Source organism: Curtobacterium sp. MCLR17_036, from assembly GCF_003234445.2.
GTDB lineage: Bacteria > Actinomycetota > Actinomycetes > Actinomycetales > Microbacteriaceae > Curtobacterium.
In genome coordinates this window covers 904363-1130019 of record NZ_CP126269.1, presented here as the reverse complement: position 1 = coordinate 1130019, position 225657 = coordinate 904363, and the positions used below count along the sequence as shown (strand labels likewise).

Below are 225657 nucleotides of genomic sequence, written 5' to 3'. Positions count from 1 at the left end.
GAGTACGGTGACGTCGTCGGTGCCGGTCGTCGTGACGGCGACCTCGAGCGACGGGATGGGGACCGCGTCGTCGGCGGTGTAGAGGCCGTCGTCGGGGTCGTACGTGAACGTGCCGCCCGGGTCGCCCTTCTCGCCGCGGACGATCGCCGCGCCCTTCGCCTCCGCGACCGGCGCCACCACCGCCAGGTCGATCGTCTGCCCCGCCGGCACCGCGATCGAGAACGACTGGTACGAGACGCCCACGCCGCCGTAGTTCAGGCCCGAGAACGTCACCCGGTACGTGAAGTCCCGCGGGTTCGTCTCATCCGTGTCCGTCGCGATCAACGTCACCCCACGCTGACCGTTCAACGTCAGGTACCCGTCCGCGTCGAGGGTCCCCGCGATCGGGACGGGCAGGATCGTCGCACCCTGCCCCGCCACCTTCAACGCCGCCGCCGACGGGGTGAACGTCACCGTCCCCTGCAGCGGCACCTCATCCGGGTTCGTGTCCGCGTCCTGCGGGGTGTCCGCGACCGCGGCGAGGAACCGGCCCGTGACTGTTCCGTACTGCATCGTGTGTCTCCGTCTCAGTCGTGCGCCGGCGCCGAGGCCGACTGGTCGTCGATGAGGTTCTGCCGCGCCTGCGCGATCCCCGCAGCGTCGAACGTGCCATCAAGGTCGTCTTCCGCGAGCAAGTCCCGGATGTGCGCGTCCACCGCCGGCGGTTCCACCGCGTGACCCCACTGCGCACGGACCGCGCGGATGTACTCCCGGAACGCCTGCCGCACACTCCGCAACGTCCGCACCACCTGGCTGTAGCCCTGCTCGAGACGTTCGATGCGCTCCACGTACGGCGCGATCGCCTTCGCCACCGCAGCGTCGATCCGCTCCTGCGTGTACTTGTCGAGCTCGATCGCCTGATCGAACTGCGACGTCCGCGACTGCGCACGCGCCGCCGCCTCCTGCACCCGCGACGACCGCCGCGACGTCCAGATCGCGACACCGCCGCTGATGAACGCGATCGCGATCGGCGCCGCCACCGGGAGAAGCACGCTCACTTCCACTGGTGCACCTCCTGATCGCGGGCGATGTCCGTCACCCTCCACGCCGGCAGGACAGCCATCGCGAGGATCGCCCACCCCACACCGGAACGGCCGATGTCACCGCCCGTGATGCCCGCGAGGAACACGGACGCCGCGTACAGCAGCAGCAGGCCGAGCATGAAGCACTTGCCCCAGAACTCGAACCGCCACAGCAGCGCCGGGAACGCGATCCCCACCAGACACACCAGAGCGGTCGCGGCGAGGGTCAGGCCGAACGACTGCGCGTACGCCTCCCCGAACGAGTCGCGGAGTGCGGGGATACCACCGAGGTACCCCCACACGCCGAAGCAGATGGCGAAGATGTCGAACCCGGGCAGGCCGACACGGAGCAGCCACCGCACACGGTCGTCGCTCTGGTCGACGCCGTTCGGGCCCCAGATGGATGCGGCGAGCAGCCGCTTGACGAGTTGGACGGAACGCATCCCGTCACCTCCCTGCTAGTCGCCCTGCTGGGAGCGGTAGTCGACGTCGGACGGTTCGTACTGAGCGGGCTGCAGCTCCTGCGACTTCGCGGCCGCGTTCGCCTTGGCTTCCTTCCGCGGCACGGACCCGAGGCCGATCGCCGTCAGCCACGTGTTCACGGTCGGGATCGCGATGATCGCCGTCAGCGCGGCGTTGATCGCGACAGCCTGCACCGCGACCGCGGTGAGACCGGTCGCAGCCGGCCACTGCCCCTGCACGACCTGCACGACCTGCGGGACGATCGGCAGGACCGTCAGCACGGTCGTGAACACGGTGCGCAGGACCCGCTGGCCCTTGAACCAGATCGCGTCGACGTCGAGCTTCTTCGTCGCCTCGTGGTCGCCGGTCATGCTGCGTCCTCCTCAGCGAGAACGGCCTTCACGGACGCCTCGAACACGGGCGACAGGGCCACACCGAGGGAGTCGCGGCGGGCACGGCAGTCCTGGATCAGACCCGACACCTGCGCCGACGTGAGCGTCCGGAACAGGTTCGAGTCGCCGGGGACGGCGTGGGAGTAGGTGATGGCGCGGGAGTCGGACACGGCGGTGAACGACAGCTCACCGATCGCGTACTTCTTCTTCGTCTTGTCGGACGTCACGTAGAGCATGTCGACCTCACGTTTCGGGGTGGTGGGTTTCGGAGTGGGTGCGGGCTTCGGCTTCTTCGACGGCGGCGGCTTCGGCTTGCCGGCGAGACGCGCTCGAGCGTCCGGGTACGGTGGGACCGCTTCCGCACGCGTCGCCATCTCGTGGTGCCACGGCTCACCGAAGTTGACGCCCGTCCACGTGCCGCCGCGGCCCTGGACGATTTCGTGGAGCTTCGCGAACTCGTCGGCGGACAGTGCCCGGTTCGACCCGTCCGCCTCCGTGATGCCGAAGTCGACGGCGTTGCCTCGGAGGACCTCGTCGTGGCGGGACGTGAACGGGTACGCGGCGACCGGGTAGCCGGTGCGGAGGTACTGCGTGTACAGCAGCGACTGCCGTGCCCGGGACCGCATTCCCTCGTTGACCGACAGCGATCCGCCTCGGCCCTTCGAGCGGAGGTATGCGTTGAGGTCGATGATCGTGGACAGCACCTGCAGCGCCATCCGCTCGGACGACACGTACTGCTCCACGCCGCGGAGGTCCCCGTACGAGGACTTCCCGACGCTGAACTTGGCGACCATGCGGCCCCCTTCATGACGAAGGCCGCCCCGAGGGACGGCCAGGTGGGTGGTGAGCGTGCATCATCCGTAGAGGTACGTGCCCCCGGCGGACGTGTTGTAGTCGACGGTGATCGTGCCGGTCTGCGTAGCGTCGGGAACGACTGAGCCGAGTACGAGGTTTCCGGAAGCGCCCATGACGAACGAGCACATGCGGCCCGCCACCAGCGACCCGATCGCTTGCCCGTATGAAGGAGCGAACCCGTCAGGGACCTTCAGCACAGCTGTGTTCGGCACGTCGCCAGAGGTGGGGATCGCGAGCGAGTTGACAGTGATCGAGTCGACGACGAGGGACACGACCTGGCCGACGCGGCGGATGCGCGCTCCGCTCACCAGCACGCCGCTCGGGACCGTGAAGCCCGACGTCACCCATCCGGTGTCGGTGCCGATGGACGTCCCGTCTCGGAGACGGAAGTCGTCTGCCTGGACCATGACTCGTGTCTCGCCGGTGGCTGACGTCATGGGTGCGATCACGTTGCGCGGGGCCGCGTTGGACCCTCGGGCCTTGAATCGGAACCGGGTCGCCGTCAGGGCCACGTTGTACAGGTCTGACGCGTCCATCACGCAGTATGCGAGGACGTTCTCCGGGTCGTACGCGAACAGGTACCGGGAGCCGAGAGACAGCGCGGCAGCGCCGTGCGTCAGGTACGCGTTGAACGGCATCGAGCTCGGCGAGCCGTCGTTCGTCCAAGCCGTACCTATCGCGTCCGCGCCCGTGAACGAAGCGGTCGCGCTGCCCTTGCTACTGGCCCCCGTGATCAGCAGCTGTCCAGCTGTGCTGTCGGGGGCGTACCCCTGGATGGAGATGGGTGCGGCGCCAGCGTCCCCGAACACGTCGATGCGCTGCTTCTGGATCTCGATGCGCTGCCCCGACGCCGCCGTCTTCAACAGCAGCCCCGTCACCGAGACACCGTTCAAGCTGTTCACGTCGAGCATGTCGGCCGTGATTTTTTTTGCCGCTACCACGTTGGCGAACAGGTAGTTGATCGTCGCCTGGTTCATCGTCGCGCCGTCCGTGACGAACAGGTTCGCCACGTTCACCGTCTGGATGTTCGCCGTCGACGCCGCGATCTTCAACGCGACGAGCTCGGCGATCGCCGCCTGTCCGGCCGACAGCTTCCCGACGTCGAGGTTCGCGAACACCTCCGACTCGATCTGTCGCGGCGTCCACACCGGCTCGTCGAGCGTGCCGGTCTGCTGCCACTGCCCGACAATGTTCTCCGCCTCGTTGAGCATCCACCACGTCGACCCCGTCGGTGCCTTGTCGTCGGCGGTCGGCGCTTCGGCGGAGTACAGGATCAGCGTCCCATTCGCGCCGACCACGATCTGGTCGACCCGGTCCGAGAGACCTGTCAGCTCGAGGCCGAACGCGTCGCTGACGTCCTGCTGCGCGTCGAGAAGATCGGCGGTCGCCACCTCGAGGTCTGCCTGCGCCTGCTCGAGTCGCGCGACGAGGTCCTCACCGACGGCCGACAGGTTCGCCTGCAGGTCCGACACGCCCTCGTTGCCGTCGGATGAGTCCTCCTGCACGTCCGGCATCGCGTCGTTCGTGACGACCGCCTCGGTTACCACATCAGCGACCGGTACCGCAGCGTCACCGCCGACGGTGGTGTTCTGCATCTGCGCCGCAGCCCCGAGCGCACCGATCTTCGACTGCAGCTCGTACAGCCGGCGGGCGACCTGCTCGGGTCCGTTCATGCTTCGACTCCTGCTCCGTACGTGAACGAGTCGGTCAGCCGCAGGCTCACCTCGGTGGTGCCGTTCGTGTTCTCGGTGATGCCGACGATGCGGTGCCACAGCCCGAACCGGCCGTAGTGCGGCACGTCGCCCTGCACGTAGATGTCGTCGCCGATGGAGTACGACCCGCGTGGACTGTTGGGGTGGTTCGCGACGGTGATCGAGTCGACGGCGAGGTTCTGCTGCCGTGCGATCAGCTCGGCCTGCAGCCGGGTCGTCATGTCCTGCTTCGACTTGATGTCCTTCGACTGCAACGTCGCGACGCGGCGAATCCGGTTGTCCCGCTTCGAGATCGTCCGGCGGATCGACCCTGCACCCTCACCGGCGCCGATCCCGAACACGGTGTTGGCGTAGTCGCTGCCCGTCGACGCGGGCTGCAGCTGCACGGTGATGTTCACGCCCTGCTGGAAGCTCGGGTCGGAGTCGCCGGAGAGCCGCCGCCCGGTGCGCGGGTGCGCGATCCGGATGCGGGTTTGCGGGACGTCGCTCGCCCAGTAGTGCTCCTCCACCCAGTCGAACGGGGCGTCCTTCGCGAGGTCGTCGATGAGCCGGCCGCAGTCCTGCGCCTCCCACGGCTCGAGCGCGTACGCGCCGCCGTCGTCGGACTCCTGCTGCTGTGCCGCGTTCTTGAGCTCGGACGCCTTGTCCTTCCGCTCCTTCATCGTCTTCACGATCGCGGCCTGCGCGTCGACGTCGGCCTGCTGCGCCTTGATCCGCGCGTTCGTCGTGTCGAGGGTGCTGTCGCGGCCGTTCAGCGCCGCCTGCCGGTCGTTGACGACACCGGTCGCGGACGTCACACCGGCCTGCGCGTTGTTCACCGCGGTCTGCGCGGCCGCGATCTTCGCCGAGTCCTTCGTCTTCTTCGCCGCGGTCAGCGCCGACTTCGCCTTCGTCAGTGCCGACTTCGCTGCGGTGAGCGCCTTCTTCGCCGCCGTCAGGTCCTTCGACGAGTTCGCTCGGCTGGTCCGCTGCGCCGCCGCGGTCTTCCGGGTGCCGGCGACGATCTTCCGGAGGTCCTGCAGCTTCTTGTTCTCGGCCTTGTAGTCGGCGACCTTCTCGTTGTAGTACGCCACCGCCTCGATGCGCCGCTGGGTGGAGAACGACCCCACCCGCACCGGCGTCGAGCCGACGACGGTGAGGCCGACGTCGGAGTCCGGGTAGGACTGCACGTGCGCGACGAGCTTCCGGACGATCGACGCGGGGTCGACCTCGGCGCCGTAGTACGGGGTGTCGTCGTACGGAATGCCGTAGAGCACGGTCGGCAGCGCGGACAGCGTGAGCTTCCACTCGGGACCCGCGTACTGCACGTCGGTGACGATCCCGCGGAACCGGATCTCCCCGTCGTCGTCGAGGGTGACGATCGTGCCCCACTCGTCGAACATCGGCAGCCCGTCCGACGCGGTGGTCTTCGCCTGCGCGGCGCCGATGGTGAGCGGCATCGTCCCCACCGCGGACAGCTCCCGGGTGAACGCCGCACGGCTCGCGCCACGGAAGTCGTACGAGAGGACATCGCCCGTCGTCGCACGCTGGATGACGAGCCGCTCCATCAGACGATCCGCTCGTAGAACGTCGTCCGGTACACCATCTGCGAGTACTGGTCGTACGTCAGCGCGTTCTGGTTCGAGCTGCCCTTCCGGAAGTGGGAGTACGGCTTGATGGTCTTGCCTCGGTAGCCGTCCACGCGCACGAACGCTGACGCGAGGTGCACGAATCGGACGGACGTGCCGGCCGTGTCGACGTTGTACGCCATCGTGTCCGCCGAACCGATGACGGTGGTTCCCGTCGAGTCCCGCACCGACATGGTGGCGAATCCGTTCGAGTTGCCGGCTGCGGACAGCTGCGAGATCGTCAGCCCGACGCGGGCGTACGTCGCCCACGAAGGCACCTCGATCGACGGCTGGAACGGCGGGAACGCCTGGTCGGACGTCGAGTTCATCGTCCCCGACACGGTCCCGAAGTTCGGCGTCTCGATCGTCGTCTCGTGCGGGTTCGCGAGGACCCGCAGGTCGGTGATCATCGCGTTCGTCACCGTGCCCGTCGACGCGGGCAGGTCGACGCGGGCAAGGGTGATCGCGGAGACGCCGGCGTACTGCGCGATGTCCTGCAGCCGCGTCGTGCTCGCCGGGACGCCGGCGATGACGTCGAACCGGTCGTAGGGCCCCTTCACCGGGTCGGCGGGGGCCTGCGCGTTGCCGTCGATGTAGGGGTTGTCGACGCGGAGGATCACCAGGTACGAACGACCGCCGGAGGATCCGGTCGCGGCGATCTTCACCGACGTCGTGTCCGCGTTCGGGTTCCGCGCCGTGTACGCCTCCTGCGACGACACACGATTCAGGATCGACGCACCACCTGCGGCGACCTGCACGCCGGCACCGGGCACCGACAGGGCGGTGACCTTGAGGTCGCCGGGGCCGACGACACCCTCGTTGCCGTTCGTCGCGAGGTACGCGAGCTGCCGGAAGACGCTGGGGCCGTGCTCCGCGTCGCCGCCGATCACGAAGGGCACTGGGTCAAGAGCCATGCTGGTTCCCTCCTAGGGAGTCGAGTACGCGGGACGCCACGCGATCTGCGCGGTCGGTGATCCGGTCGAGGACGAGCCGGAGAGGGTCAGGGTGTGCGCGCCCGGCGGCAGCGACGCCGCGGGCAGCAGCGTCGACGTGCGAGTGAGGGAGGCGATCTTCGAGCCCGACCGGAGGACGGTCTGCCGTCCGGGCCGGGTGTCGATCCGCAGCTGCTCGTCGTACTGCAGCGTCAGCGCAGCGCTGAACCGGAAGCAGCCCGGCACCTCGACCGTGGGGTTGAGGATCGGCCCCTTGATCGTGATGACCGGCCAGCTGTCGACGTCGCCGTCGACCACGAACGTGTTCGCTGCGGTGGTGTACCCGCGGGAGACCATCGGGAACGTCAGCGGGAACACGAAGCCGCCCGACTGCGACAGCCGCAGCGGCACGGACAGCCGCTTCTCGGGGCCGTACCAGCGGTCGTCCTGAGTGGCGAAGTCCACGGTGACGCCGACCGCGCCGGCACCTCGCGGCATGTACGCCGGCGTGATCCGCCGAGGCCGGCCGAACGTCGACCGTCCCGAGGGTGCGGTCAGCGTCGCGACCGCTCCCGGCGTCTTCCGGACGGTGTCGGCTCGCCACACCTTCCGGAACGCCGCGTACAGCGCCTCCGCTTCTGCGTCGTCCTCGCCGACCGCAGTGAGGCCGAACGCGACGGTCTGCCCGGCAGTGGTGTCGACGCCGAAGAAGTTGCCGTCCACGCCCGGCAGCGAGCTGTCCTGATCGGTCCGGTCGGCGTCGCCGATCTCCGGTGCGACCGCGAACGGGTACCGGGACGACTGCGAGCCGAACAGGACGAACCCGTCCGACCCGCAGTCGATCTTCCAGTCGGTGCTCACGTGTGCCGTCCTCCCCGCTCGAGCGCGCTCAGGTAGTGGTTGACGGTGTCGAGGTCGTCGCGGAAGTCACCCGACGACTGCAGGGTGAGGCTGCCGACGAGCGGCCCCCGCTGCCCGCCGCGGTCAGCGCCGGAGAGGACATCGGTGATCCGCGGCGTCAACGGCACCACGGCCTCGTCGTAGCGGCCCTCGCCGACGTTCACGAGGGTGCCGCCCGGACGGCGTCCGACCACGGCGCCGGCGGCGAGCTGCGGCACACCACCCTTGAACTCGAAGTGCCACGGCTCCCGCTGCGAGAACCCGAGACCGGTGTTCGCCCAGCCGTACTTCGCACCGTTCGCGCGAAGCCACGCCTGACCGCCGGCGACGTCCGCGGCGAGACCGAACCCGTGGATCGACGTGCCCGGCGACGCGGCGAGGTTGCCGCCACGCTTGTACAGGCTCCACCGGTACTGCTGCGCCTTGAGGTCGCGGTACCCCTCCGTCAGCCGGAGGGCACCGTTCGACGCCTTCTGCGCGGACTCCCACGCTCGAGCCGCGTTGAGCCGCAGGTAACCGCCGATCGACCCGACACCGGGCCCACCGGAGAAGCCGGACACCTTCGACAGCGCCGACATTGGGATCTTGCCGTTCTCGCCCGTCGCGCCGGCCTTGTCGCCGATGCTCTTGAGCTTGTCGATGACGCTGCTGAGCAGCTCCCCGCCGACGCCCTTGGCGACGTCGAGCATGCCGCCGGCGCCGGGGATCTTGCCGACCATGCCCTTCACGAGCTTGCCGAGAGTCCCGAGCGGGTCGGAGACAACCGCCTTGGCGGTCTCGGCGGCGTTCTTCGTCCAGTCCCACGCCTTGCCGGCCTTGCCCTTGAGCCAGTCCCAGCTGGCCGTGGCGTTGGACTTCACGTCGGAGACGAAGCCGCCCTTGGCGTAGCCGTTGCGGGCGATGTCGTACAGCCGCCCGACGCCGAGCCGTGCGGTCTGCTCCTTCGTGAAGACGAACTCGCCAGCGTGGACGATGCCGGCGGGGTCGTACTTGCCGCCAGCGCCGGTGTAGCCGCCCGTCGCGAACCCCTTGGGGAGCGCGACCTGCGGCAGCTGCTTCGTCTTGAAGAAGCCCGCGACCTTGTTGAAGTTCTTGATGATGCCGTCGTTGATGACGGTCTCGACCACGAACTTGATGGGCAGCTTCGCAGCGGTCTTCACCGCTTCCCACGCCTTGCCGATCGCGTCCTTCATCGTGGAGAACGCGCTCGGCACGGTGTTCTTCGCGATGTCGACGATCTTGTCGAAGACGGGCTTGAGCCAGTTCGTCCACACATTGCGGACGGTCGTTCCGATCGCGCTGAACACGGGGCGGAAGATTGTGTCGCGAAGCCACAGGAAGGTCCGACCGAGGTTGTCTCGCACGAACCCGACCACGGCGCCGAAGATTGGCAGGGTGATGGTGTTCCACCAGGTGCTGACGATTCGACCGATGAACCCGAAGACGGGCCCGATCACGCTGTCCCGCAGCCAGGTGAAGGCGACGCCGAGGGTACTCCGGAGGAACGTGACGACGGCGCCGAACACGATCTGCGCGGCAGCCCACCAAGCGGTGATGGCGGTGCCGATCCACGAGAACACTGGCTGGATGACGCCATTCCACAGCCACGAGAACGTCGCGCCGAGGATGTTCACGAGAACCCCGACGATGGCCCCGACCGTCGAAGCGATCAGGCCAGCGGTGAACGAGAAGACCGCGCCGATCAGTTCGAATACCGGGGAGATCCAGTTGCTCCACAGCTCTCCGACGGCGCGCCCGACGGTGGTGAACACCGCGACCCACATCTTGAAGTAGGCGACGTACACGCCGACCACGACCTTGATGATCGCCGCGATGGCGCCGAACACGGGCTGCAGGATCGTCTCCCACAGCCAGGTCGCTGCCGACGCGATCCAGTCGATGGCCGGCTTGATGCCGGACTTCCACAGCCACACGAACCAGCCGCCGACGGACTGCGCCGCGGTGGAGATGAACGCGAACGAGCGGTCGACGATGTCGCGGAACCAGCCGACGTTCTTGTACGCCCACACGACACCAGCAGCAAGCGCCGCGAGTGCCGTGATGACGAGCCCGATGGGGTTCGCCTTCATGGCGAGGTTCAGCACCCGCTGGCCGATCGCGGCGGCCTTCGCGGACAGGGCGAAGCCCTTGTTGACGGCGGTCGCGACCCGGCCGGACGCGGCCTGCGCGTAGGTGGCGCCGGCGACGCCGTAGGTGCGGGCGATGAGCACCTGCTGGACGCCGGCGATCGTGCCGGTGATGGCCTTCCACGCCTTGTACGCCACGACGCCGACGAGGATCGCGGCGGCGAGACGGGTGATGCTCTCCGAGTTCTCCACCATCCATCCGCTGATCGGTGCGATCAGGTTTGAGAAGTCGGTGATGAGCGGGAGCACCGCGACGAGGCTCGCGACGAGGGCGTCGCCGAGGACGCCCGCGATGGGGACGAGCGCGATGATGAGCTCGCTCGCGATCATCGCGAGGCTGGTGAGCGCGGGAGCGAGCTTGATGAGGGCGTCGAGGAACACGCCGCCGAGCTGCTGCACCAGGTCGACCACGACGGGCAGCAGGGTCATGATCGCCGGCGTCAGCGCGATGACCATGTTAGCCAGCGCCCCGCCGGCCACGACAGCGATCTGCCCGAGGACGGGGGCGAGCTGCGCGGCGGCGTCGCGGACGATCGGGAACAGGGGCGCGAGGGCCTTGAGGGCGACGACGAGCGGGCTCGACGCGGTGACGGCTTGGAAGCCGGCGATGAGCTGCCCGAAGTCGACCTTGTCGATGAACCCGACGAGGGCGGTCATACCCGCGGTGACCTTGCTGTTGAGGGTGTCCGCGAAGGGCTGCAGCGCCTTGCCGGCGCTGTCGATCGCGCCCGTGATGGACGTGAACAGGGCCGGTGCGCCGGCGACCCCGCCGGAGAGGAACGCGGCGCCGATGCGGCCGAGCGCGGCGAGCATGTTCGCGTACGCGCCACGGACGGTCTTACCCGACGCCTGCGCTGCGCCGCCGATGTTCTCCTGGATCACCTTGCGGAAGGTGACGGCGTCGACCTTGCCCTTCGACACCATCGACGACAGCTCCTCGGCGGAGACGCCGTACTCCTTCTGCAGCCAGGTGAAGATCGGGATGCCGCGGTCGGCGAGCTGGTTGAGGTTGTCGGTGTAGACCTTTCCGGCGGTGGTGGTCTTGTTGATGATCGACCCCATCTCGTCCAGCGAGACGCCTGCGATGGAGGCGGCGTCCGCGGTGAGGGTGAGGTACTTCGTCAGGTCCTGGCCGGGCTTGATGCCGGCGGCGACGGCGTTTGAGGCGACGGTCGCGGCGTCGCCGAGTCCGAACGCGGTGCCCTTCACGGACGCCAGAGCGGAGTCCATGATCGTGGCGATCTGCTTCGTCGAGTTGCCGAGGCCCTTGAGCTTCCCCTGCGCGTCGTCGATGTTGAGGAGCCGGTCCATGCCCTTCTTCGCCGCGACGCCGGCGATGGTCGCGCCGATCGCGGTGGCCGCGCCGCCGATGATCTTCGTGCTCGTCAGCGCCATCGAGCCGACGGACTTGAGGAAGCTGCCGGACATGCGGCTGCCCACGGAGGTGCCGAGCCCCTGCGGGTCGATCTCCCGCTCGATGGCTCGGCGCGCTCCGCGGGCGACGGGGACCACCGAGACGTAGGCAACAGCTGATTCGGTCGACATCGGTCATCCCCTGTTCTTCGTGAGCACCTCCCGGGCTGCTGCCGGGGAGAGGGTGGTCTTGCCGAGTCGGCTGGTGTTGTTGTCGCGCCACGGCCGCGGGTACGGCTTCGGCTGTCGGCGGCTCTGCGCGGTGACGGCGATGAGCACGTTGAGCGCGTCGAAGACGTCCGCGGCGGCGATCCACTCGCGGCTGACGGGGAAGTCCCACCCGTGCTGCGCGGCGTAGAGCGCCGACGACGGGTGCCGGGTCGCGACACGCAGGAGGCGGTCGACCTTCACGTGGTCGACCGCCTCAGCGCTCAGTTCGTCTGTTCCGTCGTCGCCGATGTCGTCGACGTCGTAGCCGAGCTGGTGCAGCTCCCACACCAGCTCGTCGGGGTAGGACTCCGCTAGTTCTCGGAGCCCTTGGATTCCCCCAGGCCCACGTGCTCCGACCAGATCTCGAACACCTGGTCGATGTCCTCGAGGTCTAGGACGGCCTTGAAGTCCTCGGGGACGACGAGCTCATAGAACTTGTCGACGAGAGCGACGCCGACTTCCTGCTGCCACTGTTCCTGGACCTTCTTGTCCGGGTTGCGGGGCTTCTTGTTCTGCGCCTGCGCCGTGAGGATCTCGGGCGGGATGCGCCCGGGGAGGATGTACTTGCCGTCGGCGTAGTCGATGCCGATCGGGGGCCGGCTCTTGGCCCTGACGGTGACCGCGCGGATGGCGGTCGGTTCGGTCTGGCTCATGGGTTCTCCTAGCTCGGTGGAGTGCTCGGGGAGGGTGTGGCGGTGTGCCGGGGCCCGAGCGCCCCGGCACACCGGTCGGTCACTTCGTGGACGTGGTCGTCTTCGAAGCGGGCTTGGCGTCCGGGGAGGCGTCGGTCCCCACGGGCACGTCGGCGGGCTTGGTCACCGTGACGTCGCCGGTGACGCGCACCCAGAAGTTCTTGTTCTGGGAGGCGCGCTGCTCCTCGGTGACCTGCTTGATCTCGCCGGTCTGGACGTGGCGGACGTGGATCTTCGCGGTCATGCTCACGCCCCCGTCGTGTCGAGGCTCGAGTACCACTTGACGGCCGAGTAGGACTCGTCGCCGTCCGTGATCGCGTAACCGGTGACGGTCACCTCGTAGCCGATCGGGTCGCCGTTGACGTACACCTGGTCGCCGACCTCGGTGACCTCACCGGAGGGCACGTCGATGCGGATGATGTCGTCGTCGTCGATGATGTCGAGCACGAACGACTGCCGGCCACCGGTCTTCGACGGGTCGATCTTGATCGAACCGTCCGCCGCGACCTTGACGCCGTAGTAGAGCTCGATCGTCTCCTTCTTCGTCTCGATGAGGACGAACTGGTACCGGATCGAGGACTCGGTCACGGGCTCGCGGACCAGGGCGCCGTTCTGCCAGGCGCGGATCTGGTTCGTCGAGCGGTCGCGGGTCTCGGTGACGCCGCCGTCGCTGATGTAGCCGAGGTCCTTGTGGTCGGCGCCGAGGGCGCTGGTGGCGGTGGTGGGCCGGGTAGCGGTCGTGGGGGCGACGTACACCGCGCCCGTGACCGCTACGCGGACGTTCTCAGAGTTGAGGGACACGGAGGGCCCTTCCTTCCAGTTGTGAGGTGGTGGGCGTGCGCCCTGGGGTCCCTGCTCGGCGGGAGGCATGCGAAAGGCCCCGCCGGGTAGGCAGGGCCTTGAAGGGGTGGTGCGGTCAGAGGTTGCGGCCGCGGTGCTGCAGCTCGAGCTCGGCGGTCTGCTTGAAGAAGCCGTCGGCGGCCGGGTCGGAGTTCGGCCCGCCGTTGATCTCGGCGGCCGTGATCGGCCGGCCGTCGACCATCCCGCCCGGGCCGCGCGAGGTCGCCAGCGCGAGGACGAGGTTGATGAGGTCGACCGCCGTGCCCTCGTCGTCGGTGACGACGTCGACGGTGACGTAGGAGGTGCGGAGCGTGTTGCCGGTGCCGCCGCCGGGGCTGGCGGTCAGCACGACGGCTCGGCGGCCGGACGCGCCCTTCCGATTGGAGACGGTCACGCCGGCCGCGTACGACTCGGTGCGGGCCGTGAGGAACGCGTCGAGGCGTGCGATGAGGTGCGCGAGGAAGTCGCCGTAGATGACGCCGTACACGTGGCCTCCTACCGGGACTGGGCGTTGCTGAGCACGGCGCGGATCGCCGCGACGAGCCGTTCGCGTTCGTGGAACTCGGCCTCGACGCGGAGGCGGACGCGGGCGTTGCCGGTGCCGACGCCGGTGCGGATCGCGCGGACCGTGGTCGGGCCGGGGATCTGCGCGGCGACGTCGTCGGCGTAGGGCCGCAGCTGTCGTTCGAGCTCGGCGGACTGCATGACCTGCTCGCCGAACGCCCGGCGGTTGAGGACGACGCGGGACCTAGCCATCGACGTAGTCCCGATCCTCGAGGCGGACGACGTTGCCGGGCTGCCAGGACGAGAACAGGGAGGTCCAGTTCTCGGATGCGCCGCGCACCTTGAAGACGCGGCCGCGGACCCGGAATCGTGCGTCGGCGTCGCAGGTGACGTCGGCCGGGAGGTACAGCGCCATCCCCGCGGTGGTGATGACGGCTCCGGTCGTGGGGTCGGTGGTGGAGGTGACCGGCGCGACGCCGACGCCTGCGACCGGGGTCTCGACGTCGACGTAGGTGGGCTTGTTGTACCGGTCGACGCCGGTCTGCTGGCGGGTGATGAGCTGCACGGTCTCACCCATCGGCGGACTCCATCGGCACGGTGAACACGGTCTGCAGGCCGATGCCGAGCATCTGCCGTTCCCGCTTCGTCATGTACAGGTCGCCGGTGGGGTTCGCGTACGTGAACGATCGGGAGAACGGGCCGGTGGTCTCCTGCGCGGTGGTGACCCCTGCGGCGGTGTCGCCGGCGATCATGCTGCGCTTGACCATGCCGCAGACGACGACCTTCGCAGCGTCGGTGTCGAAGTCGTCGGTGGTGTCGATGCCGGCGCGCTTGAGGGCGGCGCGGACCTCGATGGAGGCGTCCTCGAGGAGCACCTCCGCCGTGGTCTTCTCCGCGTCGGTGAGGGGCCGCCACCGCTTGGCGAGATCGTCCGGGGACGCGAACGGGTCAGCCATGACGGCCCCTTCCTGTTACTTGCTGGCGACGGCCGGCGCGGCGGCCGGGGCGAGGACGGCGGCCGGGTAGCGGGTCGCCTTGTCGCCGTTGAGGCGGGTGAGCGGGTTCGCGACCTGGAAGCCGAGCCGGAACACGACGCGCAGCGCCTTGGAGTCCTGCTGCATCAGGTTGACGATGACCTTGCCGTTGGCGTCGGAGATGACGCCGCTGTCGAAGATCTGGAACGTGATGTCCTGTCGGACGCCGACGACGAACTTCTGCCAGTCGGCGGCGAGGAGCTTCGCGACGCTCGAGTCCCACGCGCCGTTGTCGACCTCGTTGAGGGGCTTGCCGTACAGGTTCGACGGGGTGCCCTCGGCGAGTGCCGGCTGGTAGAGCGGGACGCCGTTGTCGGTGCGGAGGCCGACGAGCTCCCAGTTCAGGCCGGGCTCGGACGCGAAGCCGTTCGCGGCGAAGCCGTCTCGGGCCAGCAGCTGGCCGAGCGACGCGACGTCGACGCCGAGGTCCTTGCCGGTGCCCGCGGCGACGGTGTTGCCGGCGGCGATCGCGCCGGGCACGATCGCGGTCGGCCAGGACGCGGGCTTGTCGATGCCGAAGATGCCGGCCTCGTCGACCTTCCGGCCGATCGCCTCGGTGAGCAGCGGCCGGACCTCGTCCCACAGCGGGACGGACGAGTCGTCGAACAGGGCGTCCGGGATGACGACGATCGCTGCGAGCTCCTCGGCGGTGATGACCTGGTTGTCCCACTCGGCTCCGGTGGTCTGCTTGAGACCGGTGTCGCCGTTCACCCAGTACGCGTCGGGCAGGGCGGAGAGCACCGGCTGCTTGAGCGTCTTCGAGGACATCCGCACCTGACGGGCGCGGTTGAGGAGGACGGAGGCCTTCGGGAGCTCCTGGATGATCTCGGCGGCGACGGGCTCCGGGACCGGAGGTGCGCCCGCGCCGTCGCGGTTGATGGTGGTGCTGAAATCAGCCATTGCTGATCCTTTCGGGGTCAGTGCTTCGCGAGGTTGCGGAGCCAGTCGTTGGTGTTCTCGGGCGCGGCAGCGGGCGTCTTGCCCACCCCCGGTACGACAGGGCCACCCGGGGCCTTGGTGAGCGCGGCGATGCGCGCGGCGCGGGCCTCGAGCTCCGCTTCGTCGCTGCCGTGCAGCAGGTCGACCGCGTCGCCGGTGAGGCCGTGCTTCGAGGCGATCGTGAGCCGCAGGGACTCCGACTGGGTCGCCTGCAGCGCCTTCTCCGCGGCGTCGGCACGCTTCTGCGCCTTCTCGAGGTCGCTGAGGTTGGCCTGCTCGATCTTGTCGAGCTGCGCCTTGAGGTCGGCGGCCGTCTTCTCGGCTGCCTTGCGCGCGTCGCGCTCGGCGGCGATCGCCTTCTTGCCGGCGTCGCCGAGGTCCGCGTTGGCAGGATCGCCCTGCTTCTGCTGCTGCTCGGTCGTCGTGGCGGTCTGCTCGGCGGTCTGCTGCTGCTCGCCGCCTGCCTGGGTGGTGGTGTCGCTCATGCGTTCTCCCGAATCGCTCGGATTGGCCCCGATCGCGTCGCGCGCTCGAGGGTGACGGACGCCGCCGGGTGGCGGGGTCCGAGTCAGTGGGTGTGGCCGTCGGTGAAGTCGCCCGGGTACAGGGCCCGCATCTGCGTCGCGATGTTCGCGTCGGTGAGGGGCAGGCCGAGGCTGTTCGCGGCGGCGCGGGCGTCCTGGTACTTCTCGTACATCGCGTCGGGGTCGTACCCGGCGATGTAGTGGCGGTCCGCTTCCCACTCGGCGACGGCCTGGCAGTTGCATTCCGAGTGGTAGTGGTCGGAGACGCCGGCGGTCTGCGCGGTGAGGTACACGAACCCGCGGGAGGCGAGCAGCGTGCACCAGGCGCACGTCTTCGCGCCGGTGGGGACGCGAGCGAATCGCGGCTTGGACGGGTCCAGCTGCACGTTCCGGGCGATGGTGCCGCGCTGCGACGCGAGGACGTAGCGCTGCACACCGCCGGACAGGAGTGCCAGCATCACGTCGGGGGTGTCGGTGAACAGCTGCCCGGCGTTCGCTCGCACACCTGCCCGGATCTGCTCGACGTTGGTGGTGTTCACCGTCGTCGCGTTGTACGCGCCGGCTTGCTCGTAGCGGACCTGCTCGTACCACTCCGCTGCGACGGTCGCCGCGACGTCGCCGTACTCGCGGACCAGCTGCGGGACGAACTCGAGCAACTCGTCCCGCGCGGCCTCGGGCCGGGTCAGGTCCAGCGACGACCAGAACGACTGCAGGTCGCGTCGGGCGAGGGTGACGACTCCCTGGCCGGCGTCGCGCAGCGTGTCGACGTCAGCTCGGGTTGTCACCTGCCGCGGCTCCCGTCGTCTTGCCGAGCGCCGACAGGGTGCTCAGCGCGTTCGTGGTCTGGCCTCGGCGCTTGTCGGAGAGCAGCCGTGTGATCTCGGTCTGCGAGAACCCGGCGAACTCGAGCGCGACTTCGGACTCGCCCAGCCACGGGAACACCAGCGACAGCTTCTGCAGCGCGTCCGCGGCGGCCGTGGGCGACGTGAACGCCGGGTTGGCCCAGGACGCATCGATGCGCTGCAGCTCGGGAGTGAGCTCGGACGCGTCGCGGAGCCGGACGATCTTCTGCGCGACGCGGCGCAGCGAGGACGCCATGATCCGGTTCTGCCGCTTCGCGGTGCTCACCAGACGTCGGTCGTCGGCGAACAGCGCCTCGGCGGACGGCGGGTTGTCGGTCACGATGCCGAGATTCGCGACGGGGACGCCGGTCGCGCCGGAGAACTGCGTCGCGTACATCCGGTACAGGTCCGTAAGCGGCTGCATCGTCATCTGGGGGAACTGCTGCACCGTGGGGACGTCGCCGTCCTCGTCCTTCGAGATCGCGAACCACCGGTCGATCGCGGCCTGCCACTTGCCGCGCGTGAACGCGTCCTGCGTCACCCCGAGCGCCATCATGCGCGGGGCGGCGTAGAAGTCGGCGGAGATCTCGGTGCGCACGATCGTCGTGAGCGCGTGGTCGGTGATGTTCATGACCGGCCGCGTGATGCGGGACCGGCCGAACGGGCGGTCGAGCTGCGGATCGAACGTCAGCGGCTCGATGAGCACCTCGCCGAGCGGGTTCGGCTGACGCTCGGTCACCCAAGACCCCGACGGCCGGCGCGTCATCGACAGCACCGCGTCGGGCAGCCACACGTCCATCGCTGACGGCTGACCGTCAGCGGTGGTCTCGGTCACCGTCAGCGCGGAGGACACCATGCGGCGGCGCTTGTCCCAGATCGCGGTCGACCACTCGGCGGAGCGGGCCATCACGAGCACTTCGGGCTCGCCGGCAGCCGTGTCGCCGAGGGTCGTGGTGATGAACGAGCAGGCGTGCTTGTACGCGCTCGTGATCGCCTGCGGCAGCTCGAGGTCGAACCGGTTCGCGTCGAGGATCCCGAACAGGTCGAACGGATCCTGGTCACCACCGGGCGTGACGAAGCCCTCGAACACGGACCGCTCCGCGAGAGCGGACACGGCCTTCTCCGGCCAGTCGAGGACCGCCTTGATCTTCCGCATCGCCTCCTCGGGGATGTTCCCCGTCGGCTGCAGCGGCATCTTCGCGTCGAAGTACATCGACCGCATCACGTTCCGCGGGTACTTCGCTGCGAGGGTCACGAACAGCTGCCGGATGATGTCGAGCTCGGCGTCCGAGACGTTCGTGACGAACCGCGGGGCCTGCCACGTCACCAGTGCGACGCTCATATCAGCTCCTGCTTCCGTCCGGGGACTCGTTTGGTGGTGCGGGCCGCCCAGTAGGCGACGCTGACGGCTTCGACGGGGGTCTCGTCGCCGCCGGGGACAGTGGCGTCCCATCCCCAGTTCCCGGCTGTGCCGCGCATCTTCTTGTCGGAGACGGCCACGGACTGGTCGAGGACGGCTTGCCCGTCGGAGGCGAGGTGCGTGACGGTGCGGTCCTTCACGGCGTCGTAGAACATCGTGTTCGCGCCGAAGTACTCGGGCGTCGACACGACGTGGATCGCCGTCTTCGACACGCCCCGGTCGACGAGCGCCGTGCGGAGCGCCTCGGTGCCGGCGCGGCCGCTGATCGCGATGAGAGCCGTCTGCCGCCATCGGTCGGCGAGCCAGTCGGCGAGGGACGCGATGCCGGACGCCATGTGGCCCGACTGTGCGTCGACGAGCTCGACGTGGACCTTGCGGGTCTGCTTCGCCGCGCCGGCGACCGCCACGCGGGAGCCGTCGAACGAGAACGCGACGCCGAACGACTTGACGCCAGTCTTCGGCGGTGTCGCCCGCCCGGTCTGCTCCCACTGCTCGGCGGTGATGAGCCGGGATCCCTGCTGATCGCTGTCCCAGATACCGAGCGCTTCACGCTTCCACGACTCGTCGGACGGCAGGTTCTTCCGCAGGCGCAGCATGGAGCGCAGCGGCGTCCGGTGCGGGTACGACGGGTTCGCGATCGCCCACTGCTCACGGTCGTCGGGCTCGGCGTCCTCGTCGGCGGAGCACTCGATGTACACCGCGTCCTCGGTCTCGCCTGCCAGCGCCTCGCGGCGTCGCAGCTTGAACGCTTCCGAGGGGTCGGTCGGGCGGGGCGGGGTGCCCATGAAGAACAGCAGCGCGCCGGCGGGGAACCGGGACTGGTTCGTCGCGGCGACCATGTCCTCGAGCGCCTTCTCGGTGAGGATCTGCGCCTCGTCGAAGACCTCGATGTCGACCTCGTCGAAGCCGCGGCCGAAGCCGCCCTCGCGTGCGCCGAACATGATGACGGAGCCGTTGGTGAAGTGGATCTCCTGCTCGCCGTTGACCGCGCGGACGTTCGCGACGAACGGGGCGACGGTCTTGCGGCCGGCGAAGCCGCGCAGCGACGCGAAGGTCTTCGTCGCGGTGCGGGTGCGGTGCGCGGTCCACAGAACGGTGAGGTTCGGGAACAGGGTGCACAGGGCGAAGATGATCCGGCTGATCATGTACGTCTTCGCGACCTGGCGCGGGATGCTCAGCGTGATGCCGCCGACGGTCGCCGCGTAGTCGCCGTTCTCCCGCTTCGCGAGGATCAGCTTCGAGGTGCCGCGCTGCCACTCGTCGAACGAGTCGCCGAACTCCTTGATGCGCGCCTCGACCGCCGGCCACCCAGTCGACACGATGCCGGTGGGGATGATGACGTGACGGGCGACCTCAGACAGCCGTCGCGTCGAACGCTTCATCGTCGAGCTTGGCGGCATCGTCGCGCTCCTCCTTCACCTGACGGCGCAGCGCCTCGATCTCCTTCGAGATCTCCATCTGTCGGCGCGTCAGGGAGGCGAGGTCCCGGGCGGGGGTCTCCTCGTCCTGCACGGCCCGGCCGATGCGCCGGTGGGTGGCCTCGAGCTCGGCAAGGCGATCGCCGGCGTCGATGGCTTCGAGGATGGTGAGCTTCTTCGGCGGCGAGGGCGGCACCTCGTCCGGGCCGACCGCACGCAGCGTGCCCTTCGCCATGATGAACCTCGGAACTCCCGGCTTTCCGGGCCTAAAACCGTTACAATGGACAGGTGAGGACGTGTGAGTGGTGCGGTCGGTCGATCGTCGCGCGGAACCGGCAAGCCCGGTTCTGCTCGAGCAAGTGCCGCGTCTACGCGCACCGCAACCCGATCCCGAAGGCGATGACCGCAGCCGACCGGTGGGTCCGCCGCGACGTCGGCAAGATGCCGTTCACGGTCGACGGGACCCTCGCGAGCAGCACGAACCCGCGGACTTGGTCGACGCACAAGGTAGCGGCGTCATCGACGGTCGGCGCTGGCCTCGGCTTCGTGCTCGGCGACGGGTTCGCTTGCATCGACCTCGACCACTGCCTCGTCGACGGCGTCCCGACCGCGGCGGCCGCCCGGTTCCTCGAGGCGTACCCGGGGCGCCACATCGAAGTCTCGCCGTCGGGTGACGGCCTGCACATCTGGGGCACCGCCGAGCCCGGCCCCGGGACCGTGCGGACCCAGGACGACGGGCTGCACGTCGAGCGGTACAGCAACGGCCGCTACATCACCGTCACCGGTCACGTGTTCCAGCGCGGCGAGCTGCTACCGATCTGATAGCGAAGTCCTCGAGCGGGAGGGCCTTTCGCTGGTTGTTGCACAACGCGTGCGCAGTCCGCAGATTCTCAGGCTTCGTCGGACCGCCCAAGCTTCTCGGCACAACGTGATCGAGGACAGGCGACCAGCTGGCCGGGTACTGCGCGTCACGATCGACCGGCTTGCCGCAGAGGTGGCACATCCATCCGTCGCGCTCGAACAGCTTCGCTCTCCGGGCGGAGCGGGCTTCTGACGCCTTCGCTTGTTCCGCGTTGAATCGGGGCGGTGCCACAAGTTCCCGCGGTGCCCCGTTGCGCAGTCCCGCTACGCGGCATCGGTTAGAGCAGTAGACGCAGTTGGCTCGCTTGTGACGCACCGAAACGCCGCAGCGGAGGCAGAGGCGGAGCATCCGCCGTTCTTCGACGAGATTCATCGTCACCTCTCTTGATACGGATTTCGACGCCAGCGGCAATCTCTCGACTTGGCGCCGGCCAACCTCTCCGAGGCTCAAGCCGACCCCGATCGGCGGTCTCACCGGCGCTGGACGGCCCCCACGGTGCTTTTGGGGCGTGGTGGAAAAAATGGCGGGGAGGGATTGGCCCTATACCTCTGGGAGGGCCGGGCGAGAGGGGGAGGGGGTACCCCCTGGTCCTTGCCGGCGGCGGTGTGATCGTGCCGCTCGGCGCTTCGTGTCAGCTGGCGTCGACCGCGGTGAGTTGGCCGAGGGTCGACCGGTCGTCACTGCTGTTGCGGTCCCTCAGTGCGAACCACTGATCGAGGTGAGGTGAGTGAGCACCGCGCGTTGCGGTGCCGCTGCTGCCTCGCCTGCGCTCACCAGTCGAAGCCGGTGCGGATGGCGCTGGGCTTGGGCCTGCTGTCCCGGGCGAGCTCGTCGGGTGTGCGGTTCCCGATCCACTGGTTGCAGGCTCGATGCGTGAGCGTGCAGTTGCTCACCTCGTAGGGTGAGCCGCCTCGGGAGACGGGGATGATCTCGTGCACTTCGGGGCTGAGTGGCAGTGTTGGCGGCAACGTCTGGTCGACGGGTTCCTTGCACAGCCAGCAGTGTGTGTCTCTCGCGAGAACACGCTTGCGGAGTGCGGTGCGGCGGCTGCCGTTGGCGCGGCGCACGTTGGGGCGGGCGGTCATGCGTGACCCCCTGGGGTGCAGGACGGGGTGGGTGTTCCGACTGGGGTGGGGTGGAACACCCTGGGGCCTACTCGGTGGGGGTGGGCAGGTAGGTGACGGTGCCGTCGGTGAACATCACGTCGACGCCGATCACCGCCCCGGCTGCGCGCTTCACGTCGAACCGGTCGATCTCGGCGGTGCTCTTGAGGCCGGAGGCGATGAGGAGGGCACGGAGTTCGGAGAGCTTCACGGTCAGCTCCTGTCTTCGAGTGCGTCGTACACGTCGTCGACTGCTTGAGCGAGTGCGGCGAGTGGTGTCGGTTCCGGCTTCACGTTCGATCGGGTGCGGTGCGCGGTGAGGTCGGTGTCGTCCACGGTGCCGCCCCTTTCGACGTGGTCGGCCGTCCTCGTCCGGGGTCCGCGTGCCATGGCGGCTTCCCTCGGGGGTCTCGGCCTGGTGGTGTTCCTCGTGCTCGCGCCGTGGCGTGTAGGTCGCGGTGCGGCTGGTCGGTGCCCTTGGCGTGACTGGCGGCAGGTGCGGTGTCAGGTGCGTGTCGGCGGGCACGAGGAAGTAGTGGTGAAGGGGCGCTTCGCTGTGTAGGTTCCGGCGCATGAACTACAGGAACGAGGCGCAGGCCGTGAACGAAGCGATCGGGAAGCTGGGCGCCATCACACAGCAGGTGGGCCAGCACGAGGAGCAGTGGAGGGCGAGGTTCGGGGAGGTGAACCAGGACACTCCAGAGTGGCAGGCTCTCACGGACATGAAGATCCTGAGCGCGCACCTGGTCGAGGCCGTTGGGCAGATCGGGGTGACCGTGCGCGACATCCTCACCGACATGGACGTCCAGTCGGGGCGGTAGCACCAACGACGAAGGCCCCCGATGCGATGATTGGGGGCCTTCGGTTCCGTTCCGCGGTAGTGCGGTCGGGTTCGCTGAGCGCAAGCGTAACAGGTTCAGCGAAGTGCGCGCCAGCATGCGGATCACGGCGTGGCGCGGGTTCCTTTCTGTCGGAGTCGTCGGGTCCGGTACTCGGCTTGGATGATGGTGCGGCGGACGTGGACCTGGCGGCCGATCTTCACGACAGGCATGCCGTCGGCGACGTAGTACTCGAACTGGCGGGCGCTGATCCCGAGGTGCCGGCACGCCTGCTGCTTCGTCCACCAGGTGTCATCCGGCATCTGCACCTCCTGCCGGCGGCGTGACGTCGCGGATTGTGGATGGGTCGATGTCCATCTCACCGATCGCCCCTTGGACGGTGACGTGGGCTCCAATGCGCATGAGCGCCCGCCCCGTCCAGCACCACAAGTGCCAGACACTGTCGTTGTTCCGGCGCATCCGGAACGTCGTCCCCGGCACCATGTCGGCGATGCTCGGCGGGGCGGCGCTTCGGTGCCGTTCGATGAACTCCGAATCCAGCTCACCGGGGTGTGGACCAGTCGGCTTGGCGGTCGGGGTCGGCTGTGAGAGCGCGGCGATGCCCTGCGCCACGGTCAGGGCGTCGAGCACGATGCGCAAGTCCTTCGCTAGACCCTTGTCGGTGTCGCTTGCCCGCGAGACTCCGAGCAGCCTTCCTGCGGCGGCATCGATCCTCGCGCTCACCGGTCGGCTCCGTCCTGGATCAGGGCGAGCACGGCGTCGACAGTGCGATCGCGCAGTTCTTCCACCCGGTCCTCCGGAAGTGGAAGCAGAAGGGAGCCGGTCCTGTCCCATTCTGCAGAGACAGCCTCCGCGATTTGCTCGCGCGTCGGCGGATGCGGGTCTGGCTGCTCCTGCTCGATCCGGTCGGCGGCCGCTCGGAGCGCAGCTGCGAACGCGACTGGGTGGTCCTGCAGTTCCTGAGCCACTGCGGTGTCGTACCCGTCGTTGTGCGCTTGCGCGTACGCCTCAGTGTCGAAGCCACACGGCGGCAGCAGTGACTCAGCGATTTCTTCCGGTGTCGCGTCGTGCACCGGCTCGTCGGTGGTCGGCACCGGGCGCTCGATGCGGACGACTCCCGGTTCGGCGGACCATGCGCCATCTTCGTAGCTCTCTGCGACTCGGACGACTGCGAGGTCACCCGCCCGAAGGTCATTCATGGTTGCGTCCGCAATCACGTGGTACTGCTCCTCGGTCATGCTGCTGCTCCTGCTGCGTGTTCTTCGCGGAGGTCGCGGATCAGGTGCCGGACCCGGGACTGCTTCAGGTGGTCGGTGGCGGGTTCTTCGTGGCCGCAGACGTCGCAGCGGAGCACGAAGTCGGCGACGTCCTCCGACTGCCATTCCGCGCCGAGCGCGTGGCGGTCGCAGACGGGGCACGGCCGGGGGAGGACGTGCCGGTCACCGCGGGGTGCCCGCGGATACTTCCCTCGGGCGCGGTGGATGATGTCGGCGACGTCGTCGAAGTAGGCGCGGCCGTACGAGTGGCGGGCGATGTCGTCGTGGCGGATGAGGAGCCACGTCGTCAGGTAGCCGACGAGCTGCCCGGCGCCGGGCGGGGTGACGGACGGGCGGAACCCTTGCACGTCGTGGCTGTTGCGCCACACCGCGGTGAGGGTCGCCGGCGGGCGGGCGTCGAGTCTCTCCGCCCAGCAGTCGACCCAGTTGACGAGCTGCGCGTACACGCTGTCGGAGTCGTCGGCAGCATCGACGTGCATGGGGGCGGGCGGTTCCTTCGACGCGGCCCGCGGCATGCCGTCCTTCGCGCCGCCGAGCGCGGGGACGACGAGGGTGCGGATGTACGCGACGAGGCCGGACGCTTCGATGAGCCGGCGGCGGGCCCGGGCGGACGCGAGCGCGAGGCTGGTCTCCTCGTCGACCTCGACGGTGGGGATGGTGGTGTCGGTCATCGGGTCGCCTCCTCGGCGGGGATCGGTTCGGTGCAGATGGGGCAGGCAGTCTCGGTCCCGTCGACGCGGGTGACGATGCCGTGGCGGTGCTCCTGGTTCGTGTAGTGGTCGTGGTGGTCCGGCTCGGGGCCGCACGAGTAAGGCTTGATCGCCTGCGGACGGACGCCGTAGTGCTCGGCGCGCTCCCACACGAGTTCGCCGGACTCCTCCCGTGCGTGCTCCTCCGCCCAGGCCCAGGCGTCGTCGCCGGTCAGCCCCTGTGCCATTGCGTCGGCGAGGAACGCTATCCGACGTGCGTTGACGAGCAGGACCATGCGGTCCCCAACCTTGCGCTTGTCGTCGTCGCTGCCGTTGAGGAGGTCGTACCAGCCGGTGCCGTCCACCTCGAACCCCGTTGCTCGGGCGAACAGGTACGGCACCTCGACGGTGAGCGGTCGCACCTCCCACTCGCCGCCTTCGGGGTAGAGCTCGTGGGCGTATCGGCGCTTCGTGCGGCGCTGGGCCTGTTGTTCGGTCATCGTCGTCCTCCTGCTCAGAACGGGGTTTCGTCGTCGAAGGAGCCGTTCGGGCTCCACGTGTCCTGCTGCTGTGCGCCCGCCTGCGGGGTGTTCCACGCGCTGGACGGCTGGTTGCCCGCCGGCGCCGCGGCTCCACGGCCGCCCTGCCCCTGCGCTCGGGTGACCTGCGCGGTCGCGTAGCGGAGCGACGGGCCGATCTCGTCGACCTCGAGCTCGATGCTGGTGCGCTGCTGACCCTCACGGTCCTGGTACGAGCGCTGACGCAGACGGCCCTGCGCGATGACGCGTGCGCCCTTCGTCAGCGACCCGGCGACATGCTCCGCGACTTCACGCCACACGGATGCTCGGAGGAACAGGGCGTCGTCGTCCTTCCACTCGTTCGTCTGCTTGTCGAACGTGCGCGGGGTCGACGCGATCGTGAAGTTCGCGACTGCCAGGCCGGACTGCGTGTACCGGAGCTCGGGGTCGGCGGTCAGGTTGCCGACGACGGTGATGACGGTCTCGCCGCTCATGCGGATGCCTCCTCGGCGTTGGTCTTGCTGGTGGCGTGCTCGGCGAGGAGCCGAGCCTTCAAGTCGTCGTCGACCTGACCTCGCCGGGTCGCGTAGACGCAGGGCCACTCGATCGCTGTCGGTTCGTCCTCGCGCTCCGCGAACTCCGTGTCCATGCATCCCTGGCAGAGCACCTTCGGGATGTGCGGGCAGTCGTCGAATGGCCCCTCGTGCTCGCAATCGCCGTAGATGCAGTCGGCGGCGACGGTCTCTTCGACGTATGGCGTGTGCTTGCTCATGCTGCGTGTCCTTCCGTGCCCGCGTGGTTCGCGGGCAATCCGAGCTGCCGGCGCTTCCGCGCGACTGCTGCGTTCGTGGTGTTCAGGTGACGTGCGATCTGCGCGTCGGTCATGCCGAGGCTGTGGAGGCGGCTGATCGTGCTCTCCCGCTTCTCCGTGACCCCGGCGACCGTGAGGGCGGCGGCGAGGGCATACTCGGCGACGGTCATCCCCGCCGCTTCCGCCATGTCGGTGAGGGCGAACAGGGCTCGCTCCGGGACTTCGAGCTGCACGCGGACGCTCACGGCGCCCTCCCCGCGTCGATGGCCCGCTGCTCCGGGTGCTTCCGGTAGAACTCCGTCCACTGCGCCGTCTCCGCCTCGAGCGCCGGCCGGTCGAGGACGATCGGCTTCGGCGGTTCCAACTGCCGGCGGATCCGCGCCTCCCGGTCCTGCTCACCCCGGATGACGCGCGCCTGCTTCGAGATGTGGCCGGGCAGCAGGTACTCCGTCGAGTCCCGGAAGTGCCGCACGAGCGCTTCCTGCGCGACGTCGTACGGGAGGTGCCGAAGTGCTGCGTGCCAGGCGATGACCTGCTCGTCGGCCACGGTGCGATTGTCGATCGCGGACGCCACGGTGAGCAGCTTCGCGACTTCTGTCTGGTTCACATGCCCTCCAAGGCGCTCGGGTACTGCTCCTGCTCGCGTGCTGCGAACCGTTCGACGACGGTGAGGTTCCGCTGCGCCGCCGTCGCCCGCGGCTTGTCGCGAGACGCGGTGTCGTCTCGCTTGCGGCGCATCCAGTTCCGCCAGGTCCCGTCCCAGTCGGCCTTCACACCCCTCTGCCCGGAGACGCCGATCCAGTAGTCGACGAACACCAGGTGCTCGGCGCGGAGGTCGACGGCTGGGCACTCGGACTGCATCTGAGCGATGAGCTCCGAGGACGGCTGCCATGAGGCGTCCAGCCGTGTGCCGCGCTTGCGCGGTGGGGTCTTCTCTCCGTTAGGAGAGGGGGTCGGGTCGGGCCGGGTCGGGTCGGGGTGTTCGGACTCCGCCTGTTGTCCGGGCGGAGTCCCATCTGTGTCCGCGCGCCGTCCGTCGTCCGTCCGGTCGGAGTCCGCACGTTGTCCGCGCGGACGCGACCGTGCGATCCGCTTGCGTTCGGCCTCGTCCTTGCGCTTCGCCAGCACCTCGGCTCGGGTGGGCTGGTAGTCGGCCCAGTCGTGGAACCGGTACCCACTCTCGGTCCGTTCCCACAGTCCAGCGTCGACAAGCCACTGAGCTTGCTCCGAGGTTCCGCCGAGCTCGTCTACTTCGTGCTCGTCGAGGCACCCGTCGGTCAGGTTCGCGGCACTCCACGACGCCGCGATGATCCACAGCCCCATCGCCGCCATGCGCCGCCGGCGCGGGATCCGCACCACCTTCCGCGTCGCGTGCAGCCCGTCGTCCACCTTCATCCACGGCATCAGCTGTCACCTCCTTCCATTCGTCTTCGCGCCTCGTCGGCGCTGATCTCGTGCACACCCCCGACGTCGTCGAGGACCGCCCACCCAGCCCGGTACGTGCCCCGGTCGGTGCGGAAGTACCGGCGGGTGGGCCACACGGTCGGGTCCGCCCATCCGGGAACCGCCCAACCGCGGGCGATCGCTTCCTGCGGGTGCTCCGTCTTCCAACGGTGATCCGTGGGACACAGCAGCAGCAGGTTCGACGCGGCTGTCAGGCCGCCCTGCGACCGATTCTTCCGGTGGTCTCGGTGCACGGGCCCGCGGTGGCACTTCTGGCACCGGTGCTCGTCACGTTCCGACGCGATCTCGTAAGCCCGCCGCTCCTGCACCGGAGACGGCGCCGGCGACTTCGGGCCGATCACGTCTCCTCCAAGTGCTGCCAGCAGGCGAGCAGGTACCGCTTCGACACCTGCTGCTCCTGCTGGCCGGTGCGCACCTTCATGTACTCGATGCCGCCTTCCCGGGTGACCTCGGCGACTTCGAGGTACGCGGACGGGTTCGCCTTCGCGACCATCCAGTCGCCTGGCTCGACGGAGCTCATGCGGCGTCCTCAATCCAGTTCAGGTGGGGTCGCACATCGAGGCCGAGCTGGGTGGCGACATGGTGTTCCAGCTGCGCACCGCGTGACATCGACCACCCCGGCAGCAGGGAGACGCCATCGGACGCGACAACCATGCGGAGCGCGTGCCGCATGTACCATTCCCAGGACTGCGGCTTGCCCGTCGTGTTGTGCTGCTCGGCGGTGATCGGGTTCAGCACGTCGTATCCGAGCGCCCGTAGGTCCGACTCAGCGGTGCGGAACGCTGGGTAGTTGAACTCGGGGACCCCGGTCATCGGGCCAGCGATGTAGAGCTTCATCGCTGCTCCTTCCTGCTGGGTCGTCCGCGGCCGTGGTTTGGGGTGAGCCCGCGTTCGTCGCGGATCCTCTGCACGGACGCGCGAGCGACGCCGAACTCGGCTGCGACGTGTCCCTCACGGCGGCCGGCGATGAGCGCGGCGGCGATCTGCATGCGGGTGCGGGTGGTGATCGGTCGGCCGCTCATGCCGGCACCGCTTCGATGAGCAGCTCGAGCGTCTGCGGCTTCTCCGGCCGGTAGCCGATGACGGGCATGAGCTTCGCCATCAGGTCGGGGGTGTCGTCGGGGACGACGCCGGCGTCGACGAGTCCGTCGCAGAGTGCCTTGAGGGTGGGGACGATGTTGTCGGCGTCGCGGCGGTGCTTCGTCTTCACAAACCAGGTGAGCGTGACCCGGCAGGCGGGGAGCTCGGGGATGCGTGCGTTGGCCGCGAGCATGGCGGAGGCGGTGCGGACGGCCTTCACGTTGCGGTGGCGGGCCATGTGGTGCATCCGCTGGTTCGCGGTCAGCGGCGGTGCCTCCCAGGGGAGGTGCAGCGTCCACCGGCCGGTCTCCACCGTGTCGAGGCCGGGCAGGGGCGGGGGCAGCTGATCGGTCACGAGGCTGCCCCCTCGTTTGTGGCGCGGTACGCGGCGCGGATCCGCTCGAGCGTCTCCGGGGCGGCGTGCGCGGCCTTCGCTTCGACGCCGAGTTTCGACAGCTGGCCGCGGTCGGCGCCGGCGGCGGTGAGCTCGGCGTCCCAGTCGCGGCCGGACTCGTCAGCTTCGGTGGTCTCCTCGGCGACGGGGGTGGCGTACTGGGAGCGGCCGGTCTCCACGTCGGCGAGTCCGAGGGCCCGCCAGAACGCGTCCATCGTGAACCCGGGCCAGTCCTTCGGCTCGTCGAGCTGCAGCCGCACGGACCGCACCTTGGAGAGTGTGTACTGGCCGCGGGCGGGCATGTGGATGACGGCGTCGACGTCGTACGGGAGGCCCTTCTCGGCCTTGACCTTCCACACCTTCTCGCCGGTGGGTGCGGTGCGCCCGGTGCGTGGGTCCCGGCCCATCGCGGCGACTTCCTCGTACCGGGCGGTGATGACCGCTGGGCCGTCGTGAAGTCGAAGCGTGTCGACGATGTCGCGCCAGTGGGCCTTGTGCTTGTTCCAGATGTCGACGCCGATCGTCGCGTCCCCGCCGGCGCCGCGGCCGTTGCGGGTGGCGCGCTGGTTCGCGTCGAGCTGCGCGTTCTCGCTGATCGTGTCCCACACCTTCGTGCCGGAGTCGATGACGAGGAGGGTGGGCTTGTCGCCCTTCGGTTCGGCGGCGGCGTCGCGGACGATGCGGCGGAGACCGGTGATGGTGCCGTCGTACTCGACGATGTCGAAGTCGGCGCCGGGGATGAGGGCGTACTCGTCGGGGTCCTGCTCGCCGTGGCCGATCCACAGGGTGCGGCCGATGAGGTCGGAGGCGGATGCCTGCGCGGCGAGGAACGACTTCCCGGCGCCTTCCCCGCCGGCGGCGAGGAGCAGCGGCCATGACGGTCTGCCGGTGGGCTTCCTGGTGGTGATGGTCATGCTGTCGCTCCTTCGACGTGGGGGAAGTTGAGGACTGCGAAGGGGCCGAAGTGCTCGAGCGCTGCTGCGTCGTAGGCGCGAGCAGCCAACTCGGCAGTCGTGAACGCCCCGAGATAGATGCGCTGTGGACCGAGGTCGATCGTGGCGTTGAAGCGAGCACCCCGACGCCCGACGCCCTTGAAACCGACCGTCGAGTCCGACCGGAGACGCCGGTTGCGGGCGTTCTGCTGCAGCGATGCGGGCCGTAGGTTGCCGCGACGGTTGTCGAGGGTGTTGCCGTTGATGTGGTCGACGAACGGCGCTTTGGGAAGGAGGAGCCGGTGCATTCGCTCCTTGTGCCACCTGCCGTCGCGCTGGAAGTTGCGCAGGGCGTAGAGGTGCTTCCCGCGACCGTCGAGGTGCCAGCTGCCGCGCGCGGTCAGCCAGGGGTAGTCCTCGTCGTCGACGACCGCAGAAGCGCCCTTCGAGAGCTCGATGAGCTTCATGCGATGGCTCCTTCTTGGAACATCAGCCACGTGGGCGGCTGCAGCGGGTCAGGGTTGATCGGGTATCCGGGGAACTCGCCAGCCGCGTCGCAGGCGGCGTAGATCGCGAGAGCCTGGCGGACCTTCGCCTGACCGATCTCGGCGAACTCCGACGCGAGCGGGTAGGCGTTCACGAGGTACGGCGGTTCGGTCTCGACGACGACGAACTCCATCTGCGCGGTGAAGTCGCCGGTCGCGAGGCCCCACGCGTGGAGGTACCACTCCTGCTGCACGTAGTAGCCGTGGTCGGCGACGACGCGGGAGAACGCGTCGGGTGCTGCGGACTTCGCGGTGGTCTTCAGGTCCACGGCGACGGGGTGTTCGGCGGTGAAGTCGGGCAGGTAGTCGAACCGGGCGCGCATGTCGACGCTGGTGTCGGGGTCGGTGGCGAACACGGACGCTTCCGCGTTCCCGGGCTGCTCGAACAGGGCGCGGGCGATGGGGTGGGCGAGGACCGACTCGGTCATCGCCCTGACCTGCTCCGCGACCGATTGCTTGACGGGCGTGTTGCCGGCGGCTCGCTGCTGTTCGATCCACTCCTTCACGGCCCTCGTGGAGGCGGCGCCATTCGAGGCGAGGAGCTCGTCGGGGATCGCGACGGTCGGTGCGCCGACCCCGAGGACTTTGGAGTGGACCGCGGTGCCGAGGTCGAACTCCTTCTTCGGTGCTTGCGGGTGGTCGCGGTCCCACTGGTAGCGGGCGGGCGAGTCGAGGAGCTTCCGTGCCTGCGTCGACGAGAGGGCCGGGTGGGCGTGGTAGGCGGCCTCGGGGAGGTCGAGGTCGATGCGACCGGTCATGCGCCGACCGCCGCAACGACCATCAGACCGGACGGTTTCTTCCCCTTGGCGCGCGTGGCCTCGACCAGGAGTCGGGATGCGAGCCGCTCGGCCATCTCCGGCGTGAGATCGAGGTAGCTACCCTCCGGGAGCGTGACGTGCACGCGACCCTCGACGTTCGTGACGACGGCCTTGCCCTCGTGCTCTGTGGCGCTCACCAGCGGTCCCTCCACTCCTGAATGCGGGTGCCGGTGGTCTGCCGGTCGACCCACTGGGCGATGGCGACTGCGCCGATGAGGGCTGCGGTCGCGATGGCGACGAAGACGGCGCTCATGCGAACAGTCCCGTGATCGCCGGGTCGACGAGGGGCGCCGGCTGCTGCGGGCGGGGCAGGTGCAGGTACACGGCGGCGTAGCCGAGGGCGCCGCTGTCGAGGACGACCCACCCCTGCTCCTTGTGGCGGGTGTTCCAGCGGTCGGCAGGTTCGTTGAACGTGGCAACGAGGGCTGCGACGTCCGCTGCGTTGCGGGGGCGGAGGTGCAGGGTCGGGCGGGCCGTCTCGGTGTCCTCGGAGAAGTCGAAGTCGAGTTCGGGATGCTCGGCGAAGAACGTGGCGAGCTGCTGCACACGGTCCGCTCTGGTGCGAGTGGTGGTGGCCACGGGGGACCTCTTTCTGGGGTCGGTTGGTGACGCGCTCCCGGGATGTGGTGGTGCGCGGTGAGAGGGGGAGGTGCGGTGGTTAGTCGCAGTCGTCCAGGTAGTCGTGTTCGGCGGCTCGGGTGATGGCTTTCCCGTCGCGGTCGTCGTCGAACCCGTCAGTGGTCCAGCAGACGTCGCAGCCGCAAAGGACGCCGTGGGTCATGCGCTCATCTGTTCATCGCGAAACCGGTCGAGGTCGTAGAAGACCCGGAATGCCCGGTTCGTCGTCTCGACGCGCTCGTTCTCGTCCACAGCGCGCAGCTCGAGGACGCCGCGGACGGTGTGTCCTGTGACTTCGGCGATCTCGCACACGGTGTCGAGGACCTGCATCCGCTCAACCGCGTGACGGTGCCACAGGATGTAGCCCATGCACGGACCGTGGTAGACCTCGCGGTTTCCGAACGAGTGACGCGGGTCACGCCGCCAGCGGAAGCGGTGTCCGCAGTGTGCGCAGCGGAGCGTCATCTTCCGATGCGCTTCCTTGACCCACCCGCTCATGCGCTCATCCGTTCGTCGGCGGCGATGATCGCGGCGGCGATGCGATCGGCGTGCAGGACGAAAGCGGGCTCTTCTCGGCGCGCCATACGAGTGTCAGCGATACGCAACATCTCGTCGATCGCGTCGAGCAGGTCGGGGTTGCCGGCGGTGCCGACGATCAGGCGCGCGTCGGCGTAACCAAGTGGGGCGACCGGGCCGCAGTCCAAGTCCTGGTGGTCCATCGCGACCATCTCGTGCTCGGCCTCGATCTGACTCCCGTCGTACGTCATCCCTTCTTGCGAGTAGACGCCATCGATGACACGCCATGGACCTTCTGTTGCCCGCTCGCGCCACTTCGCGAGCACGTCGCGGGCCTGCTGAATGTCGCTCATCGGTCCACCTCCGGGGCGTTGACGACGGCATGCACCCGCAGCAACGCCCCCACGAACAGGACAACCACCGCCCACACGAGGAACGCCCACAGGAGCGACGTGCGATCCGCGGCAGACGCGAACAGGGCCGTCACCGCGCACGCGTACAGGAGCGCGGCCGCGAGCCTCACGAGGCCTTCCCCAGACCGAGCATCGCGAGGATGTCGTCGCCGGTGTCAGCGAACCGCGCCACGACAGCCGCACGCGCCTTCTCCGCCTGCTCCGCGAGCAGTGCGACACGGCGCGGGTCCTCAGTGCGGAGATCCACGGGTGCACCCCAGCTGATCATGACGCGCTCCCAACGAGTGCGAGCGCGGGTGCGCCCTGGTCGAAGCGTCCGAGGCGGACGCGGAGCCGTTCGAGGCCCTTCACGGTGACGCGGACCTGCGGCGGGTCGATGACGAGCTCGCCGGTGCGCGGGTGGTGATGCGACGTCGGCTTCTCCGCGAGGTAGCCGGCGTCGACAGCGGACTGGTACGCCTTCCACTTCCCGGACGCGGTGCTGCGGTAGACCCAGCCGATGCTGGCGAGCTGATCGAACAGGCGCTGACGGCCCGTCTCGATGCCAGCACGGGCGAGGATCTTCGCCGCGTCCGCGACGTCGTAGTCGCCGGCCCCCGACGCGAGTTCATCCCACGCGCCGGCCTTCGGGGTGAGGACCGCGATCTCCGCGTCCTTCGCTTCCAGCATCCGGGCGGACGCCTGCAGTGCGCGGGCGACGAGGACCGCGTCGGACTCCGGAACGGCCGGGACGGTCGCTCTCCTGGCCTGGTCGTAGAACGCTCGGACGAGTGCCTTCTTGAACTGGCGCACCTGCTCGGTGTTGCGCTGGTACGTCATCAGGAGCGTGGCCTGCTGCTCGTTGAGCAGTGCGACCTGCCGTGACTGGACTCCGCCGGCCGTTGCGAAGGGTCGCGTTTCAAACGCGACCCCTCCGAACTCCTCGAAGTCGAAGCGGTTGGAGTGGATCAGCTCGAGCACGTTCTTGTGCTGCACGCCGGAGCCGGCGGCGATGGTCTCGGACGAGACGACGAGCGTTCCGTCCTGGTCGATGATGCTGACTGCGTTCATGGTGTCTCCCTTCTTCGGGATGGGGCGGTCAGCTCGTCCTCCACGCCAGGCCCGGGGCCCTTGACTGCGTGGGTGTAGCGGCCCGCCGTTCCGCTGATGAGCGGATCCCGGTGACGGACGCCGTACTGCTGACCGAAGTGGTTGTTGGTGCAGGCGGGATGCGGGCACGTCCACCACGACGCCCGCGCCTCAACCGCTGCTGCTTCCCCTATGTGCTGCTACCCCGGCGCATCGGCGATTGGTTCGTCGTCCGGGGAGCTATGTGGCCGCGCCGAGGGCGCGACGAATACCGCCCATGACGGGCGGCGAGAAACCGGAGTGGCTACCGGTTGCGCTTGCGGCCCAGAGAGCGGGCCGACTGCTTCCACGGGTCCCGTGGCTGCTGCGTGTAGGCCCTCACCTCGGAGGGCCAGAAGCGATGGCGGTTCCCAACTCGGAACGACGGGAACAGCGGGTCGTTGCCGAGTTGGTACGCCTTGTCGGTGGAGATGCGTAGCATCCCCGCGAGGCCGTGCACATCGAGTGCCGTCTCGCTCGGATCGCGATCGGTGGTCATGCAGCGTCTCTCAGGTGAGCAGCGATCGCGGATGTCACCTTCGCCACGTACGACCGGGTGGGCTCTTTCTGTCCGAGCTCCACCTTGGAGAGGTACGCGACTGCAGTGTCAGCCGCCTTCGCAACATCCGTGAGAGTCATGCCTGCCATCTCTCGCAGCTGCCGTATGGCGGTCCCAGGACCGTCTCGTTGTCCTGCCATGTCGAAGACTTTAAGCACTATTCAACATGGAGCGCAACCCCTGTATGTAGAAAATCTCGGCCGGTCTTGCGCACCAGGTCGAACTGTGGCTAGTGTCTTCCCCGTGAACACAGCGATCCGCGGAGGCCGGCATGTCTAAGAAGAAGATTGCCGACATGTCGATGGCCGAACGAGCCGAACTTGCGAAGCAGGTCGAACGTCTTCGACGTGACCAGGGCATGAAGCAGGCCGAGTTGGCCGAGCAAGCTGGCACGAGCCGCGCGACCATCATCAACATCGAGGGTGGCAAGCGTGTTCCGCAGGCCGATGTGCTCACGCGCATCTTCGACGCTCTCGGGCAAGAGGACGGAACCACCGAGTTCCTGCCCGAGACAGAGGTGTGGCTGTCATCGATGGGCACGCTCATCGAGATGATCCCGGAGCAGACCCGGCCGAAGCACGTCGGCATCGCCATTACGGGCCTTGCCGCCGGCATCGGCGACCACGGCGACCAGCCGAACAACGTGACACCGCTGCCGACTGTCGGTGGAGCCACCGACTATGAGGATGGCTCTCACCAGGCCGTGGCCTCTCGCGAAGACGAGGGAGGTGTTGAAGAAGATGACGATCGTCAGGAGTAACACGTGGGGAGTTACGAACCGGAGGCGCACCTGGACGCCCTCGGGGTCAAGCTTGTCGAGTACCCGCTCCGCAGCGCCAACGGGCTCTACGTCGATGACGTGCGGACTGTTCTCGTGCGGCCTCGCCTCAAGAAGATCCACCGGCGCAGCGTCCTAGCGCATGAAGCGGCGCACGCCGAGGCCCGCCACCGAGACGTCGGGTTACTACTCCCCAAGCTCGAGCACTACGCAGACCTGACGGCGGCGCGGAGACTCATCGACGCCGACCTGCTCGATGACCTCCGCAGGTGGCGCCACGACCCCGCCGAGTGGTGCGTAGAGCTCGCCGTGACACCACATCTACTCAGGGTCTACCTGGCCGCGTCCTGACGCTCAGCCCGGTAGGCACGCCTACATACATGCTCGCCAAGTAGAAGACTTGAGCGTAGTCTTTGACATAGCAAAACAGCGAACATCCGCGGATTTCCGGGGAAGTAGCGGCGGACCTGACCCGTTCACAACAGGTTCGAGACCCGTTATTCACCCCAGTGCTGATGCAGATCAGCGGAAGGCCCCGGTCCGATGGACCGGGGCCTTCGTCGTGCATCGGGCGAGCAAGTCGCGCGCAACGTCAGAGCGCCCCACACATGTGGAATGTTCGGTCCGAGCGTCCCGGTCCTCGTACGGTCGACCGGTGCAGACTCCCCATCTCCGACCGGACATCCAAGGGCTCCGCGGACTCGCCGTCCTCGCGGTCGTGCTGGACCACGCCTTCCGGTGGCCGGTGGGTGGCTTCCTCGGGGTCGACGTCTTCTTCGTGATCTCGGGGTTCGTCATCGCGACCGGGCTGCTGCGCGAGCGTGCTCGGTCGGGGTCCATCCGCCTCGGTGCGTTCGCTGTCCGGCGGGTCCGTCGGCTCGCACCGGCGTCACTGGCCGTACTGGTGACGACGGTCACGGCGGCCTGGTTCCTGCTGACCCCGAGCCGGTTCGGCACGGTCCTCACCGACGCACTGTGGTCGGCCGGAGCGCTGCAGAACTGGCGGCTCGCGGCCGAGGGCACCGACTACTTCGCGGCGACCACCGTGCCGTCGCCGTTCCAGCACTTCTGGTCGCTCGGCGTCGAGGAGCAGTTCTACCTCGTGCTGCCGGTGCTGATGGTCGTGCTGCTCGGTCGTGGGACCGGTCGGGGGCGGACCCGGCTGACAGCGACGGTGCTCGGTGTCCTCGTCCTCGTCTCGGTCGTCTGGGCGTTCGTCGCGGTGTCGGCGGACCCCGCCGCGGCGTACTTCTCGACGGCGACCCGGGCCTGGGAGCTGGGACTCGGGGTCCTCGTCGCCCTTGCCGCGCTGCGTGCCCGGGGTCGGAGCGTCCGCCCGCTGCTCGGCGAGGGCATGGTGGTCGTCGGGCTCGTCGCCGTCACCACCTCGGTCCTGATCGGGCGGGAGTCGTCGGGCGTCCCCACGCCGCTCGCGCTCGTCCCGACGGTCGGCACGGCGCTCGTCCTGCTGGCGGGGTCCGGTGCCGGCACGGGGCCTCGGGCGGCAGCGCTGCTCCGCTGGCGTCCGCTCGTCGGGCTCGGGACGATCAGTTACTCGTTGTACCTCTGGCACTGGCCGTTCATCCTGCTGCTCCCGCTCGTCGCGCCGGTCCCGATGCCGGTCGTGGTCGCGCTGGCCCTGCTCACCGCGATCGCGAGCCACGCGACCCTCGAGACGGTGTTCCGCCGCCCCGGCCTGCGGAGGACACTGCGCGAGAACCGCCTGCGCGTGCAGCTCGGTGGGCTGGCGGCGGTGACCGTGCTGACCGTCGTGACGACGTCGTTCGCCGCGGAACGCGTGCGGCCGCTCCCGGCCGTACCGGCTGCTGCGGCGGCCGAGTCCCTGCCGGCGGAGGACGAGGCCTCCCCGGCGCTGCGGGCACGCGCGCGTGATGTGGCCGCGGGCGCGGGGGCCCGGACCTGGCCGGCAGACCTGACGCCGAGCGCCGACGCGATCAGCGCGAGCGGGTACGTGGACTCGTTGACGAAGACCTCGGACTGGGCCTCGACCCTCGGCTGCTCGCTGATCGGGGCGGACTGGCGGAGCGACGGCTGCGTCTGGGGGCCGGAGGACGGCCGCGCCACCGACGTCCTGCTGACCGGCGACTCGACCGGCGCGTTCTCAGCGCCGGGCTGGCGGGCACTCGCCGAGGACTCGGACGCGCGACTGCGAGTGCGCGACGGCGCACAGATCGGGTGCCCGTTCTCGACGACGGCGCTGCCGTCGGACACTGAGAGCTGTGCGGCGCACAACGCCGAGGTCGTCGACGAGCTGGAGCGGACGGAACCCGAGCTGCTCGTCGTCACCAACCGGTTCTGGGACGAGGACGATCCGAGCCTCGAGTCCATCGCGGAGGACGACTACGCGTCCGGGACCCGCGACATGATCGCAGCCGTGCGCGAGCACGTCGGCCGTGTCGTCGTCGTGCCGGCCACACCGCCGGGGTACGCACCGGTCAGCTGCGTCGCGGGCACCCGCGGTCCACAGGACTGTCGCTCGGGAGACGAGGTCGCCCGGACGCAGATCCGCGCCCTCACCGGGCTGCTCGCGGACGTGGAGGACACGACCGTGCTCGACTCCACGCCGCTCTGGTGCGCCGCCGGTTCCTGCCCACTCGTGATCGACTCCGTGCTGACCCGCTTCGACCCGGTGCACACCACGCCCGAGGCGTCCGTCGCCTCGGCTCCGGCGCTGCTCGATCTGCTGCGTCAGGGAGACGTCCTGCCCGGTGTGCGACGATCGAGCCCGTGATGGAGATGTCCGCCGACGAGTTCGAGCAGCTCGTGACCGACGAACTCGACCTGCTGCCCGACGAGATGGTGGACGGGCTCGACAACGTCGTCTTCGTCGTCGAGGACGAGCCCGAGGACGGCTCCGACCTGTTCGGCGTGTACGACGGCGTCGCGGCCACCGAGCGCGGGCAGTACGGCTTCGGCGAGCTGCCCGACCGCATCGTGGTGTTCCGCAAGCAGCACCTGGCCGAGTGCGACACCCTCGACGAGCTCAAGGACGAGGTGCACACGACCCTGGTGCACGAGATCGGCCACTTCTACGGCATCGACGACGAGCGGCTCCACGAGCTCGGCTGGGCGTAGCGGCCGCAAGCCGCAAGCCGCAAGCCGCAAGCCGCAAGCCGCAAGCCGCAAGCCGCGAGCCGCGAGCAGTCAGAAGCCAGCCGCCAACCAACGGCCAACCAACGGCCAACCAACGGCCAACAGGCAACAGGCAACAGGCAACAGGCAACATGCAGCAGGCAGCAGGCAGCAGGCAGCAGCCAGCAGCCGGACAGCGCGCGGCTACCAGCCGCCAGCGACGCCCCCGCGCAACCGCACCCCGCCTCAGAACCGCGTCGGCCCCACCTCGTGGTACTTCTCCCACGCGCCGACGGGTCCGCGCCCGTGCAGCGCGTACTCCCCCACGAGCCGCTCCTTGTAGACGGCCGGGTTGTGCGAGGCCACGACCCGGGCGTTCCGCCAGTGCCGGTCGAGCGCCCGGGTCCGGTCCGCGGCAGAGGCCCCGCCGACCTCGAACAGCTCGGACGCCGACCGCAGCACCCTCGGCCCGATCTCGACCTGCGCCTGGTAGACGGCGTTCTCGGCCGCGTCGAGCAGCGCGCGGTCGACGCCGACCCCGGGCTCGTTCGTCGCGACGACCCCGTCGAGCAGCGCCGCGGCGGCGACGACGAGCGAGCGGGCGGCGAACGCGCCGGCCGACAGTCGGCCGAGCACCGCGAGCACCTGCGGGTCCTCCCCCGGCACGGCCGCGTTGGCGTGGATGTAGGTCCGGGTCCGCGGTCGCACGAAGGCCACGGCGTCGTCGGACACCGCCTGCCCGATCCCGGCGAGGACGGCCAGCAGGTACAGCTGGTAGAAGGCCTGGATGTGCGACAGCGGGGCGTCCCGGTACGCCGACACCACCGAGGGGTCGACCGACACCCCGTCGAACACCGTGGTGCCGGACGCGGTCAACCGCTGCCCGAAGCCGTCCCAGTCGTCGATGCTCCTGACCCCCGGTGCGGTGGCGTCGACGGCGAACGTCACGCGCTCCCCGTCGCGGTCCGCCGCCAGGTAGATCCAGTCCGCGTAGAGCGTGCCGGTCGAGTAGAACTTCCGCCCGTCGAGGCGCAGGGAATCACCAGCCGGCGTCACCGTCGTCGAGATGTCGGCGAGCGTCGTGCCGGTCCGCTCCGACGTCGCGTTCCCGATGACCGCCCCGTCGACGATGCGCTGGAGCCACTCGTCCCGACCGGCCGACGACGACCGGAGGAGCACGAGCTCGGTGTAGCCGAAGTGCCCGCGCCACAGGTGGGCGATGTTCGAGTCCGCGGCGGCCAGGTCCGCCACGAGGTGCGCGAGTTCGACGAGGGTCACCCCGAATCCCCCGCGCTCCTCCGGCACACGCAGCCGCCCGAACCCCGCGTCGGCGAGCGCGCGGACCTCGGCGAGCGGCAGCGGCCGGTCCCCCGGCGTCCCGGAGGCGAGCTCGCGCTCGACCGCACCGTCGCGGATGGTCGCGAACAGCGGTGCGAAGCGCGCCCGCAGCGTGGCCAGGCGGTCGGCCGGGAGGCCCGTCCCGCGCCCGTCGGTCGTCGTCGCCGCCGTCACGCGGTCACCTCCACGGCCCGCGCCGCGTCCGCGACGCCGCTCGCGCCGCCCGAGAACGCGCCGCGCCACCGTCGGGCGGGGTGCGAGTCCGGCAGCTGTGCGTGACCGAAGAGCTTCTCGCGCAGGGTGCCCTCGCGGTACTCGGACTGCATGAGGCCGCGCTCCTGCAGGGTCGGCGCGATGTGGTCGACGAACTCCTCGTACGAGCCGGGCAGCGTCCAGTTGATGACGTTGACGCCGTCGACACCCACCCGCTGCCAGTCGGCGAGCTCGTCGGCGATCTGCTCCGGCGTGCCGACGACCCGGGCGCGGAGCTTCGCGGACAGCCGGGCGAGGTCGGCGATGGTCGGTTCGCGGTCGCCGGCGGCCTCGCGGAGCCACTGCAGGTGCGACTGCCCGGCGTGGGTGCGGACCTCGGACAGCGGGGTGTCCGGGTCGAGGGGCTCGCCGGTGTCCGGGTCGAAGCCGAGGTTCGAGTGCACCAGGAACCCGTCGGCGGCCAGGTACTCGTCGATCTCCGCTTCCTTGGCCTTCGCCTCGGTCTCGGTGGAGCCGGTGACGAAGGTCAGGCCGAGGAAGAACGCGATGTCCTCCCGTCGGCGCCCCGCTGCCGCAGCCAGGTCGCGGGTCTCGCGGATGAGCTGTTCGGTGGCGTCCCGGTTCGAGGTCAGGATGAACTGCGCCTCGGCGTTCCGGGCGGCGAAGGCCCGGCCGGCCGGCGAGGACCCGGCCTGGAACAGCACCGGGGTCCGCTGCGGCGACGGCGCCGACAGGTGCGGGCCCTGCACGTCGTACCGGGTGCCGTGGTGGTCGATGCGGTGCACCTTGTCGGGGTCGGCGTAGCCGCGGACGGGGTCCTTCAGCACGGCGCCGTCCTCCCACGAGCCCTCCCAGAGCTTCGCGCAGACCTCGAGGTACTCCTCTGCCCAGACGTAGCGCTCGTCGTGCTCCTCGAGCCGGTCGGCGCCGAAGTTGCGGGCGGCGCTGTCGAGCGCGCTCGTGACGACGTTCCAGCCGATGCGGCCGCGGGTGATGTGGTCGAGCGTGGAGACCTTGCGGGCGAAGTCGAACGGGTGCGCCTGGATGACGCTCGAGGTGAACGCGAGCCCGAGGTGCTCGGTCGACACGGCGAGCGCGGAGAGCAGCACCGACGGGTCGTTCGAGGGGATCTGCAGTCCCTCGCGCAGGTTGGTCGAGTAGTCGCCGCGGCCGGGGCCGTAGGTGCCGACGACGTCCGCGAAGAACATCGCGTCGAACTTGCCGCGCTCGAGCGTCCTCGCCAGGTCGGTCCACAGCGTCACGTCGTCGAAGTCGGCCTGCCGGGCGTCCGGGTGCCGCCAGAGGCCGTGCTGGATGTGCGACGTCGTGTTCATGACGAAGGCCGCGAAGCGCAGCGGGCGGTTCGGTGCATCGCTCATGCCCCCATCGTGGTCGGCGGGCACCGCCCGACGACAGTGACGTGACCTCGCGTTACGCGGGGTGTTCCGCACGGCGCCGGACGCGACCATGCTCCTGAGGCATGTCGACCCCGACCACTGCAGCCGCGCCTCCCGTCCGTCGTCCCGACCCGACGACCACCGCGACCCGGCGTCGCGTCGCCCTCGCCTCGTTCGTCGGCACCACCGTCGAGTACTACGACTTCTACCTGTACGCGACGGCCTCGGCGCTGGTGTTCGCGCCGACGTTCTTCCCGTCGGTGACGCCCGCGGTCGGCGTGATCGCGTCCTTCGCGACGTACGGCGTCGGCTTCGTGGCGCGACCCCTGGGCGGGATCGTCGCCGGGCACCTCGGTGACCGCATCGGGCGGAAGAAGCTGCTCGTCGCGTCGCTCGTGCTCATGGGGATCGCCTCGACGCTCATCGGGGCGATCCCGTCAGCGTCGACCATCGGGGTCGGCGCCGTCGTGGCGCTCGTGGTCCTGCGGCTGCTGCAGGGCGTCGCCGCGGGAGCGGAGTGGGGCGGCTCGGCGCTGCTGTCCGTCGAGCACGCTCCCGCGCGGCACCGCGGGCTGTTCGGGGCGTTCACGCAGATGGGGTCGGCCGGTGGGATGCTCCTGGCGACCGGCGTGTTCACGCTCGTGCGCACGCTGCTCGGCAACGAGGCCTTCCTGGCCTGGGGCTGGCGGCTGCCGTTCCTCTTCTCCGCGGTGATCGTGGCGGTGGGGCTCGTCATCCGGCTCGGCGTGCAGGACGCCCCGGTGTTCCAGGAACTCCGCGCCTCGGGTGGGGTCGAACGGTTCCCGGTGTGGCAGGCGATCCGGCAGCACCCGCGCTCGATCCTGGTGACCGCCGGCCTGCGGCTCGTGCAGCCGGCGCTGTACTCGATCCTGACGACGTACTCGCTGACCTACCTCGGGAACGTGCGCGGTCCGGAGGGCGCGGACGCCGGGCTCCGGGCGGTCCTCGTCATCTCGGCGGTGTCGCTCGTGACGACGCCGTTCTGGGGCTGGCTGTCCGACCGGGTCGGCCGGCGGGTGCTCACGATCTGGTCGGCTGTCGGCATCGCCGTCCTGATCTGGCCGTTCTTCGCGTTCCTCGACGCGGGGCCGCTCGTGCTCCTGCCGCTCGTGGCGCTCGTCGGCATGTGCGTGTTCCACGACAGCATCTACGGGCCGCAGGCGGCGTGGTTCGCCGAGCAGTTCCCGACCGGGCGGCGGTACTCGGGGATGTCGCTCGGCTACCAGATCGGGTCGATCTTCTCGGTGGGGCTGACGCCGCTGCTGGCCGCGGTGTTCGTGGAGCTCGGCGGGGGCTCGCCGTGGATCCTGTGCGGGTACCTCGGGGTCTACGCGGTGCTGAGCATCGTGGCGGCGGTGTTCGCGGTGGACCCGCGGGCGGCTGAGCGGCGGGCGGAGCGGGCGGGGCGGACCGAGCGGGCGGGGCACGCTGCGGAGCGGGAGACACCGGAGGTGCGGGTTTCGCGGTGAGCGAGCGTCCCTGCGTCCGCTCGGTCGGACCACCTCGGGCCCGGGCCCATTGCTGGCTCGGGTCGCGCGTGGCCAGGGGTCGTGCCCGGCCCGGGTCGCGCCTGGCCCGGGGCCACTACCTGGCCCGGGTCGCGCTGTCGGGGCTCGGGGGGTCCTACGTCCGCACGACCACGTCCGCCAGTAGGGCCGGCTGCTCGGCGTCGATGAACGCGCTTTCCTGGGCGGCCCAGCGCTCCCACTCGCGGGCGAACACCTCGCCGTCGCGTCCGATCGCCCGCTCCCGGCGCACGGTGTCGTCGGCCTCGAGCCAGACCCGCAGCGAGGCCAGCGGCGCCGACCCCCGCGACAGCGCACCGCACCCCTCGACGACGATCGGCACGCCGGGCTCGATCGAGGTCCAGCCTGCCGGGCCAGACGCTTCCCAGTCCCAGCGCCGGTAGCCGGAGGGTCCGCCGAGCACGTCCCGCACCACCGCGTCCGCCGCTGCCCGGAGCCCGTCCCATCCCGGGTAGACGTCGTCGAGGTGCACGACCTCGGCGCCGAGCCACCCCGCCAGGGCGTTGCCGAGCGTCGTCTTGCCCGTCCCCGACCGCCCGTCGACGAGCACCACGAGCCGCCCGCCCGACGCCGCGGCCACCCCGGCGGCGACGGCCGCGAGGTCCTGCGCCAACCCGTCCGCCACGACGGCGGCGTCCACGGCGTCGGCGGTCGCGGCGTCGGCGGCAGCGGCGTCACTGGCAGCGCCAGCGTCTGCCGCGACGGCACCGGCGTCCGCGGCGGCCGACTCGACCGCCGCTCCGTTGGTTGCCCCGTCGGCTGCCCTGCTGGCTGCCCCGCCGGCGTCCGCGGCGGCCGGCTCGACCGCCGCGCCGTTCGCTGCCCCGTCGGCTGCCCCGCCGCCGTCAGCCACGCCAGGTCCCCGCGACGACCGCGACGGCGATCGACGCCACGCCGATGCCGACGAGCACGCCGACCATCGCCCACTCCGGCCACGAGAACCGCGCCGGCCTGGCCCAGGTCCGCGGCCCGGGAGCACCGAACCCCCGCGACTCCATCGCCACCGCAAGCGTCGTCGCCCGGCGCAGTGCGAGCACGAGCAGCGAGAAGGCCATCGACGCCGCCCGCCGAAGCCGCCCCGAGTCCGCCAGGCCCCGAGCCCGGCGGGCCATGGCGAGCTGCCGCCAGTCGTCGACGAGCAGCGTCGTCATCCGGATCGCCGCGAGCGCCCCGAGCACGAACCGCGCCGGCAGCCGCAGCACCTGGGCGAGCCCGTCCGCCAGGTCGGTGGGGTCCACCCGGACGAAGAGCGCCAGCGCCGGCACCCCCACCGCCAACACGCGGAGCGCTGTGGCGAGCGCGAGCGTCAGCGACCCGTCGGTCACGTGCGCGAAGCCGAGGTCGAACCACTCCCGACCGGAGGGACTGCCGTACAGCGCGATGCTCACCGCGGTCAGCGGCGCGGCGACCAGCACCGGTGACGTCCGCACCAGCAGCGTCCGCACCGGGATCCGCAGGAGCGGCAGCAGCACGACCTCGATCGCCAGGGCGACCGCCGCGGACACGACGTCCAGGCTCAGCACGAGCAACACCCCGAGCGCGAGCACCCCGAGCAACGAGGCGACCGGCTGCACGCCGTCGACCCCCCGGGTCGCGGACCGGCCAGGAGGCGCGGCTCGCCCCGCCGACACCGCCCGCCCCTCGGGGACGGTCGGCGCCTCCTGCTCCGGGTCGCGTCCCAGGGGCAGGATCGCGCCCGCACTCATCACGAGACCGGCCACGTCCGGCCGCCGCACAGGCGCGAGCACGGCCACATCGCCGCCCGCAGACAGCAAGGGCACGATCCCGTCCGGACCGAGCACCACCTCGTCGGCGTCGAGCGCCCGCACCAGGTCACGGTCGTGCGTGACGACGACGACCGCGGTCCCCTCGTCGGCGAGGGCGCCGAGGCGTTGCACGACGGCCTCCCACGTCGCCCGGTCCTGACCGGACGTCGGTTCGTCGAGGACGAGCACCGGCGGGCGCGTCGCGATGGCGGAGGCGATCGCGAGCCGACGTTGCTCGCCGCCGGACAGGGTGAACGGGTCCACGTCGGCCAGGTGGGCCAACCCGAAGGTGGTGAGCAGGGCCTCCAGTCCGTCCGCGGTGTCGGCGGTGTCCTGGTGGCCGAGCGCCCGTGGACCGGCGAGCACCTCGTCGCGTACCGTGCGGGCGACGATCTGGTGTTCGGGGTCCTGGAAGACCGTCCCGATGCGGGCTGCGAGCACACGGCTGGACCAGGCGTGCGGCGCCGGACCCGCACCGCGCGTCAGGGCGTCGGTGGCACGGAGTGTGCCGGCGACCGGGGGCAGGAGCCCTGCGAAGGTGAGGCCGAGCGTCGTCTTCCCCACCCCGTTCGGGCCGGTGATCGCGAGGACCCTGCCAGCCCGGACCCGGAGGTCGATGCCCCGGCCGACCGCCTGGGCAGCGCGGCGCCCGGGGCCCGACGTGCTGGTCGGGTCGGCGGAGCTGGCTGCGCTGGCTGGGCTGGCCACGCTGACCCACGAGGTTCCTCGTCCGGTGCTGAGTCCCACGGCCTCGAGCAGCACGACGTCCCGCTCGGCGCCGGGTTCGGCGGCGGTGTCGAGGGCGCTCGGCCCGCCGAGCGGGCGGAATGCCGCACTCCCCGCACCGGACGACCCGGGCACTTCGCCCGCTCGCGTGGACAGAGCCCACTCACGGTGGTCACCCGTGTCCCGACGCGGTCTCGCTGGGGCTCCGTCGGCCGCGTTCCCGCCGAGCGGGCGGTGTGCCGCAGTACTCTCACCCGACGACCCGGGTCTTTCGCCCGCTCGCGCGGAAGGACCTCGCCCACGACGCGCACCCAAGTCCGAGCCAGCACCCGAACCCGAGTCCGAGCCCGAGGTCTCGCTCGAACTCGCGCTCGCGGCGGCCCCTTCGGCCGCGGGCTCACCGAGCGGGCGGAATGCCGCACTCTCTCCACCGACCGACCCGGGCACTTCGCCCGCTCGCGAAGACCGGCCACCTCCCCCGCTCCCCCCGCGGCCACCCGCGCCCGCACCCGCGCTCGACCCCGCACCGGCACCCGCGCCCGCAGCACCCGCGCCCGCGCCCCCACCCCGGCGCGCCGACCCCCGCGCCGGCTCGACCCCGGGCACCCAGACACCCGCGGCGGTGAGCGCGCGGCCGTGCGCGGCGAGCACCTCGGCCACGGGGCCGTCGGCCACGACGCCGCCGGCGGGCTCGAGGAGCACGAGCCGGTCGACCAGGTCGAGCCAGGTGCCGATGCGGTGCTCCACGACGAGCGCGTCGCCCCGGTCTCGTCGAGCAGGGCCCGGACGGCGTCGTGGACCTGCACGACGCCGTCCGGGTCGAGGTTGGCGCAGGGCTCGTCGAGCACGAGGGCGCCGGGTCGCATCGCGAGCACGCCCGCGAGCGCCAGCCGCTGCCGCTGCCCACCGGACAGCTGCGTGGTCGAGCGGTCGAGCGGCAGGTCGAGGTCGACGACGCCGAGGGCCTCGACGACCCGCGCCCAGGTCTCGTCCCGCGGCACGGCGGTGTTCTCGCAGCCGAACGCGACGTCGTCGCCGACGCGGGACATCACGGTGTGCGCCTCGGGGTCCTGCATGACGAGGCCGACCCGGCCGCGGACGGAGCGGGGGTCGACGCCGTCGACGAGGACCGTTCCCGAGGCCGAGGCAGCGTTGTCGTCGGAGGCGTCCGGCTCGTCGGGCAGCACGGCCGCGACGGCCCGGAGCAGGGTGGACTTGCCGGCGCCGGAGGGCCCGACGACCGCGACCCGCTCGCCCGGCTCGACGGTCAGGTCGACGCCACGGACCGCCCACTCGGCACGGCCCGGGTACCGCCACCCCCACCCTCGGAAGGCGATGCGGGCCGCCCCCGAACCGGCGCGAGGCAGCGGCGTCACACCAGGGCGCGCGGCGAGCGCCGCGTGTGCTCTCGCCCGGCCGCGAAGGACGACAGGACGCCCGTGCGGGCGAGCGCCCGGACGACGACCCACGAGCCGGCGCCGGCGATCACCGCGCCGGAGATGATCGCGCAGACCACGTAGACGAGCTTGAAGGCGACGTCGAGCCCGGGGTACCAGAGCACCGTGTCGTTGACGCCGAGCGCGAGGCCGGCCGCCGCACCGGCGAGCACGACGACGGGCAGGCGGTACACGCGGTACAGGAACAGTGCGAGGACGACCTCGGCGCCGAGGCCCTGCACGAGCCCGGCCTCGAGCGTCAGCCACCCCCACTGGGTACCGAAGAGCGCCTCGACCGAGGCCGCGACCATCTCGCCGTAGAGGGCAGCGCCGGGCTTCCGGACGACGATGGCGACGACGGGTCCGGCGAGCAGCCAGACGCCGCCGAACAGGGCCTTGGTGCCCGGCAGGACCAGGTCCATGACGACGCTGATCGGTTCGTAGCCGAACTCCCAGAGGCGGAAGACGACGCCGAGCGCCACGGCGAGGACGCTCGCGACGACGATGTCGACGACGCGCCACTGCAGCGATCGTCGAGGGCTGGTGGGGACGTTCGTGGACGTGCCAGATGACATGGTGCTGGACTCCTCCCTGCGCCGGCATGATCCGGATCAGGTTCGACGGTCGGAGCGCCGTTCGCTCCCTCTCAGCCCGGTGGTCCCGGACTCCCGTGTGTGTCCTCGCAGTCTAGACGCGGTCGCGACCGCGTGACGGACGGGAGGCCCGTGGCGGATCCGCCACGGGCCTCCCGTTCCGTCATCGGGTCACTTCTTCAGGGCGCGGATCACCTTGCTGAGGGCCTTGCCGGTCACCCAGACCAGCGGGATGCTCACCGCGACGAGGGAGATGAGGTTCGGTTCGAACTCGAGGTCCTGGCCGGGCCGACGGACGTACGCGCCGACGGGCACGGTGGCGCCGCCGCCACCTCCGCCGCCGTTCTCGTCGTCCCCGCCGCCGCCGAAGCCGAACCAGCCGAGGGACACGGGGATGATGGTCTGGTCGCCGACCTCGACGGGATCTCCGTAGTTCGTGGAGACGCCGGTCGGGCGGACCTTGTCTGCGATCTGGGACACGATGTTGGCCATGGGCGTGACGCTACTCGTCCGTCCCTCCACAGGCGGGATCTCGCGTGAGCAGTCCACACCTTCGACTTGTCTGCGGACGCTGACGGCTCCCGCCGATATGTTGGCGAAACCCACACCTGGAGGACCACTTGCACACCTGGCCCGGCAACCCGTACCCGCTCGGTGCGACCTACGACGGAAGCGGCACGAACTTCGCGCTCTTCAGCGAGGTCGCCGAGCGTGTCGAACTCTGTCTCTTCGACTCCGACGGCAACGAAGAGTGCGTCCCCCTCCTCGAGGTCGATGCCTACGTCTGGCACGCCTACCTGCCGAACGTCGGCCCCGGTCAGGAGTACGGCTTCCGCGTCCACGGCGCGTACGACCCCGCCACCGGCGCGCGTTCGAACCCGTCGAAGCTCCTGCTCGACCCCTACGCCAAGGCGACCAGCGGCGAGATCGACTGGGACCAGTCGCTCTTCTCGTACACGTTCGGCGACCCGGACTCCACGAACGACGACGACTCCGCCTCGCACATGATGAAGGGCGTCGTCATCAACCCCTTCTTCGACTGGCAGGGGGACCGTCCGCCGCGCACGCCCTACGGCGAGACCGTCATCTACGAGGCACACGTCAAGGGCCTCACCGAGACCCACCCCGACGTGCCGGAGGAGCAGCGCGGAACCTACGCCGGCGTCTCCCACCCGGCGGTGATCGAGCACCTGCAGCGCCTCGGCATCACGACGCTCGAGCTCATGCCCGTGCACCAGTTCGTGAACGACTCGACCCTGCAGGACAAGGGGCTGTCGAACTACTGGGGCTACAACACCATCGGCTTCTTCGCACCGCACTCCGCGTACTCGTCGTCGGGCGACCAGGGCCAGCAGGTCCAGGAGTTCAAGACGATGGTGCGCGAGCTGCACCGCGCCGGCATCGAGGTCGTCCTCGACGTCGTCTACAACCACACCGCCGAGGGCAACCACCTCGGCCCGACGCTGTCGTTCCGCGGCATCGACAACGCGGCCTACTACCGCCTGGTCGACGACGACAAGAAGTTCTACATGGACTACACGGGCACGGGGAACTCGCTCAACGTCGGGCACCCGCACTCGCTGCAGCTCATCCTCGACTCGCTCCGCTACTGGGTGACCGAGATGCACGTCGACGGGTTCCGCTTCGACCTGGCGTCGGCGCTCGCCCGCGAGTTCTACGAGGTCGACCGCCTGTCGGCGTTCTTCGAGCTGGTGCAGCAGGACCCGATCGTGTCGCAGGTCAAGCTCATCGCCGAGCCGTGGGACGTCGGCCCCGGCGGCTACCAGGTCGGCAACTTCCCGCCCCAGTGGTCCGAGTGGAACGGCAAGTACCGCGACACCGTCCGCGACTTCTGGCGCGGCGAGTCGTCGACGCTCGGTGAGTTCGCCTCCCGGATCTCGGGTTCGGCGGACCTGTACGAGCACGACGGCCGCACGCCCAAGGCGAGCATCAACTTCATCACCGCGCACGACGGCTTCACGCTGTACGACCTCGTGGCCTACAACGAGAAGCACAACGAGGCCAACGGCGAGGACAACAACGACGGCGAGAGCCACAACCGGTCCTGGAACTCCGGCGCCGAGGGCCCGACCGACGACGAGGCGGTCAACGAGCTGCGGCTCCAGCGTCGCCGGAACTTCCTGGCGACCCTGCTCCTGAGCCAGGGCGTGCCGATGCTCGCGCACGGTGACGAGCTCGGCCGGTCGCAGTCCGGCAACAACAACGTCTACGCGCAGGACTCCGAGCTGAGCTGGATCGACTGGGACACCGCGGACGAGGAACTGATCCAGTTCACGGCCGACGTCGTCAAGCTCCGCCACGACCACCCGACCTTCCGCCGCACCCGGTACTTCAACGGTCGTCCGGTCCGCCGCGGCGAGGGCGAGCCCCTGCCCGACGTGGTGTGGCTCACCCCCTCCGGCGACGCCATGGACCCCGAGGACTGGGACTCCGGCTTCGGCAAGAGCGTCGGCATGTACCTGAACGGCGAGGGGATCCGCGGGCGCGACGCCCGCGGTGAGCGGGTCACGGACGTCGCGTTCATCACGTACTTCAACGCGCACGACGACGTGGTGACCTTCACCCTGCCGCCCGAGGAGTACGCGCCGGGGTGGACCGTCCGCATCGACACCGCCGAACCCGGTGCCCGCGACGAGATCGTCGAGGCGGGGACCCCGCTCGACGTGCCGGCGCGGTCGATGATCGTGCTCCGTGCCGAGCCCGACCACGAGGTCACCGCCACCCCCGTCGACGTCCAGCAGGAGGGCGCTCCGGCGCCCGTCGCCCCGCAGGACGCCGTCACCCCGTCGAACCCGGCCGGGTCGACCGCACCGAGCGGGACCACCCGATGACCGCCGACGCGACGGGCGCCGCACGACGCGAGCCGGTGTCCACGTACCGCCTGCAGGTCTCGGCGGACTTCGACCTCACGGCGGCGCGCGACGTCGTCGACTACGTGCGCGACCTCGGGGCGGACTGGCTCTACCTGTCCCCCGTCCTGCAGGCCGAGGCGGGGTCGAACCACGGCTACGACGTCGTCGACCACACGCGGGTCGACGACGAGCGCGGCGGCGACGACGCGCTCCGAGCGGTCGCCGAGGCCGCGCACGCCGCAGGACTCGGCGTCCTGGTCGACGTGGTCCCGAACCACGTCGGTGTCGCGACGCCCGAGTCGAACCCCTGGTGGTGGTCCCTGCTCGAACTCGGTCAGGGCTCGCCGGTCGCCTGGGCGTTCGACGTGGACTGGGACGCCGGCGACGGCAAGGTCCGCGTCCCGGTGCTCGACGACCGTCTGCTCGAAGCAGTCACGCTCGACACCACGGACCCGGCACGGCCGGTGCTCCGGGTCGGCGAGACCGCGTACCCGACGGCTCCCGGCACCGTGCACGACGGCGACACCGTCGACGCGGTGCACGAGCGGCAGCACTACGCCTTCGTGCACTGGAAGCGCGCCGACCACGACCTGAACTACCGCCGGTTCTTCGCGGTGAACACGCTCGCGGCGATCCGCGTCGAGGGACCCGAGGTCTTCGCGGCCTCGCACGGCGTCATCGGCGGCTGGTTCCGCGACGGTCTCGTCGACGGCCTGCGCATCGACCACCCGGACGGCCTGTTCGACCCGGCCGGGTACCTGCAGGACCTGGCCGAGCTGACCGGTGGGGCGTACACCCTGGTCGAGAAGATCCTCGAGCCGGGCGAGCAGCTGCCGTCCTCGTGGCCGGTCGACGGCACGACGGGCTACGACGCCCTCGGGGTCTTCGACCGCGTGTTCGTCGACCCCGCCGGCGAGGACGACCTGACGGCCGCGTCGGGCGCCGAGCCGGCCGACTGGCAGCAGCTCACGCACGACACCCGTCGTGGCATCGCGGACGGCATCCTCGGCAGCGAGGTCGAGCGGCTCGCGCGGCTGCTCGCACCGACCGTCGCCGGGGTGGACGCCATCACGCACGAACGCGTCGTCGACGCGGTCGCCGAGCTCGTGGCGTCCTTCGACGTGTACCGCACGTACCTGCCCGAGGGTGCCCACCACCTCATCACCGCGCTCGAGCGCGCCGCCGAGGCCCGACCCGACCTCGGCGACGTCATCGACCGGATCGCTCCCGCGCTCGTCGACCCGATGAACGCGGCGGCGCTCCGGCTGCAGCAGACCAGCGGCATGGTGATGGCGAAGGGCGTCGAGGACACCGCGTTCTACCGCACCTCGCGCCTGTCGTCGCTCAGCGAGGTCGGCAGCGACCCGAGCGTCTTCGCGGTCCCGGTGGACGCCTTCCACCAGGCGCAGCGCGAGCGGCTCGGCAGCTGGCCGAACACGATGACGACCCTCACCACGCACGACACCAAGCGCAGCGAGGACACCCGCGCACGCATCGCCGTGCTCGCCGAGCTGGGTGCCGAGTGGAGTGCGACGCTCGAGCGGCTCCAGTCGCTCGTGCCGCTCGAGGACCGCGTCTTCGCCGACCTGCTGTGGCAGGCGATCATCGGCGCTCGGCCCGCGAGCCGGGAGCGCCTGCACGCGTACGCCGAGAAGGCCTCGCGCGAAGCCGGTGACAGCACCACGTGGACCGAGCCGGACGAGGCGTTCGAGTCGCAGATGCACGCGATCGTCGACGCCGCGTTCGACGACCCCGCCGTGGTCGCCGTGCTCGACGCCCTCGACGAGCGCATCGACCAGGCCGGTTGGTCGAACGGCCTCGGCCAGAAGCTCGTGCAGCTCACCGCCCCCGGCGTCCCCGACGTCTACCAGGGCACCGAGTTCTGGGACCGCTCCCTCGTCGACCCCGACAACCGTCGGCCGGTCGACTACACCGAACGCCGGCACACGCTCGCCGCCGTCGACGGTCCGGACGACGACGGGCCGCAGCGCCTGCCGGAGGTCGGTCTCGACGGTGCGGCGAAGCTCCTCGTGACGACGCGTGCCCTGCGGCTCCGTCGCGACCACCGGGAGCTCTTCACCCGGTACCTGGCGCTCGAGGCGTCGGGCAGCGCGGCGGACCACGTGCTCGCCTTCGACCGCGGCGGCGCCGTGACGGTCGCGACACGGTTGCCGATCGGCCTCGAGCGGGTCGGCGGGTGGGGCGACACGCTCGTGCACCCGGTCCCCCTCGAGCGGGTCGACGTGCTCACCGGCCGACGGTTCCCGGCGTCGCGGGGCATCGCACTGTCCGAACTGCTCGCCACCTACCCGGTCGCGCTGCTCGTCCCCGCCGACACGGTGGTCGATCCCGACCACGTCGACGCGGCGACCGCTGCGCCGGAGACGACCCGGGCCTCCCGTCCGGAGACCGCTGCCGCGTCGGACGCACCCGAGACCGACGCGCAGGCCGAGATCGACATCCTGGAGGGTCACGCATGACCGCACCCGACCGCTACGCCGTCTGGGCGCCCGAGCCGGACCGCGTCCGGCTGGTCGTCGACGACGTCGAGTACCCGCTGACCCGCGGCGACGACGACTGGTGGACGACCGACGCGATCGCGCCGGTCGTCGGCGCCCGCTACGGGTTCCGCATCGGTGACGACGACGCCGTCCGGCCGGACCCGCGCAGCCGGTACCAGCCCGACGGCGTGCACGGCACGTCCGAGGTCGTCGACCCCGCGCGCTTCGCGTGGACCGACGAGGCCTGGACCGGGCGGCCGGCACGCGGCGGTGTCGTCTACGAGATGCACATCGGCACCTTCACGCCAGAGGGCACCCTCGACGCGGCGGCGCAGAAGCTCGACCACCTGGTCGAGCTCGGCGTCGGGTTCGTCGAGCTGCTGCCGGTCAACGCCGTCAACGGCGAGTGGAACTGGGGCTACGACGGCGTCGGCTGGTTCGCGGTCCACGCCCCGTACGGCGGGCCCGACGCGTACGACCGCTTCGTGGACACGGCGCACTCGCTCGGTCTCGGCGTCATCCAGGACGTCGTCTACAACCACCTCGGACCGAGCGGGAACTACCTGCCGCTGTACGGGCCGTACCTGGTGCAGGGCCTCGCGAACACGTGGGGCGACTCCGTGAACGTCGAGCACCCCGAGGTCCGTCGGTACGTCCTGGACAACGTCCGCATGTGGTTCCGCGACCACCACGTCGACGGGCTGCGGCTCGACGCCGTGCACGCGATCCGCGACACCTCACGCCCGCACGTGCTCGCCGAGATGGCGGACGAGACCGACGCCTACTCGGCGTCGGTCGGACGGCCGCTGTCGCTCATCGCCGAGTCCGACCTGAACGACCCGGTGATGTTCCGTCCGCGCGAGGCCGCGGGCTACGGACTCACCGGACAGTGGTCCGACGACTTCCACCACGCGGTGCACGTGGCACTGACCGGTGAGACGAACGGCTACTACGCCGACTTCGCTCCCCTGTCGGCGCTCGCGAAGGTGCTCGAGCACGGGTTCTTCCACGACGGCACCTGGTCGTCGTTCCGTGGGAAGCGGCACGGGCGACCGATCGACCGGGCGACCTCGCCCGCGACGGCCCTGGTCGTGACGAACCAGAACCACGACCAGATCGGCAACCGCGCCGCCGGCGACCGCCTCGCGGCGACGCTGGACGACGAGGGCCTGGTGATCGCCGCCGCGCTCACGCTGCTCGGCCCGTTCACGCCGATGCTGTTCATGGGCGAGGAGTTCGCCGCGACGACGCCGTGGCAGTTCTTCACCTCGCACCCCGAGCCCGACCTCGGCAAGGTCACGGCAGAGGGGCGCATCGCCGAGTTCGCCGAGCACGGCTGGGACGAGTCGATCGTCCCCGACCCGCAGGACCCGACGACGTTCACGAACTCGAAGCTCGACTGGGCCGACGTCAGTTCGGAGCGGGGCGCGGCGATCCTGCGGGCCTACCGGGTCCTCGTGGCGCTGCGCCGGACGGACCAGGCGTTCGTCGACCACCGGTACGAGGCGAACGCCGTGCGGTTCGACGAGGACCGACGCTGGCTGGTGCTGACCCGGGGGCTGCTCGGGCCGGACGTCGCCCCGGTGCACGTCGTGGTGAACTTCGCCGACGACTCCGCCGAGGTCCCCGTGCCCGACGCCACCGGTGAGGAGCTCTACCGCTTCGGCGCGGCCGACGTCGAAGCCGGCAGCGTGCGGTTCCGTGGACGCGGCGTGGTGGTGCTGCGCTAGCGGCCCTCCCCTGCGTCAGACGACGACAGCCTCCTGCGCGAGCGGGAGGCTGTCGTCGTTGCGGGCGCCATCGTCGACGCGGGGATCGTCGTCGACGCGGGCTGTCGTCGTCGCGGGGCCGTCGTCGTCGCGGGGCCGTCGTCGTCGCGGGGCCGTCGTCGTCGCGGGGCCGTCGTCGTCGCGGGGCCGTCGTCGTCGCGGGGCCGTCGTCGTCGCGGGGCCGTCGTCGTGGGGACTCTCGGTCCGGGAACGGACTGTCCGGCGAAGGCCGGCGGGTGCCCCGCGAAGGCGTCATACTGCTGCCGAACACCCGCGGCACGGTGTCGCTCCGGCGGGGTGCTCGGCCGCAGCTCGACACCGACACCGACACCGACACCGACCCCGGGCGAGGCTCGGGACGGTCAGGCGGTGTGGTCCGCCACGGCGTGCGCGTTCGCCCGCACCGACGGCAGCTTCCGGTGGTCCTTGACCAGGGAGCGGGCCTCGCGGAGACGGCGGTCGATGCCCCACTTCGTCACGAGGGCCAGGCTCTCGCGCACGATGTTGCCGCTCATCTTCGAGACGCCGAACTCCCGCTCGGTGAAGGTGATCGGGGTCTCGACGACCCGCAGCCCGGCCTCGAGGGCGCGCCAGCAGAGGTCGACCTGGAAGCAGTAGCCCTTCGAGGCGACGCCCGCCAGGTCGATGCGCTCGAACGCCCGCGAGGTGAAGACGCGGAACCCGCCGGTCGCGTCCCGCACGGCGATGCCGAGGGCCAGGCGGGTGTACAGGTTGCCGCCGCGTGAGAGCAGCTCGCGGTACCAGGGCCAGTTCTCGACCTCGCCGCCCTTGATCCAGCGGGACCCGAGCACGAGGTCGTTCGTGTCGGCGAGCTCGAGCATCCACGGCAGGTACTCGGGGTGGTGGGAGCCGTCGGCGTCCATCTCGACGAGCTTGGCGTAGCCGTGCTCGAGGCCCCAGGCGAAGCCGGACAGGTACGCGCCGCCGAGGCCGTCCTTGACGGTGCGGTGCATGACGTGGACCCGGTCGGTCTCGCGGGCGATGGCGTCGGCGATCGCTCCGGTGCCGTCGGGCGAGTTGTCGTCGACGACGAGCACGTGCACGCTGTCGTCGGTCGCGGCGAGCGTGCGCTCGACGATGGGACGGACGTTCTCTGCCTCGTCGTAGGTCGGGATGATGACCAGGGTCTCGCTCATGGTGCTCCTCGTGCTCCACATCGAATGTATCGGTTGCTCGTTGGTCAGTCCGACGAGAGGTCTGCGAACACGATCAGATTGTCCGTGTAGTGCCCCGTGGCGGTGTCGAACGTGCCGTCGCAGGTGATCAGCCGGAGTTGCGGTGTCGGGGTGGTGCCGTAGACGTCGCTCGTCGGGAACGCCGCCTTCGCGGCGCGCTCCGACCGGTCGACGGTGAAGGTGCGGGTGCTGCCGTCCGACATGCGGACGTGGACCTCGTCGCCGGCGACCAGCTCGTCGAGCCGGAAGAAGACGGCGGCGCTGGTGGGGCTGTCGACGTGGCCGGCGATCACCGACGGGCCGACCGCACCGGGGACGATGCCGTCGCTGAACCACCCGGCGCTGTCCCAGTCGACGGGCGGTTCGAGTTCGCCGCCGGCGCCGCGGTGCAGGTCCTCGAGCGAGGACTCGACGCCGATGGCCGGGATCGACACGCGCACCGGGGTGGCGGTCGAACGCGCCCGCGGGGCGGCCGGGTCCTGGAACCCGTCCGCACGGGAGGCATCGGACGACGACGACGACCGGGGCGAGGACGAGGACGAGGGAGGAGTCGACGAGCCGGCGGCCGGACCCCCCTCGGTCCCGCCCGCCCCTCCGGCGACCGCCACACCCGTGACGCCGCCGGCGACCAGGACCGCGGCCACGACCCCACCGACGACGAGCCCCCGGCGCCGCCCGGTCGTCGACCGGCCCGACGAGCGCCGGCCCCGACGCCCACCGTCCCCGGCGACGGCCCCAGCACCGGCACCGGCACCAGCACCAGCACCACCGGCCGAACCAGCACCAGCACCGGCACTGGCACCGGCACCGGCACCGCCGACACCCCCGGCACCGTCGCCGGCGCTGCTGTCCGGGCGCAGGTCCTCGCCGCTCACGAGGCGCACCCCCCGAGCACCGTCGAGGTGAGCATCGTCGCGCCGAGCGCCGCCCACGCGTCACCGAAGTAGGTCGGCGTGGTCGCCGCCGTCCGGTCCGCGCGGCCGAGGTCGGCACGCGCCGCCTCGTCCGACCCGGCGGCCTGCTCGGCGGCGGCCCGCGCGACGAAGGCCAGCGCGTTGGTGTCCCCGGTCACCGCGGTGCCGCCCAGGTCGAGCTGCGACGCGAGCTGCGTCGACCGCCCGAGGGTCGGGGCGAGTGCCCCGGCGAGCGCCCGGTCCTCGGCCGTGCAGGACTCCGCGTACCGCAGCGGCATCCGCATGGCGTCGTACCCGTACACGACCTGGCCGTCCCCGCCCGTGGCGGGCATCGGGTCGACCTTCCCGTCGCGGTGCACCTGCGACCAGTCGCTCGGCAGCCGTGCGCCGTCGAGCACGGCCGTCGTGACCGCCCGGGAACCCCGGTCGAGCGCGTTCCACCGGTCGTCGCCGGTCGCGTCCGCCAGCACGGTGAACGCGGCGGGCGACGCGTACGACGCGTTGTACCGGTAGGGTCCGGCGCCGGCCGCCGACCCGGTGTCCGCCCACGGCCCGGGCAGCAGGATCGTGCCGAGCTCGGTCTCCGCGGTCTCGTGCTCGAGGATCGCGGCCGCGATGCGCTTGCCGGCGGCGGTGTACCGATCCTCGCCCCAGGCGGAGCCGGCGAGCACGAGGGCCCGGGCCGCGTCGAGGTCGGCGTCGCTCGCGGACTGGCCGTCGGCGATGCCCTCGTCGGGCGTCCAGCGCCAGGCGAGCAGGTCGTCGTCGGTGACCAGGTGCGTCGCCGTCCAGTCCCAGATCGCGTCGAACCGCTCGCGGTCGTCGTTCGCGAAGGCGATGAGCAGCCCGTAGGCCTGCCCCTCGCTGACGGTGTCGCCGCCCTGGTCGGTGCGGACGACGCGACCGTCCTGCACGTAGCGGTCGAGGAACTCGGAGCGCAACGCCCCGGGCGTCCGCGCGGTGTCGGGCGCGCTGGTGGAGGTCGGTGTGGCGGCGGGGCCACCCTCCGCGGTCGTCCCCGTGCCCCAGGGTCGGACCGCCACCAGGGCGATCCCGACGGCGACGACGATCGCCGCGGCGGCGGTGAGGGGTACCCAGGTCCTGCGGGTCATGCGGGCCTGCCTTTCCGTGGATGGTTGCGTCGTGCGCTGCAGCGGCCGTGTCGGCCGCGCCGGCGGTGCCGGACGGGAGGCCCGGGGTGCGTCAGGCGATCTGCCCGCGCACCACGGGCCTCCCGTCCGCGCGCTCAGCGGAACAGCGAACGGAGCGTCGCGATGGCGGTGTGGACCGCCTCGGTGACCGGACGGTCGGCGGCTGCGCCGCCACCGCCGGTCTGCACGCCGCCGGCGGGGGTCGCGGCGGTCGCCGCGGCGTCCGTCACCGGGACCACCGTGAGGTCGCCCTTGCTGTCGTCGAGGACGAACAGGGTCGAGACGGTGTTGCCCGCGAGGTCGACCTTCGCAGTACCACGCTGCCCGCTGCCCGAGACGTCGAGCGTCCACTTGCCCGCGTCGACCGTGGCGTACTTCGTGGCGCTGCCGAACGCGGCGTCCTCGGCGATGGCGGTGCCCTCGGAGGTGCTGACGTCGACCTCCTTCGCGGTGGTGGCGGCCTGGACGAGCCGGAGCTTCGCCTTGCCGTCGCCGGGCTGCTGCAGGTCGTCGGTGAAGGCCGTCGTCTTGAGGTCGTCGTTCGTGCCGTACGCGACGACGGTGCTCGCGTCGCCCTGCTGGACCGAGACGTCGGTGGAGATCACCGGCGTGGAGTCGGGGGCGTCCGCGGCGCGCATCGAGAGCACGTAGGTGCCGACCGGCAGCTTCTCGTAGCCGCTGACCTGGCCGTACGTGACGTCGTCGAGCTCGAAGACGGTCTTGCCGCCGGACAGGCTCGAGAGCTCGACGTCGACCCCCTTCGTGTCGGGCGAGAGGTGCCCGACGCGGAGCCACCCCTGCTCGGCGGTGGCGGCGGATGCGGTCTGCGGCGCGGCGAGGCCGACGGTCGCGGCCACGAGGGTGGCGGCGAGGCCGCCGACGACGAGGGTGCGACGTCGACGGGTGCGACGTCCGTGGGCGGAGGCGGATGACGTGGACGCCGTGGATGACGTGGCGGCGGATGCGTGCATGGTCGTGCTCCTTCGGGTCGGGGTGCTGCTCGGGGTCGGGGTGCTGCTCGGGTGCAGGGTGCTGGTCGGGGTCGGGCTCGGGGTGCTGGTCCTGCTCGGGGTGCTGGCCGGGGTCGGGGTCGGGGTGCTGGTCCTGCTCGGGGTGCTGGCCGGGGTCGGGGTGCTCCTGCTCGGGCCGGCGGCCGTCCGGGTTCGGCGAGCGGGCGGAAGACCACGGTCGTTCCCGACGGGACCCGGGTATTCCGCCCGCTCGCCGACGACGGACTCGGCCGCACCCACCCCTGCCGCCGGTTCACCTCGGCGAGCGGGCGGAAGACCACGGTCGTCCTGGACGGGACCCGGGCATTTCGCCCGCTCGCCGACGACGGACTCGGCCGCACCCACCCCTGCCGCCGGTCCCCCTCGGCGAGCGGGCGGAAGACCACGGTCGTCCTGGACCGGACCCGGGCATTTCGCCCGCTCGTCGGTGAGGGCGGCGGCGGCAACGACGACGACGGAGGCCGGACCGACCGGACCGCCGCCGAGGGCCGCGAGCTCCCCGGCGGGCACGGACGCCGCGGCCACCTCGCGCGCCTGGCGTATCCCGTCCGTCGCCCGGGTCACGAGGCGCTCGTGGGCGTCGTGGTCGGGTCGGACGGGGCGTACGTCACGGTGACGCGCTCCCCGTCCCGCTCGACCGAGCTCGGCCGGAACGAGGACGACAGCGCCTGGAAGGTCGCCGCCACCCGCTCGGCACCCGCGGCGTCGCTCGTGTGCAGCACGACGGTGCGGAAGGGCTGGCCGTCCTCGCCGGTGCGCGGCGTGAAGCGGCTGACCCGCACGTCCTGGTCGGCGAGCACCTGGCCGAGGGCGATCATGGCGCGGGAGTCGACCTGGCCGGCGCGGAACTGCGACTTCGTGCCGTCGTCCGCACGCAGCGCCGGGTTGGACGCCAGCTCCGTGCCCATCGTCTTGCGCACGTCGGTCGCGCGGGTGATGGCGGTCTCGGCGGCGGTCAGGCCCTCGGAGTGGATGCGGCGGACCTCGACCTGCTGGTCGCCGGTGCCGAAGGACGCGACGGCGGTGGAGTTGCGGATCGCCTGGCTGACGTCGGCGGACGAGTTGCCGCCGGTCCGCATGGAGTCCGTCGTGATGACGTAGTCCGAGTCCTTCCACCCGTTCGGCGACTGGCGCTCCACGGCTCCGTCGGTGTCGAGCTTGTAGTACCAGACGACGTTGTTCCGGGCGAAGCCGTCGTCGACCAGGTCGACCCACATCGCGTCGTCGACGAGCAGCCGCGAGGACTTCGAGACGTTGTCGCCGACCCACTGCTCGGCCTGCTGCATCGGCAGGTCGAGGTTCCCGAACAGGAAGCCGCGCAGCTGCGTCCCCCAGAGCGGGACGGCGACGACGAGCGCAGCCGCAGAGACCACGGCCCAGGTGACGCCGAGGCCCCGTCGGGCGGCGCCGCTCAGACGCGTGCGGGTGCGGACGCGTCCGGTGACCGACAGCAGGGCCCGCTCGGCCGTGTACGCCACGAGGAGTGCGGCGAAGGGGATGAGCATGATCACGTACGGCACCGGCAGGTAGCCGTTCGGGCGGAACATGAACGCGAGCAGGAACACGAGCATCGCGGCGATCGGGCGCACGCGGCGCAGGAACAGTCCGACGACGGCTGCGGTGGACCCGAGCACGATGAACACCGGGTCGAGCGCCCACCACTGCGCCGCGGCGTCGTTCGCCAGGCTGCCCCCGTCGAAGACCGAACCGGACGCTGCACGGGACCCGAGCTGGTAGGTGACGCCCTCCCACAGGCTGACCCGCCCGCTGCCCGGCAGCAGCTCGCCCTTCACCGCGGCGAGCAGCAGGTACCCGCCGCCGATGACGACGAGCACCGCGCCGGCGACGCTCAGGGTGTAGCGGCGCGTGCTCTTGTCCGCTCGGCGGACCGCGAGCCAGATGAGGAACGGCAGCGCGAGCAGGTACGTCTCCTTGGAGAGCACCGCCACGCCGAGGCAGGCGGCAGCCGCGGCGAACCCGGCGAGCTGCTGACGGCGGCTGAGCACGAGCACGAACGCGGCGAGCAGCCACGGCGTCGCCACGTTGTCGATGTAGACCGTGCGGTGGTACTGCAGGGCGAGCGGCGACACGGCGAACACGAGGCTCGCGGCGGCGGCGGTGATCCGCCCGGCACCGAGGCGGCGGGCCAGGACGAACAACAGGATGCTCGAGACGGCGGAGAAGAAGACCATCGCCTCACGAGCGGCCTCGACGGCGAACTCGTAGCGTCCGAACGCCCCGGTCAGTCCGGTGTAACCGGCGATCTGCACCCAGCCGAGCGGCGGGTGGTCGTACCAGTACGTGTAGTGCGTGATCTCGCCGAGGTGCAGGATCGACCAGGCCTGGGCGGTGTACGTGCCCTCGTCGTCGATCCGCTGCGGGGTGCCGGACATGTTCCAGAGCTGCACCATGACGGTGACGGCGACGACGGGCAGCAGCCAGGCCAGGCTGGCGGCGTGCCGGCGGAACCAGGCACCAGCGCCCGAGGACGCCGCGGCGCCCCGGATCGGGATGCCCGTGGTGTTGGTGATGCTGGCGGTCATCGGGCGCCTCCGGTGGTCGAGCCGGCTCCGGCGGTCGTGCCGGCGAGTTCACGGTCCGGGACCGCAGCGGCGGCACCGGTGAGCGACGAGGCGAACCCGACGACCTCGTCCGTCTGTGCGGCGGTCCGGTGCTGACCGGTGTGCTCGGTCTTCTCCCAGCCGTTCTGGCCCTTCACGTGGCGGACGACGGCCCGGACGGCCGCTGCGGCGAGGAAGACCTGGTACGGCACGAGGCCGAGCACGAGCTTCACGTAGTCGCGGATGCGCACCTTCTCCTTGTAGAGGCGGCCGAACTCGTTGAGTCCGACGACCTCGACCGCGAGCAGCATGAGCGTCGGCGCGACCGGGATGAAGGACACGAGGGCGATCGCCGTCGGCACCTTCACGAACAGGATCATGAGGACGCTCAGCGGGATGAGCAGCCCGGTGGCCGCCTGGATGAACGGCATCGTGAGCATGTAACGGGCGAAGAAGCGCTGGCGGAACGACGGCAGCTTCTTCCACTCCCCCTTGCCGAGGACCTGCAGGAAGCCCTGGTTCCACCGCGTCCGCTGCTTCAGCAGCGAGGCGAAGGTCGGCGGGGTCTCCTCGCGGGTGACGGCCTCGGGGCTGTAGGCGACGACGACCTTCGCGCCGTCGGCCGAGAGCCGGACGCCGAGCTCGCAGTCCTCGGCGAGGCAGTGTGCGTCCCAGCCGTTCGACCACTCCAGCCGCTCACGGGTCACGAAGACCGTGTTGCCGCCGAGCGGGATGAACTTCGAACCGGCGTGGAAGTGCAGGCGCGAACGGAACCAGAAGTAGTACTCGAGCACGTTCCGGAGCGACCACCAGCTCGACCGGAAGTTCATGAGCTGCACGCCGCCCTGCACCACGTCGGCGTCGGTCTCCTGGAACCGCGAGTCGACGAGGGTCAGCAGGTGCGGGTACACCTCGTCCTCGGCGTCGAACACGCCGACGATGTCGCCCGTCGCGTGCTCGAGCGCGAGGTTCATCGCCTTGGGCTTGTTCTTCGGCGCGGTGTCGTCGACGACGACCTTGATCAGCGAGGGGTGCCGGGCCGCGGCCGCACGCACGACCGCGTCCGTCTCGGGGTCGTCCTCGCCGACGATCGCGATGATCTCGAAGTCGGGGTGGTCCTGCGTCGCGAGCATGTCGAGGGTCTGGCCCATGACGTCCTGCTCGTGGCGGCCCGGCACCAGCAGGGTGAACCGGTGCGCAGCCGGACGCGGCGTCTGGCTGAAGCTCGTCGACTTGAGCGCGTCGCGCGAGCGCCAGGCGTGGAGCATCCACCAGAGCGTCGTCAACGCGATGATCGTGAGCAGCACGGACACGGCGACCAGGGTGGAGTAGCCGACCCACTCGCCGACCGACCAGGCGGTCTGCGAGACCTGACCCGAGCCTCCCGTCGGCACGTCGGTGGTCCCACGGTTCGGGACGTTCCCCGTCGTCCCGGACCCGTCGTCGGGCTGGAGCAGCGGCCCTGCGGCCGTCAGCAGCGTGGCGGAGATGGTCATTCGGCGAGCTCCTTCGCGTGAGCGTCGGTGGAACGGAAGACGAGGGCCTTGTACGCGGCGAACCGGAACACGGTGCCGAGCACGAGCCCCACGCCGTTGCCGGCGACGTTGTCGGCGAGGGTGGAGGTGAACCCGAGGACGTAGTGCGAGACGAAGAGGCACGCCGCAGCGATGCCGAGGCCGACGAGGTTCGTCGCAGCGAAGAGCAGACCCTCGCGCACGGTCTCGCGTCGGCCGGTCTGGCGCTCGGCGCGGAACGTGATGAACCGGTTGCCGAGCCAGGCCACGGCGGTCGACACGACGGCGGACACGATCTTCGCGGCGATGGGGCCGTCAGGCATGACCGTGGCGCGCAGCAGGTTGTAGACGCCGAGGTCGATCACGAAGCAGACGGCACCGATGGTGCCGAAGGACGCGAGTTGCCTCGCGGTGGCGAGCAGGCGCGCGACCGTGCCGGGTCGCACGGCCGTCACCGACCCGGTGTCGGGCGACACCAGAACGGGGGTATCCAATCGGGTCATGCCCCCGATTCGGGGGACTCCTCGATGGGGTTTGGGTGGGGTACACGCTTACGGAGGCGTCTGCCAGATTGGCGACACATGCCGTTCACCCGCCGGAAACGTCGAGTCGGCCCCCGATCGGACGATCGGGCCCAGTTCCGGCGGTATCGGGTCCAGTTCGTCTTCGGATCGGGTCCAGTTCGTCTCCGGATCGGACGGGAGGCCCGTGGCGACGTCGCCACGGGCCTCCCGTCCGTCTTGCGGTTGCGTCTACGCGGGGCGCGACACGGGGCTGACCGTCCTCGACGCGTCACGCTCCGGGATGTCGCCGAGCGCCTCGTCGATCGCGCGCAGCGCGTCCGCGTCGAGCGTGACGCCCGCTGCCTTCACGTTGTCGGTGACCTGCTCCGGACGGGAGGCCCCGACGATCGCACTCGCGACGTTCTCGTTCTGGAGCGTCCACGCGATCGCGAGCTGCGCGAGCGTCAGACCCGCCTGGTCGGCCACGGGCTGGAGGCGCTGCACACCCTCGAGGACCTCGTCGCGCATGAACCGCTTGATCATGTCCGCGCCGCCCTTCTCGTCGGTGGCTCGCGAACCCTCGGGCAGGGGCTGACCCGGCTTGTACTTGCCGGTGAGCACGCCCTGCGCGATGGGCGACCAGACGATCTGGCTCAGGCCCAGCTGCTTCGAGGCGGGGACGACCTCGCCCTCGATGCCCCGCCACAGCATCGAGTACTGCGGCTGGTTCGAGATGAGCTGGAAGCCGAGCTCCTTCGCCAGTGCCGCGCCGGCGCGAATCTGCTCGGCGTTCCACTCACTGACGCCGATGTACAGCGCCTTGCCCTGACGGACCACGTCGGCGAAGGCCTGCATGGTCTCCTCGAGGGGGGTCTCGTGGTCGTAGCGGTGCGCCTGGTAGAGGTCGACGTAGTCGGTCTGCAGTCGCTCGAGCGAGCCGTCGATCGACTCCATGATGTGCTTGCGGCTGAGGCCGACGTCGTTGTGCCCCTTCGGGCCGGTCGGCCAGTAGACCTTCGTGAAGACCTCGAGGGACTGGCGCCGCTCGCCCTTGAGCGCCTCGCCGAGGACGGTCTCGGCGGCGGTGTTGGCGTACGTGTCCGCGGTGTCGAACGTGGTGATCCCGGCGTCGAGCGCTGCCCGCACGCACTGGGTGGCGACGTCGTTCTCGACCTGCGAGCCGTGCGTCAGCCAGTTGCCGTAGGTGATCTCGGAGATCTTGAGTCCGGAGTTGCCCAGGTACCTGAATTCCATGGTGTCGACGCTACTGGAGCGGGGGCCGCCGTGCGGGGTCGTGCGAGTACCTGTGGAGAACTGGTGGGGCGGGGCGGGGCGGGGCGGGCGGGCGCGGTGGGGCGGGGCGGGGCGTGCGAGGTGGGCGGGTGATCGGGCAGGGCGGGGAGGGCGGGCAGGGGCGGGCGCGGTGGGGCGGGCGGGCGGGCGATCGGGCGATCGGGCGAACGACCCTGGTGCGCACGTCCGTCCGGTGATCCTTTCCGCCCGCTCGGCAGCGCAGTCCTCTGCAGGACGGGTGGCGGCGCTGACCCGCCCTCACCGCGGCCGAACCGTCCTCTCCGCCGCTCCTGAGCCGTCCGATCCGCAGCCCTGAGCCGTCCTCGCGGCGCGGTCGAGTCGGCGAGCGGGCGGAAGACCCGGGTCTGCAGACCTCCCCGCCCAACGTTCCTGCCCGCTCGACAGCGCGGGTACTCCTCCACACTCGCGCTCCGCGCGCTGACGTCCACAGCGGCAGATCGAAGCACCACGACCACGCCGACTTCCCGCACGCTGTGGCCATGACCGCGAGACGTCGGCTCCCCATGGCCCTCCGTGACACCTCCTTCCGGGTGCAGGACGCCCTGCACCGCGGCGTTTCCCGCTGCCGACTCGACGCGAAGGACCTCGTCCGGCCGTTCCACGGCATTCGTTCTGCGACCCCTCCGCACACCGTCGAGGAACGTGCACGAGCGCTCGCTCCGCGGCTGCGTCGCGATCGGGTCTTCAGCCACGTCACCGCGGCCGCGATCCTCGGGATCCCGCTCCCCCGTCGACACGAAGGTGCTCCTCGACTGCACGTCACGACCATCGGACCCGACCAGGCGCTGCGCGTCCGCGGCACCGTCGGCCATCGAGCGCGCGCCGGAACGGTGCGGGCGACGCAGTCCCGCGGTGTCCGTCTCAGCGCTGCCGCCGACACCTTCGTCGCGCTCGCGACGATGCTCACCCTCGACGAGCTCATCGTGGCGGGTGACGCACTGGTCGGTTGGCTGGGATGGGCGACACTCGACGAGCTCGTCGCAGCAGTTGCCGAGCGGAGGGGCTGCAGGGGCGTCCGGAAGCTTCGACTCGCCCTCGACGAGATCCGCGTCGGGTCACGGTCTCCGGGTGAGACCAGGACACGGCTGGCTCTTGTACGACACGGGCTACCGGAACCGTCGCTCAACCACGACGTGGTCGTCGACGGCAGGTGGGTGGCGTGCGTCGACCTCGCCTACGTCGACGCCCGGGTGGCCATCGAGTACGAGAGTGATCTGCACCGTACCGATCCATCCACGTTCCAGAAGGACCTCACGCGAGGCGAGCACCTGAAGGACGTCGACTGGTGGCTTGTTCGCGCGACCGCAGCCGACGTGGGCCGCGGCGTCGATCGATTCGTCCAGCGCCTGAGGCGCCTGCTGCACACCGGCCTCCACGGCCCGCACGATCGGAGGACTCTCGACGCGACGGTGAACATTGGTTGACGCTTCAACCAAAAGGGTGCAGACTGTCGTACTATCAACTCGATGCAGGCGCATCGATCGTGCTGCACGACCCACTCTCGTTCGGAAGAAGGACCCTCATGACGCTCACCGCCTCCGCCATCCCCGGCTACCAGACCGGCACCTGGAAGATCGACCCGACGCACTCCGAGGTCACCTTCTCGGTCCGTCACCTCGCGATCAGCAAGGTCAAGGGCTCCTTCGAGCGCTTCGACGCGACCCTCGTGACCGCCGAGAACCCCCTCGACACGACGCTCGAGGCTTCGATCGACGTCGCCAGCGTCAACACCAAGCAGCAGCAGCGTGACCAGCACCTCGCAACCGGCGACTTCTTCCTCGCCGAGGAGCACCCGCAGATGACCTTCAAGTCGACCGGCATCCGCGAGGACGGCGACGACATGCTCATCGACGGCGAGCTCTCGCTCCGTGGTGTCACCAAGAACGTCACCCTGAAGACCGAGTTCGGTGGCGTCACCACCGACGGCTACGGCCAGGTCAAGCTCGGCGCCGAGGCCACGACGAAGATCGACCGCACCGAGTTCGGCGTGAACTGGAACGCGGCGCTCGAGGCTGGCGGTTTCACCCTCGGCAACGACGTCACCATCAACCTCGACGTCCAGTTCGTCCTCCAGGCGGCCTGAGTCCCCTTCGGACAGAGGCCCCACCGAGGGCACCGAACAGCACCACCCGAACCCGAGACAACCGCCCCGGCTCCCCACGGAGTCGGGGCGTTCGTCGTTTCCCGGCGCATCCGACCCGAGGCCCCGAACCCGCCGGCCGACGAGTCCCGCCATGCGCGCCTTGCCCGCCGGGGACGTCGCGACCGGGCGAAACACCCGGGTCACGACCACGCTCGACCAAGCAACTCCGCCCGCTCGGCGCCTCCGACGACGTTGCCGCGTGAGTACACCGGGCCCGCTGCGCGCGCTCGAGCCGACCGGGCGAAGATGCCCAGTACATCCCGGACGCGACTCCGTCATTCCGCCCGCTCGACCCGCGGCACCCGCCGCACCCGGCGCCCGGCACCCGGCACCCGCCACCCGTCACACGTCACCCGGCACCCGCACCCGGCACCCGGCACCCGGCACCCGGCACCCGGCCCGACTCCGCCGCCAGGACCGCTGCAGTCACCGGGTGAGCCCCCAGCGCCACAACGAATCGAGGTCGGACCGAACGGGCGAAAGACCCGGCTGCCACCGCCGGGGACCCGGGTGTACCGCCCGCTCGACGGCGGCCTCCTTCGCGTAACGTCGGCGGGGAGCAACCCGACACCCGACACCAGCCCGCAGCCCGCGGGCCGACACCAGCCGGCAGCCGGCAGCCCGCAGCCCGCACCCCGCAGCCCGCCGCCCGCACCCCGACCACCCGTCCTCAAGCAGGGGGCAACCGGGGAAGCACACGACCCTCGGGAATCCCCACCAGCACTCCCCCGTTGGCAACCACCACGAGAACACCAAGCACCCCGCACGACGAACAGGAGCACCTCATGGCCACCGACTGGATCGCGATGCAGGCCCTCGCGGCAGCCGAGTTCGGCCGCCGGGTCGCCGCCGTCACGGACTGGGACGCCCCCACTCCGGACTCCGAGTGGTCCACCCGTGACCTCGTCGCCCACGTGGTCGACGAGCAGCGGTGGATCCCGAAGCTCCTGACGGGGTGCGACCACGCGCAGGCGGCGGCGGACCTCGAGCCGATCGGCGACGACCTCGCCGCCGAGTGGGCGAGGTACGCCGCGGAGGCCGGCGAGGCGTGGCAGCGGACTCCCGCCGACGTGCCCGTGCACCTCAGCACCGACGTGGTGCCCGCCGCGCAGTACCTGACCGAGCAGACGAGCGACATCACGATCCACACGTGGGACCTCGCGCGGGCGACCGGCACCGAGGAGACGCTGCCGCCGGAGCTCGTGCAGGCGGTGTGGGAGTACTTCGAGCCGCAGATCGAGGACCTCGCGGCCACCGGGCTGTACGCGGCGCCGGTCGACGTGACCGAGGACGCCCCGCTCCAGACCCGCCTGCTCGCGGTCACAGGCCGCGATGCCAGGGTGGCGGCATGACGACCGACACGAGCAACGACCCCACGGGAACGAGCACGACCACGAGCACCCCCACGAGCACCAACACCGCCACGAGCACCCACGGCCCGGGCACGACCGACGACGCGAGCACCCCGAACGCCGGCACGGTCCGCCTCGGCGCCTCCGGCCTCGAGATGAGCAGCGTCGTCCTCGGCATGATGTCCTACGGCGACCCGGGCAAGGGCTCGCACGAGTGGAGCGTCGGCCTCGACGACGCCCGCCCGTTCGTCCGCCGTGCCTACGAGCAGGGCATCACGACGTTCGACACCGCGAACGTGTACTCGGCCGGCAGCAGCGAGGAGATCACCGGCACGCTGCTCAAGGAGCTCGCCCCGCGCGAGGACGTCCAGGTCTTCACGAAGGTCTTCAACCGGATGCGCCCGGGCAGGAACGGTGCCGGGCTGTCCCGTGCGGCGATCATGCACGAGATCGACGCGTCGCTCACCCGCCTCGGCACGGACTACGTCGACCTGTACCAGATCCACCGCTTCGACCCGCACACGCCGATCGAGGAGACGATGGAGGCCCTGCACGACGTCGTCAAGGCCGGCAAGGCCCGGTACATCGGCGCGAGCAGCATGTGGACGTGGCAGTTCGCCGAGATGCAGCACGTCGCCGACCTGCACGGCTGGACCCGCTTCGTCAGCATGCAGGACCAGTACAACCTGCTCGAGCGCGAGGAGGAGCGCGAGATGCTCCCCTTCTGTGCGCACACCGGCGTCGGCGTCATCCCGTGGAGCCCCCTCGCCCGCGGCAAGCTCACGCGCCCGTGGGACGCGCAGGGTTCCGGGAGCAGGGCGGAGACCGATCAGTTCGGCAAGACGCTCTACAAGCAGGACGAGGACGCCAACCGCGCGATCGTCGACGCGGTGCAGCAGGTGGCCGAAGCCCACGACGCGAGCATGGCGCAGGTCGCCCTCGCGTGGGTGATGCGGCAGCCGGCGGTCTCCGCCCCGATCGTCGGCGCGACGAAGGAGCACCACATCGACGACGCGGTGGCCGCCGCCTCGATCACGCTCACCGACGACGAGGTCACGCGGCTCGGTTCCGCGTACACACCCCGGGTGCCGTCCGGTTTCTGACGCACCACCTGCCGGTCGGGAGGCCCGGTGCCAGCTGGCACCGGGCCTCCCGTCCGTCACACGGCCGGGTCCAGGTCCGCACCCGCCGCTGCCACGCCGCGCTGGCGGTCGAGCCGCGCGATGCGGACGAGCGCTGCGCGCTCGGTGCCGGTCTGGTCGCCGAGCACCGCGCCGAGGCCGTCGAGCACGAGGCCCGTCGCCCGCCCGACCGGCAGCTCCACGGGGCCGATCGACGGCGACCGCAGGCCGAGCATCGAGCGGTGGCGGGGGTCGAGCGTCGAGACCGCGCCCTGGAAGAGCGCCTGGTACCCCGGTCGGAGCATGAGCGCGAGCGGCGGGTTGCGGATGAACTTCACCACGTCGCGGGTCCGCGGGGTGACGGCGAGCTCGCCGCGGTCCAGGTAGCCGTCCATCTGCGCGCGGAGCTCCGGCTCGGACTCGGGCGGGTCGACCACGTTCATGAGCCGGCCGGCCGTCGCCCACTCGCGCACGTAGGCGTCGGCACCGCCCGGGATCGGGTCGCCCCAGCGCTGGGCGGCACGCAGGAAGGCGTCGGTGAAGGCCAGGTGGACCCACTTCGCCAGGTCGGGATCGTTCGCCGAGTAGTCGCGGGGCATGCCGTGCCCGTCGACGTACTGGCCCCGCACCCGCTCGTGCAGGCGGAGCACCCAGGCGCTCGCGCCCCGGGCGGTCGCGGTGTCGCCGTGCGAGACGGTGTAGATCCAGCGGATGGTGCCCGCGAGGCGGCCGAACGGGTCCTCGCGGTACCGGGAGTGGTCGGCGACCCCGGCGAGCGCCCCCGGGTGCAGGGCCTGCACGAGCAGTGCCCGGACACCGGCGACGATGGTCTGCTTGCCGCCGTGCACGGCCCACGTGGCCGATCCCGGGCCGAAGAAGCCGGCGTCGTCGCCCTGTTCGAGTTCGTCGATCCACTCCGGCTTGCCGGTCGCCCCACCCGTGAACGTGTCGTTGAGGCGGGAGCGGAAGGCGTCGGAGACAGAGGGCATGACGCCATGGTCCGTCGCGCCCCTGACAATGCGCTCGGGGAGGCCGCTAGGTTGGTCGCGTGAGCATCGACACGCCTCGTCCCTGGCTTGCCTCGTACGCCCCGGGGGTCCCGCACGACATCGACGAACAGCGCGGTTCGCTCGTCGACCTCGTCGAACAGTCCGCGCAGGAGTTCCCCCGCAGGGTGGCGTTGGAGTTCTTCAAGCGCACCACCAGCTACGGCGAACTCGAGGAGCAGATCCGCCGTGCGGCGAACGGTCTGCGGAAGCTCGGGGTCGGCGCCGGCGACCGGGTGGCGATCGTGCTGCCGAACTGCCCGCAGCACGTCGTGGCGTTCTACGCGGTCCTCCGGCTCGGCGCGATCGTGGTGGAGCACAACCCGCTCTACACGCCGCGCGAGCTGCGCCACCAGTTCGAGGACCACGGGGCGAAGGTCGCCATCGCCTGGGACAAGTCCGTGGCGACGCTGCAGGACTTCCCGGCGGACGTCGCACTCGACGCGATCGTGTCCGTCGACCTCACCCGCGCGATGCCCCGCAGCACGCGCCTCGCGCTCGCCCTGCCCGTCGCGAAGGCCCGCGAGTCCCGTGCGAAGCTGACGACCTCGGTGCGCGGCACGACGAAGTGGGACGACCTGGTCGGCTCCCGCAAGCTGTCGAAGCGCCACCCGCGGCCGTCCACCGACGACGTCGCGCTCATCCAGTACACCTCCGGCACGACGGGCACGCCGAAGGGCGCGGTCCTGACCCACCGGAACCTGCTCGCCAACGCCGCGCAGTCCCGCGCCTGGGTCCCCCAGGTCCGCCGGGGCGACAACGTCGTGTACGCGGTGCTGCCGATGTTCCACGCCTACGGCCTGACGCTGTGCCTGACCTTCGCGATGAGCATGGCCTCGCGGCTCGTGCTGTTCCCGTCCTTCGACCCGGCGCTCGTGCTCACCGCCGTGAAGAAGCACCCGCCGACGTTCCTGCCCGCCGTCCCGCCGATCTACGCCCGCCTGCAGCACGCGGCGGACTCGGCGAAGGTGTCGCTCGCGGGCATCGAGATCGGCATCTCCGGCGCCATGCCGCTGTCGCAGGACATCGTCGAACCGTGGGAGTCCCGGACCGGCGGCTACCTGGTCGAGGGCTACGGCCTGTCCGAGTGCTCCCCCGTGCTCATGGCGAACCCGGTGTCGCCGGAGCGGCGCCTCGGGTCGATCGGGCTGCCGCTCTCGTCGACCGAGGCCCGCGTGGTCGACCCGGACGACGCCGAGAAGGTCCTGGGCACCGACGAGCCCGGCGAGCTGCAGGTGCGCGGCCCGCAGGTGTTCCGCGGGTACTGGGGCAAGGCCGAGGCCACGGACGAGGTCTTCACGTCCGACGGCTGGTTCCGCACCGGTGACATCGTCTCGATCGGCGCCGACGGGTACGTCCGGATCGTCGACCGCCTCAAGGAGCTCATCATCACGGGCGGCTTCAACGTCTCGCCCTCCGAGGTCGAGGACGCCCTGCTCAAGCACCCCAGCGTCAAGGAGGTCGCGGTCGTCGGCATCACCACCGCCGGCAACGAGCAGGTCGTCGCCGCCGTCGTGCCGAAGGACCCGTCCTCGTTCGACCCCGCGGCGCTGCGGGCCTGGGCGCGGGAGCAGCTCGCGGCCTACAAGGTGCCGCGGCGCATCGTCGTCGTCGACGACCTGCCGCGCTCGATGATCGGCAAGGTGCTCCGGCGCAAGGTGCGGGACCGCATCCTCGCGGACGACTGACGACTGACGACTGACGACTGGCGGCTGCCGACTGACGGCTGACGGCTGACGGCTGCCGACTGACGCCTGACGACTGAGGCGCGCCGGCTGGGTCTGACGGCTGCCGACTGAGGCGCGCCGGCTGGGTCTGACGGCTGCGCGCTCCGGCCGGCGGGGTCTGACGGCGGCCAGGTCGAGCGCCGGGCGCCCGCGACATCGTCGAGGTCGTACGACCTCGACGATGTCGCACCACGCCGCGCCCGCACCACACCGCACCCCACCGCGCCCGCGCCCGCACCCCACCGCACCCGCACCCGCACCCGCACGCGCACCGGACCGCGCCGCACCCGCACCGCGCCCGCACCCCTGGCTCACCCGCCGCGCACAGCCCCGCGCCGCGCCGGCACCGTCAGCACCGTGAGCCCGACCACGACGAGCCCGACGCCGACCCAGCCCGCAGCGCCGAGCCGCTCGCCCACCACGAGGACCGCGAGCACCGCGGCCACGACGGGTTCGAGCAGGGACACGAGCGTCGCGGCAGCGGCACCGACGGCCCGCAGCCCGACCGCGTAGAGCGCGTGTCCGAGCACGGTCGGCACGAGCGCCAGGTAGAGGAACACCGGCCAGTGCGCCGGCTCGCCGAGGAACCGCGCGCCCCCGACCACGACGCTCACCACGAGCGGCACCGCGGCGAGGCCGAACACGGCCCCCACGACGCCGCGCCCGTCCGGCGGCCCGGTCTCCGGCGTTGCGCGCAGTCCCCGTGCCACCGCCCACGAGTACAGCGCGTACGTGCAGCCGGCGAGCAGGGCCGCGGCGACGCCGGCCACCAGTGACCCGCCGCCGGCGTCGTGCTCCGACCGCGCCAGGGTCACGACGACCATGCCGGCCACGCTGACCAGGGCGGCGACTGCCCACCTGGTGGTGACGGGCCTCCTGTCCGTCACCCACTCGACCAGTCCTGCGAACACCGGCGACGACCCGATGGCCACGGTCGTGCCGAGCGCGACGCCGGCGTCCGCCAGCGCCGCGTAGAAGGCCACCGCGTAGACGACGAGCGAGGCGGCGCCGATCAGCACCCACCGGCGCGTCCGCGGACTGACGAGGGCCCGCACGGTGCCGCGACCTGCGGCGACGGCGAGCACCAGGCCGCCGAGCCCGAAGGTGACCGCCCCGAAGACGGCGGGTGGCACCCCCGGGGCGAAGTGCGTCGCCGTGCCGGTCGTGCCCCAGACCGTCGCGGCGACGGCGACCGCGGCCACCCCTCCGGCGGGACCGCGGCGCTCCCCCGGCACCGGTCGCGATCCTGCGGGCACGATCAGGACACGTGGATGGTCGGGCGGCGGTTCACGTCCGGTTCGGCCTCGCGCAGGACCTCGCGCGTCACGGGGGCGACGTCGCCGACGCCGGTGAACACGAAGCGGATGGCGTTCCGGATCGGGTTGCCCTCGTTCCACTCGAAGTAGATGCTCGGTACGACGCCCGCGATGTCACGGATGGCGAGCAGGGTCGACGCGATGGTGTTCGGCACGTTCCCCGAGCGCACCCGCAGCACCCGGTGGCCGGACACGATGTGCCCCTCGACGACCAGGTCCTCCTCGAAGTCGGACGAGTCCGCCGGCAGGACCTCGAGGAACATCGTCGGCACGCGCGCCGGGATCCCGGAGTCGCGGCGTTCCTCGCGGCCCTTGGACCGGTACGCCTCGGCGGTGCCGGCGCCCGGCTCGTTCGCGATGATGCAGACCGAGCTGAACTGGTCGGCGTCGGCCTCGACGAACTGCCGGGCCACCGCGTCGAGCTCGATCGACGACGCACGGAGCTCGAACGACCGCCGGACGCGTGACACGAGCGAGACGACGACGATCGCGATGATGAAGATCGCTGCGATGCGCACACCGTCCGGCCGCTCGATGACGTTCGCGACCGTCGTGTACACGAAGACGACGGAGATGAACGCGAACGCGATGGTCCAGCCGCGCTGCTGCTTGCGGCGGGCGGAGAGCGTGACGGCCACGGCCGCGCTCGTGATGAGCACGAGCACGCCGGTGGCGTAGGCGCCGCCCTGGGCGTCGACGTCGGCGTCGAAGACGATCGTGATCACGAACGCGATGAGCGTGAAGATGATGACGAGCGGTCGGGTGGCCCGCGCCCACTGCGGGGCCATGCCGTACCGGGGCAGGAAGCGCGGCACGAGGTTGAGCAGGCCGGCCATCGCGCTCGCGCCCGCGAACCACAGGATGGCGACGGTGGAGAAGTCGTAGACCGAGCCGAAGACGCCGCCGAGGTACTCGTGCGCCAGGAACGCGAGCGCCCGGCCGTTCGCGCCGCCGCCCGGCTGGAACTCGGCCTGCGGGATGAGGAAGGTGGTCGCGATCGACGACGTGATGAGGAACGAGCTCATGATGACGGCCGCCACGGTGAGCAGGCGCTTCGTGCCGCGGATCCGGCCCTCGGGGCGGTCGCTCGTGCCGTCGGACGCGTCGCCGCGCACCTGGGGCATGACGGCGACGCCGGTCTCGAACCCGGACAGGCCGAGCGCGAGCTTCGGGAACACCACGAGGGCGATGCCGATCATCACGAGCGGGTTGCTGTGCTGCGCGGTGAGCCCGGACCACCAGTCGCTCGCGACCATCGGGTGCTCGAACACGTGCCACAGCGCGACGACCACGACGACGGCGTTCAGGGCGAGGAACACGGCGACGAGCCCGACAGCGATGCCGATCGCTTCCTTGAACCCCCGCAGGAACACGATGCCGAGCAGGAGCAGCAGCGCCAGGGTGAGCGGGACCGGGATCTCGGTGAACCACTGCGGCGTGTACGGGTTCTCGGCGATGTGCGCCGTGGCGTCCGCCGCCGACAGGGTCATCGTGATCATGAAGTCGGTGACGGCGAAGCCGAGCAGCACGAGCACGAGCAGCTTGCCGGCCCACCAGGGCAGCAGCTTCTCGAGCATCATGATCGACCCGGCGCCCTTGAAGCTGTCCTGCGCCACCCGGCGGTACACGGGCAGTGCCCCGAACAGCGTCACGAGGACGAGCACGATGGTGGCGATCGGCGACAGCAGGCCCGCGGCGAGCGCGGCGATCGCCGGCTGGTAGCCGAGCGTCGAGAAGTAGTCGACGCCGGTCAGGCACATGACCCGCCACCACGAGTGGGTCTTCTCGACCTCGACCTGGTGCGGCCCCTGGTGCGAGGCGCCCTGGTCGGCGCCGTGCAGCATCCAGCGGCGCAGGCGGGTGCTGCGGTCGAGGGGCTGCTCGGTGGCGTCGCGCTGGGCGGTCCGCTCGGCGTCTGTCGCGGTCACGAGGTTGATGCTAAGCCGTCCGGACGACCGGTGCGTACACCCGGGCGCTGCCTGTGGAGAGCCCCTACGCCGCGCTGATCCTGCGGTACTTCGCCACGCTCCACGGCACGAACACCACGAGCATCACCGCGATGCCGACCAGGACCGTCAGCGCCGGGTGCTGCATCGTCCAGACGTCCGGGACCGGCGCCGTGCCGACGTTGCCGAAGAGCTCCCGCGCGGCCTGTACGAGCGACGACACCGGGTTCCACTCGGCGAACACGCGCAGCACCAGCGGCAGGGTGTCGCTCGGCACGAACGCGTTCGAGACGAAGGTCAGGGGGAAGAGGATCATGAACGACGCGTTGTTGATCACCTCGGGGGTTCGCACGCTCATGCCGAGCAGCGCCATCACCCAGCTGAACGCGTAGCTGAACAGCAGCAGCAACGCGATGCCCGCCAGGAACGCGGTCGGCGACGACTGCACCCGCCACCCGACCGCCAGCCCCGTGGCCATCATGATGACCATCGAGATGCCGTTGAGCACCAGGTCGGAGTTCGTGCGGCCGACGAGCACGGCCGACGCCGACATCGGCAGCGTCCGGAACCGGTCGATCAGCCCCTCCTTGAGGTCCTGCGCCATCGCCGACCCCGAGAACGTCGCACCGAAGACCACGGTCTGCGCGAAGATCCCGGCCATCAGGAACTGCGTGTAGTCGGTGCCCTGCACCCGGATCGCGCCGCCGTACACCTGGCTGAACAGCAGCACGAACATGATCGGCTGGAGCACCGCGAAGACGAGCATGTCCGGCGAGCGCTTGATCTTGATCAGGTTGCGCTTGGTGACGGTCCAGCCGTCCTCGAACCAGACCGCCACCGGTGCGGTCACCGCGACGGGGAGCTGCCGCCCCGTCCCGACGGAGGTCGTCATCGGACCGTCTCCTTCCGGGGGCGCTCGGAACGGGTGCCCGGCACGTCCGGATCGGGGTCGTCCCCGGAGGCCGCGTGGCCCGTCAGGCGCAGGAACACGTCGTCGAGGGTCGGGCGACGCATCCCCGCGTCGTGCAGCGCGACGCCCGCCGCGCTCAGGTCGGCGAGGACGCGCTGCAGGGCGGCGGGACCGGCGTCGACCGCGACCGCTCGTGTCCGGCCGTCCCCCGAGGTCTCCACCTCGTCGCGGCCGTACCGCCGCAGCACCGTCGTCGCCGCGTCGCCGTCGGTCTCGTCGACCAGGGTGACGACGACCCGGTGCCCGCCGACCTGTGCCTTGAGCTGGTCCGCGCTGCCCTCCGCGATGACCGTGCCCTCGTCGATCACGACGATGTCGTCGGCGAGCCGGTCGGCTTCCTCCAGGTACTGCGTGGTGAGCAGCACGGTGGTGCCCCCGGCGACGAGGTCCTCGATGATGCCCCAGAGCGCGAGCCGGCTGCGCGGGTCGAGGCCGGTCGTGGGTTCGTCGAGGAACAGCACCCGCGGGTTCATCACGAGGGCGCCCGCCAGGTCGATCCGGCGACGCATCCCGCCCGAGAACCCCTTGACCGGCCGGTCGCCGGCCTCGGACAGGTCGAACACCTCGATGAGCTCCCGGGCCCGCTCGCGCGCCGTCTTCCGGCCCAGGTGGTACAGCCGCCCGATCATCTCGAGGTTCTCGAAGCCGGTCAGGTTCTCGTCGACCGCCGCGTACTGGCCGGACACGCCGATCGACCGCCGGGTCGTCTGCGGGTCGCCGACCACGTCGATGCCGTCGATGGTCGCCGTGCCGGCGTCCGGGGTGACGAGGGTGGTGAGGACCTTCACGGTCGTCGTCTTGCCGGAGCCGTTCGGCCCGAGCAGCGCGGTCACCGTGCCCTGCGGCACGGAGAGGTCGAGTCCGGTCAGCGCGCGCACCGTCCCGGACCTCGATCGGTACGTCTTCGTCAGCCCGGAGGCCTCGATGATGGCCATGTCGCTCCCTCGTCGACCCTGCAGCAGATCCGTCGAGCGGTGGGAGCGACGACCGTCACCTAGACGTCGAAGTCACCACCGAAGTCACCGAAGCCACCGCCGCCACCGAAGTCGGAACCGCCGTCGCCCCAGCCCGCACTCTCGAACCCGCCGCCGTCGGTCCCACCGCCATCGGAGGCACCGCCGTCACCGGACTCGGCACCAGTGTCCTCCGATCCGCCCTCGCCCGCAGCATCCGTACCGCCGTCGAACGATCCGGGGTCGGGCAGGAACGCGCTCATGATCTCCGACCGGGTGACGGCCTGCGCGAGCGAGCGCGGGTCGTCGCCACGCGGTGCCTCACCGGCGGGTGCCGTGCGCGTGAACTCGTCGAACACCATGCGGCGCTGCTCGTCGGTCAACGTCGCGAAGGCCTCGGCGTGGACCTCCTCGATGCGCTCCGGCGGCGCGGTCCGGAGCAGGTAGCGGTACCGCTCGACGGCACGCTCGTCGTCGGTGGCCGCGGGTGCGCCGGACGGGGCCGACTGCTGCACGGGCTGCTGGTAGGACTGCTGGCCGTACTGGTAGCCCTGCTGCTGCGGCTGCCCCCACTGGTTCTGCTGTGCGTCCCCGGTCCGGTCGCGGTCCGGGCGTCCGAGCAGACGGTCGAGGAATCCCATGGTCAGTGCTCCTTCGGGTGCGCGGCCGGTCCGGTCGGACCCGCCGTGGACTGCCACAGTAGGCAGGCAGGGGCGCCGCTGACTGTGCGCCTGCACAGAGTCCGCCGAGAGCGACGGACGAGCGGCCGGGAGGCCCGGTGCACGCCCGCCCCGCTCCGTGCGCACGCGCGTGGCCGGCTCGGGACCGCGGCCCGGTCGGTCAGCGAGCGGTCGCCAGCGCGCGCAACCAGACGGTGTGCAGTTCGTCGGCGGCACCGGGGTGGGCGACGAGGAACGGCTCGCCGACGGCGGGGAAGCCCTCGACGGCCCCGTCGCGAGTGAGCACGACGCCGCCGGCCTCGTGCACGAGCAGCACCGCGGCACCGTGGTCGACCGGGTCGAACGCCGGCACGCAGGCGCCGATCCCCCGCCCGGCCGCGACCTGCGCGATCGTGAGCGTCCCGGAGCCCTGCACCCGGACCGTGCACGATCGGTCGGCGAGCGCGTCGAGGAACGCTCCGAAGCCCGGCCACGGGCGGTGCCCGTCGAGCTCGGTGCCGACGACCGCCCCGGCGAGCGACCGGGGCGCGTCGTCGAGCTGCAGGGCACGGTCGCGCAGGACGGCGCCGCGCCCGCGTCGGGCCTCGAGCACCTCGCCGCGCCAGGGGTCGGCGACGACACCGACGAGGGGCCGGCCGCCGCGCGTCAGGCAGAGCGACATCGACGTCCAGGGCACGCCGTTCACCAGGTTCGTGGTGCCGTCGACGGGGTCGAGGTACCAGCGGTGCCGGTCGCCGGGGGCCTCGCCGTACTCCTCGCCGGTGAAGCCGTGCGTCGGGAAGGCGGCACGCACCCGGGAGCGGACGTGCAGCTCCACCATCCGGTCCACGTCGGTCACGAGGTCGGCGGGGTCCGCCTTCGCCCGCACCTCGCCGACGGGGTGCTCCCGGGTGAGGGCGATGACCTCGTGGGCGATCCGGTGCGCCAGGGCCTGGGCGCGTGGGGCGACCTCGGCCTCGCTGGGTTCGCGGTCGCGGTCCGGCCACCCGTCGCGCTCCGCCGCGGCGAGCACGGCCCGGATGCCGGCGACGTCGTCGGTGGTGATCGCGTCGACGCCGAGCTGCGCCGCCCAGAGCGCCGGGGCGGGCTCGTCCACCGTCCGCGCCGCGACCCGCACCCCGAGGGCGTGGGCGGCCCGGACCGTGGCCGGGGTGAGGAAGGCGACGTCGAGGTCGAGGGTCGACGGCTGCAGGGCCTCGAGGTCCGCGGCCGTCGGCGGCGCGAGCGACTCCCACGTCAGCCAGACCTCGGCGTCGGGCAGGGCGGCCCGCACCGTGGCCATCGCGTCCGGATTGCCGCGCCAGGCGACGGCGGTCGAGCCGGTGGCCGTGCCGACCGTCCGTGCCGCCACGAGGGCGTCGGCCGCGTCCACGAGGTCGACGAGCAGCGAGGCGTGGCAGCCGTCGAGCCGCTCGAGCACGGCGTCGAGCCGCGGGATCCGGTCCAGGCCGTTGCCAAGCCGGGCGACCTCGCACCAGTCGACGTCGGCCACGCGGCGTCGGTCCCCCCACATCCGGCCGAGGGTCTCGTCGTGCAGCAGCACCGCGACCCCGTCGGCGGTGCGGCGGACGTCGACCTCGACGGTGTCGACGCCGAGCGCCTCGGCCACCGCGACGGCGGGCAGCGTGTTCTCGCGGCGGACGCGCGGCGCACCGCGGAGTGCGACGAGGCGGGGCAGCCGGACACCGTGGCCGCCGGGCGACGCAGCCGTGGTCCGATGTGTGACCGGGGCCTGCGGTGTCGTCGTCATCGCCGCATCGTCGCCGATCCCGACGAACACCGCGTGACCGGACCGTGAACGGGCGGCTGCGATGATGGACGGGTGACCGCACGCACCTGGGGATGGCTCGCAGCCGTCGTCGACATCGTCCTGATCGTCCTGTTCGCACTCATCGGCCGGTCCTCGCACGGCGAGGCGAACACCGCGGCCGCCCTCTGGACGACGGCGTACCCGTTCCTCGCCGGCTGGGTGGTCGGCTCCGTCGCCACGGCGGGGTGGAAGCGACCGCTGCGCCTCTGGCCGACGGGCGTCGTGGTGTGGCTGCTGACCGTCGCCGTCGGGTTGGCGATCCGTGTCTGGACCGGTCAGGGCGACGTCGACGGCGACCCGCTGCCGGTCTCGTTCGTCATCGTCGCGACGATCGTGCTCGGGGTCTTCCTGCTCGGGTGGCGTGGGATCGCCCGGCTCGTCCTCCGCGCCCGGGAACGCCGCTCCCCCCGTCAGGGCACGACCGCCGGGCGGTGACCATCGAGCGGCCGGGTCAGAAGAGCCCGGACCGCGCCCCGTCGTCCGGGCCGTCGAAGCCGCGGAACATGTCGGACACCAGCGCCTCGATCTGCGGCTCGACCAGTCGTTCGACCGCCTCGGCGATCCGCGGACGGTGGTCGATGAGCGCCAGGCACACCGCGGTACCGGTCGACCGCGCGCACTCGTCGGACAGCGCGATCTCGTGCCGGAGCGCCGCCTTCGCCTCGTCGGACAGCGGCTCGCGCGGCGTCTGCTCGGCGGCCCCCGTGCCGGTCAGCTCGTCGAGGGTGAACAGGAACGGTTCGCCCGGCGACGGCTCGGGGTCGACGTCGAGTCCCTGGAACTCCGGCGAGAGCCCCTCGGCCGGCTGGTACCCGGCGTGCCGCTTCCGCGCCGCCGCCCGTTCCAGTTCACGCTGCAGCAGCGGCAGGTTCTTCGCCGTGTAGTCGTCCACGGCCTCCTCGATGATCGTCGAGATCCGACCGATCAGGGCGTGCTGGACGGCGTGCGGGACGTCGGGGCCGAAGCCCGCGGCACTCGCGATCGGCGACCCGGTGCACTTCCGGCAGATGCGGGTCCGCGGCCGGGCAGTGCCGATCTGCCACCGCGGCAGCCACCGCAGCCAGACGTCGACCGCGCCGCGCACGCGTCCGTCGATGCCGTCCATCCCTCAACGATACGGAGCACGGCCCCCGATCGCGCCCCGCCATCCCGCACGAGCGGGCGGAATCGTCCCCCACGACGCCCCCCGCACCCATCGAATGGGCCCGCTCACCCGAACGGGCACGAACGCCGCCCCGCACGCCCCTCGAACCCAGCGCCCGAGCCCGTTCCCGCGAACGGGCGAAACGGTCCCCTGTCCGCCCCGCGCACCCACCGGATTCCCCGCTCACGCCGACGAGCGGAACCGCCCCCGCGCAGGACCGCACCCCCGCGCAGGACCGCACCCCCGCCCGTCCCGCACGTTCACCGAACGGGCAGAAACGCACACTCCCGCGAGCTCACACCCACCGAATCCGCCCGCTCACGCGAACGGGCGGAAACACACACACGCACGGTCCCCACACCCACCGCATCCACCCACTCACACGAACGGGTAGAACCGCACACACGCACGACCCCACACCCACCGCATCCACCCGCTCACGCGAACGGGCGGAAACGCCCCCACACACGACCCCCACACCCACCGAAAACGCCCGCTCGCGCAGCGCTCGGGCAGGACGGGAGGCACGGGTCGCCACGAGCGCCCGGCCCGCCACGCCGACGGGGCCGGGTGTCAGCCCTGCGGCTCGGTGACGAAGTCGATGAGCTCCTCGACACGGCCGAGCAGCTGGGGCTCGAGGTCGGCGAAGGTCCGCACCTGCCCGAGGATCCGCTGCCACGCCCGGGCGATGTCAGCCTGCTCGGCGTGCGGCCACCCGAGCGCCTGGCAGATGCCGGCCTTCCACTCGATCGAGCGCGGGATCGTCGGCCACTCCCGCAGCCCGACGCGGGCCGGCTTGACCGACTGCCAGACGTCGACGAACGGGTGCCCGACGACGAGCACGTGCGCGCCCCACCTGCCGCGCATCACCGCGTCGGCGAACCGGGACTCCTTCGACCCGGGCACCAGGTGGTCGACGAGCACGCCGACGCGGCGCTCCCGCGACGGGCGGAAGTCGTCGAGCACGTCGGCGAGGTTGTCGACGCCGGAGAGTTCCTCGACCACGACGCCCTCGACGCGCAGGTCGGCGCCCCAGACCTTCTCGACGAGTTCGGCGTCGTGCTTGCCCTCGACCATGATCCGGGAGGGCAGGGCCACCCGGGCACGCTGCTGCTCGACGGCGAACGACCCGGACGCGGTGCGCAGGCGACCACCGCCGGACGCCTGCCGCACGGCGGGCGCGGCCCCGGGCCTCCAGTCCGCGTGGACGGAACCCGGCGAACCCGGTGCGCCGGCAACGGCTGCGGCAGACCGGCCGACCGGCGCCTGCGGGCGGCCGAGCGTGACGAGTTCGCCCTCGAGCAGGAACTGCCCGGTGAAGGGGAAGGAGCGGGTGCGGCCCTTCCAGTCCTCGAGGGCGACGTTGCCCGCCTCGAGCCCGACGACCGCGCCGGCCCAGCCGGAGTCGGGGTCCTCGAGCACCATGTCCCGTTCGAGCGGCACCTGCCGCACCTTCTTCACGCCCTTCGAGCGCCAGTCGCCCGAGAGCACATCACTGCCGTACCGGTCCTCGTCCACCCGCACGAGAGTACTGTCGATGCGGCCCCGGACGAGGACGACCGGCCGATCCCAGCACCCCCCGACGGAAGGCACGTCCGTGCGCGCAGCAGTCATCCACGCCCCCCGCGACATCCGCGTCGAGGAGCGCGACCAGCCCGGCATCCGGCTCCCCGGCGACGCCGTCGTCCGGGTCGTCGCGGCCTGCGTCTGCGGCTCCGACCTCTGGCCCTACCGCGGTGTCCGCGACACGAAGGAGCCCCGCGCCATCGGCCACGAGTTCGTCGGTGTCGTCGAGTCCGTCGGCGCCGAGGTCAGCGGCCTGGCAGCGGGCGACTTCGTCATCGCGCCGTTCACCACGAACGACGGCACGTGCCAGGCGTGTGCGCACGGCATGACGAGCGGGTGCGACCACGGCTCCACCTTCGGCGTCACGCCGGACGCCTACGGCGAGCCGCTCGGCGGCGCCCAGGCGGAGTTCGTCCGCGTGCCGGACGCCGCCGCGACGCTCGTGCGGGTGCCGGGCCCGGTGGACGACGACCTCGTCCCCTCGCTGCTGACCCTGTCCGACGTGTTCTCGACCGGTCACCACGCCGCCGTCTCGGCCGAGGTCGGCCCCGGCAAGACCGTCGTGGTCGTCGGCGACGGCGCCGTCGGGCTGTCCGCCGTGCTCGCGGCGAAGCGTCTCGGTGCCGAGCGCATCATCGCGATGAGCCGGCACGCCGACCGGCAGGCGCTCGCGCGCGAGTTCGGCGCGACCGACGTCGTCGAGACCCGCGGCGACGAGGGCGTGCAGGCGGTCCGCGACCTGCTCGGCGGCGACCTGGCCGACTGCGCCCTCGAGGCCGTCGGCACCGCGGAGAGCATGGACCAGGCCCTGCGGGTCGTCCGTCCCGGCGGCAACGTCGGGTACGTCGGCGTGCCGGCGGGCGACCCGGAGCTGCCGATGCCGTTCCTGTTCGCGAAGAACATCACGGTCGGCGGCGGCATGGCCCCGGCCCGCGCCTACATCCCGGAGCTGCTCGAGGACGTGCTCGCGCGTCGCATCGAGCCCGGCAAGGTGTTCGACCTCGAGCTGCCGCTCGACGACGCCGCCGAGGCCTACGCCGCCATGGACGAGCGCCGCGCGATCAAGGTGCTGCTGCGCCCGTAGCGGCGCGCGCAGAGACGCAGGTCCGGCCGGACGGGCGGGAGGCCCGTGGCGATGTCGCCACGGGCGTCCCGTCCGTCGGCGGTCCCGGTCCGGGACCCGCACGTTTCGCGGAGCAGAACGCGTGTTACCGATCGGTAAACAAACCTTTCAGTAAACAACGTTGTCCGTTACAGTCCTCGACATGACCACACGAGGACGCACCCCCGGCCAGCCCGGCCTGCTCCGTGTGCTGAACGACCGGGCGGCCCTCGAACTGCTGCTCGACGGCGGTCCGCTGACGCGCAACGAGATCGCGCAACGCACCGGCCTCAGCAAGCCCACCGCGGCCGAGATCATCCGTCGGCTCGAGTCGGCCGACCTCATCCGCCCGGCGGGCACCGACACCCAGACCGGGCGTCGGGGTCCGAGCGCCGTCGTGTACGAAGCCATCACCGACCGCGACCTCGGGGTGGCGGTCGACGTGCAGCTCGTCGACGTCCGGTCGACCGTGGTGGACGCCGCCGGCCGCACGTTCCCGGTCGCCACCCACCGCATGTCCGACGCCGAGGTCCGCTCCCCCGGGTCGGACATCGTCGCCGCGGCGATCTCCCGCGCGGCCGCTGCGGCCGGTGTGGACCCCGAACTCGTCACCGCCGTCGCGGTGGGCGTGCAGGCGAGTGTCGACCACGCAACGGACACCCTGATCTTCACCGACGGCCTGCCCGGATGGCCCCGTGAGCAGGTGTGCGCGACCCTGTCCGCCGAGCTCGGCGTCCACGTCGTCGTCGAGAACGACGCCAACCTCGCCGCCATCGCCGAACGCAACATGGGGGCCGGTCGGGCGCCCGGGTCGTTCGCCCTCCTCTGGATGGCCGAGGGCCTCGGCATGGCCCTCGACCTGCACGGCCACCTGCACACCGGGGCCTCCGGCGCCGCGGGTGAGATCGGCTACCTGAGCGTGCCCGCCGACGCACGCTCCATCGACCCGACGGCCACGATCGTCGCGGACCTCATCTCCGAGTCCGCCGTCATCGCCCTGGCCGCCGAGCACGGGATCACGGCACCGGACGGCACCGCCGCCGACTGGCGCCAGGTGCTCCCGCAGCTGCCCGGCCTGCCCGAGCAGCACCCCTTCACCGTCGCCCTCGGCGAGCGCGTCGGGCACAACGTGCTCCCCGCCCTCGCCGTGGCTGATCCCGAGACGGTCGTCCTGCACGGCCCGACCGGGATCGCTGGTGGCCCCGCCCTGGCCGCCGCCGTGACCGCATGGCTCCGGACCCGCTCGCGCTGGTCCACCGCCGTGGTCGCGCCCGGCGTCCCCGACACCCCCGTCCTGCACGGTGCCAGACACGTCCTCATCGACGTCGTCCGCACCGCGCTCGCGGACCGACTCGAGCGCATCAGTGACGATGCCCCGACGCCGGACCCCGTCGAGCGCCCCTGAACCGTTCCACCCGCACCACTCGAGGCACCATCACCCAGCCCTGTCACAGGGCTCTTCGTCGCGCCCGGGAACGGACGGGACCCGGCAACGAGCAGCACCCGGCAACGGGCGCCACTCGGCAACGAGCAGCACCCGGCGACGGGCGCCGCTCGGCACCGGGCACCGGCCGCGACCGCGACGCGGCGGAGCGAGATCAGAGAGCGAGTCCCGCATGTCACTCCCCAGTCCGAAGTCCCGGCGGATCGTCACCGCCGTCGCCGTCGCTGCGGCCGGCGCACTCGTCGTCGCCGGCTGCAGCTCGGGTTCGAGCGCCGAGAGCATCGACGAGAGCGCCCCGAAGGAGCTCAAGGGCACCGTGTCCCTGTGGCACTTCTTCACCGGCCGCGAAGCCGGCGTGGTGAAGACCGCCGTCGAGGGCTTCGAGAAGGCCAACCCCGACGTCACCGTCGACATCCACGCCGGCCAGGACGACGAGAAGCTGCAGAAGGCGATCTCGTCCGGGCAGAACATCGACGTCGGGCTGTCCTACTCGACCGCCATCGTCGGCAGCTTCTGCTCGTCGGGTGCCTTCCGCGACCTGTCGCCCTACATCGAGCGCGACCAGGTCGACCTGTCGGACATCCCGAAGGCCGTGCAGTCGTACACGCAGTACAAGGGCACCCGGTGCACGCTGCCTGCCCTCGCCGACGTCAGTGCGCTCATGTACAACAAGCCGCTGCTCGAGAAGGCCGGGATCGACTCCCCGCCGAAGACGCTCGACGAGCTCAAGACCGACGCGCTGAAGCTCACGACGTACAACGCCGACGGCTCGATCAAGCAGCTCGGCTTCAACCCGCTCGTCGACTTCTACGAGAACTCGCCCGAGCACTGGGCGCCGATGGTCGACGGCTCGTGGTTGGACGAGGACGGCAACAGCGTGATCGGCACGTCCGACGCCTGGAAGCGGCTCATCACCTGGCAGAAGGACTTCGTCGACGAGATCGGCTACGACAAGCTCAAGGCCTTCACGTCCGGCCTCGGCCAGGAGTTCGCGGCCGACAACGCGTTCCAGACCGGCCAGGTCGCGATGCAGATCGACGGCGAGTACCGGACGGCGTTCATCAAGGACCAGAAGCCGGACCTGGACTACGGCACCGCGCCGACCCCGGTGATGGACGGTCTCGGCAACTACGGCTCGACGTACATCGCCGGCAACGTGGCGGGGATCGCGAAGGGCTCGAAGCACCCCGAGCTGTCCTGGGCACTCCTGAAGTACCTGTCGACGAACACCGACGCACAGGTCACCCTGGGCAACGGACTGAAGAACATCCCGACGCTCACCTCGGCGCTGGAGTCCCCCGGCCTCGAGGTCGACGAGAACTACAAGACCTTCGTCGACGTCGCGGGCAACAAGGACACCATGACCTCGCCCGGCACCGCCGACGGCGCCGCGTACATCGGCACCTTCACGAAGTTCTGGCAGGCGTACCAGCAGAAGGGCGGCGACCTCGACGCCCAGCTCGAGAAGCTCGACTCGGACATCGACAACGCCAACCAGCTGGCTGGTCCGTGATGAGCGTCACCACCGGGACGACCGGCCGGGAGGCGCGGCTCGCCCGCGCCGCCCGGCCCACTGACCCGACGGGGTCCGGTCCGGTGCCCCCGACCGCTCCGCGACGTCGGCCCCGCTCCGCGGAGTCCCGGCGCCGCCTGGTCGCGCTGACGATGCTCGCGCCGGCCCTGGCGGGCCTGGTGGTCTTCTTCGCCTACCCACTCGTCGCGTCGATCTTCTACTCGTTCACGCGCTACAACCAGCTGCAGGAGCCCGAGTTCGTCGGGCTGCTGAACTACCGGTTCCTGTTCACGCAGGACCCGCAGATCGGCCCCGCGGTCGTGAACACGCTGTGGTTCGTCGTCATCCTGGTGCCGGTCCGGATCGTGTGCGGGCTGCTGGTCGCCGGGCTGCTGTCGCGGGCCCGCACCGCCACGGGCTTCTGGCGGACGCTGTTCTACCTGCCCGCCCTGGTGCCGCCGGTCGCGAGCGTCGTGGCGTTCGTGTTCCTCTTCAACCCGGGAACGGGGCCGGTGAACCAGATCCTGCGGGTCTTCGGCGTCGACGGGCCGCTGTGGTTCAACGACCCGGCCTGGTCGAAGCCCTCGCTCGTGATCCTGGGCGTCTGGGTGATGGGCGACATCATGATCATCTTCCTGGCGTCACTGCTCGACGTGCCGCGCGACCTGTACGAGGCCGCGTCGCTCGACGGTGCGAACGGCGTCCAGCAGGTCCGGCACATCACGCTGCCGACGATCGCCCCGGTGATCGGCTTCGCCGCGGTGACGGGGGTGATCGCGGCCCTGCAGTACTTCACCGAGGCCGCGGTGGCGTCCGGGGTCGCGTCCGGCAAGGCGACGATCGGTGGCGGGACCGCAGCACAGCTCGGCTACCCGGGCACCTCGCTGCTCACGTACACCGAGCTGCTCTACCAGCACGGGTTCGCGAACTTCCAGTTCGGCTACGCGTCCGCGATGGCCGTCGTCCTGTTCGTGGTCACCGCCGTGGTGCTCGTCCTCACGATGCGCCGCATCTCCGTCTTCCGACCCGAGGAGTCCTGATGACCGCCGTGTCCCAGTCCCCGCTCGCCCGGGCTCCCCGCGGTGCGGCGTCCGGCTCCGCCCGCGGTCCGCGCCGCAGCCTGCTGGTCTGGATCGCCGAGCACGCCGCGCTCGTGGCCCTCGGCGTGCTGACCATCGCGCCGATCGTCTTCGTGGTCCTGACCTCGCTCATGTCGAGCAACCAGGCACTGACGGCGTCGATCGTGCCCCGGCCGTTCGACTTCTCGAACTACGCGCGGGTGTTCACCGAGCTGCCGCTCGCGCAGTGGTTCGGCAACTCGTCGATGTACGCCGTCCTCGCGACCGCGTTCATGCTCGTCAGCTCGGTGCCGGCGGCCTACGCGCTCGCTCAGATCAAGTTCCGGGGCGCGAACCTCATCTTCACCGTGATCATCGTCGCGATGCTCCTGCCCCCGCAGGTCACCGCGGTGCCGGTCTACGTGATGTGGTCGCACCTGCACCTGACCGGCACCCTGTGGCCGCTCATCCTGCCGAACCTGCTCGGCGACGCGTTCAGCATCTTCCTGCTCCGGCAGTTCTTCATGACGATCCCGAAGGAGTACGGCGACGCCGCGCGGATGGACGGCTGCAGCGAGTGGGGCGTGCTCTGGCGGGTGGTCGTGCCGATGGCGCGCCCCGGCATCGCCTCGGCGGCGATCTTCATGTTCTTCCACTCGTGGAACGACTACTACGGCCCGCTCCTGTACGCGTCCGAGAACCAGGCGGCCTGGCCGGTGGCGTACGGACTCGCGACGTTCCGCGGGCAGCACGGCACCGACTGGTCGATGACGATGGCGATGACCGTCGTCGTCATGGTCCCCGTCGTCATCATCTTCTTCTTCGCACAGAAGGCATTCGTCGAGGGCATCGCGCTCACCGGCGTGAAGGGATAGCACCACAGTGAAACTCGCAGTCATCGGTGGCGGATCCACCTACACCCCCGAACTCGTGGACGGCTTCGCGCGGCTCCGCGACCAGCTCCCCATCGACGAGCTCTGGCTCGTCGACCCCGACCCCGTCCGTCGCGAACTCGTCGGCGGTGTCGCGAAGCGGATGTTCGCCCACGCCGGCCACCCGGGCACGATCCACGTCACGGACGACGTCGTCGCCGGGGTCTCGGACGCCGACGCCGTCATGTTCCAGCTCCGGATCGGCGGGCAGGCCGCCCGGCACCAGGACGAGACCTGGCCGCACGAGGCCTGCTGCATCGGGCAGGAGACCACCGGTCCCGGCGGGTTCGCGAAGGCGCTCCGCACGGTGCCCGTCGTGCTCGAGTACGCGTCGCTCGTCAAGCGGTACGCCAAGCCGGACGCGTGGATCGTCGACTTCACGAACCCGGTCGGCATCGTCACCCGGGCCCTGCTCGAAGCGGGGCACCGCGCGGTCGGGCTCTGCAACGTCGCGATCGGGTTCCAGCGGCGCTTCGCGAAGGAGTTCGACGTCGCTCCGTCGGCCGTCCGCCTCGACCACGTCGGTCTCAACCACCTGACGTGGGAGCGCGGCGTCCACGTGACGGACGACTCCGACGAGCGCGACGTCCTGTCCGAGCTGCTCGCTGCCGACACCGGTGCCCTCGACCGGATGGCGGAGAGCGTGCACATGCCCGCCGACCTCATCCGACTGCAGCACGCCGTGCCCTCGTACTACCTGCGCTACTTCTACAGCCACGACGTCGTGCTCGAGGAACAGCTGCACGCCCCCACCCGGGCCGAAGCGGTGATGGAGACCGAGCAGGCCCTGCTCGCGAAGTACGCGGACGAGTCCGTCGTGACGAAGCCGGCCGAGCTCGAGCAGCGGGGCGGTGCGTACTACTCCGAGGCCGCGATCGACGTGCTGTCCTCGATCCTCGGCGACCGCGGCGACGTGCAGGTCCTCAACGTCCGGAACGACGGCACGTTCCCGTTCCTGCCGGACGACCACGTGATCGAGGTGCCGGCCCGGGTCACGCGCCAGGCGATCACCCCGCTGCCGGTGTCCCCGCTCGCCCCGGACATGGAGGGCCTGGTGTCCCACGTCGCCGGGTACGAGCGGCTCGCGCTCGACGCCGCGGTGCACGGCGGCCGTGACCGGGTGCTCCGCGCGATGTGGGCGCACCCGCTCGTGGGGCAGGTGGACAAGGCGGAGCAGCTCACCGACCTGCTCCTGGCCGCGAACGCGGACCACATCCCGTGGGCGCGATCGGAGCACGTGACGTGGGCGGGCTGAGCCGGACCGGCGAGGCGGGCCCGGCGCGAGCCTCCCGTCCGCCCGCTCCGGACCCACCGGACGCGACCGACGTCGTGCTCGCCGTCGACGGGGGCGGGAGCAAGACCGACGTCGTCGCGATCGCGCTCGACGGGACCATCGTCGGGCACGCGCGCGGTCCGGGCTCGAACCCGCAGACCCGGGGGTGGGACCTCGCCGGCCCGATCCTCGACGACGTCCGTGCACGGGTGGTGGGCGAGCTGGGCGAGCGACGCATCCGCACCACGCACGTGTACCTGGCCGGGCTCGACCTGCACGACGAGCTCGTCGCGGCGACGGCGGCCCTCGCGCACTGGGCCGACGACGGTGGCGAGCCGCACGTGCTCGACAACGACCTGTTCGCGCTGCTGCGGGCCGGCACCCTGTCGCCCGACGCAGCGGCCGTGGTGTGCGGCACCGGGATCAACGCCCTCGCGGTACGGGCCGACGGCACGACCGCACGGTTCCCCGCCATCGGCGACGTCTCCGGCGACTGGGGCGGCGGCGCGTGGCTCGGCAACCGGGCGCTCTGGCACGCGGCGCGGGCCGACGACGGCCGCGGTCCGGCGACGGCGCTGGTCGACGCGGTGCCGACGGCGGTCGGCCTCCGCAGCGTCCGCGAGGTCACCGAGGCCATCCACTTCGGCCGTCTCGACCAGCGCGTCTTCAACCGGCTCTGCCCGGTGCTGTTCGACGTGGCCGGAGCCGGTGACGTCGTGGCCCGGAGCGTCGTGGAGCGCCAGGCGGAGGAGATCGTCCTGCTCGCCGCGGTCGCACTCGAGCGGTTGGGCCTCGCTGGTTCGGCGACCGAGTCGGTACCCGTGGTGCTCGGCGGCGGCGTGCTCGCGGCGCGGCACCCCTTGCTCGTGGACGGTGTCGTCGGTGGGCTCGCTGCCCGGGTGCCGGGAGCGGTGCCGACCTGGGTGACCGATCCCCCGGTGCTCGGCGCGGGGTTGGCGGCGCTGGAGTCGGTCGGCGCCGAGGACGCCGCGCTCGAGCGGTACCGCGAGGCCGTGCGCTCCCGCGCCTTCGCGAGCACGACCACGCTGATCCACTGATCCACCGCCCCGCTGACCCACTACCCCGCTGATCCGCTGATCCGCTGCCCGCTGCCCCGTGCGGCACGGCGCAGCCGGCACCCCCGCACGCCGCGTCGCGCGGGGATGCCACGCGCCGCGGGACCCCGTCACCGGTCCCGGCTGTCGGAGTGTCCGTGCCCCTCAGGCGTCGCGGACGGCCAGCACCCGGTGCGGCGCCACCCGTTCGGCCCGCCACCCGCCGGGCAGTGCGTCGCGAAGCTCGTCCAGGGTGAAGGACCGGCGGATCGACCGCAGGCCGTCGACCCGCACGAAGGTGCCGGCCGACACCAGCGGCGACGCCAGCGCGTAGGCCCCGTACGCCGAACGCGACCGGCGGATGTCCGAGTGCACGCTGCGGCTCGTCGCGAGTGCCGCGGAGTCGGCGAGGAACCCGGCCCGCTCGTCGTCGCCCAGGTGGTGCAGCACGTGGTTCGACACCACGACGTCGAACCGCTCCCCCGCTGCCACCAGCTCACCGCTCGACTGCTGCCGGAAGGTGACGCCACGCGGCGCCCGTCGGCTCGCCGCGTCGATCGCCCGCGGGTCCGGGTCGACCCCGACGACCTCGACGTCGAAGCCGTCGCTCGCCGCCCACCGCACGACGGCGCGCGCCAGGTCCCCGCCGCCGCAGCCGAGGTCGAGGACCCGAGCACGGCCGTCCACCGGCAGCGCCGGCACGATGTGGGTCCTCCACGCCGAACGCCAGCCGCTCACCAGGGCGTTGACGAGCGCGAAGCGCCGGAAGGTGCGCGCGAGGACGCGCGGGTCGCAGTCCGGGTCGTCCATCAGCTCGGTCAGGTCGAGCGCCCGGGAGCGCAGGTCGACGGCCGAGTGGGCCGGGTCGGCACCGCCGCGACGACTCACGCCGTGCCCGTGGTCGCGACGGGGACCCGCACCGGTTCGACCACGGGCGACGCCTCGGTGCGCACCGCGGTGAGGCGTGCACTCTCCACGGTCAGTCCGGGCCCGAAGGCGAGTGCGACGACGGCACCGCCGTCGGTCAGGCCCGCGTCGACCGCGTCGCGGAGGACGAACAGCACGGTGGCGCTCGACATGTTGCCGTGGTCGCGCAGCACCCGTCGGCTCGACACCATCGCGCTGTCGGGCAGGCCGAGCGACTCCTGCGCACGGTCGAGGATGGCGCGGCCGCCGGGGTGCACCGCCCACACCGGCACGTCGGAGGCCGCACCGCCGCCGAGCAGCGACTCCACGGCCCGCGGCACGTGCAGGCCGACGAGCTTCGGCACGGCCGTCGACAGGACCATCTCGAAGCCCTCGTCGCCGATGTTCCACGCCATCTCCGACGCGCCCTCCGGCACCACGGCCGTCGCGAACGCTTCGAACCGCAGGCCGGCGCCGTCGCGTGCGACGACCGCCGCGGCGGCTCCGTCCCCGAAGACGCTGTTCGCGACGATCTGGTCGGGGTCGTTCGACGCCCGGACGTGCAGGGTGCAGAGCTCGCCGCAGACGACGAGCACGACGGCGTCCGGGTCCTGGTCGACGAAGGCCGCGGCGATCCGGAGCGCCGGGAACGCGGCGCAGCAGCCCATGAAGCCGATGTGGTGCCGGAAGACCCCTGCCGGCAGACCGAGCTGGTCGACGACGCCGATGTCCGGCCCGGGCTGCGTGAACCCGGTGCACGACACGGTCACCAGGTGCGTGACCGACGAGGGGGCGATGCCCGCGCGGTCGACGGCGTCGCGTGCGGCGGCGACGAACAGCGGCGGCGCGAGCTCACGGAACCGGTCGTTGCGCGTGCCGGTCGTCGGGGAGCGCAGGGTCCCGTCGTCGTCGCGGAAGGCACCGCCGCCGCGCGTGGAGTCGAGCTCTTCGAGCACGGTGTGCCGTCGGTCGACCGCCGAGCCGTCGAAGGCCGCGGGGACGAGCCGCTGTCCGAGGCGACCGAGGTCGGGCTGCGCCGCGAACAGGTCACGCACCCGCGGCTGGTCGAGGGTCGTCTCGGGGACGGCGGTACCGATGGCGCGGATCGTTGCGGACACGACTCATCCTGTCACCGGGTCGCTGACGCGTCCCCAGGATGCACGGGAGGCGCGGTGCCAGCTGGCACCGCGCCTCCTGTCCGTCGTCGGTGGCGACTACGACTGCTGCGCGCGCTCCAGGACGAGCTCGCGCACGCGGGCGGCGTCGGCCTGGCCCTTCATCGCCTTCATCACCGAACCGATGATCGCGCCGGCGGCCTGCACCTTGCCGTCGCGGATCTTCTGCAGGACGTCGGGCTGCGCTGCCAGGGCCTCGTCGACCGCTGCCGTGAGCGCCGAGTCGTCGGAGACGACCTTGAGCCCGCGGGACTCGACGACCTGCGCCGGCGAACCCTCGCCCGCGATGACGCCCTCGAGCACCTGGCGCGCCAGGCGGTCGGTCAGGTCGCCGGACTCGACGAGCGCGATGACCTCGGCGACGTGCTGCGGCGACACCAGGTCGCCGGGGGCGGCGTCCTGCGCGTTCGCGACACGGCTGATCTCACCGGTCCACCACTTGCGCGCGGCCTGCGGTGCGGCACCTGCGGCGACCGTCCCCTCGACCTCGTCCAGCAGCCCGCCGTTGACGACGTCCTGGAACTCGAGGTCCGCGAAGCCCCACTCGCCCTTGAGACGACGACGCCGGGCCACCGGGGCCTCGGGCAGGGACGCACGGAGCTCCTCGATGAGGGCGGGGTCCGGCACCACGGGCAGCAGGTCGGGCTCCGGGAAGTAGCGGTAGTCGTCGGCGTCGGACTTCGGACGGCCGGACGACGTGCGGCCGGTGTCCTCGTGCCAGTGCCGGGTCTCCTGCGTGATCGTCCCACCGGCGGCGAGGATCGCGGCCTGGCGCTGGATCTCGTAGCGGATCGCACGCTCGACGGCGCGGAAGGAGTTGACGTTCTTCGTCTCGGTGCGGGTGCCGAGCTTCTCCTGGCCGCGGGGGCGCAGCGAGATGTTCGCGTCGCAGCGCAGGTTGCCGCGCTCCATGCGGGCCTCGGAGACACCGAGCGCACGGACGAGGTCACGGATGACCTGCACGTACGCGGCACCGAGCTCGGGGGCGCGGTGCTCTGCGCCGACGATCGGCTTCGTGACGATCTCGACCAGGGGCACACCGGCGCGGTTGTAGTCGACGAGCGAGTACTCGGCGCCCTGGATGCGACCGGTGGCGCCACCGACGTGCGTGAGCTTGCCGGCGTCCTCCTCCATGTGGGCGCGCTCGATCGGGACGTTGAAGATCGTGCCGTCGGCGAGTTCGACCTCGACCTCGCCCTCGAAGGCGATCGGCTCGTCGAACTGCGAGACCTGGTAGTTCTTGGGGTTGTCCGGGTAGAAGTAGTTCTTCCGGGCGAACCGCGACGACTCGGCGATCGAGCAGCCGAGCGCGAGCCCGAGCTGGATCGAGTAGCGCACGGCCTGCTCGTTCACGACCGGCAGCGACCCGGGCAGACCGAGGTCGACGGGCGTGACGTTCGTGTTCGGCTCGCCACCGAAGAAGTTCGGAGCGTCCGAGAACATCTTCGTCTTCGTCGCGAGTTCGACGTGCACCTCGAAGCCGAGCACCGGCTCGTAGCGCTCGAGCGCCTCGTCGAAGTCCATGAGCGCGTCCTTCTGCGCCATCAGATCACACCTTCCTGCGCAGCGGACTGCTGAGACTGGTCGAGGTCCGGGATGCTGTCGATGAGCGGGCGACCCCACTGCTGTTCGAGCAGCCGCTCGAGGGCGGCGCCGTAGCGGTAGAGCCGGGCGTCCTCGCGCTGCGGTGCCATGAGCTGCACGCCGACGGGCAGCGAGTCCTCGGGGGCGAGGCCGTTCGGGATGCTCATGCCGGGGACGCCGGCCAGGTTCGCCGGGATCGTCGTGAGGTCGTTGAGGTACATCGCCAGCGGGTCGTCGATGCGCTCTCCGATCGGGAACGCCGTCGTCGGGGCCGACGGGCTGATGAGCAGGTCGACCTGCTCGAACGCGGCCTGGAAGTCGCGCTGGACGAGAGTGCGGACCTTCTGCGCCGAGCCGTAGTAGGCGTCGTAGTATCCGGCGCTCAGGGCGTAGGTGCCGAGGATGATGCGGCGCTTGACCTCCGGGCCGAAGCCGGCCTCGCGCGTGGCCGCCATGACGTCCTCGACGGTGGCACCGTTCTCCGGCGTGACGCGGAGCCCGAAGCGCACCGAGTCGAACTTGGCGAGGTTCGACGACGCCTCGGCCGGCAGGATCAGGTAGTACGCGCTGATGGCGTACGCGAACGACGGGGCGTCGATCTCGACGACGACCGCACCGGCCGACTCGAGCAGGGCCACGGTCTCCTGGAAGCGCTGCGTGACGCCGGCCTGGAAGCCGTCGCCGCCGGCGAGTTCCTTCACGACGCCGACCCGCAGGCCGCGGAGCGTGTCCGCCTGCAGGCCTTCGCGGGCCGCAGCGGCCATCGAGGGCCAGGCGTCCGGGATCGAGGTGGAGTCGCGCGGGTCGTGCCCGCCGATGACGTCGTGCAGGAGCGCGGCGTCGAGGACCGTGCGGGAGACCGGACCGACCTGGTCGAGGCTGGACGCCAGCGCGATCGAGCCGTAGCGGCTGACCCCGCCGTACGTCGGCTTCACGCCGACCGTGCCGGTCACGGCACCGGGCTGCCGGATCGACCCACCGGTGTCGGAACCGAGGGCGAGGGGCGCCTCGTGCGCGGCGACGGCGGCTGCGGAGCCACCGCCGGAGCCGCCGGGGATCCGGTCGAGGTCCCACGGGTTGTGCGTGGGGCCGAACGCCGAGAACTCGGTGGTCGAGCCCATCGCGAACTCGTCCATGTTCGTCTTGCCGAGCGGCACCAGGCCGGCGGCACGGAGCTTCGCGACCGGCGTCGCGTCGTACGGGGGCACCCAGCCCTCGAGGATCTTCGAGCCGGACGTGGTCGGCATGTCCTGCGTGCACAGGACGTCCTTGACCGCGATCGGCACGCCGGCGAGGGGGCCGAGGTCGTCGCCCGCCGAGCGGCGCGAGTCGATCGACTTCGCCACCGCGAGGGCGTTCTGGTTGACGTGCAGGAAGGCGTGCACGTCGCCGTCGACCGCGGCGATGCGGTCGAGGTGGGCCTGCGTGGCCTCGACGCTGGAGACGTCGCGCGCCACGAGGGCGTCGGCGAGCGCCGCGGCGCTGAGGCGGGTGATGTCGTCGGTCACTGCTCTTCTCCCAGGATGGCCGTCACACGGAACCGTTCGCCGTCGGAGTCGGGCGCCCCGGAGAGCGCCTGCTCCTGGGTCAGCGTCGTGCCGACCACGTCGGGGCGGAAGACGTTGCCGAGCGGCACGGGGTGGCTCGTCAGCGGGACGTCGTCGGTCGCGACCTCGGCCACACGGGCGACGCTGTCGACGATGTGCGACAGCTCCCCGGTCAGCTTCTCGATCTCGTCGGGCGTGAGTGCGATACGTGCGAGGTTCGCCAGGTGGGCGACCTGCTCGCTCGTGATGTCAGGCATGGTGCTCCGTCGATCGGTTCGTGGAATGCGGACCAGTCTATTGCCGACCCCGCGTCACCACCGCGCAGTCCCGCCCGCCTGTGGAGAACCGACCCGCGGCCAGCGCCCCGACCGACGCACGACCCGCACTCAGGGCCCACGCCGAGTGTCCGCGCCGAGCACCGGCACGACGACCAGCGCCGGACCCGCGCCGGACCTGCACCGCACCGACCGCGGGCCGCCCACCGGACCGGCACCGGGCCTCCCGGCCGGGCGTCAGTGCCGACCGCGAGCCGCACCCGGTGCGGCAGGTGCCGCCGTCGCAGGAGCAGCCGGAGCAGCGGGGGCGGCAGGGGCGGCAGGGGCAGCGGTCGCCGCAGGCGACGGAACAGCCGACGCACCGGACGCACGCGACCCACCGGACCCCGCGGACGCGCCCGACGCGGCCGACCCACCGGCCCCCGCCGCCGCACCGGACGCCTGCTGGGCCGCGGACCCGCTCGACGCGTTCCCGATCATCGCCGGGTCCGGAGCCGGCAGCGCTCCGCCGCCGACGGCACCGTCGAGGTAGGTCATCATCGCCTTCCCGACCCCGAACTTGGCGCTGTACCCGGTCGTGCCGCGCGGGAACGGGACCTGCGCGAGCGACACCGCGTTCTGGACGTTGCCGATCCAGGTCGCGTTCGTGTACTTCGTCGTCGAGGCGACCAGCCAGTTCTGCACGTCGCCGTCGGTGGTGCCGGTCTTCGCGAACTTCGGGACCGCGTCGCCGGGGTTCGCCAGCGCGGCGGTGCCGGACCCGCTCAGGACCCCCTGCAGCGCGTAGTCGACGGTGCCCGCGACGTCCGCCGCGACCCCTCGGGTGCAGGACGACGGCGTCGGCGTGATCGCGGTGCCGTCGGCCTCGGTGACCGAGTCGATGGCGATCGGGGTGCAGACGATGCCGCCGTTCGCGAAGCCGGCGTAGGCCTCGGCGAGGTCGATCGGCGACAGCTCGTTGACGCCGAGGATCGACGACGGGGTCTGGCCGAGCGGTGCGCCGTCGGCGCGGTGGATGCCCATGGACTGCGCGAGCTGGGCGATCCGGCACAGGTCGAGCTGCTTGCCCATCTGCGCGTACGCGGTGTTGATCGACTCGGTGGTCGCGGCGGCGACGGTCATCGACGCGGGCACGGCCTCGGCGTTCGCCACGTTCCAGACGCCGCCGGCCACGTTCTGGCAGCTGTTCGTGAACTCGGCGTTCTCGAACTGGTGCTCGGACGTCGTGACGGAGTCGGACAGCGTGTGCCCGCTCGCGAGCCACTCGGCCAGCGTGAACACCTTGTACGTGGAGCCGGTCTGGAACCCGCCGGAGTTGCCGGAGGCGGCGTCGGCGCTGTAGTTCACGGCCGTCGTGCCGGGCGTGGTCGTGTCGGCCTGCGTGTAGGCCGTGTTCTGCACCATCGACATGATCCGACCGGTCCCCGGCTCGACGGTGACGTTCGACCCGCCGAGGTCGACCCCCGCCATCGTCGCCGGGACGTAGGTCGACAGGGCGTTCTGCGCCTGCGCCTGCACGTCGAGGTCGAGCGAGGTGTGGATCTGCAGGCCCTTCGTGTCGAGGGTGGCGATGCGTGCGGCCGCGGTCCTGCCGAAGGCGGGGTCCCGGAGCACCTGGTCGCGGACGTAGTCGCAGAAGTAGCCCGCGTCGAACTTCGTCGCGGCGGTCGAGCAGCCGTTCGCGGTCTCGGTGATCCTCGGCGTGACGGGCGTCGCGATCGCCGTCGTCATCTGTGCCGTCGTGATCGACCCGTGCGCCTGCATCCGGCGGAGCACGTAGTCGCGGCGCTCCTTCGTCGCCGCGTACCCGTCCGCCTGCCCGTTGTCCCGGTCAGCGGGCCGGTCGATGCGCAGGTTCGACGGGTTGTTGAGGATCGCGACGAGCGTGGCCGACTGCACGAGCGACAGGTCCGCCGCGTGCACGCCGAAGTAGTACTCCGCACCGGCCTCGGCGCCGTAGACCCGCCCGCCGAGCCCGACGATGTTGAGGTACCCGGTCAGGATCTGGTCCTTCGTGTACTTCTTGTTGACCGCGATCGCGTACCGCATCTCCTGCAGCTTCCGCTGCGGGGTGACGCCGGCGGCGTCCTGGTAGCACGCGGCCACCTTCGCCTCGGTGGCGGCCTGGTCGCTGCCGGTCAGCTGCTCGCACTGCTGCACGAGCACGTTCTTGACGTACTGCTGCGTGATGCTCGACCCGCCCTGCACGTCCCCGCCGACGACGGTGGCCGCGGCACCGCGGACCGTGCCGAGCAGGTCGATGCCGCCCTCGTCGTAGAACCGCGGGTCCTCGGTGTCGATGGCCGCCTGCTTGAGCGAGTCGGCCATCTGGTGGGACGTCACGTTCGTGCGGTTCTCGGCGTAGAAGGACGCGATCTTGACCTGCTTGCCGTCCTTCGTCGCGTAGACCGACGAGACCTGCTGCGGGGTCTGCACGTCGAGGTAGCTCGGCAGGTCCTCGAAGAACGCCGCCGCGCCCGACGCGCTCTCGCCGGCGACGGCGACCGCGGGCGTCAACGCGACCGTGACGAGCATGCCCGCCAGCACCGACATCACCACGAAGACCAACAGGGCCCCAGGCCAACGCACCACTCGCATGGGTGCACGGTAGGCAGGCGGGCTGGAACCGTTCTGCCGTGGAACGAGTGCAGGCTGCGGCGGCGCACAGGTTGCCGTCCAGCCACCGGTCCGAGCGGCCCGCGATCCGCGCGGGCTCGCCGATCCGGTCGGGATGCCCGGCGCGGCCCCGGCACGTCGGCCGCGGGTCACGATCCGGTCACGTCGCGGGTGCCCGCAGCCCGGTGCCGGCCCGCGCACCGGTGCGGTCCGTCAGTCGCGGGGTTGCAGGTCCTGCGGACGGACGAGGAACACGTCCGGCGAGACCGTGACGCCGTCGCCGCGCGACGATCCGCCCTGCGCCTGGTCGCGCACGACGTCCCCGCGCCCGACCCCGATGAGCGCGACGTCGTGCAGCGAGGCCGTGCCGGGTTTCAGGTAGTCGTTGTGGCCGACCGGTCGTCGGAACACCGCCGTCGTGCCCTGTCCGTGCGTCGCGGTGCGGAGGTCGAGGACCGTCGCACCGAAGGACGCCTCGCCGGGGTCGGTGCCGAAGTACCCGGAGCCGGCGATCGGGTCGCTGTGCGCGCTGCCGACGAAGACCTGCCCGTGCGGCACGGCGAGGTCGGACGCAGAACGGACGTCGCTGCCCGGCGAGCCGAGCACGGTCAGGGTGTCGGCGCTCATGCGCCCCGAGGTGAGCGCCATCATCGCCGTCGTCGACCCGTACGAGTGCGCCACGAGGTTGAGCCGCGGCTGGTCGCCGTCCCGCACGTGGCGCAGGCCGTCGACGGCGCGCTCGAGCCGGCCCGCCCCGGTCTCGGCGAGCTGCAGCGACAGGATGTTCGACAGGTCCGGCGTGCGGTACCCCATCCACGCGACGACCGCGACTCCCGACCGGTCGCCGTGCACCGCGAGCGGGACCAGCGACGCCTGCTCGGCGGCCAGGTCGTTCGCGGTGGCGGTGAAGTCGACCATCTGCCCGGACACCGTGAAGAACATGCCCGGCACCACCAGGGTCACGTCCGTCGCGGTGTCGAGGTCACCGATCGCGATCGCCGCGCGCCCCGGACCACGGGTGTCGAGGGTGACGAGGAAGCGCTGCGGATCGCCGGGCTGCTGCACGAGCGACTCCCGGACCTTGCCGAGCATCCGGACCGTGGCGGACCCGTCGTCCCCGTCGGCCGCCGCGAGCGCGCGGTCCAGCGTGGTCCGGTTCGCCCGGTCGCGCACGGCGTACGGCACGCCCTCGAGGTTCCCCACCACCGCCGGCGCGGTCTGCTCGACGTACTGCCGCGCACCGTCGCCGAGCCCGGCCCACCACCGGATCACGTCGACCGCCGACGGCGGGTCGTCCTGCACGGTCGCCACCAGGCGCGCGTCGTCCTGTGCGTGCCGGAGGTCGGCCGGCGCGAGCGCGACGAGGTCGTCGAGCATCCGGCGGCCGTGCGCGGTCGCCGCGTCGTCGGCGGTGACCGGGGCGACGGGCGCGACGGCGACGACCGCTGTCGGCGGCGGGGTCGGAGGCACGTTCGGTGTCTCGACCACTCCGAGCGAGTGCATCGAGGCGGTCAACAGCGCAGCAGCGACGAGCAGCATTCGGGTCTCCCCCGGGAAGGCCTTCCCGCCGGCTCCCTGCAGACGACGGGTGATGCCCGACCGATTCTACGGAGGATGCTGACGAACGCTCGTGCCAGATGCAACTTGTCCCCCGAAATGGGGAGGATCGGTCTGCGGACGGGCGGGCGTCAGGCGTCCGAGGCGGTGGTGTCCTCCTCGGTCGACTCCTGGTCCGTGCCCGACTCCGCTTCCGGATCCGGCAGGACGCCCGGGCCCTCGGTCACGAGCAGGTGGAACTGCGCCGCGTCGATGATCCGGAGCCCGAGCTGCTCGGCCTTGGTGAGCTTCGACCCCGCCCCGGGACCGGCGGCGACGAAGTCGGTCTTCTTGCTCACGCTCGACGCCGCCTTGCCGCCGGCGGTCATGATCGCCTCGAGCGCGCCCTCGCGCGTGTAGCCCTCGAGCGAGCCGGTCGCGACGACCGTCACGCCGCTGAGCACGCCGCCCTCGGCGACCGCGCCGCCGGGGCCCGGGTGGTCCGGGGTGGTGAACTGCACGCCGGCCGCGGTCCACCGGTCGATGACCTCGCGGTGCCAGTCGACCTCGAACCAGTCGAGCAGGGCGTCCGCGATGATGCCGCCGACGCCGTCCACGGCCGCGAGGTCCTCGCGCGAGGCCGACCGGATCGCGTCGAGGGACCCGAAGTGGTTCGCGAGGGCACGCGCCGCGACGGGTCCGACGTGCCGGATGCTCAGGCCGACCAGGATCCGCCACAGCGGCTTCGTCCGGGCGGCGTCGATGTTCGCGAGCATCTCGAACGCGTTCTTCGACGGGTACCGGCTCGGCTCGCCGGTGTAGTCCGCACCGCGGGCCTCGGGGTCGAACGGCGGGTCGGTCTTCTTGCGCGCACGGCTGAACGGGGTGACCCGCTTCGGCGTGCCGTCGTCGTCGGTCTTCTGCATGCCGGTCTCGGCGTCGCGGACGATGACCTCGATCGGGACGATGTCCTGCATCGTCAGGTCGAACAGCCCGGCCTCGGTGACGAGCGGCGGGGTCTCCGGGCGGAGCGGCTGCGTGAGCGCCGCGGCGGCGACCTCACCGAGTCCCTCGATGTCGAGCGACCCGCGCGACGCGATGTGCTCGACCCGGCCGCGCACCTGCGCCGGGCAGCTCTCGGCGTTCGGGCAGCGGAGGTCGATGTCGCCCTCCTTCGCGGGGGCGAGCTCGGTGCCGCACTCCGGGCAGTGGGTCGGCATGACGAACTCGCGCTCGGAGCCGTCCCGGAGCTCGACCACCGGGCCGAGGACCTCGGGGATGACGTCGCCGGCCTTCCGCAGCACGACCGTGTCGCCGATGAGCACGCCCTTGGCCTTGACGACCTGCTGGTTGTGCAGGGTGGCTTGGCGCACCACGGACCCCGCGACCTCGGCCGGGGCCATCACCGCGAACGGCGTGGCACGGCCGGTGCGACCGACGCTCACCACGACGTCGAGGAGCTTCGTGTGGACCTCTTCCGGCGGGTACTTGTACGCGATCGCCCACCGCGGCGCCCGGGACGTCGAGCCGAGTTCCTCGTGCAGGGCGAGGTCGTCGACCTTCACCACGACGCCGTCGATCTGGTGCTCCACGGCGGAGCGGCGCTCACCCGTGGTCCGGACGAAGCCGTTGACCTCGTCGATGGTGTCGAACACGCGGTAGTGGCTGCTCGTCGGCAGCCCCCACGTGTCGAGCAGCTCGTACACCTCGGACTGGCTCCGGACGTCGGTCTGCTGCTCGAGCTCGCGGACCGGCCACGCGCCGATGCCGTGCACGAGCATCCGCAGACGCCGCAGCCGGTCGACCATGAGCGCGCGCTTCGCCTCGGACTTGCCCTCTTCCTTCTGGCGGAGGGAGCCGGCGGCGGCGTTGCGCGGGTTCGCGAACACGCGCTCCCCCGCCTCGCGCTGGTTCGCGTTGAGCTCGTCGAACTCGGCGACCGGGAAGAAGATCTCGCCGCGGACCTCGACCAGGGGCGGGTGGCCGGTGCCCGACAGACGGTCCGGGATCGTGCCCATCGTCCGCACGTTGCCGGTGACGTCCTCGCCCACGACGCCGTCGCCGCGGGTCGCCGCCGAGACGAGCCGCCCGTGCTCGTAGCGCAGGTTGATCGCGAGGCCGTCGATCTTCAGCTCGGTCAGGAACCGCACGCGCTCGGCACCGGCGTCGCGCTGCACCTTGACGGCCCAGTCGGTCAGCTCGTCGGGGCTGAAGACGTTGTCGAGCGAGAGCATCCGCTCGGCGTGCTCGACCGGCGCGAACTGCGTCGTCTGCGCCTGCCCCCCGACGGTCTGGGTCGGGCTGTCCTCGGTCAGGAGCTCCGGGAACCGCTGCTCGATCGCGTCGAGCCGGCGCACCAGTGCGTCGTAGTCGGCATCCGCGGCCGGTGACCCGTTCTCGCCCTGGTAGTACGCCTCGCGCAGTTCGTTGATGCGTGCCCGCAGCCGGTCGACCTCGCGCGCGGCCTGGGCGGCGTCGAGCCCGTCGGGGTCGATGGTCTCGAACGTCGCGTCGGTCTCGCTCATGGCATCAGTTCTACCGTGCGCCACCGACGCGACGTGCAGCGGACGTGTGCCCCGGGAGCGGCGGGGTCAGGCGTCGACGGGGACGGCGCTCACCGTGCTGTCGATGGTGCACTGGCCGAGCACCCGCGTGCCGACGTAGACCACCGCGGTCTGGCCGGGGGCGACCCCGTGCAGCGGCTCGTCGACGTCGATGACCAGCACGTCGTCCTGCACCCGCGCGGTCGCGGGCACCGGGTCGGCGTGCGCGCGGATCTGCACGTCGCAGGCGAACGGCGTCGCCGGGTCGGCCGGGGCCGTGCCCGCCCACGTGAAGCGCGAGCCCGACATCGACGCGACGGCCAGGGCCTCCTTCGGGCCGACCACGACGGTGTTGTCCTTCGGGCGGATCTCGAGCACGAACCGGGGCTTGCCGTCCGGTGCCGGGCGCCCGAGGGACAGGCCGCGGCGCTGCCCGACGGTGTAGCCGGTCGCGCCCTCGTGCGATCCGACGACCGTGCCGTCGCGCTCGACGACCTCGCCGGGGGCGGTGCCGACGCGGTCCGCCAGCCAACCGCGGGTGTCGCCGTCCGGGATGAAGCAGATGTCGTACGAGTCCGGCTTCTGCGCCACCGTCAGCCCACGGGCGGCGGCCTCGGCACGGACCTCGTCCTTCGAGGGGGTCGCCCCGAGCGGGAACATCGCGTGCTGCAGCTGCTCGGCGGTCAGGACCCCGAGCACGTAGGACTGGTCCTTCGCCCATGCGGCCGACCGGTGCAGCTCGCGCGAGCCGTCCGGACCGGTGACGATCGAGGCGTAGTGCCCGGTCGCGACGGCGTCGAAGCCGAGCGCGAGGGCCTTCTCGAGCAGCGCGGCGAACTTGATGCGCTCGTTGCACCGCATGCAGGGGTTCGGGGTGCGGCCGGCCTGGTACTCGGCGACGAAGTCGTCGACGACGTCCTCCTTGAACCGGGCCGAGAAGTCCCACACGTAGTACGGGATGCCGAGGGCGGACGCCGCGCGCTGGGCGTCCATCGAGTCCTCGATGGTGCAGCACCCGCGACTGCCGGTGCGCAGGGTGCCCGGCATCCGGCTCAGCGCGAGGTGCACGCCCACCACGTCGTGGCCGGCGTCGACCGCTCGGGCGGCTGCCACCGCCGAGTCGACCCCACCGCTCATCGCCGCCAGAACACGCATGCACCAAGGGTAACCCGCGGCCGGACCGGTACCGCTGGCGTACCGTTGGTCGGGCGATGGCCACGACCCCGAACGACTCATTCGACTTCCGGTCCGTGCTCCTGTCGGGCTTCCTGCCCGCGGCGCTGTTCGCGATCGGCGAGGGCGCGATCATCCCGATCATCCCGATCGCGGCCGACTCGCTCGGCGCCGGCCTGGCCTTCGCCGGCTTCGTCGCGTCGCTCATCCTGGTCGGCGAGCTCATCGGCGACGTCCCCTCCGGCATCGTCGTCGCCCGCATCGGCGAGCGGAACGCGATGATCGGCGCCGCCCTGGTGTCGGTCGGCGGCCTCGTCGTCTGCACGACGGCCGGGAACGCCTGGGTCCTCGCGCTCGGCGTGTTCCTGGTCGGCGTCTCCACCGCCGTCTTCGCCCTGGCCCGGCACGCCTACATGACGACCGCGATCCCGGTGCGGATCCGCGCGCGGGCCCTGTCCAGCCTGGGCGGCGTGTTCCGCTTCGGGTACTTCGTCGGCCCCTTCGTCGCCGCCGGCGTGATCCACGTGACCGGCGCGACCCGCAGCGCCTTCTGGATCCACGTCGTGTGCTGCCTGGCGGCGGCGACCGTGCTCCTGGTGCTGCGCGACCCGGCGACGGGCGCGCGCGGTCTGCGGTTGCCGGCACGGGCCTCCCGGCCGACCGACGCGACCGAGCCGTCCACCGACACCGGTGCGGTCTTCGTCGAGAAGGAGGCGCACGGCCTGTTCCGCACCATCCGCGCGAACCGGGCCGTCCTGCTGCGCCTCGGCAGCGGCGCCGGACTGATCGGCGCGATGCGGGCCGGACGCCAGGTGATCCTGCCGCTCTGGGCGGTGAGCGTCGGGCTCGACGACTCGACGGCCGCACTCGTCATCGGCATCGCGGGCGCCGTCGACTTCGCGCTGTTCTACACGAGCGGCCAGATCATGGACCGCTGGGGGCGGCTGGCGAGCGCACTGCCCTGCATGCTCGGGCTGAGCATCAGCTACTTCCTGCTCGCCTGGAGCGGCCACCTCGACGCCCGCGTCGGCTGGTTCGTCGCGATCGCGATGGCCATGTCGCTCGCGAACGGCGTCGGGTCGGGCATCCTCATGACCCTCGGCGCCGACCTCGCCCCGCGCGACGACCCGGCGCCGTTCCTCGGCGCGTGGCGGTTCACCGGCGACTTCGGCTCGGCCGCGGCGCCGCTCCTCATCGCCGGTGTGACGGCGGTGGCGTCGATCGCGGTCGCCAGCGGGGTGATGGGCGTGCTCGGCCTGATCGGCGCCGGCGTGCTGCTCCGGTACGTGCCGCGGTACCTGCCCCGGCAGCTGCGCTGACACCGCGGTCGGACGGCCGCTGTCGGTAGACTGCCGTCGCTCGCGGGAGTGGTGGAATCGGTAGACACGCAGGATTTAGGTTCCTGTGCCCCAGGCGTGAGGGTTCGAGTCCCTCCTTCCGCACCGGTTCCTCCCCAGCCCCAGCCCTGCCCCATCCCCCGGCGTCTCGGCGTCGCGGTGCCCGACGGATGTCATACCGACGGCGGATGGTCGCGACACCCGCGGACGGTACCCTCGTCCTGCGGGACACTCCCCCGTGTCCCGCTCGCTCGACCGGAAGAACCATGCACTCCGTCGCACTCGCCCTGATCCCGTGGCTCGATCCGCAGTACATCCTCGACCACTTCGGGGCCATCGCCGTGCTCGTCGTGTGCGCGATCGTGTTCGCCGAGACCGGGCTGCTCATCGGCTTCATCTTCCCCGGGGACAGCCTCCTCGTCATCACCGGCCTCTTCGCCTTCGACCGGGGCGGCGAGATCGGCGGCATCCCCGTCTGGGTCGCGGCGCTGATGATCGGCGCCTCGGCGTTCCTCGGCGGCGAGCTCGGGTACTACATCGGCAAGAAGGCCGGGCCACCGATCTTCGAGCGCAAGGAGAGCGGGCTGTTCTCGAAGGAGAACGTCGACCGCACCAACGCGTTCTTCCACCGCTTCGGCCCCGCCGCCGTCATCCTGGCCCGCTTCGTGCCGGTCGTGCGCACCTTCGCGCCGATCGCCGCGGGCGTCGGCCGCATGAACTACAAGAAGTACTCGCTGTACAACGCGATCGGCGCCGTGATCTGGGGCGTCGGCGTGACGTTCCTCGGGTACGTCCTGGGCTACATCCCGTTCGTGGCCCACATCGTCCGCGAGTACATCGACATCATCCTGCTGGCCGCGGTCGTCGTGACCGTCGTGCCGATGGCGCTGACCTACCTGCGGAACGCGCGGAAGGCCAAGCACGAAGCCGACGCCGAGGCGGCGGCCACGCCCGCCCACCCGGCGGTCGACCCGAAGCCGTAGCGGCGGCTGCGCGCCGCGGCGCGGCTGCGGCCTGTCCCGGCCGCGCCGGCCCACCCACGGCCACCCGCGGCGGCGCACAACCGAAGTGCATCGGCACCACGTCACCGCGTGGTTCCGATGCACTTCGGTTGTGCGAACCGCACTCGCACCGGCCGCCCGGGGCCGTAGCCCGCGCCGCGGTCCCCGCTCCCGCTACACCCCGAAGTGCTCCCGCACGATCGGGGCGATGCCGCGGAACGCCTTGCTGCGGTGCGAGAGCGCGTTCTTCTCCTCGCGCGTGAGCTCCGCCGACGAGCGATCGGCGTCGTCCGGCCGGAACACGGGGTCGTAGCCGTGCCCGCCGTCACCGATCGGCTCGGTGGTGACCTCGCCGTTCCACACCGCCTCGACGACGTGCTCGGCCCCGTCGGGCGTCACGAACGCGGCCGCGCACACGAAGGCGGCGGTGCGCTCCACGACGCCCTCCAGGTTCTGCAGCAGCAGCGCGATGTTGTCGGCGTCCGACCGGGTCCCGGCGTACCGGGCCGAGTGGATGCCCGGCGCCCCGTCGAGCGCGTCGACGGCGATGCCCGAGTCGTCGGCGAGCGCCGGCAGCCCCGTGTGCGCGACCGCGGCCCGGGCCTTGATGAGGGCGTTCGCGGCGTAGCTGTCGCCGTCCTCGACGGGCTCGGGGCCGTCGTAGCCGACGAGCTCGACGCCCTCGCCCAACGCCGACCCGAGGATCTCGCGCAGCTCGACGACCTTGCCCTGGTTGTGGGTGGCCAGGACCACCTCGCGGGACGTCACGCCAGACCCAGGACCGAGCGCTGGATCGCCGCGAGCGACTGGTTGCCGGCCAGGCCCAGGTCGAGCAGCACGTTCAGCTCGTCGCGGTCGAACGGCGCGTGCTCGGCGGTGCCCTGCACCTCGATGAACTTGCCCGAGCCCGTGGTGACGATGTTCATGTCGGTGTCGGCGGCGGAGTCCTCGGTGTACGCCAGGTCGAGCATCGGCTCGCCCTTGACGATGCCGACCGAGATCGCCTGCACGCTGTCGGTCAGCGGGGCGGCCTTCTTGCCGATGAAGCCCTTGTCGCGGCCCCACTCGATCGCGTCGGCCATCGCCACGTAGGCGCCGGTGATCGACGCCGTGCGGGTGCCGCCGTCGGCCTGCAGCACGTCGCAGTCGATGACGAGGGTGTTCTCGCCGAGGGCCTTCGTGTCGACCACGGCGCGGAGCGAGCGGCCGATCAGCCGGGAGATCTCGTGCGTGCGCCCGCCGACCTTCCCCTTGATCGACTCACGCTGCATGCGTTCGTTCGTCGAGCGCGGCAGCATCGAGTACTCGGCGGTGACCCAGCCGGTGCCCTTGCCGGCGAGCCAGCGCGGCACGCCGTTCGTGAACGAGGCGGTGCAGAGCACCCTCGTGTCGCCGAACGAGATGAGCGCGCTGCCCTCGGCCTGCGTGCTCCACCCCCGCTCGATGGTGACGGGGCGGTGGTCCTCGGCCTGGCGGCCGTCGATGCGGGTGGTCATGGTGTCCTTTCGGTCCGGCCGGGAGGCACGGTGCGGGTCGTGCGGAGCGGGCTGCGGTGGGCGGCTGGTCGCCGCTCAGGCCCGCTCGCGGGGCAGGGTGATGGCGCCGGTCTCGAGGTGGCCGACGCGCACGATCTCGGGGCCGAGGAACCGACGGGCGAGCCGGAGGAAGCCTGCCTCGTCGTCGCCGGTCGACTCGAACGAGTACGTCGGCGCGGTCGTCGCGGTGCGTTCGAGGCCGTGCTCGACGAGCCGCCGGTAGACGTCGTTCGCGGTCTCCTCGGCGCTCGACACCAGGGTGACGTCCGGACCCATGACGAACTGGATCGCGGCGGACATGAGCGGGTAGTGCGTGCAGCCGAGCACGAGGGTGTCGACGTCCGCCGCCCGCACCGGGTCGAGGTAGCCGGCCGCGACCTCGCGGAGCGCCGCCGACGAGGTGTCCCCCGCCTCGACGAACTCCACGAACCGCGGGCACGCCGCTGTCGTCAACGTGACGTCGGCGGCGACGGCGAAGGCGTCCTCGTACGCACGCGACGCGATCGTGCCGACGGTGCCGATGACGCCGATCCGGCCGGTCCGGGTCTGCTTCACCGCAGCGCGGGCCGCGGGCTGGATGACCTCGACCACCGGGATGCCCCAGGCCTGCTCGTAGCGTTCACGGGCGTCGCGGAGCACGGCGGACGACGCCGTGTTGCAGGCGATGACGAGGGCCTTCACGCCCTGCTCGACCAGGTCGTCCATCACCTCGAGCGCGTAGCGGCGGACGTCCGCGATGGGCTTCGGGCCGTACGGCGAGTGCACGGTGTCGCCGACGTACCGGATGCTCTCGCGCGGCAGCTGGTCGATGATGGCGCGGGCCACCGTGAGCCCGCCGACCCCGCTGTCGAAGACTCCGATCGGTGCATCCGTCACGGTGACCAGCGTACCGACGCAGGCGGCGGCCGTACGGACCGACCACCTGCGCGCCGCGGCTGCGTGCACGACGCAATCCGGGCCTCCCGACCGTCGCGTCACTAGTGTCGGAGGGGTGACCAGCGCGCTCCTGACCGACCAGTACGAACTCACCATGGTCGACGCGGCCCTCAAGGACGGGACCGCCGACCGCCGGTGCGTCTTCGAGGTCTTCGCCCGCCGACTGCCGGACGGACGCCGGTACGGCGTCGCCGCCGGGCTCGGACGCTTCCTCACCGCACTCGGCGAGTTCCGCTTCGGCGACGACGAGATCGGCTTCCTGCGCGACCGCGGCGTCATCGACGCGGGGACCGCTGCCTGGCTCGCCGACTACCGCTTCACCGGTGACGTCCGCGCGTACCGCGAGGGCGAGGTCTACTTCCCGAACTCCCCCATCCTGCAGGTCGAGGGCACCTTCGCCGAGGCCGTCGTGCTCGAGACGCTCGCGCTGAGCATCTTCAACGCGGACTCCGCGATCGCGTCCGCCGCGGCACGCATGGTCTCCGCGGCTGACGGACGCCCCCTGGCCGAGATGGGCTCGCGCCGCACGGGCGAGTGGAACGCCGTCGCCGCCGCGCGCGCCGCGTACATCGCCGGGTTCGGCGCGACGAGCAACCTCGAGGCCGGGCGCACGTGGGGCATCCCGACGATGGGCACCGCGGCGCACGCCTTCACGCTGCTGCACGACTCGGAGGAGGCCGCGTTCCGCTCGCAGCTCGACGCCCTCGGCAGCGGCACGACGCTGCTCGTGGACACCTACGACATCGAGGCGGCCGTCGACACCGCCGTCCGGCTCACCGACGGTGCGCTCGGCGCCGTCCGCATCGACAGCGGGGACCTGCCCTCGGTCGTGGCGTCGGTGCGGGCACAGCTCGACCGGCTCGGCGCGACCGGCACGAAGATCACGGTCACGAACGACCTCGACGAGTACACGATCGCCGCCCTGCGCGCGGCGCCGGTCGACTCGTACGGTGTCGGCACCTCGGTCGTCTCCGGCTCCGGCCACCCTGCCGCCGGCATGGTCTTCAAGCTCGTCGCGCACGAGTCCGCCGACGGCGACTCGTGGGTGCCGGTCGCGAAGAAGTCCGCCGACAAGGCCTCGGCAGGCGGCCGCAAGGAGGCCGGCCGACGCCTGCGCAACGGGGTCGCGACGGCCGAGGTCGTGCTCACCCAGGGCCAGGTCGGCCCCGACGAGCGCCCCCTGCTCGTGCCGGTGGTCACCGGCGGCGAGGTCGACCAGGCCTTCCTCGGGGTCGACGGCGTCGAAGCCGCCCGGGCGCACCACAAGCGGTCGAAGGCCGAACTGCCCGCGGACGCCGCGCGCATCGGCCGCGGCGACCCCGCGATCCCGACGCTGGTGATCTGAGCGCGGGCGCGGGGGCCTCGGGCCGCGGGCCGCGTCGTCCAGTGAGCAGAAGATGTCGGGTCGCGGACGGCGACCCGACATCTTCTGCTCACCAAGCGCAGGCCGCGCGCGGGAGGCCCGTGGCGGCGTCGCACGCGCCACTTGCTGAGCAGAAGAGGTCAGGTCCCGAAAGGCGACCCGACCTCTTCTGCTCACCATGCGCAGGCCGCGCACGGAAGGCGCGTGGCGACGCCGCACGCGCCGCTTGGTGAGCAGAAACGGTCGAGTCCCCGAAGGCGACCCGACATCTTGTGCTCACCATGCGCAGCCCGCGCACGGGAAGCCCGTGGTGGCGTCCGGCGCGCCGCTTGGTGAGCAGAAACGGTTGGGTCCCAGACGGCGACCCGACCTCTTCTGCTCACCATGCGCAGGCAACCCGCGCAGACGGCGGACGGGAGGCCCGTGGCGGCGTCGCCACGGGCCTCCCGTCCGTTCCGTGCTCGCGTCTACTCGGCCTTCATCTTCTCGTAGATGGCCTTGCAGTCCGGGCAGACCGGGAACTTCTCCGGGTCGCGGCCCGGGATCCACTTCTTGCCGCACAGCGCCTTGACCGGCTTGCCGGACAGGGCGGACTGCAGGATCTTGTCCTTCTTGACGTAGTGCGAGAACCGCTCGTGGTCGCCGGGCTCGATCGCTTCGTCTTCGAGGAGCTTCTCGAGCTCCCGGTCCATCACGTCGAGGCCGCCGCCGGGTTCCGTCATGCTCATGGACCCAGGGTACGACGGTCGAGCCGGACGCGCAGCGTGCCTGCGGTCAGTTGCGCTGCGCCGCGGCGAGCAGGTCCGGACCACGGCGGTCGAACAGTGCCCCGCCCGCTGCCACACCGATCGCGAGGACCACGACGCCGACCCCGATGCCCACGCCGAGCGTCAGCATCGACCACGGTTCCGCGCCCTGCGTCAGGGCGAGTGCGGCGAGCACCGCGGCGGGCACCGTGCACACCACGATCGCGATGACCATCGTCGCCTGTGCCACGGTCGCGGCGACGCCGGCGGCCTGCGGCTGCTGGAACGGGTGGTCGCCGGGTCGCACCGTCGGGTACGGCATGAGGACCGAGACCACGCTCGACAGCCCGAGGCCGGAGAGCAGGGCGCTCGCGCTCACGCCGACGAGCAGCGGGAACACCGACAGGTCGCCGTAGAGGCGCGCGGACACCCACGCACCGGCCACGAGCAGGGGCGCACCGACGACGAGCAGCGGCACGACGCGGCCGAGCCGGTCGCTCCACCCCGGTGCGCCGGACGCCACGTGCAGCCAGACCGCCGTGTTGTCGTAGGAGACGTCGTTGTGCGGCAGGAACCCGGCGATCAGGGCCATCAGCGGCAGCGGCACGAGGGCCGTCCAGTGCCACGGCACACCGGCGACGCCGAGCGGCAGCACCACGACCGGCACGAACACGATGACCAGGTACGAGGCGCGGTAGCGCGGGTCCCGCACCCAGTAGGTCAGGGCGCGGGCGGCGACCGCGGCGACGGGCGTGGACCCGAGTCGGGCGAACCAGCCGAGCCCGCGGTAGCGACGGGCACGGGGGCGACCGTCGACGGTCTCGAGTGCCCGGCCGACCAGCGCCCACCAGGCCCAGGCGAGCAGGGCGACCACGACGACGGCGACGAGCAGCTTGAGGACGCCCGCTCCGACGTGCCCGCTGGCGACGTCCGCCGGCACCGCCCACGCCGCACCCCACGGCGTCCAGCCGGCGACGTCCGCGACGCGCTGCAGTTCGGCGCCGCGGGTGTCGAGCCAGTCGACGCGCAGCAGCAGGGACACGGCCGGGATCGTCAGCGCGACGACGACGAGGGCGACGAGCCACCCGGCGTCCCGCGACCGCTGGGGGCCGATGACACGCGAGCCGACGGCGCTGCCGACCCGGACGAGCAGGGCGCAGGTGGCCACGGCGAGCAGCCCGGCGACGACCGCCAGGAACCCCGTCCCCGCGTCGCGGGCCCAGACGGCGACCTGGCTGACCGCGACGACGACGACACCGAGCACCGGGACGCCGACGAGCCCGGCGACGCCGAGGCCCACTGCGAGCCGGCGGCGGCCGATCCCGAAGACCGTGAAGCGCCTCGGGTCGAGCTGGTCACCCCGGCCGACCACGAGCGGCACCACGGTGAACGCGAACACGAGGAGGGCTCCGACCGGCACGACGACCGCCCGCGCCGTCTCGGCGTCGACCGGGCGGAGGTCGACGAGCTGCGCCGCGGCCCAGAGCGCGGCGAGGATCCCGACCAGACTGCCGAGCACGACGAACACCGACCGGCGGGCGCTGCCGCGGACCTCGCCCGCGAGCAGGTCGACCCTCAGCCGGAGAAGCTGTGCAACCATTCCATGCTCTCTGCGACGACGCGACCGCCGGCGAGTTCGACGAACTTGTCCTCGAGGCTCTTGCGCCCGCGCACCTGCGCCATCGTGCCGGAGGCCAGGACGCGACCGCCGACGATGATGGCGACCGAGTCGCACGTGCGCTGCACGAGTTCCATCGAGTGGCTCGAGAGCACGACGGTCCCGCCGCCCCGGGTGTAGCGGCGCAGGATGTCGGTGATGGTCGCGGCGCTCACCGGGTCCACCGACTCGAAGGGCTCGTCGAGCACGAGGACCCGCGGCGAGTGGATGAGGGTGGCGGCGAGGGCGATCTTCTTCGCCATGCCGACCGAGTAGTCGGCGACCTGGCGGCCGAGCGCGTCGCCGAGCCCGAAGGCGTCGGCGAGGTCCGCGCTGCGTGCCCGTGCGGTCGCGCCGTCGAGCCCCCGCAGCGTCGCCGAGTAGTAGAGGAGCTGCGCGCCGGTGAGCCGGTCGAACAGCCGGAGCCGGTCCGGCAGCACGCCGAGGCTGCGCTTGGCGGCGGTCGGGTCGGCCCAGACGTCGTGGTCGAGGACGGTGACCGAGCCGGCGTCCGGACGCAGCAGACCGGTGACCATCGACAACGTCGTGGTCTTGCCGGCACCGTTGGGGCCGACGACGCCGAAGATCGAGCCCTGACGGATCTCGAGGTCGACCTCGTCCGCGGCGAGCGTCTGCCCGTAGCGCTTGACCAGCCCGCTGGCCCGGAGCACGACCGGCTGCTGCGGCTGTGCGGCTCCGGCGCGCGGCGCGCGCTTCTTCGCGACGGGCGCCGGCGCCTCGTCGGCGGTGGCCGCCTCCGTCACGGCGCGGCCCGCGTCGGCAGCGTCCGTCGTGGCGGTCGCGTCGATCGCGGCGCTCCGGCCGGGAGGCACGGTGCCGGCGGTCCCGCCGGCCCCCGCCGGGCGCTTGGCACGTCCCTTGCCGCCGCGCGCGCTTCGTCTTCGCCGGCCGCGGTCCGGTGGTCGTCGGTGTCGCGGCTGCCGCCGCGACGCCGGTCGCGGTGGCGTCCGTCGGCGCCTCCGCTGCCGTCGTGGTGTCCGTCGCGCTGCCCGGAGCGTCGTCGGTCATCGCGTCATCACCGGGCGCGTCGAGCGCGTCCCGGTCGGGTGCGTCAGGCGCATCCGGGTCCCCCATGTCGTCGTCGTCGGCACGTTCGTCCGCGGCGGCGTCTGCCTCGTCGGTGTCGCTCGCCTCGGTCATCCAGGCAGCGTCGGTCGTGGCGTACACGTCCTCGTCGTCTGCTGCTCCGGCTGCCATCGCCCAACCGTACCAATGCTGTACCGACACCGGTGGACGGGCCTGTGCAGTGTCACGAATTGGGCACGAAGGGCGTCGGGCTGTACCCCGCGCGGACGGGTTTCCGTATCATTCACCGAGACACGACGGAGTGTTCACCCCCGGGAAACCCGCCGAAACGGGACCACCCGGGCTCCACGAACCAGCCGGCCAGCGCGTCGGTACCGCCGGGTTCTCGGGGAACTCGGACGTTCCGCGAGCAGACTCGACGAGGCCCGCCCGTGCCCGACGGCGCGCGGGCGGACACCAGAAGGGACAAGCATGACCACGCAGATCGTGATCCTCGCAGCGGGGATGGGGAGCCGTCTCGGCCGCAGCCTGCCGAAGCCGCTCACCGAGCTCAGCGACGGCCGCACCATCATGCAGCAGCAGTTCGACAACATCCGTGCGGCGTTCGGTTCGAGCGCCCGGGTGACCATCGTCGTCGGCTACAAGTCGGAGCACATCGTCGAGGCCTTCCCCGAGGCGAACTTCGTCTACAACGAGTCCTACGACTCCACGAACACCTCGAAGAGCCTGCTCCGTGCGCTCAAGGCCACGGGCAAGAGCGGTGTCCTCTGGATGAACGGCGACGTCGTCTTCGACCCGATGGCGCTCGTGCGCGCGGCCGACATGATCGACGAGGACCGCTCGTTCGTCAGCGTCAACACCGAGAAGGTCTCCGACGAAGAGGTCAAGTACACCGTCGACGCCGAGGGCTTCATCCACAAGCTGTCCAAGCAGGTCGTCGGTGGCCTCGGCGAGGCCGTCGGCATCAACTACGTGTCCGCCGGTGACAAGCAGACCCTCATCCGCCAGCTCGGTCGCGTCGACGACCAGGAGTACTTCGAGGGCGGCATCGAGGCTGCCATCGCCGAGGACGGGCTACGCTGGACGCCGATCGACATCTCCGACCTGTACGCGGTCGAGATCGACTTCGCCGAGGACCTCGAGCGCGCGAACGACCTGTTCGCCTGAGCGCTGATCAGGACCCCCTCGGCGGTTCCGCCCGGAGGGAAGCCGTGACGACAGCGAGTGCGCCGACCGCGACCGTGCCGACCGCTCCCGCGGCGACACGGAGCGCCGGTCGGCGCTACCGTCATGCCCTCTGGCTGCTGACGGTCCGCGACCTGCGCGTCCGCTACTCGACGTCGGCGCTCGGCTACCTCTGGTCGATCCTCGACCCCCTGGTGATGTCGGCGATCTACTGGTTCGTCTTCACCAAGGTGTTCCACCGCGGCTCGGTGGGCGAGGACCCGTACATCGTCTTCCTGCTCGTGGCGCTGCTCCCCTGGATGTGGTTCACGGGCGGTGTCTCCGACTCGACCCGGGCCTTCATCAAGGAGTCGAAGCTCATCCGGTCGACGACGATCCCGCGCTCGATCTGGGTCGCACGGATCGTCGCGTCGAAGGGCATCGAGTTCCTGCTGAGCATCCCGGTACTCGCCGTGTTCGTCGTCGCGACGGGAGCGCACCTGCACTGGCAGGCGGTGTTCTTCCCGCTCGGGATCGTCCTGCAGTGCGCCCTGGTCTACGGCCTGGGCCTCATCGTCGCGCCGCTCGTCGTGTTCTTCCGCGACCTGGAGCGTGCGACCAAGCTCGTGCTGCGCTTCCTGTTCTACGCGTCGCCGATCATCTACGGCACCACCGCGCTGCCGGACGCCCTGCGCGGGATCGCCGCGATCAACCCGCTCACCGGGATCTTCGGCCTGTACCGGTCGGCGTTCTTCCCCGCGCAGCTCGACTGGTTCGAGGTCGGGGCGTCGGTGCTCACCACCGCCGTGGTCCTGGTCGTCGGCTTCGCCGTGTTCCGTCGGAGCGAGCACCGCGTGCTCAAGGAGCTGTGATGACCGCCACCGACCAGACCACCCGCACCGAGACCGTCGCCCCGGTGATCTCGGTGCGCGGCGCCGGCATCTGCTTCAAGCGGAACCGCCGCGCGAGCCGCAACTTCAAGGACCTCTTCGCCGGCCGGGGGCGCCGGAAGCGCGCCGACGAGTTCTGGGCGCTCCGCGACGTCTCCTTCGACGTGCGCCCCGGCGAGGCGATCGGCGTCGTCGGGCGCAACGGCCAGGGCAAGTCGACGCTCCTCAAGCTCGTGGCGCAGGTCATGCTGCCGGACGAGGGCCGCGTCGACGTCGGCGCCGGGGTGGCCCCGCTCATCGAGATCACCGGCGGGTTCGTCGGCGACCTGTCCGTCCGGGACAACGTGTACCTGACCGCGGGGCTGCACGGCATGACGCGCTCCGAGATCCGCGAGGCGTTCGACGAGATCATCGCGTTCGCCGAGATCGGCGACTTCGTCGACACCCCGTACAAGCACCTGTCCAGCGGCATGAAGGTGCGCATCGCCTTCGCGGTCATCTCGCGCCTCGACGAGCCGGTCATCCTGGTCGACGAGGTCCTGGCGGTCGGCGACAAGGCCTTCCGCGAGAAGTGCTACAAGCGGATCGAGGAGCTGCTCGCCGGCGGCCGCACGCTCTTCTTCGTCTCGCACAGCGACAAGGACCTGCGCCGGTTCTGCGACCGCGGGCTGTACCTGGACAAGGGACGGCTGCAGCTCGACGACACGATCGAGGCCGCGCTGGCCCGCTACTCGGCCGACTACGGCTCCTGACCGCCCGGGGTACTCCCCCTGCACGGTCACCGCCTCCGGGCGCTCCCTCCACAGCCCGCGCGTCCCCGCGGTTCCGGCAGCCCCCACCGTCGGACCCTCCCCCTAGCGTTCCGGGCATGCACCACCCACCGACCGCCTACCCCGTCCCGTTCTCCGTCGACCGCACCCACGCCCCGCGCCGCTACGACCTCGTCAACACCGGGGACGAGCCACTCGACGGCCTGACCCTCACCCACCTCGGCGACGGGTACTGTCCGCCGCTCGCCGTGCGACGCCTCGAACCGGGCCGCGCGTTGTCCATCGCGGTGTTCGGAGCCGATCCCGAGCGCACCGGGGTCGTCGTGGTCCGCTGGCGGCGCCCGGACCGCTCCGAGTACCTCTGGCGCATGTCGCTCGTCGGCGGGGGGCCGGTCGCGTGACGGGGCACGAGCACCCGGCCGCGGCCCGACCGGGCTCAGCGCTCCGCTCGGGGGCCGCCCTCGCCGCGAGCGGCTGCGACGTCCCGCCACCGCGCGAGCAACTGTTCGACGGCGGCGTGGAACCGCGCGGTCGCGGCTCCGGGCGTGGTGTCGCCGAAGTAGCGGACGACCCAGTGCTGCAGGCGGGCGAGCTCGTCGGCGTCGCCCGCCGCGGCGTCCACCCGTTCGAGCACGCGGGGTGCGTCCTCCGCCGTCAGCCAGTTCGCGTCACCGAGGTACCCGCGCTCGTCGACCTCGGCCTCCGGCGAGACCGGACGCGCCACGATGAGCGGCTTGCCCACGGCGAGCCGGTCGTAGATCATCGCGCTGATGTCGGTGATCGCGACGTCGGCGTCGGCGAGCTGCCAGCCGAGCGTCGGGCCGTCGTCGTGCACGTGGTGCGCCGACGGGTCCGCCGCGTTCGCCGCGGTGATGGCCGCCAGGATGCGCTCGTGCGCCGCCTTGTACGCGGGGTCCAGCACGCCGCTCCGGGGGTGCGGCCGGTACACGAGCCGGTGGCGCGGCGAGGCGAGGACCTGCTCCGCGATGATCGTGCCGTGCGAGGCGATCGACCCGTACGCCGCCGCGGGCCGGTCGCCCTCCCACGTCGGGGCGTAGAGCACGACGGTGCGGTCGTCGTGCGGGTACGGCACGGTGCCGGCGAAGTGGTCCGCCTGCGGCCGGCCGATCGCGGTGGTGCGCGTGTCGAGGTCGTAGTCCCACAGCGCCTCGGCCAGCCGGTCGCGCGCGGCGTCGCCCGCGATGAGCGCGTGGTCGTACGCCTTGAACTGGTTCGTCGTCATGTACATCTTGTCGCTCTCGCCGTGGTTGACGAAGACGTGCCACATGCGCCCGTACCGCATCATCTGGAAGTTGCGGGCGTTCTGGTTGACGTACAGCACGAGCTTCGGCGCCTGGGTCTCGACGAAGTGCTCCAGGTCGATCACCTGCCGGGCGTACACGACGGGGACCGGCGACTCCTCGAGCAGCTGGAGCATCGTGCCCGGGCTGCGCGAGACGATCGCCACCGGGTGGGTGCGGGCGAGCTCGGCCAGGGGCGCGTACCACTGGCGCACCTGGTACATGTTCACCGGGCCGTCGGCGAAGTACACGGCGACCTCGATGGATCCCGGAGCGGGGGTCGCCACCGACGGCAGCCGACGGGCCAGCGCACGACGGCTCCGACGCGACGCGAGCAGTCGGCTCGCGAGCCGGACGGCGGTGCGCAGGTCGCTCGTGATGGGCATGGTCATCCTCCCGCAGGGGTGTGCTGTTCTCGTCCGGACGGCTCAGACGACCGGCGGGCGACCGGCCAGGGTCATCCGCGCGACGGTGAGCCAGCCGATGGGGCGGGTGGGACCGCAGTCGGCCGTCCACCCCTCGCGGATCCCACCGAACCACGTCGCGAGTCGACGCGGGTGCCGCCACCAGCGCAGCACCTGGATGCCGGCCCAGGTGCCGACGTACACCGGGCGCAGGACCGCCGGCAGGTTCCGGCGTGCCAGGAACACCCGGTTGCGGGCGTTCAGCCGGTAGTACTCGGTGTGCCGTGCCGGGTCGATCGCCGGGTGGTGCGCCACGAGGTCCCCCGCGTAGAACGCACGGCGCCCGGCGTCCCACACCCGCCACGCGAGCTCGATGCCCTCGTGCGCGTAGAAGTACTCGGCACCCCAGCCGCCGACCGCCCGGTAGACGTCCGTGGGCAGGACGACCGCGCCCTCCCACACCGAGAAGACGGGCGACGAGTGGTCCGGCTCGCCCTTGCGGATGCGCGGGATCCAGCGGCGGGGGTTCGCGGCCCCGGTCGGGTCGACGACGCGGGGCTGCAGGAGCCCGAGCGACGGGTCGTGCTCGAACCGGTCGATCGCGTCGCGCAGGAACGTGTCCGACGGCACCGACGCGTCGTCGTCCAGGAAGAACACGTAGTCGCCGTCCACGACCTCGGCTCCGGCGTTGCGCCCGGCGGGGATCCCGACGTTCTCCGGCAGGGCCAGGGCCCGCACCCCGTCGGGCAGGCCGGTCGGCTCCCAGCCGTTGCCGACGCAGACGACGTCGAGCTCGACGTCCCGTTGGGCCAGGACGCTCTCGAGGCCCCGGCGCAGGTCGTCCGGGCGGGTGCCCTGCGACAGGCTCACGACGGCCACGCGGGGGCGCGCCCGGTGCACGACGGCGTGGCGGCGCACGGTGCCGGGTGTCACGCGCGGACCCGCTTCGACGCGATGATCGCCAGGAAGTGCCCGACCGTGGCGAGCACCGCGAGCGGCAGCAACGCGCCGACGAGGATCCGGCTGGCGAGCGGGTCGCCGATGACCAGCCCGAGCAGGGCGAACACGAAGGCGAGCATGCTCAGTTCGACCGAGTGGTACAGGCGGTGGAAGGGCAGGAACCGGGCGAGCCGACGGAGCGAGGCGAGCTTCCGCCCGGACGGGGCGGTCGACGCGTCGCGGCGGTCGACGAGCTTGTCGAGGCCAGCGTTTGCCCGGGCGACGTGCACCATGTCGTTGAGCGCCTTGTTGAGGACGATGACGAGACCGAGCGCGCACCCGATCGTCGTCCACATCCAGTCGGCGTCGTGCACGGGCCAGGTCGCGGCACGGATGCCGAGGGCGACGGGGATCAGCCCCTCTGTCGTGTAGTGGCCGACCTTGTCCAGGAACACCCCGGCGGGCGAGTGCGTGCCGCGCCAACGGGCGACCTCGCCGTCGCTGCAGTCGACGAGCATCTGCAGCTGCCCGAGCAGCAGCGCGAGCAGGGCACCCCAGATGCCGGGGACGAGCAGGGCGGCGGCGACGCTCCAGCCGACCAGGATCATGAGGCCCGTCACCTGGTTGGCGCTGACCCGGGTCTTCAGGAGCACCCAGGTCAGGTACGGGGACACGTCGCGCAGGTACAGCGAGGCGGTCCAGTGCTCGGCGTTGGCGCGGGCGCGGACCTCGTCCGGTTGGGCCACGGCACGCAGTTCGGCGATCGAGGACGGCCGTGCGGCGCCCTGGTGGGGAAGAGCGTGGTCGGTCATGCGGTCACCGTCCGGTGTGGGTGGTCAGCTCGGAGGTCCGGGTGAGGAACCCGATGATGAACCCGATCCCCCATCCGACGTGGATGCACGGCAGCACCACGAGCAACCAGGCGAGGGTCGCGACACCGGACCGACGCGCGACGGCGACCGATCCGAGCACGACGAAGAGCAGGTACACCGCGGGGACGACGAAGCCGGTCATCGCCCAGGCGAGCGATGTGCCCAGCGCAGCACCGACGACGCCGACGAGTCCCACGACGATGCCGAGCGCCATCGCGGCGACCATCGCCGGGGGCACGAAGTAGCGCAGGCCGTTGTTCGCCGGGAACCGTCGGGCGAGCTCGCCGCGCCACAGTCCGGTCGCGACGAACTGCCGGACCAGCCGCTTCAGGCTCGGCCGCGGGCGGTAGGTCACGACGAGCTCCGGCGTGAACCACACGGTGCCGCCGGTCTGGCGCAGGCGCCGGTTGAGTTCCCAGTCCTGCCCGCGCTTGATGCCCTCGTCGAACAGGCCGACCGCGAACAGGCGGTCCCGCTTGAAGACCCCGAGGTATGCCGTCTCGGCCGGTCCGGCGGTGCCGCCGACGTGGTGGGGCGTGCCACCGAGTCCGACCCGGCTGCCGTAGGCCAGGGCAACCGCGCGTTCGAAGGGCGTGCGCCCCTCGGCCCGCATGATGCCGCCGACGTTGTCGGCGCCGGACTCGAGCAGCGTGCGCACCGCGATCCGGGTGTAGTCCGTCGGCAGCACGGAGTGCGCGTCGACCCGGACGACGACGGGGTGCACCGACGCGCGGATCGCGACGTTGAGGCCCGCGGGGGTCGAGCCGACCGGGTTCTCGATCGCGCGGATGCGGGGGTCGGCCGCGCTCATCTCGGCGACGAGTTCGTTCGTGCCGTCGATCGAGGGCCCCAGGGCGAGGATGACCTCGAAGGGGCCGTCGTAGTCCTGGTCGAGCAGGCTGCCCACGGCGGCGCGGACCTCGGTGACCTCGTTGAGCACGGGCATCACGTACGAGACGCCCGGCAGGGGCTGTCCGTCTGTCTGCATGCGTACCTCGGGGTGCTGGCTGGGAGCACGGGACGCACCGGGGCCGGTGCCGCCCCGCAGAGCGACCATGAGCCTATCAAGGAGCCGAACCGGCTCCTTGCGGTGCGGCTGCGGACCCGACCCCGGGACGGACAGGAGGCCCGGCGCACGTCGTGCACCGGGCCTCCTGTCCGTCGACTGGTCGCGTCAGCCCTTGCTGTCGAACGTCCCCAGGGTCACGTCCGCCTGGCGGGACTGGCCGTCCCGCAGGTACGAGATCGTCGTCGAGGCACCGCCGGCGAAGTACCGGACCTGCGCGGTCAGGTCGGTCGCGTCCGAGACGTTCGCCGAACCGATCTTCGTGACGACGTCGCCCTTCTGCAGGCCGGCCTTCGCGGCCGCTCCACCGGACGACACCGACTTGATGAGCGCGCCCATCTGCGTGGCGCTGCGCTCGTCGGAGGCGTCGCCGACGGACGCACCGAGGAGTCCGTGGGTGGCCGAGCCGTTGTCCTTGATCTCGTTGGCGACCCGCTTCACCAGGTTCGACGGGATCGAGAAGCCGACGCCGATGCTGCCGGCGGCCGACTCGGACGACGACGAGCTGCCGGCCGACGCGATGGCGACGTTGATGCCGATGAGGCGGCCCTTCGAGTCGAGCAGCGCACCGCCCGAGTTGCCGGGGTTGATCGACGCGTCGGTCTGGATCACCGGCAGCGACACCGTCGTGTTCGCCGAGGAGCTGCTGCCGTTGTCGCCGTTGCCCCAGAAGTCGAACGGACCGCTGCCGCCGTTGCCGCCCTCGTTCGAGTCGCCGCCCTGGCTGGGGGCGCTCGAGGTGACCTGGATGCTGCGGTCCAGCGTCGAGACGATGCCGTCGGTGACGGTGTTCGACAGGCCGAGCGGGGCACCGATCGCGACCGCGGTGTCGCCCACGTTGAGCTTCGTCGAGTCAGCGAACGCCATCGGCTTGAGGCCGGAGGCGTCGATCTTGATGACCGCGAGGTCGACCGTCGGGTCGGTGCCGATGAGCTTGCCGGGGTAGATCTTGCCGTCGGAGGTCGTCACCGTGATCGACCCGTTCGCGCTGTCACCGTCGAGGGTGACGACGTGCGTGTTCGTGACGATGTAGCCGTCCTTCGTCATCACGACGCCGGAACCGGTGCCGGCCTCGTTGCTCGACGACACGTTGATCGTCACGACCGACGGGGTCGCCTGCGCGGCGACGGCGGTGACGACCGTCGCGGAGTCGTAGTCGTTCACCGTGAGGTTGCCGCCCTGCGACGAGCCGGAGGACACGATGCCACCGCCGTCGTTCGCGGCGCTCGCGGCCCACCCGGCGCCGCCGCCGACGAGTCCCGCGAGGACCAGACCGGCGACGATCGGCAGCACGAGGCGGTTGCGTCCCGTCCGGCGGTCGGCGGTGCTGGAGGCCGTCGAGCCCTCGGTGAAGTAGTGGCCGTTGCGGCGGTCGGAGCCGTCCACGTCGCCGAAGGCGCTCGTGGCGGACTGCGGTGCCTGGGCCGATGCCGCGGTGTACTCGGTCGACGACGCCGGGGCGGCGGCGGACGCCGGCTGGGCGTACTCGCCGTAGCGGGGCTGGGCGGCGGTGGGCTGGCCGTACTGCGACTGCTGGCCCTGCTGGCCGTACTGCGCCTGCTGCTGGCCGTACTGCGACGGCTGGGCCTGCTGGCCGTACTGTTGCTGGGGCTGCTGGCCGTAGTGCGACTGGCCGTACTGCGACTGCTGGGCGTGCTGTGCCTGCTGGCCGTACTGCGACTGCTGGGCCTGCTGGCCGTACTGCTGCTGGCCGTAGTGCGACTGCTGGCTCTGCTCGCCGTAGCGGGGCTGCTGGCCCTGGTGCTGCTGCCCGTACTGCTGCTGAGCCGGCTGACCGTACTGAGACTGCTGCGACTGCTGGGACTGCTGCTCGCCGTGCTGCTGGCCGTAGGGCGTCGCCTGCTGGCCGTAGCCGCCCTGCGACGACGGGGTCTGGTCGACCCGAGGGTAGGGCGCGGTGAAGCGGTCGGTCGGGTGCTCCGTCGACGACGGGATCACATCGGTGTGGTCGGGCGTCGACGCGGCGTCGGGCCGTGCTCGGCCCGCGTCGTCCGGCTGGTCGGAGTCGTTCTGCATCGACGTGTTCCCCTTCGTGGCCGCCTGTTCGGCGTCCTCACTGGCGGCAGGCGATGCCGCATCGTCCGGACGGAAGTCGTCGCCCTGCCCGTTGGGTGTGGTGTCGGTCATGCTGGACGTGCTCCTTTCAAGCTCGTGCAGTCTGTCCCAGCCACCTGAACGATGCTTCTGGCGAGGCTGCGAGCAACCTCTGCCGATCTTATGCGTGCGCTGTACAGCGGGTCCCCGGACCGCGGCGGACGGCCAGCTAGGTTGGGTCCGTCCAGCGCGACACGTCGTCGCCGGCACGGCAGGAGACGAAGATGCGACAGCAAGGACCCTGGTTGCGAGCGGCCGAGGGCGCGATGCTCCTCGGACCCGACGGCGTCCCCGCGCCCACCGTCTTCGCCGAGATGAGCGCCCTCGCGGCACGCACCGGTGCGATCAACCTCGGCCAGGGCTTCCCCGACGAGGACGGTCCGGCCGAGGTGCTCGAGGCCGCGGTGCAGGCCATCCGGGACGGCGCCAACCAGTACCCGCCGGGTCGGGGCACGCCGGACCTCCGCGCGGCCGTCGCCGGCCACCAGCAGCACTGGTACGGCCTCGAGGTCGACCCCGACAGCGAGGTGCTCGTCACGGCCGGCGCCACCGAGGCCCTGGCCGCCACGCTCCTGGCCCTCGTCGAACCCGGCGACGAGGTCGTCACCTTCGAGCCGTTCTACGACGCCTACGGCGCGCTCATCCGCCTCGCCGGCGGTGTCCACGTCACCGTGCCCCTGACCGCGCCGGACTTCCTGCCGGACGAGGACACCCTGCGCGCCGCCTTCTCGGACCGGACCCGGGTGGTCCTGGTGAACACGCCGCACAACCCCACCGGCCGCGTCATGCCCGTCGAGGTGCTGCGGACGATCGTCGACCTCGCCACGCAGTACGACGCGGTGATCGTCACCGACGAGGTCTACGAGCACCTCACGTTCACGGTCCCGCACACGCCCGTCGCGACGCTGCCCGGCGCCGCCGAGCGCACCGTGTCCGTCTCGAGCGCGGGCAAGACCTTCAGCACGACCGGGTGGAAGATCGGCTGGCTGACCGCTCCCCCGCTGCTCGTCGATGCCATCACGACGGTCAAGCAGTACCTGACGTTCGTGAACGGCGCGCCCTTCCAACCGGCGATCGCCGCCGGACTCCGCCTGCCGGACGCGGTCTTCGCCGGCATCGCCGCCGAACTGTCCGTGAAGCACGACCTGCTCGCCGCCGGGCTCCGGACCGCGGGCTTCGACGTGTTCCGACCGGACGGCGGGTACTTCGTCCTCGCGGACACGGCCCCGCTCGGCTACGAGGACGCCCGGGAGTTCTGCCTGCGGGCGCCGGAGCTGACCGGCGTCGTCGGGGTCCCCGTGTCGGCGTTCGTCCGGCCGGAGCACGCGGCGGGGTACCGCTCGCTCGTGCGGTTCGCGTTCTGCAAGCGCCGCTCCGTGCTCGCCGAGGCCGCCGAGCGCCTGGCCGCCCTCCGTCCCGCGTCCTGACCCGCCGGGGTCGCCGCGGAACGGCCGGGCGCTGTTCCGCGCTTGGGTGGTCGTTCCGCGCGTCGGTGGTCGTTCCGCGCGTGGAAGGCAGTTCCGCGCGTAGGAGGCCCGACGAACCACCCTCCTACGCGCGAATCCGCTTCCCACACCACGCGCGATGGGACGGAACGCGCGTGGCGGAGGCGAGACGGGCCTCCCGACAGAGCCACGCTCCGCGGCAGTTCCGCGCTTGGGTGGTCGTTCCGCGCGTTGAAGGCGGGTCCGCGCGTCGGAGGCCCGACGTTCCGACCTCCCAAGCGCGGATCCGCATCCCACAGCACGCGCGATGGGACGGAACGTGCGTGGCGGAGGCGAGACGGGCCTCCCGACAGATACACACTCTGCGACAGTGCCGCGCGTCAGTGGTGGTTCCGCGTGGAGGCGGCCTGACGTTCCGACCTCCCACGCGCGGATCCGCATCCGACAGCACGCGCTGTGGGATGGAACGTGCGTGTCAGGGGTGGGACGGGCCTCCTGGCCGGACGCGCGGCGCGACGTCGTACCGACGGAGCGACAGTGACGGGTTGGTCTGCCGGACCGAAGCGGTGACGGACGTGTCCACCGTCGCGACGAGCGTGCCCGGGGTCGCTCCGGCGGACGCGACGGCGACGCCGGAAGGGTCGAGCACCACCGAGCCGCCGATCCCGATCGGCGGGGTCTGCCCGACGCCGACGACCCAGATCGTGTTCTCGATCGCGCGGGCGGTGAGCAGGGTGCGCCAGTGGTGTTCCTTGCCCGGCCCCTTGACCCACTCCGCGGGCAGGACGACGACGTCGGCGGCGCCGACCTCGGGGGCGGCGAGCCGACGGGTGACCTCGGGGAACCGCAGGTCGTAGCAGGTCTCGAGGCCGACGCGGACGCCCTCGAGCTCGAAGACGGGCAGCTGCTCGGGGTCGCCGGGCTCGATGCGGTCGGACTCCCGTGACCCGAACGCGTCGTAGAGGTGGACCTTACGGTAGGTCGCGGCGATGGTCCCGTCGGGCAGCACGGCGACCAGGGTGTTCCGGAAGTGTTCCGGGATGTCGGCGGTCTCGGCGACCCCGACCACGAGGGCGATGCCGGTCGAGCGCGCGATGCGGCGGAGCCCGGTGACGAAGGGACCATCGAGCGGTTCGGCTGCGGCGACGAAGCGGTCGTCGATGTCGGCCGTGAAGTACGACGTGTACTCCGGCGTCACCAGCAGGTGGGCTCCGCGAGCGGCTGCCTCGGTGGCGGCGGTGCGGACGGTCTCGAGGTTGGCGTTCGTGTCGTCCACCGGCGCGAACTGCGCGGCCGCGATCGTGAGGGTGCCCATCCGCCGAGCGTAGCCGGGCAGTGTGCGGAAGCGGGCAGCGAGGCCCGGCATCGATCACGCTCGGCGACGCCCCGGGTATGCGAAAGGCCCCGGTCCGAGTGGACCGGGGCCTTTGCTGTGACGCTTGGTTGCGGGGGCAGGATTTGAACCTACGACCTCTGGGTTATGAGCCCAGCGAGCTACCGAACTGCTCCACCCCGCGGCACGTTGAACAGCCTACACGGGCCCGTGGCGGGGCACAAATCGAGTGCCCCGCCACGGTGTGTCACTCGCCGTTCTCGGCCGCGGTGGCGGCTTCGATGGCGTCCTGCAGGCGCTGGTCGGCCTCGGCCGCGGCGACCAGGTCGTTGTCCGCGTAGGCCTGCTGGCGGTCCTGCAGCGCGTCGTTCGCGTCCGACAGCGCCGCCTGCAGCGCGTCGTTGTCGACCGTGCCGGAGCCCGTCGAGCCGCCGGTCGAGCCGGAGCCCGACCCGGCGTCCGAACCCGAACCGGAGTCGGATCCCTCGTCGGTCGAGCCGCTGCCCGAGCCCCCGGTGTCGGAGTCGCCGGCGGTCGCGCCGGAGTCGCCGTCGAACAATGCGTCGAGGGCCTCGTCGAGGGTGTTCTCGAACTCGACCCGGTCACCGAAGGCCACGAGGACCTTCTGCAGCAGCGGGTACGAGCCGCTCGACGTCGACTGGACGTACACGGGCTGGACGTAGAGGAAGCCGCCGCCGACCGGGAGGGTCAGCAGGTTGCCCTGCTTCACGGTCGAGTTGCCGCGCTTCAGGATGTTCAGCTGCTGCGACACCCGCGAGTCACCGTTGAAGAGACCCTGCACCTGCACCGGACCGGGGATGTTGTCGGTCTTCGGCATCGTCAGCAGGGTGAGCGTGCCGTAACCGGAGCCCTTCTTCCCCTTGCCGGCACCGCCCGCATCGGAGTTCGCGGACAGGTAGCCGGTGAGCACGTTGCGGTTGTTGTCGCCGGCCGTCTGCTGCGGGATGTACGTGGTGTAGAGCGAGTACGCCGTGTCCTGCCCGGGCACCTTCATCGTGAGGTAGTACGGGTCCTGCAGGTTGCTCGCCCGACTCGACGAGGACTGGGCGCCCAGGGCATTGTTCTGCACCTGCGAGTTCGTGTTCGAACCGCTGGTGGTGTCCGCGTCGTCGATGTTCGCGGCCGAGGTGGTCGTCGGCTCCTGCGGGGTGTTCCACGCGTCGTCCCCCGAGTAGAACGAGTTCGCGTTCGTGACGTGGTACGTGCCGAGGATCGAGCGCTGCACCTTGAACAGGTCCGTGGGGTAGCGGACGTGGTCGAGGAGCTCGGCGCTCATGCTCGAGACCGGCTGCATCGCGGTCGGGAAGATCTTCTGCCACGTCTTGAGCACCGGGTCCTCGGTGTCCCACGCGTAGAGGGTCACCTTGCCCGTGTACGCGTCGACGGTGGCCTTCACCGAGTTGCGGATGTAGTTCACCTGGTCGGTGCGGTACGCCGAGCTCTCGGCCCCCGCGATGCTGTCCGACAGGCTCTGGCTCTGCGAGTACGGGTAGGCGTCGCTCGTGGTGTAGCCGTCGACGACCCACTGGATGCGGTGGTCGACGATCGCCGGGTAGGCGTCGCTGTCGACCGTCAGGTACGGCGCGACCTTCTTGACGCGGGTGAGCGGGTCACGGTCGTAGAGGATCTGCGACTTCTGGTTGACGGCGTCCGAGAGCAGGATCTGCTCCGACTGGAACTTCGCCGCGTAGACCAGGCGGTTGAAGAAGTTGCCGATGCTCGGCCCGCCCTGTCCGGCGTAGGTCGTGGTCGCGTTGCCACCGTTGTCCGAGTCGTCGTCGGAGCCGGACGGGTAGTCGAGCTCGACGTCCTTCGAGCCCTCCGGCGCACCGACGATCGAGTACGGCGGCGAGGTCTCGCCGAAGTAGACGCGCTGCTGGAAGTCGCCCAGTGCGCCGTTCGACGGGATGCCCGACTCGAGGAACACCGGCTTGCCGTCCGAGGCGCGCTGGTTGCCGTACGCCGCCGTCACGCCGTAGCCGTGCGTGTAGACGAAGGCCCGGTTGTACTGCGTGTTCGCTGCGTTGCTCAGGCCGTTGAGGTCGATGTCGCGCACCGCGATGACGGTGTCCTCGGTCTTGCCCTTGACGTCGTAGCGGTCGACGTCGAGCTGCTTCGGGAACTGGTAGTACTGCCGGTACTGCTGCAGCTGGCTGAAGGTGTCCGAGACGATCTTCGGGTCGATGAGGCGGATGTTCGCCGTCGTCTGCACGTCCTCTGCCAGGGCGCCGGAGCTCGCCTCGGTGGTGGCGTCGTAGTTCTGCTCCTCGACCCCGGCGACCCCGTACGCGTCGCGCGTGGCCTTGATGTTCCGCTCGATGTAGGCGGACTCGTAGGTGCGCTCCGAGGGCTTCACCTGCAGACGCTGGACGATCCACGGGTAGATGCCGCCGACGACGATCGCCGCGACGAGCAGCAGCCCGGTACCGACGATCGAGATGCGCCAGCGACCGATGACCGCCGTGAGGATGAAGAGGATCGCCACGATCGCGGCGATGCCGGCCAGGATCTCGCGGCCCGGGATGACCGCGTTCACGTCGGTGTACTGCGCACCGGTGATCCGCGGGTTGTCCTTGATGAGCGTCGCGTACTGGTCGAGCCAGAGGCTGACGGCCTGCAGGGCGACGTAGACCGCAGCGGTCACGGCCAGCTGCACGCGGGCGGCCCGGGACACCCGGACCTCGCGCTGCCCGAAGCGCAGGGCGCCGTAGAGGTAGCAGGCGGCCAGCGCGGCGAGGCCGGCGATGAGCACGACGGCCGACGAGTACGCGACGACCGAGCGCCAGAACGGCAGCTCGAAGACGTAGAAGCCGATGTCGAGGCCGAACTGCGGGTCCTTCTTGCCGAAGGGCGTGCGGTTGAAGTACTCGAGCACCATGCTCCAGCGGCCGGCGGTCGACAGGCCGGCGAAGATGCCGAGCACGACGGGGATGCCGATCATCACGGCACGGCGGAGCGGCTCGATGACCTGCTGGTAGCGGTCGAGCTGCGAGTTCAGCTTCGCGTAGACGGGGCGGAACCGGAAGGCGAGCGCGATGCTCGCGTACACCGGGATCGCCATGCCGAGGAACCCGGCGACGAACATGAGCGCGCTGGCGGTCCAGCGCGTGGTGAGGACCTGCTGGAAGCCGAGCTGCGCGAACCACGCGTAGTCGGTGTACAGGCTGGCGAAGATGAAGAAGCCGATCACCAGTGCGGCCAGCACGATGATCGTGACCACGATCGGGACCCGCGGCGAACGCCGCCCCGAGGTGGACGAGGTTGTCGTCACTTGATGTGCTCCAGACGTGTCGGACCGGCGGGCCCGGCACGTGGCGGGCCGTCAGTGCCTCCGATCCTATGGGACCGGACCGAGGGTGAAACTGTACGGGGACTCAGGATGCGCGTCAGGACCCGCAGCGGGCCAGCTTCGCGGTGCTCCCGCCGTCGGCGATCGTCTGCAGGTCCGTGACGGCCTGGTCGAGCGTCGAGACCTTGTACACGTCGAGTCCGTCGGGGACGTGGCCGACGACCTCGTCGCAGTTGGCCGCGGGTGCGAGGAACACGGTGGCCCCGGCCTGCTTCGCGCCGTAGAGCTTCTGGCGGATGCCGCCGATGGCGCCGACCTCGCCGTCGGCCGTGATCGTGCCGGTACCGGCGACGTGCTCGCCGCCGTTCAGCTCGCCGGGCGTGATCTCGTCGATGATCCCGAGCGCGAACATCATGCCGGCCGAGGGGCCGCCGACGTCCTGCAGCGTGATCGACACCCGGAACGGGAAGTCGTAGCGTTCGGTCACCCCGACGCCGAGGAGCGCGGTGCCCTGCTCGTCGCGCGGGGTGACGCGGACCTGCTTCGTCGCGCCGTCGCGCCGCAGGGTGATGGTCGCGGGACTGCTCGTGCCGTGCTCCGCGACGGCCTCGCGCAGCGAGGTGGCGTCGGCGTTCGTGGTCAGTGACGTGCCGTCGAAGGCGGTGATGACGTCGCCCCGCCGGATGGTGCCGTCGGCCGCGGATCCCTCCTGCACGGTGCCGACCTGCAGCTCGGTGGGCAGGTCGTAGCCCTGCTGCACGAGGGCCGCCGCGACGGCGGACTGCTGCGACGCCTGCATGTCGGCGGAGTCCTGCTGGTTGACCTGCTCGGTGGTGGTGCCGCTCGGGTAGACGGCCTCGACCGGGATCACCGCCTGCGACCGGGTGAAGATCGCCCGGACCACGCTCGTCCAGGACGGTCGGTTCGTCGCGTCGCCCTGGATGCCGACGGTGAGCATGTCGAGCGCGCCGGAGGTCGGGTACGTCTCGTGCCCGGAGATCTGGATGAGCTTGACGTCCTTCGTGTCCTTGCCCGTCCCCTGCTGCTGCGTGCCGATGGTGTTGTAGACCGGCCCGGGCACCTCGATCAGGTAGGGGCTCGGCAGCAGGCTCGCGACGATGCCGAGGACCACGGCACCGACCACGAACGACCACCCGACCGTCCTGGCGCGGGATCGACGTCGGGGCGCGGGGGCGAAGAGGGTCACGCAGGATCCTTCCGGAGTGGGGTGTTCGCCCTCGGCGCAGCGGTTCGGGCGTTCCCACGGGGGCGTCCCAGGTCCGTGCCCGTGAGCAGCGATTAGCGTAGTCGGCATGCCTGATGAACCCCAGCCTGGGCCGGACGACGACTTCCAGGAGATGCTGCGCAAGCTGCTCTCGGGCGAGGGCCAGATCGACCCGTCGCAGCTCGCCGGAGCCGCCGGCCTGCCGAACGACCCGGCCTTCGTGGCGAACCTGATGAGCCAGCTGCAGCACGCGGCGCAGTCGGGCGGCGACGGGATCGACTTCTCCGCGACGGCGGACCGTGCGACCGCGATCGCCCGCGACGGCGGTCACCCGGTCGACCCGGCGACCTCACAGGCCGCCGACCAGGCGTTCCAGGTCGCAGCGCTCTGGCTCGACGAGGTCACGACCGTCGCCGAGCTCACCGCCGCACCGAGCCTGTACACCCGCGAGCAGTGGGCACGGGCGACGACGCCGGTGTGGACCCAGATCGCCGAGCCGGTCGCGTTCAGCATCGCGGACGCCCTGACCGAGGCGATCGACCAGCGTGCCCCGGAAGAGCTCAAGGCCATGCTCGGGGACGTCTCGAAGGCGATGCGCGGCGTCGGCGGCGCACTGTTCGCGATCCAGCTCGGCCAGGTCGTCGGACAGCTCGCGAAGGAGGTCGTCTCGGGTGGCGACGTCGGCGTGCCGCTGCTCGACGAGCAGGTCGCAGCGCTCGTGCCGCAGAACGTGTCCGAGTTCGCGGAGGGGCTCGACGTGCCCGAGGACGAGGTGCGCATCTACCTGGCTGTCCGCGAGCTCGCCCACGCCCGGCTGTTCCGCTCCGCGCGGTGGCTGCGCCTGCACATCATCTCGTCGATCACCGAGTACGCACGCGGCATCCACATCCCGTTCGACCGCGTGGAGGAACTCGCGGCCGACATCGACCCGACGAACCAGGAGCAGCTGCGCGACGCACTCGCCTCGGGTGCCCTCATCCCGCCCCGCACGCCGGAGCAGGACGCCGCACTCGCACGGCTCGAGACGATGCTGGCCCTGGTCGAGGGCTGGGTCGACACGGTGACCGCCGCGGCGACGAGCCGGCTGCCGAAGGCCGGCGCCATCGCCGAGATGGTCCGCCGCCGCCGCGCCGCGGGCGGCCCCGCCGAGTCCGCGTTCGCCACCCTCGTCGGGCTCGAACTGCGACCGCGCCGCCTGCGCGAGGCCGCGGCGATGTGGCAGCGGGTCACCGACGAGCTCGGCGCCGAGCAGCGGGACGCCCTCTGGTCGCACTTCGACCTCGTGCCGACGTCCGAGGACGTCGACGCGCCGGATGCCCTCGTCGCCCGCCTGCGCAACCCGGAGCAGACCGTGGAGGACGACGCCTTCGACAAGGCCCTCGAGGACCTGCTCAACGACGCCACCGGCGCGCGGCCGCAGGAGGACGAGTCCGGGCACGTCGCCGAGGAGCCCGGTGACACCGACGGCACGGACGACACCGACCGCCGCTGAGTTCTCCACAGATCCACCACACGACCCCACGCCGCCCGGTCGAACGGGCAGCGTGGGGTCATGGGCATCCGCATCGATCCGGCGCTCGAGTTCGTCTGGCGTGACCCCGCCACCGTGCAGCTCGGCGTGGACCCGCCGCGCGCCCTCGTCGACGTGCCGAGCACGGCCGAGGAACGCTTCCTCTGCGCGCTCCGCCACGAGACCGGACGCGACGCGTTGTCCGGGGTGGCGACGGCGTCGGGCTGCCCGCCGGACGTCGCCGCCCGGGTCCTCGGAGCGGCGTCACCGGCCGTGGTCGACGTGCTCCCCGAGCCGCTCGAGCGCGTCGAGGTGCACGGGCGCGGTCCACTCGCCGACGCGATCGCGGGGTTCCTGAGCGGCGAGGGCGTCACCGTCGTGCGGACGACCGCTCCCCGGGGTGGCCCGGTCGACCTGCCGGAGCACGACCCACGGCTCGCCGTCGTGGTCGCCGACCACGTCGTCGACCCGGCGCTGCGCGCCGCCTGGACCCGGAGGGGCGTGCCGCACCTGCCGGTGGTGGTGGGTGACGGGCGAATCCGTCTCGGGCCGTTCGTGGTGCCGGGTGGTGGGCCGTGCCTCCAGTGCGCGGAGCTCGGGCGGACCGACGCCGACCCGGCCTGGCCGACCATCGCCTCCCAGCTGTGGGGTCGCCCGGCCGCGCCGCTGTCGTCGTGGCGGGTCGCCGCGGTGGCGGCCGCCGCGACCCGCGCGCTCGTCGAACGCCTGCCGCTGCGGACGCAGCGCGCCGACCCGGACCAACTCGTCTTCGACCGCGACGACCTGTCGGTCAGCCGGACGCCGGTGCGGCCCCATCCGCGCTGCGCGTGCCGAGCCCTGCCAGGAACCGGCTCGGGGTCCGGGCTCCCCCACGCGTGGAACCCTGTCTCGACCACGTGATGGTGATCGAGTGACGAGCGCGGGTCAGTCCGACGTAGAACAGCCGACGTTCCTCGTCGACCTCGGTGTCGGTGGTGGCGTGCGAGATCGGGAGCAGCCCCTCGGCGGCGCCCGCGATGACGACATGCGGCCACTCCAGGCCCTTGGAGGAGTGCAGGGTCGCGAGGGTGACGGCGTCGACGTCCGGCTCGTGGTGCGTCGCGGCACGGTCGACGAGGTCCTGCGTGAACTGCTGCATGGTGGTGCCGGCTGGTGCGTCCTCGGCGAGGCCCATGATCGCCTGCAGGGCCTCCCACTGCTCGCGGACGGCGCCGGTGCCCTCGGGGGCGGTGGGCGTCCAGCCGCTCACCTGCAGCACGAGGCGCACGCGGCGGGTCAGCTCGTCGTCCGTCTGCCGGATCGCCTCGCCGCGCATGTGGTGCACCGCGAGCTTGACCTCCGGCCGGTTGAAGAACCGGGTGCCGCCCTGCACCCGGAACGGGATGCCGTTGCGGCCGAGTGCGGACTCGAGGGCGGCGGACTGCGCCCCGACGCGGAACAGCACGGCGCAGTCGCCGTAGGACGCGCCGCCGTCGACGAGCTCGGCGATGCGGCGGGCGATGGTCTGTGCCTCGTCGCCGTCGTGGACGCACGGCACCACCACGGGTTCCGGTCCGGCCTCGGTGGACTGCGCGACGAGGTCGAGCGCGCCCGGCTGACCGCGCATCAGGGCGTTCGCGGCGTGCACCACCTGACGGGTGGAGCGGTAGTTCCGCTCGAGCCGCAGCACCGAGCCGCGGGGGAACTCCGAACCGAAGCCGAGCAGGTAGTCGCTCGAGGCGCCCGCGAACGAGTAGATGGTCTGGCTGGCGTCACCGACGACGCACAGGTCGTCACGGCCACCGAGCCACGCCCTGAGCAGGTCGTGCTGCACGGGCGAGACGTCCTGGTACTCGTCGACGACGAAGAACCGGTACTGCTGCCGCACATACGACGCCACCCGCGGCTCGGACTCGACCATGCCGAGCGTCGTGAGCAGGACGTCCTCGAAGTCGAGCTGCCGACGGTCGTCCTTGAGTCGCTCGTAGGCCTTCATGAGGTCGATGACCCTCCGGGGCGAGGTGTCGCGCGGCATGACGCGGTCGGCGGCGGCGGCCTCGTACTCCTCGAGCGAGAGCATCTGCACCTTGCGCCACTCGACCTCGGCGGCCAGGTCGCGGAGCACTGGCGTGTCCACGGACATGCCGACGGTGTCCGCGGCGTGGGCGATCATCCGGCCCTTCGACTCGACGATCTTCGGCGCGTGCCCGCCGACCGTGTCCGGCCAGAAGTAACTGAGCTGCGCCATCGCTGCCGCGTGGAAGGTGCGCGCCTGGACCGTGCCGGCCCCGAGCGAGCGCAGTCGGGAGCGCAGCTCACCGGCGGCGCGGGTGGTGAACGTCAGGGCGAGGACGTGGTTCGGGGCGTAGGTGCCCGTCGCGACGCCGTAGGCGATGCGGTGCGTGATGGCGCGGGTCTTGCCGGTCCCGGCTCCGGCGAGGACCGCGACCGGGCCGAGCAGCGTCCTCGCGACGGTGCGCTGCTCGGCGTCGAGCGCGGCGAGCAGCTCGTCGGGCGACGGCGGACGGACCTCGGGCGCCCCGGCACCAGCCCGAGCACCCGGCGAACCGGTACCGGCACGCGGAGAACCGGTACCAGCACCCGTGCTGGCACCCGGAGGACCGGCCGCGCCCCGTCCCGGACCGCTCACGGTGTGTCCAGCGGCCCGCCGTACCACTCCTCGATGATGGCGCGGGCGATCGAGGTGCGTCCGGGCAGCAGCAGGGTGTCCCCCGCGCGCTCCCGGATCTCGTCGCGCGAGAACCAGCGGACGTCGAGGATCTCCACACCGTCCGGCCGCGCCGTCGTCGGGTCGCCGTCGAGCGCGCGTGCGCGGAAGCCCACCATCAACGACGCGGGGAACGGCCAGGGCTGCGAGCCGAGGTACTCCGGCTCCTCGACGCGGACGCCGGACTCCTCCCAGACCTCGCGGCGGACCGCGTCCTCCAGGGACTCGCCCGGCTCGACGAAGCCGGCGAGCAGCGAGTACCGGTTCGCGTCCCAGGCGGCGTTCGAGCCGAGCAGGATCCGGTCGTCGGCGTCGACCACGCCGACGATGATCGCGGCGTCGGTGCGCGGGAAGTGCTCGTGGCCCTGCGGGTCGCGGCGCACCCAGCCGCCGGTGACGACGTCGGTGGCCGAACCGGTGCGGGGTGAGAACCCGTGGACGGCGTGCCAGTTCGCCATCGCGACCGCCTCGACCGCCAGCCCCTGGTCGCGCGCCGAGAGCTCGGTGCCGAACATGCGCAGGCTCTCCCACGCGTCGGCGGAGGGCTCGATCGCGGCGGCGGTGTCGTCGTCCACCAGGGCGGCGACGAAGCGGGTGCCGGCGGGGGCGTCGTACGCGTCGGACACGGCCCGGCCGAGGTACAGGACGACGGTGCCCTCCGGTACGTCGGCCGCGGTCACGAAGCGCAGGGCGCCGTCGGCGTTCCGCAGCACCTCGGCGCCGTGCACCGGCAGGAACCGGGCCTGCTCGTCCTCGCGCAGGACGCGCTCGAGGTCGGGGGTCGTGCGGAACTCGGCGTCGCGGTCGAGTTCGTTGCGGGACAGCGGGAGCCGGGAGGCGAACTCGACGGTCACGGCAGAGGGCTCCTCAGATCAGCGGCTTCGGCCGGGAGCGCCCGGGTCAGCGTGGCGCGCCCCGAAGGCGACGACACGGACCTACCCTGATGGGCATGGCGGGATCCCAGTTCACTCTAGCCGCGTTGGCGACGACGGCCGTGCCCGGTCTCCTGGTCACGGGCACGCGCACGCTCGGTTCGGCCGCGGCCGGCGACTACGAGTCCGCCCTCCTCCGCGACGCCGACGGCGTCGAGCTGGTCATCCGCCGCCCGCGGAACCAGCGGGCCGAGGCACGGCAGTCGGCGGACCTCGTCGCGATCCGGGCGCTGAGCGCCGGGATCCGCACGCGCCTGCCGTTCGGCGTGGTCGAGTACCGCGGCCAGGCGCCGATCGGTTCGACCCGCGCCATCGTCACCACCAACCTGCCGGGCACGCACCCGACCCTGCGCTCGCTCGCGGAGCAGCCGGACCTCGCCACGAGCGTCGGTCGCGCCGTCGCGGCCGTGCACCAGCTGCCGACGAGCTTCGTCTCGGACGCCGGCCTGCCGTCGCTGACGCCGTTCGAGGTGCTGCGGTCCGCCGTCTCGGTGATGGACCGCGCGGTGGCGACGAAGCTCGTCCCCGCCGCCCTCGTCGAACGCTGGGAGGGCGCGGCCCGCGACCAGCAGCTCTGGCAGTTCACCCCGACCGTCGTGCACGGCTCGCTCGGCACGGGTGCGTTGCTCGTCGACGGCGACGCCGTCAGCGGCGTCCTCGACTGGGGCGAGCTGCGCCTCGGCGACCCCGCGAAGGACCTGGCGTGGGTCCTCGCCGGCAGCCGCGACGCCTTCGACACCGTCCTCAGCGCCTACGAGGCGAACGGCGGCGGCCGGGACCGCCAGCTCGCGCAGCGCGCGCGGGTGCACCACGAGCTCGAGACGGCGCACTGGCTCCTGCACGGAGTGCAGGCGAAGAGCACCGAGATCGTGGACGACGCGGTCGCGATGATGCACCGGTTGGTCGACGCGGTGCACGCACCGAGCGCCGAGCCGCTGCAGTCCGTCTCCCCCGACACGATGGAGATCGGCGAGGTCGAGCAGCTGCTGTCGTCGACCGAGCGCCGGCACGGCTGACCGCACGGCCTGCCACGTCGACCGTCGCCGCGTCGACCGTCGCGCCGGGTCGCCGGACGAGACCGTCTGGAGGCCCGGTGCAGGCCCGGCGGACCGGCACCGGGCCTCCAGTGCGGAGCGCGTCGGGCACGCAGCGTGACCGGCGCAGGTCCCGACCGGCGCATGTCCCGACCGGCGCATGTCCCGACCGGTGCATGTCCCGACCGGTGCGCGTCCCGACCCGCACGCAGCCCGACCGGTGCGCAGCCCGACCGGCACGCGGCCGGACCGGCGCAGCGCGCGTCGGACGCCAGGCCCCGGCGGTCAGCCGATCGCCTGCCGCCAGGCGCGCTCGAGTCCTGCACGGTCCAGCAGCTCGGTCGGCCGCACCTCGAGGTCGTCGGCGACGAAGTAGAACACCGCGTCGACCTCGTCGAGCGGACGGCCCGTGAACTCGGCGTACGCGATCCGGTACAGGGCGAGCTGCAGGGTGCGGCGCGCGAGGTCGTCGGCGCCCGTCGGCGCCTTGCCGGTCTTCCAGTCGACGACCTCGGCGCGCCCGTCGATCTCGTAGACGGCGTCGAGCTTGCAGACGACGCTGTGCCCGAGGAACGGGATGTGGATCTCCCGCTCGACCTCGACCGGGGTGCGCCCGGCCCAGCGGGACCGGGCGAAGGTGGCCTGGAAGTCGGCGAGCCGGCGGGCGTCGTCGGTGACCACGGCGTCCGGTGACGCGTCGGGCAGGTCGTCGGTGTCCAGGTCCGCCTCGCCGTCCCAGACGTCGAGGGTCTCGAGGGGCCCGCCGCTCCGAGCGCGCTGCTCGACCCACTGGTGGAAGAGGGTGCCGAGCCGCGTGGCGCGGTACGGCCGTTCCGGCATCGGGCGTCGGAGCCGCTCGGCGACCGCGTCCGGCTCGGACAGGTAGTCCTTGAAGCCGGAGGCCGGCACGCGGTGCGGGACGACCACCGCGTGCTCCGCGTCGCGGGTGGCGCGGCGCTCCGCGAGCAACAGGTCGATGTCGGCGGCGAACCGGCCGGCGGCCCCGGGGTTGGCGTTCCGGACGCGCTCGGCCGCCGCGAGCACCCGCGGGGCGCGCTGCCCGAAGGGCACGTGCGGCCACGTCTGCGTGGCGCCGTCGGCCCCGAGGGGGTTCTCCTCGTGCACGGTCGCCTCGGGGATCGCGGCGCCGTCGAGCACGTCCGCGTCGACGAGGTCGCGCAGGTACCGGCTCGGCTCGGTCGGCTTCACCCCGCCGGCCCAGAACGACCCGGAGACGAGCAGGTCGTGCCGGGCCCGGGTCAGCGCGACGTAGGTGAGTCGGCGTTCCTCGTCCTCGTTGCGGGCCTTGACCTGTTCCTTGAAGGCGTCGATCGCGGTGGTGACGTCCTTCTGGGTCTCCTGGCCGCGCCAGCCGAGGGCCGGCAGCTCGGCGGCGTCGCCCCGGAACTCGTACGGCAGCCGGCCGAAGCCGAGCCACCCGGACGAGCCCTCCTGGGGTCGTGCCGGCAGCCCGCCCTCGACCATCCGGGGCACGGCGACGGCGTCCCACTCGAGGCCCTTCGAGCCGTGGATCGTCAGGATCTGGACCGTCCCGGCCTCGGGTTCCTCGGACCGCGGACCCATGTCGTCGCGTCGGGCAGCGGCGTCGATCCAGCCGAGGAACGACCCGAGGTCCGCCCGGTCGTCGGTCGCGACGAAGCCGGCGAGCTCGTCGACGAACGCGTCGAGGTAGGCGCCGCTGCCCTGCTCGTGCGCCGCGACCTCGATGTCGAGGCGCATCTCCTGCACGACGAGCGTCACGAAGTCGACGAGGTCGCCGCCGGCGCGGGAGCGCAGGGCCGCGAGCTGACCGCCCAGGGCGCGCATCCGGGCACGTCCGGCCGCGGTGATGCCCTCGAGCGCGCCGTGCTCGTCGGGTGCGGTCGCGACGAAGTCGAGGGCGTCGACGATCGACCCGTGCTCACCCGCGGCGACGGACGCCCGGAAGGCCGCGGTGAGCTCGTCGTCGAGGCGCTGCTGCGAGTGGTCCCGCTGGAACAACCACCGGGCCAGGTGGTGCAGGGCGACGACGTCCGCCGCGCCGACCCGCCACCGCGACCCGGCGAGCAGCCGGATGAGGTCGTTGCCGGCGGACGGGTCGTGCAGCACCCGCAGGCAGGCGACGAGGTCGACGATCTCGGGGCGCTGGAGCAGCCCCCCGGTACCGAGCACGTGGTACGGCACACCGCGGGCACCGAGCGCCGCCGTGAAGGCGGCGAGGTCCTTCCGCGCGCGGAGCAGCAGGGCCATCGACGCGCCGGGGTTCCGCTCGCGGTGCGCCCGGAACCAGGTCGCGACGGCGTCGGCCTCGTCCGGCAGGGTCTCCGGGAACACGACGTCCACCCGACCGGCGTCCGCACCGGGCCGCGGTGCCAGCCGCTCGACCGCCACCTCGGACGCCGCTGACAGCGGTTCCACGACCGCGTTCGCGGCAGCGAGGACGTCGACCGGGTTCCGCCAGCTCGTCGAGAGCGCGAACGTGACCGGCGTGGTCGAGCCGGCGTCGCTCCCGCCGAAGTCGCGCGGGAACCGGGCGAGGTTGGCCGCACTCGCGCCGCGGAACCCGTAGATCGACTGGTGCGGGTCCCCCACGGCCATCACCGGGTGGTCGCGGAACAGCCGTGCGAGGAACCGGGTCTGCACGACCGAGGTGTCCTGGTACTCGTCGAGCAGCACGACCCGGTACCGCTGCCGGAGCTCGGTCACCACGCGCGGCGCGGACTCGGCGGCGGCCAGCGCCAGGGCGATCTGGTCGGAGAACTCGACGAAGCCGCGGTCGACCTTCTGCCGCCGGAACTCGACGACCAGGTCGGCCAGCGGTTCCAACGACCCGATCGCGGCGACGGCGTCGGTGATCGCCCTGTACGGCTTGCCGCGGTTGCCGGGGAGCTCGAGCAGCTCGGAGAACTCGATGGCGAACCGGCGCAGGTCGTCCGGGTCGACGAGGTGCTCCGACGTGGCACCGGCGAGCGCCACCACGGCGGCCGTCAGGGTGTCGACGTCGCGGTCGAGGCCGGCCAGCCGGTCGTCGCGGGCGGCGACGACGACCCGACGTGCGAGCTGCCACGCGGACGGTTCGGTGAGCACCTGCGACTCCCCGTCGCGCCCGACGAGCAGCGCGTTCTCGCGGAAGACCGCGTTGGCGAACGCGTTGTAGGTCGACACGGTCGGCGCCTCGAACGCGTCGCCGGCGGTGACCAGGCCGACGTCCTCGAGCGCTCGGATCCGGTCGTTGATCCGGACGGACAGCTCTCCGGCGGCCTTGCGGGTGAACGTCAGGCCGAGGACCTCGTCGGGACGGACCAGGCCGTTGGCGAGGAGCCAGACCACGCGCGAGGCCATGGTCTCGGTCTTGCCGCTGCCGGCCCCGGCGACGACGAGCGCCGGGGCGAGCGGCGACTCGATCACGGCGCGCTGCTGCGCTGTGGGGCGGGGGCGGCCGAGCGCGTCCGCGACGGCATCGGCGCCGTGCCGGACCACCGGGGTGGGCTCCGCGCTCGCGGCCGTGTCCACCGTGTCGGTCACATCGGTCACATCGGTCGCGTCGGTCGCGTCGGTCGCGTCGGTCGCGTCGGTCGTGTCGGTCGTGTCGGTCACCAGGTCACCTCCGCGACCACGTGGATGCGGCACTCGACGCCGGTGCGGGCCTTCTCGCAGTGGTCGTCGACGTTCGCCAGGAAGGTCCGGCCGGCCATCCCCCGCGCGACCTCGTGCAACCGCTCGCGGTAGGCGTCGCGGGCCTCGGCGTCGAAGGCGTGCTGCGTGCGTTCCGAGTACGCCCGGCCGGACCGCGGGTTCTGCACGAACACCAGGCGCGCGTCCGTCATCGGCGATCCGGCGGGCACGCCCTCGACCGCGCCGTCCTCGACCGCGAGCTGGTACGCGCCGAGCTGCGGGTGCTCCGGCATGTCGTTCTTCTCGCTCGGCATCCAGCGGCCGGTCTTCAGGTCGACGACGCTCACGCGCCCCTCGGGGTCGACCTCGATGCGGTCGATGCTGCCGCGCATCCGGGCCGGCCCGGTCACCAGGGCGAACGAGGTCTCGGCGCCGAGCACCCGACGACCGGCACCGGCGAACGTGCGCAGGTAGTCGCTCAGCCCCTCGATCATCCGCCGGGTGCGGGCACGCTCGCGGTCGGCGACCCACGGGGACTCGAAGGTGAGCTCGTCCCACCGGGCCTCGACCCGCTGCCACAGCGACTCGACGTCGATCGCGGTGGCGTGCTCCATCGCCTCGTGCACGATCGTGCCGATGCCCATCGCAGGGCTCGGGGCCCCGCCGCCGAAGGTCTGCACGAACCAGTGCACCGGGCACTCCTCGAAGGTGCCGATCCGCGACGGCGAGACCGACACGGTGGGTGCCACCGGTTCACCGCCCTCGACCTCGGGAACCGGGTCGGCGTCGAGGTCGACCAGGGGCTCGTCGGTGGTCGGTTCGGCGAGTCCGTACCAGTCGTCCGGCGACGCACCGGGTACCTCGGCCTCGGCCAGGCGGGCGAGCGCCGACGCCGCCTCGTGGTCGCCCGAGGCGACGACCCGACGGCGCAGCGACCCGGCGAGCCCGCGCAGCGAGAGCGGGTGCACGGTCGGCTGGCGGTCCGGCGGCACGGGCACGAGACGGACGAAGGGCGACGGGGACTCGTCGTCGTTCGCGACGGTGCCGATCACGACCTGCGTCGTCGCGCGGGAGACGGCGCGGGCGAAGAGCCGGAGCTCGTCGGCGACCACGGCGGCGCGGTCGTCGATCGGCGACCGCTCGACGCCCGCTGCCGCGCGCACCAGGCCGTCCGGGTCGAGCAGGCTGCCGCGCACCCGGGTGTTCGGCCAGACGCCGTCCTGCAGCCCGAGCACCACGACGACGTCGCACTCGAGCCCGACCGTCGCCGACGGGGTGAGCACCCGCACGCGGCCGGCGGTGCGGTCCGGACCGATGGAGTCCTCGGGCAGGTCGGCTCCGAGCAGGTCGTCGACGAAGACGCGCGCCGGGGCGTCCGGGGTGCGCTCGACGAACCGCTTCGCCGCGGTGAACAGCCCGACCACGGCGTCGAGGTGCCGGTCGGCCTCGCCCGCGCCGACGCCACCGGCCGCGGACTGCGCACCCCAGGTGCGGGCCAGGCCGCTGCGTTCCCAGAGCCCCCAGAGGATCTCCTCGATGCTCGCGCCGGCGTCGGCGTCGCTGTGCGCCTGCACCAGGCTGCGGGCGAGCCGCGTCGCACGGCGGGCGAACCCGGCGTCGAGCGTGGCGAGGCGTTCCGGGGCGCCGAGCGCGTCGACGAGGAGCTCGTCGGCGGTGCGGGTGCCCCCGCCCGCGAGTTCCTCGCGACGCAGCGCCAACCGCAGGCGACGCATCGCCAGGGTGTCGAGCCCCCCGAGCGGGCCGGTCGCGAAGGCCGTCGCGAGCGCGGCGTCGAGCGGCAGGACGCCGAGGGCGACCGCGGCGGCGTCGAGCAGGGCACGCGCCGCGGAGTCGTCGCGCGGTCGGACCGGCGCGGCACCGGCGGTCGCGGGCACCTCGGCCACCGACAGGGCGCGGACGAGCTCCGGGATCGCCGCACCGCTGCGGGTGACGACGGCCATCCGGTGCCAGGGGACACCGTCGAGCAGACGGTGTTCGCGGAGCCGTCGGGCGATCGCGACGACGAGCGCGGAACGGCTCGCCGCCTCGAGGTGCAGGACGGCGTCGGGCCGGTCGTCCGGGCCGGCGGTGGCGGCGCGCTGCCGTCCGGCCGCCGCCGTGCCGATGCGCGCGGTCACGCCGGAGACGAGCGCGCGGATCGCGGCCGGGTGCCGGTGGACCGTGCCGAGGAACAGGTCGTCGACCCGGTCGACCCCGAGCCGCACGGCGAGCCGGCCGAGCACGTCGGGCTCGGCGCCGCGGAAGGCCGAGGCGGCGATGTCGGGGTCGCCGAACGCGACGACCTGCACGCCGGAGCGGGCCAGGGCGCCGAGGAGCGCGATCTCGCCCTCGACGAGCTCCTGCGTGTCGTCGACGACGACCACCCGCAGCGCGGCCACGTCGGCGGGGAGCTCGCCGCGCAGGACCGCGGCGGTGGCGAAGGCCACGAGTTCACCGGAGTCCAGGCTGGTCGCGCGGAACGCCGTCACCGACGCCCGGTAGTCGTCGACGAAGTCGCCGATCGCCCGCCACTCGGGACGGCCGTGCTCGTCGGCCAGCTCGCGCATGTCCTCGGGTTCCACCCCGGCGGCGACCGCCCGCATCATGACGTCGCGGAGCGCGGTCCGGAAGCCGGCGCGCTCCCGCACGACGCTCGTGATCGGGTCGGGCCACGCCGGACCCGTGCCGTCGACCTCGTGCCCGGCGAGCAGGTCGGCGATGATCCGGTCCTGTTCGCCGCCGGTCAGGAGCGTCGGCGCTTCCTGGCGCTGCACCGCCGCGGCGTGCGCGACGACCTGGAACGCCAGCGAGTTGACCGTCCGTGCCTGGGCGCCGGGGACGACCCGGTCGACGGCCGCCGCGAGCCGGTCGCGGAGCGCCGTCGCCGCGGTGCGCGAGGAGGTCAGCGCGAGCACGGTCGCGTGCCCGTCCGCGCTGATCGCGTCCGGGCGGTGCATCCGGTCGGCGACGAAGCGGGCGAGCGTCGTGGTCTTGCCGGTGCCGGGGGCGCCGAACACGGCGGCGTGCCGGCCGTCGGGCAGCGCGAGCACCGCGGCCTGTGCGGCGTCGTCGGTGAGCGCACGCACGGGCCCGGCGTCTGCGGGGGCTGGCGTCAGCGTGGTCTGCGGCACGCTCGTACGGTACCGACCGCCGCCGACAGGGCCGACGCCCGACGCGCGGGTGGGCGGGTGCGGGCGGCGAGTGCGCCCGCGGCGAACGGCCCGGACCGTCCGGGGCCGCTCGGATACGCTGTCGTCGTGGACATCAAGATCGGCATCATCAACAGCCCGCGCGAGATCGCGTTCGAGACCGCCCAGACCGCCGACGAGATCGAGAAGGCCGTGTCGCAGGCCCTCGCCGAGCAGGCGACGCACCTGTCGCTGCAGGACGAGAAGGGCCGCCGGTTCATCGTGCCGGTCGCGTCGCTCGCCTACGTCGAGGTCGGCGCCGAGGAAGCACGCCGCATCGGCTTCGTCGCCTGACGACGTGGAGCTGCTCTTCGCCGTCCTCGGCGGCGTCATCCTCGGTGCGATCGCGCACGTGGTGCTGCCGTGGCGTGCGACCCGCGGCACCCTGGTCGGCCCGGCGGTCGGCGGCATCGTCGCCGCCGTCCTCTGGGAGGGCCTGACCTGGGCCGGGTGGCCGTACGACGGCACCTGGATCTGGGTCGTCGCGCTGCTGGGCGCCGCCGTGGCGGCACTGGTCGTCGAGTGGGTGCTCGGCCGGCAGCGCACCAAGCACGACGCCGAGTACTACGACCGCCTGAAGACCCGCGGCGCCTGACCCGGCCCAGCGCCGAGCGACAGCGACGGCGCCAGCGATGGAGCCAGCGCCAGCGCGAGCGACGGACGGGCCGCCCCTCAGGCCGTCAGGCCGAGCGCGTCCATCCGTCGGGTGTGCGCCGCGATGAGCTCGGTCCAGACCGGCTCGAGCCGCTCCTGGTCCTCGCGGGCGTGCGACGCGAGCGCCGAGCGTGCGACGAGCAGGGTGTCCCCGACGAGCCGGCGGCCCCACATCGCCAGCCGCGACCCAACCTCCGGGTCCTCGGCGATGCGTGCGGTGAGCTCCTCGACCACGGCGGCTTCCTCACGCGCGTCGAACACGGTGCGCAGCCGCTGCCGCACGTCGATCGGCAGCGAGCGGAGCAGGTTGCCGAACAGGTCGTTGAGGATGCCGGCCGTGACGTAGCCGGTCAGGATCGACTCGTACCAGTCGGCGCCGCTCGTGCGCTCGAGGAACAGGTCGATCGCCTCGCGGTGCGGGTCCATCAGGGCCGCGGGCTCGGCGCCGATGCGCTCGATCTCGGCGACGATCGTGCGGTGCCGCTCGAGGGCCGTCGTCGCGAGGACCCCGGTCACGAGGCGGCCGGACATCGTCGGAGCCGAGGCGCCCGCGCGGCCCATCGTCTCGTAGACGGAGAGCTGCAGGTAGGCGGCCTGCCCCAGGTAGACGTCGAGTTCGGGGCTGACGTCGTCGAGCGCGAGCCGCTCCACCTGGGCGTTCCGCGGGTTCCGCGACGCCAACCACGCGGCTGCGAGCTGCGCCGCGCGCTTCCGGTTCCACCACGACACCACGTGTCCAGCATAGGGGGCGGACCCCGGCGCACCCGCCCGTCGGTAGACTGGCCGGGACTTCCACCAGGACTAAGGTGATCCATTGACTTTCGCAGACCTCTCCATCGAGCAGGACATCGCCGACGCGCTCGCGGGCAAGGGCATCCTCGAGCCCTTCCCGATCCAGCAGCAGACGATCCCGCTCGCCCTCACCGGCCAGGACATCATCGGCCAGGCCAAGACGGGTACCGGCAAGACCTTCGGCTTCGGCCTCCCCCTCATCCAGCGCCTCGGTGCCGACCCGGCGCCCGGCGTGAAGGCACTCGTCGTCGTGCCGACCCGCGAGCTCGCCGTGCAGGTCACCGAGGACCTCGAGGTCGCCACGTCGAACCGCCCGACCACCATCGCGGCGATCTACGGCGGCAAGGCGTACGAGGGCCAGATCGAGCAGCTGAAGGCCGGCGCGCAGATCGTCGTCGGCACGCCGGGCCGTCTCATCGACCTGCAGCGCCAGCGACTCCTCGACCTCTCCCACGTGCAGGAGGTCGTCCTCGACGAAGCAGACCGCATGCTCGACCTCGGGTTCCTGTCGGACATCGAGCGCATCTTCCAGGCCGTCCCCGAGGTCCGGCACACGATGCTGTTCTCGGCCACGATGCCCGCGCCGATCGTCGCGCTCGCCCGCCGGTTCATGAGCCGCCCGGTGCACATCCGCGCGACGGACCCGGACGAGGGCCTCATGCAGGCCAACATCAAGCACGTCATCTACCGCGCGCACTCGCTCGACAAGGACGAGGTCATCGCCCGCATCCTGCAGGCCGAGGGCCGCGGCAAGACCGTGATCTTCACCCGCACGAAGCGCGCCGCGGCGAAGCTGGTCGAGGAGCTCAAGGACCGCGGGTTCAACGCCGCAGCGGTGCACGGCGACCTCAACCAGGAGCAGCGCGAGCGCGCGATGGCCGCCTTCAAGGCCGGCAAGCGCGACGTGCTCATCGCCACCGACGTCGCCGCTCGCGGCATCGACGTCGACGACGTCACGCACGTCATCAACCACACGATCCCGGACGACCCGGACACCTACCTGCACCGTGCCGGACGCACCGGCCGTGCCGGGAAGACCGGCATCGCGGTCACGTTCGTCGACTGGGACGACCTGCACAAGTGGACACTGATCGACAAGGCCCTCGAGTTCGGCATCCCCGAGCCCGTCGAGACCTACTCGTCGTCGCCGCACCTGTTCGAGGAACTCGACATCCCGAAGGGCACGAAGGGCCGCCTGCCCGGCGCCTCGTCGCACGCCGCGTCCGCCGGCGGTCCCGCCGAGAAGCGCGGCGGCGACCGGCCGGCCTCCGGTCCGCGTGACGCGTCGCGGTCGCGCTCGCGCAGCCGTTCGCGGTCAGGAGGCCCGGAGCAGCCCGCCACCGAAGCGTCCGCACCCGAGTCCACGGCTCCCACGTCCGCGCCCACCGAGGGCACGTCGGCCGAGGGCACGACCACGGACGGCGCCGCGAAGCGCCGCCGTCGCCGCCGCCGTCGCGGAGCCGGTTCCGGTGACGCCACGGCGACCGCCTCGGCACCGCAGGGCACGTCGGACGGCGAGTAGCGCCTCCAGACCGAAGGGCCCGTCGCTGACGCGACGGGCCCTTCGTCGTCTCCACCCGCCGACTGCGCTCGCGAAAGCGACAGATCGCCGCGAACTGTCGGCGGAGATCTGTCGCGTTCGCGGAGCGGTCAGGCCGCGCCGTGCGAGATCTGTCGCTTCGGTGAGACGGCGCGACGGTGACGAGACTCGGGTCAGGACAGGCGGGAGCCGGGGCCGATCACGGGGGCGCTGCCGGTGCCCTCGGACACGATGGCGTCGAAGGAGACGCGTGCCGTGCGGTGCTCGCCGAGCCGGTTCGGCTTGCCGGTGCCGTGGTAGTCGCTCGACCCGGTCACGAACAGGCCGTAGCGCGTCGCCCAGTCGAGCAGCGTGCGCTTGCCGTGGGACAGGTTCTCGCGGTGGTCGACCTCGAGGCCCCCGAGCCCCGCGTCGACGAGGTCGCGGAGCATCGGCTCGTCGATGACGATGCCGCGGGACGACGCTGCCGGGTGCGCGATGACGGGGACGCCGCCGGCACGACGGATGAGCTCGACGCCGCGCAGGGGCGACGGAGCGTCGTGCGGCTCGTAGTAGCCGGAGGCCGGGTGCAGGATGCCGCGGAACGCGGCACTGCGGTCGGGTTCGAGGCCGCGTGCGACGAGGGCGTCCGCGATGTGCGGGCGGCCGATGGTGGCGCCGGGGCTGGCCTGGGCGATGACGTCGTCCCAGGTGATCGGGTGGTCCTCGCCGATGCGGTCGACCATGCGGCGGGCACGCGACCGACGGCCGTCGCGGATCCCCTCGGTCTCGGCGACCAGGTCGGGGTCCTCCGGGTCGACCAGGTAGCCGAGGACGTGCACGCTCCGCCACCCGACCCGGGTGCTCAGTTCGAGACCGGGCACGAGCGTCAGCGGCAGCTCGCGTGCGGCCGCGGCGGCGTCGTCCCAGCCCGCGGTGGTGTCGTGGTCCGTCAGCGCGACCGCGTCGAGGCCCGCGTGGGCGGCGGCCCGGACGAGTTCCGCCGGGCGCTCGGTGCCGTCGGACACGCTCGAGTGGGCGTGCAGGTCGATGAACGGATCGGGCACGTCGTCCATGCTATCCACAGGTCCGTGCCCCGATCGGCCGCCGGTGCCGGGCGGTGCGATGATGGGGGCATGGCCGACACGACTCCCCGCGCGACGAGCAACCGATCCACGACCCCCGGGTCCTCGACCTTCAAGGACTTCATCGGGTCGCAGTGGGCCGACCGCGAGGAGCCCCTCGTCGAGCCTCGCGAACAGGCCGCCCACGCCGCCGAACGCCGTGCGCGCATCTCGGCGCTGCACCCGGGCCGCACGATCGTGGTGCCGGCCGGACAGGCCAAGGTCCGCTCGAACGACTGCGACTACCCGTTCCGTCCGCACTCGACCTTCGCCCACCTCACCGGCTGGGGCACCGACACCGTCGTCGGCTCCGTGCTCGTGATGACGCCGAACGGCTCCGGGCACGACGCCACGCTGTACTTCCGCGCGACCGCCGGTCGCGACTCCGAGGAGTTCTACGCCAACCCGGAGATCGGCGAGTTCTGGGTCGGCCCCCGCCCCTCGCTCGGAGCGGTCGCCGCCGACCTCGGCCTCGCCACCGCCGACCTCGGCGCCTTCGCCGCGGTGGCCGACGAGCTCGACGGCTCGGCACTCCTGGTGCGCGAAGCCGACGACGACCTGACCCGCTCGCTCGACGCCCGCATCGGCAGCGCGATCGGCGGCGCACTCGAGACCGCCGACGCGCCGGCGACCGACGACGTCCTGGCGCGGGACCTCTCCGAACTGCGTCTCGTGAAGGACCCGTACGAGGTCAACGAGCTCCGCAAGGCGGTCGAGGCCACGAAGCACGGCTTCGACGACGTCATCGCCGACTTCGACGCCGTCCTCGCGCACCCGCGCGGCGAGCGGATCGTCGAGGGCACGTTCAACCGCCGCGCCCGCGCCGACGGCAACACCGTCGGCTACGACACCATCGCCGCATCGGGACACCACGCCTGCATCCTGCACTGGACCCGCAACGACGGCGCCGTGCAGCCGGGCGACCTCATCCTCATCGACGCCGGTGTCGAGGTCGACTCGTTCTACACCGCCGACATCACGCGCACGCTGCCGGTCAGCGGCACCTTCTCGCCCGTGCAGCGCCTGGTGTACGAGGCCGTGCTCGAGGCAGCCGACGCCGCGTTCGCGATCGTCGAGCCGGGCATCACCTTCCGGCAGGTGCACGCCACCGCGATGGAGGTCATCGCGCGGAAGACCGCCGAGTGGGGCTTCCTGCCCGTCTCCGCCGAGGAGTCCCTCGAGCCGGACAACCAGTTCCACCGTCGCTACATGGTGCACGGCACGAGCCACCACCTCGGCCTGGACGTGCACGACTGCGCGAAGGCCCGTCGTGAGCTCTACCTCGACGGCGTCGTGCAGGCCGGCATGGTGTTCACGATCGAGCCCGGCCTGTACTTCCAGCAGGACGACCTGACGGTGCCCGAGGAGTTCCGCGGCATCGGCGTGCGCATCGAGGACGACATCCTGGTCACCGAGGACGGCGCCGAGAACCTGTCGGTCGGCATCCCCCGGACCCCCTCGGAAGTGGAGGGGTGGATCGCCCGGTCCGGCCGCTAGCCTGGACGGGTGACGATGCCCGAAGCCTCTTCCCCGCGCGCGACGATGCCCGCGACCCCGAGTGCAGCAGCGCCTGCCGAAGCGTTCACGATCGAGGTCGAGCACTTCGACTCGCCGGACGCGCAGCGCCTGCGTGCCGCGCAGCGCCTCGAGATCCTTCGGGCCTACGGCGGCGACACCGAGCCGGGCGAGAAGCCGACGGCCGAGTCGATCGCGGTGTTCTTCGTGGCACGCGACGACGCCGGCACCCCGGTCGCCTGCGGCGGGCTGCGCCTGGTCCAGGACGGCATCACCGAGGTGAAGCGGATGTACGTCCGGCCGGAGTCCCGGGGGTCGGGCGTCGCCGCGCTGGTGCTGCGTCGCCTCGAGGAGGCCGCGCTCGACCTCGGGTCACCGGCACTCGTGCTCGAGACCGGGACGGAGCAGAAGCGCGCCGTGCGGTTCTACGAGCGCGAGGGCTTCACCCGGATCGCGAACTTCGGCCCCTACGTCGGCGCTCCCCTCTCGGTCTGCTACTCGAAGGTGCTGTAGCCCCGCGCCCGCGGCGCGGAGACGCTGAGATCGCACTCCGCCCCGGTTCAGTCGACCTGAACCGGGGCGGCGTGCGATCTCACCGGGGTGGTCCGGTGACGTGGGGTGCGGCGCGTCAGTGCCGGGTCTCGTCCTCGGGACGCTCCGGAGCCGACTCCGGCGTCGGCGCGGGCGACTGTGCGCCGGACACCCGCTCGCCGTACTGCGGCGGGTCCTGCGGCCGACGCTGCGGCACGGCCGGCGCGGCACCGCCGTCAGCGGCCCCCGACGTCTCGCCGTAGCGCGGACCGTCGTTCGTGCCGTAGCGCGGACCGTCGTTCGTGCCGTAGCGCGGACCGTCGTTCGTGCCGTACCGCGGACCGTCGGTTGCCCGGGTGTCGGGCTGCTGCTGCTGGGGCTCCTGGTGGGGCGTGGCGTGCCCGCCGTACGGCGACTGCTGCGGCGGTGCCGGACGCCAGGGCTGCTGCTGCCCCTGGAACGGAGCACCGGGAGCACCGGGAGCACCGGGGGCACCGGTGCCGGGGGCGTCGTTCCAGTGCGTCGACGGCGTCGCACCGTGCTGGCCGAGGATGTTCTGCGCCTGCCCGGTGAGCTGCGGGTTGACGACGATCTGGTAGTTCGTGGCGAGCACCTGGTGCACGCTCGTGAAGTCGCGCTGCCGCTTCGTGATCGCGAACGACACGATGCCGTAGAGCATGCCGAACGCGGCGCCGATCAGGGCGGCGGCGAAGAACAGCCCGCCCGCCTGCGGCGAGAAGAGCGTCAGCACGATGCCGAAGAAGAACCCGAGCCAGAGACCCGACAGCGCGCCGGCGATGGCGGCACGGCCGTAGGTCATCTTGCCGGTGACCCGCTCGACGGTCTTCAGGTCGTTGCCCACGATCGAGAGCTGGTTGACCGGGAAGTCCGACTCGGCGAGCTTCGCCACGACACGCTGCGCGTCGGGGTAGCTGTCGTAGGTGCCGAGGACGTCGCCCTTGGGCAGCGTCGGGAAGGCCTGTGCGGTCCGGCCGGCGAAGGGGCTCTGATTGCTCACCCAGCCATCATCCACCGCACACCTTGCGATCACACGTGCGCGCACAGGGAGGGCGCCGACCAGCGCACCCGAGCGACTACGCTGGGTCGGGTGAGCGCCACGAAGGTCTTCGTCGCCCGCCTCGCCGGGTGCTCCGTCTTCGACCCCGCGGGCGACCGCGTCGGCAGGGTCCGGGACGTCCTGGTCGTCTACCGCCGGGCCGATCCCCCGCACGTCGTCGGGCTCATCGTCGAGGTGCCGGGCAAGCGCCGCATCTTCGTCAGCATCGGGCGCATCACGTCGATCGGCGCCGGGCAGGTCATCACCACCGGCCTCGTCAACATGCGTCGCTTCGAGCAGCGCGGCGGCGAGGTCCGCGTCATCGCCGAGATGCTCGGCCGCAAGGTGCTCATCAAGAACCAGCGGATCCGCGCCACCATCGAGGACGTCGCGATCGAGGACCGCGGGCAGGGCGACTGGGAGGTCGCGCAGCTCTTCCTCCGCAAGCCGAAGACGACACCGTCGCCGTTCGGCAAGGGGCCGACGACCTTCACGACCTGGAACGAGGTCACCGAGGACGAGCTCCCCGGCGAGGCCCAGTCCGCCGAGCACGTCATCGCCGCGTACTCCGACCTGCTCCCCGCCGACCTGGCGTCGACGCTGCTCGACCTGCCGGCCGAGCGCCGCTTCGAGGTCTCCGAGGAGCTGCCCGACGACCGCCTGGCCGACGTGCTCGAGGAGATGCCCGACCAGGAGCGCATCGAGATCCTGACGCGCCTGACCGACGCCCGCGCGGCCGACGTCCTCGACCAGATGCAGCCGGACGACGCCGCCGACGTCCTCGCGCAGTTCTCCGCCGACCGGAGCGAGGCACTGCTGCAGCTCATGGAGCCGGAGGAGGCGCAGGACGTCCGCATGCTCCTCGAGTACGAGCCGGACACGGCCGGTGGGCTCATGACCACCGAACCCGTGATCGTCTCGGCGGACGCCACCGTCGCCGAGGGCCTCGCGCTGGTGCGCCGGCACGAGCTCGCCCCGGTGCTCGGGGCCGCGGTGTGCGTCACGCTGCCGCCGTACGAGCCGCCGACCGGTCGGTTCCTCGGGCTCGTGCACTTCCAGCGCATGCTGCGCTACCCGCCGAACGAGCGGCTCGGCACGCTCATCGACCAGCAGACCGAACCGGTCCGGGTCGACGCGAGCGCCGCCGAGGTCACCCGCATCATGGCGACCTACAACCTGCTGTCCGTCCCCGTGGTCGACGACGCCCACCGTCTCGTCGGGGTGGTGACGATCGACGACGTGCTCGACCACGTCCTGCCGGACGACTGGCGGAGTCAGGGCGACGGTGTCCCCTCACCGCTCCCCCGCCAACGCTCGCGCAAGACCCCCGTGACGACGGGAAGGAGGACCACCCGTGGCACGAACGGATGAGAACCGTCGGGATCGCGACCGCGACCGCCCCGAGGTCCGCCTCGACTCGCCGAAGGGCATGCGCACGCGCGTGCTGCCGACCCGTCGGCGCTCGGGCCGCGGCGACACCTTCGGCCGCGCCACCGAGGGCATCGCACGTGCGATGGGCACACCCTGGTTCCTGGTCGGCCTGACCCTGTTCTGCGTGGTGTGGATGGGTTACAACACCCTGGCGCCGAAGCCGTGGCAGTTCGACTCGGCGGCCATCGGCTTCACGGCCCTGACGCTCGTGCTCTCGCTGCAGGCGTCGTACGCCGCCCCGCTCATCCTGCTCGCCCAGAACCGGCAGGACGACCGCGACCGCGTGCAGTTCGAGCAGGACCGCCAGCGAGCCGAGCGCAACCTCGCCGACACCGAGTACCTGGCCAGGGAGGTCGTGGCGCTCCGCCTGGCGATGCGCGACATGGCCTCGAAGGACTTCATCCGCGCCGAGCTGCGCTCGCTGCTCGAGGAACTCGACCGTCGCGACGCCGACCAGGCAGCGCTGGACGGCGAGAGCACGTCCGCCCGTGGCTGACGCCACCGGCGCCGACGAGCAGCTGGGCACCGCGGTCCTCGCCGCGCTCGGCCGCGTCATCGACCCCGAGATCCGTCGGCCCGTCACCGAGCTCGACATGATCCGGGGGGTCGACGTGCAGCCGGGAGGCTCGGTGCGCGTCGACCTGCAGCTCACGATCGTCGGGTGCCCGGCCGCCGACACGATCGAGCGCGACGTCCGCTCGGCCGCCGGTTCCGTGGACGGGGTGTCGAGCGTCGCCGTCGACGTGTCCGTGATGGCCCCGGCCACCCGGGCCGCGCTCACCGAGCGCCTGCGCGCTGGCCGGCCGAAGGGCGTCCAGTTCACCCCGGACTCGCTGACCCGGGTGATCGCCGTCACGAGCGGCAAGGGCGGCGTCGGCAAGTCCACGGTCACCGTGAACCTCGCCGTGGCGCTCGCGCGCCGTGGCCTGCGGGTCGGCGTGGTCGACGTCGACGTGCACGGGTTCAGCGTGCCGGGGTTGATGGGCCTGACCGACGAGCACGGTGTCGCTCCCCGTCCGACCCGGGTGGACAGCATGATCCTGCCGCCGGTGGCCCACGACGTGAAGGTCGTCTCGATCGGCATGTTCGTCGACGACGTTTCGACGGCGGTGTCCTGGCGCGGTCCGATGCTGCACCGCACGGTGTCGCAGTTCCTGACGGACGTCTGGTTCGGCGACCTCGACGTGCTGCTGCTCGACCTGCCGCCGGGCACCGGCGACGTCGCGATCTCGGTCGGTCAGCTCCTGCCGCACGCCGAGGTCCTGGTCGTCACGACGCCGCAGGCAGCCGCCGCCGACGTCGCGGAACGCAGTGGCGTCGTCGCACGGCAGACCGGGCAGCGGGTGATCGGGGTCGTCGAGAACATGGCGGGCCTCGTGCAGCCCGACGGGTCGGTCCTGCACCTGTTCGGCGAGGGCGGCGGGGCGGAGACCGCAGCGCGGCTCTCCCGCGGGCAGGACGCCCCCGTGCCCGTCCTGGGCAGCGTGCCGCTCTCCGTCCCGCTGCGCGAGGGCGGGGACGCCGGCGTGCCGGTCGTCCTCGGGGCGCCGGAGGACCCCGCGGCTGCGGCGCTGACGGACGTCGCCGACCGGATCACGACGATGGGCCGCGGGCTCGCTGGTCGGAAGCTCGGGCTGTCGCTGTCCTAGGTCCGTCCGCCGCTCGCGACGGGCGCCGAGCGGGCACCGGATCGTCCGCGCGGTCCCCGTTCCGCATTCCTGTACGTTCGTTCATGGACAGGTCGTTCTACCTGGGCGCATTATGCAAGGGCATTCCACAATGCTCTTGCGGAATAGGGCCGCAGGAGCTCCACCCGCCGGACGACGACGTCCGGCCGAGGACAGGAGAACCGTGTGAACAGGAACACCCGAGTGCGGACCGGCCTGGTGGCCGCCGTCGTCGCAGCCGTCGTGGGAGGGACGATCGCCGCAGCACCGGCGGTCGCCGCGACGGCCACGTGCGCGTCCGCCTGGAACGCCGGCACCGCCTACAACGGCGGCGCGACCGTGAGCGAGAACGGCTCGAACTACAAGGCCAACTGGTGGACGCAGGGCGACGACCCCGCCACGCACTCCGGCGCGACGGGCAGCGGGCAGCCCTGGACGTCGACGGGCGCGTGCACCGGCGGCAGCACCGGTGGTGGCGGCACCACGAACCCGGGCACCGGCGGCGGCACCACCACCCCGGGCAACGGCAGCACGGGGACCGCGAGCGGGCTGGTCTTCAGCCCGTACAAGGACATCACCGTGAACCTCGACTGGAACACGAACGTGATGAACACCGCGGTCACGGGCACCAGGATCCCCGTGGTCGGGTCGTCGAACAGCCTCGTGTCGACGCGGGAGCCCGGCCTCAAGGCGATCACGCTCGCCTTCGCCACCGGCACCTGCGGCAGCGAGAACTGGGGCGGGGTCGCCGCCGACGCCTTCGCCAGCGCCAACATCGCGAAGCTCGACGCCGCCGGCGTGAACTACATCGTCAGCACCGGTGGCGCGGCCGGATCGTTCAAGTGTTCCGGCACCGCGCTGCAGTCGTTCATCGCCCGCTACGCCTCCCCGCACATGATCGGCGTCGACTTCGACATCGAGAGCGGGCAGTCCGCCGCGGACGTGCAGAACCTCGTCAGCGCGGCAGCGCTCGCCCAGGCGAAGTACCCGGGCCTGCGCTTCTCGTTCACCCTCGCGACCCTGGCCGCGTCGGACGGCTCGTTCGGCGGGCTGAACAGCACCGGTGACGCCACCGTGAAGGCGATCAAGGCGTCGAACCTGACGAACTACACGATCAACCTCATGACGATGGACTTCGGCCGGGCGAGCGCCGCGAACTGCGTGCTCTCCGGGTCGACCTGCCAGATGGGCCAGTCGACGATCCAGGCCGTCACCAACCTGCAGCACACCTACGGCATCGCGTCGTCGAAGATCGAGGTCACCCCGATGATCGGCGTGAACGACACCCAGGACGAGGTCTTCACCCTCGCCGACGTCGACACCGTCGCGGCGTACGCGAAGTCGCACGGCCTGGCCGGCGTGCACACCTGGTCGCTCGACCGCGACACCCCGTGCCCCTCGGCGCAGGGCACGGCGTCGCCGACCTGCAACTCGGTCACCGGGTCGACGGCGCTCGCCTGGACGGACCGTTTCCTGGCCGCGCTGAAGTAGCGCGACCCCCTTCGGACAGGAGGCCCGGTGCCAGCTGGCACCGGGCCTCCTGTCCGTCAGGTGGTCACGTGACGGGCGTCAGGTCGCCTCGGCGTCGAAGGGTGCGTGCTCGCCCGCCGCCAGCGGGACGACCGGCGCGGTCGCGCGGACCTTCGACGCGCTCACCTGGGCGGTCTGCACCGCGGCGGCGGTCGACGTGCCGGAGTCGAGCAGGGCGTCGCGGATGATCCGTCGCGGGTCGTACTGCCGCGGGTCGAGCTTCTGCCACTCGATGTCGTCGAACTCCGGACCCATCTCCTCGCGCATGCGGTCCTTCGCCGTGTCGGCGAACCGGCGGACCGCCTTGACGAACTCGGCGAGCTTCTGCGCGTACATCGGCAGGCGCTGGGGCCCGAGCAGGAGCACGGCAATGATCCCGATGATCAGGATCTTGTCGAGCGGGATGTTCACGCAAGCGAGCCTAACCCGTGCTGCTCCGTCGCACCCCTAGAGTTGTGACCCGAACGGAGTGTGCGTGTCAGAGAAAGAGTCGAACTGGAAGTTCGCCGAGGACATCGTCTCGGAGACCGAGGCGATCGCCCGTGCTCGTGAGCACTCCCTGGAACTCGGGGTCGAGGCGATCTCCCCCGCCATCGGCGCACAGATCGGGGTGATCGCGGCCGCCTCACGGGCGTCGAGCATCATCGAGATCGGCACCGGCCTGGGAGTCTCCGGTCTGTACCTGCTCGGCGGCGCGCCGGACGCGACCCTGACCACCATCGACGTCGAGGTCGACCACCAGCAGTTCGCCCGCGACGCCTTCATCAGCGCCGGCACCGCACCGGCACGCGTCCGACTCATCCCCGGCCGCGCGAACCAGGTCCTGCCCCGGATGAACGAGGCGTCCTACGACGTCGTCCTCGTCGACGCCGACCCCGAGCACGTCATCGAGTACGTCGAGCACGGGCTGCGACTCGCCCGCCTCGGCGGCACCGTCCTGGTGCCGCACGCGCTGTGGCGCGGCCGCGTGGCCGACCCGGTGAAGCGGGACCGTGCGACCACGGACTTCCGGCTGCTGCTGACCGAGGTGTCGACCTCGGGGGCCGTGCGCAGCGCGCTGTCGCCCGCCGGGGACGGCCTGCTGCAGCTGACGAAGGTCACCGCGTAGCGCGATCGCCACGTGCCGCCGCGGCGATGGTGGTGGGTGGCTGCGGCGTCGAGTGGCTGCGACGTCGGGCGCTCGCGGGCGCCGACCGGTCGCGGGGCCGGCCGGCGTCGACCGCGGCGTCGGCGTCGACCGGCCGCGGTGTCGACCGACGGCGGGGTCGGCCGGCCGGCGTCGACCCCGGCGTCGGCGCTGGCGTCGGCGTCGACTGTCCGCCGCCGGCTCAGTCGAGATGCCGGAGGTACCGCTCCGGGGCCTCGAGGAACGCCCGCTGGTTCCGCACGAGGTCCAGGTCGGCCCACTCGGTGCGCCGCAGCCCCCACTCCCCCACCTCGTGGATCGTCGCTCCCGGGAACGCGGCGAGCACGGGCGAGTGCGTCGACAGCACCACCTGCCCGACGCCGGTCTCGACGATCGACCGCAGCAGCGCGATGAGCGTCAGGCACCCCGAGAACGACAGCGCCGACTCCGGCTCGTCGAGGATCCAGAGCCCGGGCCACCGCGCACGGTCGATCACGAAGTCCAGGAAGGACTCCCCGTGGCTCCGCTCGTGGAACACCGGCTCGGGGCGACTGCGGTTCGGGTGCTCCTCGAGGTAGGTGAAGAACCCGTGCATGGTCTCGGCGCGCAGGAAGAAGCCGCCGCGCGGGGCGCCGGGGTCGCGGCGGAGGACGATGTGCTCCCACAACGACGACTCGGACGGCCGCGTCGAGTGGCCGGACTGGGTGGACCCGCCCTCCGGCGACATGCCGAAGTGCAGCGCGATCGCCTCGACGAGGGTGGACTTGCCGACGCCGTTGTCGCCGACGAACACCGTGACCGGGCCGAGGTCGAGTCCCTCGTCGAGCACCTGCCGCACCGGGGCGAGGGTGGCGGGCCACACGTCGCGCGGCATCGGGGCGGGGTCGAGGTACTCCTCGATGCGGCGGATGGGCAGGTGGGTCCTCGGCACGGACCCATCCTGTCGGACGGTGCCGACAGTGCGACGGCCGGTGGCGGCGTCGACGTCCCGACCTCCACCGCGACCGCGTCGGGCCGCTGCGCGACTGCCTCGGGCCGCCCCGCGACCGCCTCGAGACGATCCGCGACTGCCTCGGGCCGCTGCGCGACTGCCTCGGGTCGCCCCGCGACCGTCTCGAGACGATCCGCGACCGTCTCGGGTCACTCGTGGGCAGACGACGGGCCCGGGGCGTACACGCCCCGGGCCCGTCGTTCTGGTGCTTCGACGTACTAGGCCGAGACGACCTCGGCGAGTGCGTCGTGGAGTTCCTTGGCCTCGGCGTCGTTGACCGAGACGACCAGGCGGCCTCCACCTTCGAGCGGAACCCGCACGATGATGAGTCGACCCTCCTTAACAGCCTCCATCGGCCCGTCACCGGTCCTCGGCTTCATGGCTGCCATCAGATGTCCCCTTTCGTGCAGTAAATGCAGGCCCATTATCCCGTACGGAGGGGGCAACTGCGAAACCGCCCAGGTTGGGGGTGTCGGATCGCCGCGTTCTCGCGGTTCGCGTTCGTACCCTCAGCGGATGCTGAACACCACCTCCACGCGTCGCCGCTCGCTCGACGCGGCCCGTCCTCGCCGGTCCGGGCGGTACGGCGACCCGGTGCCGGAGGGCCTGCGCATCGGCGCGGCCTTCACGTGGCGACTCCTGGTCATCGGTGCCGGGATCGCTGTGGTGGTCGCGTTCGTGGTCCTGCTGCAGGACATCGTCGTGCCCTTCCTCATCGCGCTGCTCGTCTGCGCGCTCCTCTCGCCGATGTCCGCGTTCCTGCAGCGGCACCGCTGGCCGAAGTGGCTCGCCGTGCTGTCGAGCCTCGTCGCGCTCGTGCTCGTGCTCGGCGGGCTGGGGCTGCTCGTCACCGAACAGGTCCGCGCCGACCTGCCGTCGCTCGAACGCCGGCTGCACCACAGCGTCCAGTCCCTGCAGAGCCTGCTCGACACCCAACCCTTCGGCATCACCACGAAGGACGTCGACTCGCTCGTGTCGAGCGGCACCGGCTACCTGCAGGCGCACGCCTCGTCGATCCTGTCCGGGTTCCAGGCGGCGGGGACCGGCGCGGTGCACGTGCTCGAGGGCCTGTTCATCATCGTGTTCACGACGATCTTCGTGCTCGTCGACGGCGCTCGGATCTGGCGGTGGGTCGTGCGGATCTTCCCGCGTCGGGCCCGTGCGCGCATCGACGTCGCCGGTCACGCGGGGTGGAAGACCCTGACGAGCTTCATCCGCGTGCAGCTCGTCGTGGCCGTCACCGACGCCCTCGGCGTGATGATCGGAGCGCTGGCGCTGCAGATCCCGCTCGCGATCCCGATCGCGGTGGTCGTGTTCCTCGGCGCGTTCGTCCCCGTGGTCGGCGCAATCGTCGCCGGTGTGCTCGCCGTGGTCATCGCGCTGGTCTTCAACGGCGTCGGACCGGCCCTCGTCATGCTCGGCATCATCATCGTCGTGCAGCAGCTCGAGAGCCACGTGCTCCACCCGTTCCTGACGGGCAGCGCGGTCAAGGTGCACCCACTCGGCGTCGTGCTCGGCGTGACCGCGGGCACCGCGATCGCCGGTGTCGTCGGCGCGTTCTTCGCGGTGCCGTTCATCGCGACGGTGAACGCCATGGTCACCGCAGCGGCAGCCTGGCGGCCGGGCGACCCGGAGCCCGTGTCAGCGACGGTGCCGCAGCGCGAGCGCGCGACGACCGCGGAGCGGCTGCGAGCCCGCGCCGACGCCCGTGCGGGGCGGACGACCGATCACGGCGGGGTCCAGTCGTAGCCGTCGATCCACCAGCAGTGGTACAGCCACACCCACTGCAGTCCGATGCACACTGCCACCACGAGGACCCGGTACACCCGCGACCGCGGCAGCGCGACGATGCCGAGCAGCGGGGCGAGGGGCACGAGGATCCGCCAGGTGCTCGACTGCGGGAAGAACACCGCGAGCAGGTACACCAGGTACGCGACGCCCCACAGCCGGAGCTCCAGTCCGACCCGCCGAGCGGCGGGCATGGCGACGAACGCGGCGAACCCGATGAGCACCACGGCGAGCAGGACCCCGCCGACCGGCTGCCGGAACCACCAACCGAAGCCCTGCACCCACGGCGCGAAGGGCACGAGCTCCTTCCAACCGATGTACGACGACCGCCAGGCCAGTTCGGTGTCGGTGTACGCCTTCGGCACCCCGGTCGCCGCCCAGGCGATCGCCGGCCAAGCGAGCCCGACCAACCCGGACACCACCGCGACGACGCCCGGGGGCACGAGTCGACGCAGCGTCAGCGGCTCGGACTCGCGCACCCACGCCGGGCGGATCGCCCAGGCGCCGACGAAGAGCACCAGGAAGAACGCGAACGCGAGTCCGGTCGGACGGGTCATGCCGAGCAGCAGGACGACGGGCAGCATCGCCCACCACCGTCGGTCCACCACCAGCAGCAGCGCGACGAGCAGCAGGAACAGGCCCATCGACTCGGCGTAGGCGACCTGGAACACCGCGGACACCGGTGCGACGCAGAACAGCAGGGTCGCGAACGACGCCCGTGCGTCGTCGAGGAACCGTCCCGCGAGCCGTCGGAAGACGAGGGCAGCGCCCAGGCCCGCGGCGAGCGACACCGTGACGGCGACGAACTCGAACGACGCCCCGCTCAGCACCATCAGGCCGCGCACCAGGAACGGGTACGCCGGCATGAACGCCCACGCGTTCTCGGTGACGTGCCCGGCGGCGTCCACCGGCAGTGTCGAGGGGTAGCCGCCGGTGGCGATCACCCGGTACCAGGCACCGTCCCAGACGGACGCGAACGACAGGTACGACGGACGAGCCCCGGTGAACGAGTTCGCCGGCTGGACCGACGCGAAGGCGAGCAGCATCCCGCCGGTGACGAGCCGGGCGAGCACGTAGACGACCGCGGTGCGGACCCACCACGGGATCGTGCGGTACCGGGCACGCCAGCGGACGGGCACGGTGCCCCGCCGGGTCGTCCCGGCGGACGTCAGGCCGTCAGCCACCGACGGAGGCCGACCTCGACCGCGGTGATCTGCTCGACGGGCACCTGCTCGTCGTCGTGGTGGGCGAAGACCGGCTCGCCCGGGCCGTAGTTGACGGCAGGCACGCCGAGCGCCGAGAACCGCGCGACGTCGGTCCAGCCGTACTTCGGGCGCGGCGCCGGACCGCCGACCGCCGCCACGAAGTCCTGCGCGAGCGGGGCATCGAGACCGGGCCGGGCGCCCGCGGCGAGGTCGACGATGTCCACCTGGTAGCCGTCGAACAGCTCGCGGATGTGCGCCACGGCCTCGTCGGCGGAGCGCGACGGCGCGAAGCGGTAGTTCACGTGGACCATGACCTCGTCCGGGATCACGTTGCCGGCGATGCCGCCCGTGACGCCCACGGCGTTGAGGCCCTCGCGGTACTCGAGGCCGTCGACGGTCACCGTGCGGGGCTCGTAGGCGGCGAGCGTCGCCAGGATCGGCGCCGCCTTGTGGATGGCGTTGTCGCCGATCCAGCTCCGCGCGCTGTGCGACCGCTTGCCGTACGCGCGCACCTCTGCGCGGAGGTTGCCGTTGCACCCGCCCTCGATCTGGGCGCCGGACGGCTCCCCGAGGATCGCGAAGTCCCCGGCCAGCAGCTCGGGTCGGGTGCGGGCGAGGCGGCCGAGGCCGTTCAGCGCGTCGCTGACCTCCTCGTGGTCGTAGAAGACCCACGTGACGTCGACGTTCGGCTCGGTCAGGTCGTGCGCCAGCTTCAGCTGGACCGCGCAGCCCGCCTTCATGTCGACCGTGCCACGGCCCCACAGGATCTCGGTGCCGTCCTCGGTCGTGCGGAACTCCGTCGGCAGGTTGCCGTTCAGGGGCACCGTGTCGATGTGCCCGGCGATGACCACGCGGCGGTCGCGGCCGAGCGTCGTCCGGGCGACGATCGCGTCGCCGTCGCGGATCACCTCGAGGTGCGGCAGCGGCGTGAGCACCGCCTCGATCGCGTCGGCGAGCGCCCGCTCGTTGCCGGACACCGACTCGATGTCGCAGATGGCGCGGGTGATGTCGATGGACGAGGCGGTGAGGTCGAGCTGCTCCGGCATGCGGTCACCTTATCGGCAGCCCCTGGCGTCGCGCTGGCCTGCGTCCACACCGACCGGGCGTCGTCCGGGAGGCCCGTCCCGGCCGGGCAGCGTCCGTCCAGCCGGTCGGGTGGCCGGTCCCGCCGCCTCGGTACCCTGGTGCGGTGACCGACACCACCGACACGACCGCCGACCGTCCGACCGCCGCGTGGGGCCACGGCCTCGCGACGATCGCCGCCGACGGCACGACGCTCGACACCTGGTACCCGGAGACGCACCTCGGCGCCGTGCCCGCCGACGCCACGTTCCCCGCGGAACTGCAGGCCCACGTCGGCGAGGACCCCCGCCGCGAGGTCCGCATCGAAGCGGTCACCACCGCCATCTCGATCGACGCCGCTCCGGCGAGCACCCCCGACGCCTACCTGCGCCTGCACCTGCTCAGCCACCTGCACGTGCAGCCGAACGCCGTCAACCTCGACGGGGTCTTCGGGCACCTGCCGATCGTTGCCTGGACGAACGCGGGCCCGGTCCACCCGGACGCCCTCACCCGCCTGCGCCCAGCGCTGCAGCGCGCCGGCATCGCCGTGCACGCGGTCGACAAGTTCCCCCGCCTGCTCGACTACGTCGTCCCGGACCGCGTGCGCATCGCCGACGCGAACCGGGTCCGCCTCGGCGCGCACCTCGCCCCCGGCACCACCGTCATGCACGAGGGCTTCGTGAACTTCAACGCCGGCACCCTCGGCGACGCGATGATCGAGGGCCGTGTCTCCCAGGGCGTCGTCGTCGGCAACGGCACCGACATCGGCGGCGGGGCATCGATCATGGGCACGCTCTCCGGCGGCGGGACGCACCGCGTCTCCCTCGGCGAGCGTGCACTGCTCGGTGCGAACGCCGGCCTCGGCATCTCGCTCGGCGACGACTCGGTGGTCGAGGCCGGCCTCTACGTCACCGCGGGCACGAAGGTCGTGCTCGTCGGCGCCGCCCCGAACCCCGACGGCACCCCGCGGACCGTCAAGGCCGCCGAGCTCTCCGGCGCCCCGAACGTGCTGTTCCGCCGCAACAGCCTGACCGGCGCCGTCGAGGCCCTGCAGCGCGCGGGCGAGGGCATCCAGCTCAACACGGCGCTGCACGCCTAGCCCGCCCGGCCGGGACGCACTCGCCCGTCCGGCCGGCAGCCCGGCGCGAGTGGTCGCAACCTGCCGTGCGTGTCCCCCCAGGGTGCACGTCCTGTCGCCTGGAGCACGCTCGGGCGACAGTTCGTGCCCACTCGACCCCGCGGTCGGCACTCCATCTCCCCCGGCCCCGAGCGGGCGAAATGCCCGGGTGCGCTCGCTCCGTGACCCGCACGTTCCGCCCGCTCGACCGACGGACCCTCGGATCGCCGGCCACCCCGAGCGCCCGTGCCCCGCGAGCGGGCGGAATGCCGGACTCTTCTGCACGACCACCCGGGTCTTTCGCCCGCTCGACCGACGGGCACTCGGATCGCCGGCCATCACGACCGCCAGGGCCCCGCGAGCGGGCGGAATGCCGGACTCTTCTGCACGGCCACCCGGGTCTTTCGCCCGCTCGACCGGCGGGCCCCCGGATCACCGGCCCTGCCGAACGCCCGGACCCCGCGAGCGGGCAGAATGCCGGACTCTTTTGCACGGCCACCCGGGTCTTTCGTCCGCTCGCCCGACGAGCCCCCGGATCACCGGCCCTGCCGATCGCCCAACCCTGCGAGCGGGCGGACTGCCCGAGTCATCTGTATGGTCACCCGGGTGTTCCGCCCGCTCGAGCGGCCGCGAGCGCGCACGTCGATCCCGGCCGAGCACGGGGCGCCGCGAGTGGCCGAGCCCCGAGCGCCGCGAGCGGGCGAAAGGCCCGAGCGCACCCGGCCGGCGACCCGGTTCTTTCGCCCGTTCGCGCGGCCGGAGCCCGGGGCAGGGTGGGATGGAACGGCACGGCACGGCACGGCACGGAACGGCACGGACGGCACGGCACGGCACGGCACGGCACGGAACGGCACGCACAGCACGGCACGGCACGGACGGCACGAGGGACGCGCCCCCACACGGACGAACGCCCCGCCCCACAAAACCGTGGGACGGGGCGTTCGCGGTCGGTCAGCGCTTCGGGACCTCGCGCTCCGGGGCTCCGACGTAGAGCTGCTGCGGGCGACCGATCTTGTTCTGCGGGTCGTTGTTCAGCTCGCGCCACTGTGCGATCCACCCGGGCAGGCGGCCGATCGCGAAGAGCACGGTGAACATGCGGGGCGGGAAGCCCATCGCCTTGTAGATGATGCCCGTGTAGAAGTCGACGTTCGGGTAGAGCTTGCGGCTGACGAAGTACTCGTCCTCCAGCGCGATCTGCTCGAGCTCCATCGCGATGTCGAGCAGGTCGTCCTGCACGCCGAGGGACTCGAGGACCTCGTGCGCGGACTCCTTGACGAGCTTGGCGCGGGGGTCGTAGTTCTTGTAGACCCGGTGTCCGAAGCCCATGAGCTTGACGCCCTGCTCCTTGTTCTTCACCCGCTCGACGAAGCGCGACACCGGCTCGCCGGAGTCCTTGATCTGCTGCAGCATCTCGAGCACGGCCTCGTTCGCGCCGCCGTGCAGCGGGCCGTACAGGGCGTTGATGCCGGCCGAGATCGACGCGAACATGTTCGCCTTCGTCGACCCCACGAGCCGGACCGTCGACGTCGAGGCGTTCTGCTCGTGGTCCTCGTGCAGGATGAGCAGGCGCTCGAGGGCCTTCGAGAGCACCGGGTTCGGCTGGTACGTCTCGGCCATCGTGCCGAAGTTGAGCCGCAGGAAGTTGTCGACGAACGACAGCGAGTTGTCCGGGTACAGGAACGCCTGCCCGATGGCCTTCTTGTGCGCGTAGGCGGCGATGACGGGCAGCTTCGCGAGGAGCCGGACGGTCTGCAGCTCGACCTTCTCGGGGTCGTCGACGTCCATGTCGTCCTCGTAGTAGGTCGACAGGGCGCTCACGGCGCTCGACAGCACCGACATCGGGTGCGCGGAGTGCGGCAGGGCGTCGAACAGTCGGCGCAGGTCCTCGTGCAGCAGGGTGTGCCGACGGATGCGGGCGTCGAAGGCCTCAAGCTCGGCGGGGCTGGGCAGCTCGCCGTAGATGAGGAGCCAGGCGACCTCGAGGTACGTGCAGTTCGCCGCGACCTGGTCGATCGGGTAGCCGCGGTAGCGCAGGATCCCCTGGTCGCCGTCGATGTAGGTGATGGCACTGCGGGTGGCCCCGGTGTTCACGAACCCGTAGTCGAGCGTGTTGAGCCCGGTCTGCTTCTTGAGGCTCGCGATGTCGATCGCCGAGGCACCGTCGACGCTGCGCAGGATCGGGAACTCTGCCGAGCCCCCGGGGTACGTCAACGTGGCGGTCTCGGTCGCCTGCTCGGCGGTCGGACTCACGGGGACGGGCGTCGTGGGCGGTGTGGCCGTCTTCTGAGCGTCATTGGCAGTGTCAGTCACGAGGACAGCCTAATCGCGGCGTCTGTCGCTCGTGTACACATCCGAGGTCACGACTTGGTGGGCACCACCGGTTGCGTTCCGGCTCGTGACGGGTGCCTCGGACGCCCGCCGTGCTACGCCGCGCCGAGTCGGCGGCTGCTGGCCAGGCGCTGCGCCGCGGCGGCGATGCGCTCGTCGGTCGCGGTGAGCGCCACGCGGACGTGCTCGCCCCCGGCCACGCCGTAGAACGTGCCCGGGGCGACGAGGATGCCGTGGTCGGCCAGCCAGGAGACGGTGTCGAGTGCGGGCTCGCCACGGGTCGCCCATAGGTAGAGGCCCGCCTCGCTGTGGTCGATGCGGAAGCCGGCGTCCTCGAGTGCCCGTCGGAGCATGTTCCGCCGTGCGCGGTACCGGGCCTTCTGCTGCTGCACGTGCGTCTCGTCCTGCAGCGTGACGACCATCGCCTGCTGCACGGGCAGCGGCGGCATGAGTCCCGCGTGCTTCCGCACGGTGAGGACGTCGGCGAGGATCGCTGCGTCACCCGCGACGAAGGCCGCACGGTAGCCGGCGAGGTTCGACTGCTTCGAGAGCGAGTAGACGCTGAGCACGCCGTCGAGCGAGTCACCGACGACCCGCGGGTCGAGGATCGTGGGGGTGGGCGTCGTGGCGTACTCGTCGTCCCACCCGAGTTCGGCGTAGCACTCGTCGCCGACGATGACGGCGCCGAGCTCGCGCGCACGGGTCACCGCGGCCCGCAGGGCGTCGATCGTGAGCACGCGACCGTCGGGGTTGCCCGGGGAGTTCAGCCAGACGAGCTTCGTCGTCTCCGGCCAGGAGGCCGGGTCGTCGGAGGCCAACGCGTCCGCGCCGACCAGGGCCGCGCCGAGCTCGTAGGTCGGGTAGGCCGCGGCGGGGAACACGACCGTGTCGCCCCGTCCGACACCGAGCCACAGGGCGAGGCCGGCGATGAACTCCTTCGAGCCGATCGTCGGCAGGGTGTGCGCCTCGGTCAGCTCGACGCCGTGTCGGCGGCCGTACCAGTCGGCGATGGCCTGGCGCAGTGCCGGGGTGCCCGCGACCTGCGGGTACGCGTGCGCGTCGGTGGCCGCGGACAGCGCGGTGCGGACGACCTCGGGGGTCGGGTCGACGGGCGAGCCGACGCTGAGGTCGACGATGCCGCCCTCGTACGCTGCGGCGCGCTGCTTGAACGGGACGAGCTGGTCCCAGGGGAAGTCGGGGAGGTCGAGCGCCACGTGGCCGGTCCCGCTCAGGCGCGCGGGGGCTGGGCCATGACGACCGGGTGGTCCTTGTGGATCACACCGACCTTCGCGGCGCCGCCGGGAGAACCGATCTCCTGGAAGAACTCGACGTTCGCCTTGTAGTAGTCCGCCCACTCGTCGGGCAGGTCGTCCTCGTAGTAGATGGCCTCGACGGGGCACACCGGCTCGCACGCACCGCAGTCGACGCACTCGTCGGGGTGGATGTAGAGCGACCGGTCGCCCTCGTAGATGCAGTCGACGGGGCATTCGTCGATGCAGGCGCGGTCCTTGACGTCGACACAGGGCTGGGCGATCACGTAGGTCACGGTTCGGGTGCTCCCTTCGACGAGCGGGTCCGAGTCTACTCGGCGGCGCTGGTCGTCCGTGACCGCAGCCCGGACAGGTCCGGCCAGGCCAGCACGAGCGCGGCGATGACGGCCGGGGCGAACGTCCAGACGTACCCGGCGGCGTTCGCGAGCACGAGGGGCGAGCTCTGGCCGCCGACGGACACCAGCACCTGGGTCGCGACGATGACCCCGATGCCGATGGCCGCGACCATGGCGCGGGACCGGTACACGAGCCGGACGCCGACGGTCAGGCCGACGACGATCAGGGTGGTGAGCACCATGCCGATCGGGAACGACCCCACCGTCTGCTGGTGCGTCACCGTGCCGAGGCCGCCCGTGACGGCGCCGAGCACGAACGCGACGACGACGGCCGTCGCCTTGCCCTGGCCGGTCATCTCGGCGTAGGTCTGCGGGGCGGCCGGCTCCGGGTCGGCGTCGTAGCGGTACGCCTCGACCGCGGGCGCGTGCTGCCGGACGCCGTGCGGCATCACCCACGACAGGTTGCCGGGGTCGGCGCGGTCCTCGGGGTCGACCGTGACCTGCGAGCGGTACTGCTCGACGGCGGCGCGGACCTTCGCACGGACCGGCAGGACGTCGACGGTCAGGTCGGCGTCGCCGCCGTCCGGGTCGACGATCATCGAGAACGGGACCTCCTCGGCCCGGGCGGCGTGCCGCGCGGCGTGGTGCACCCGGACGTGGTCCGGGTGGCCGTACCCGCCGTCGTCGGCATAGCTCACGACGGCGTCGGCCCCGGTGGAGCGGATCGCCGCGCGGACGTCGTCGACGACCTCGCCGAGATCGGCCGCGGTGAGCGAGTCGGCCGGGGCGTCCTCCGCCGCGGTGGCCCGGCCGTCCGGACCCCACTGCATGCCGGAGTCGACGTAGCGGCGCTCCGGCAGGTCGGTCGGGCGTGCACCCGGTCCGCCGAGCCACAGGTGGGACGGCCCGCCGAGGGCGGCGAGTGCCGCGGCGATCTCGGTCTCCCGGTGCCGGGCGACCCGTGGGCCGTCGCCGGCGAGCGGTGCGAGCTGCGCCGTGAGCATCTCGCCGCGTTCCCCCCGGGTCGCGGTGAGGACGGTCACGCGTGCGCCGCGCTCGAGCAGCGTGGCGATCGTCCCACCGGACGCGAGCGTCTCGTCGTCGGGGTGGGCGTGCACGAAGAGGACGTGCTCGGGACGGGTGACGGGGGCCTTCGACATCGCACCCAGGGTACGGGACTACCGGGGTGTGACGATGTACGTCGCGGTCGCTCCCGCGCCGCCGTCCCCGCTGTCCGAGAACGTGAGCACGACGCGGTACCCGTCGCTGCGGAACATGCCGAACGCACTCGACGAGTCCGCTCGCTTCGCGGACTCGGTGAACCCGGCGTCGGCCAGCTGCTGCACCGCGGCGGTGAAGTCGTCGACGGACGCGGCGCGGACCTGCACGACCCAGCCGGAGCCGTTCGGCCCCGCTCCCCCGCCGAGGACGGTGCCGTCGACGAGCGGCACCCCGGCCGACGGGAACCCGTCCGGCACCTTGCCGTCCGAGGTCACGTCCGCACCCTTGAGCGCAGTGTCGAGCGCACCGTCGATGCCGCCCGCCACCTGGGACATGCCGTCCTGGATGGCGGCCCCGTCGATGCCCCGCACGCCCTCGGCCACGTCGGACGCGACCGAGGAACCGAGGTCGGTGGCCTGGCGTACGGCCTCGGACGAGCACCCGGTGAGTCCGGCCAGGGCGATGCCGGCAGCGACGGCGGCGATCAGCGGGGTACGGAGAGAACGCATGTCGCGACCGTAACGGAGCATCCGGGAGGCCCGGCGTGAGTCCCCTGGGAACGTCCTGCCGCGCTGTGGCCGGTTCCGCCCGCTCGCGTGGTCAGCCCTCCCGCGCACGGGTGGCCGTTCCGCGCGTGGGGAGCAGAACCGCGCGTGGGAAGCAGATCCGCGCGTAGGAAGCAGAACCGCGCGTGGCAAGCAGAACCGCGCGTGGGAGGGCGGTTGGTCTGGCCCCCTACGCGCGGATCTGCTTCCCATGCTGCGTGCGATGGGACGGAACGCGCACGCACCGCGTCCGACGAGACGGGACGGAGCACGAGCGGACCACGCGCGCAGCGCAGCCCCGGCACGGACGAGGGCGCCGAGCGCTACCCGACGTACGCGCGGGTGGCAGCCACGAGGGCGTCGACCCCGACGGGGATCGCGGTCTCGGCCTGCGGGGCGTAGAACGGCGAGTGGTTGCTCGGGATGTCCGCGCCGCGGCGGAAGAGCTCCGGGTCGGTGATGCCCGTGAACCAGTACACGAGCGGCGCTCCGGCAGCGGTGGCGAGCTGGCCGACGTCCTCCGACGCCATGGCGAGCCCGATCTCCAGGTCGCGGGCTCCGGGCACCACGGCGCGGACCGCGTCGAGCACCCGGGCGGCGGCCTCGGCATCGTTCACCGTCACCTCGGCGCCCGGCGCGCGGGTGATCGTCGGCTCGGGCAGGCCACCCGCGGTGCTCTCGGCCCGCACGATCCGCTCGATCGAGGCGATGATGCGCGCACGGGTCTCCTCGTTGCGGGCACGCGTCGAGATCTCGATGACGGCCTGGTCGGGGATGATGTTCGCCCGGGTGCCGGCGTGGAAGCTGCCGACGGTGACGACGCCGGCGTCGCTGGGCGAGACCTCGCGTGCGACGACGGTCTGCAGTCGCACCACGGCCGAGGCCGCGGTGACGATCGGGTCGAGCGACGCCTGCGGCGCCGAGCCGTGCGCGCCCCGGCCGTTGAACGTGACGGTGAGCCGGTCGCTCGAGGCCATCACGGGTCCGGTGCCGACCGCGACGATGCCGACGGGTGCCGGGGCGGAGTGCTGACCGAGCACGACGTCGGGCTTCGGGAACCGGTCGGCCAGGCCGTCCTCGACCATCGCCCGGGCGCCGGAGATCACTTCTTCCGCGGGCTGGAAGACGGCGACGACCGTGCCGCGCCAGTCGGCCGTGGTCGCGACCAGGCGCTCCAACGTGCCGAGCAGCCACGTGACGTGGATGTCGTGGCCGCAGGCGTGCATCGTCGGGACGTCCTTGCCCTCCTCGTCGGTGCCGTGGTGCTCGCTCGCGTAGGGCAGTCCGGAGCGCTCCTGCACCGGCAGGCCGTCCATGTCGGCGCGGAGCCAGACCACGGGGCCCTCGCCGTTCGACACGACGCCGACGACACCGGTGCCGCCGACACCCGTCGTCACCTCGATCCCGCCGATCTCGGCGAGCTTCCCGGTGATGACACCGGCGGTGCGGTGCTCCTGGAAGCCGAGCTCCGGGTGGGCGTGCAGGTCCTGGTAGATCGAGAGCAGGTCGAGAGTCACGCTGACCACGGTACAACCGCGAACGGCCCGGCCACCTGTTGCAGGTGACCGGACCGTCGGACGGAGGACGGGCCTCCTGTGTGTTGCTCGTGCTGGTGCTTACGCGTCCTGGCGCTTCAGGCGGGCGTACGAGCGCTGGCGGGCCTGCGCGTCGAGCTCGACCTTGCGGATGCGGACGGCGTCGGGGGTGACCTCGACGCACTCGTCCTCGCGCGCGAACTCCAGGCACTCCTCGAGGGAGAGCTGGCGCGACGGCGTCATCGACTCGAAGGAGTCGGCGTTCGCCGAACGCATGTTCGTGAGCTTCTTCTCCTTCGTGATGTTGACGTCCATGTCGTCGGCGCGCGAGTTCTCGCCGATGACCATGCCCTCGTAGACCTCTTCGGTCGGGTTGACGAAGAACGTCATCCGCTCCTGCAGGTTCGTGATGGCGAACGGCGTGACGACGCCCGACCGGTCGGACACGATCGAGCCGTTGATGCGGGTCTGGATCGGGCCGGCCCACTCGTCGTAGCCGTGCGAGATCGCGTTCGCGATGCCGGTGCCGCGGGTCTCGGTCAGGAACGAGGTGCGGAAGCCGATGAGGCCACGCGACGGGACGATGAACTCCATGCGCACCCAGCCGGTGCCGTGGTTCGTCATGTTCTCCATGCGGCCCTTGCGGGCGGCCATGAGCTGCGTGATCGCGCCGAGGTACTCCTCCGGCGTGTCGATCGTCATGTGCTCGTACGGCTCCTGCAGCTTGCCGTTCTCGTCACGCTTCGTGACGACCTGCGGCTTGCCGACGGTGAGCTCGAAGCCCTCGCGACGCATCTGCTCGACCAGGATGGCGAGCGCGAGCTCACCACGGCCCTGGACCTCCCAGGCGTCCGGACGACCGATGTCGAGGACCTTGAGCGAGACGTTGCCGATGAGCTCGCGGTCGAGGCGCTCCTTGACCATGCGGGCGGTCAGCTTGTGGCCCTTGACCTTGCCGACGAGCGGGCTGGTGTTCGTGCCGATCGTCATCGAGATCGCCGGGTCGTCGACCGTGATGGTCGGCAGCGGGCGCACGTCCTCGGGGTCGGTCAGGGTCTCGCCGATGGTGATCGTGTCGAAGCCGGCGACGGCGACGATGTCACCGGGGCCTGCCGACTCGGCCGGGTAGCGCTCGAGCGCCTTGGTGATGAGGAGCTCGGTGATGCGGGCGTTCGCGACGGTGCCGTCGTGCTTGACCCACGCGACCGTCTGGCCCTTCTTCATCGTGCCGTGGAAGATGCGGAGCAGCGCGAGGCGGCCGAGGAACGGCGACGCGTCGAGGTTGGTGACGTGGGCCTGCAGCGGGTGCTGGTCGTCGTACTTCGGCGCGGGGACGTGCTGCAGGATCGCCTCGAACAGCGGCTCGAGGTCCTCGTTGTCGGGCAGCGAGCCGTCGGCCGGCTTGTTGCGCGACGCGGCACCGGCGCGACCCGAGGCGTAGACCACAGGGACGTCGAGGATCGCGTCGAGGTCGAGGTCGTCGACCTCGTCCGACAGGTCCGAGGCCAGGCCGAGGAGCAGGTCCTGCGACTCGGAGACGACCTCGTCGATGCGGGAGTCGGGGCGGTCCGTCTTGTTGACGAGCAGGATCACCGGGAGCTTCGCGGCGAGCGCCTTGCGGAGCACGAAGCGGGTCTGCGGCAGCGGGCCCTCGGACGCGTCGACGAGCAGGACGACACCGTCGACCATGGACAGACCGCGCTCGACCTCGCCACCGAAGTCGGCGTGGCCGGGGGTGTCGATCACGTTGATGGTGATGGGACCGTCGGAGCCGAACTCGGTCGCGTGCTTCCCGTTGTAGAGCACCGAGGTGTTCTTCGCGAGGATCGTGATGCCCTTCTCGCGCTCGAGGTCGTTCGAGTCCATCATCCGGTCCTCGCCCTCGAAGTGGGCGTCGAACGAGTTCGTCTGCGTGAGCATCGCGTCGACGAGGGTGGTCTTGCCGTGGTCGACGTGTGCCACGATGGCGACGTTGCGCAGGTCGGACCGGGTGGCGAGCGCCATACAGGACATCCTTCGATTTCTGGGTGAGTGTCGGGCCAGCGACTTGACAGCACCGCACCCGTGGGCAGAACGCCCGACACGCCAGTCTACCGGTAGTTCGCAATCGACAGGAGTACAGGGCATGAGCCGACGGCGAACGTGGGTCGAGATCACGATCGTGCTCCTGCTCTCACTCGGTGGCAGCGCGTTGTACTCGATCCTGCAGATCATCGACGACCTGTCGCAGCCGACCCCGCTCGGCGAGCAGTCGACGGCCCTCAACACCTCGTCGACGACGGTGCAGTACGTCGACCTGGCGCGGCAGCTGCTCGGGATCGCGGTGGACCTGGCCCCGGTGGCGCTCGTCTGCTACCTGCTCTGGAGCTCGTCGCGCCCGCACCTCGGCCGGCTCGGGATCGACCGGTTCCGCGTGAAGCCGGACCTCGGTGGGCCGGCGCTCATCGCCCTCTGCATCGGCGTCCCCGGCCTCGCCCTGTACTTCGCAGGGCGTGCGCTCGGCATCACGGTGGCGGTCGACCCGGCGGCGCTCAACTCCTACTGGTGGACGGTGCCCGTCCTGCTGCTCTCCGCGGTCCGGTCCGGCCTGCAGGAGGAGGTGATCGTCATCGGGTACCTGTACGCCCGGCTCGGCGACCTCGGGTGGGGCCGGTGGCAGGTGATCCTGTCGACGGCGGTGCTGCGGGGCAGCTACCACCTGTACCAGGGCTTCGGCGCGTTCGTCGGGAACGCGGTGATGGGGGTCGTGTTCGGGTGGATCTACACGACGTGGGGGCGACTGCTGCCGCTCGTCATCACGCACTGCCTGCTCGATGCCGTGGTGTTCGTCGGCTACCCCTGGGTGGCGCACGCGTTCCCGCAGCTGTTCAGCTGAGCGCCAGCGCCAGCGCCAGCGCCTGCGCCTGCGCGCCCGCACCCACGCTCGCGCCCCCGCGCCCCGGCGTCCGCGCACCCGCGCGTCCGCGCACCCGCGCGCCCGCGCGCTCGCGCGCCCGCGCGCTCGCGCGCCCGCGCTGCCGCGCACCCACGCACCCACGGGCGACCCTGAGCGCATCCACGGTGTCCGTCCAGCGCGCCGAGGGGACGTACCCGTCCGGCACCCCTACCGTGAGCGCATGAGCATCCCCGCCGTCGGCGAGCCCGCACCGGACTTCACCCTGCCCGGCATGATCGTTCGCGGTGGCGCCCGCGCGGACGACGAGTACTCGCGGACGTCCGTCGTCGGCCGTCCCCTCGTGCTCGCGTTCTACCCCGGCGACGCCACCCCGGTCTGCACCGCGCAGCTCTGCAGCTACCAGGAGGAGCTCGACGACTTCGCCGACCTCGGCGCCGTCGTGTGGGGCATCAGCCCGCAGGCGCTCGACTCGCACGAGGCCTTCGCCCGCGGCTCGTCGCTCACCTTCCCCCTGCTGAGCGACACGAGCGGCGAGGTCATCCGCGCGTACGGGGTCAACGCGCCGGGGTTGCCGCTGCGCCGCTCGGTGTTCGTCATCGGCCCGGACGGACTCGTGCGCTGGCGGCACGTCGGGCTGGTCGGCCTGCGGTTCCCGAAGGCCGAGGCGATCCGCCACCAGGTGGAGCTCCTCGTCGCCTGACCGGCACGCGGCCCGTCGGCCGGATCGCGCACGGCGATCGCGGGATCGGTGCCCGTGGGGTGTTGACACCCGAACTGGGGGCGGTGACCATTGACGTCGACGAGCGGTCCGAACTGGATCTGCCTCCCCGGGGAACCGGGTCGTCCGGAGGTACGCGCCGGTGTGTCACACCCGCTCCCCGGGCGTTCCCGGGGAGGCATCTCGTAGCCTCGTCCGGTGCACACCACGATCGTCGCCCTGGGTCTCCGCCGTCTGGCCGTCGTCCTGTGGGTCGCGGCCGTCGTCATGGTCCCGCTCGCTCTGGTCGGCGGCGGCTCGCCCTGGCTCGCCCCGATCCCGAGCATCTGCGTCGCGTTCGTCGCGTGGGCGGCACTCTGGCGCCCGCGGCTCGAGCTCACGCCCGACGCACTGCGCATCGTGGACGTCCGGCGCACCAGCGAGGTCACGTGGTCGCGCATCACGGACGTGCGGACGAAGTACGGCATCGAGGTGGTGACCAGCGAGGGCGTCCGCCGCGTCTGGATCGCCACCCGCCCGACGGCGCGGCTCGCCGTGCTCGGGACGGGGACCGACGCCCGGTCGGGAGGCACGGATCGCCTCGACGTCGACGCTGCGGCTGCGCGCATCCGGGCCCGGGTACCCGCGCCGGTCCGTCAGGACGGCCCGCCCCCGGCGACCGTGACGGCTGCGCCGATCACGCACCGCGTCCACGGCTGGACCGTCCTGGCGCTCGTGGTGCTCGGCGTCGCGGCGTCCCTCGCCGCGGCACGGCTGTGAGTGCCCGACGACGAACGACACCCCCGACGTCGTGTGACGTCGGGGGTGTCGTCGCGGGTCGTGCGACCGGTGGCTACTCGGTGTAACCCACGTCCTGCCACTTCACCGAGGACTGCTGGAACTGCGAGGGACCGTAGTTCACCAGGTCCTTCCGCACCCCCCAGGCGTAGGGCTCGGCGAACAGCGGGATGGTGCCGGCGACGGCGACGATCTTCTTGTCGATCTCCTGCGCGTCCTTGATGCGGGCATCGACGTCGAGCTCACCGTTGGCGGTGTCCCAGGCCTCGCCGAGCGAGTCGTCGGTGACACCGGTGTAGTTCTGACCGGCGTCGGCGGGGTAGTAGATCGACTTCAGCGACGAGATCGGGAACGGCGTGCCCTGCCACGCGAAGTACGTGGCGTCGAAGTCACGCGTCGTCGTGGTGATGTACTTCGTGAAGAAGTCGTCGGTCGGGACGGTGTCGATGGTGACCTTGAAGCCGGCCGCCTTCGTCTGCTGCTGCACGAGCTGCGCGACGTTGGCCGAGTTCGGGTTGTCCGACGGGATCACGAAGCGGACCTCGAGCGCCTTGCCGCCCTTCGTGGCGTAGCCGTCGGAGCCGATCGTGTAGCCGGCGTCCTCGAGCTTCTTCTTCGCCTTGGCGGTGTCGTAGCCGTAGACGCTCGTCACGTCGTCCTCGTAGCCCTTCTGGCCGGGCAGGAACGTCAGGTTGTTCAGCACGTCACCGGGGCTCTTGACCGGGGACAGGATGGCCTGGGCCAGCACCTTGCGGTTGATGGCCTGCGCGAAGGCCTGACGGACCTCCTGGTCCTTGAAGACGTCCGAGGTGCCGTTGAGCGTGATCTGGCGCTGCGTGGTGCCGAGCGAGCGCTCGATCTTCGAGTCGGAGCGCGAGTTGGCGGTCTTGAAGTTGTCGGCGCTGCCGTTCAGGTTGAACGCGTCGAGCTCCTTGTTGCCGTAGGCCTGTGCGACGCCGTCGCGCGACACCGTCTTGAAGACGATGGTGTCCAGCTTGCCCGGGTCGCCCCACCACTTGCTGTTCTTCTCGAAGGTCACGACGCCACCGTTGGCGTCGAAGGACTTGAGGATGTACGGGCCACCGGAGACGTAGGTCTTCCCGTCGGCCTCGTAGGGGCCCTTGGCCCACGCCTTGTTGAAGTGGTCGGGGGTGTCGACGGCCCAGTAGGGGTAGATCGCGGTGAAGACGCTCGCCCAGTCGGCGTTCGTCTTCGAGAAGGTGACGATGACGTCACGCTCGTCGGAACCCTGCTTGACCGAGTCGACGTCCTCCCAGACGTTGGTGGCCAGCGGTGCGAAGGCCTTGTCCGAGCCGTTCAGCGCCTTCCAGTTGGCGATGACGTCCTTCGCGGACAGCGGCGTCCCGTCGGACCAGACGGCCTTCGGGTTGATCTTGATCTCCACGGTCTGCGGGGAGTCCTTCGTCAGCTCGATCGAGTCGACGTAGTCCTTGTTCGCCTCCCACTCGCCGTTCTCCTTGAACTGGATGAAGCTCGGCAGGTAAGTCTGCGAGATCGTGGTGTCGTCCACGGTCCCCGAGTCCAGGTTGAGCAGCTGCCAGTTGGCCGGAGCCGAGTCGATCGGCAGGGTGATCGACCCGCCGTCCTTGACGTCGGCGCGGTCCGCGACGGTCCAACCCGTCGACTTCAGCGACGACTCGGCGACCGGGGAGCTGCTGTTGCCAGCACTCCCGCCGCCGGAGCAGCCGGCCAGGACGACGACGGCAGCCGCCGCGGTGGCGAGCACACCGATGCCCTTGATCCTCTTTCGCATGGCGAGGATTCCCTTTCGTGTGGTTCGCGCCGGAGCGCTGGAACGCGACCGACCCCCGGCCGTCACGTCTGTTGGTTGAGAACCCTAGTCACATCCGAAGGCTCTGCAAGGGCCTGTGCCGTGAATCGAAACATGCTCGTAACGAATGTTGCATAACGTCACTTCCGTTGTCCCACCCGCCTGCCCGGACCGGCTAACCTGTCGCCACCGACAACGCCGTCCGGTCGGACGGCCGTACCCCACGAGGTCACACGAATGCTTGCCTTCATCGCGAAGCGGATCGTCAACTACGTCATCCTGACGATCGTGGCGACCACCCTCGGCTACATCCTCGCCAGCACGACGCTCAACCCGGCGGCCCGGTTCCTCGGCCGCAACCCGGCGGTCCCGCAGGGCACGATCGACGCGTCGCTGCAGAAGCTCGGCGCCGATCCGGGGACCCCGCTGATCGTCCGCACGTGGGACTGGTGGGTCGGCCTCGTGACCCACGGTTCGCTCGGGCTCAGCACGCGCGGCACCGAGGTCACGGCCGACATCATCGCCCGGTCCGGCACGAGCCTGCGGCTCCTCGTCATCGGCAGCCTGCTCGGTGCGCTCCTCGGCGTGCTGCTCGGTGTCTGGAACGCCGTCCGGCAGTACCGCGCGTCGGACCAGGTGTCGACGTACCTGTCCTTCGCCGTCCTCGCGACGCCGACCTTCGTGATCGCCGTCGTGCTCATGATCCTGACGACCGCCCTGAACCAGGGCCTCGGTGTGCAGGCCATCCGGTTCACCGGCGAGTACACCCCGGGGGTGACCGGGTTCTTCCCGGTGCTCGGCGACCGGCTGGTGCACCTGTTGTTGCCGACGATCTCGTTGACGGTCGGCGCCGTCGCGTCGTACTCCCGCTACCAGCGCTCCGCGATGCTCGACGTGCTCTCGAACGACTTCATCCGGACCGCGCGCTCGAAGGGCCGGACGCGGGGGTCGGCCATCATGCGGCACGGCGTCCGCGTCGCGCTCATCCCGATGTCCACCTTCTTCGCGTACTCGTTCGGACTCATCCTGACCGGCGCGAGCATCACCGAGCTCGTGTTCAGCTGGCACGGCATGGGCGAGTACTTCATCACGAGCATCACCAACAACGACATCAACGCGGCGTCGGGCACGATCCTCTTCACGGCGATCCTCGTGCTCATCGCAGGGACCCTCGCGGACCTGCTGTACGCCGCGCTCGACCCGCGAGTGAGGGTGTGACCCATGTCCGTACTCGACCCCACGACCACGACCACCGCCGGTGACCCCGGCGATGGCTCGGCCGGCGAGCCGGCGCACGTCATCGAGGTGACGGGCGGGCGCACACCGCTCTGGCGCAAGGTCTTCCGCACCTGGCGGGCGCGGATCGGCGGCGGCGCCCTGCTGCTCATCCTGCTCTGGGCCTTCGTCGGCCCGTCCCTGTACCACTGGAACGCCGTCGACTCCGACGGGCTCGCGTTCGGCATGCCGCCGAGCGCCGCGCACTGGTTCGGCACGAACGACATCGGCCAGGACATCTACGCGCAGACCCTGGTCGGCCTGCAGAAGTCGCTGCTCATCGGCCTCATCGCCGGTCCGGCCGCCACCCTCATCGCCGGCATCGTCGGTGCGATCGCGGGCTACTTCGGCGGGTTCATCGACCGCGCCCTCGTCTGGGGCATCGACCTGCTGCTCGTCATCCCCTCCTTCTACGCACTCGTGCTCCTCAGCCCGGTGTTCAAGAACCTCAGCTGGTTGGCGCTCATCATCGGCCTGGCGATCTTCGGCTGGATGATCATGGCCCGCGTGATCCGTGGTCAGACGATGTCCCTGCGCGAACGCGACTACGTGAAGGCCGCCCGGTTCATGGGTGTGCCCTCGTTCACGATCATCCGTCGGCACATCCTGCCGAACGTCGCGTCGCTGCTCATCATCGACGCCACGCTCGGCGTCGGCGCGATGATCCTGGCGGAGAGCTCGCTGAGCTTCTTCGGCTTCGGCATCCAGGTGCCGGACGTGTCCCTCGGCACGCTCCTCGCCGCCGGCAGCCAGTCCGCCGTCACCCGCCCGTGGCTCTTCGTCCTGCCCGCCGCGACCCTCGTCGCGACCGTGCTCTCGACCAGCCTGCTCGGCGACGCCCTGCGCGACGCCATCGACCCGACCTCCGGAGCCAACCGTGACTGAGCCGCTGCTGACCGTCTCCGATCTCTCGGTCACGTTCAACCCGAAGACGAAGCCCGTCTACGCCGTCCGCGGGGTCGACTACTCGGTGGCGCCCGGGGAGTTCCTCGGCATCGTCGGCGAGTCCGGCTCCGGCAAGTCGGTGTCCTCGATGGCCGTGATGGGGCTGCTGCCGTCGTCCGCCCACGTCACCGGGAGCATCCGCTTCGACGGCCAGGAGCTCCTCGGCCAGAACGACCGCGAGCTGTCGCGCCTGCGCGGTCGGGACATCGCGATGGTGTTCCAGGACCCGCTCTCGGCACTGACGCCCGTGTACACGATCGGGCAGCAGATCATCGAGGGCCTCCGTCTGCACGACCGCGCCCTCACGCAGCACGCCGCACGCGTGCGCGCCGAGGAGCTGCTCCGCGTCGTCGGCATCCCGAACCCGGCCCGCCGGCTCGACGCGTTCCCGCACGAGTTCTCCGGCGGCATGCGCCAGCGGGCGATGATCGCGATCGCCATCGCGAACGACCCGAAGCTCATCATCGCCGACGAGCCGACGACCGCCCTCGACGTGACGATCCAGGCACAGGTCCTCGACGTCCTGCAGACCGCGAAGGACATGACCGGCGCCGCCGTCGTCCTCATCACGCACGACCTCGGCGTCGTCGCCGGCAACGCGGACCGCGTCGCCGTGATGTACGCGGGCCGGATCGTCGAGACCGCCCCGGTCGAGCCGCTGTTCCGCGAGCCGGTGATGCCGTACACGATCGGGCTGCTCCGCTCGATGCCGAACATGACCGCGGCGCGCACCGAACGGCTCGTCCCCCTCGAGGGCCGGCCGCCGCTGCTCACCGCGAAGCCGACCGGTTGCCCCTTCGCCGACCGCTGCCCCGCCGTCCTCGACGCCTGCCGCGAGGGCGAGCCGGCACTGGTCGCCCCGACCGTCCCGCAGAGCGGCGACAACCCGGTGCTCACCGGCGCCGTGCCGACGATCGGCAACGGCACCCTGCTCGACGAGCACACCGCCGCGTGCATCCGGCGCGACGAGATCGCCGCCGGCACCCTCGAGCGCTCGGAGATCTTCCCCCGCCCCGAGGACGTCCCCGAGTCGACCATCGACCACGGCGACGACGTCGTGCTCGAGCTCACCGACGTGGTGAAGACGTTCCCGCTCACGAAGGGCGCGCTCTTCCGCCGGCAGATCGGCGAGGTGCACGCCGTGGACGGCATCTCCCTCACCCTGAAGCGCGGTCAGGTCCTCGGCCTGGTCGGCGAGTCCGGCTGCGGCAAGACGACCACCATCATGGAGATCCTCGAGCTCGCCGGTGCCCAGCAGGGCACCATCCGGGTGAACGGGGTGGACACCGCGTCGCTGTCGAAGAGCGACCGTCGATCGCTCCGCAGTGACATCCAGGTCGTCTTCCAGGACCCGATGGCGTCGATCGACCCGCGCCTGGACATCGGCTCGGTGATCGGCGAACCGCTCACCGTGCACGGGGTGGCGAAGGACGAGATCCGTCGCCGGGTGCGCGAGGCCCTCGAACTCGTGGGCCTCGAACCGAGCTACATCGACCGGTACCCGCACGAGTTCTCCGGCGGGCAGCGCCAGCGCATCGGCATCGCCCGGGCGCTCATCGTCGAGCCGAAGATCCTCGTGCTCGACGAGCCGGTCTCCGCGCTCGACGTCTCCGTGCAGGCCGGCGTCATCAACCTGCTCGAGGACCTCAAGCACCGGCTCGGACTGTCCTACCTGTTCGTCGCGCACGACCTGTCCGTTGTGCGGCACATCGCCGACGACGTCGCCGTGATGTACCTCGGCCGCATCGTCGAGTACGGCGACGGCGACCGGGTGTTCTCGGACCCGCAGCACCCGTACACCCGTGCGCTGCTGTCCGCGGTGCCCGTGCCGGACCCCTCGGCCGAGGCGGCGCGTGGCCGGATCCTGCTCGAGGGCGACCTGCCCTCGCCCACCGAACGCATCGACGGCTGCCGCTTCCGCACGCGCTGCCCGCTCTACCAGCTGCTCGACGAGGGCCGCCAGGAGCAGTGCCGCACCGTGGACCCGCGCCTGCAGGACGTGCACGGCCGCGGGGTCGCGTGCATCCAGACCGACCAGGAGCACCTGCTCACCGAGCGGGTCGGCGCGGTCGTCTAGGCGTCGGCCCAGGGTCCCGGGCGGAGCACCCGACATCTTCTGCTCACGAAGCGGGGCGGCGGACGCACGGACCCGGACGGGAGGCGCCCCCCCCCCCCCCCCCTTCCGCCGCGTCGGATGCTGAGCAGAAAACGTCGGGTCGGCGCCGCGCACCCGACATCTTCTGCTCACGAAGCGGGACCGCACACGCGGCACCGGCCGGGAGGCCCGCCTCCCGTCCGCCGCGTCGGATGCTGAGCAGAAAACGTCGGGTCGGCGCCGCGCATCCGACACCTCCTGCTCACGAAGCGGGACCGCACACACGGCACCGGCCGGGAGGCCCGCCTCCCGTCCGCCGCGTCGGATGCTGAGCAGAAAAGGTCGGGTCCGGGCAGCGCACCCGACACCTCCTGCTCACGAAGCGGGACCGCACACGCGGCACCGGACGGGAGGCCCGCCTCCCGTCCGCCACGTCGGATGCTGAGCAGAAACGGCCGGGTCCGGGCCGCGCACCCGACACCTCCTGCTCACGAAGCGGAACCGCACACGCGGCACCGGACGGGAGGCCCGCCTCCAGTTCATCACGCCGGATGCTGAGCAGAAACGGTCGGGTCCGGGCCGCGCACCCGACACCTCCTGCTCACGAAGCGGGGCAGTGGACGCGCGCGAGCGACGGACGGGAGGCCCGGTGCCAGCTGGCACCGGGCCTCCCGTCCGTCCGTGGTCGCGGAGGCGAGCGCCTCAGCTGCCGAGGGTCACGGCGAGCAGCGAGACCACCAGCAGGGCCAGCGCGACGGCGCCGGCCACGAGCGCAGGGCGGTCCCAGCCGCGGACCACGTCGCCGGCGGCGGCGGCGCGCCGCTCAGACCAGCGGTCGAGCAGGACGGTCATCTCGTCGGGCTGTCGGAGCACGGCGCGTTCGCCGCGCTTCGCCGGCTTCGGCCGGGGCAGCGACGGCCCGCCCCAGCACTGCACGCGACGGCCGGAGGTCGTCTCGACGACGATCTGCCAGCGGAGCCGCACGTCGGCGACCGCCGCCCACGGCACCACCGTGCGCCGGAGCGGGTTGACGACCGTGACGGCCGCGTCGTCGATGCGGATGTGCGGCCGGTACGTCAGGACCCAGAGGACCCAGACGAGGACGACGATCGGTCCGAGCGCACGGAGCACGACGTCCCAGCTGCCGCGGACGCCCGCGTCGACGAGCAGGAAGGCGCCCAGGACGGCGACGAGGCCGGACGCCACCGCTCCCCCGCGACCACTGCGCAGGGTGACGGGGCGACCGGCCTCGTTGGTGTCCAGGTGGATCAGCGTCCGAACTCGAACCCGGCGCCGGGGATGGCGGCCAGGAGGTCCTTCGTGTACTGCTCCTTCGGGTCGGCGAAGACCTCGTCGGTCGTCGCCTTCTCGACGATCTGTCCACGGCGCATGACGCACACGTTGTCCGCGACGAGGCGGACGACCGCGAGGTCGTGCGTGATGAACAGGTACGTCAGCCCGAGCTCGGTCTGCAGTTCGGTGAGCAGGTCGAGGATCTGCCCCTGCACGAGCACGTCGAGCGCGGAGACGGCCTCGTCGAGGACGATGACGTCGGGCTTCAGCGCGAGCGCACGGGCGACGGCGATGCGCTGCCGCTGTCCGCCCGAGAGCTCGTTCGGGTAGCGGTTCACCATCGACTTCGGCAGGGCGACCTGGTCGAGCAGCTCGAGCACCCGCGCGCGGCGGGACGCCTTGTCGCCGACCTTGTGCGTGGACAGCGGCTCGGCGATCGTGTTCCCGACGTTGTACATCGGGTCCAGCGAGCCGTACGGGTCCTGGAAGACGGGCTGCACGCGTCGACGGAAGTCGAAGAGCGCCTTGCCCTTCAGCGCGCCGATGTCGGTGCCGTCGAACTGCACGGTGCCGCTCGTGATGCTCTCGAGCTGCAGGACGAGCTTCGCCACGGTCGACTTGCCCGAACCCGACTCGCCGACGAGCGCCGTGGTGGTGCCCTTCGGGATCGCGAACGACACGTCGTCGACGGCCTTCAGCTCGCGCGACGCGAGGTTCTTGCCGCGCAGCTTGTAGACCTTCTGCAGGTTCTTGACCACGATGAGGTCCTCGGCCGGGCGGTGCTCGCGCTCCTGTGCCCGGGCGATGAGCTCGGCGTCGTCGCTGCCGACGTCGGCGATCGAGATCTGCTCGTGCTGCACCTTCGACTGGATGCGACGGCTGGCCAGCGACGGGGCCGCCGCGACCAGGCGCTGCGTGTACGGGTGCTGCGGGTTGGCGAGGATCTCCTTGGAGGGACCCGCCTCGACGACCTGGCCCTTGTACATCACGACGAGCTTCTCGGCGCGCTCGGCGGCGAGGCCGAGGTCGTGCGTGATGAACAGCACGCTCGTGCCGTAGTCGCGCGTCAGGGTCTCGAGGTGGTCGAGGATGACGCGCTGCACGGTGACGTCGAGCGCACTCGTCGGCTCGTCGGCGATGAGCAGCTGCGGGCGGCTCGACAGACCGATGCCGATGAGCACGCGCTGCCGCATGCCGCCGGAGAACTCGTGCGGGTACTGCTTGAGGCGGTTCGCGGCGTCGCCGAGGCCCGCCTCCTTCAGGACCTCGATGGCACGCTCCCGGACGGCCTTCTTGCCGGTGGCCTGCCCGTTGGCGCGGATGGCCTCTTCCACCTGGAAGCCGATCGACCACAGCGGGTTGAGGTTCGACATCGGGTCCTGCGGGACGTAGCCGATCTCCTTCCCGCGGATCTCCGACATCTCCTTGTCGCTCAGCCCGACGAGCTCGCGCCCGTTGAACTTGATCGACCCGCCGGTCACCTGGCCGGTGCCGGGCAGGAGCTTGATGATCGCCTGGGCGCTGGTCGACTTGCCCGAGCCGGACTCGCCGACGACGGCGAGGCGCTCGCCCTGCTCGAGGGTGAGGTTGACGCCGCGGACGGCCTGGACGAGTCCGCTCTGGGTCCGGAAGCCGACCTGCAGGTCGGTGATCTCGAGGAGCGGAGCGCCCTCGGCGCCGGCGCGCCGGGTGTTGGGATCGGTGAGCGTTCCGGTCATCGACGGGCCCTCGCCTTCGGGTCGAGTGCGTCGCGGACCACGTCGCCGAGGAGCAGGAACGCGAGCACGGTGATGGACAGGGCGGCCGACGGCCAGAAGATCGTCGACGGCGTCGTGCGGATGGACGTCTGCGCGGTGCCGATGTCGAGGCCCCAGCTGAGCGCGGAGTCGGGCAGGCCGATGCCGAGGAACGACAGGGTCGCCTCGGCCACGATGAACGTGCCGAGCGAGACGGTCGCGACGACGATGACCGGCGCGAGTGCGTTCGGGATGACGTGGCGGACGAGCGTGGTGAACCGGCCGACGCCGAGCGCGGCCGAGGCCATCACGTAGTCGGACTGCTTCGCACTGAGCACGGCACCGCGCATGATGCGGGCGATCTGCGGCCAGGCGAACGCCGCGAGCACCAGGGCCACCGTGATGGCGTTCCGGGCCGGGATCACCGACATGATGACGATCGCGCCGAGGATGGTCGGGATCGAGAAGAAGATGTCCGCGATGCGGGACACGATCGTGTCGATCCAACCGCCGTAGAAACCGGCGATGGCACCGACGACGATGCCGACGATCGAGACCAGCAGCGTCGCGACGAGACCGACGATGACCGAGTTCCGGGCGCCCCAGATGGTGCGCGAGAACACGTCGTAGCCCTGGCGGTTGTAGCCGAGGATGTGCCCGGGCTCCGGGCCCTCGTTGCTCTTCGCCAGGGTCGCGGCGCGCGGGTCGACGTGCGTGAACAGCCCGGGGAAGACCGCCACGACGAGGACGAGCAGGATGAGGATCGCGGACACCCAGAACATCGGTCGGGTGCGCATCGCGTCCCACGCGTCGGTCCAGGTGGAGCGGGTCTTCTCGTCCTCGTTGACCTGGTCGACCGCCTGGAGCGGGGTCTCCTCGATCGGGGCGACGTAGTGCGTCGCCGAACGGGGTGCGGCGTTACTTGGCATAGCGGATCCTCGGGTCCAGGACGGCGTAGAGCAGGTCGACCAGGAGGTTGGCGAGCATGAAGATGATGACCATCACGGCGACGAACGACACGACCGTGGGGCCCTCGCCGAGCTTGACGGCGCGGAAGACCGTGCCGCCGACACCGTTGATGTTGAAGATGCCCTCGGTGACGACCGCACCGACCATCAGGCTGCCGATGTCGACGCCGAGGTAGGTCACCACGGGGATGAGCGAGTTGCGGAAGATGTGCACCCCGATCACCCGTCGCCGCGGCAGGCCCTTGGCCGTCGCGGTGCGGACGAAGTCGGCACTCGTGTTCTCGGCGACGCTCGCACGGGTCAGGCGGACGATGTACGCGAAGGACACCGACGCCAGGACGATCGCGGGCAGGACGAGCTCGGACCACGGTGCGTCACCGGACACGGTCACGCGGAACAGGCCGAGGTTGATGCCGAGCACGTACTGCAGCAGGAAGCCGACGACGAAGGTCGGCACCGAGATGAGCAGCAGGCTCACGACGAGCGCGGTGGCGTCGAACAGCTTGCCCTTGCGGAGGCCGGCGATGATACCGACGACGATGCCGGCGACCGACTCGAAGACGAGCGCGAGGATCGCGAGGCGCGCGGTGATCGGGAACGCCTGGGCGAGCTGCGAGCTGACCGGAAGACCCGAGTACGTCAGGCCGAGGTCACCGCGGAACACGCCGCCGATCCAGAGCAGGTACTGCACCAGGAAGGGCTTGTCGAGGTTGTACTGCTGGCGCAGCTGCTCGATCACCTGCGGCGACGGCTGTCGGTCGCCGAACAGCGCGGCGATCGGGTCGCCGGGCAGCGAGAAGACCATGAAGTAGATGAGGAACGTGGCCCCGAAGAACACGGGGATGAGTTGCAGGAGGCGCTTGCCGAGGTACCAGAGCATCAGATCCCTGCCCGGTCCGGAGCGATGTCGATCAGGTTCATGTCGTGTGGGGTGGACGGTCCGAGGGTCGGCACGGGTGTCCGGTGCGGGCGACGGCGCCCGCGTTGTGGGGGAAGGTGTTGCCGCCGAGGTACGGGGGCTCGGAGACCGGTGTGGTCCCCGAACCCCCGTCCGGTGGTCGCGGAGCAGGATACCTGCTCCGCGTTCGGTCTCGAGGAGACCTAGATCAGTTCTTGACCTCGATGTCGTAGTACAGCGGCACCGAGTTCCAGCCGAACTTGACGTTCGACACGTTGTCGGCGTTCCAGACACCGGTCACGTTGGAGTACCAGAGCGGGATCTCCGGCAGGTCCTGGAACAGGAGCTCCTGAGCCTGGTCGAAGACCTTGTTGCCCTCTTCGACGGTCGCGGACGAACGGCCCTTGGCGAGCAGCTCGTTGTACTCCTTGGAGTCGTAGCGCGCGTAGTTGCTCGACGAGCCCTCACCCATGGTCGGGCCGAGGAAGTTGTACAGCGACGGGTAGTCCGCCTGCCAACCGGTGCGGCTGCCGCCCTTGAGCTTGTCGTTCGTCTGGATGTCCAGGGCTTCCTGGAACGTCGGGATCGCGTTGCCCTCGGCCTTGATGTCGAGCGTGCTCGCGATCGAGTTCGTGACCGCGGTCACCCACGCCTGGTGGCCACCATCGGCGTTGTACGAAATGGTGAGGGTGTCGTTGTACGGCGAGATCTCGTCGGCCTGCTTCCAGAGCTTCTTCGCCTCGTCGGCGTTGTAGTCCAGGACGTCCGAGCCCTCGAGGTCGCCGTTCCAGCCGGCGATGACCGGCGACGTGAAGTCCTTGGCCGGGGTGCGGGTGCCGTCGAAGATCTTGTCGGTGATCTCCTTGCGGTTGATGGCCATCGAGACGGCCTCGCGACGGAGCTTGCCCTCCTCGCCCTTCCAGTGGTCGAGGTAGTAGGGCAGGTAGATGCCCTGGAAGATCGCGGCCGGCTGGTTGACGTTCGAGTCCGGGAAGTCGGACTTGTACGTCTGGAAGGCGCTGTCCGGCACGGCGTCGAGGACGTCGAGGTTGCCGCCCTGCGCGTCGGCGTAGGCGGTGTCCTGCGAGGTGTAGAACGTGATCGTCAGACCACCGTTCTTCGGCTTGCGCTTGCCCTCGTAGTCCTTGTTGGCGACCAGCTTGATCGCCTGGTTGTGGGTCCAGGCGGACTTGCCGTCGAGCTTGTACGGGCCGTTGCCGATCGGGTTCTCACCGAAGGCTTTCGTGTCGTCGTAGAAGGCCGAGGGCAGCGGCACGAAGGCCGAGTAGCCGAGCGACAGCGGGAAGTCCGACTGCGCCGACTTCAGCGTGACGGTGAACTCGTCGTCGTCCACGACCTTGAGGCCGGTGAGCTCCGAGTCCTTCTCGGCGTTGAAGCCCTCGATGTTCTCGAAGAAGTAGCTCGCGCTCTGCTTGTTCGAGTACTGAGCAGCCCAGTCCCACGCCTTCGTGAAGGACTCCGCGGTGACCTTCTCGCCGTTCGTGAACGTGTAGTTCGTGTTCAGCGTGATGTCGAAGGTCTTCGAGTCATCGGTGTCGATGCTCTTCGCGACCTCGTTGACCGGCTTGCCGTCGGCGTCGTACGAGACGAGGCCCTCGAAGAGCGAGTCGATGATCTTGCCGCCACCGGTCTCGGTGGTGTTCGACGGGATGAGCGGGTTCTGCGGCTCGCTGCCGTTGGTGGTGACGATGCCCGACGCGTTCGCCGCACCGGAGCCACCCCCGTTGTTGTTGCTGGAGCAGGCGGTCAGGGCGAGTGCTGTGGCCCCGAGCACGGCGAGGGCTGCGAGCCCGGCGCGCTTCTTGATCAAGGTTCCTCCTGGTGCATGGGACGCGCAGGGCACAGCGGTGTCGCCCGGCGCGTTTGACCCTTGCACTGTAGGCAAGGACGGGAGGACCCTCCAAACCCTGGGGCGATCGGTTACAAGCCGGTAACCAACTTGCACGATCGTTGCGGGAGGATGCAAGATTCGCGCGCCCGCCGGGAGCAACCGCGACTTTGTTGCATCTGCATCGACATCGTTGCGCTCGAGCACCACCTTGTGCAAGCGACACCTGTCCGGGAACGGCCCACGGGCGGGGAGTCGGCCAGCCCCGACCGTACTCCCCCGGACGCGGTCGTGCCCCGCCCGGAGTGGTCCGGACGGGGCACGACACGGTCAGGCGACACCGGTCAGGCGAAGGCCTCGATCGGCGGGCAGGCGCACACCAGGTTGCGGTCACCGTAGGCCTGGTCGATGCGTCGCACCGGCGGCCAGTACTTCCGTCCGCTGATGCCGGGCAGCGGGTAGACGGCCTGCTCGCGGGTGTAGGCGTGAGCCCACTCCCCCGAGATGACCGACGACGCCGTGTGCGGGGCGTGCACGAGCGGGTTGTCGTCCGCCGGCCACTCGCCGCGCTCCACGGCAGCGGCCTCGGCCCGGATGGCGAGCATCGCGTCGACGAAGCGGTCGAGCTCGGCGAGGTCCTCGCTCTCCGTGGGCTCGACCATGAGCGTGCCCGCCACCGGGAACGACATCGTCGGGGCGTGGAAGCCGTAGTCGACGAGCCGCTTGGCGACGTCGTCCACCGTGATGCCCGTGGTGTCGCGCAGCGGACGCAGGTCGAGGATGCACTCGTGCGCCACGAGCCCGTTCTCGCCCGTGTAGAGCACGGGGAACGCGTCGCGCAGCCGGGCCGCGACGTAGTTCGCCCCGAGCACGGCCGCCTCGGTCGCACGGGTGAGCCCCTCGAGTCCCATCATCCGCACGTAGGTCCAGGTGATGGGCAGGATGCTCGGGCTGCCGTAGGGCGCCGCGCTGACCGGGCCGCCGGCGTGTGCCAGGCGGTCGTCGGCCTCGGCTCCGGTCGAGCCGGGCCGCCGGTCGGCCTGCTGCGCGAACGGGTGCCCCGGCAGGTACGGCGCGAGGTGCGCCTTCGCTGCGACCGGACCGACACCGGGCCCGCCGCCGCCGTGCGGGATGCAGAAGGTCTTGTGCAGGTTGAGGTGCGACACGTCGCCGCCGAAGTCGCCGAACCGCGCGTGCCCGAGCAGGGCGTTGAGGTTCGCACCGTCGACGTACACCTGGCCGCCGGCGTCGTGCACGGCGTCGCAGACCTCGCGGACGTCGTGCTCGTACACGCCGTGCGTCGACGGGTACGTGATCATGAGCGCCGCGAGCTGCTCCCCGTGCTGCGCGGTCTTCGCGCGCAGGTCCTCGAGGTCGACGTTGCCGTTCTCGTCGCACGCGACCACGACGACCTTCATGCCGGCGAGGACGGCGGACGCGGCGTTCGTGCCGTGCGCGCTCGACGGGATGAGGCAGACGGTGCGGTCGGTGTCGCCGTTCGCCAGGTGGTACCCGCGGATGGCGAGGAGGCCGGCGAGTTCGCCCTGGCTGCCGGCGTTCGGCTGCAGCGACACGGTGTCGTACCCGGTGACCTCGGCGAGCCAGGACTCGAGGTCGCCGATCATGTCGAGGTACCCCTCGACGTCCTCACGCGGTGCGAACGGGTGGATGTTCGCGAACTCCGGCCAGGTCACGGCGGCCATCTCGGTCGCCGCGTTGAGCTTCATCGTGCAGCTGCCGAGCGGGATCATGCCGCGGTCGAGCGCGTAGTCCTTGTCCGCCAGGTGCTTGAGGTACCGCATCATGCGGGTCTCGCTGCGGTGCGCGCTGAACACCGGGTGCGTCAGGTACTCGCTCGCGCGCTCCAGCCCGGTCGGGAGGCCCGTGGCCGCGTCGCGCACGGCGGTCTCGGTCGCGGGGACGGTCACGTCCACCGCCCCGAACACACCGGCGAGGGCGACGACGTCGTCCGGCGTGGTCGTCTCGTCGACGGACAGCTGGAACGTGTCGGCGTCCACCACGTGCAGCAGGTAGCCGGCACGCTGGGCGTCGGCGACGATCGCTTCGGCGCGGCCGTCGGCACGCAGGGTCAGCGTGTCGAAGAAGGCGTCGTGCACGACCTGCACGCCGGCGTCACGGGCGACCGCGGCGAGCGCGGACGTCGTACGGGCGACGCGGTGCGCGATGAAGCGCAGCCCCTCGGGCCCGTGGTAGACCGCGTACATCGAGGCCATCACGGCGAGCAGGACCTGCGCGGTGCAGATGTTGCTCGTCGCCTTCTCGCGACGGATGTGCTGCTCGCGGGTCTGCAGGCTGAGGCGGTAGGCCATCGCGCCGTCGGCGTCGAAGGACACCCCGACCAGGCGACCGGGCAGCTGGCGCTCGAGCCCGGCGCGCACGGCGAGGTACCCGGCGTGCGGGCCGCCGAAGCCGAGCGGGACGCCGAAGCGCTGGCTCGTGCCGACGGCGACGTCGGCGCCGAGGTCGCCGGGGCTGGCGAGCAGCGTCATCGCGAGCAGGTCGGCGGCGACGACGGCGATGCCGCCACCGGCGTGGACGCGTTCGATCACCGACGAGGGGTCGACGACGCGGCCGGAGGCACCCGGGTACTGCACGATGACACCGAAGGCACCGTCGAGCTGCTCGTCGGACGGGCCGGCGTCGACCGCGAAGGTGCGGAGCTCGATGCCGACGGCGTCCGCGCGGTGGTCGAGCAGCGCGCGGGTCTGCGGCAGCAGGTCGGCGTCGACGAGGAACGCGTCGCCCTTGACCTTCGAGGCGCGGCGGGCGAGGAGCATGCCCTCGACCACGGCGGTGCCCTCGTCGAGCATCGAGGCGCCGGCGGTGGCCATGCCGGTCAGGTCCGACACCATGGTCTGGAAGTTGATGAGCGCCTCGAGCCGGCCCTGCGAGATCTCGGGCTGGTAGGGCGTGTAGGCCGTGTACCAGCTCGGGTTCTCGAGCACGTTGCGCTGGATCACCGCGGGGGTGTGCGTGCCGTGGTAGCCGAGGCCGATCATGGCGCGGCGGACCGTGTTGCGGCCGGCCTTCGCGCGGAGCTCGGCGAGCGCCTCGGTCTCGCCGACGGCGGCCGGGATCACCGAGTCGGTGACCGGACCGACGTGGATCGACTCCGGGATCGCGGCCCGGACCAGGGCGTCGAGCGAGGACTGCCCGACTGCCTCGAGCATGGTCTGCTGGTCGGCCGGGGTGGTACCGATGTGGCGGTCGGCGAAGGACGTCTGGAGGTTCTCGGACGCGGTCATGCGATGGAGGCCCGGTACGCGTCGTGGTCCATGAGGTCCTCGGGGAAGGACGTGCCCTCGACCTTGATCTTCACGAGCCAGCCGGTGCCGAACGGGTCGTGGTTGACGGTGTCCGGGGCGTCGACGACGGCGTCGTTGATCGCGACGACCTCGCCCTCGATCGGTGCGAACAGCTCGCCGACGCTCTTGGTCGACTCGATCTCGCCGATCTGCTCGCCGGCGGTGGTCGCCGTGCCGACGGCGGGGAGTTCGACGAAGACGACGTCGCCCAGCTGCTCGGCGGCGTGGTCGGTGATGCCGACGGTGACGGTGTCGCCCTCGACGAGCAGCCACTCGTGGTCGGCGGTGTACTGCAGTGCGGTCTGGTCGGTCATGGCTTCAGCCTTTCGTGGCGCGGCGGTAGAAGGGGAACGCGGTGACGGCGCTGGGGATGGCCGTACCGCGGACGTCGATGTGCAGGACCTGTCCCCCGTCGGACACCGCGGCGAGCGCGGCCGGGTCGACGTAGGCCATGGCGACGGGGTGCCCGAGGGTCGGTGAGAGCGCCCCGGAGGTGACGGTGCCGACGACCGTGCCGTCGAGCACGACGTCGTAGCCGGCGCGGGGAGCGCGGCGTCCCTCGGTCACCAGGCCGACGAGCACCCGGGCGTCCGAGGACGGGGTGACGCCGGCAGCACCGACGAAGTCGCCGTCCTTCGCCACGACCCGGCCGAGGCCGGCCTGTGCCGGACGGACGTCGGTGCCGAGCTCGTGCCCGTAGAGCGGCATGCCGGCCTCGAGGCGCAGGGTGTCGCGTGCGGCGAGCCCGGCGGGGACGACCCCGCGGTCGGCGCCGGCCTCGAGCAGGGCGTCCCACAGGGTGCCGGCGACCGACGGGTCGACGTACAGCTCGAAGCCGTCCTCGCCGGTGTACCCGGTGCGGGCGACGAGGACCTCGGCGCCGTCGAACAGCGCGTGCAGGGCGCGGTAGTAGCCGAGCTCGTCGAGCGGGGTCTCCGGCTGCAGGCGGTCGGCGACCACGAGGGCGTCGAGCGTGCCGGCGGCGGCGGGGCCCTGGATCGCGACGAGCGCGGTGGTGTCGGAGTCGTCGGAGACCTCGACGTCGAACCCGCTGCTGCGCTCCTGCAGCGCCGCGACCGCGACGTCGCGGTTCGACGCGTTCGCGACGACGAGGAAGACGTCCGTGTCGGTGCGGTACACGACGAGGTCGTCGAGGATCCCGCCGTCGTCCGCGAGCAGGAGCGAGTACTTGGCACGGCCGACCGGCATCGCACCGAAGGAGCCGGCGAGCGCGTGGTCGAGGAACGCGACGGCGCCGGGGCCGGTCACCCCGACCTCGGCCATGTGCGACAGGTCGAACACGCCGGCGGCCGAGCGCACCGCGTGGTGCTCGGCGAGGTCGGACGAGTACCGGACGGGCATGCGGTAGCCGGCGAAGTCGGTGAACGTGGCACCGGCGGCCTCGTGCACGGCTTCGAGCGGCGACGAACGCTGACCCGGCATTGGCAGTGGGGACGGACTCATGGCGGAGTTCTCCTGGCATCGACAGGACCCGGCGACGATCGCCGGGTGGAACTCCCCCTCTGTCATGGGCCTGAGAGTTTCACCGCGGCCCGTGAGGTCCGGCGGCTTTCACCGTGGGCGAGACGACCGTGCGTCTGCTTTTCAGAGTGGCCTGTCCGCTGCGGTGTGGGACCTGAGAGATTGACGGGGGGATTGCTCCTTCGGTGCCGTGCGCGCGCCCGAGGGCACGGCGTGCCCGGGGGCACGTGCACGGCGTCTCCCGCGACGGATGAGCGGCCGGTGTGTTCAGTTGTCCGCGGACGAGCATAGCGAGGCCGCGTTACGGGCGTGTGTCGGGGCCGGGCCTTCGACATCTCGTAGAATGCGGGGATGGCCGGACAACGATCGCGCCCCCGCGGGCAGCTGGAGCAGGCGGTGCTCGACGCGCTCCGCTCCGCCGATGCCGGGCTCACCGCACGCCAGGTGCTCGACGCGTTCCCCGAACCCCGGCCCGCACTGACCACCGTCCTCACCGTGCTCGACCGGCTCGGCCGCAAGGGCCAGGTGGAACGGGAGCAGCACGACGACGCTCCCCTGACCTTCCGAGCCGTGCACAGCCGCGACGAGCAGACCGCCTCGCTCATGTCGAGTGCGCTCGCCGCCTCGTCCGACCGCGAGGCCGCGCTGCTGCGCTTCACGGGCTCGCTCGCCTCCGACGACCTCGAGGCCCTGCGCCGCGCGCTCGACGCCCGCGCCCGCTCCTGACCGGCACCGCACCGTGGTCGTCACCGGCATCGTGCTCGTCGTCCTCGCCCTGCTGGTCGTCGTGTTCGCGCCGCGGGCGCTGACCCGGTCCGCCTGGACGATCGACCGCCCGCGCACCGCCCTGGTGTGCTGGTCCGTCGCCGTCCTGCTCGGCGTGGTCGGTTTCGTCGTCGGCATCGCGCTCGTCGTGGTCGCGGACCGTCCGGTCACGGAACTCGTGGGCGGAGACGGGTCGCCCACGCACGGCTTCAACGTCGGCGTCGCCGTGCTCGCGGTGCTCGCGTTCGTCGTCGCGGTCCGGGTGCGCCCCGGCCCCGAACACGAGGCCGTCCGTCGTGCGATGCGCTCCGGCGTCGCCCCGCACCGCGAGATCGACGGCACGCCCGTCGCCGTGGTCGAGGCCGACCACGCACTGGCGTGCGCCGTGCCCGGTCGGAGCGGTGGCGTGCTCGTCAGCACCGGCCTGGCAGACCGGTTGCGCACCGACGAACTGGAGGCCGTGGTCGCCCACGAACGTGCCCACCTGACCCAGCACCACGCGATCGCGGTCGGGGTCGCGGAATCGATCGAGCGTGCGGTCCCGTGGGTGCCGGGCGCGCGCGCCATGGCGCGCTCGACGCGCGTGCTCGTGGAGTTCGCCGCGGACGACGCAGCGGCCCGTCGCGTCGGACGCGACGCCCTGCGCCGGGCGGTGCTGGTGGCGGACGGGACGGGTGCGCTCGGGGCGATCCGCGCCTCCCGTCTGTCCTGACCAAGCGCCACCGGGGGGCGATCCGAGACAACACCCACACCGACGCGTCCGTCCCGACCGAGCGCCACCGGGGGGCGATCCGAGACAGCACCCACACCGACGCGTCCGTCCCGACCGAGCGCCACCGGGGGGCGATCCGAGTCAGCACCCACACCGACGCGTCCGTCCCGGAGCAGCGCGCTGTCGGGGGCGAGGCATACAGTGGTCGCACCGTGAAGCCACTGACCGAAGCCGACATCCGATCGTCGTTCGTGAACGCCACCCCTGACGAGCTCGCACAGCTGCCGATCCCCGGCCTGCACGAGATGCTCTGGGACGAACGCGAGTTCCTGGGCTGGCGTGACCCCCAGGCCGCCCGCCGCGGCTACATCGTCTCGTGGATCGACGAGCGCCCCGTCGGGATCGTCGTCCGCTCGGCGGGCGGTTCGTTGCGAGCCGGCATCGCCGCGATGTGCTCGTTCTGCCACTCGCCGCAGCCGGCCACCCAGGTGCGCCTCTTCTCGGCGGCACGTGCCGGCGAGTCCGGCCGGAACGGGAACACCATCGGCTCGTACATCTGCGAGGACCTCGGCTGCTCGATGCTCATCCGCACCGCACCGCCGCACCTCAACCCGCCCGCGACGATCGCGATGCGCGGCGAGGCCCTGCTCCAGCGGGTGCAGAACTTCACCGCCGACATCATGAAGACGACCTGAGCCGGATCGGCAACGTGGCCGCGTGAGCCGCTTCAGCACCGCCCGCTGGGCCGTCGTCGAGGAACTCGGTGACGGCCGCTGGCGGTTGACCCTGCGCGACGAGGCCGACGACGAGCTCGGGGCGTTCGGCCTCGGCGTCGAGGGGCCGTGGGACCCGGACGTCGAGCCGCACGTCGGCTTCGTCCTCGTGCAGCTCGGGCTCACGCTGCGGGGAGCGCGACCGTGGTCGGTCGACGAGCTCGGCGACCACCGCGCGCCGGTGCTCGCGCTCGGCTGACCCGTCCCTACTGCGCTCGAGTGGGAGACCCGGCGTCTCCTGCCCGGTCGGCGTCGACGAAGTTGCGGAGGATCTCGCGGTCGTCGTCGGCGCGCATCGCCCACGAGAGCTCGCTGCGGTGCTCGCTCCCCCGCAGGGGCAGCAGCGCGACAGTGTCCGGTGCGGCGAGCGCAGCGCTCTCCGGCAGGACGGTCACGCCGAGGCCGGCACCGACCAGGTGCAGGACGGTCGCCCAGGTGGTGGCCTCCTGCACGACGACGGGCCGTCGGCCCCCGGCGGTGACCGGGGCGAGGTTCCGCTCGGTGGCGAGCGAGCCCGCCGCGGCCGGGAAGAACACGAAGGGGTCGTCGACGAGCTCGGTCCCCCGGATCGCCGGCCGCCCGGCGAGGCGGTGGTCGCGCGGGACGGCCGCCAGGAACGCCTCGGTGCGGAACGGCAGCAGCCGGACCGCGGGGTCGGGGTCGGCGTCGCGCACGACGGCCAGGTCGAGTTCACCGCGGACGATGCGGGCGAGCAGGGTCGACGAGTAGCCCTCGGTCAGCTCGACGCGCACCGACGGGTACCGCGCCCGGAAGGCCTGCACCCGCTCGATCGGCCCGAGCGGCAGCGCCGACACGACGAAGCCGAGGTCGAGCCGCCCGGCCTCGCCGCGGCCGACCCGGACCGTCTCGTCGAGGTCCCGGCGCACCTGCTCGACGAGCGACCGTGCCCGTCCGTGCAGCACCCGGCCCGCCGCCGTGAGCGCGACGCTCCGGCTCGTGCGGACGAACAGGTCGACGCCGAGCGCGCGCTCGGTCCGGCGGATCTGCTGGGACAGGGCCGGCTGCGCGACGTGCAGCCGCTCGGCCGCCCGCCCGAAGTGCAGCTCGTCGGCGACGGCCAGGAACGCACGGAGCTGGCGGAGGTCGACGTCCGGGTCGTGATCCATGCACCCAGCGTATCGATCCGAAGGAACGAGTATTGGACGTGACTCCATGTGCGGTGGAGGATCGAGACATGACCGAAGCGACCCCCACCGTCACCATCACCGACCTCGCGACCCCGGCCGACGCCGAGGCGTTCCGCGTGCTCAACGAGGACTGGGTCACCCGCCACTTCACCCTCGAGGACGCGGACCGTGCGATCCTCGCCGACCCCGTCGGCCACGTCGTCGAGCCCGGCGGCGCGGTGTTCGTCGCCCGTCTCGACGACGAGGTCGTCGGGTGCATCGGCATCGCCCCGACCGCGCCCGGTGTCTTCGAGCTCGTCAAGATGGCCGTCTCCCCCGGCCACCAAGGGCACGGGCTCGGCCGTCGCCTCATCGCCGCGGCCCTCGACCGCGCTCGAGCGCTCGGGGCACACCGGATCGACCTCGAGAGCAACGCGAAGCTCGCCAGCGCGGTCCACCTGTACGAGGCGTTCGGCTTCCGGCACCTGCGCGCCGACGAGGTCGCCCCGAGCCCGTACGCCCGCGCCGACGTGCACATGACCCTCGCCCTCGACTGACACCCCGCACCACGATCGCCGGAACGCTGACCACGGGACGCCCGCGGTCGATAGCGTCCAGGAGATGCACATCACCGAGCGCGCCGACACGCACCTGGACCCCCTGGTCGAGGTGCTCTGGCGTGTGCACCTCGGCGGCTACCCGGCGTCCTGGCCCGAGGACCCGGCCGCGTGGCTCTGCCCCGACGGGTCGCTCGGCGCCTGGGTCGCCGTCGATGACGACGACCTCGTCATCGGCCACGTCGGACTCGCGGTGCCCGAACCCGGCCGGATGCCCACCGTGACGCGGCTGTTCGTCGAACCGGACCGCCGCGGCGCCGGTGTCGCCGACGCCCTGCTCGAGGCCGCCGAACGCGCCTGCCCCGGCACGCACGTGCGGCTCGACGTCACCGAGGAGACCCCGGCCGCGTGGCGCCTCTACGAGCGGCACGGCTGGCGGCTCACCGGCCGCGGTCCCGCCGACTGGTGCAAGCCGACGGGCGAGGTCCCCACGATGCGGTACTACGCGAAGCGCGTCGGCTGACCGGTACGCTCGCGGCATGGCGACCTACGAGGTGCAGGCGGTCCGCGAGCGCGGCGCGTGGCAGGTGTTCATCGACGGCTTCATGGTGACCGAGGTGTCCCGCTGGCCCTCCGTCGGGTTCGTGGCCCGCGAGCTCCTGGCGATGGACCGCGACGACGAGCTGCACATCAGCGTCGTCGGGCGCAACCAGTACGTCGCCTGACCGCCGCGTCTCCGGGCGTCTCTGCGCGTCTCTGCGCTCCGTGCGGCTCCGCGCGGCCGCGAGTGAGCAGAAGACGTCGAGTGCGCGCCGCAGACCCGACACCTTCTGCTCACTCGACGTCGGCGGCAGCCACGAAGCGCGGGCCATGCAGCGCGAGCCACGAGCACCCGTGCCCGCGCGCGCCCGCCCGCCCGCGCTCATGCGACGTGCCAGACCAGCCCCTCCTGCGTGCTCGACGGGTACGCCGACGCGATCCGGAACACGGCCTCGCGCAGGGTCTCCGGTGAGCAGGCCAGGTTGAGCCGCACGAAGCCGCGGCCCTGCGCCCCGAAGCCGAGCCCCGAGTTGAGGGCGACGTACGCGTGCTCCCGGATCGGCACCGCCGGGTCGTCGCCGAGCCCGATCCCCCGGAAGTCGAGCCAGGCCAGGTAGCCGGCGCGCGGTCGCGTGTAGACGACCCCGGGCAGGTGCTCCGCCAGCAGCTTGGCGAGCAGCCGGTCGTTCGCCACGATCCGGGCGACGACGTCGTCGAGCCAGTCCGTCGCCAGGGTGAACGCCGCCAGGTTCGCGTGCAGCCCGAGGATGCTCGTCCGGCAGGCCACTTCCTCCCACAGGGTGTCGAGCAGGGCCGCGGTCCGGGCGTCGCCGGCGACGATGACCGAGCACTTCACCCCGGCGAGGTTCCACCCCTTGCTCGCCGAGGTCACGCACACGCTCCGCGCGCCGAGCGGCTCGGCGACCATCGCGAACGGCGTGAACTGCACGCCGGGGTGGGTCAGCGGTGCGTGGATCTCGTCGCTGATGACGAGCACGTCGTACTTCGCGGCCAGTTCGGCGATCGCGACGAGGTCGGCACGGTCGTGCACGAGGCCGACGGGGTTGTGCGGGTTGCAGAGCAGGAAGACGCCGACCCCGCCGGCGAACGCGCGCTCGAGGCCCTCGAGGTCGAGCCGGTACCGCCCCCACTGCTCGAGCAGCGGGACCTCCTCGACCAGACATCGCGCCTCGTCGACGAGTTCGAAGAACGGCGGGTACACGGGCGGCGTGATCGCCACCCGGCCGCCGTCGGGCAGCGCGAGCCGCAGCGACTCGACGATCCCGACGCTGACGTCGGTGGCCAGGTGGATGCGGGTCGGGTCGACCTCCCAGCCCCAGCGGTCGAGCGCGAACCGCGCGAACGCGGGAGCGAGCGGCCCCGGGCCGTCGAGGTACCCGAGGTCGGACTGCGAGACCCGTTCGATCAGCGCCTGCCGGATCGCCGGCGCGACGTCGTGGTCCATCTCCGCGACGAACAGCGGCAGCACGTCGGGCGCGTACCGCGTCCACTTGATGCTCGTGCGCACCCCGCGGAGCGTCCCGACCGGGTCCTGCTCGTCGTTCGCCATGCGTCCCAGCATGCATCGGACCGGAGGCCCGGCGCGACTCCGAGCGTCATCCTGCGTCGTCTCCGGGTCGGGTCTCGGGCGGGGGCGCGGTCGAGATCGCGGTCGCGGTCGCATCGTGAGCAGGAACGGTCGGGTCGCGTGCGCCGACCCGACCGTTGCTGCTCACCACGTGCGCGTGACCCCGGACGCAGGACCCGCCTAGTGTCGGCCGCATGAGCACGAGCACCGCCGACAAGGCGACCACCCTCAAGCAGCTGCACGAAGCCCCCGAGATCCTGCGCGTCGTGAACGTGTGGGACGCGATCAGCGCCAAGACCGTGAGCGACCTGCCCGACACCAGGGCGATCGCCACCGCCGGGCACTCGATCGCGGCCTCGTTCGGGTACGACGACGGCGGGATGCCGCTCGACGTCGCCCTCGCCGGCGCCGCGACCGTCGCGGCCGCGACCGACCTGCCGGTCACCGCGGACCTCGACGACGGCTACGCGGACCCGGCCGAGACGATCCGGCGCGCCATCGCCGCCGGCATCGTCGGCGCGAACGTCGAGGACCGGCTGCGCCCGTTCGACGAGGCCGTCGCCCGCGTCGCCGCGATCACCAAGGCGGTGGAGGCCGAGGGCATCGACTTCCAGCTGAACGCCCGCACCGACGCGATCGCCCGCGGCGGCGACCGCCCGATCGACGAGAGCATCGCGGACGCGATCGCCCGCGGCAAGGCGTTCCTCGACGTCGGCGCACCGCTCGTCTTCGTGCCGGGCGCGATCCAGCGGGACGTCGTCGAGCGGCTCGTCGACGGGCTCGGCCGCGGCAAGCTGTCGGTCATCGGCTTGCCCGGCGCCCTGCCCGCCGCCGAGTACGAGGCCCTCGGCGTCGCCCGCATCTCCTACGGTCCGCTCACGCAGCGCGTCGCGCTGCGTGCGCTGCGCGACCTGGCGACCGACCTGTACGCCGACGGCGTCGTGCCGGAGGACACCCCGACCCTGAACTGACGGAGCAGACGGACGGGAGGCCCGGTGCCAGCTGGCACCGGGCCTCCCGTCCGTCCTGTGGTCGCGATCGCGACCCGCTCAGCTCAGCCGAGCGCCGGGTACAGCGCGGGCGTGGTGCGTGCGTGTGTCTCCTGCTCGAAGGCGTACCCGAGGCCGATGACCGTGCTCTCGTCGAACGAGCGGCCGAGGAACTCCAGGTTCACACCGGCACCGGTGATGGTGTCGTCGGCTGCGATCGCCTGCCCCATCGGGACGGTGATCGCCGGCATGCCGGTGTTCGGGCTGAGGCGCATGTTCGTCGACTGCGTGCCGTACGGCGTGCCCGACGGGTAGACGAGCGCGTCGAGGTCCTGGTCGTCGAGCATCTGCGTCACGAGCTGCTTGCCGGTGGCGAGCTGCGTCGTGTGCGACCCCGTCGGTCCGGCCCACGCCTGGTACTGCGCGTCGGTGATCAGGTCACGCGACTGGTAGGTGCCCTTGCGGCTCGGCACGTACTCACCCGAGGCCAGGATCCCCTGCAGGGAACGCGCGGTGACGTCGGGGTCGAGGTGCTTCGCGACGTACTCGTCCAGGTCGTGCTTGAACTCGTTCGTGCTGCCGCTGCCCTCGGACAGGACCCGGTTGAAGGCCGTCGTCGCGGTGATCGGGACGACGGTGGCACCGGCGGCCTGCAGCTTCGCGACGGAGGCGTCGAACAGGCGCTTCGTCGTGGCGTTCGTGCCGACCATGCTCGTCACGTAGCCGATGCGGGCGCCCTGCAGGGAGTCGGCGTCGAGCGACGACGTGTACGACGTCGGGACCTTGCCGGCCTGCGCAGCCGTCGCCGGGTCCGCCGCGTCCACGCCGGTCACGGCGTCGAGCGCGACCGCCGCGTCGGTCACCGAGCGCGTGATCGGGCCGCCGGTGTCCTGCGACAGCGCGAGCGGGATGATCCCGTCACGGCTGGTCAGGCCGACCGTGGGCCGGATGCCGACGAGCTGGTTGTACGTCGACGGCACGCGGATCGAACCGCCCGTGTCGGTGCCGAAGCCGATGCCCGCGAGGTTCGCGGAGATCGCCGCACCGGTGCCGCCGCTCGACCCACCGGCCGTCTGCGCCGTGTCGTACGGGCTGGCGACCAGGAGCGACGAGCCGGCGGGCTGGTTCGACGAGAACTCCGAGACGAACCCGTAGGCGAACTCGTCGAGGCTGGCCTTCGCCAGGATCACGGCGCCCGCGTCGCGCAGACTGGTGACCATGGCGGCGTCGGTGTCGGTCTGGTTGTCGTCCCAGCAGCCGCAGCCACCGGTGGTCGGCATGTCCTTGGTGTCGTAGTTGTCCTTCACCGCGATCGGCACGCCGAGCAGCATGCTCGTCATGCCGTGCTCGGCGCGCTCCGCGTCCGCGGCCTTCGCAGCGGTCAGGGCGTCGGCGTTCGTGGTGATGATCGAGTTGAGCGCACGGCCGGTCGACGCGGTGTCGACCTTCGTGCGGTCGTACGCGGCGATGCGGTCGAGGTAGTCCTGCGTGATCGCGACCGAGGTCGTGACGCCGGCGTTCATCGCGGCCTGCATGTCGACGGTCGACGCCTCGACGAGCTGGAAGGGGCCGTCGTCGTAGATCATCCGCTGGGACAGGGCGGCGAGGTCGGCGACCGTGATCGTGCCGTCCGCGTCGGTGTCCGCGGCGCTGACCGTCGCCCAGTCGGGGCTCGTGCTCGTCGCGCCGAGGTGGTCGGTGAGCACGGCGAGGTCGGCCTTCGTCACCTGGTCGTCGCCGGTCAGGTCGAGGTCTGTGTAGTACGGCGCGAGCATGGCGGCGGGGCTGGCGTCGACGGCTGCGGGTGCGGCGGCGGCCGTGATCGCGGGGGTCGCCGCGAGGGCGGCCCCGACGAGGGCGATGAGCGAGGCGCCGGCGACGGCGGAACGTCGCCTGCGGCGGGCCTGCGTGCTGGCGGTCATTCGGCTGCTCCGGTGCGCTCGCGGCGGGCACGACGGGCCCGCAGGGTGGTCAGGGTGCCGCCCGCGGCGAGAAGGGCGAGGGACGCCGCGATCCACGGGGCGACGTCGGCACCCGTCCACGCGAGTTCGCCGCCGGTCGGACGCTCGTCCGCTCCGCCCGCGGGGACGGCGGTGGCACCGCTCGTCGGGTCGGTGGGGTCGCTGGGGTCGGTGGGGTCGCTCGGGTCGTTCCCGTCGCCGGGCTGCGCGCTGGCGCTCGGCGTCGGCGTCGCGGTGCCGGTCGGTGCGGAGGTCGGGGCGGTGGTCGGCGACGGCCCGGCGGTGGGCGCGGCCGCGATCGTCACCGTGGTGCTCGCCGGGTCGGTGAGCGTCGTCGTCGCGCCGTCCGGGTCGACGAGGGTGATGCGGGTGACCGACAGGTCCGCGGTACCGGCGGCGGTCGGCTCGAGCGTGACGGACGCTGCGAGGTCGCCCTCGAGCGCGGGTGACGTGCCGAGACGGGTGTGCAGGATCGTCAGGGTGTCGCCGTCCTGCTCGACGCTGTCGAACCCGCCGTCCGGACCGGTCACGCTGTCGTCCTGGTAGCGCACGAGGTCGGCGTCGGCGTCGAGGGTGATCTCGTAGGCGTAGACGTCCTCGGTCGCCGGGATCGTCACGTCGACGTCGAACGCGGTGCCGACGGTCGCCGAGGCGGGCGCGTCGATGGTGGCCGTCGACGCGGTGGGCGCTGCCAGGGCCGGGGAGGCCGTCAGGGCGGCGAGGCCGATCGCCCCGGCGGCGACGAGCGTCGAGGAGACGATCGTCGCGCGGGGGCGCAGCCGTGTTCGGTGCTGCATGGGCGCAGGTCCTTCGGAAGGGGTGGGGTCGGGTCCTGAGCGGGTACTCAGTGGTCCGAAAGCTAACGGGGTGCTGTTTCGGGGACCGACCCCGCGCGTTTCCGCCCGGTTACACCGCGATCGACCTGGACAATTTTGTAGTTGCTGCGTATAGTGTTCTTTTGGTGCACTGCAGCGAACCCATCTGACTCGCGCACACCATCGTCTCGAACCGACTCACCCGAGTCGCATTCCCACGAGACCACCGCTCGATCCGAACGGACGAGCTGCACGTTGAAACTCGACGTGTGCGCCCCGCACTCGATGCGTCGCGCCGGACTCAGCCGTCCGCCGACACCGAGTCGCCCTGGCGCCGAACGACCAGGAAGTACCGCAACACCATGACCAGCAACGAACGAATCACCGTCTCCGGGACCGCACTCGCGGCCCCGACCATCACCCCCGACCGCATCGCCGAGTTCCCGGTGCGCGACGACCGCTCGCAGCGCGAGTACCTCGTCCGCATCGACGCCGACGACCTGTCGGCCTTCATCACCCGGGGCTCGCGGCTCGACGCCGTCGGCGAGGCCGGCTGGACCGTGCCGGGCCGCTCCTGGCAGGGCGAGGCCAGCCGCACCCTGCTGCAGGCACAGTCCGTGCACGCCGGCGACATGGCGCTGGCGGCCTAGGGCCCGGGGACCAGTACCAGCACCACAGCGGAGCGCCGCCGGGTCCGCCCGGCGGCGCTCCGTCGCGTCCGGGCCGTCAGCCCTCGATCTGGAAGCCCAGCAGCGCTTCCTTCGTCTGCACGACCTTCTGCCCCGTCTTCCAGCCGTCGGGCATGTCGGACGCCGCCCGCACGGAACCGTCGGTCCACGACTCCCCCGACGCCCGTCCCGCTGCGTCACACGGGCTCCAGACGATCCCGAGCTGGAACTCGGTCACGGGGTTCTGGGGGTTCGACGACTCGGGCCCGTTCCAGCGGATCGGACTCTTGCACGCGGTGAGGTCGTCCGCGGGCACCCGTCCGCTCTGCCCGTCGGTCGAGAGGATCGCCGCGCCCTTCGCGTCCTGGTAGACCCACGCGTCTTCGAGGTTGCCACGACCCGCTTGGCCACGGGCGTTCGCGAGCGACGTGACGCCTGCGAGGTCCTTCGACCACCGGTCCTTCCCGGACGAGGCGTCGATCCCGGCAACGACGAGCGCACCCTTGCCCAGGTCGAAGCCGGCGTCGTCGTCCGCGGCGCTGAACGACACCGCTCCGCGGCAGACCATCAGGTCAGCCCCCGTGCAGAGCGCCCCCGTCGTCGACCAGTTGCGGGAACCTGTCTTCCCGTCGATGGACACGAGCGTGAAGTCGTCGACGGACATCGTCTTGCCGTCTGCCGTCTTCGCCTCGGTCATGTTCAGCAAGAGGTCGTCGCTGTCGGGGACGGTGTCGACGGCGCGGAGCCGTCCGGCAGAGTCGATGTCCTTCCCGACGAGTCCTTCCGCCTCGACCTTCCAGAGGTCCTGCCCGTCCACACGACGCCCGAACCACGCCGTCCCCGATGCGTCGGTGTAGCTGTAGACGCCCTCGTCGATGACGTCGGTGGGCCGCCCGTCCACCTCGGTGGTCACGGGCCCGACCTGCCCTGTGTCGACGTTGAGCTCCTTGGAGACCCACGACTCGGACGCGAGGTCCCACGTCGAGTAGCAGACGTCGCGGTTCAGTCCGCAGTTCCACACACCGGCGACCCAGTCCTTCGGGGCGTGCCAGATCACTTCGCCGGTCTGCACGTCGGCGACGACGAGCGTGTGCTGGTAGTAGTCGATCGAGGCGTCGAGCTCCGCCGGAGTCAGGTAGGCGACCAGGTCCTTGCCTCCGGCGCCCTCGGTCGTGACGACCGAGAAGCCGGTCCACTTCGGCACGACGGCGCCGGTGCTCGACCGCCTCGACCAGCGCTCTTCCCCGGTCGCCGTGTCGACTGCGACCATGCGCAGCTCGTCGGTGCCGTCGTACACGAGGGCGGTCCCTGCCACGAACGCCGGGCTGCTGACCGGGGTGATGTCGAGGGACCACTCCGGGGTCACTGCAGCGTCGGCCGAGAACGGAGCCGCCAGGTCGACCTTCTTCGGCTCTGCGGTCGCCGAGCACCCCGCGAGGGCGATCGATGACAGCAGGAGCCCGGCGAGCGGGAGGAACAGGCGCGAGGACAGCAGTGGCACGCGGTCAACCTACCGAAGCATGACGATTCCTCGTGACCCTCGTTCGGGTGTGCCGCATTGCAGGAGCCCCGTCGACGCCGTGTGTCGGCCCGTCAGTACTCGCCCTTCACGACGAAGTACGAGCCACGGATCGTGCCGGCGAGCTTCGACTTCTGCCGCGCGAACTTGAACGTGTCCGCCAGCTCGTCGGGCACCTCCATGCCGTCGGCCAGCTTGAAGCCCACCGCCCGCTTGCCGCCCGGCTCGAGGGCGTAGAGCACGTTGACCACCAGGCCGGACTCGTGGAACACGTGCGTCCAGCGGACACCGTCCACCAGCGCCTCGGTCGCCTCGAGCGGTGGCGACGCGATGACGATCCCCCGCTCCTCGGCGAGGACCCGGCGCACGTACTCGACCAGGTCGGGCACCTCGGCGGCCGGGTGCGTGGTGAACACGTGCGCGTACTTGTTCGAGAAGTACCGCGCCTCGTTCGCGCGCAGGCCCGCCAGGGCATCGGCGACCGGGGAGCGTTCGAGCCCCACCGTGGAGACGTTCACGAAGTCGACGACGTACGACATGGGGCCTCCTCGGGCGGTTTCCTCGGGCGTGACGAGGCGAATCTAGCCGACGCTGTCCGCCTGCCAGTATCGATCGGGTGCGGTCGGGGTACGTCCTCCGGCCGAGGGCACAGTCGCCGACCGGTAGAAGGACGTCATGCCCCTCTCTTCCCGCACCCCGCTCGGCGTCACGCTCGTCGACGGCGGCGCCAACGTCGCCCTGTTCTCGAGCACGGCCGAACGCGTCGAGTTCTGCACCTTCGACGACGACGGCACCGAGCACCGCACCGAGCTCCGCAACCGCACCGGCTACACCTTCCACGACGTCGTCCCCGACGTCGCCGTGGGCACCCGCTACGGCTTCCGCGTCCACGGCGCCTGGGACCCGGCCAACGGCCTCCGCCACAACGCAGCCAAGCTGCTGCTCGACCCGTACGCGACCGCCGTCGACGGGACCTACGAGTGGGGCCAGGCCCTGTTCGGCCACGACATGGACGACCCCGAGCAGATCGACGAGACCGACTCGGCGAGCGCGATGCCGAAGTCCGTGGTCGCGGACCGCTCCTTCGACTGGGCCGACGACGTCCGCCCCGCCACGCCGCTGACGGACACCGTGTTCTACGAGGTCCACGTCAAGGGCTTCACGAAGCAGCACCCGGACGTGCCCGAGGAGATCCGCGGCACCTACGCCGGACTCGCGCACCCGGCAGCGATCAAGCACCTCACCGACCTCGGGGTCACCGCCGTCGAGCTCCTGCCGACGCACCAGTTCGTCCAGGACTCGACGCTCGCCGACAAGGGCCTGCGGAACTACTGGGGCTACAACTCGATCGGTTTCTTCGCGCCGCACGACGAGTACTCGGCCTCGGGCAGCGCCGGCCAGCAGGTGGCCGAGTTCAAGGAGATGGTCAAGGCCCTGCACGCCGCCGGGCTCGAGGTCATCATGGACGTCGTCTACAACCACACGGCCGAGGGCAACCACATGGGCCCGACGCTGTCCTTCAAGGGCATCGACAACGCCTCGTACTACCGCCTGGTCGAGGGCGACGAGGCGAACTACTTCGACACCACCGGTACCGGCAACAGCCTCAACGTGTCGCACCCGTCGGCGCTCGGCCTCATCACCGACTCGCTCCGCTACTGGGTCGAGGAGATGCACGTCGACGGCTTCCGCTTCGACCTCGCGACGACCCTGACCCGCCAGGACGGCGAGGCCGAGAAGCACTCCGCGTTCCTCGACATCATCCACCAGGACCCGGTGCTCCGCGAGGTCAAGATGATCGCCGAGCCCTGGGACACCGCGGGCTACCAGGTCGGTGGTTTCCCGGCCGACTGGTCGGAGTGGAACGGCAAGTACCGCGACGACCTCCGCGCGTTCTGGCGCGGGGACGAGGGCACGCTCGGCGACGCCGTGCAGCGAGTCCTCGGCAGCCCGGACGTCTACGAGGGGTCACGGCGCTCGCCCCTCTGTTCGGTCGACTTCGTCACCGCACACGACGGCTTCACCCTCGCCGACCTCACCATGTACGCCGAGAAGCACAACGAGGCGAACGGCGAGGACAACAACGACGGCGAGAGCAACAACACCTCGTTCAACGGCGGCATCGAGGGCCCGACCGACGACGGCGCGGTGAACGACTACCGCGACCGCCAGCGGCGCAACTTCCTCGGCATGCTCCTGCTCTCGGCCGGTGTCCCGATGATCCTGGGCGGCGACGAGATCGCGCGGTCCCAGGGCGGCAACAACAACGCCTACTGCCAGGACGACGAGATCTCGTGGTTCGACTGGGCCGCGGCGGACCAGGACCTGCTCGCGTTCACGACCGCGGCGATCGCGTTCCGGAAGCAGCACCCGGCGCTCCGGCCCGAGTGGTACCGCACCGCTCCTGGTGACTCCGAGTCGACCGTGCAGGTGCTCCGCGCGGACGCGCAGGGGTTCGAGGACGGCGACTGGGCGGACGTCGGCAACCGCGCGGTCATCCTCCTGCTCACGCAGGGTGACGACACCGTCGCGGTGCTGCTGAACGCCTCCGAGACGACCGTCGAGTTCACCCTGCCGGAGCGTCCGGGCGGCGGCAGCTGGTCGCTCGGCCTGTCGAGCGACCCCGACCAGGAGGTCTCGGGGAGCGCGGCGACGCTGCTCGTCCGCGACGCGTCCTTCACGGCGCTCGTGTGATGCACGGGGCGCTCCCTCCCGACAGCGGGAGGGAGCGCCCCGACCCTCCACGCCTCCCGCACCGCCCGGGATGCGTGACGTGGCGAGCCCCGCAGCGTCCTACAGGGCCTCGAGCCCGTCGGCCTGCCGCTTCCCTCGCGTGATGGCTGCCATCCACCCCCAGGTCTGCGTGCGCTTCCCGATGTACCCAGGACCGAAGAACCGTTCCTGGCCCTCGTCTGCCGGCGCGCTGTTCCCGACGACCTCGAGCCCGCCCTCGGTGAACACCTCGATGCGCGTCATCGCCCGCCGGAGGGGAGCCGCTGTCCGGACGTCCGCAGGGCCGGGCGGCAGCGAGCCACGCCAGTCGAGCAGACCGACGATGAAGTACGACCGCGCCCGCGGAGCGAGTTCGAGCACCTGCAGGCACGCCCAGCCGGCCGTGTCGCCCTGCACCGGGATCAGGTCCCCGACCGTCAGTGCCGTCGCGGACCGCGGCGTAAACGGATACCCCTGCTGCTGATCGGCCCCCATGCGTCGCAGGCTACCGGCAGGCACGGACGGCTCGCACGCGCTGACGGTCCTGGTTCATCGTCCACGGGGATCCTGCACCAGAACCGTCAGGACCTGCGGAAACAGCCGCCCTCCCCACCGATGGAGGTTCCGGGTGGGGTCCGCGCTCCGACTCGAGCGCCTCACTCGTGGCCGTCGAACCGGTATCCGATCTGCGGGTCGTAGAGCGGCAGTCCCAGGTCGACCACCGCCGAGATGACGACGTTCCACTGCTCCGGCTCCAGGCCGTAGCAGGTCGCGGTCACCATCTGCGAGCCGTAGCCGACGTCGATCGCGCCGCCGTCCCCCGGAGCGGCGAGCATCGTCTGGCCGGAGCCGCCGGCCAGGGTGGGCTCGGCCTCCCAGTCCGGGAACGCCGCGATGAGCGCCGCCTCGATCGCAGCGGGCTCGAGCGCCTCGACCTCGGGGACGACCTCGCCGTTCACGAGTCGCTCGTACACCCGAGCGGAGTCGAGCCGCTCACTCGTGCGCCAGAAGGCGAACTGCTGGCTCATGCGGCCCCCGTCTCAGTTGTTGAAGCGGAACTCCACCACGTCGCCGTCCTGCATGACGTAGTCCTTGCCCTCGATCCGGGCCTTGCCGGCGGCGCGGGCCTCGGCGATGGAGCCGGTCTCGACCAGGTCGTCGAACGAGATGACCTCGGCCTTGATGAAGCCCTTCTCGAAGTCGGTGTGGATGACGCCGGCTGCCTGGGGAGCCTTCCAGCCCTTGCCGATCGTCCACGCGCGGGCTTCCTTCGGACCAGCCGTCAGGTAGGTCTGCAGGCCGAGGGTGTCGAAGCCGATGCGGGCGAGCTGGTCGAGGCCGGACTCGGTCTGGCCGGTCGATTCGAGCAGTTCGGCGGCGTCCGCCGGGTCGAGGTCGATGAGCTCCGACTCGACCTGGGCGTCGAGGAAGACCGCCTGGGCGGGGGCGACGAGTGCGGCGAGCTCGGCCTTGCGGGTGCCGTCGGTCAGGATCGCCTCGTCGACGTTGAAGACGAAGATGAAGGGCTTGGCGGAGAGCAGTCCGAGCTCGGCGATCGGCGCGAGGTCGATCGAGGTCGCGGACAGCAGGGTGCCCTGCTCGAGCGCGGCGCGGGCCTCGCGGGCGGTCTCGAGCACGATCGGCTCGGCCTGCTTCAGCTTGACCGTCTTCTCGTAGCGCGGGAGCGCCTTGTCGATGGTCTCCATGTCGGCGAGGATCAGCTCGGTGTTGATGACCTCGAGGTCGTCCTTCGGCGAGACCTTGTTCGCCACGTGCACGACGTCGTCGTCGGTGAAGCCGCGGACGACCTGCGCGATGGCGTCGGCCTCGCGGATGTTCGCCAGGAACTTGTTGCCGAGCCCCTCGCCCTCGCTGGCGCCCTTGACGATGCCGGCGATGTCGACGAACGACACCGGCGCGGGCACGGTCTTCTCGGAGTGGAACAGCTCGGCGAGCTGGTCGAGCCGCGGGTCGGGCAGGTTCACCACGCCGACGTTCGGCTCGATGGTCGCGAACGGGTAGTTCGCCGCGAGCACCTGATTCTTGGTCAGGGCGTTGAACAGGGTCGACTTGCCGACGTTCGGGAGACCGACGATTCCGATGGTGAGAGCCACGGGAGCACAGCCTACCGGCGGCCGCCCGTCGGGGCCGACCCGGGCCTCCCGTCCGACCGTCAGGAGACGCGACGCGGCTCGCCCAGGCCGGCCACGCGGCGTTCCACCAGGGCGGAGACGTCGGCCTGCAGGCGCTGGGACAGTCGCCAGTCGCCCGTCACCTGGAGTGCGTGGTCGGCACGGTCGACGGTCTGGAGGCGCGCAGCCGTCCCCGGGACACGCTGCGGTTGCCAGAGGGGATCGTCCGAACCCCCGATCGCGTCGTGCACGTCGGGAGCGGCGGCGAGCGCCGTCGCGACGGCGTCGAGGGACAGGACGGGGGTCAGCCAGACGCCGGGCACGCCGTTCCGGACCGCCCACGGCAGTGCGCAGCAGCCGAAGGACTTCGCGACGACGAGGTCAGGCAGCCGCCCGCCGAGGGCGGCGTCGACGGCGCGTTCGACGAACCCGACCGGGTCGGCTCCCGCTGCGTCGTCGACGACCCACGAGGGGGCGACGACCTCGCACCCGGCGGCCTCGGCGACGAACCGCGACCACCAGAGCAGCGGCGCCTGCTGGCCGTAGCCGGACCCGGCGAGCAGCAACACGAGCGGTCGGCGGTCGTCCTCGTTCCCCATGGCGTCCAGAGTAGAGCGGCCGCTGACGCAACGCCGGGCGCGCGTTCCGGCGATGTCGGCACCGCGTGCGACGATCGAGGGCGTGCCGTTGAACTTCACTGCGATCGACTTCGAGACCGCGAACAGCTCGCCCGCCAGCGCGTGCTCGGTCGGGCTCGTCAAGGTCCGCGCGGGCCGGGTCGTCGACCGGGCGTCGTGGTTCATCCGGCCGCCGCTCGGCCACGACGCGTTCCTCGAGTGGAACACCCGGATCCACGGCATCGTCGCGTCCGACGTCGTCGGCGCGAAGTCGTGGGAGCAGCAGTACCCGGACATCGTGGCGTTCGCCGAGGGCGACGTCCTCGTGGCGCACAACGCCCGCTTCGACATGGGCGTCATCGCCGGCGGGTGCTCCGCGACCGGTACCGACCTCGCCGAGCACCACTCGCTGTGCTCGCTCGCGGTCGCCCGCAAGACCTACACGCTCGACTCGTACCGGCTGCCCAGCGCCGCGATGGCCGCCGGGTTCGCGGGCTTCCAGCACCACGACGCAGCCGCCGACGCCGAGGCCTGCGCCGCGATCGTCGTGCACGCCGCAGGGCACCACGGCGCCGACACCGTCGAGGCGCTCGGCGCCGCGACCCGGGTGTCGATCGCGCCGGTCCGGGCGCGCGACGAGAAGCCGAAGGGCACCACGCAGCCGCGGCTGTCGAACCGCCCGATGGTCTTCTCCGACTGACCGCCGCAGCCGGGGCGCCGCGCCCCCGGTGGTATTGTCACGACAATGCCGTCGGCTCCGACGCCGGTGTCCCGCAGGTGTGGAGGACCGCGATGCCCAACGAAGGCCAGCTGCCGTCCGACCTGTTCATGGACCTGGACCGGTCGGGTCCCATGCCCCTCTACTTCCAGGTCGCCTCGCGCATCGAGGAGTCGATCCGCTCCGGTGCGATGCCCCCTGGGGCCCGGCTCGAGAACGAGATCGCCCTCGGTGAGCGGCTCGGTCTGTCGCGGCCGACGATCCGTCGCGCGATCCAGGACCTCGTCGACAAGGGCCTGCTGGTCCGCCGTCGCGGCATCGGGACCCAGGTCGTGCACGGCCCGGTGACGCGCAAGGTCGAGCTCACGAGCCTGTACGACGACCTGGCGCAGGGTGCCCAGGCGCCGGCGACGAAGCTCCTCGAGCGCAACGACGTCCCCGCGTCCGACGCCGTCGCCGCGGCGCTCAGCATCGAGCCCGGCACGACCGTCGCGCACATCCGACGCGTGCGGTTCGCCGAGGACGTCCCGATGGCGATCCTCGAGAACTACCTGCCGCCGGAGTTCCTCGACCTGACCGACGACGACCTGCAGGCACACGGGCTGTACCAGCTGCTGCGCGGCCGGGGCGTCACGATGCGGGTGGCGAAGCAGCGGATCGGCGCCCGTGCGGTCACGGACGACGAAGCCGATCTGCTCGAGATCGAGGACGGCGACCCGGTGCTCACCATGAGCCGCACCGCGTACGACGCCTCGGGCCGGGCGGTCGAGTACGGCGTGCACTGCTACCGCCCGGACCGGTACTCGTTCGAGGTCACGCTCGTCGACAAGTAGGTCACGGGCGCACGCGGCCGGCGGAACCCCGAGCTCGCCCGCCAGGGACTGCGCACGGCCGAACCCGAAGGACCGTCGGACGGAGCAGACGGCAGGTGCGGTGCCAGCCGGCACCGCGCCTCCGTCCGCCGTCCGGGTGCTGCTAGAGCACCGGGGTCGCCGCCGCGTAGGTGAGCGGCCCGTCGACCCGCGCGACGTCGTGCCACGCCCCGTCTCCGAGCGAGGCCTCTGCCGCTTCCACGATCGAGGCCGCCGCCAAGCCGTCGGCGACCGACGGCGCGAGCTGCTCCCCGCGCCGGACGCTCGCGATGAACTGCGCGGCCTCGACGGTCTTCAGGTCGTCGTACCCCATGGCGGTACCGGCGCCGGGCTGGAAGCGGGCGAACTCACCGTCCCCCGCGGCCACGTAGTGCGTCGCGTACCCGTCGACCTCTTGCCCGTCGAGGAAGACCTCGAGCTCGTTGAGGCGCTGGAAGTCCCACCGCACCGAGCCCCTCGTGCCGTAGACCTCGAGCGTGTACTCGGCGTGCGGGCCCCGCATCACCCGGCTGGAGTCCATGACGCCGACGGCGCCGTCCTCGAAGCGGAAGAGCAGGGCCGCGTAGTCCTCGTTCTCGACGGGCTTCCGCTCCCCCGTCGCGGCGGCGCTGCGGTCGACGATGCCGGCGCCCGGGAGCGGGCGGTCGGTGATGAACGTCTCGGCGAGCGCCGACACGGACGAGATCCGGCCGACGACGTACTGCGCCAGGTCGAGCCCGTGCGAGAGCAGGTCGCCGAGGACGCCCGAGCCGGCACGCTCCCGCTCGAAGCGCCAGGTCAGCGGCGCCGCAGGGTCGGACGAGTAGTCGGCCAGGAGCGCCCCGCGGACGTTCGTGATGCGGCCCAACCGCCCGCTGCGGACGAGGTCCCGTGCCCGCTGGATCGCCGGGGCGTGCCGGTAGTTGAAGCCGACGCTCGTGATGACGCCCGCGCGCTGGACCGCCTCGTGGATCTGCCGGGAGTCGCTGGCGTACCGGCCCATCGGCTTCTCGATCCAGAAGGGCTTGCCCGCCTCGGCGGCGGCGACCGCCATCTCGCGGTGCAGGAAGTTCGGCGCGCAGATCGAGACGACGTCGACCTCGGGGTCGGCGAGGACCTCGTGGTGGTCGGCGACGGCGCGCTCGTAGCCCAGGCGGGTGACGGCCTGGTCGCGCGCCGCCTCGATCGGGTCGGCGGCGACCACGAGCCGGGGCTGCACGCCGAGCTCAGGGAAGTGGTCGGGCAGGGCGCGGTAGGCACGGGAGTGCAACCGGCCCATCCAGCCGACCGAGATGAGGCCGACGCCGATCGTGGCAGGGTGTGCGGGGGCCGGTGCGGGTGCGTCTGCCGCTGCGGGTGCGTCTGCTTTCATGCTGCCGGCACGATGATGTCGCGGACCAGGGCGTCGAGCTTCGCGTCGGCGTCGAGGAACTGCCGCAAGGTGGTCACCGTGGCACCGAAGCGGTCGAACTCGTCGATGGTCATGCCGTCGACGTCGTAGCCCCGGGCGAACTCCGGCGTGGCCGCCCGCAGCGCGTCGATGACGTGGGCGGGGACCTCGTCGTGGATGGCGTCCGGCCGGAAGGGGAACGCGTTCTCGTTGATGTCCTTCGTCCACCGGAACGGTGGGGACACGACGAGGTCGCCGCCCTGGAACTCCGACCACTGCAGCGGGTTGCGGAAGGCAGCCACGAGCACGCGCGACCGGAAGCCGCGCTCCTGGAAGACCCGGTACGCCTGCTTCACCGCGGCGACGCCGGCCCACTCGAGGATGCCGGGGTCGACCATGACGTGGTCGCGTTCGACGACCGTCTTCAACCAGTCGTCGAAGCGCCCGGCCATCAGCGTGACGACGTGGCCGAACTCCTGCTCGGGCCGGCCCTCGGCAGCGCGACGGTCGAGCGCCCGCTCGATCGCCTCGCCCACGGCGACGACCTGCGGCACGGTGAACGACACGGTGGCGTTGATCGAGACGCCGCGGTACGCGGCCTCCTCGATCGCGGCGATGCCGACCTTCGTGGCGGGGATCTTCACGATGATGTTCGGGGCGAGCTGCGAGAACCGCACGGCCTGCTCGACGAGCGCGTCCTGGTCGCGGTGGAACCGCGGATCGGTCTGCATGCTCAGTCGGCCGTCGCGGCCACCCGAGGCCTCGAAGGCGGGCAGCAACTGCTCGGCGGCGGCGATCGAGAGCTCCTCGACGGCCTTCCAGCCGATCCAGGACTCCCCCGCGGTCGGGTGCTCGGCGGCGATCTCGCGGATGCGCGGCACCCACGTCTCCGGGTCCTGCTGGATGCACGTGTAGGCGATCACCGGGTTGCACGTCGCCCCGACCGCCCCGTACTCGTGGATCGCCGTGGACAGCTCGCGCGGATCGGCGGAGTCGTTCCACAGGGCGGTCACGGTCTGCGACGCGGCCTGCAGCGTGACGGGTCGGTCGTCGGCGCCGGTGGGCGTCGGGGCCTCGAGGGCAGTCGTCATCGGTTCAGTCCCTTCGTGATCGTGTCGAGCTGGAAGCGTGAGACCTCGTCGGCGTTCTCGTTCTCGGCGAAGACGCTCGACACCGCGACGGTGTCCTCGCGCGCCGTGAAGCCGACCCGGTCGAGCGCGGCCCAGAAGGCGTCGAAGTCGACGTCCGCCTGCCCCACGGGCAGGTGCTGGTGCACGCGCACGGGGTTGCCCGGCGGGTTCGTGATGTAGCGGAGGCCGTGCGACCGTCGGTGGTCGTAGGCGTCGGCGACGTGGACCAACTGCAGCGAGTCGCCCGCGGCGTCGATGATCTCGTCCATGTTGCCGCCGTAGTGGAAGGTGTGGCAGGCGACGTAGACGAACCCGACGTGCTTCGAGTTCAGGCCGCGGATCACCCGGAGCGCCTCGAGGCCGTCCTCGACGAAGTCGTCGGGGTGCGGGTCGATGAGCACGCGGAGCCCGGAGCCCTCGATGATCGGCAGGAGCTCCTCCATCGAGCGGTAGAAGGCGTCCTCGGACTCCTCGGGGAGCTCTGGGCGGCCGGAGAACTCGGTGTTGATCGTGTCGACGCCGAGGCGCTTCGTGATCTCGATGACCCGCTTCCACTTCGTCACCGCGGCTTCACGGGCGTCACGGTCGGGCCCGGACCACCGGAGCACCGGGAGGACCGACGCGACCTGGACCCCGGCCTTCCGGCACGCGGCCGCGAAGGCGTCGACGAGGTCGTCGTCGGCCTTCGGGTGCCGGTGGAAGGGGATGAAGTCGCGGTGCGGGGTGAGCTGGAGGTGCTCGTAGCCGAGGTCCGCGACCTTCTGCGGGAACTCCAGCAGTGACAGGTCGTGGTGGAACGGCGTCGGGTCGAGTGCGATCTTCGGCATCGGTCAGGCCGTCTCGTAGAACGCCGGCTTCGCGGTGGCGTAGGCGACCTGCTCCAGCGCACCGGTCTGCTGCGCGCGCACGGCCACCTCGGCGACGACGGACGCGGTGTAGCCGTCCCACGCGCTCGGCCCGTCGATGCCACCGGTCCTGGCGGCGTCGACCCAGCGCTGGACCTCCTCGTCGTAGGCGGCGCCGAACCGCTCCACGAAGGACGGCGTGACACCCTGGCCGGACACGCCCTGCGACACGAGGGTGAGCGAGGTCTCGCGGCCGATGTAGGCGACACCCGACTCGAAGACCGCGTCGGTCGTGACCTGGTAGCCGAACTGGGCGTTGACGTTGATCTCGACGATCGCCATCGTGCCCGACTCCGTGGTGAACAGGACGAACTGCGGCTCGGGCAGGTCGGCCGGTGCGAGGGAGTTCTTCCGGGGCTTCTTCACCTCGACGGCGACGATCGGCTCCCCCGTGATGAACGGGATGATGTCGATCTCGTGGATCACCGAGTCGTGGATGAGCATCGACTCGCTGAAGTTCGGCGGCGTGGTCGGGTTGCGGTGGGCGTGGTGCAGCGCGAGCAGGGCACCGTTCGAGCCGGACTCCCGCAACGCGCGGAGCTCCTGGTACCCCTTGTCGAAGCGGCGCATGAAGCCGACCTGGATCCTCGGGCGGTCGGCGTGCTGCTGCTCGAGCTCGACGATCCGCAGGGAGTCCTCGGCCGACGTCGTGAGCGGCTTCTCGCACAGCACGGCCAGGCCGCGTTCGAGCGCCGGCACCAGGACCGGCTCGTGCAGGAAGCCCGGCGTCGCGACGATGACGGCGTCGATCGCGGTGGCGTCGAGGGCGTCCTCGAACGACGACGCGGTGATCGCTCCCGGCGCTTCCGCCGCTGCCGCCGTGGCGCGCGCGGTGTCCGGGTCGACGATCGCGACGACGTCGGCGCCTGCGATCGTCGACGTGATGCGACGCACGTGGTCACTGCCCATCGCGCCCGCTCCGACGACGGCGACGCGGAGGTTCTCGGTGGTGCTCATGCTGGGTTCTCCTGGGGGTGACGACTGCGGGGGTGACGACTGGGGTGACGACTGGTGGTGGACGGACGCCGGGTCAGCGTGCTCGGGCGGCGGCGGTCGAGCCGAGGATGTGCTGGAAGGTGCGCTCGGCGATCGGGCCCGGAGCGTCGACGGAGCAGCCGTACATGTCCTGCTCGACGATGCCGAAGACGTCCGGGTTGATCTTCGCGACGGCCTCGATGACGGGCGCGAGCTCGGGGGTGCCGTGCGGCGGCTCGGTCATGATGCCCTGCGCCACCGCGGTGGCGAACGGGACGTCGTTCTTCAGCACGTCGGGGAGCAGGTCGGTGTCGACCTGCTTGAGGTGCAGGTAGCCGATGCGCTCGGGGTGCTCGGCGATGAGCCGGAGGTTGTCGCCGCCGTAGTACGCGAAGTGGCCGGTGTCGAGGCAGAGGTTCGTGTACTCGGGGTTCGTCTCCGACAGGAACCGCACGGTCTCCGTGTGGGTGCCGACGTGGCTGTCCGCGTGGGTGTGGAACTGCTGGTGGACGCCGAACTCCTCGAGCAGTGCCTTGCCGAGCTGGTCGTGGCCCGTGCCCAGGCGCTCCCACTGCTCGTCCGTCAGGGTGCGGGACTCGAGCACCTCCTCCGTGGCGTCCGAGCGCCAGAGGTCCGGGATGGTGACGAGGTGCTCGGCGCCGAGCGCGGCGGCGAGCCCAGCGACCTTGACGGCCTGGTCCCAGGCGCGCTGGAACTGGTCGTCGCCCTTGTGGAAGCCCGTGAACACGGTGCCGGCGGACAGCCGGAGCCCGCGGGACTCCAGTTCGTCTCGCAGCTGCGAGGGGTCGGTGGGCAGGTACCCGTACGGACCGAGCTCGATCCACCTGTAGCCGGCCGCGGTCGCCTCGTCGAGGAAGCGCTGCCACGGGACCTGCTTCGGGTCGTCCGGGAACCAGACGCCCCAAGAGTCGGGAGCGGTGCCGATCCGGATGGCGTCGGTGGCGGTGGCGGTGTCGGTCATGACGAAGGTCGTCTTCTCTCTGGACGGTGTGGTGGGCGGCGTTCAGCCGAGCAGGGGCCGCTGCGCGGCGACCTGCTGCTCGTACGCGGCGCGGGCCTGCTGCGTGCTCGGCAGCGTGGAGGTCTGGGCGACCGGGACGTCCCACCAGCCGCCGCCGTCGGGGGCGTAGACGAGCGGGTCCGAGTGGACGTGCACGAGCGTGGTGTGGTCGTTCTCCTTGGCCTGCCGCACCGCGGCCGTGAGGTCCTCGATCGCGTCCGGCCCGGGCTGCACCTCGATGACGTCGACGCCGTAGGAGCGGGCGTTCGCGGCGAGGTCGACGGGGAGCACGTCACCGCCGTCGAACGAACCGGTTTCGTCGAGGTAGCGGTACCTCGTGCCGTACCGCTCGGACCCGACGGTCTCGGACAGGTGTCCGATGGAGGCGTACCCGTTGTTCTGGACGAGGACGACCACGATCTTGATGCCCTCGGCCACGGCCGTGACGAGCTCGGTGTGCAGCATGAGGTAGCTGCCGTCCCCGACCATGACGATCGCGTCGCGGTCCGGGGCGGCGCGTCGGACGCCGAGACCCCCGGCGATCTCGTAGCCCATGCACGAGAACGCGTACTCGACGTGGTAGCCGAGCGCGTCCCGCACCCGCCACAGCTTGTGCAGGTCACCCGGCAACGACCCCGCCGCCTGGATGACGACGTCGCGCGGGTCCGTCGCTGCCTGCACCGCGCCGATGATCTCGGACTGACCGGGCACGGCCAGACCCGAGGGCGCGAACGCGGCGTCGACGACGGCGTCCCACTCCTGCTTGCGCTGGGCGATCTCGGCCGCGTAGCCGGCGTCGACCGCGTACGACGAATCGGACGTGAGCGACGTGGTCAAGGCGACCAGTGCCTCCCGGGCGTCCGCGACCAGCGGCAGCTGCGTGCCGTGCTTGTAGGCGTCGAACGCGGCGACGTTGACGTTCACGAACGTGACGTCCGGGTCCTGGAACGCGGTGCGCGAGGCCGTCGTGAAGTCGCTGTACCGCGTGCCGATCCCGATGACGACGTCGGCCTGTGCGGCGATCGCGTTCGCGGCGGCCGTGCCGGTCGCACCGATGCCGCCGAGGTACTGCGGGTGGTCCCAAACGAGCGACCCGCCGCCGGCCTGCGACGTGCCGACCGGGATGCCGGTCGCCTCGACGAAGGCGGCGAGCTCCTGCTCCGCACCGGAGTACAGCACGCCACCACCGGCGACGATGACGGGCCGCTTCGCCAACCGGACCGCCGCCACCGCACGCGCCAGCGGCCCGTGCTCGGGCAGCGGCCGGCGGACGTGCCACTCGCGCGGCTGCAGGAAGGCGACGGGGACGTCGAGCTGCTCGGCCTGGACGTCCTCGGGCAGGGCGATGGTCACGGCGCCCGTCTCGGCCGGGTCGGTGAGCACCCGCATCGCCGCGAGCGCGATCGAGAACAGCTGCTCCGGACGCTCGACGCGGTCGAAGTAGCGGGACAGCGGCCGGAACGCGTCGGTCACCTGCAGCGAGGTGTCGTGCGGCAGCTCGATCTGCTGCAGCACCGGGTCGGTCGTGCGCGTGGCGAAGGTGTCGGACGGCAGCAGCAGTGCCGGCAGCCGGTTCGTCGTCGCGAGCGCCGCGGCGGTGAGCATGTTCGCGGCACCGGGGCCGACCGAGGCCGTCGCCGCGAAGGTCGCACGGCGGCGGCGCATGCGGGCGAAGCCGACGGCTTCGTGCACCATCGCCTGCTCGTTCCGGGCCTGGTGGTACGGCAGCAGGCCGGGCTGCTCGACGTGGAGCTGCTTGACGGCCTGGCCGACACCGGCGACGTTGCCGTGCCCGAAGATGCCGAAGATCCCCGGGATCGTGCGCTCGCGGGTGTCGCCGTCGACGGTCCACTGGGCGGCCAGGAACTCGACGAGTGCCTGGCCGACGGTCATCCGACGCGTTTCGCTCATCGGGAGGACTCCTTCCGGTAGGGCAGGCGCGGGTCGAGCTGCTCGCTCTCCCACGTCTGGCGGACCCAGCCGTGCGCCGGGTCGTCGGTGATGTTCCAGACGCGCTCCGGGTCTGGCCCGGCCATCACGTTGAGGTAGTACATGTCGTAGCCCGGCGCCGCGACCGCGGGTCCGTGCCAGCCGTACGGCACGAGAGCGATGTCGCCGGTCCGCACCTGTCGGAACTCGTCGATCGCACGGTCGTCGGATGCGTACGTCCGGTGCAGGGCGAACGGGTCGGCGGTGGCCGGTGCGGAGACCCCGCGCGCGACCGCGGACTCGTAGTAGTAGATCTCCTCGAGGTCCGACTCCGCGCCGGGCACGGAGGTGTCGTGCTTGTGCGGCGGGTACGACGACCAGTTGCCGGCCGGCGTGATCACCTCGCACACGATGAACCTGTCCGCGTCGAGCGCCGCCGGGGTGCCGAAGTTGTGCACCTGCCGGCTGGACTGCCCGGCGCCGCGGAGCTCCACCGGCACGTCCTGCCGGGCCACGTACGTGGTCGGCTTGACGGTCGCGGTGGGCGCCTCGGCGACCGCGAGCCGACCGGATCCGGTGATCCGCGCCGCCGTCCCGGAACCGAGGTACAGGACGTCGGTCGGTCCCTCGAAGACGCTGGCGCGTCCGTCGAGGGCCTGTGTCGTGTCGTCGTACGCCACGGTGAAGCTGCCGGCGAGGGGGACGACGATGCGTTCCACGGCGTCGGCCGGGAGGCGCAGCTCGCCCCCGTCGGTCAGCGCGCCGGTCCGCAGACCGGTGTGCGCCCACCCCGCGACACGGCCGTCGATGACGTCCGTCCAGCCGGCCTCGGGGCGGGAGCCGGCGGGGTTGAACCAGGTCTCGATCGTCACGAGCGCTCAGCCGTTCGACGGGAAGCCGAGGTTGATGCCGCCGTGCGACGGGTCGAGCCAGCGGCTCGTGATCGCCTTCTGGCGGGTGAAGAAGCTCACGCCGTCGGCCCCGTACGCCTTGTGGTCGCCGAACAGCGAGTTCTTCCAGCCACCGAACGAGTAGTAGGCGACGGGCACCGGGATCGGGACGTTGATGCCGATCATGCCGACCTGCACGTCGCGCTGGAACCGTCGGGCCGCACCGCCGTCGTTCGTGAAGATGGCGGTGCCGTTGCCGTACGCGCCGGAGTTGATGAGCTCGAGGCCCTCTTCGTAGGACTGGACCCGGACGACCGAGAGCACCGGGCCGAAGATCTCCTCGGTGTAGACGCGGCTCGTGGTGGGGACCCGGTCGATCAGCGTCGGGCCGAGCCAGAAGCCGTTCTCGTCGCCGTCGGGTCGGACGGTGCGGCCGTCCACCACGACCACCGCACCGTCCTGCTCTGCGACCTCGATGTACGAGGCGACCGTGTCACGGTGTTGCTCCGTCACGAGTGGGCCCATGTCGCACCCGCGACGACCGTCGCCGATGCGCAGGGTCGCGGCGCGCTCCGTGATCTTCTCGATGAGCTCGTCGGCCACGGGCTCCACGGCGACGACGACCGAGATCGCCATGCAGCGCTCGCCCGCGGAGCCGAAGCCCGCGTTGATGGCGTTGTCCGCGACGAGGTCGAGGTCGGCGTCGGGCAGGACGAGCATGTGGTTCTTCGCGCCGCCGAGGGCCTGCACGCGCTTGCCGTGCTTCGTGCCGGTCTCGTAGACGTACTGCGCGATCGGCGTCGACCCGACGAAGGAGATCGACTCGACGTCGGGGCTCGTGAGGAGGCCGTCGACGCTCAGCTTGTCGCCGTTGAGGACGTTGAACACGCCGTCCGGCAGCCCTGCCTCCCGGAACTTCGACGCGAGCCAGATCGCAGCGCTCGGGTCCTTCTCGCTCGGCTTCAACACGACGGTGTTGCCGGCGGCGATCGCGATCGGCAGGAACCACAGCGGCACCATGGCGGGGAAGTTGAACGGGCTGATGATGCCGACGACGCCGAGCGGCTGGCGGATCGAGTAGACGTCGATGCCGGTCGAGACCTGGTCCGAGAACTCGCCCTTCATGAGGCTCGGGATGTTCGTCGCGAGCTCGACGACCTCCTGCCCGCGGGCGATCTCGCCGAGGGCGTCGTCGATCACCTTGCCGTGCTCGCTCGTGATGATCTCGGCGAGCTCCGCCTTGTCGCGGTTGAGGACCTCGCGGAACGCGAAGAGGATCTGCTGCCGCTTCGACAGCGACAGGTTGCTCCACGCCGGGAACGCCGCCTTCGCGCTCGCGATCGCCGCCCGGATCTCCTCCTCGTTCGCCAGGGCCACCTGCTTCGTCACGACGCCCAACGCCGGGTCGTACACGGGGGCTGTGTTGCCGGACGTCGACGCGACCCGCGCCCCGTCGATCCAGTGCCCGATGGTCGTGGTGGCGGTCTCGGTGGTGGTCATGCGTTGCTTCCTTCCGGGACGGACGAGTCCATGGTGGTGGTGCCGTGGAGCCGAGCGGCTGGGTCGTGGGTTCCTGTGGAGGACCCGGCACGGGCCTCCTGGGTGTGGACGAGCCCCGCGGCCACGTCGACGGCCGTGGCGACGTCGCCGTCCGGCGGGTACAGCAGCGTGCGTCCGACGACCAGGCCACGCACCCCGGGGAGTGCCAGCGCGTCGGCCCACCTGCCGTAGGTCTCGAGCGGGCGCGACGACGGGTCCCCGCCGAGCAGCAGGGTCGGCAGCGTCGTCGCGGCCATCACCCGCTCCATGTCGTCCACGACCGGGATCTTGAGCCAGCTGTACGCGCTCGACTCCCCCAGCCCCGCGGCGATCGCCATCGAGGTGATCACGGCGTCGGCGGTCAGGTCGTTGACCACCCGGCCGTCCTGCCACGCCGACATGAACGGCTCGAGCATGATCGGCAGCCGGAGCGCGGCCGCCTCGCTGACCGCCCGCGCCGTGGCCTCGAGGGTCGGGGCGGTGCCCGGGTCCTGCAGGGCGATGCGCACCAGCAGCTTGCCGAAGTCCAGCCCCGAGTCCTTGATGGCCTGCGCCGAGTACGCCGTGTAGCGGTCGTCCATCTCGAACGTCGCGCCCCGCAGGCCCCCGCGGTTCATCGAGCCGACCACGACCTTGTCGTCGAGGGCGCCCAGGAGCGCGAGGTCCTCGAGGACGTCCGGCGTGCCGAGCACCCCGTCCACCCCGGGGCGACCGAGCGCCGTGACGAGCCGCTCGAGCAGGTCGTACCGGTCGGCCATGGCGGACTCGTCGTCCCGGACGGCCAGGGCACCGCGCGCCGGGTGGTCGGCGGCCACGATGAAGAGCCTGCCGTCGTCGGCCAGCAGGGAGCGCTTGCGCCGGGCGTCGAGCGCAGCCCGCACGAGCTCGGGCTGCCCGGCGCGGACGTCCCGCAGCCGCGCGAAGTCGGCGGTGCTGATCTCAGGCATCGACGGCCTCCTCCGTGGGGTTGTCCTGCAGGAACTGCTCGACCTCGTCACTCGTCGGCATCGCGGTCGAGCACTCGAACCGGGTGGCGACGATCGCGCCGGCGGCGTTGCAGAACGCGAGGGTCCGTTCGAGCCCCCAGCCCTGCAGCAGTCCGTGGACGAGCGCGCCGCCGAAGCCGTCGCCCGAGCCGAGCCCGTTCACGACGTCGATGTGGTGCGGCCGGAACTCGACGAACTCGTCGCGGGTCTTCGCCAGCACGCCCCTCGGACCCTGCTTGACGATCGCGATCTCGACGCCGCGGTCGAGCAGGGCGTCGGCGGCGCGGACGGGGTCGGTCTCGCCCACGGCGACCTCGCACTCCTCGCGGTTGCCGACGGCCACCGTGGCGTGTTCGAGCGCGACGGCGACCTCGCGCGTCGCGGCCTCGGGGCTCGACCAGAACATCGACCGGTAGTCGAGGTCGAGCACGGTGTGCCGGGCGGTCGGGGACGCGGCGGCGCTTCGCGCTTCGTTCGCCACGTGGTGCGCCTGGCGGCTCGGCTCCTCGCTCAGGCCCGTCACCGTGGTCCAGAAGATCCTCGCCCGCTCGATCTCGTGCAGCGGCAGGGACTTCACGGTGATCATCAGGTCCGGCGCCTTCGGGGCACGGTAGAAGTACAGCGGGAAGTCGTCCGGCGGGAAGATCTCGCAGAACGCAACCGGGGTGTTCAACCCCTCGACCGTCTCGACGAAGGCGTTCGCGACGCCGAACTCCGGCAGGGTCCGGGCGATGTACCGGCCGAACGGGTCGTTGCCCGTGCGGGTGATGACCGCGGCGTCGGCTCCGTGCCGGGCTGCTGCGATCGCGACGTTCGTGGCGCTGCCGCCGACGGACTTCGAAAAGGTCGAGACGTCCTCGAGCGGGCCGGTCTGCTGCGGGTAGACGTCGACGCTGACGCGTCCCATCGTGATCACGTCGTAGGCGTGGGGTGCTTCGTTCGTCATGCGACGCGGTGGACCTTCCGTGCGGCTTCATCGGCGGACGATCACGACTGTACACCTCGTTTGCCCTAATGTCATGACATGGAACCCGACAGCCGTCGCGCTGGTTCCGCGACAGCTCCGGTGAGCCGGGAGGCGCGGTGTCGGTGGATCCTGCCAGGGTCGCGTCATGCAGATCCTCGCCCTGGTCATCGGACTCCTGATCGGCGTCGCCGTCGGTGCGGTCGTCGCCTGGTCGCTCGCCCGCTCGCGCGCGGGCGTCGACGCGGCCGCGTCCCGCGCCACCGCCGAGGGCCTGCGCGACCAGCTCGACGCCGTCCGCCGCGACGCCGAGGAGCGCCTCGACGCGCAGGACGCCCAGTACCGGCGGCAGGTCGACTCCCTCGAGCGGCGCTCCGCCGAACTCGAACACCTGGTGCAGCGGATGCACGGCGCCGACACGGCCCGCAACCAGAACGAGTCGAAGGTGCTCTCCGCGCTCAGCCCGGTGGCGCAGACCCTCGATGCGATGCGCGCGAAGATCGCCGAGCTCGAGCAGTCCCGGAGCGAGCAGTACGGCGCACTCTCCGCACAGCTGCGCTCCGCCGCGGAGTCCGAGGAACGACTCCGCGCCACCGCCGACGTCCTCGCCGGCGCCCTGTCGTCGAACAGCACCCGCGGCGTCTGGGGCGAGACGCAGCTCCGCAACGTCGTCGAAGCGGCCGGGTTGCTCGAACGCGTCGACTTCGACGTGCAGTCCTCCGTGACGACCGCCGTCGGCACCGCCCGCCCGGACATGGTCGTGCACCTGCCCGGCGGCAAGACCATCGCCGTCGACGCGAAGGTCCCGTTCAGCGCCTACCTGCAGGCCGCCGAGATCCCCGCGACCGCCACGGGGGCAGAGGCCGCTCGTCGTGACCAGCTCGTCGCCCAGCACGTCAAGGCACTCCGTGCGCACATCGACGCACTCGCCGCCCGCGAGTACTGGACCGGGTACGACGCCTCCCCCGAACTGACGATCGCGTTCATCCCGTCCGAGTCGCTCATCTCCAGCGCCCTCGCCGCCGACCCGGGCCTGCTCGACCACGCGTTCCGGAAGCGGATCGCGCTCGCGTCCCCGGTGACGCTCTGGTCGGTGCTCAAGACCGTGGCCTTCTCGTGGCAGCAGGACGTCGTCTCGCAAGAGGCACACGAGCTCTTCAAGGTGTCCCGCGAGCTCTACGGACGGCTGTCGACCATGGCCGGGCACGTCGACAAGCTGGGCCGATCGATCCGGGGCACCGTCGTCGACTACAACCGCTTCGTCGGCTCGCTCGAACGGCAGGTGCTGCCGAGCGCCCGACGTCTGTCACTGCTCGACGAGTCGAAGGTCATCGCCGACCCGGCGTCGATCGAGGACGAGCCACGACTGCTCACGGCGCCGGAACTCGTCGGCGCCGTCGAGGACGACTGACCAGGTCGGTAGGCTCCTCCGTCATGGGGGAAGCACTGCAGAACCATCCCGGCGACCGCGAGTTCCCGGTCCGCGCCCGATGGCGACACCGCGCGATGGTCGCCACAGCGCGCAAGCAGACCGGGCGTCGGCGGGACCGGTCGGCCGCGTGGATCATCATGGCGATCGCGATCGTGGCGTTCTTCGTCGCCCTCGTCGCCGCCACCGCCGGCCCGTACGACGTCCGGGAACACTTCGGCTACGGCGCCCAGGCCGCCTGGCGCTGTCTGCTCATCGCCGTCGTGGTCTGGTTCGTCCTGACCTTCGTCGCCTCACTGCGGGACATCGGCCTGCCCGTCCGCGAGCAGCGGCGCTACCGCCAGCGCACCGGGGCCGCCGAGCTGCCGGTCCGTCGGCAGCAGCAGCTCGCCCTGGCGTCCTTCGGGGACTTCCACGACGGCTGGTGGCCGACTTCGCTCGCCCCGTACGGAGCGCGGGTCGAACTCGGCGGCGAGTACCTGCAGGACACCACCCCGTCACCCTTCGTCACCATCCCGCTGCCCGCCGTGACCTTCCTGCGCCGCGAACTCGACGAGACCTACAAGATCGCCAGCGGCCGTGACGCCCAGGTGTTCGCCGTCGACCTGCTCGGACCGAAGAGCGCCTCGTGGCAGTTCCTCGCCCTGAGCCGTTCGCCCGAGGGCGAGGCACGTCTGACGCGGGTGTCGTCCCTGCTCGGCACGGACCCGTGGGCGGCGTCGAACCTGCTCGAGGCGGGTCCCGGGCGACCACCGAAGCTGCTGTGGTCGATGGACGTGAAGAACGCCATCGCCGCCGTCCGCGGCGCCTACGTCGCGGGGCTGCTCAGCGCCGAGGATGCCTGGGCGTCGATCGACCTCGTGTCGAGCGTCGCCTTCACGGTGTTCGACTCGTGGGACGACTACTTCGACAACCTCCGCGCGGCCTACGCCGTGGTCTACGACGAGCTCAAGACCGTGCAGGAGTTCGACGCCCTGCGGCACGAACTCTCCGCGTCCGACTGGCCCGTCACCCGACTGCCGTGGCCGGCCACTCCCGGCGCGCCCCTGCCTCGCACCGTCAGCGAACCGCTGCGGGCGGACGAGGACGACGCGTCGGTCTCCTGACTGTGGGCGGGTCGCCCTCGGGGCGACGGCTCGTGCGTTCGAGCGTGCGGGGAGCACGCGGACGGCCCCGGTGGTGCAGTCTCAGCCTCCCACCCTGCGAGCGTGTCCGGAGGCGTCGACGAGGTCGACCGGATAGTACGGCGACGACCGAAACGCCGTGTCGTCCAACCCGCGGGCCACGACGAGTCTGGCAGCCTCCCACGCCCAGTATCCGAAGTAGGTCTCGAACCGATCCCCCTGCACTGCCTGCAGTGCGGGCGCCCACCAGATGAACGAGATGTTCTTCTCCCACGACTGCACGTACCGCAGCAACGCCGCCTCCGCACGAGCCGGCTCCCCCACCGCAGCCGGCAACAGATTCTGGA

The 225657-nt window shown here is 71.5% G+C and carries 216 protein-coding genes, 2 tRNA genes, 1 pseudogene and 3 riboswitches (2 of these 222 cut by a window edge); of the genes and pseudogenes, 67 read left to right on the top strand and 152 right to left on the bottom strand.

All coding sequences use genetic code 11. From position 1 onward, the window contains the following. From DEI99_RS05355 to DEI99_RS05240, 24 genes are all read right to left on the bottom strand, one after another. Window positions 1-552 carry the beginning of a hypothetical protein gene (locus tag DEI99_RS05355; protein WP_111042645.1) on the bottom strand. The gene continues 816 nt to the left of window position 1, outside the view, so 552 of the gene's 1368 nt are visible here — the first part of the coding sequence; its start codon is at window positions 550-552; its stop codon lies off the left edge, out of view. A 14-nt stretch (window positions 553-566) separates the two neighbouring features. Continuing rightward, window positions 567-1085 (bottom strand): hypothetical protein, encoded by a 519-nt coding sequence (locus DEI99_RS05350; protein WP_284180962.1) that lies wholly within the window; start codon window positions 1083-1085, stop codon window positions 567-569. Continuing rightward, a complete protein-coding gene (locus DEI99_RS05345) occupies window positions 1034-1504 on the bottom strand; it encodes a hypothetical protein (protein ID WP_111042643.1) in 471 nt (156 codons plus the stop codon). The genes DEI99_RS05350 and DEI99_RS05345 overlap by 52 nt, the downstream gene beginning before the upstream one ends. Before the next feature lie 15 nt (window positions 1505-1519). Further along, window positions 1520-1894, bottom strand: coding sequence for a hypothetical protein (locus DEI99_RS05340; protein WP_111042642.1), 375 nt, complete (start codon window positions 1892-1894; stop codon window positions 1520-1522). Beyond that, window positions 1891-2709, bottom strand: a complete 819-nt coding sequence (locus DEI99_RS05335; protein WP_111042641.1) for a M15 family metallopeptidase domain-containing protein — start codon at window positions 2707-2709, stop codon at window positions 1891-1893. Before DEI99_RS05335 ends, DEI99_RS05340 begins: the two co-directional genes overlap by 4 nt. A gap of 60 nt (window positions 2710-2769) precedes the next feature. Next, window positions 2770-4443, bottom strand: coding sequence for a hypothetical protein (locus tag DEI99_RS05330; RefSeq protein ID WP_111042640.1), 1674 nt, complete (start codon window positions 4441-4443; stop codon window positions 2770-2772). Then, window positions 4440-6029 carry a hypothetical protein gene (locus DEI99_RS05325; RefSeq protein ID WP_111042639.1) on the bottom strand — a complete coding sequence of 530 codons (1590 nt, stop codon included), beginning with the start codon at window positions 6027-6029 and terminating at the stop codon, window positions 4440-4442. Before DEI99_RS05325 ends, DEI99_RS05330 begins: the two co-directional genes overlap by 4 nt. Next, window positions 6029-7003 (bottom strand): hypothetical protein, encoded by a 975-nt coding sequence (locus DEI99_RS05320; RefSeq protein ID WP_146247170.1) that lies wholly within the window; start codon window positions 7001-7003, stop codon window positions 6029-6031. The genes DEI99_RS05325 and DEI99_RS05320 overlap by 1 nt, the downstream gene beginning before the upstream one ends. A 12-nt stretch (window positions 7004-7015) precedes the next feature. Beyond that, complete coding sequence (locus tag DEI99_RS05315) at window positions 7016-7882, bottom strand: phage tail family protein (protein ID WP_111042637.1); 867 nt, start codon at window positions 7880-7882, stop codon at window positions 7016-7018. After that, window positions 7879-11613 carry a tape measure protein gene (locus DEI99_RS05310; protein ID WP_111042636.1) on the bottom strand — a complete coding sequence of 1245 codons (3735 nt, stop codon included), beginning with the start codon at window positions 11611-11613 and terminating at the stop codon, window positions 7879-7881. Before DEI99_RS05310 ends, DEI99_RS05315 begins: the two co-directional genes overlap by 4 nt. A gap of 3 nt (window positions 11614-11616) precedes the next feature. After that, window positions 11617-11979, bottom strand: a complete 363-nt coding sequence (locus DEI99_RS05305; RefSeq protein ID WP_111042635.1) for a hypothetical protein — start codon at window positions 11977-11979, stop codon at window positions 11617-11619. Window positions 11980-12002: 23 nt separating this feature from the next. After that, window positions 12003-12344 carry a hypothetical protein gene (locus DEI99_RS05300; protein WP_111042634.1) on the bottom strand — a complete coding sequence of 114 codons (342 nt, stop codon included), beginning with the start codon at window positions 12342-12344 and terminating at the stop codon, window positions 12003-12005. Between the two features lie 79 nt (window positions 12345-12423). Then, entirely contained in the window at window positions 12424-12627 is a 204-nt protein-coding gene (locus DEI99_RS05295; protein ID WP_111042633.1) for a hypothetical protein, read from the bottom strand. Between the two features lie 2 nt (window positions 12628-12629). Beyond that, window positions 12630-13184 (bottom strand): phage tail tube protein, encoded by a 555-nt coding sequence (locus DEI99_RS05290; RefSeq protein WP_146247169.1) that lies wholly within the window; start codon window positions 13182-13184, stop codon window positions 12630-12632. 115 nt (window positions 13185-13299) lie between these two features. After that, window positions 13300-13710: a hypothetical protein gene (locus tag DEI99_RS05285; RefSeq protein WP_111042631.1), complete on the bottom strand. Its 411-nt coding sequence runs from the start codon at window positions 13708-13710 to the stop codon at window positions 13300-13302. 8 nt (window positions 13711-13718) lie between these two features. Beyond that, complete coding sequence (locus DEI99_RS05280) at window positions 13719-13979, bottom strand: hypothetical protein (protein WP_111042630.1); 261 nt, start codon at window positions 13977-13979, stop codon at window positions 13719-13721. Further along, window positions 13972-14304, bottom strand: coding sequence for a hypothetical protein (locus DEI99_RS05275; protein WP_111042629.1), 333 nt, complete (start codon window positions 14302-14304; stop codon window positions 13972-13974). Before DEI99_RS05275 ends, DEI99_RS05280 begins: the two co-directional genes overlap by 8 nt. Continuing rightward, window positions 14297-14683 carry a Gp19/Gp15/Gp42 family protein gene (locus DEI99_RS05270; RefSeq protein ID WP_111042628.1) on the bottom strand — a complete coding sequence of 129 codons (387 nt, stop codon included), beginning with the start codon at window positions 14681-14683 and terminating at the stop codon, window positions 14297-14299. The genes DEI99_RS05275 and DEI99_RS05270 overlap by 8 nt, the downstream gene beginning before the upstream one ends. Before the next feature lie 15 nt (window positions 14684-14698). Further along, complete coding sequence (locus DEI99_RS05265) at window positions 14699-15661, bottom strand: phage major capsid protein (protein WP_111042627.1); 963 nt, start codon at window positions 15659-15661, stop codon at window positions 14699-14701. Between the two features lie 17 nt (window positions 15662-15678). Then, a complete protein-coding gene (locus DEI99_RS05260) occupies window positions 15679-16185 on the bottom strand; it encodes a hypothetical protein (protein WP_111042626.1) in 507 nt (168 codons plus the stop codon). An 83-nt stretch (window positions 16186-16268) separates the two neighbouring features. Further along, entirely contained in the window at window positions 16269-17009 is a 741-nt protein-coding gene (locus tag DEI99_RS05255) for a VG15 protein (RefSeq protein WP_111042625.1), read from the bottom strand. Further along, window positions 16993-18408 (bottom strand): phage portal protein, encoded by a 1416-nt coding sequence (locus DEI99_RS05250; protein ID WP_181434504.1) that lies wholly within the window; start codon window positions 18406-18408, stop codon window positions 16993-16995. Before DEI99_RS05250 ends, DEI99_RS05255 begins: the two co-directional genes overlap by 17 nt. Continuing rightward, window positions 18405-19868, bottom strand: coding sequence for a terminase (locus tag DEI99_RS05245; protein ID WP_146247168.1), 1464 nt, complete (start codon window positions 19866-19868; stop codon window positions 18405-18407). The genes DEI99_RS05250 and DEI99_RS05245 overlap by 4 nt, the downstream gene beginning before the upstream one ends. Beyond that, window positions 19840-20139 (bottom strand): hypothetical protein, encoded by a 300-nt coding sequence (locus DEI99_RS05240; protein WP_220037172.1) that lies wholly within the window; start codon window positions 20137-20139, stop codon window positions 19840-19842. Before DEI99_RS05240 ends, DEI99_RS05245 begins: the two co-directional genes overlap by 29 nt. Before the next feature lie 53 nt (window positions 20140-20192). Here DEI99_RS05240 and DEI99_RS05235 point away from each other — a divergent pair, with 53 nt between their 5' ends. Then, the gene (locus tag DEI99_RS05235; RefSeq protein WP_111042623.1) at window positions 20193-20726 is read left to right on the top strand and encodes a DNA primase; all 534 of its coding nucleotides are present in this window, start codon (window positions 20193-20195) and stop codon (window positions 20724-20726) included. Here the strand turns inward: DEI99_RS05235 and DEI99_RS17250 are convergent. The 4 genes from DEI99_RS17250 to DEI99_RS05220 form a co-directional block, all read right to left on the bottom strand. Further along, window positions 20683-20907: an HNH endonuclease gene (locus tag DEI99_RS17250; protein WP_502867022.1), complete on the bottom strand. Its 225-nt coding sequence runs from the start codon at window positions 20905-20907 to the stop codon at window positions 20683-20685. The two genes, DEI99_RS05235 and DEI99_RS17250, sit on opposite strands and share 44 nt — an antisense overlap. Window positions 20908-21536: 629 nt before the next feature. Further along, window positions 21537-21851, bottom strand: a complete 315-nt coding sequence (locus DEI99_RS05230; RefSeq protein ID WP_111042653.1) for an HNH endonuclease — start codon at window positions 21849-21851, stop codon at window positions 21537-21539. Between the two features lie 67 nt (window positions 21852-21918). Further along, a complete protein-coding gene (locus DEI99_RS05225; protein WP_181434521.1) occupies window positions 21919-22080 on the bottom strand; it encodes a hypothetical protein in 162 nt (53 codons plus the stop codon). 2 nt (window positions 22081-22082) lie between these two features. Further along, entirely contained in the window at window positions 22083-22205 is a 123-nt protein-coding gene (locus DEI99_RS05220) for a hypothetical protein (RefSeq protein WP_258369603.1), read from the bottom strand. Between the two features lie 236 nt (window positions 22206-22441). Here DEI99_RS05220 and DEI99_RS05215 point away from each other — a divergent pair, with 236 nt between their 5' ends. After that, the gene (locus tag DEI99_RS05215; protein ID WP_111042821.1) at window positions 22442-22690 is read left to right on the top strand and encodes a hypothetical protein; all 249 of its coding nucleotides are present in this window, start codon (window positions 22442-22444) and stop codon (window positions 22688-22690) included. A gap of 122 nt (window positions 22691-22812) precedes the next feature. Here DEI99_RS05215 and DEI99_RS05210 read toward each other — a convergent pair whose 3' ends face one another. From DEI99_RS05210 to DEI99_RS17240, 27 genes are all read right to left on the bottom strand, one after another. Then, window positions 22813-23010 (bottom strand): hypothetical protein, encoded by a 198-nt coding sequence (locus DEI99_RS05210; protein ID WP_111042822.1) that lies wholly within the window; start codon window positions 23008-23010, stop codon window positions 22813-22815. Beyond that, on the bottom strand, window positions 23000-23431 hold the full coding sequence (locus tag DEI99_RS05205; RefSeq protein WP_111042823.1) for a hypothetical protein: 432 nt from the start codon (window positions 23429-23431) through the stop codon (window positions 23000-23002). Before DEI99_RS05205 ends, DEI99_RS05210 begins: the two co-directional genes overlap by 11 nt. Next, a complete protein-coding gene (locus tag DEI99_RS05200) occupies window positions 23428-23946 on the bottom strand; it encodes a hypothetical protein (RefSeq protein ID WP_111042824.1) in 519 nt (172 codons plus the stop codon). Before DEI99_RS05200 ends, DEI99_RS05205 begins: the two co-directional genes overlap by 4 nt. Beyond that, complete coding sequence (locus tag DEI99_RS05195) at window positions 23943-24656, bottom strand: hypothetical protein (protein ID WP_111042825.1); 714 nt, start codon at window positions 24654-24656, stop codon at window positions 23943-23945. Before DEI99_RS05195 ends, DEI99_RS05200 begins: the two co-directional genes overlap by 4 nt. Further along, window positions 24653-25174, bottom strand: coding sequence for a hypothetical protein (locus tag DEI99_RS05190; RefSeq protein ID WP_111042826.1), 522 nt, complete (start codon window positions 25172-25174; stop codon window positions 24653-24655). Before DEI99_RS05190 ends, DEI99_RS05195 begins: the two co-directional genes overlap by 4 nt. Window positions 25175-25188: 14 nt before the next feature. Then, window positions 25189-25686, bottom strand: a complete 498-nt coding sequence (locus DEI99_RS05185) for a single-stranded DNA-binding protein (RefSeq protein WP_111042827.1) — start codon at window positions 25684-25686, stop codon at window positions 25189-25191. After that, window positions 25683-25964, bottom strand: coding sequence for a hypothetical protein (locus tag DEI99_RS05180; protein WP_111042828.1), 282 nt, complete (start codon window positions 25962-25964; stop codon window positions 25683-25685). Before DEI99_RS05180 ends, DEI99_RS05185 begins: the two co-directional genes overlap by 4 nt. Then, window positions 25961-26236: a hypothetical protein gene (locus DEI99_RS05175; RefSeq protein ID WP_284180961.1), complete on the bottom strand. Its 276-nt coding sequence runs from the start codon at window positions 26234-26236 to the stop codon at window positions 25961-25963. The genes DEI99_RS05180 and DEI99_RS05175 overlap by 4 nt, the downstream gene beginning before the upstream one ends. A gap of 8 nt (window positions 26237-26244) precedes the next feature. Next, window positions 26245-26610 carry a replicative helicase loader/inhibitor gene (locus tag DEI99_RS05170; protein ID WP_111042830.1) on the bottom strand — a complete coding sequence of 122 codons (366 nt, stop codon included), beginning with the start codon at window positions 26608-26610 and terminating at the stop codon, window positions 26245-26247. Next, window positions 26607-27407, bottom strand: a complete 801-nt coding sequence (locus DEI99_RS05165; RefSeq protein ID WP_111042831.1) for a hypothetical protein — start codon at window positions 27405-27407, stop codon at window positions 26607-26609. Before DEI99_RS05165 ends, DEI99_RS05170 begins: the two co-directional genes overlap by 4 nt. Next, window positions 27407-27775: an HNH endonuclease gene (locus DEI99_RS17245; protein ID WP_502867021.1), complete on the bottom strand. Its 369-nt coding sequence runs from the start codon at window positions 27773-27775 to the stop codon at window positions 27407-27409. Before DEI99_RS17245 ends, DEI99_RS05165 begins: the two co-directional genes overlap by 1 nt. A gap of 29 nt (window positions 27776-27804) precedes the next feature. After that, window positions 27805-27987, bottom strand: coding sequence for a hypothetical protein (locus DEI99_RS05160; RefSeq protein ID WP_181434523.1), 183 nt, complete (start codon window positions 27985-27987; stop codon window positions 27805-27807). After that, window positions 27984-28304, bottom strand: a complete 321-nt coding sequence (locus DEI99_RS05155; RefSeq protein WP_111042833.1) for a DUF4406 domain-containing protein — start codon at window positions 28302-28304, stop codon at window positions 27984-27986. The genes DEI99_RS05160 and DEI99_RS05155 overlap by 4 nt, the downstream gene beginning before the upstream one ends. Then, a complete protein-coding gene (locus DEI99_RS05150) occupies window positions 28301-28489 on the bottom strand; it encodes a hypothetical protein (protein WP_111042834.1) in 189 nt (62 codons plus the stop codon). Before DEI99_RS05150 ends, DEI99_RS05155 begins: the two co-directional genes overlap by 4 nt. Continuing rightward, window positions 28486-28902, bottom strand: coding sequence for a RusA family crossover junction endodeoxyribonuclease (locus DEI99_RS05145; RefSeq protein ID WP_220037179.1), 417 nt, complete (start codon window positions 28900-28902; stop codon window positions 28486-28488). Before DEI99_RS05145 ends, DEI99_RS05150 begins: the two co-directional genes overlap by 4 nt. Further along, window positions 28899-29855, bottom strand: a complete 957-nt coding sequence (locus tag DEI99_RS05140; RefSeq protein ID WP_111042835.1) for a hypothetical protein — start codon at window positions 29853-29855, stop codon at window positions 28899-28901. Before DEI99_RS05140 ends, DEI99_RS05145 begins: the two co-directional genes overlap by 4 nt. Then, the gene (locus DEI99_RS05135) at window positions 29852-30340 is read right to left on the bottom strand and encodes an HNH endonuclease (protein WP_111042836.1); all 489 of its coding nucleotides are present in this window, start codon (window positions 30338-30340) and stop codon (window positions 29852-29854) included. The genes DEI99_RS05140 and DEI99_RS05135 overlap by 4 nt, the downstream gene beginning before the upstream one ends. After that, window positions 30337-31176, bottom strand: coding sequence for a PD-(D/E)XK nuclease-like domain-containing protein (locus tag DEI99_RS05130; protein WP_111042837.1), 840 nt, complete (start codon window positions 31174-31176; stop codon window positions 30337-30339). The genes DEI99_RS05135 and DEI99_RS05130 overlap by 4 nt, the downstream gene beginning before the upstream one ends. Then, window positions 31173-31373, bottom strand: a complete 201-nt coding sequence (locus DEI99_RS05125) for a hypothetical protein (RefSeq protein WP_146247187.1) — start codon at window positions 31371-31373, stop codon at window positions 31173-31175. Before DEI99_RS05125 ends, DEI99_RS05130 begins: the two co-directional genes overlap by 4 nt. A gap of 112 nt (window positions 31374-31485) precedes the next feature. Then, window positions 31486-31815 carry a hypothetical protein gene (locus DEI99_RS05120; protein WP_146247188.1) on the bottom strand — a complete coding sequence of 110 codons (330 nt, stop codon included), beginning with the start codon at window positions 31813-31815 and terminating at the stop codon, window positions 31486-31488. 198 nt (window positions 31816-32013) lie between these two features. Continuing rightward, window positions 32014-32223 (bottom strand): hypothetical protein, encoded by a 210-nt coding sequence (locus DEI99_RS05115; protein WP_111042840.1) that lies wholly within the window; start codon window positions 32221-32223, stop codon window positions 32014-32016. 125 nt (window positions 32224-32348) lie between these two features. After that, window positions 32349-32723 (bottom strand): hypothetical protein, encoded by a 375-nt coding sequence (locus DEI99_RS05110; RefSeq protein WP_111042841.1) that lies wholly within the window; start codon window positions 32721-32723, stop codon window positions 32349-32351. Continuing rightward, window positions 32720-32893, bottom strand: a complete 174-nt coding sequence (locus tag DEI99_RS05105) for a hypothetical protein (protein WP_181434524.1) — start codon at window positions 32891-32893, stop codon at window positions 32720-32722. Before DEI99_RS05105 ends, DEI99_RS05110 begins: the two co-directional genes overlap by 4 nt. Then, entirely contained in the window at window positions 32890-33030 is a 141-nt protein-coding gene (locus DEI99_RS05100) for a hypothetical protein (RefSeq protein ID WP_181434525.1), read from the bottom strand. Before DEI99_RS05100 ends, DEI99_RS05105 begins: the two co-directional genes overlap by 4 nt. 17 nt (window positions 33031-33047) lie before the next feature. After that, the gene (locus DEI99_RS05095) at window positions 33048-33833 is read right to left on the bottom strand and encodes a phage regulatory protein/antirepressor Ant (RefSeq protein WP_111042842.1); all 786 of its coding nucleotides are present in this window, start codon (window positions 33831-33833) and stop codon (window positions 33048-33050) included. Window positions 33834-34155: 322 nt separating this feature from the next. After that, on the bottom strand, window positions 34156-34389 hold the full coding sequence (locus tag DEI99_RS05090) for a hypothetical protein (protein WP_111042843.1): 234 nt from the start codon (window positions 34387-34389) through the stop codon (window positions 34156-34158). Next, window positions 34386-34589 (bottom strand): helix-turn-helix domain-containing protein, encoded by a 204-nt coding sequence (locus DEI99_RS17240; protein WP_146247190.1) that lies wholly within the window; start codon window positions 34587-34589, stop codon window positions 34386-34388. Before DEI99_RS17240 ends, DEI99_RS05090 begins: the two co-directional genes overlap by 4 nt. A gap of 131 nt (window positions 34590-34720) precedes the next feature. Between DEI99_RS17240 and DEI99_RS05085 the strand changes: the two genes are divergently transcribed. From DEI99_RS05085 to DEI99_RS05070, 4 genes are all read left to right on the top strand, one after another. After that, window positions 34721-35209 (top strand): helix-turn-helix domain-containing protein, encoded by a 489-nt coding sequence (locus DEI99_RS05085; RefSeq protein WP_111042845.1) that lies wholly within the window; start codon window positions 34721-34723, stop codon window positions 35207-35209. A 3-nt stretch (window positions 35210-35212) separates the two neighbouring features. Then, entirely contained in the window at window positions 35213-35578 is a 366-nt protein-coding gene (locus DEI99_RS05080) for an ImmA/IrrE family metallo-endopeptidase (protein WP_111042846.1), read from the top strand. A gap of 304 nt (window positions 35579-35882) precedes the next feature. Continuing rightward, entirely contained in the window at window positions 35883-37979 is a 2097-nt protein-coding gene (locus DEI99_RS05075) for an acyltransferase family protein (protein WP_181434527.1), read from the top strand. Next, on the top strand, window positions 37979-38323 hold the full coding sequence (locus DEI99_RS05070; RefSeq protein WP_071257100.1) for a metallopeptidase family protein: 345 nt from the start codon (window positions 37979-37981) through the stop codon (window positions 38321-38323). Before DEI99_RS05075 ends, DEI99_RS05070 begins: the two co-directional genes overlap by 1 nt. 243 nt (window positions 38324-38566) lie before the next feature. On the opposite strand, the gene DEI99_RS05065 is transcribed toward DEI99_RS05070, so the two are convergent. After that, a complete protein-coding gene (locus tag DEI99_RS05065) occupies window positions 38567-39832 on the bottom strand; it encodes an acyl-CoA dehydrogenase family protein (protein WP_111042848.1) in 1266 nt (421 codons plus the stop codon). Beyond that, a complete protein-coding gene (locus DEI99_RS05060) occupies window positions 39829-41250 on the bottom strand; it encodes an LLM class flavin-dependent oxidoreductase (protein ID WP_111042849.1) in 1422 nt (473 codons plus the stop codon). The genes DEI99_RS05065 and DEI99_RS05060 overlap by 4 nt, the downstream gene beginning before the upstream one ends. Window positions 41251-41351: 101 nt before the next feature. Here DEI99_RS05060 and DEI99_RS05055 point away from each other — a divergent pair, with 101 nt between their 5' ends. After that, window positions 41352-42758, top strand: coding sequence for an MFS transporter (locus DEI99_RS05055; protein ID WP_284180960.1), 1407 nt, complete (start codon window positions 41352-41354; stop codon window positions 42756-42758). 154 nt (window positions 42759-42912) lie between these two features. Here the strand turns inward: DEI99_RS05055 and DEI99_RS05050 are convergent, their stop codons facing one another. From DEI99_RS05050 to DEI99_RS05030, 5 genes and pseudogenes are all read right to left on the bottom strand, one after another. Further along, the gene (locus DEI99_RS05050; RefSeq protein ID WP_284180959.1) at window positions 42913-43668 is read right to left on the bottom strand and encodes a nucleoside/nucleotide kinase family protein; all 756 of its coding nucleotides are present in this window, start codon (window positions 43666-43668) and stop codon (window positions 42913-42915) included. Further along, entirely contained in the window at window positions 43661-45442 is a 1782-nt protein-coding gene (locus DEI99_RS05045; RefSeq protein WP_284180995.1) for an ATP-binding cassette domain-containing protein, read from the bottom strand. Before DEI99_RS05045 ends, DEI99_RS05050 begins: the two co-directional genes overlap by 8 nt. A 752-nt stretch (window positions 45443-46194) precedes the next feature. Next, window positions 46195-46683 (bottom strand): annotated as a pseudogene (locus tag DEI99_RS17210) (ABC transporter ATP-binding protein); the annotation flags it as partial. Further along, a complete protein-coding gene (locus DEI99_RS05035) occupies window positions 46680-47318 on the bottom strand; it encodes an ECF transporter S component (protein WP_111043110.1) in 639 nt (212 codons plus the stop codon). The gene DEI99_RS05035 and the pseudogene DEI99_RS17210, both read right to left, overlap by 4 nt. Further along, window positions 47315-47424, bottom strand: a riboswitch (TPP riboswitch). It overlaps the preceding gene by 4 nt. An 83-nt stretch (window positions 47425-47507) precedes the next feature. Then, window positions 47508-47828: a hypothetical protein gene (locus DEI99_RS05030; RefSeq protein ID WP_111043109.1), complete on the bottom strand. Its 321-nt coding sequence runs from the start codon at window positions 47826-47828 to the stop codon at window positions 47508-47510. Between the two features lie 128 nt (window positions 47829-47956). Here DEI99_RS05030 and glgX (DEI99_RS05025) point away from each other — a divergent pair, with 128 nt between their 5' ends. From glgX (DEI99_RS05025) to treZ, 3 genes are read left to right on the top strand one after another with little or no spacing between them, the layout of a single operon-like run. After that, complete coding sequence (glgX, locus tag DEI99_RS05025; RefSeq protein ID WP_111043108.1) at window positions 47957-50188, top strand: glycogen debranching protein GlgX; 2232 nt, start codon at window positions 47957-47959, stop codon at window positions 50186-50188. Then, on the top strand, window positions 50185-52689 hold the full coding sequence (treY, locus tag DEI99_RS05020) for a malto-oligosyltrehalose synthase (RefSeq protein WP_111043107.1): 2505 nt from the start codon (window positions 50185-50187) through the stop codon (window positions 52687-52689). Before glgX (DEI99_RS05025) ends, treY begins: the two co-directional genes overlap by 4 nt. Beyond that, window positions 52686-54440, top strand: coding sequence for a malto-oligosyltrehalose trehalohydrolase (treZ, locus tag DEI99_RS05015; protein ID WP_111043106.1), 1755 nt, complete (start codon window positions 52686-52688; stop codon window positions 54438-54440). The genes treY and treZ overlap by 4 nt, the downstream gene beginning before the upstream one ends. 401 nt (window positions 54441-54841) lie before the next feature. On the opposite strand, the gene DEI99_RS05010 is transcribed toward treZ, so the two are convergent. The 8 genes from DEI99_RS05010 to DEI99_RS04975 all read right to left on the bottom strand — a co-directional run bounded on the left by DEI99_RS05010 (window position 54842) and on the right by DEI99_RS04975 (window position 64582). Continuing rightward, window positions 54842-55636, bottom strand: coding sequence for a polyprenol monophosphomannose synthase (locus tag DEI99_RS05010; RefSeq protein WP_111043105.1), 795 nt, complete (start codon window positions 55634-55636; stop codon window positions 54842-54844). A gap of 44 nt (window positions 55637-55680) precedes the next feature. Then, window positions 55681-56109: a class F sortase gene (locus tag DEI99_RS05005; protein WP_284180958.1), complete on the bottom strand. Its 429-nt coding sequence runs from the start codon at window positions 56107-56109 to the stop codon at window positions 55681-55683. 437 nt (window positions 56110-56546) lie between these two features. Beyond that, a complete protein-coding gene (locus DEI99_RS05000; RefSeq protein WP_284180957.1) occupies window positions 56547-57701 on the bottom strand; it encodes a family 8 glycosyl hydrolase in 1155 nt (384 codons plus the stop codon). 134 nt (window positions 57702-57835) lie between these two features. Then, entirely contained in the window at window positions 57836-58711 is an 876-nt protein-coding gene (locus DEI99_RS04995; protein ID WP_284180956.1) for a DUF4397 domain-containing protein, read from the bottom strand. A gap of 599 nt (window positions 58712-59310) precedes the next feature. Further along, window positions 59311-61293, bottom strand: a complete 1983-nt coding sequence (locus tag DEI99_RS04990; protein ID WP_111043169.1) for a glycosyltransferase family 39 protein — start codon at window positions 61291-61293, stop codon at window positions 59311-59313. Beyond that, window positions 61290-62807 carry a glycosyltransferase gene (locus DEI99_RS04985; RefSeq protein ID WP_111043170.1) on the bottom strand — a complete coding sequence of 506 codons (1518 nt, stop codon included), beginning with the start codon at window positions 62805-62807 and terminating at the stop codon, window positions 61290-61292. Before DEI99_RS04985 ends, DEI99_RS04990 begins: the two co-directional genes overlap by 4 nt. Continuing rightward, the gene (locus DEI99_RS04980; protein WP_111043171.1) at window positions 62804-63328 is read right to left on the bottom strand and encodes a GtrA family protein; all 525 of its coding nucleotides are present in this window, start codon (window positions 63326-63328) and stop codon (window positions 62804-62806) included. The genes DEI99_RS04985 and DEI99_RS04980 overlap by 4 nt, the downstream gene beginning before the upstream one ends. A 249-nt stretch (window positions 63329-63577) precedes the next feature. Then, the gene (locus DEI99_RS04975) at window positions 63578-64582 is read right to left on the bottom strand and encodes an aldo/keto reductase family protein (protein ID WP_111043172.1); all 1005 of its coding nucleotides are present in this window, start codon (window positions 64580-64582) and stop codon (window positions 63578-63580) included. A 539-nt stretch (window positions 64583-65121) separates the two neighbouring features. Between DEI99_RS04975 and DEI99_RS04970 the strand changes: the two genes are divergently transcribed. The 4 genes from DEI99_RS04970 to DEI99_RS04955 all read left to right on the top strand — a co-directional run bounded on the left by DEI99_RS04970 (window position 65122) and on the right by DEI99_RS04955 (window position 69240). Beyond that, window positions 65122-66066: a putative endonuclease domain-containing protein gene (locus DEI99_RS04970; RefSeq protein WP_284180955.1), complete on the top strand. Its 945-nt coding sequence runs from the start codon at window positions 65122-65124 to the stop codon at window positions 66064-66066. Window positions 66067-66164: 98 nt separating this feature from the next. Continuing rightward, window positions 66165-66725 (top strand): YceI family protein, encoded by a 561-nt coding sequence (locus DEI99_RS04965; RefSeq protein WP_071263229.1) that lies wholly within the window; start codon window positions 66165-66167, stop codon window positions 66723-66725. Window positions 66726-67570: 845 nt separating this feature from the next. Continuing rightward, window positions 67571-68137 carry a TIGR03086 family metal-binding protein gene (locus tag DEI99_RS04960; RefSeq protein ID WP_111043037.1) on the top strand — a complete coding sequence of 189 codons (567 nt, stop codon included), beginning with the start codon at window positions 67571-67573 and terminating at the stop codon, window positions 68135-68137. A 155-nt stretch (window positions 68138-68292) separates the two neighbouring features. Further along, on the top strand, window positions 68293-69240 hold the full coding sequence (locus tag DEI99_RS04955; RefSeq protein WP_071263587.1) for an aldo/keto reductase: 948 nt from the start codon (window positions 68293-68295) through the stop codon (window positions 69238-69240). Between the two features lie 56 nt (window positions 69241-69296). Here DEI99_RS04955 and DEI99_RS04950 read toward each other — a convergent pair whose 3' ends face one another. After that, entirely contained in the window at window positions 69297-70247 is a 951-nt protein-coding gene (locus DEI99_RS04950) for an oxygenase MpaB family protein (RefSeq protein WP_111043036.1), read from the bottom strand. 59 nt (window positions 70248-70306) lie between these two features. Here DEI99_RS04950 and DEI99_RS04945 point away from each other — a divergent pair, with 59 nt between their 5' ends. Beyond that, window positions 70307-71992: a long-chain-fatty-acid--CoA ligase gene (locus DEI99_RS04945; protein ID WP_111043035.1), complete on the top strand. Its 1686-nt coding sequence runs from the start codon at window positions 70307-70309 to the stop codon at window positions 71990-71992. Between the two features lie 350 nt (window positions 71993-72342). Here DEI99_RS04945 and DEI99_RS04940 read toward each other — a convergent pair whose 3' ends face one another. The 6 genes from DEI99_RS04940 to DEI99_RS04915 form a co-directional block, all read right to left on the bottom strand. After that, window positions 72343-73266: a DMT family transporter gene (locus DEI99_RS04940; protein WP_181434541.1), complete on the bottom strand. Its 924-nt coding sequence runs from the start codon at window positions 73264-73266 to the stop codon at window positions 72343-72345. 23 nt (window positions 73267-73289) lie between these two features. Continuing rightward, on the bottom strand, window positions 73290-75275 hold the full coding sequence (locus DEI99_RS04935; protein WP_111043033.1) for an amino acid transporter: 1986 nt from the start codon (window positions 75273-75275) through the stop codon (window positions 73290-73292). A gap of 64 nt (window positions 75276-75339) precedes the next feature. After that, on the bottom strand, window positions 75340-76185 hold the full coding sequence (locus DEI99_RS04930; RefSeq protein ID WP_071263246.1) for an ABC transporter permease: 846 nt from the start codon (window positions 76183-76185) through the stop codon (window positions 75340-75342). Then, window positions 76182-77198 carry an ATP-binding cassette domain-containing protein gene (locus DEI99_RS04925; RefSeq protein ID WP_284180954.1) on the bottom strand — a complete coding sequence of 339 codons (1017 nt, stop codon included), beginning with the start codon at window positions 77196-77198 and terminating at the stop codon, window positions 76182-76184. The genes DEI99_RS04930 and DEI99_RS04925 overlap by 4 nt, the downstream gene beginning before the upstream one ends. 59 nt (window positions 77199-77257) lie before the next feature. Continuing rightward, on the bottom strand, window positions 77258-77857 hold the full coding sequence (locus DEI99_RS04920; protein ID WP_284180953.1) for a hypothetical protein: 600 nt from the start codon (window positions 77855-77857) through the stop codon (window positions 77258-77260). Window positions 77858-78056: 199 nt separating this feature from the next. Next, entirely contained in the window at window positions 78057-79646 is a 1590-nt protein-coding gene (locus DEI99_RS04915; protein ID WP_146247208.1) for an inositol monophosphatase family protein, read from the bottom strand. Window positions 79647-79718: 72 nt separating this feature from the next. Between DEI99_RS04915 and DEI99_RS04910 the strand changes: the two genes are divergently transcribed. Continuing rightward, a complete protein-coding gene (locus DEI99_RS04910) occupies window positions 79719-80141 on the top strand; it encodes a DUF3054 domain-containing protein (protein WP_111043029.1) in 423 nt (140 codons plus the stop codon). 16 nt (window positions 80142-80157) lie between these two features. Here the strand turns inward: DEI99_RS04910 and DEI99_RS04905 are convergent, their stop codons facing one another. Both DEI99_RS04905 and DEI99_RS04900 read right to left on the bottom strand, forming a co-directional pair. Continuing rightward, entirely contained in the window at window positions 80158-80811 is a 654-nt protein-coding gene (locus DEI99_RS04905) for a spermidine/putrescine ABC transporter substrate-binding protein (protein ID WP_111043028.1), read from the bottom strand. Between the two features lie 612 nt (window positions 80812-81423). Further along, window positions 81424-82368, bottom strand: coding sequence for a DUF3097 domain-containing protein (locus tag DEI99_RS04900; protein ID WP_111043000.1), 945 nt, complete (start codon window positions 82366-82368; stop codon window positions 81424-81426). A gap of 79 nt (window positions 82369-82447) precedes the next feature. Between DEI99_RS04900 and DEI99_RS04895 the strand changes: the two genes are divergently transcribed. The 7 genes from DEI99_RS04895 (at window position 82448) to DEI99_RS04865 (ending at window position 90796) form a co-directional block, all read left to right on the top strand. Beyond that, window positions 82448-83500, top strand: coding sequence for a zinc-binding dehydrogenase (locus DEI99_RS04895; RefSeq protein ID WP_111043001.1), 1053 nt, complete (start codon window positions 82448-82450; stop codon window positions 83498-83500). 181 nt (window positions 83501-83681) lie between these two features. Beyond that, the gene (locus DEI99_RS04890) at window positions 83682-84923 is read left to right on the top strand and encodes an ROK family transcriptional regulator (protein ID WP_111043002.1); all 1242 of its coding nucleotides are present in this window, start codon (window positions 83682-83684) and stop codon (window positions 84921-84923) included. Window positions 84924-85134: 211 nt separating this feature from the next. Continuing rightward, window positions 85135-86475, top strand: coding sequence for an extracellular solute-binding protein (locus DEI99_RS04885; RefSeq protein ID WP_111043003.1), 1341 nt, complete (start codon window positions 85135-85137; stop codon window positions 86473-86475). Then, a complete protein-coding gene (locus DEI99_RS04880; RefSeq protein ID WP_220037186.1) occupies window positions 86475-87515 on the top strand; it encodes a carbohydrate ABC transporter permease in 1041 nt (346 codons plus the stop codon). Before DEI99_RS04885 ends, DEI99_RS04880 begins: the two co-directional genes overlap by 1 nt. Continuing rightward, on the top strand, window positions 87515-88408 hold the full coding sequence (locus DEI99_RS04875) for a carbohydrate ABC transporter permease (protein WP_111043004.1): 894 nt from the start codon (window positions 87515-87517) through the stop codon (window positions 88406-88408). Before DEI99_RS04880 ends, DEI99_RS04875 begins: the two co-directional genes overlap by 1 nt. Window positions 88409-88415: 7 nt before the next feature. After that, a complete protein-coding gene (locus tag DEI99_RS04870) occupies window positions 88416-89720 on the top strand; it encodes a 6-phospho-beta-glucosidase (RefSeq protein ID WP_111043005.1) in 1305 nt (434 codons plus the stop codon). Window positions 89721-89794: 74 nt separating this feature from the next. Further along, window positions 89795-90796, top strand: a complete 1002-nt coding sequence (locus DEI99_RS04865; RefSeq protein ID WP_284180952.1) for an N-acetylglucosamine kinase — start codon at window positions 89795-89797, stop codon at window positions 90794-90796. Window positions 90797-90958: 162 nt separating this feature from the next. Here DEI99_RS04865 and DEI99_RS04860 read toward each other — a convergent pair whose 3' ends face one another. The 9 genes from DEI99_RS04860 to mnmA all read right to left on the bottom strand — a co-directional run bounded on the left by DEI99_RS04860 (window position 90959) and on the right by mnmA (window position 104130). Continuing rightward, window positions 90959-91681, bottom strand: a complete 723-nt coding sequence (locus tag DEI99_RS04860) for a methyltransferase domain-containing protein (RefSeq protein WP_258369652.1) — start codon at window positions 91679-91681, stop codon at window positions 90959-90961. Then, window positions 91678-92817: a type III polyketide synthase gene (locus DEI99_RS04855; protein ID WP_111043006.1), complete on the bottom strand. Its 1140-nt coding sequence runs from the start codon at window positions 92815-92817 to the stop codon at window positions 91678-91680. The genes DEI99_RS04860 and DEI99_RS04855 overlap by 4 nt, the downstream gene beginning before the upstream one ends. A 96-nt stretch (window positions 92818-92913) precedes the next feature. Then, the gene (gene gatB, locus DEI99_RS04850; protein WP_071263276.1) at window positions 92914-94419 is read right to left on the bottom strand and encodes an Asp-tRNA(Asn)/Glu-tRNA(Gln) amidotransferase subunit GatB; all 1506 of its coding nucleotides are present in this window, start codon (window positions 94417-94419) and stop codon (window positions 92914-92916) included. Beyond that, on the bottom strand, window positions 94419-95966 hold the full coding sequence (gene gatA, locus DEI99_RS04845; protein WP_111043007.1) for an Asp-tRNA(Asn)/Glu-tRNA(Gln) amidotransferase subunit GatA: 1548 nt from the start codon (window positions 95964-95966) through the stop codon (window positions 94419-94421). Before gatA ends, gatB begins: the two co-directional genes overlap by 1 nt. Next, window positions 95963-96262, bottom strand: coding sequence for an Asp-tRNA(Asn)/Glu-tRNA(Gln) amidotransferase subunit GatC (gene gatC, locus DEI99_RS04840; protein ID WP_071263282.1), 300 nt, complete (start codon window positions 96260-96262; stop codon window positions 95963-95965). Before gatC ends, gatA begins: the two co-directional genes overlap by 4 nt. 255 nt (window positions 96263-96517) lie before the next feature. After that, window positions 96518-98878 (bottom strand): transglycosylase domain-containing protein, encoded by a 2361-nt coding sequence (locus tag DEI99_RS04835; RefSeq protein ID WP_284180951.1) that lies wholly within the window; start codon window positions 98876-98878, stop codon window positions 96518-96520. Between the two features lie 231 nt (window positions 98879-99109). After that, a complete protein-coding gene (locus tag DEI99_RS04830) occupies window positions 99110-100435 on the bottom strand; it encodes an alpha/beta hydrolase (protein ID WP_111042861.1) in 1326 nt (441 codons plus the stop codon). Between the two features lie 149 nt (window positions 100436-100584). Continuing rightward, complete coding sequence (gene ligA / locus DEI99_RS04825; protein WP_111042860.1) at window positions 100585-102957, bottom strand: NAD-dependent DNA ligase LigA; 2373 nt, start codon at window positions 102955-102957, stop codon at window positions 100585-100587. A 66-nt stretch (window positions 102958-103023) separates the two neighbouring features. After that, entirely contained in the window at window positions 103024-104130 is a 1107-nt protein-coding gene (gene mnmA / locus DEI99_RS04820) for a tRNA 2-thiouridine(34) synthase MnmA (RefSeq protein ID WP_111042859.1), read from the bottom strand. A 56-nt stretch (window positions 104131-104186) separates the two neighbouring features. Here mnmA and DEI99_RS04815 point away from each other — a divergent pair, with 56 nt between their 5' ends. From DEI99_RS04815 to DEI99_RS04805, 3 genes are all read left to right on the top strand, one after another. Then, on the top strand, window positions 104187-105467 hold the full coding sequence (locus DEI99_RS04815) for an MFS transporter (RefSeq protein ID WP_111042858.1): 1281 nt from the start codon (window positions 104187-104189) through the stop codon (window positions 105465-105467). Between the two features lie 42 nt (window positions 105468-105509). Further along, window positions 105510-105590: transfer RNA gene (locus DEI99_RS04810), tRNA-Leu, on the top strand. A 161-nt stretch (window positions 105591-105751) separates the two neighbouring features. Continuing rightward, window positions 105752-106468: a DedA family protein gene (locus DEI99_RS04805; protein WP_111042857.1), complete on the top strand. Its 717-nt coding sequence runs from the start codon at window positions 105752-105754 to the stop codon at window positions 106466-106468. Window positions 106469-106660: 192 nt separating this feature from the next. Here DEI99_RS04805 and rdgB read toward each other — a convergent pair whose 3' ends face one another. The 3 genes from rdgB to murI all read right to left on the bottom strand — a co-directional run bounded on the left by rdgB (window position 106661) and on the right by murI (window position 108897). Next, window positions 106661-107254 (bottom strand): RdgB/HAM1 family non-canonical purine NTP pyrophosphatase, encoded by a 594-nt coding sequence (gene rdgB / locus DEI99_RS04800; RefSeq protein WP_111042856.1) that lies wholly within the window; start codon window positions 107252-107254, stop codon window positions 106661-106663. Further along, entirely contained in the window at window positions 107251-107982 is a 732-nt protein-coding gene (rph, locus tag DEI99_RS04795; protein ID WP_111042855.1) for a ribonuclease PH, read from the bottom strand. Before rph ends, rdgB begins: the two co-directional genes overlap by 4 nt. A 75-nt stretch (window positions 107983-108057) precedes the next feature. Continuing rightward, the gene (murI, locus tag DEI99_RS04790) at window positions 108058-108897 is read right to left on the bottom strand and encodes a glutamate racemase (RefSeq protein WP_111042863.1); all 840 of its coding nucleotides are present in this window, start codon (window positions 108895-108897) and stop codon (window positions 108058-108060) included. Window positions 108898-109012: 115 nt separating this feature from the next. On the opposite strand from murI, the gene DEI99_RS04785 reads away from it, so the two are divergent. Further along, window positions 109013-110302: a nicotinate phosphoribosyltransferase gene (locus tag DEI99_RS04785; RefSeq protein ID WP_111042854.1), complete on the top strand. Its 1290-nt coding sequence runs from the start codon at window positions 109013-109015 to the stop codon at window positions 110300-110302. Between the two features lie 485 nt (window positions 110303-110787). Here DEI99_RS04785 and DEI99_RS04780 read toward each other — a convergent pair whose 3' ends face one another. Genes DEI99_RS04780 through DEI99_RS04770 form a run of 3 tightly spaced genes read right to left on the bottom strand, consistent with a single transcriptional unit; the run spans window position 110788 to window position 113556 of the window. Next, window positions 110788-111048, bottom strand: a complete 261-nt coding sequence (locus DEI99_RS04780; protein ID WP_099051947.1) for a DUF3039 domain-containing protein — start codon at window positions 111046-111048, stop codon at window positions 110788-110790. A 46-nt stretch (window positions 111049-111094) separates the two neighbouring features. Beyond that, complete coding sequence (locus DEI99_RS04775) at window positions 111095-112666, bottom strand: ABC transporter permease (RefSeq protein WP_111042853.1); 1572 nt, start codon at window positions 112664-112666, stop codon at window positions 111095-111097. Further along, window positions 112642-113556, bottom strand: a complete 915-nt coding sequence (locus tag DEI99_RS04770) for an ABC transporter ATP-binding protein (protein ID WP_284180950.1) — start codon at window positions 113554-113556, stop codon at window positions 112642-112644. Before DEI99_RS04770 ends, DEI99_RS04775 begins: the two co-directional genes overlap by 25 nt. Window positions 113557-114241: 685 nt before the next feature. Here DEI99_RS04770 and DEI99_RS04765 point away from each other — a divergent pair. From DEI99_RS04765 to DEI99_RS04750, 4 genes are all read left to right on the top strand, one after another. Next, window positions 114242-114937 (top strand): phosphocholine cytidylyltransferase family protein, encoded by a 696-nt coding sequence (locus DEI99_RS04765; RefSeq protein ID WP_111042852.1) that lies wholly within the window; start codon window positions 114242-114244, stop codon window positions 114935-114937. A gap of 44 nt (window positions 114938-114981) precedes the next feature. Next, window positions 114982-115806, top strand: coding sequence for an ABC transporter permease (locus DEI99_RS04760; RefSeq protein WP_083404925.1), 825 nt, complete (start codon window positions 114982-114984; stop codon window positions 115804-115806). Beyond that, complete coding sequence (locus tag DEI99_RS04755; protein WP_071263307.1) at window positions 115806-116576, top strand: ABC transporter ATP-binding protein; 771 nt, start codon at window positions 115806-115808, stop codon at window positions 116574-116576. Before DEI99_RS04760 ends, DEI99_RS04755 begins: the two co-directional genes overlap by 1 nt. Window positions 116577-116692: 116 nt before the next feature. Next, window positions 116693-116995 carry a hypothetical protein gene (locus DEI99_RS04750; protein ID WP_071263309.1) on the top strand — a complete coding sequence of 101 codons (303 nt, stop codon included), beginning with the start codon at window positions 116693-116695 and terminating at the stop codon, window positions 116993-116995. A 35-nt stretch (window positions 116996-117030) separates the two neighbouring features. Here DEI99_RS04750 and DEI99_RS04745 read toward each other — a convergent pair whose 3' ends face one another. The 5 genes from DEI99_RS04745 to DEI99_RS04725 all read right to left on the bottom strand — a co-directional run bounded on the left by DEI99_RS04745 (window position 117031) and on the right by DEI99_RS04725 (window position 123324). Then, window positions 117031-118281: a CDP-glycerol glycerophosphotransferase family protein gene (locus tag DEI99_RS04745; protein WP_111041126.1), complete on the bottom strand. Its 1251-nt coding sequence runs from the start codon at window positions 118279-118281 to the stop codon at window positions 117031-117033. A 42-nt stretch (window positions 118282-118323) separates the two neighbouring features. Next, window positions 118324-119232: a glycosyltransferase family 2 protein gene (locus tag DEI99_RS04740; protein WP_258369279.1), complete on the bottom strand. Its 909-nt coding sequence runs from the start codon at window positions 119230-119232 to the stop codon at window positions 118324-118326. After that, on the bottom strand, window positions 119229-120050 hold the full coding sequence (locus tag DEI99_RS04735) for a CDP-alcohol phosphatidyltransferase family protein (protein WP_111041125.1): 822 nt from the start codon (window positions 120048-120050) through the stop codon (window positions 119229-119231). The genes DEI99_RS04740 and DEI99_RS04735 overlap by 4 nt, the downstream gene beginning before the upstream one ends. A gap of 4 nt (window positions 120051-120054) precedes the next feature. After that, entirely contained in the window at window positions 120055-121098 is a 1044-nt protein-coding gene (locus tag DEI99_RS04730; protein WP_111041124.1) for a glycosyltransferase family 2 protein, read from the bottom strand. A gap of 186 nt (window positions 121099-121284) precedes the next feature. Further along, complete coding sequence (locus DEI99_RS04725) at window positions 121285-123324, bottom strand: S1C family serine protease (protein WP_258369278.1); 2040 nt, start codon at window positions 123322-123324, stop codon at window positions 121285-121287. Between the two features lie 191 nt (window positions 123325-123515). Between DEI99_RS04725 and DEI99_RS04720 the strand changes: the two genes are divergently transcribed. After that, the gene (locus tag DEI99_RS04720; RefSeq protein ID WP_111041123.1) at window positions 123516-124718 is read left to right on the top strand and encodes an aminotransferase class I/II-fold pyridoxal phosphate-dependent enzyme; all 1203 of its coding nucleotides are present in this window, start codon (window positions 123516-123518) and stop codon (window positions 124716-124718) included. A gap of 493 nt (window positions 124719-125211) precedes the next feature. On the opposite strand, the gene DEI99_RS04715 is transcribed toward DEI99_RS04720, so the two are convergent. The 4 genes from DEI99_RS04715 to DEI99_RS04700 all read right to left on the bottom strand — a co-directional run bounded on the left by DEI99_RS04715 (window position 125212) and on the right by DEI99_RS04700 (window position 130586). Beyond that, window positions 125212-126051 (bottom strand): carbon-nitrogen hydrolase family protein, encoded by an 840-nt coding sequence (locus DEI99_RS04715; RefSeq protein WP_111041134.1) that lies wholly within the window; start codon window positions 126049-126051, stop codon window positions 125212-125214. 125 nt (window positions 126052-126176) lie between these two features. After that, a tRNA-Met gene (locus tag DEI99_RS04710) sits at window positions 126177-126253 on the bottom strand. Between the two features lie 63 nt (window positions 126254-126316). After that, window positions 126317-129310, bottom strand: coding sequence for a UPF0182 family membrane protein (locus DEI99_RS04705; RefSeq protein ID WP_258369277.1), 2994 nt, complete (start codon window positions 129308-129310; stop codon window positions 126317-126319). A gap of 166 nt (window positions 129311-129476) precedes the next feature. Beyond that, complete coding sequence (locus DEI99_RS04700) at window positions 129477-130586, bottom strand: YlbL family protein (protein WP_258369276.1); 1110 nt, start codon at window positions 130584-130586, stop codon at window positions 129477-129479. A gap of 106 nt (window positions 130587-130692) precedes the next feature. Here DEI99_RS04700 and DEI99_RS04695 point away from each other — a divergent pair, with 106 nt between their 5' ends. After that, window positions 130693-132096 carry a zinc-dependent metalloprotease gene (locus DEI99_RS04695; RefSeq protein WP_111041121.1) on the top strand — a complete coding sequence of 468 codons (1404 nt, stop codon included), beginning with the start codon at window positions 130693-130695 and terminating at the stop codon, window positions 132094-132096. 60 nt (window positions 132097-132156) lie between these two features. Continuing rightward, a complete protein-coding gene (locus DEI99_RS04690; RefSeq protein WP_111041120.1) occupies window positions 132157-133014 on the top strand; it encodes a TOMM precursor leader peptide-binding protein in 858 nt (285 codons plus the stop codon). On the opposite strand, the gene DEI99_RS04685 is transcribed toward DEI99_RS04690, so the two are convergent. Together DEI99_RS04685 and nudC are read right to left on the bottom strand one after the other, a co-directional pair. Beyond that, complete coding sequence (locus tag DEI99_RS04685; RefSeq protein ID WP_258369275.1) at window positions 132905-134743, bottom strand: ATP-dependent helicase; 1839 nt, start codon at window positions 134741-134743, stop codon at window positions 132905-132907. The two genes, DEI99_RS04690 and DEI99_RS04685, sit on opposite strands and share 110 nt — an antisense overlap. Then, entirely contained in the window at window positions 134740-135675 is a 936-nt protein-coding gene (gene nudC / locus DEI99_RS04680) for an NAD(+) diphosphatase (RefSeq protein WP_111041119.1), read from the bottom strand. The genes DEI99_RS04685 and nudC overlap by 4 nt, the downstream gene beginning before the upstream one ends. 95 nt (window positions 135676-135770) lie before the next feature. Here nudC and DEI99_RS04675 point away from each other — a divergent pair, with 95 nt between their 5' ends. Beyond that, a complete protein-coding gene (locus DEI99_RS04675; protein ID WP_111041131.1) occupies window positions 135771-136769 on the top strand; it encodes a phosphotransferase in 999 nt (332 codons plus the stop codon). A gap of 303 nt (window positions 136770-137072) precedes the next feature. On the opposite strand, the gene DEI99_RS04670 is transcribed toward DEI99_RS04675, so the two are convergent. Together DEI99_RS04670 and DEI99_RS04665 are read right to left on the bottom strand one after the other, a co-directional pair. Further along, window positions 137073-140387: an ATP-dependent helicase gene (locus tag DEI99_RS04670; RefSeq protein ID WP_502867020.1), complete on the bottom strand. Its 3315-nt coding sequence runs from the start codon at window positions 140385-140387 to the stop codon at window positions 137073-137075. Beyond that, entirely contained in the window at window positions 140381-143533 is a 3153-nt protein-coding gene (locus tag DEI99_RS04665) for a UrvD/REP family ATP-dependent DNA helicase (RefSeq protein ID WP_181434376.1), read from the bottom strand. The genes DEI99_RS04670 and DEI99_RS04665 overlap by 7 nt, the downstream gene beginning before the upstream one ends. Before the next feature lie 126 nt (window positions 143534-143659). On the opposite strand from DEI99_RS04665, the gene DEI99_RS04660 reads away from it, so the two are divergent. Together DEI99_RS04660 and DEI99_RS04655 are read left to right on the top strand one after the other, a co-directional pair. Further along, window positions 143660-143884: a DUF3107 domain-containing protein gene (locus DEI99_RS04660; RefSeq protein WP_111041117.1), complete on the top strand. Its 225-nt coding sequence runs from the start codon at window positions 143660-143662 to the stop codon at window positions 143882-143884. Between the two features lie 4 nt (window positions 143885-143888). Beyond that, on the top strand, window positions 143889-144185 hold the full coding sequence (locus tag DEI99_RS04655; RefSeq protein ID WP_111041116.1) for a hypothetical protein: 297 nt from the start codon (window positions 143889-143891) through the stop codon (window positions 144183-144185). 77 nt (window positions 144186-144262) lie between these two features. Here the strand turns inward: DEI99_RS04655 and DEI99_RS04650 are convergent, their stop codons facing one another. Then, window positions 144263-144976, bottom strand: coding sequence for a ferritin-like fold-containing protein (locus tag DEI99_RS04650; protein ID WP_258369270.1), 714 nt, complete (start codon window positions 144974-144976; stop codon window positions 144263-144265). Between the two features lie 82 nt (window positions 144977-145058). Here DEI99_RS04650 and DEI99_RS04645 point away from each other — a divergent pair, with 82 nt between their 5' ends. Further along, complete coding sequence (locus DEI99_RS04645) at window positions 145059-146558, top strand: DEAD/DEAH box helicase (protein ID WP_111041115.1); 1500 nt, start codon at window positions 145059-145061, stop codon at window positions 146556-146558. Between the two features lie 191 nt (window positions 146559-146749). Here DEI99_RS04645 and DEI99_RS04640 read toward each other — a convergent pair whose 3' ends face one another. Continuing rightward, on the bottom strand, window positions 146750-147631 hold the full coding sequence (locus DEI99_RS04640; protein ID WP_111041114.1) for a PHP domain-containing protein: 882 nt from the start codon (window positions 147629-147631) through the stop codon (window positions 146750-146752). 60 nt (window positions 147632-147691) lie between these two features. Here DEI99_RS04640 and DEI99_RS04635 point away from each other — a divergent pair, with 60 nt between their 5' ends. Together DEI99_RS04635 and DEI99_RS04630 are read left to right on the top strand one after the other, a co-directional pair. Continuing rightward, window positions 147692-149176, top strand: a complete 1485-nt coding sequence (locus tag DEI99_RS04635) for an aminopeptidase P family protein (RefSeq protein WP_111041113.1) — start codon at window positions 147692-147694, stop codon at window positions 149174-149176. Window positions 149177-149191: 15 nt separating this feature from the next. After that, entirely contained in the window at window positions 149192-149707 is a 516-nt protein-coding gene (locus tag DEI99_RS04630; protein ID WP_349774921.1) for a GNAT family N-acetyltransferase, read from the top strand. A 115-nt stretch (window positions 149708-149822) separates the two neighbouring features. On the opposite strand, the gene DEI99_RS04625 is transcribed toward DEI99_RS04630, so the two are convergent. After that, complete coding sequence (locus DEI99_RS04625; protein ID WP_181434375.1) at window positions 149823-150743, bottom strand: YflT domain-containing protein; 921 nt, start codon at window positions 150741-150743, stop codon at window positions 149823-149825. A 90-nt stretch (window positions 150744-150833) separates the two neighbouring features. On the opposite strand from DEI99_RS04625, the gene DEI99_RS04620 reads away from it, so the two are divergent. The 4 genes from DEI99_RS04620 to DEI99_RS04605 all read left to right on the top strand — a co-directional run bounded on the left by DEI99_RS04620 (window position 150834) and on the right by DEI99_RS04605 (window position 155371). After that, entirely contained in the window at window positions 150834-152153 is a 1320-nt protein-coding gene (locus DEI99_RS04620; RefSeq protein WP_111041111.1) for a magnesium transporter MgtE N-terminal domain-containing protein, read from the top strand. A gap of 58 nt (window positions 152154-152211) precedes the next feature. Further along, the gene (locus DEI99_RS04615) at window positions 152212-152709 is read left to right on the top strand and encodes a DUF1003 domain-containing protein (protein WP_111041128.1); all 498 of its coding nucleotides are present in this window, start codon (window positions 152212-152214) and stop codon (window positions 152707-152709) included. After that, on the top strand, window positions 152702-153862 hold the full coding sequence (locus DEI99_RS04610; protein ID WP_111041110.1) for a P-loop NTPase: 1161 nt from the start codon (window positions 152702-152704) through the stop codon (window positions 153860-153862). Before DEI99_RS04615 ends, DEI99_RS04610 begins: the two co-directional genes overlap by 8 nt. Before the next feature lie 204 nt (window positions 153863-154066). Beyond that, on the top strand, window positions 154067-155371 hold the full coding sequence (locus DEI99_RS04605) for a carbohydrate-binding protein (RefSeq protein WP_111041109.1): 1305 nt from the start codon (window positions 154067-154069) through the stop codon (window positions 155369-155371). A 78-nt stretch (window positions 155372-155449) separates the two neighbouring features. On the opposite strand, the gene DEI99_RS04600 is transcribed toward DEI99_RS04605, so the two are convergent. Beyond that, window positions 155450-155821, bottom strand: a complete 372-nt coding sequence (locus tag DEI99_RS04600; protein ID WP_111041108.1) for a twin-arginine translocase TatA/TatE family subunit — start codon at window positions 155819-155821, stop codon at window positions 155450-155452. Between the two features lie 64 nt (window positions 155822-155885). Here DEI99_RS04600 and DEI99_RS04595 point away from each other — a divergent pair, with 64 nt between their 5' ends. Next, window positions 155886-156518 carry an O-methyltransferase gene (locus DEI99_RS04595; protein ID WP_071298160.1) on the top strand — a complete coding sequence of 211 codons (633 nt, stop codon included), beginning with the start codon at window positions 155886-155888 and terminating at the stop codon, window positions 156516-156518. 220 nt (window positions 156519-156738) lie between these two features. Here DEI99_RS04595 and DEI99_RS04590 read toward each other — a convergent pair whose 3' ends face one another. After that, window positions 156739-157467 carry an AAA family ATPase gene (locus tag DEI99_RS04590; RefSeq protein WP_111041107.1) on the bottom strand — a complete coding sequence of 243 codons (729 nt, stop codon included), beginning with the start codon at window positions 157465-157467 and terminating at the stop codon, window positions 156739-156741. 278 nt (window positions 157468-157745) lie between these two features. Continuing rightward, a complete protein-coding gene (locus tag DEI99_RS04585; RefSeq protein WP_017887054.1) occupies window positions 157746-157916 on the bottom strand; it encodes a DUF3117 domain-containing protein in 171 nt (56 codons plus the stop codon). Between the two features lie 127 nt (window positions 157917-158043). Here DEI99_RS04585 and DEI99_RS04580 point away from each other — a divergent pair, with 127 nt between their 5' ends. Next, the gene (locus DEI99_RS04580) at window positions 158044-159276 is read left to right on the top strand and encodes an AI-2E family transporter (RefSeq protein WP_181434374.1); all 1233 of its coding nucleotides are present in this window, start codon (window positions 158044-158046) and stop codon (window positions 159274-159276) included. Here the strand turns inward: DEI99_RS04580 and DEI99_RS04575 are convergent. Both DEI99_RS04575 and dapE read right to left on the bottom strand, forming a co-directional pair. Beyond that, window positions 159255-160499 (bottom strand): hypothetical protein, encoded by a 1245-nt coding sequence (locus tag DEI99_RS04575; protein WP_111041127.1) that lies wholly within the window; start codon window positions 160497-160499, stop codon window positions 159255-159257. The two genes, DEI99_RS04580 and DEI99_RS04575, sit on opposite strands and share 22 nt — an antisense overlap. Next, window positions 160484-161566: a succinyl-diaminopimelate desuccinylase gene (dapE, locus tag DEI99_RS04570; protein ID WP_111041105.1), complete on the bottom strand. Its 1083-nt coding sequence runs from the start codon at window positions 161564-161566 to the stop codon at window positions 160484-160486. Before dapE ends, DEI99_RS04575 begins: the two co-directional genes overlap by 16 nt. A gap of 143 nt (window positions 161567-161709) precedes the next feature. On the opposite strand from dapE, the gene dapD reads away from it, so the two are divergent. Beyond that, a complete protein-coding gene (gene dapD / locus DEI99_RS04565; protein WP_111041104.1) occupies window positions 161710-162681 on the top strand; it encodes a 2,3,4,5-tetrahydropyridine-2,6-dicarboxylate N-succinyltransferase in 972 nt (323 codons plus the stop codon). Between the two features lie 969 nt (window positions 162682-163650). On the opposite strand, the gene DEI99_RS04560 is transcribed toward dapD, so the two are convergent. The 7 genes from DEI99_RS04560 to typA form a co-directional block, all read right to left on the bottom strand. Further along, window positions 163651-164949 carry a citrate synthase gene (locus DEI99_RS04560; protein WP_111041103.1) on the bottom strand — a complete coding sequence of 433 codons (1299 nt, stop codon included), beginning with the start codon at window positions 164947-164949 and terminating at the stop codon, window positions 163651-163653. 173 nt (window positions 164950-165122) lie between these two features. Then, the gene (gene dapC / locus DEI99_RS04555; RefSeq protein WP_111041102.1) at window positions 165123-166241 is read right to left on the bottom strand and encodes a succinyldiaminopimelate transaminase; all 1119 of its coding nucleotides are present in this window, start codon (window positions 166239-166241) and stop codon (window positions 165123-165125) included. Window positions 166242-166255: 14 nt separating this feature from the next. Continuing rightward, window positions 166256-166573, bottom strand: a complete 318-nt coding sequence (gene fdxA, locus DEI99_RS04550) for a ferredoxin (protein WP_071263377.1) — start codon at window positions 166571-166573, stop codon at window positions 166256-166258. A 35-nt stretch (window positions 166574-166608) separates the two neighbouring features. Further along, a complete protein-coding gene (locus DEI99_RS04545; protein ID WP_111041101.1) occupies window positions 166609-167793 on the bottom strand; it encodes a PIG-L family deacetylase in 1185 nt (394 codons plus the stop codon). Between the two features lie 18 nt (window positions 167794-167811). Further along, the gene (locus DEI99_RS04540) at window positions 167812-168363 is read right to left on the bottom strand and encodes a hypothetical protein (RefSeq protein ID WP_146247070.1); all 552 of its coding nucleotides are present in this window, start codon (window positions 168361-168363) and stop codon (window positions 167812-167814) included. Window positions 168364-168722: 359 nt separating this feature from the next. Further along, entirely contained in the window at window positions 168723-169916 is a 1194-nt protein-coding gene (locus DEI99_RS04535) for an amidohydrolase (RefSeq protein WP_181434373.1), read from the bottom strand. A gap of 99 nt (window positions 169917-170015) precedes the next feature. Beyond that, entirely contained in the window at window positions 170016-171938 is a 1923-nt protein-coding gene (gene typA, locus DEI99_RS04530) for a translational GTPase TypA (protein WP_071263385.1), read from the bottom strand. Between the two features lie 121 nt (window positions 171939-172059). Here typA and DEI99_RS04525 point away from each other — a divergent pair, with 121 nt between their 5' ends. The 3 genes from DEI99_RS04525 (at window position 172060) to DEI99_RS04515 (ending at window position 174307) form a co-directional block, all read left to right on the top strand. After that, a complete protein-coding gene (locus DEI99_RS04525) occupies window positions 172060-172809 on the top strand; it encodes a CPBP family intramembrane glutamic endopeptidase (protein WP_111041098.1) in 750 nt (249 codons plus the stop codon). Between the two features lie 241 nt (window positions 172810-173050). Then, window positions 173051-173530, top strand: a complete 480-nt coding sequence (locus DEI99_RS04520) for a peroxiredoxin (protein ID WP_111041097.1) — start codon at window positions 173051-173053, stop codon at window positions 173528-173530. A gap of 216 nt (window positions 173531-173746) precedes the next feature. Further along, window positions 173747-174307: a PH domain-containing protein gene (locus tag DEI99_RS04515; protein ID WP_111041096.1), complete on the top strand. Its 561-nt coding sequence runs from the start codon at window positions 173747-173749 to the stop codon at window positions 174305-174307. A 73-nt stretch (window positions 174308-174380) separates the two neighbouring features. Here DEI99_RS04515 and DEI99_RS04510 read toward each other — a convergent pair whose 3' ends face one another. Beyond that, the gene (locus tag DEI99_RS04510) at window positions 174381-176099 is read right to left on the bottom strand and encodes an ABC transporter family substrate-binding protein (RefSeq protein ID WP_111041095.1); all 1719 of its coding nucleotides are present in this window, start codon (window positions 176097-176099) and stop codon (window positions 174381-174383) included. Between the two features lie 255 nt (window positions 176100-176354). Between DEI99_RS04510 and DEI99_RS04505 the strand changes: the two genes are divergently transcribed. Genes DEI99_RS04505 through DEI99_RS04495 form a run of 3 tightly spaced genes read left to right on the top strand, consistent with a single transcriptional unit; the run spans window position 176355 to window position 180414 of the window. Further along, on the top strand, window positions 176355-177335 hold the full coding sequence (locus DEI99_RS04505; RefSeq protein ID WP_071263395.1) for an ABC transporter permease: 981 nt from the start codon (window positions 176355-176357) through the stop codon (window positions 177333-177335). 3 nt (window positions 177336-177338) lie between these two features. Then, window positions 177339-178277 (top strand): ABC transporter permease, encoded by a 939-nt coding sequence (locus DEI99_RS04500; protein WP_111041094.1) that lies wholly within the window; start codon window positions 177339-177341, stop codon window positions 178275-178277. Next, a complete protein-coding gene (locus DEI99_RS04495) occupies window positions 178270-180414 on the top strand; it encodes an ABC transporter ATP-binding protein (protein WP_071263404.1) in 2145 nt (714 codons plus the stop codon). Before DEI99_RS04500 ends, DEI99_RS04495 begins: the two co-directional genes overlap by 8 nt. Before the next feature lie 720 nt (window positions 180415-181134). Here the strand turns inward: DEI99_RS04495 and DEI99_RS04490 are convergent. The 8 genes from DEI99_RS04490 to gcvT all read right to left on the bottom strand — a co-directional run bounded on the left by DEI99_RS04490 (window position 181135) and on the right by gcvT (window position 191945). Further along, window positions 181135-181638 (bottom strand): PH domain-containing protein, encoded by a 504-nt coding sequence (locus DEI99_RS04490; protein WP_111041093.1) that lies wholly within the window; start codon window positions 181636-181638, stop codon window positions 181135-181137. 62 nt (window positions 181639-181700) lie between these two features. Further along, complete coding sequence (locus DEI99_RS04485) at window positions 181701-183443, bottom strand: dipeptide ABC transporter ATP-binding protein (protein WP_111041092.1); 1743 nt, start codon at window positions 183441-183443, stop codon at window positions 181701-181703. Further along, window positions 183440-184390 (bottom strand): ABC transporter permease, encoded by a 951-nt coding sequence (locus DEI99_RS04480; RefSeq protein WP_111041091.1) that lies wholly within the window; start codon window positions 184388-184390, stop codon window positions 183440-183442. Before DEI99_RS04480 ends, DEI99_RS04485 begins: the two co-directional genes overlap by 4 nt. Further along, the gene (locus tag DEI99_RS04475) at window positions 184380-185309 is read right to left on the bottom strand and encodes an ABC transporter permease (RefSeq protein WP_111041090.1); all 930 of its coding nucleotides are present in this window, start codon (window positions 185307-185309) and stop codon (window positions 184380-184382) included. Before DEI99_RS04475 ends, DEI99_RS04480 begins: the two co-directional genes overlap by 11 nt. 226 nt (window positions 185310-185535) lie before the next feature. Further along, complete coding sequence (locus DEI99_RS04470; protein ID WP_111041089.1) at window positions 185536-187158, bottom strand: peptide ABC transporter substrate-binding protein; 1623 nt, start codon at window positions 187156-187158, stop codon at window positions 185536-185538. Window positions 187159-187520: 362 nt separating this feature from the next. Next, on the bottom strand, window positions 187521-190442 hold the full coding sequence (gene gcvP / locus DEI99_RS04465) for an aminomethyl-transferring glycine dehydrogenase (RefSeq protein ID WP_111041088.1): 2922 nt from the start codon (window positions 190440-190442) through the stop codon (window positions 187521-187523). Further along, on the bottom strand, window positions 190439-190816 hold the full coding sequence (gcvH, locus tag DEI99_RS04460; RefSeq protein WP_071263446.1) for a glycine cleavage system protein GcvH: 378 nt from the start codon (window positions 190814-190816) through the stop codon (window positions 190439-190441). Before gcvH ends, gcvP begins: the two co-directional genes overlap by 4 nt. A gap of 4 nt (window positions 190817-190820) precedes the next feature. Then, window positions 190821-191945, bottom strand: coding sequence for a glycine cleavage system aminomethyltransferase GcvT (gene gcvT / locus DEI99_RS04455; RefSeq protein WP_111041087.1), 1125 nt, complete (start codon window positions 191943-191945; stop codon window positions 190821-190823). Window positions 191946-192015: 70 nt separating this feature from the next. Next, window positions 192016-192117: riboswitch (glycine riboswitch) on the bottom strand. Beyond that, window positions 192118-192238: riboswitch (glycine riboswitch) on the bottom strand. A gap of 97 nt (window positions 192239-192335) precedes the next feature. Between gcvT and DEI99_RS04450 the strand changes: the two genes are divergently transcribed. The 4 genes from DEI99_RS04450 to DEI99_RS04435 all read left to right on the top strand — a co-directional run bounded on the left by DEI99_RS04450 (window position 192336) and on the right by DEI99_RS04435 (window position 194433). Then, the gene (locus DEI99_RS04450; RefSeq protein ID WP_071263450.1) at window positions 192336-192710 is read left to right on the top strand and encodes a BlaI/MecI/CopY family transcriptional regulator; all 375 of its coding nucleotides are present in this window, start codon (window positions 192336-192338) and stop codon (window positions 192708-192710) included. A 13-nt stretch (window positions 192711-192723) separates the two neighbouring features. Then, entirely contained in the window at window positions 192724-193461 is a 738-nt protein-coding gene (locus DEI99_RS04445) for a M56 family metallopeptidase (protein WP_111041086.1), read from the top strand. Between the two features lie 212 nt (window positions 193462-193673). Further along, the gene (locus DEI99_RS04440; protein WP_181434372.1) at window positions 193674-194156 is read left to right on the top strand and encodes an FBP domain-containing protein; all 483 of its coding nucleotides are present in this window, start codon (window positions 193674-193676) and stop codon (window positions 194154-194156) included. Between the two features lie 22 nt (window positions 194157-194178). Then, window positions 194179-194433, top strand: coding sequence for a hypothetical protein (locus DEI99_RS04435; protein WP_111041084.1), 255 nt, complete (start codon window positions 194179-194181; stop codon window positions 194431-194433). A 7-nt stretch (window positions 194434-194440) separates the two neighbouring features. Here the strand turns inward: DEI99_RS04435 and DEI99_RS04430 are convergent, their stop codons facing one another. Then, complete coding sequence (locus DEI99_RS04430; RefSeq protein ID WP_111041083.1) at window positions 194441-195361, bottom strand: LysR substrate-binding domain-containing protein; 921 nt, start codon at window positions 195359-195361, stop codon at window positions 194441-194443. A 68-nt stretch (window positions 195362-195429) separates the two neighbouring features. Here DEI99_RS04430 and DEI99_RS04425 point away from each other — a divergent pair, with 68 nt between their 5' ends. The 3 genes from DEI99_RS04425 (at window position 195430) to DEI99_RS04415 (ending at window position 196643) form a co-directional block, all read left to right on the top strand. Further along, window positions 195430-195918 (top strand): GNAT family N-acetyltransferase, encoded by a 489-nt coding sequence (locus tag DEI99_RS04425; RefSeq protein WP_111041082.1) that lies wholly within the window; start codon window positions 195430-195432, stop codon window positions 195916-195918. 64 nt (window positions 195919-195982) lie between these two features. Next, window positions 195983-196441, top strand: coding sequence for a GNAT family N-acetyltransferase (locus DEI99_RS04420; RefSeq protein WP_071263471.1), 459 nt, complete (start codon window positions 195983-195985; stop codon window positions 196439-196441). 16 nt (window positions 196442-196457) lie between these two features. Further along, window positions 196458-196643, top strand: a complete 186-nt coding sequence (locus DEI99_RS04415) for a hypothetical protein (RefSeq protein WP_071263473.1) — start codon at window positions 196458-196460, stop codon at window positions 196641-196643. A gap of 197 nt (window positions 196644-196840) precedes the next feature. On the opposite strand, the gene DEI99_RS04410 is transcribed toward DEI99_RS04415, so the two are convergent. Beyond that, window positions 196841-198028 carry a MalY/PatB family protein gene (locus DEI99_RS04410; RefSeq protein WP_258369264.1) on the bottom strand — a complete coding sequence of 396 codons (1188 nt, stop codon included), beginning with the start codon at window positions 198026-198028 and terminating at the stop codon, window positions 196841-196843. Window positions 198029-198240: 212 nt separating this feature from the next. On the opposite strand from DEI99_RS04410, the gene DEI99_RS04405 reads away from it, so the two are divergent. Next, window positions 198241-199017, top strand: coding sequence for an isocitrate lyase/PEP mutase family protein (locus DEI99_RS04405; protein WP_111041080.1), 777 nt, complete (start codon window positions 198241-198243; stop codon window positions 199015-199017). An 83-nt stretch (window positions 199018-199100) separates the two neighbouring features. On the opposite strand, the gene DEI99_RS04400 is transcribed toward DEI99_RS04405, so the two are convergent. Together DEI99_RS04400 and DEI99_RS04395 are read right to left on the bottom strand one after the other, a co-directional pair. After that, entirely contained in the window at window positions 199101-200957 is a 1857-nt protein-coding gene (locus DEI99_RS04400) for an amidase family protein (RefSeq protein ID WP_111041079.1), read from the bottom strand. After that, window positions 200954-201793, bottom strand: coding sequence for a cohesin domain-containing protein (locus DEI99_RS04395; RefSeq protein ID WP_284180949.1), 840 nt, complete (start codon window positions 201791-201793; stop codon window positions 200954-200956). Before DEI99_RS04395 ends, DEI99_RS04400 begins: the two co-directional genes overlap by 4 nt. Before the next feature lie 380 nt (window positions 201794-202173). Here DEI99_RS04395 and DEI99_RS04390 point away from each other — a divergent pair, with 380 nt between their 5' ends. Continuing rightward, window positions 202174-202461, top strand: coding sequence for a hypothetical protein (locus DEI99_RS04390; protein ID WP_111041528.1), 288 nt, complete (start codon window positions 202174-202176; stop codon window positions 202459-202461). Between the two features lie 76 nt (window positions 202462-202537). Here DEI99_RS04390 and DEI99_RS04385 read toward each other — a convergent pair whose 3' ends face one another. Together DEI99_RS04385 and DEI99_RS04380 are read right to left on the bottom strand one after the other, a co-directional pair. After that, the gene (locus DEI99_RS04385) at window positions 202538-203980 is read right to left on the bottom strand and encodes a PQQ-binding-like beta-propeller repeat protein (protein WP_111041529.1); all 1443 of its coding nucleotides are present in this window, start codon (window positions 203978-203980) and stop codon (window positions 202538-202540) included. 92 nt (window positions 203981-204072) lie between these two features. Further along, on the bottom strand, window positions 204073-204537 hold the full coding sequence (locus tag DEI99_RS04380) for a DUF8821 family protein (protein ID WP_111041530.1): 465 nt from the start codon (window positions 204535-204537) through the stop codon (window positions 204073-204075). A 136-nt stretch (window positions 204538-204673) separates the two neighbouring features. On the opposite strand from DEI99_RS04380, the gene glgX (DEI99_RS04375) reads away from it, so the two are divergent. Next, a complete protein-coding gene (gene glgX, locus DEI99_RS04375) occupies window positions 204674-206692 on the top strand; it encodes a glycogen debranching protein GlgX (protein ID WP_111041531.1) in 2019 nt (672 codons plus the stop codon). A 99-nt stretch (window positions 206693-206791) separates the two neighbouring features. On the opposite strand, the gene DEI99_RS04370 is transcribed toward glgX (DEI99_RS04375), so the two are convergent. The 4 genes from DEI99_RS04370 to DEI99_RS04355 all read right to left on the bottom strand — a co-directional run bounded on the left by DEI99_RS04370 (window position 206792) and on the right by DEI99_RS04355 (window position 209441). Continuing rightward, window positions 206792-207205 carry a hypothetical protein gene (locus DEI99_RS04370; protein WP_111041532.1) on the bottom strand — a complete coding sequence of 138 codons (414 nt, stop codon included), beginning with the start codon at window positions 207203-207205 and terminating at the stop codon, window positions 206792-206794. Between the two features lie 161 nt (window positions 207206-207366). Then, window positions 207367-207738: a hypothetical protein gene (locus tag DEI99_RS04365; protein ID WP_111041533.1), complete on the bottom strand. Its 372-nt coding sequence runs from the start codon at window positions 207736-207738 to the stop codon at window positions 207367-207369. A gap of 12 nt (window positions 207739-207750) precedes the next feature. Further along, on the bottom strand, window positions 207751-208824 hold the full coding sequence (ychF, locus tag DEI99_RS04360; protein WP_111041534.1) for a redox-regulated ATPase YchF: 1074 nt from the start codon (window positions 208822-208824) through the stop codon (window positions 207751-207753). 59 nt (window positions 208825-208883) lie between these two features. Next, window positions 208884-209441 carry a hypothetical protein gene (locus tag DEI99_RS04355; protein WP_111041535.1) on the bottom strand — a complete coding sequence of 186 codons (558 nt, stop codon included), beginning with the start codon at window positions 209439-209441 and terminating at the stop codon, window positions 208884-208886. 82 nt (window positions 209442-209523) lie between these two features. On the opposite strand from DEI99_RS04355, the gene DEI99_RS04350 reads away from it, so the two are divergent. Then, window positions 209524-210159, top strand: a complete 636-nt coding sequence (locus tag DEI99_RS04350; protein WP_254783018.1) for an exonuclease domain-containing protein — start codon at window positions 209524-209526, stop codon at window positions 210157-210159. Window positions 210160-210251: 92 nt separating this feature from the next. Further along, window positions 210252-211010, top strand: coding sequence for a GntR family transcriptional regulator (locus DEI99_RS04345; protein WP_071263503.1), 759 nt, complete (start codon window positions 210252-210254; stop codon window positions 211008-211010). 142 nt (window positions 211011-211152) lie between these two features. Here the strand turns inward: DEI99_RS04345 and DEI99_RS04340 are convergent, their stop codons facing one another. The 10 genes from DEI99_RS04340 to iolC all read right to left on the bottom strand — a co-directional run bounded on the left by DEI99_RS04340 (window position 211153) and on the right by iolC (window position 222739). Beyond that, the gene (locus tag DEI99_RS04340) at window positions 211153-212400 is read right to left on the bottom strand and encodes a Gfo/Idh/MocA family protein (RefSeq protein ID WP_111041537.1); all 1248 of its coding nucleotides are present in this window, start codon (window positions 212398-212400) and stop codon (window positions 211153-211155) included. Further along, window positions 212397-213509 carry a transaldolase family protein gene (locus DEI99_RS04335; protein ID WP_111041538.1) on the bottom strand — a complete coding sequence of 371 codons (1113 nt, stop codon included), beginning with the start codon at window positions 213507-213509 and terminating at the stop codon, window positions 212397-212399. Before DEI99_RS04335 ends, DEI99_RS04340 begins: the two co-directional genes overlap by 4 nt. Further along, window positions 213506-214375 (bottom strand): sugar phosphate isomerase/epimerase family protein, encoded by an 870-nt coding sequence (locus tag DEI99_RS04330; protein ID WP_111041539.1) that lies wholly within the window; start codon window positions 214373-214375, stop codon window positions 213506-213508. The genes DEI99_RS04335 and DEI99_RS04330 overlap by 4 nt, the downstream gene beginning before the upstream one ends. A 3-nt stretch (window positions 214376-214378) precedes the next feature. After that, on the bottom strand, window positions 214379-215410 hold the full coding sequence (locus DEI99_RS04325; RefSeq protein WP_111041540.1) for a Gfo/Idh/MocA family protein: 1032 nt from the start codon (window positions 215408-215410) through the stop codon (window positions 214379-214381). Window positions 215411-215483: 73 nt separating this feature from the next. Beyond that, window positions 215484-216410: a sugar phosphate isomerase/epimerase family protein gene (locus DEI99_RS04320; RefSeq protein ID WP_111041541.1), complete on the bottom strand. Its 927-nt coding sequence runs from the start codon at window positions 216408-216410 to the stop codon at window positions 215484-215486. A gap of 42 nt (window positions 216411-216452) precedes the next feature. Next, entirely contained in the window at window positions 216453-218360 is a 1908-nt protein-coding gene (gene iolD, locus DEI99_RS04315) for a 3D-(3,5/4)-trihydroxycyclohexane-1,2-dione acylhydrolase (decyclizing) (protein WP_111041542.1), read from the bottom strand. After that, complete coding sequence (gene iolB, locus DEI99_RS04310; protein ID WP_502867033.1) at window positions 218357-219244, bottom strand: 5-deoxy-glucuronate isomerase; 888 nt, start codon at window positions 219242-219244, stop codon at window positions 218357-218359. The genes iolD and iolB overlap by 4 nt, the downstream gene beginning before the upstream one ends. A gap of 12 nt (window positions 219245-219256) precedes the next feature. Further along, window positions 219257-220768: a CoA-acylating methylmalonate-semialdehyde dehydrogenase gene (locus DEI99_RS04305; RefSeq protein ID WP_111041544.1), complete on the bottom strand. Its 1512-nt coding sequence runs from the start codon at window positions 220766-220768 to the stop codon at window positions 219257-219259. After that, entirely contained in the window at window positions 220765-221754 is a 990-nt protein-coding gene (locus tag DEI99_RS04300) for a class I fructose-bisphosphate aldolase (protein WP_111041545.1), read from the bottom strand. Before DEI99_RS04300 ends, DEI99_RS04305 begins: the two co-directional genes overlap by 4 nt. Further along, window positions 221747-222739, bottom strand: coding sequence for a 5-dehydro-2-deoxygluconokinase (iolC, locus tag DEI99_RS04295; protein ID WP_111041546.1), 993 nt, complete (start codon window positions 222737-222739; stop codon window positions 221747-221749). The genes DEI99_RS04300 and iolC overlap by 8 nt, the downstream gene beginning before the upstream one ends. Before the next feature lie 166 nt (window positions 222740-222905). Here iolC and DEI99_RS04290 point away from each other — a divergent pair, with 166 nt between their 5' ends. Further along, window positions 222906-224168: a DNA recombination protein RmuC gene (locus tag DEI99_RS04290; RefSeq protein WP_111041547.1), complete on the top strand. Its 1263-nt coding sequence runs from the start codon at window positions 222906-222908 to the stop codon at window positions 224166-224168. A gap of 23 nt (window positions 224169-224191) precedes the next feature. Next, the gene (locus DEI99_RS04285) at window positions 224192-225292 is read left to right on the top strand and encodes a DUF1266 domain-containing protein (RefSeq protein WP_111041548.1); all 1101 of its coding nucleotides are present in this window, start codon (window positions 224192-224194) and stop codon (window positions 225290-225292) included. 81 nt (window positions 225293-225373) lie between these two features. Here DEI99_RS04285 and DEI99_RS04280 read toward each other — a convergent pair whose 3' ends face one another. Next, on the bottom strand, window positions 225374-225657 hold the 3' end of the coding sequence (locus tag DEI99_RS04280) for a PoNe immunity protein domain-containing protein (protein WP_146247099.1). It continues 490 nt past the right edge of the window; 284 of the gene's 774 nt are visible here — the last part of the coding sequence; the start codon falls outside the window, past its right edge; the stop codon is at window positions 225374-225376.

Bases quoted from the DNA above. Each gene is read 5' to 3' on its own strand.
- DEI99_RS05345 (WP_111042643.1), bottom strand. From the start codon at position 1,504: ATGCGTTCCGTCCAACTCGTCAAGCGGCTGCTCGCCGCATCCATCTGG.
- DEI99_RS05340 (WP_111042642.1), bottom strand. From the start codon at position 1,894: ATGACCGGCGACCACGAGGCGACGAAGAAGCTCGACGTCGACGCGATC.
- DEI99_RS05335 (WP_111042641.1), bottom strand. From the start codon at position 2,709: ATGGTCGCCAAGTTCAGCGTCGGGAAGTCCTCGTACGGGGACCTCCGC.
- DEI99_RS05330 (WP_111042640.1), bottom strand. From the start codon at position 4,443: ATGAACGGACCCGAGCAGGTCGCCCGCCGGCTGTACGAGCTGCAGTCG.
- DEI99_RS05325 (WP_111042639.1), bottom strand. From the start codon at position 6,029: ATGGAGCGGCTCGTCATCCAGCGTGCGACGACGGGCGATGTCCTCTCG.
- DEI99_RS05320 (WP_146247170.1), bottom strand. From the start codon at position 7,003: ATGGCTCTTGACCCAGTGCCCTTCGTGATCGGCGGCGACGCGGAGCAC.
- DEI99_RS05310 (WP_111042636.1), bottom strand. From the start codon at position 11,613: ATGTCGACCGAATCAGCTGTTGCCTACGTCTCGGTGGTCCCCGTCGCC.
- DEI99_RS05300 (WP_111042634.1), bottom strand. From the start codon at position 12,344: ATGAGCCAGACCGAACCGACCGCCATCCGCGCGGTCACCGTCAGGGCC.
- DEI99_RS05295 (WP_111042633.1), bottom strand. From the start codon at position 12,627: ATGACCGCGAAGATCCACGTCCGCCACGTCCAGACCGGCGAGATCAAG.
- DEI99_RS05280 (WP_111042630.1), bottom strand. From the start codon at position 13,979: ATGGCTAGGTCCCGCGTCGTCCTCAACCGCCGGGCGTTCGGCGAGCAG.
- DEI99_RS05275 (WP_111042629.1), bottom strand. From the start codon at position 14,304: ATGGGTGAGACCGTGCAGCTCATCACCCGCCAGCAGACCGGCGTCGAC.
- DEI99_RS05270 (WP_111042628.1), bottom strand. From the start codon at position 14,683: ATGGCTGACCCGTTCGCGTCCCCGGACGATCTCGCCAAGCGGTGGCGG.
- DEI99_RS05265 (WP_111042627.1), bottom strand. From the start codon at position 15,661: ATGGCTGATTTCAGCACCACCATCAACCGCGACGGCGCGGGCGCACCT.
- DEI99_RS05260 (WP_111042626.1), bottom strand. From the start codon at position 16,185: ATGAGCGACACCACCACCCAGGCAGGCGGCGAGCAGCAGCAGACCGCC.
- DEI99_RS05250 (WP_181434504.1), bottom strand. From the start codon at position 18,408: ATGAGCGTCGCACTGGTGACGTGGCAGGCCCCGCGGTTCGTCACGAAC.
- DEI99_RS05245 (WP_146247168.1), bottom strand. From the start codon at position 19,868: ATGAAGCGTTCGACGCGACGGCTGTCTGAGGTCGCCCGTCACGTCATC.
- DEI99_RS05240 (WP_220037172.1), bottom strand. From the start codon at position 20,139: ATGGCGAAGGGCACGCTGCGTGCGGTCGGCCCGGACGAGGTGCCGCCC.
- DEI99_RS17250 (WP_502867022.1), bottom strand. From the start codon at position 20,907: ATGTGCCACCTCTGCGGCAAGCCGGTCGATCGTGACGCGCAGTACCCG.
- DEI99_RS05230 (WP_111042653.1), bottom strand. From the start codon at position 21,851: ATGACCGCCCGCCCCAACGTGCGCCGCGCCAACGGCAGCCGCCGCACC.
- DEI99_RS05215 (WP_111042821.1), top strand. From the start codon at position 22,442: ATGAACTACAGGAACGAGGCGCAGGCCGTGAACGAAGCGATCGGGAAG.
- DEI99_RS05210 (WP_111042822.1), bottom strand. From the start codon at position 23,010: ATGCCGGATGACACCTGGTGGACGAAGCAGCAGGCGTGCCGGCACCTC.
- DEI99_RS05200 (WP_111042824.1), bottom strand. From the start codon at position 23,946: ATGACCGAGGAGCAGTACCACGTGATTGCGGACGCAACCATGAATGAC.
- DEI99_RS05195 (WP_111042825.1), bottom strand. From the start codon at position 24,656: ATGACCGACACCACCATCCCCACCGTCGAGGTCGACGAGGAGACCAGC.
- DEI99_RS05190 (WP_111042826.1), bottom strand. From the start codon at position 25,174: ATGACCGAACAACAGGCCCAGCGCCGCACGAAGCGCCGATACGCCCAC.
- DEI99_RS05185 (WP_111042827.1), bottom strand. From the start codon at position 25,686: ATGAGCGGCGAGACCGTCATCACCGTCGTCGGCAACCTGACCGCCGAC.
- DEI99_RS05180 (WP_111042828.1), bottom strand. From the start codon at position 25,964: ATGAGCAAGCACACGCCATACGTCGAAGAGACCGTCGCCGCCGACTGC.
- DEI99_RS05165 (WP_111042831.1), bottom strand. From the start codon at position 27,407: ATGCCGTGGATGAAGGTGGACGACGGGCTGCACGCGACGCGGAAGGTG.
- DEI99_RS05160 (WP_181434523.1), bottom strand. From the start codon at position 27,987: ATGAGCTCCGTCGAGCCAGGCGACTGGATGGTCGCGAAGGCGAACCCG.
- DEI99_RS05155 (WP_111042833.1), bottom strand. From the start codon at position 28,304: ATGAAGCTCTACATCGCTGGCCCGATGACCGGGGTCCCCGAGTTCAAC.
- DEI99_RS05150 (WP_111042834.1), bottom strand. From the start codon at position 28,489: ATGAGCGGCCGACCGATCACCACCCGCACCCGCATGCAGATCGCCGCC.
- DEI99_RS05140 (WP_111042835.1), bottom strand. From the start codon at position 29,855: ATGACCATCACCACCAGGAAGCCCACCGGCAGACCGTCATGGCCGCTG.
- DEI99_RS05135 (WP_111042836.1), bottom strand. From the start codon at position 30,340: ATGAAGCTCATCGAGCTCTCGAAGGGCGCTTCTGCGGTCGTCGACGAC.
- DEI99_RS05130 (WP_111042837.1), bottom strand. From the start codon at position 31,176: ATGACCGGTCGCATCGACCTCGACCTCCCCGAGGCCGCCTACCACGCC.
- DEI99_RS05115 (WP_111042840.1), bottom strand. From the start codon at position 32,223: ATGGGCTACATCCTGTGGCACCGTCACGCGGTTGAGCGGATGCAGGTC.
- DEI99_RS05110 (WP_111042841.1), bottom strand. From the start codon at position 32,723: ATGAGCGACATTCAGCAGGCCCGCGACGTGCTCGCGAAGTGGCGCGAG.
- DEI99_RS05095 (WP_111042842.1), bottom strand. From the start codon at position 33,833: ATGAACGCAGTCAGCATCATCGACCAGGACGGAACGCTCGTCGTCTCG.
- DEI99_RS05090 (WP_111042843.1), bottom strand. From the start codon at position 34,389: ATGACCACCGATCGCGATCCGAGCGAGACGGCACTCGATGTGCACGGC.
- DEI99_RS17240 (WP_146247190.1), bottom strand. From the start codon at position 34,589: ATGGCAGGACAACGAGACGGTCCTGGGACCGCCATACGGCAGCTGCGA.
- DEI99_RS05085 (WP_111042845.1), top strand. From the start codon at position 34,721: ATGTCTAAGAAGAAGATTGCCGACATGTCGATGGCCGAACGAGCCGAA.
- DEI99_RS05070 (WP_071257100.1), top strand. From the start codon at position 37,979: ATGGAGATGTCCGCCGACGAGTTCGAGCAGCTCGTGACCGACGAACTC.
- DEI99_RS05060 (WP_111042849.1), bottom strand. From the start codon at position 41,250: ATGAGCGATGCACCGAACCGCCCGCTGCGCTTCGCGGCCTTCGTCATG.
- DEI99_RS05055 (WP_284180960.1), top strand. From the start codon at position 41,352: ATGTCGACCCCGACCACTGCAGCCGCGCCTCCCGTCCGTCGTCCCGAC.
- DEI99_RS05035 (WP_111043110.1), bottom strand. From the start codon at position 47,318: ATGTCATCTGGCACGTCCACGAACGTCCCCACCAGCCCTCGACGATCG.
- DEI99_RS05030 (WP_111043109.1), bottom strand. From the start codon at position 47,828: ATGGCCAACATCGTGTCCCAGATCGCAGACAAGGTCCGCCCGACCGGC.
- treY (WP_111043107.1), top strand. From the start codon at position 50,185: ATGACCGCCGACGCGACGGGCGCCGCACGACGCGAGCCGGTGTCCACG.
- treZ (WP_111043106.1), top strand. From the start codon at position 52,686: ATGACCGCACCCGACCGCTACGCCGTCTGGGCGCCCGAGCCGGACCGC.
- DEI99_RS05010 (WP_111043105.1), bottom strand. From the start codon at position 55,636: ATGAGCGAGACCCTGGTCATCATCCCGACCTACGACGAGGCAGAGAAC.
- DEI99_RS05000 (WP_284180957.1), bottom strand. From the start codon at position 57,701: ATGACCCGCAGGACCTGGGTACCCCTCACCGCCGCCGCGGCGATCGTC.
- DEI99_RS04995 (WP_284180956.1), bottom strand. From the start codon at position 58,711: ATGCACGCATCCGCCGCCACGTCATCCACGGCGTCCACGTCATCCGCC.
- DEI99_RS04990 (WP_111043169.1), bottom strand. From the start codon at position 61,293: ATGACCGCCAGCATCACCAACACCACGGGCATCCCGATCCGGGGCGCC.
- DEI99_RS04985 (WP_111043170.1), bottom strand. From the start codon at position 62,807: ATGACCATCTCCGCCACGCTGCTGACGGCCGCAGGGCCGCTGCTCCAG.
- DEI99_RS04980 (WP_111043171.1), bottom strand. From the start codon at position 63,328: ATGACCCGATTGGATACCCCCGTTCTGGTGTCGCCCGACACCGGGTCG.
- DEI99_RS04975 (WP_111043172.1), bottom strand. From the start codon at position 64,582: ATGGAATTCAGGTACCTGGGCAACTCCGGACTCAAGATCTCCGAGATC.
- DEI99_RS04970 (WP_284180955.1), top strand. From the start codon at position 65,122: ATGACCGCGAGACGTCGGCTCCCCATGGCCCTCCGTGACACCTCCTTC.
- DEI99_RS04965 (WP_071263229.1), top strand. From the start codon at position 66,165: ATGACGCTCACCGCCTCCGCCATCCCCGGCTACCAGACCGGCACCTGG.
- DEI99_RS04960 (WP_111043037.1), top strand. From the start codon at position 67,571: ATGGCCACCGACTGGATCGCGATGCAGGCCCTCGCGGCAGCCGAGTTC.
- DEI99_RS04955 (WP_071263587.1), top strand. From the start codon at position 68,293: ATGAGCAGCGTCGTCCTCGGCATGATGTCCTACGGCGACCCGGGCAAG.
- DEI99_RS04950 (WP_111043036.1), bottom strand. From the start codon at position 70,247: ATGCCCTCTGTCTCCGACGCCTTCCGCTCCCGCCTCAACGACACGTTC.
- DEI99_RS04930 (WP_071263246.1), bottom strand. From the start codon at position 76,185: ATGACGACCTCCGTCGGGACGGGGCGGCAGCTCCCCGTCGCGGTGACC.
- DEI99_RS04925 (WP_284180954.1), bottom strand. From the start codon at position 77,198: ATGGCCATCATCGAGGCCTCCGGGCTGACGAAGACGTACCGATCGAGG.
- DEI99_RS04920 (WP_284180953.1), bottom strand. From the start codon at position 77,857: ATGGGATTCCTCGACCGTCTGCTCGGACGCCCGGACCGCGACCGGACC.
- DEI99_RS04915 (WP_146247208.1), bottom strand. From the start codon at position 79,646: ATGACGACGACACCGCAGGCCCCGGTCACACATCGGACCACGGCTGCG.
- DEI99_RS04905 (WP_111043028.1), bottom strand. From the start codon at position 80,811: ATGGACGGCATCGACGGACGCGTGCGCGGCGCGGTCGACGTCTGGCTG.
- DEI99_RS04890 (WP_111043002.1), top strand. From the start codon at position 83,682: ATGACCACACGAGGACGCACCCCCGGCCAGCCCGGCCTGCTCCGTGTG.
- DEI99_RS04885 (WP_111043003.1), top strand. From the start codon at position 85,135: ATGTCACTCCCCAGTCCGAAGTCCCGGCGGATCGTCACCGCCGTCGCC.
- DEI99_RS04880 (WP_220037186.1), top strand. From the start codon at position 86,475: ATGAGCGTCACCACCGGGACGACCGGCCGGGAGGCGCGGCTCGCCCGC.
- DEI99_RS04875 (WP_111043004.1), top strand. From the start codon at position 87,515: ATGACCGCCGTGTCCCAGTCCCCGCTCGCCCGGGCTCCCCGCGGTGCG.
- gatB (WP_071263276.1), bottom strand. From the start codon at position 94,419: ATGGCGCAGAAGGACGCGCTCATGGACTTCGACGAGGCGCTCGAGCGC.
- gatC (WP_071263282.1), bottom strand. From the start codon at position 96,262: ATGCCTGACATCACGAGCGAGCAGGTCGCCCACCTGGCGAACCTCGCA.
- DEI99_RS04835 (WP_284180951.1), bottom strand. From the start codon at position 98,878: ATGCGAGTGGTGCGTTGGCCTGGGGCCCTGTTGGTCTTCGTGGTGATG.
- DEI99_RS04830 (WP_111042861.1), bottom strand. From the start codon at position 100,435: ATGCTGCTCGTCGCTGCTGCGCTGTTGACCGCCTCGATGCACTCGCTC.
- ligA (WP_111042860.1), bottom strand. From the start codon at position 102,957: ATGAGCGAGACCGACGCGACGTTCGAGACCATCGACCCCGACGGGCTC.
- mnmA (WP_111042859.1), bottom strand. From the start codon at position 104,130: ATGCGTGTTCTGGCGGCGATGAGCGGTGGGGTCGACTCGGCGGTGGCA.
- DEI99_RS04815 (WP_111042858.1), top strand. From the start codon at position 104,187: ATGGCCACGACCCCGAACGACTCATTCGACTTCCGGTCCGTGCTCCTG.
- DEI99_RS04805 (WP_111042857.1), top strand. From the start codon at position 105,752: ATGCACTCCGTCGCACTCGCCCTGATCCCGTGGCTCGATCCGCAGTAC.
- rph (WP_111042855.1), bottom strand. From the start codon at position 107,982: ATGACCACCCGCATCGACGGCCGCCAGGCCGAGGACCACCGCCCCGTC.
- DEI99_RS04780 (WP_099051947.1), bottom strand. From the start codon at position 111,048: ATGAGCATGACGGAACCCGGCGGCGGCCTCGACGTGATGGACCGGGAG.
- DEI99_RS04775 (WP_111042853.1), bottom strand. From the start codon at position 112,666: ATGGTTGCACAGCTTCTCCGGCTGAGGGTCGACCTGCTCGCGGGCGAG.
- DEI99_RS04765 (WP_111042852.1), top strand. From the start codon at position 114,242: ATGACCACGCAGATCGTGATCCTCGCAGCGGGGATGGGGAGCCGTCTC.
- DEI99_RS04755 (WP_071263307.1), top strand. From the start codon at position 115,806: ATGACCGCCACCGACCAGACCACCCGCACCGAGACCGTCGCCCCGGTG.
- DEI99_RS04750 (WP_071263309.1), top strand. From the start codon at position 116,693: ATGCACCACCCACCGACCGCCTACCCCGTCCCGTTCTCCGTCGACCGC.
- DEI99_RS04745 (WP_111041126.1), bottom strand. From the start codon at position 118,281: ATGCCCATCACGAGCGACCTGCGCACCGCCGTCCGGCTCGCGAGCCGA.
- DEI99_RS04735 (WP_111041125.1), bottom strand. From the start codon at position 120,050: ATGACCGACCACGCTCTTCCCCACCAGGGCGCCGCACGGCCGTCCTCG.
- DEI99_RS04730 (WP_111041124.1), bottom strand. From the start codon at position 121,098: ATGCAGACAGACGGACAGCCCCTGCCGGGCGTCTCGTACGTGATGCCC.
- DEI99_RS04725 (WP_258369278.1), bottom strand. From the start codon at position 123,324: ATGACCGACACCACACCCAACGGGCAGGGCGACGACTTCCGTCCGGAC.
- DEI99_RS04720 (WP_111041123.1), top strand. From the start codon at position 123,516: ATGCGACAGCAAGGACCCTGGTTGCGAGCGGCCGAGGGCGCGATGCTC.
- DEI99_RS04715 (WP_111041134.1), bottom strand. From the start codon at position 126,051: ATGGGCACCCTCACGATCGCGGCCGCGCAGTTCGCGCCGGTGGACGAC.
- DEI99_RS04695 (WP_111041121.1), top strand. From the start codon at position 130,693: ATGCCTGATGAACCCCAGCCTGGGCCGGACGACGACTTCCAGGAGATG.
- DEI99_RS04690 (WP_111041120.1), top strand. From the start codon at position 132,157: ATGGGCATCCGCATCGATCCGGCGCTCGAGTTCGTCTGGCGTGACCCC.
- DEI99_RS04675 (WP_111041131.1), top strand. From the start codon at position 135,771: ATGGCGGGATCCCAGTTCACTCTAGCCGCGTTGGCGACGACGGCCGTG.
- DEI99_RS04640 (WP_111041114.1), bottom strand. From the start codon at position 147,631: ATGGACGACGTGCCCGATCCGTTCATCGACCTGCACGCCCACTCGAGC.
- DEI99_RS04635 (WP_111041113.1), top strand. From the start codon at position 147,692: ATGGCCGACACGACTCCCCGCGCGACGAGCAACCGATCCACGACCCCC.
- DEI99_RS04630 (WP_349774921.1), top strand. From the start codon at position 149,192: ATGCCCGAAGCCTCTTCCCCGCGCGCGACGATGCCCGCGACCCCGAGT.
- DEI99_RS04615 (WP_111041128.1), top strand. From the start codon at position 152,212: ATGCGCACGCGCGTGCTGCCGACCCGTCGGCGCTCGGGCCGCGGCGAC.
- DEI99_RS04585 (WP_017887054.1), bottom strand. From the start codon at position 157,916: ATGGCAGCCATGAAGCCGAGGACCGGTGACGGGCCGATGGAGGCTGTT.
- DEI99_RS04580 (WP_181434374.1), top strand. From the start codon at position 158,044: ATGCTGAACACCACCTCCACGCGTCGCCGCTCGCTCGACGCGGCCCGT.
- dapE (WP_111041105.1), bottom strand. From the start codon at position 161,566: ATGCCGGAGCAGCTCGACCTCACCGCCTCGTCCATCGACATCACCCGC.
- DEI99_RS04545 (WP_111041101.1), bottom strand. From the start codon at position 167,793: ATGTCGAAGGCCCCCGTCACCCGTCCCGAGCACGTCCTCTTCGTGCAC.
- DEI99_RS04540 (WP_146247070.1), bottom strand. From the start codon at position 168,363: ATGCGTTCTCTCCGTACCCCGCTGATCGCCGCCGTCGCTGCCGGCATC.
- typA (WP_071263385.1), bottom strand. From the start codon at position 171,938: ATGGCGCTCGCCACCCGGTCCGACCTGCGCAACGTCGCCATCGTGGCA.
- DEI99_RS04525 (WP_111041098.1), top strand. From the start codon at position 172,060: ATGAGCCGACGGCGAACGTGGGTCGAGATCACGATCGTGCTCCTGCTC.
- DEI99_RS04520 (WP_111041097.1), top strand. From the start codon at position 173,051: ATGAGCATCCCCGCCGTCGGCGAGCCCGCACCGGACTTCACCCTGCCC.
- DEI99_RS04510 (WP_111041095.1), bottom strand. From the start codon at position 176,099: ATGCGAAAGAGGATCAAGGGCATCGGTGTGCTCGCCACCGCGGCGGCT.
- DEI99_RS04505 (WP_071263395.1), top strand. From the start codon at position 176,355: ATGCTTGCCTTCATCGCGAAGCGGATCGTCAACTACGTCATCCTGACG.
- DEI99_RS04500 (WP_111041094.1), top strand. From the start codon at position 177,339: ATGTCCGTACTCGACCCCACGACCACGACCACCGCCGGTGACCCCGGC.
- DEI99_RS04485 (WP_111041092.1), bottom strand. From the start codon at position 183,443: ATGACCGGAACGCTCACCGATCCCAACACCCGGCGCGCCGGCGCCGAG.
- DEI99_RS04480 (WP_111041091.1), bottom strand. From the start codon at position 184,390: ATGCCAAGTAACGCCGCACCCCGTTCGGCGACGCACTACGTCGCCCCG.
- DEI99_RS04475 (WP_111041090.1), bottom strand. From the start codon at position 185,309: ATGCTCTGGTACCTCGGCAAGCGCCTCCTGCAACTCATCCCCGTGTTC.
- gcvP (WP_111041088.1), bottom strand. From the start codon at position 190,442: ATGACCGCGTCCGAGAACCTCCAGACGTCCTTCGCCGACCGCCACATC.
- gcvH (WP_071263446.1), bottom strand. From the start codon at position 190,816: ATGACCGACCAGACCGCACTGCAGTACACCGCCGACCACGAGTGGCTG.
- gcvT (WP_111041087.1), bottom strand. From the start codon at position 191,945: ATGCCGGGTCAGCGTTCGTCGCCGCTCGAAGCCGTGCACGAGGCCGCC.
- DEI99_RS04450 (WP_071263450.1), top strand. From the start codon at position 192,336: ATGGCCGGACAACGATCGCGCCCCCGCGGGCAGCTGGAGCAGGCGGTG.
- DEI99_RS04430 (WP_111041083.1), bottom strand. From the start codon at position 195,361: ATGGATCACGACCCGGACGTCGACCTCCGCCAGCTCCGTGCGTTCCTG.
- DEI99_RS04425 (WP_111041082.1), top strand. From the start codon at position 195,430: ATGACCGAAGCGACCCCCACCGTCACCATCACCGACCTCGCGACCCCG.
- DEI99_RS04420 (WP_071263471.1), top strand. From the start codon at position 195,983: ATGCACATCACCGAGCGCGCCGACACGCACCTGGACCCCCTGGTCGAG.
- DEI99_RS04415 (WP_071263473.1), top strand. From the start codon at position 196,458: ATGGCGACCTACGAGGTGCAGGCGGTCCGCGAGCGCGGCGCGTGGCAG.
- DEI99_RS04410 (WP_258369264.1), bottom strand. From the start codon at position 198,028: ATGGCGAACGACGAGCAGGACCCGGTCGGGACGCTCCGCGGGGTGCGC.
- DEI99_RS04405 (WP_111041080.1), top strand. From the start codon at position 198,241: ATGAGCACGAGCACCGCCGACAAGGCGACCACCCTCAAGCAGCTGCAC.
- DEI99_RS04400 (WP_111041079.1), bottom strand. From the start codon at position 200,957: ATGACCGCCAGCACGCAGGCCCGCCGCAGGCGACGTTCCGCCGTCGCC.
- DEI99_RS04395 (WP_284180949.1), bottom strand. From the start codon at position 201,793: ATGCAGCACCGAACACGGCTGCGCCCCCGCGCGACGATCGTCTCCTCG.
- DEI99_RS04390 (WP_111041528.1), top strand. From the start codon at position 202,174: ATGACCAGCAACGAACGAATCACCGTCTCCGGGACCGCACTCGCGGCC.
- DEI99_RS04380 (WP_111041530.1), bottom strand. From the start codon at position 204,537: ATGTCGTACGTCGTCGACTTCGTGAACGTCTCCACGGTGGGGCTCGAA.
- glgX (WP_111041531.1), top strand. From the start codon at position 204,674: ATGCCCCTCTCTTCCCGCACCCCGCTCGGCGTCACGCTCGTCGACGGC.
- DEI99_RS04370 (WP_111041532.1), bottom strand. From the start codon at position 207,205: ATGGGGGCCGATCAGCAGCAGGGGTATCCGTTTACGCCGCGGTCCGCG.
- DEI99_RS04365 (WP_111041533.1), bottom strand. From the start codon at position 207,738: ATGAGCCAGCAGTTCGCCTTCTGGCGCACGAGTGAGCGGCTCGACTCC.
- DEI99_RS04355 (WP_111041535.1), bottom strand. From the start codon at position 209,441: ATGGGGAACGAGGACGACCGCCGACCGCTCGTGTTGCTGCTCGCCGGG.
- DEI99_RS04345 (WP_071263503.1), top strand. From the start codon at position 210,252: ATGCCCAACGAAGGCCAGCTGCCGTCCGACCTGTTCATGGACCTGGAC.
- DEI99_RS04340 (WP_111041537.1), bottom strand. From the start codon at position 212,400: ATGAAAGCAGACGCACCCGCAGCGGCAGACGCACCCGCACCGGCCCCC.
- DEI99_RS04335 (WP_111041538.1), bottom strand. From the start codon at position 213,509: ATGACGACTGCCCTCGAGGCCCCGACGCCCACCGGCGCCGACGACCGA.
- DEI99_RS04330 (WP_111041539.1), bottom strand. From the start codon at position 214,375: ATGCCGAAGATCGCACTCGACCCGACGCCGTTCCACCACGACCTGTCA.
- DEI99_RS04325 (WP_111041540.1), bottom strand. From the start codon at position 215,410: ATGAGCACCACCGAGAACCTCCGCGTCGCCGTCGTCGGAGCGGGCGCG.
- DEI99_RS04320 (WP_111041541.1), bottom strand. From the start codon at position 216,410: ATGACCGACACCGCCACCGCCACCGACGCCATCCGGATCGGCACCGCT.
- iolD (WP_111041542.1), bottom strand. From the start codon at position 218,360: ATGAGCGAAACGCGTCGGATGACCGTCGGCCAGGCACTCGTCGAGTTC.
- DEI99_RS04305 (WP_111041544.1), bottom strand. From the start codon at position 220,768: ATGACCACCACCGAGACCGCCACCACGACCATCGGGCACTGGATCGAC.
- DEI99_RS04300 (WP_111041545.1), bottom strand. From the start codon at position 221,754: ATGCCTGAGATCAGCACCGCCGACTTCGCGCGGCTGCGGGACGTCCGC.
- iolC (WP_111041546.1), bottom strand. From the start codon at position 222,739: ATGACGAACGAAGCACCCCACGCCTACGACGTGATCACGATGGGACGC.
- DEI99_RS04290 (WP_111041547.1), top strand. From the start codon at position 222,906: ATGCAGATCCTCGCCCTGGTCATCGGACTCCTGATCGGCGTCGCCGTC.
- DEI99_RS04285 (WP_111041548.1), top strand. From the start codon at position 224,192: ATGGGGGAAGCACTGCAGAACCATCCCGGCGACCGCGAGTTCCCGGTC.